Annotated in this window: 204 protein-coding genes, 3 tRNA genes, 1 other RNA gene and 1 riboswitch (1 of these 209 cut by a window edge); of the genes, 58 read left to right on the top strand and 150 right to left on the bottom strand. The window is 53.8% G+C overall.

All coding sequences use genetic code 11. The features are described 5' to 3' along the window. Positions 1-293, bottom strand: the 5' portion of a protein-coding gene (locus tag CODIS_RS06025) for a PKD domain-containing protein (protein ID WP_069122213.1). The gene continues 1,021 nt to the left of window position 1, outside the view; the window shows 293 of its 1,314 coding nt (coding positions 1-293); its start codon is at positions 291-293; its stop codon lies beyond the left edge, outside the window. Positions 294-525: 232 nt separating this feature from the next. Further along, a complete protein-coding gene (locus CODIS_RS06020; protein ID WP_320410402.1) occupies positions 526-1,752 on the bottom strand; it encodes a glucose-1-phosphate adenylyltransferase in 1,227 nt (408 codons plus the stop codon). Between the two features lie 909 nt (positions 1,753-2,661). Here CODIS_RS06020 and CODIS_RS06015 point away from each other — a divergent pair. Next, positions 2,662-3,597, top strand: coding sequence for an isoaspartyl peptidase/L-asparaginase family protein (locus tag CODIS_RS06015; RefSeq protein ID WP_069122210.1), 936 nt, complete (start codon positions 2,662-2,664; stop codon positions 3,595-3,597). 149 nt (positions 3,598-3,746) lie between these two features. On the opposite strand, the gene CODIS_RS06010 is transcribed toward CODIS_RS06015, so the two are convergent. Together CODIS_RS06010 and CODIS_RS06005 are read right to left on the bottom strand one after the other, a co-directional pair. Next, a complete protein-coding gene (locus CODIS_RS06010) occupies positions 3,747-3,956 on the bottom strand; it encodes an acetyltransferase (RefSeq protein ID WP_069122208.1) in 210 nt (69 codons plus the stop codon). 189 nt (positions 3,957-4,145) lie between these two features. After that, positions 4,146-5,726: a peptide chain release factor 3 gene (locus CODIS_RS06005; protein ID WP_069122305.1), complete on the bottom strand. Its 1,581-nt coding sequence runs from the start codon at positions 5,724-5,726 to the stop codon at positions 4,146-4,148. A gap of 194 nt (positions 5,727-5,920) precedes the next feature. Here CODIS_RS06005 and CODIS_RS06000 point away from each other — a divergent pair, with 194 nt between their 5' ends. Continuing rightward, positions 5,921-6,622: a putative metalloprotease CJM1_0395 family protein gene (locus CODIS_RS06000; protein WP_083220578.1), complete on the top strand. Its 702-nt coding sequence runs from the start codon at positions 5,921-5,923 to the stop codon at positions 6,620-6,622. Between the two features lie 45 nt (positions 6,623-6,667). Here CODIS_RS06000 and rimI read toward each other — a convergent pair whose 3' ends face one another. From rimI to CODIS_RS05885, 24 genes are all read right to left on the bottom strand, one after another. Next, a complete protein-coding gene (rimI, locus tag CODIS_RS05995) occupies positions 6,668-7,135 on the bottom strand; it encodes a ribosomal protein S18-alanine N-acetyltransferase (RefSeq protein ID WP_069122205.1) in 468 nt (155 codons plus the stop codon). Beyond that, on the bottom strand, positions 7,132-7,899 hold the full coding sequence (locus tag CODIS_RS05990; RefSeq protein WP_069122203.1) for a uracil-DNA glycosylase: 768 nt from the start codon (positions 7,897-7,899) through the stop codon (positions 7,132-7,134). Before CODIS_RS05990 ends, rimI begins: the two co-directional genes overlap by 4 nt. A gap of 97 nt (positions 7,900-7,996) precedes the next feature. Further along, positions 7,997-9,547 carry a 2-isopropylmalate synthase gene (locus tag CODIS_RS05985; RefSeq protein WP_069122200.1) on the bottom strand — a complete coding sequence of 517 codons (1,551 nt, stop codon included), beginning with the start codon at positions 9,545-9,547 and terminating at the stop codon, positions 7,997-7,999. Between the two features lie 264 nt (positions 9,548-9,811). Continuing rightward, the gene (gene pssA, locus CODIS_RS05980; protein ID WP_069122198.1) at positions 9,812-10,582 is read right to left on the bottom strand and encodes a CDP-diacylglycerol--serine O-phosphatidyltransferase; all 771 of its coding nucleotides are present in this window, start codon (positions 10,580-10,582) and stop codon (positions 9,812-9,814) included. A gap of 259 nt (positions 10,583-10,841) precedes the next feature. Next, on the bottom strand, positions 10,842-12,146 hold the full coding sequence (locus CODIS_RS05975; RefSeq protein ID WP_069122192.1) for a DUF58 domain-containing protein: 1,305 nt from the start codon (positions 12,144-12,146) through the stop codon (positions 10,842-10,844). Continuing rightward, a complete protein-coding gene (locus tag CODIS_RS05970) occupies positions 12,143-13,117 on the bottom strand; it encodes an AAA family ATPase (RefSeq protein ID WP_154723025.1) in 975 nt (324 codons plus the stop codon). Before CODIS_RS05970 ends, CODIS_RS05975 begins: the two co-directional genes overlap by 4 nt. Further along, entirely contained in the window at positions 13,092-14,246 is a 1,155-nt protein-coding gene (locus CODIS_RS05965; protein ID WP_069122186.1) for a DUF4350 domain-containing protein, read from the bottom strand. Before CODIS_RS05965 ends, CODIS_RS05970 begins: the two co-directional genes overlap by 26 nt. A 4-nt stretch (positions 14,247-14,250) precedes the next feature. Then, the gene (locus tag CODIS_RS05960; RefSeq protein WP_154723024.1) at positions 14,251-15,735 is read right to left on the bottom strand and encodes a hypothetical protein; all 1,485 of its coding nucleotides are present in this window, start codon (positions 15,733-15,735) and stop codon (positions 14,251-14,253) included. Continuing rightward, a complete protein-coding gene (locus tag CODIS_RS05955) occupies positions 15,722-16,711 on the bottom strand; it encodes a stage II sporulation protein M (RefSeq protein ID WP_069122180.1) in 990 nt (329 codons plus the stop codon). The genes CODIS_RS05960 and CODIS_RS05955 overlap by 14 nt, the downstream gene beginning before the upstream one ends. After that, on the bottom strand, positions 16,711-17,424 hold the full coding sequence (locus CODIS_RS05950; protein WP_069122177.1) for an RDD family protein: 714 nt from the start codon (positions 17,422-17,424) through the stop codon (positions 16,711-16,713). The genes CODIS_RS05955 and CODIS_RS05950 overlap by 1 nt, the downstream gene beginning before the upstream one ends. Before the next feature lie 3 nt (positions 17,425-17,427). Beyond that, a complete protein-coding gene (locus CODIS_RS20420; RefSeq protein ID WP_083220576.1) occupies positions 17,428-18,690 on the bottom strand; it encodes a BPSS1780 family membrane protein in 1,263 nt (420 codons plus the stop codon). Between the two features lie 467 nt (positions 18,691-19,157). Continuing rightward, positions 19,158-19,625: a DUF302 domain-containing protein gene (locus CODIS_RS05940; protein WP_069122175.1), complete on the bottom strand. Its 468-nt coding sequence runs from the start codon at positions 19,623-19,625 to the stop codon at positions 19,158-19,160. Position 19,626: 1 nt separating this feature from the next. Then, positions 19,627-22,197: a TRAP transporter fused permease subunit gene (locus tag CODIS_RS05935; protein WP_069122170.1), complete on the bottom strand. Its 2,571-nt coding sequence runs from the start codon at positions 22,195-22,197 to the stop codon at positions 19,627-19,629. 376 nt (positions 22,198-22,573) lie between these two features. Next, entirely contained in the window at positions 22,574-23,524 is a 951-nt protein-coding gene (locus CODIS_RS05930; RefSeq protein ID WP_069122167.1) for a TAXI family TRAP transporter solute-binding subunit, read from the bottom strand. A 48-nt stretch (positions 23,525-23,572) separates the two neighbouring features. Beyond that, a complete protein-coding gene (locus CODIS_RS05925; protein ID WP_069122165.1) occupies positions 23,573-24,352 on the bottom strand; it encodes an alpha/beta fold hydrolase in 780 nt (259 codons plus the stop codon). Further along, positions 24,349-25,554, bottom strand: coding sequence for a class I SAM-dependent methyltransferase (locus CODIS_RS05920; RefSeq protein ID WP_069122164.1), 1,206 nt, complete (start codon positions 25,552-25,554; stop codon positions 24,349-24,351). Before CODIS_RS05920 ends, CODIS_RS05925 begins: the two co-directional genes overlap by 4 nt. Positions 25,555-25,830: 276 nt before the next feature. Beyond that, positions 25,831-27,558, bottom strand: coding sequence for a dihydrolipoyl dehydrogenase (lpdA, locus tag CODIS_RS05915; RefSeq protein WP_069122159.1), 1,728 nt, complete (start codon positions 27,556-27,558; stop codon positions 25,831-25,833). A 280-nt stretch (positions 27,559-27,838) separates the two neighbouring features. Further along, complete coding sequence (locus CODIS_RS20870; protein WP_154723023.1) at positions 27,839-29,884, bottom strand: EAL domain-containing protein; 2,046 nt, start codon at positions 29,882-29,884, stop codon at positions 27,839-27,841. A 12-nt stretch (positions 29,885-29,896) separates the two neighbouring features. Then, positions 29,897-31,072 carry a DAHL domain-containing protein gene (locus tag CODIS_RS20865; RefSeq protein WP_154723022.1) on the bottom strand — a complete coding sequence of 392 codons (1,176 nt, stop codon included), beginning with the start codon at positions 31,070-31,072 and terminating at the stop codon, positions 29,897-29,899. Beyond that, on the bottom strand, positions 31,069-31,938 hold the full coding sequence (locus tag CODIS_RS05905; RefSeq protein WP_235615141.1) for a cytochrome-c peroxidase: 870 nt from the start codon (positions 31,936-31,938) through the stop codon (positions 31,069-31,071). Before CODIS_RS05905 ends, CODIS_RS20865 begins: the two co-directional genes overlap by 4 nt. 675 nt (positions 31,939-32,613) lie before the next feature. Next, a complete protein-coding gene (gene aceF, locus CODIS_RS05900) occupies positions 32,614-33,960 on the bottom strand; it encodes a dihydrolipoyllysine-residue acetyltransferase (protein WP_069122153.1) in 1,347 nt (448 codons plus the stop codon). Between the two features lie 106 nt (positions 33,961-34,066). Continuing rightward, complete coding sequence (gene aceE, locus CODIS_RS05895) at positions 34,067-36,721, bottom strand: pyruvate dehydrogenase (acetyl-transferring), homodimeric type (protein WP_083220575.1); 2,655 nt, start codon at positions 36,719-36,721, stop codon at positions 34,067-34,069. A gap of 415 nt (positions 36,722-37,136) precedes the next feature. Next, positions 37,137-37,817, bottom strand: coding sequence for a sulfur globule family protein (locus CODIS_RS21500; protein WP_069122148.1), 681 nt, complete (start codon positions 37,815-37,817; stop codon positions 37,137-37,139). A 94-nt stretch (positions 37,818-37,911) separates the two neighbouring features. Further along, complete coding sequence (locus CODIS_RS05885) at positions 37,912-38,256, bottom strand: sulfur globule family protein (RefSeq protein WP_069122146.1); 345 nt, start codon at positions 38,254-38,256, stop codon at positions 37,912-37,914. Between the two features lie 189 nt (positions 38,257-38,445). Between CODIS_RS05885 and pyrC the strand changes: the two genes are divergently transcribed. Beyond that, positions 38,446-39,477, top strand: coding sequence for a dihydroorotase (gene pyrC, locus CODIS_RS05880; protein ID WP_069122143.1), 1,032 nt, complete (start codon positions 38,446-38,448; stop codon positions 39,475-39,477). Positions 39,478-39,483: 6 nt separating this feature from the next. On the opposite strand, the gene CODIS_RS05875 is transcribed toward pyrC, so the two are convergent. Beyond that, positions 39,484-40,233: an MlaA family lipoprotein gene (locus CODIS_RS05875; protein WP_235615140.1), complete on the bottom strand. Its 750-nt coding sequence runs from the start codon at positions 40,231-40,233 to the stop codon at positions 39,484-39,486. A 293-nt stretch (positions 40,234-40,526) separates the two neighbouring features. Here CODIS_RS05875 and rnt point away from each other — a divergent pair, with 293 nt between their 5' ends. Continuing rightward, positions 40,527-41,168, top strand: coding sequence for a ribonuclease T (gene rnt, locus CODIS_RS05870; RefSeq protein WP_069122134.1), 642 nt, complete (start codon positions 40,527-40,529; stop codon positions 41,166-41,168). 152 nt (positions 41,169-41,320) lie between these two features. On the opposite strand, the gene apbC is transcribed toward rnt, so the two are convergent. From apbC to folB, 15 genes are all read right to left on the bottom strand, one after another. Beyond that, on the bottom strand, positions 41,321-42,412 hold the full coding sequence (gene apbC / locus CODIS_RS05865) for an iron-sulfur cluster carrier protein ApbC (protein ID WP_069122131.1): 1,092 nt from the start codon (positions 42,410-42,412) through the stop codon (positions 41,321-41,323). Between the two features lie 283 nt (positions 42,413-42,695). After that, positions 42,696-43,349: a TetR/AcrR family transcriptional regulator gene (locus CODIS_RS05860; RefSeq protein WP_069122129.1), complete on the bottom strand. Its 654-nt coding sequence runs from the start codon at positions 43,347-43,349 to the stop codon at positions 42,696-42,698. A gap of 266 nt (positions 43,350-43,615) precedes the next feature. Next, positions 43,616-45,064 carry a sodium/proline symporter PutP gene (putP, locus tag CODIS_RS05855; RefSeq protein ID WP_069122124.1) on the bottom strand — a complete coding sequence of 483 codons (1,449 nt, stop codon included), beginning with the start codon at positions 45,062-45,064 and terminating at the stop codon, positions 43,616-43,618. Continuing rightward, the gene (locus CODIS_RS05850; RefSeq protein WP_069122121.1) at positions 45,057-46,352 is read right to left on the bottom strand and encodes an SPL family radical SAM protein; all 1,296 of its coding nucleotides are present in this window, start codon (positions 46,350-46,352) and stop codon (positions 45,057-45,059) included. Before CODIS_RS05850 ends, putP begins: the two co-directional genes overlap by 8 nt. Positions 46,353-46,361: 9 nt before the next feature. Next, positions 46,362-47,753, bottom strand: coding sequence for a ribosome biogenesis GTPase Der (gene der / locus CODIS_RS05845; RefSeq protein ID WP_069122118.1), 1,392 nt, complete (start codon positions 47,751-47,753; stop codon positions 46,362-46,364). A 1-nt stretch (position 47,754) separates the two neighbouring features. Next, positions 47,755-48,912: an outer membrane protein assembly factor BamB gene (bamB, locus tag CODIS_RS05840; protein WP_069122112.1), complete on the bottom strand. Its 1,158-nt coding sequence runs from the start codon at positions 48,910-48,912 to the stop codon at positions 47,755-47,757. Between the two features lie 7 nt (positions 48,913-48,919). Continuing rightward, complete coding sequence (locus tag CODIS_RS05835) at positions 48,920-49,543, bottom strand: YfgM family protein (protein ID WP_069122109.1); 624 nt, start codon at positions 49,541-49,543, stop codon at positions 48,920-48,922. Positions 49,544-49,621: 78 nt separating this feature from the next. Continuing rightward, positions 49,622-50,902: a histidine--tRNA ligase gene (gene hisS, locus CODIS_RS05830; protein ID WP_069122107.1), complete on the bottom strand. Its 1,281-nt coding sequence runs from the start codon at positions 50,900-50,902 to the stop codon at positions 49,622-49,624. Positions 50,903-50,990: 88 nt separating this feature from the next. Further along, positions 50,991-52,016, bottom strand: coding sequence for a helix-turn-helix domain-containing protein (locus tag CODIS_RS05825; protein ID WP_069122104.1), 1,026 nt, complete (start codon positions 52,014-52,016; stop codon positions 50,991-50,993). Next, positions 52,013-52,798: a type IV pilus biogenesis/stability protein PilW gene (gene pilW, locus CODIS_RS05820; protein ID WP_069122102.1), complete on the bottom strand. Its 786-nt coding sequence runs from the start codon at positions 52,796-52,798 to the stop codon at positions 52,013-52,015. The genes CODIS_RS05825 and pilW overlap by 4 nt, the downstream gene beginning before the upstream one ends. Next, the gene (rlmN, locus tag CODIS_RS05815) at positions 52,795-53,892 is read right to left on the bottom strand and encodes a dual-specificity RNA methyltransferase RlmN (protein WP_069122101.1); all 1,098 of its coding nucleotides are present in this window, start codon (positions 53,890-53,892) and stop codon (positions 52,795-52,797) included. The genes pilW and rlmN overlap by 4 nt, the downstream gene beginning before the upstream one ends. A gap of 135 nt (positions 53,893-54,027) precedes the next feature. Next, positions 54,028-56,232 carry a RelA/SpoT family protein gene (locus tag CODIS_RS05810; RefSeq protein ID WP_069122100.1) on the bottom strand — a complete coding sequence of 735 codons (2,205 nt, stop codon included), beginning with the start codon at positions 56,230-56,232 and terminating at the stop codon, positions 54,028-54,030. 5 nt (positions 56,233-56,237) lie between these two features. Then, entirely contained in the window at positions 56,238-57,476 is a 1,239-nt protein-coding gene (locus tag CODIS_RS05805) for a DUF1015 domain-containing protein (protein ID WP_069122098.1), read from the bottom strand. 385 nt (positions 57,477-57,861) lie between these two features. Beyond that, positions 57,862-58,368, bottom strand: a complete 507-nt coding sequence (gene folK, locus CODIS_RS05800; RefSeq protein ID WP_268805692.1) for a 2-amino-4-hydroxy-6-hydroxymethyldihydropteridine diphosphokinase — start codon at positions 58,366-58,368, stop codon at positions 57,862-57,864. Continuing rightward, the gene (gene folB / locus CODIS_RS05795; protein ID WP_069122095.1) at positions 58,361-58,717 is read right to left on the bottom strand and encodes a dihydroneopterin aldolase; all 357 of its coding nucleotides are present in this window, start codon (positions 58,715-58,717) and stop codon (positions 58,361-58,363) included. Before folB ends, folK begins: the two co-directional genes overlap by 8 nt. 263 nt (positions 58,718-58,980) lie before the next feature. Between folB and plsY the strand changes: the two genes are divergently transcribed. Then, positions 58,981-59,589 carry a glycerol-3-phosphate 1-O-acyltransferase PlsY gene (gene plsY / locus CODIS_RS05790; protein ID WP_069122093.1) on the top strand — a complete coding sequence of 203 codons (609 nt, stop codon included), beginning with the start codon at positions 58,981-58,983 and terminating at the stop codon, positions 59,587-59,589. Positions 59,590-59,597: 8 nt separating this feature from the next. Beyond that, positions 59,598-60,557, top strand: a complete 960-nt coding sequence (locus tag CODIS_RS05785; RefSeq protein WP_069122088.1) for an MBL fold metallo-hydrolase — start codon at positions 59,598-59,600, stop codon at positions 60,555-60,557. A gap of 173 nt (positions 60,558-60,730) precedes the next feature. Here the strand turns inward: CODIS_RS05785 and CODIS_RS05780 are convergent, their stop codons facing one another. Both CODIS_RS05780 and CODIS_RS05775 read right to left on the bottom strand, forming a co-directional pair. After that, a complete protein-coding gene (locus CODIS_RS05780; RefSeq protein WP_069122087.1) occupies positions 60,731-61,168 on the bottom strand; it encodes a hypothetical protein in 438 nt (145 codons plus the stop codon). 74 nt (positions 61,169-61,242) lie between these two features. Continuing rightward, positions 61,243-61,698, bottom strand: a complete 456-nt coding sequence (locus CODIS_RS05775) for a hypothetical protein (RefSeq protein ID WP_069122085.1) — start codon at positions 61,696-61,698, stop codon at positions 61,243-61,245. Between the two features lie 149 nt (positions 61,699-61,847). On the opposite strand from CODIS_RS05775, the gene CODIS_RS05770 reads away from it, so the two are divergent. Further along, a complete protein-coding gene (locus CODIS_RS05770) occupies positions 61,848-62,753 on the top strand; it encodes a phosphoribosylaminoimidazolesuccinocarboxamide synthase (RefSeq protein WP_069122083.1) in 906 nt (301 codons plus the stop codon). 146 nt (positions 62,754-62,899) lie between these two features. Further along, complete coding sequence (locus tag CODIS_RS05765; protein WP_069122080.1) at positions 62,900-63,163, top strand: glutaredoxin family protein; 264 nt, start codon at positions 62,900-62,902, stop codon at positions 63,161-63,163. Positions 63,164-63,246: 83 nt separating this feature from the next. Here the strand turns inward: CODIS_RS05765 and fba are convergent, their stop codons facing one another. From fba to CODIS_RS05735, 6 genes are all read right to left on the bottom strand, one after another. Next, on the bottom strand, positions 63,247-64,311 hold the full coding sequence (fba, locus tag CODIS_RS05760; protein WP_069122077.1) for a class II fructose-bisphosphate aldolase: 1,065 nt from the start codon (positions 64,309-64,311) through the stop codon (positions 63,247-63,249). 62 nt (positions 64,312-64,373) lie between these two features. Then, on the bottom strand, positions 64,374-65,831 hold the full coding sequence (gene pyk / locus CODIS_RS05755) for a pyruvate kinase (RefSeq protein WP_069122075.1): 1,458 nt from the start codon (positions 65,829-65,831) through the stop codon (positions 64,374-64,376). Positions 65,832-65,907: 76 nt separating this feature from the next. Further along, complete coding sequence (locus CODIS_RS05750; protein ID WP_069122072.1) at positions 65,908-67,089, bottom strand: phosphoglycerate kinase; 1,182 nt, start codon at positions 67,087-67,089, stop codon at positions 65,908-65,910. Between the two features lie 160 nt (positions 67,090-67,249). After that, entirely contained in the window at positions 67,250-68,248 is a 999-nt protein-coding gene (gene gap / locus CODIS_RS05745) for a type I glyceraldehyde-3-phosphate dehydrogenase (RefSeq protein WP_069122069.1), read from the bottom strand. A gap of 87 nt (positions 68,249-68,335) precedes the next feature. Beyond that, positions 68,336-70,324, bottom strand: a complete 1,989-nt coding sequence (tkt, locus tag CODIS_RS05740; protein WP_069122066.1) for a transketolase — start codon at positions 70,322-70,324, stop codon at positions 68,336-68,338. A gap of 284 nt (positions 70,325-70,608) precedes the next feature. Continuing rightward, a complete protein-coding gene (locus tag CODIS_RS05735) occupies positions 70,609-71,175 on the bottom strand; it encodes a thioredoxin family protein (protein WP_069122290.1) in 567 nt (188 codons plus the stop codon). Between the two features lie 180 nt (positions 71,176-71,355). On the opposite strand from CODIS_RS05735, the gene metK reads away from it, so the two are divergent. The 3 genes from metK to metF all read left to right on the top strand — a co-directional run bounded on the left by metK (position 71,356) and on the right by metF (position 75,243). Continuing rightward, the gene (metK, locus tag CODIS_RS05730) at positions 71,356-72,540 is read left to right on the top strand and encodes a methionine adenosyltransferase (protein ID WP_069122060.1); all 1,185 of its coding nucleotides are present in this window, start codon (positions 71,356-71,358) and stop codon (positions 72,538-72,540) included. Positions 72,541-72,689: 149 nt separating this feature from the next. Next, a riboswitch (S-adenosyl-L-homocysteine riboswitch) is annotated at positions 72,690-72,770 on the top strand. Between the two features lie 20 nt (positions 72,771-72,790). Next, positions 72,791-74,233 carry an adenosylhomocysteinase gene (gene ahcY, locus CODIS_RS05725; protein ID WP_069122057.1) on the top strand — a complete coding sequence of 481 codons (1,443 nt, stop codon included), beginning with the start codon at positions 72,791-72,793 and terminating at the stop codon, positions 74,231-74,233. A gap of 161 nt (positions 74,234-74,394) precedes the next feature. Continuing rightward, positions 74,395-75,243 carry a methylenetetrahydrofolate reductase [NAD(P)H] gene (metF, locus tag CODIS_RS05720; RefSeq protein ID WP_069122055.1) on the top strand — a complete coding sequence of 283 codons (849 nt, stop codon included), beginning with the start codon at positions 74,395-74,397 and terminating at the stop codon, positions 75,241-75,243. A gap of 12 nt (positions 75,244-75,255) precedes the next feature. Here the strand turns inward: metF and CODIS_RS05715 are convergent, their stop codons facing one another. Then, positions 75,256-77,355: an ATP-binding protein gene (locus CODIS_RS05715; protein WP_069122053.1), complete on the bottom strand. Its 2,100-nt coding sequence runs from the start codon at positions 77,353-77,355 to the stop codon at positions 75,256-75,258. 483 nt (positions 77,356-77,838) lie between these two features. Here CODIS_RS05715 and CODIS_RS05710 point away from each other — a divergent pair, with 483 nt between their 5' ends. After that, positions 77,839-78,231 (top strand): PilZ domain-containing protein, encoded by a 393-nt coding sequence (locus CODIS_RS05710; protein WP_069122050.1) that lies wholly within the window; start codon positions 77,839-77,841, stop codon positions 78,229-78,231. Here the strand turns inward: CODIS_RS05710 and CODIS_RS05705 are convergent. The 4 genes from CODIS_RS05705 to CODIS_RS05690 form a co-directional block, all read right to left on the bottom strand. Continuing rightward, positions 78,221-79,162: a Nudix family hydrolase gene (locus tag CODIS_RS05705; RefSeq protein WP_235615139.1), complete on the bottom strand. Its 942-nt coding sequence runs from the start codon at positions 79,160-79,162 to the stop codon at positions 78,221-78,223. The genes CODIS_RS05710 and CODIS_RS05705 overlap by 11 nt on opposite strands. Positions 79,163-79,291: 129 nt before the next feature. After that, positions 79,292-80,494, bottom strand: a complete 1,203-nt coding sequence (gene argJ, locus CODIS_RS05700) for a bifunctional glutamate N-acetyltransferase/amino-acid acetyltransferase ArgJ (RefSeq protein ID WP_069122044.1) — start codon at positions 80,492-80,494, stop codon at positions 79,292-79,294. A 1-nt stretch (position 80,495) separates the two neighbouring features. Further along, the gene (secA, locus tag CODIS_RS05695; RefSeq protein WP_069122041.1) at positions 80,496-83,312 is read right to left on the bottom strand and encodes a preprotein translocase subunit SecA; all 2,817 of its coding nucleotides are present in this window, start codon (positions 83,310-83,312) and stop codon (positions 80,496-80,498) included. A 171-nt stretch (positions 83,313-83,483) separates the two neighbouring features. Next, positions 83,484-84,416 (bottom strand): M23 family metallopeptidase, encoded by a 933-nt coding sequence (locus CODIS_RS05690; RefSeq protein WP_069122038.1) that lies wholly within the window; start codon positions 84,414-84,416, stop codon positions 83,484-83,486. A 180-nt stretch (positions 84,417-84,596) separates the two neighbouring features. Here CODIS_RS05690 and CODIS_RS05685 point away from each other — a divergent pair, with 180 nt between their 5' ends. Further along, a complete protein-coding gene (locus tag CODIS_RS05685) occupies positions 84,597-84,971 on the top strand; it encodes a DciA family protein (protein ID WP_162420144.1) in 375 nt (124 codons plus the stop codon). Positions 84,972-85,111: 140 nt separating this feature from the next. Here the strand turns inward: CODIS_RS05685 and lpxC are convergent, their stop codons facing one another. From lpxC to rnpB, 19 genes are all read right to left on the bottom strand, one after another. Then, positions 85,112-86,029 (bottom strand): UDP-3-O-acyl-N-acetylglucosamine deacetylase, encoded by a 918-nt coding sequence (lpxC, locus tag CODIS_RS05680; RefSeq protein ID WP_069122287.1) that lies wholly within the window; start codon positions 86,027-86,029, stop codon positions 85,112-85,114. 249 nt (positions 86,030-86,278) lie between these two features. Next, the gene (gene ftsZ, locus CODIS_RS05675; protein WP_069122030.1) at positions 86,279-87,457 is read right to left on the bottom strand and encodes a cell division protein FtsZ; all 1,179 of its coding nucleotides are present in this window, start codon (positions 87,455-87,457) and stop codon (positions 86,279-86,281) included. A 91-nt stretch (positions 87,458-87,548) separates the two neighbouring features. Further along, positions 87,549-88,784 carry a cell division protein FtsA gene (gene ftsA / locus CODIS_RS05670; protein ID WP_069122027.1) on the bottom strand — a complete coding sequence of 412 codons (1,236 nt, stop codon included), beginning with the start codon at positions 88,782-88,784 and terminating at the stop codon, positions 87,549-87,551. After that, positions 88,785-89,588 carry a cell division protein FtsQ/DivIB gene (locus CODIS_RS05665; RefSeq protein ID WP_162420142.1) on the bottom strand — a complete coding sequence of 268 codons (804 nt, stop codon included), beginning with the start codon at positions 89,586-89,588 and terminating at the stop codon, positions 88,785-88,787. Next, complete coding sequence (locus CODIS_RS05660; RefSeq protein ID WP_069122025.1) at positions 89,581-90,513, bottom strand: D-alanine--D-alanine ligase; 933 nt, start codon at positions 90,511-90,513, stop codon at positions 89,581-89,583. Before CODIS_RS05660 ends, CODIS_RS05665 begins: the two co-directional genes overlap by 8 nt. 2 nt (positions 90,514-90,515) lie before the next feature. Beyond that, positions 90,516-91,412: a UDP-N-acetylmuramate dehydrogenase gene (gene murB / locus CODIS_RS05655; RefSeq protein WP_069122022.1), complete on the bottom strand. Its 897-nt coding sequence runs from the start codon at positions 91,410-91,412 to the stop codon at positions 90,516-90,518. Further along, on the bottom strand, positions 91,412-91,594 hold the full coding sequence (locus tag CODIS_RS05650; RefSeq protein ID WP_069122019.1) for a hypothetical protein: 183 nt from the start codon (positions 91,592-91,594) through the stop codon (positions 91,412-91,414). The genes murB and CODIS_RS05650 overlap by 1 nt, the downstream gene beginning before the upstream one ends. Beyond that, complete coding sequence (gene murC / locus CODIS_RS05645) at positions 91,594-93,030, bottom strand: UDP-N-acetylmuramate--L-alanine ligase (protein WP_069122016.1); 1,437 nt, start codon at positions 93,028-93,030, stop codon at positions 91,594-91,596. The genes CODIS_RS05650 and murC overlap by 1 nt, the downstream gene beginning before the upstream one ends. After that, the gene (murG, locus tag CODIS_RS05640) at positions 93,027-94,106 is read right to left on the bottom strand and encodes an undecaprenyldiphospho-muramoylpentapeptide beta-N-acetylglucosaminyltransferase (protein ID WP_069122013.1); all 1,080 of its coding nucleotides are present in this window, start codon (positions 94,104-94,106) and stop codon (positions 93,027-93,029) included. The genes murC and murG overlap by 4 nt, the downstream gene beginning before the upstream one ends. Beyond that, positions 94,091-95,293: a putative lipid II flippase FtsW gene (ftsW, locus tag CODIS_RS05635; RefSeq protein ID WP_069122011.1), complete on the bottom strand. Its 1,203-nt coding sequence runs from the start codon at positions 95,291-95,293 to the stop codon at positions 94,091-94,093. Before ftsW ends, murG begins: the two co-directional genes overlap by 16 nt. After that, positions 95,290-96,645: a UDP-N-acetylmuramoyl-L-alanine--D-glutamate ligase gene (gene murD, locus CODIS_RS05630; RefSeq protein WP_069122009.1), complete on the bottom strand. Its 1,356-nt coding sequence runs from the start codon at positions 96,643-96,645 to the stop codon at positions 95,290-95,292. The genes ftsW and murD overlap by 4 nt, the downstream gene beginning before the upstream one ends. Next, complete coding sequence (gene mraY, locus CODIS_RS05625; RefSeq protein ID WP_069122006.1) at positions 96,645-97,727, bottom strand: phospho-N-acetylmuramoyl-pentapeptide-transferase; 1,083 nt, start codon at positions 97,725-97,727, stop codon at positions 96,645-96,647. The genes murD and mraY overlap by 1 nt, the downstream gene beginning before the upstream one ends. Positions 97,728-97,729: 2 nt before the next feature. Beyond that, complete coding sequence (locus tag CODIS_RS05620) at positions 97,730-99,097, bottom strand: UDP-N-acetylmuramoyl-tripeptide--D-alanyl-D-alanine ligase (RefSeq protein ID WP_069122004.1); 1,368 nt, start codon at positions 99,095-99,097, stop codon at positions 97,730-97,732. After that, on the bottom strand, positions 99,094-100,632 hold the full coding sequence (locus CODIS_RS05615) for a UDP-N-acetylmuramoyl-L-alanyl-D-glutamate--2,6-diaminopimelate ligase (protein ID WP_083220571.1): 1,539 nt from the start codon (positions 100,630-100,632) through the stop codon (positions 99,094-99,096). The genes CODIS_RS05620 and CODIS_RS05615 overlap by 4 nt, the downstream gene beginning before the upstream one ends. Continuing rightward, positions 100,629-102,368, bottom strand: a complete 1,740-nt coding sequence (locus CODIS_RS05610; RefSeq protein WP_069122001.1) for a peptidoglycan D,D-transpeptidase FtsI family protein — start codon at positions 102,366-102,368, stop codon at positions 100,629-100,631. The genes CODIS_RS05615 and CODIS_RS05610 overlap by 4 nt, the downstream gene beginning before the upstream one ends. 2 nt (positions 102,369-102,370) lie before the next feature. Continuing rightward, positions 102,371-102,643, bottom strand: a complete 273-nt coding sequence (gene ftsL, locus CODIS_RS05605; RefSeq protein WP_235615138.1) for a cell division protein FtsL — start codon at positions 102,641-102,643, stop codon at positions 102,371-102,373. Next, positions 102,640-103,569, bottom strand: coding sequence for a 16S rRNA (cytosine(1402)-N(4))-methyltransferase RsmH (rsmH, locus tag CODIS_RS05600; RefSeq protein ID WP_069121999.1), 930 nt, complete (start codon positions 103,567-103,569; stop codon positions 102,640-102,642). Before rsmH ends, ftsL begins: the two co-directional genes overlap by 4 nt. After that, entirely contained in the window at positions 103,569-104,024 is a 456-nt protein-coding gene (mraZ, locus tag CODIS_RS05595) for a division/cell wall cluster transcriptional repressor MraZ (protein WP_069121994.1), read from the bottom strand. Before mraZ ends, rsmH begins: the two co-directional genes overlap by 1 nt. Before the next feature lie 261 nt (positions 104,025-104,285). Beyond that, an RNA gene (gene rnpB / locus CODIS_RS05590) (RNase P RNA component class A) lies at positions 104,286-104,650 on the bottom strand. A 671-nt stretch (positions 104,651-105,321) separates the two neighbouring features. On the opposite strand from rnpB, the gene CODIS_RS05585 reads away from it, so the two are divergent. Then, positions 105,322-105,843, top strand: coding sequence for a hypothetical protein (locus tag CODIS_RS05585; RefSeq protein ID WP_069121992.1), 522 nt, complete (start codon positions 105,322-105,324; stop codon positions 105,841-105,843). A 298-nt stretch (positions 105,844-106,141) separates the two neighbouring features. On the opposite strand, the gene CODIS_RS05580 is transcribed toward CODIS_RS05585, so the two are convergent. Beyond that, on the bottom strand, positions 106,142-106,948 hold the full coding sequence (locus tag CODIS_RS05580; RefSeq protein WP_069121989.1) for a hypothetical protein: 807 nt from the start codon (positions 106,946-106,948) through the stop codon (positions 106,142-106,144). Positions 106,949-107,264: 316 nt separating this feature from the next. On the opposite strand from CODIS_RS05580, the gene CODIS_RS05575 reads away from it, so the two are divergent. Continuing rightward, entirely contained in the window at positions 107,265-108,374 is a 1,110-nt protein-coding gene (locus tag CODIS_RS05575) for a GAF domain-containing protein (RefSeq protein WP_069121986.1), read from the top strand. A 211-nt stretch (positions 108,375-108,585) separates the two neighbouring features. Here CODIS_RS05575 and CODIS_RS05570 read toward each other — a convergent pair whose 3' ends face one another. The 14 genes from CODIS_RS05570 to CODIS_RS05510 form a co-directional block, all read right to left on the bottom strand. Beyond that, entirely contained in the window at positions 108,586-110,043 is a 1,458-nt protein-coding gene (locus CODIS_RS05570) for a multiheme c-type cytochrome (RefSeq protein ID WP_069121984.1), read from the bottom strand. 651 nt (positions 110,044-110,694) lie between these two features. Beyond that, positions 110,695-111,600, bottom strand: a complete 906-nt coding sequence (nhaR, locus tag CODIS_RS05565) for a transcriptional activator NhaR (RefSeq protein WP_069121982.1) — start codon at positions 111,598-111,600, stop codon at positions 110,695-110,697. Between the two features lie 121 nt (positions 111,601-111,721). Then, entirely contained in the window at positions 111,722-112,651 is a 930-nt protein-coding gene (locus CODIS_RS05560) for a universal stress protein (RefSeq protein ID WP_069121979.1), read from the bottom strand. Positions 112,652-112,667: 16 nt separating this feature from the next. Next, positions 112,668-114,284 carry a proton-conducting transporter transmembrane domain-containing protein gene (locus CODIS_RS05555; protein ID WP_069121977.1) on the bottom strand — a complete coding sequence of 539 codons (1,617 nt, stop codon included), beginning with the start codon at positions 114,282-114,284 and terminating at the stop codon, positions 112,668-112,670. Further along, entirely contained in the window at positions 114,281-115,783 is a 1,503-nt protein-coding gene (locus tag CODIS_RS05550; RefSeq protein ID WP_069122272.1) for a complex I subunit 5 family protein, read from the bottom strand. The genes CODIS_RS05555 and CODIS_RS05550 overlap by 4 nt, the downstream gene beginning before the upstream one ends. Then, on the bottom strand, positions 115,783-117,237 hold the full coding sequence (locus CODIS_RS05545; protein WP_069121975.1) for a complex I subunit 5 family protein: 1,455 nt from the start codon (positions 117,235-117,237) through the stop codon (positions 115,783-115,785). Before CODIS_RS05545 ends, CODIS_RS05550 begins: the two co-directional genes overlap by 1 nt. Next, entirely contained in the window at positions 117,230-117,511 is a 282-nt protein-coding gene (locus CODIS_RS05540) for an NADH-quinone oxidoreductase subunit K (RefSeq protein ID WP_069121967.1), read from the bottom strand. Before CODIS_RS05540 ends, CODIS_RS05545 begins: the two co-directional genes overlap by 8 nt. Further along, positions 117,508-118,302 carry an MnhB domain-containing protein gene (locus tag CODIS_RS05535; protein ID WP_154723021.1) on the bottom strand — a complete coding sequence of 265 codons (795 nt, stop codon included), beginning with the start codon at positions 118,300-118,302 and terminating at the stop codon, positions 117,508-117,510. Before CODIS_RS05535 ends, CODIS_RS05540 begins: the two co-directional genes overlap by 4 nt. Next, positions 118,284-118,463 (bottom strand): hypothetical protein, encoded by a 180-nt coding sequence (locus tag CODIS_RS20860; RefSeq protein ID WP_154723020.1) that lies wholly within the window; start codon positions 118,461-118,463, stop codon positions 118,284-118,286. Before CODIS_RS20860 ends, CODIS_RS05535 begins: the two co-directional genes overlap by 19 nt. Next, on the bottom strand, positions 118,460-118,741 hold the full coding sequence (locus CODIS_RS05530) for a cation:proton antiporter (RefSeq protein WP_201259011.1): 282 nt from the start codon (positions 118,739-118,741) through the stop codon (positions 118,460-118,462). Before CODIS_RS05530 ends, CODIS_RS20860 begins: the two co-directional genes overlap by 4 nt. Next, on the bottom strand, positions 118,734-119,012 hold the full coding sequence (locus CODIS_RS05525) for an MrpF/PhaF family protein (RefSeq protein ID WP_235615137.1): 279 nt from the start codon (positions 119,010-119,012) through the stop codon (positions 118,734-118,736). Before CODIS_RS05525 ends, CODIS_RS05530 begins: the two co-directional genes overlap by 8 nt. Continuing rightward, positions 119,009-119,560 (bottom strand): Na+/H+ antiporter subunit E, encoded by a 552-nt coding sequence (locus tag CODIS_RS05520; protein ID WP_083220570.1) that lies wholly within the window; start codon positions 119,558-119,560, stop codon positions 119,009-119,011. The genes CODIS_RS05525 and CODIS_RS05520 overlap by 4 nt, the downstream gene beginning before the upstream one ends. A 580-nt stretch (positions 119,561-120,140) precedes the next feature. Then, positions 120,141-120,437: a hypothetical protein gene (locus tag CODIS_RS05515; RefSeq protein ID WP_069121958.1), complete on the bottom strand. Its 297-nt coding sequence runs from the start codon at positions 120,435-120,437 to the stop codon at positions 120,141-120,143. Positions 120,438-120,449: 12 nt separating this feature from the next. Next, positions 120,450-121,646 (bottom strand): baeRF10 domain-containing protein, encoded by a 1,197-nt coding sequence (locus CODIS_RS05510; protein WP_069121954.1) that lies wholly within the window; start codon positions 121,644-121,646, stop codon positions 120,450-120,452. Positions 121,647-121,860: 214 nt separating this feature from the next. Between CODIS_RS05510 and cls the strand changes: the two genes are divergently transcribed. Further along, on the top strand, positions 121,861-123,264 hold the full coding sequence (gene cls, locus CODIS_RS05505; protein WP_235615136.1) for a cardiolipin synthase: 1,404 nt from the start codon (positions 121,861-121,863) through the stop codon (positions 123,262-123,264). 41 nt (positions 123,265-123,305) lie between these two features. Here cls and CODIS_RS05500 read toward each other — a convergent pair whose 3' ends face one another. The 4 genes from CODIS_RS05500 to CODIS_RS05485 all read right to left on the bottom strand — a co-directional run bounded on the left by CODIS_RS05500 (position 123,306) and on the right by CODIS_RS05485 (position 126,182). Further along, entirely contained in the window at positions 123,306-124,073 is a 768-nt protein-coding gene (locus CODIS_RS05500; RefSeq protein WP_069121951.1) for a DUF2189 domain-containing protein, read from the bottom strand. 570 nt (positions 124,074-124,643) lie between these two features. Continuing rightward, a complete protein-coding gene (locus tag CODIS_RS05495; RefSeq protein WP_069121948.1) occupies positions 124,644-124,832 on the bottom strand; it encodes a hypothetical protein in 189 nt (62 codons plus the stop codon). Between the two features lie 48 nt (positions 124,833-124,880). After that, positions 124,881-125,573, bottom strand: coding sequence for an MBL fold metallo-hydrolase (locus tag CODIS_RS05490; protein ID WP_069121946.1), 693 nt, complete (start codon positions 125,571-125,573; stop codon positions 124,881-124,883). A 33-nt stretch (positions 125,574-125,606) separates the two neighbouring features. Beyond that, positions 125,607-126,182 (bottom strand): rhodanese-like domain-containing protein, encoded by a 576-nt coding sequence (locus tag CODIS_RS05485; RefSeq protein ID WP_069121943.1) that lies wholly within the window; start codon positions 126,180-126,182, stop codon positions 125,607-125,609. 467 nt (positions 126,183-126,649) lie between these two features. Here CODIS_RS05485 and CODIS_RS21495 point away from each other — a divergent pair, with 467 nt between their 5' ends. After that, on the top strand, positions 126,650-126,784 hold the full coding sequence (locus CODIS_RS21495) for a hypothetical protein (protein WP_268805691.1): 135 nt from the start codon (positions 126,650-126,652) through the stop codon (positions 126,782-126,784). A 256-nt stretch (positions 126,785-127,040) separates the two neighbouring features. Here CODIS_RS21495 and CODIS_RS05470 read toward each other — a convergent pair whose 3' ends face one another. The 4 genes from CODIS_RS05470 to CODIS_RS05455 form a co-directional block, all read right to left on the bottom strand. Next, complete coding sequence (locus tag CODIS_RS05470; RefSeq protein ID WP_069121934.1) at positions 127,041-127,586, bottom strand: PepSY domain-containing protein; 546 nt, start codon at positions 127,584-127,586, stop codon at positions 127,041-127,043. A gap of 642 nt (positions 127,587-128,228) precedes the next feature. Continuing rightward, positions 128,229-128,304, bottom strand: a tRNA-Lys gene (locus CODIS_RS05465). Positions 128,305-128,345: 41 nt separating this feature from the next. Beyond that, positions 128,346-128,421: transfer RNA gene (locus tag CODIS_RS05460), tRNA-His, on the bottom strand. 429 nt (positions 128,422-128,850) lie between these two features. Continuing rightward, positions 128,851-128,927, bottom strand: a tRNA-Pro gene (locus CODIS_RS05455). Positions 128,928-129,092: 165 nt separating this feature from the next. Here CODIS_RS05455 and folD point away from each other — a divergent pair. After that, a complete protein-coding gene (folD, locus tag CODIS_RS05450) occupies positions 129,093-129,953 on the top strand; it encodes a bifunctional methylenetetrahydrofolate dehydrogenase/methenyltetrahydrofolate cyclohydrolase FolD (RefSeq protein ID WP_069122259.1) in 861 nt (286 codons plus the stop codon). 83 nt (positions 129,954-130,036) lie between these two features. On the opposite strand, the gene cysS is transcribed toward folD, so the two are convergent. Beyond that, positions 130,037-131,425, bottom strand: coding sequence for a cysteine--tRNA ligase (gene cysS / locus CODIS_RS05445; RefSeq protein WP_069121932.1), 1,389 nt, complete (start codon positions 131,423-131,425; stop codon positions 130,037-130,039). Positions 131,426-131,778: 353 nt separating this feature from the next. On the opposite strand from cysS, the gene CODIS_RS05440 reads away from it, so the two are divergent. The 7 genes from CODIS_RS05440 (at position 131,779) to hybE (ending at position 138,355) form a co-directional block, all read left to right on the top strand. Then, entirely contained in the window at positions 131,779-132,900 is a 1,122-nt protein-coding gene (locus tag CODIS_RS05440; protein ID WP_069121928.1) for a hydrogenase small subunit, read from the top strand. Between the two features lie 9 nt (positions 132,901-132,909). Beyond that, on the top strand, positions 132,910-133,881 hold the full coding sequence (gene hybA, locus CODIS_RS05435) for a hydrogenase 2 operon protein HybA (RefSeq protein ID WP_069121925.1): 972 nt from the start codon (positions 132,910-132,912) through the stop codon (positions 133,879-133,881). After that, positions 133,878-135,023, top strand: coding sequence for a Ni/Fe-hydrogenase cytochrome b subunit (gene hybB / locus CODIS_RS05430; protein ID WP_069121923.1), 1,146 nt, complete (start codon positions 133,878-133,880; stop codon positions 135,021-135,023). Before hybA ends, hybB begins: the two co-directional genes overlap by 4 nt. Positions 135,024-135,035: 12 nt before the next feature. Then, positions 135,036-136,739, top strand: a complete 1,704-nt coding sequence (locus CODIS_RS05425) for a nickel-dependent hydrogenase large subunit (RefSeq protein WP_069121921.1) — start codon at positions 135,036-135,038, stop codon at positions 136,737-136,739. A 25-nt stretch (positions 136,740-136,764) separates the two neighbouring features. Beyond that, a complete protein-coding gene (locus tag CODIS_RS05420) occupies positions 136,765-137,322 on the top strand; it encodes a HyaD/HybD family hydrogenase maturation endopeptidase (protein ID WP_069121918.1) in 558 nt (185 codons plus the stop codon). A 144-nt stretch (positions 137,323-137,466) separates the two neighbouring features. Beyond that, positions 137,467-137,739 (top strand): HypC/HybG/HupF family hydrogenase formation chaperone, encoded by a 273-nt coding sequence (locus tag CODIS_RS05415; RefSeq protein WP_069121915.1) that lies wholly within the window; start codon positions 137,467-137,469, stop codon positions 137,737-137,739. Positions 137,740-137,767: 28 nt separating this feature from the next. After that, the gene (hybE, locus tag CODIS_RS05410) at positions 137,768-138,355 is read left to right on the top strand and encodes a [NiFe]-hydrogenase assembly chaperone HybE (RefSeq protein WP_069121913.1); all 588 of its coding nucleotides are present in this window, start codon (positions 137,768-137,770) and stop codon (positions 138,353-138,355) included. Between the two features lie 34 nt (positions 138,356-138,389). Here hybE and CODIS_RS05405 read toward each other — a convergent pair whose 3' ends face one another. Further along, entirely contained in the window at positions 138,390-139,997 is a 1,608-nt protein-coding gene (locus CODIS_RS05405; RefSeq protein ID WP_154723019.1) for a methyl-accepting chemotaxis protein, read from the bottom strand. 356 nt (positions 139,998-140,353) lie between these two features. Here CODIS_RS05405 and CODIS_RS05400 point away from each other — a divergent pair, with 356 nt between their 5' ends. From CODIS_RS05400 to CODIS_RS05380, 5 genes are all read left to right on the top strand, one after another. Further along, positions 140,354-140,671 (top strand): c-type cytochrome, encoded by a 318-nt coding sequence (locus tag CODIS_RS05400; protein ID WP_201259010.1) that lies wholly within the window; start codon positions 140,354-140,356, stop codon positions 140,669-140,671. 177 nt (positions 140,672-140,848) lie between these two features. After that, on the top strand, positions 140,849-141,229 hold the full coding sequence (locus CODIS_RS05395) for a c-type cytochrome (RefSeq protein ID WP_069121907.1): 381 nt from the start codon (positions 140,849-140,851) through the stop codon (positions 141,227-141,229). 217 nt (positions 141,230-141,446) lie between these two features. Then, complete coding sequence (locus tag CODIS_RS05390; RefSeq protein WP_154723031.1) at positions 141,447-141,974, top strand: peptidylprolyl isomerase; 528 nt, start codon at positions 141,447-141,449, stop codon at positions 141,972-141,974. A gap of 38 nt (positions 141,975-142,012) precedes the next feature. Further along, complete coding sequence (locus CODIS_RS05385; RefSeq protein ID WP_069121901.1) at positions 142,013-142,501, top strand: peptidylprolyl isomerase; 489 nt, start codon at positions 142,013-142,015, stop codon at positions 142,499-142,501. Beyond that, positions 142,498-143,223 (top strand): UDP-2,3-diacylglucosamine diphosphatase, encoded by a 726-nt coding sequence (locus CODIS_RS05380; RefSeq protein ID WP_069121899.1) that lies wholly within the window; start codon positions 142,498-142,500, stop codon positions 143,221-143,223. Before CODIS_RS05385 ends, CODIS_RS05380 begins: the two co-directional genes overlap by 4 nt. 18 nt (positions 143,224-143,241) lie before the next feature. Here the strand turns inward: CODIS_RS05380 and CODIS_RS05375 are convergent, their stop codons facing one another. From CODIS_RS05375 to CODIS_RS05365, 3 genes are read right to left on the bottom strand one after another with little or no spacing between them, the layout of a single operon-like run. Next, positions 143,242-143,964 carry a hypothetical protein gene (locus tag CODIS_RS05375; RefSeq protein ID WP_069121894.1) on the bottom strand — a complete coding sequence of 241 codons (723 nt, stop codon included), beginning with the start codon at positions 143,962-143,964 and terminating at the stop codon, positions 143,242-143,244. Next, entirely contained in the window at positions 143,949-144,764 is an 816-nt protein-coding gene (locus CODIS_RS05370) for a ferritin-like domain-containing protein (RefSeq protein ID WP_069121891.1), read from the bottom strand. The genes CODIS_RS05375 and CODIS_RS05370 overlap by 16 nt, the downstream gene beginning before the upstream one ends. A 1-nt stretch (position 144,765) precedes the next feature. Then, positions 144,766-146,010 carry a glycerate kinase type-2 family protein gene (locus CODIS_RS05365; protein ID WP_069121888.1) on the bottom strand — a complete coding sequence of 415 codons (1,245 nt, stop codon included), beginning with the start codon at positions 146,008-146,010 and terminating at the stop codon, positions 144,766-144,768. Positions 146,011-146,279: 269 nt separating this feature from the next. Between CODIS_RS05365 and CODIS_RS05360 the strand changes: the two genes are divergently transcribed. From CODIS_RS05360 to CODIS_RS05345, 4 genes are all read left to right on the top strand, one after another. Beyond that, positions 146,280-147,209, top strand: coding sequence for a hypothetical protein (locus tag CODIS_RS05360; protein ID WP_069121885.1), 930 nt, complete (start codon positions 146,280-146,282; stop codon positions 147,207-147,209). A gap of 5 nt (positions 147,210-147,214) precedes the next feature. Beyond that, positions 147,215-148,216, top strand: coding sequence for a hypothetical protein (locus CODIS_RS05355; RefSeq protein WP_069121883.1), 1,002 nt, complete (start codon positions 147,215-147,217; stop codon positions 148,214-148,216). 167 nt (positions 148,217-148,383) lie between these two features. Next, positions 148,384-148,920, top strand: coding sequence for a Slp family lipoprotein (locus CODIS_RS05350; protein WP_235615135.1), 537 nt, complete (start codon positions 148,384-148,386; stop codon positions 148,918-148,920). Between the two features lie 8 nt (positions 148,921-148,928). Continuing rightward, positions 148,929-149,438, top strand: a complete 510-nt coding sequence (locus CODIS_RS05345) for a Slp family lipoprotein (protein WP_069122254.1) — start codon at positions 148,929-148,931, stop codon at positions 149,436-149,438. Between the two features lie 45 nt (positions 149,439-149,483). On the opposite strand, the gene tsaB is transcribed toward CODIS_RS05345, so the two are convergent. Then, positions 149,484-150,161: a tRNA (adenosine(37)-N6)-threonylcarbamoyltransferase complex dimerization subunit type 1 TsaB gene (gene tsaB, locus CODIS_RS05340; protein ID WP_069121878.1), complete on the bottom strand. Its 678-nt coding sequence runs from the start codon at positions 150,159-150,161 to the stop codon at positions 149,484-149,486. Between the two features lie 268 nt (positions 150,162-150,429). Between tsaB and CODIS_RS05335 the strand changes: the two genes are divergently transcribed. Beyond that, on the top strand, positions 150,430-151,206 hold the full coding sequence (locus CODIS_RS05335) for a PEP-CTERM sorting domain-containing protein (RefSeq protein ID WP_069121876.1): 777 nt from the start codon (positions 150,430-150,432) through the stop codon (positions 151,204-151,206). Between the two features lie 50 nt (positions 151,207-151,256). Here the strand turns inward: CODIS_RS05335 and CODIS_RS05330 are convergent, their stop codons facing one another. Then, positions 151,257-154,412 carry an efflux RND transporter permease subunit gene (locus tag CODIS_RS05330; protein ID WP_069121873.1) on the bottom strand — a complete coding sequence of 1,052 codons (3,156 nt, stop codon included), beginning with the start codon at positions 154,410-154,412 and terminating at the stop codon, positions 151,257-151,259. Between the two features lie 725 nt (positions 154,413-155,137). On the opposite strand from CODIS_RS05330, the gene CODIS_RS05325 reads away from it, so the two are divergent. Continuing rightward, positions 155,138-155,473 (top strand): hypothetical protein, encoded by a 336-nt coding sequence (locus tag CODIS_RS05325; protein ID WP_154723017.1) that lies wholly within the window; start codon positions 155,138-155,140, stop codon positions 155,471-155,473. 70 nt (positions 155,474-155,543) lie between these two features. Here the strand turns inward: CODIS_RS05325 and CODIS_RS05320 are convergent, their stop codons facing one another. From CODIS_RS05320 to ada, 3 genes are all read right to left on the bottom strand, one after another. After that, positions 155,544-156,341 carry an esterase/lipase family protein gene (locus CODIS_RS05320; RefSeq protein ID WP_069122251.1) on the bottom strand — a complete coding sequence of 266 codons (798 nt, stop codon included), beginning with the start codon at positions 156,339-156,341 and terminating at the stop codon, positions 155,544-155,546. 178 nt (positions 156,342-156,519) lie between these two features. Further along, on the bottom strand, positions 156,520-157,122 hold the full coding sequence (locus tag CODIS_RS05315) for a glutathione S-transferase family protein (RefSeq protein WP_069121866.1): 603 nt from the start codon (positions 157,120-157,122) through the stop codon (positions 156,520-156,522). A 137-nt stretch (positions 157,123-157,259) separates the two neighbouring features. Further along, entirely contained in the window at positions 157,260-158,342 is a 1,083-nt protein-coding gene (ada, locus tag CODIS_RS05310) for a bifunctional DNA-binding transcriptional regulator/O6-methylguanine-DNA methyltransferase Ada (RefSeq protein WP_069121864.1), read from the bottom strand. A 271-nt stretch (positions 158,343-158,613) separates the two neighbouring features. Here ada and CODIS_RS05305 point away from each other — a divergent pair, with 271 nt between their 5' ends. After that, the gene (locus tag CODIS_RS05305; protein WP_069122244.1) at positions 158,614-159,225 is read left to right on the top strand and encodes a DNA-3-methyladenine glycosylase family protein; all 612 of its coding nucleotides are present in this window, start codon (positions 158,614-158,616) and stop codon (positions 159,223-159,225) included. A gap of 26 nt (positions 159,226-159,251) precedes the next feature. Here CODIS_RS05305 and CODIS_RS05300 read toward each other — a convergent pair whose 3' ends face one another. Together CODIS_RS05300 and CODIS_RS05295 are read right to left on the bottom strand one after the other, a co-directional pair. After that, a complete protein-coding gene (locus CODIS_RS05300; protein ID WP_305782089.1) occupies positions 159,252-159,602 on the bottom strand; it encodes a DUF1304 domain-containing protein in 351 nt (116 codons plus the stop codon). 106 nt (positions 159,603-159,708) lie between these two features. Next, a complete protein-coding gene (locus tag CODIS_RS05295; RefSeq protein ID WP_069121855.1) occupies positions 159,709-160,290 on the bottom strand; it encodes an NADPH-dependent FMN reductase in 582 nt (193 codons plus the stop codon). Positions 160,291-160,499: 209 nt separating this feature from the next. On the opposite strand from CODIS_RS05295, the gene CODIS_RS05290 reads away from it, so the two are divergent. Next, a complete protein-coding gene (locus CODIS_RS05290; RefSeq protein ID WP_235615134.1) occupies positions 160,500-162,527 on the top strand; it encodes an MBL fold metallo-hydrolase in 2,028 nt (675 codons plus the stop codon). A 258-nt stretch (positions 162,528-162,785) separates the two neighbouring features. On the opposite strand, the gene CODIS_RS05280 is transcribed toward CODIS_RS05290, so the two are convergent. The 3 genes from CODIS_RS05280 to uup form a co-directional block, all read right to left on the bottom strand. Continuing rightward, positions 162,786-163,409, bottom strand: coding sequence for a class I SAM-dependent methyltransferase (locus CODIS_RS05280; RefSeq protein ID WP_069122235.1), 624 nt, complete (start codon positions 163,407-163,409; stop codon positions 162,786-162,788). A gap of 218 nt (positions 163,410-163,627) precedes the next feature. After that, positions 163,628-164,104, bottom strand: coding sequence for a hypothetical protein (locus CODIS_RS05275; protein ID WP_154723016.1), 477 nt, complete (start codon positions 164,102-164,104; stop codon positions 163,628-163,630). Next, on the bottom strand, positions 164,061-165,962 hold the full coding sequence (uup, locus tag CODIS_RS05270; protein ID WP_069121847.1) for an ATP-binding cassette ATPase Uup: 1,902 nt from the start codon (positions 165,960-165,962) through the stop codon (positions 164,061-164,063). The genes CODIS_RS05275 and uup overlap by 44 nt, the downstream gene beginning before the upstream one ends. Positions 165,963-166,219: 257 nt before the next feature. On the opposite strand from uup, the gene CODIS_RS05265 reads away from it, so the two are divergent. Beyond that, positions 166,220-167,569 (top strand): TrpB-like pyridoxal phosphate-dependent enzyme, encoded by a 1,350-nt coding sequence (locus tag CODIS_RS05265; protein WP_069121845.1) that lies wholly within the window; start codon positions 166,220-166,222, stop codon positions 167,567-167,569. 143 nt (positions 167,570-167,712) lie between these two features. Here CODIS_RS05265 and CODIS_RS05260 read toward each other — a convergent pair whose 3' ends face one another. Next, on the bottom strand, positions 167,713-168,594 hold the full coding sequence (locus tag CODIS_RS05260; protein WP_069121842.1) for a response regulator: 882 nt from the start codon (positions 168,592-168,594) through the stop codon (positions 167,713-167,715). Positions 168,595-168,937: 343 nt separating this feature from the next. Between CODIS_RS05260 and CODIS_RS05255 the strand changes: the two genes are divergently transcribed. Both CODIS_RS05255 and CODIS_RS05250 read left to right on the top strand, forming a co-directional pair. After that, positions 168,938-169,645, top strand: a complete 708-nt coding sequence (locus tag CODIS_RS05255) for a cyclic nucleotide-binding domain-containing protein (RefSeq protein WP_069121839.1) — start codon at positions 168,938-168,940, stop codon at positions 169,643-169,645. A gap of 72 nt (positions 169,646-169,717) precedes the next feature. Next, positions 169,718-170,173: a DUF6858 family protein gene (locus CODIS_RS05250; protein ID WP_069121838.1), complete on the top strand. Its 456-nt coding sequence runs from the start codon at positions 169,718-169,720 to the stop codon at positions 170,171-170,173. A 128-nt stretch (positions 170,174-170,301) separates the two neighbouring features. Here the strand turns inward: CODIS_RS05250 and CODIS_RS05245 are convergent, their stop codons facing one another. From CODIS_RS05245 to dapA, 6 genes are all read right to left on the bottom strand, one after another. Further along, on the bottom strand, positions 170,302-170,793 hold the full coding sequence (locus CODIS_RS05245; RefSeq protein WP_069121837.1) for a GlcG/HbpS family heme-binding protein: 492 nt from the start codon (positions 170,791-170,793) through the stop codon (positions 170,302-170,304). A gap of 99 nt (positions 170,794-170,892) precedes the next feature. Then, entirely contained in the window at positions 170,893-172,107 is a 1,215-nt protein-coding gene (gene ispG, locus CODIS_RS05240) for a flavodoxin-dependent (E)-4-hydroxy-3-methylbut-2-enyl-diphosphate synthase (RefSeq protein ID WP_069121836.1), read from the bottom strand. Positions 172,108-172,668: 561 nt separating this feature from the next. Further along, a complete protein-coding gene (locus CODIS_RS05235; protein ID WP_069121835.1) occupies positions 172,669-173,937 on the bottom strand; it encodes an NAD(P)/FAD-dependent oxidoreductase in 1,269 nt (422 codons plus the stop codon). 157 nt (positions 173,938-174,094) lie between these two features. Then, a complete protein-coding gene (locus CODIS_RS05230; RefSeq protein WP_069121834.1) occupies positions 174,095-174,880 on the bottom strand; it encodes an MBL fold metallo-hydrolase in 786 nt (261 codons plus the stop codon). 3 nt (positions 174,881-174,883) lie between these two features. Further along, positions 174,884-176,026: an outer membrane protein assembly factor BamC gene (bamC, locus tag CODIS_RS05225; RefSeq protein ID WP_069121833.1), complete on the bottom strand. Its 1,143-nt coding sequence runs from the start codon at positions 176,024-176,026 to the stop codon at positions 174,884-174,886. Positions 176,027-176,174: 148 nt separating this feature from the next. Then, positions 176,175-177,050, bottom strand: coding sequence for a 4-hydroxy-tetrahydrodipicolinate synthase (gene dapA, locus CODIS_RS05220; protein ID WP_069121832.1), 876 nt, complete (start codon positions 177,048-177,050; stop codon positions 176,175-176,177). A gap of 175 nt (positions 177,051-177,225) precedes the next feature. Between dapA and CODIS_RS05215 the strand changes: the two genes are divergently transcribed. The 3 genes from CODIS_RS05215 to CODIS_RS05205 all read left to right on the top strand — a co-directional run bounded on the left by CODIS_RS05215 (position 177,226) and on the right by CODIS_RS05205 (position 179,796). Further along, positions 177,226-177,765: a glycine cleavage system transcriptional repressor gene (locus CODIS_RS05215; RefSeq protein ID WP_069121831.1), complete on the top strand. Its 540-nt coding sequence runs from the start codon at positions 177,226-177,228 to the stop codon at positions 177,763-177,765. Between the two features lie 17 nt (positions 177,766-177,782). Further along, positions 177,783-178,268 (top strand): peroxiredoxin, encoded by a 486-nt coding sequence (locus tag CODIS_RS05210; protein ID WP_069121830.1) that lies wholly within the window; start codon positions 177,783-177,785, stop codon positions 178,266-178,268. Between the two features lie 118 nt (positions 178,269-178,386). Next, positions 178,387-179,796 carry a PhoH family protein gene (locus tag CODIS_RS05205; protein ID WP_069121829.1) on the top strand — a complete coding sequence of 470 codons (1,410 nt, stop codon included), beginning with the start codon at positions 178,387-178,389 and terminating at the stop codon, positions 179,794-179,796. A gap of 108 nt (positions 179,797-179,904) precedes the next feature. Here CODIS_RS05205 and CODIS_RS05200 read toward each other — a convergent pair whose 3' ends face one another. Continuing rightward, entirely contained in the window at positions 179,905-182,757 is a 2,853-nt protein-coding gene (locus CODIS_RS05200) for an ATP-binding protein (protein WP_069121828.1), read from the bottom strand. A 201-nt stretch (positions 182,758-182,958) separates the two neighbouring features. On the opposite strand from CODIS_RS05200, the gene CODIS_RS05195 reads away from it, so the two are divergent. Further along, the gene (locus tag CODIS_RS05195; protein WP_069121827.1) at positions 182,959-183,639 is read left to right on the top strand and encodes a Crp/Fnr family transcriptional regulator; all 681 of its coding nucleotides are present in this window, start codon (positions 182,959-182,961) and stop codon (positions 183,637-183,639) included. Between the two features lie 154 nt (positions 183,640-183,793). Continuing rightward, on the top strand, positions 183,794-183,988 hold the full coding sequence (locus CODIS_RS05190) for a YgaP family membrane protein (RefSeq protein ID WP_069121826.1): 195 nt from the start codon (positions 183,794-183,796) through the stop codon (positions 183,986-183,988). 94 nt (positions 183,989-184,082) lie between these two features. Here the strand turns inward: CODIS_RS05190 and CODIS_RS05185 are convergent, their stop codons facing one another. The 3 genes from CODIS_RS05185 to CODIS_RS05175 form a co-directional block, all read right to left on the bottom strand. Further along, entirely contained in the window at positions 184,083-185,153 is a 1,071-nt protein-coding gene (locus tag CODIS_RS05185) for an AI-2E family transporter (protein WP_069121825.1), read from the bottom strand. A gap of 35 nt (positions 185,154-185,188) precedes the next feature. Beyond that, positions 185,189-185,572, bottom strand: coding sequence for a hypothetical protein (locus CODIS_RS05180; protein WP_201259009.1), 384 nt, complete (start codon positions 185,570-185,572; stop codon positions 185,189-185,191). A 108-nt stretch (positions 185,573-185,680) separates the two neighbouring features. Continuing rightward, on the bottom strand, positions 185,681-186,589 hold the full coding sequence (locus CODIS_RS05175; protein WP_069121823.1) for a selenium metabolism-associated LysR family transcriptional regulator: 909 nt from the start codon (positions 186,587-186,589) through the stop codon (positions 185,681-185,683). A gap of 325 nt (positions 186,590-186,914) precedes the next feature. Between CODIS_RS05175 and CODIS_RS05170 the strand changes: the two genes are divergently transcribed. Continuing rightward, a complete protein-coding gene (locus CODIS_RS05170; protein ID WP_069122233.1) occupies positions 186,915-188,216 on the top strand; it encodes an OmpP1/FadL family transporter in 1,302 nt (433 codons plus the stop codon). 397 nt (positions 188,217-188,613) lie between these two features. On the opposite strand, the gene dsrE2 is transcribed toward CODIS_RS05170, so the two are convergent. The 3 genes from dsrE2 to CODIS_RS05155 form a co-directional block, all read right to left on the bottom strand. After that, a complete protein-coding gene (gene dsrE2, locus CODIS_RS05165) occupies positions 188,614-189,096 on the bottom strand; it encodes a sulfur carrier protein DsrE2 (RefSeq protein WP_069121822.1) in 483 nt (160 codons plus the stop codon). Positions 189,097-189,121: 25 nt separating this feature from the next. Next, the gene (locus CODIS_RS05160; protein WP_068987885.1) at positions 189,122-189,352 is read right to left on the bottom strand and encodes a sulfurtransferase TusA family protein; all 231 of its coding nucleotides are present in this window, start codon (positions 189,350-189,352) and stop codon (positions 189,122-189,124) included. Positions 189,353-189,503: 151 nt separating this feature from the next. Further along, positions 189,504-189,830, bottom strand: a complete 327-nt coding sequence (locus tag CODIS_RS05155; protein WP_069121821.1) for a rhodanese-like domain-containing protein — start codon at positions 189,828-189,830, stop codon at positions 189,504-189,506. 181 nt (positions 189,831-190,011) lie between these two features. Here CODIS_RS05155 and cysG point away from each other — a divergent pair, with 181 nt between their 5' ends. Continuing rightward, positions 190,012-191,436: a siroheme synthase CysG gene (cysG, locus tag CODIS_RS05150; protein ID WP_069121820.1), complete on the top strand. Its 1,425-nt coding sequence runs from the start codon at positions 190,012-190,014 to the stop codon at positions 191,434-191,436. Between the two features lie 162 nt (positions 191,437-191,598). Here cysG and CODIS_RS05145 read toward each other — a convergent pair whose 3' ends face one another. The 5 genes from CODIS_RS05145 to CODIS_RS05125 form a co-directional block, all read right to left on the bottom strand. After that, positions 191,599-192,066 (bottom strand): rhodanese-like domain-containing protein, encoded by a 468-nt coding sequence (locus CODIS_RS05145; RefSeq protein WP_069121819.1) that lies wholly within the window; start codon positions 192,064-192,066, stop codon positions 191,599-191,601. Positions 192,067-192,343: 277 nt separating this feature from the next. Next, a complete protein-coding gene (locus tag CODIS_RS05140) occupies positions 192,344-192,994 on the bottom strand; it encodes a response regulator (protein WP_069121818.1) in 651 nt (216 codons plus the stop codon). 6 nt (positions 192,995-193,000) lie between these two features. Then, positions 193,001-194,674: an ATP-binding protein gene (locus tag CODIS_RS05135; RefSeq protein WP_235615132.1), complete on the bottom strand. Its 1,674-nt coding sequence runs from the start codon at positions 194,672-194,674 to the stop codon at positions 193,001-193,003. Between the two features lie 32 nt (positions 194,675-194,706). Further along, the gene (cca, locus tag CODIS_RS05130) at positions 194,707-195,852 is read right to left on the bottom strand and encodes a tRNA nucleotidyltransferase/poly(A) polymerase-related protein (RefSeq protein WP_069121817.1); all 1,146 of its coding nucleotides are present in this window, start codon (positions 195,850-195,852) and stop codon (positions 194,707-194,709) included. 109 nt (positions 195,853-195,961) lie between these two features. After that, a complete protein-coding gene (locus CODIS_RS05125; RefSeq protein WP_069121816.1) occupies positions 195,962-197,785 on the bottom strand; it encodes an ABCB family ABC transporter ATP-binding protein/permease in 1,824 nt (607 codons plus the stop codon). Positions 197,786-198,003: 218 nt separating this feature from the next. Here CODIS_RS05125 and CODIS_RS05120 point away from each other — a divergent pair, with 218 nt between their 5' ends. The 4 genes from CODIS_RS05120 to CODIS_RS05105 all read left to right on the top strand — a co-directional run bounded on the left by CODIS_RS05120 (position 198,004) and on the right by CODIS_RS05105 (position 201,428). Beyond that, positions 198,004-198,360 (top strand): S24 family peptidase, encoded by a 357-nt coding sequence (locus CODIS_RS05120; RefSeq protein ID WP_069121815.1) that lies wholly within the window; start codon positions 198,004-198,006, stop codon positions 198,358-198,360. A gap of 14 nt (positions 198,361-198,374) precedes the next feature. Beyond that, complete coding sequence (locus CODIS_RS05115; protein WP_069121814.1) at positions 198,375-199,433, top strand: efflux RND transporter periplasmic adaptor subunit; 1,059 nt, start codon at positions 198,375-198,377, stop codon at positions 199,431-199,433. 227 nt (positions 199,434-199,660) lie between these two features. Then, positions 199,661-199,894, top strand: a complete 234-nt coding sequence (locus tag CODIS_RS05110) for an ATP-binding protein (protein ID WP_069121813.1) — start codon at positions 199,661-199,663, stop codon at positions 199,892-199,894. Between the two features lie 406 nt (positions 199,895-200,300). Next, positions 200,301-201,428 carry an NAD(P)/FAD-dependent oxidoreductase gene (locus CODIS_RS05105; protein ID WP_069121812.1) on the top strand — a complete coding sequence of 376 codons (1,128 nt, stop codon included), beginning with the start codon at positions 200,301-200,303 and terminating at the stop codon, positions 201,426-201,428. A gap of 337 nt (positions 201,429-201,765) precedes the next feature. Here the strand turns inward: CODIS_RS05105 and CODIS_RS05100 are convergent, their stop codons facing one another. The 9 genes from CODIS_RS05100 to CODIS_RS05060 form a co-directional block, all read right to left on the bottom strand. Continuing rightward, positions 201,766-204,864, bottom strand: a complete 3,099-nt coding sequence (locus CODIS_RS05100) for an efflux RND transporter permease subunit (protein WP_069121811.1) — start codon at positions 204,862-204,864, stop codon at positions 201,766-201,768. 271 nt (positions 204,865-205,135) lie between these two features. Then, positions 205,136-205,894, bottom strand: a complete 759-nt coding sequence (locus tag CODIS_RS05095) for an ATP-binding protein (protein ID WP_069121810.1) — start codon at positions 205,892-205,894, stop codon at positions 205,136-205,138. 497 nt (positions 205,895-206,391) lie between these two features. Then, complete coding sequence (locus CODIS_RS05090) at positions 206,392-208,086, bottom strand: methyl-accepting chemotaxis protein (protein WP_069121809.1); 1,695 nt, start codon at positions 208,084-208,086, stop codon at positions 206,392-206,394. A 31-nt stretch (positions 208,087-208,117) separates the two neighbouring features. Then, positions 208,118-208,981 (bottom strand): type IV pili methyl-accepting chemotaxis transducer N-terminal domain-containing protein, encoded by an 864-nt coding sequence (locus CODIS_RS05085; protein ID WP_069121808.1) that lies wholly within the window; start codon positions 208,979-208,981, stop codon positions 208,118-208,120. 123 nt (positions 208,982-209,104) lie between these two features. Then, on the bottom strand, positions 209,105-211,114 hold the full coding sequence (locus CODIS_RS05080; RefSeq protein WP_069121807.1) for an ABC transporter ATP-binding protein: 2,010 nt from the start codon (positions 211,112-211,114) through the stop codon (positions 209,105-209,107). A gap of 3 nt (positions 211,115-211,117) precedes the next feature. Next, a complete protein-coding gene (locus CODIS_RS05075; RefSeq protein ID WP_069121806.1) occupies positions 211,118-212,746 on the bottom strand; it encodes an ABC transporter ATP-binding protein in 1,629 nt (542 codons plus the stop codon). Further along, the gene (locus tag CODIS_RS05070) at positions 212,746-213,918 is read right to left on the bottom strand and encodes an ABC transporter permease (protein WP_069121805.1); all 1,173 of its coding nucleotides are present in this window, start codon (positions 213,916-213,918) and stop codon (positions 212,746-212,748) included. Before CODIS_RS05070 ends, CODIS_RS05075 begins: the two co-directional genes overlap by 1 nt. Beyond that, positions 213,911-215,296 carry an ABC transporter permease gene (locus CODIS_RS05065; RefSeq protein WP_069121804.1) on the bottom strand — a complete coding sequence of 462 codons (1,386 nt, stop codon included), beginning with the start codon at positions 215,294-215,296 and terminating at the stop codon, positions 213,911-213,913. The genes CODIS_RS05070 and CODIS_RS05065 overlap by 8 nt, the downstream gene beginning before the upstream one ends. Continuing rightward, the gene (locus CODIS_RS05060) at positions 215,297-217,168 is read right to left on the bottom strand and encodes a peptide-binding protein (RefSeq protein WP_069121803.1); all 1,872 of its coding nucleotides are present in this window, start codon (positions 217,166-217,168) and stop codon (positions 215,297-215,299) included. Between the two features lie 294 nt (positions 217,169-217,462). Between CODIS_RS05060 and CODIS_RS05055 the strand changes: the two genes are divergently transcribed. Further along, on the top strand, positions 217,463-218,239 hold the full coding sequence (locus CODIS_RS05055; protein WP_069121802.1) for an enoyl-ACP reductase FabI: 777 nt from the start codon (positions 217,463-217,465) through the stop codon (positions 218,237-218,239). Positions 218,240-218,257: 18 nt separating this feature from the next. Here CODIS_RS05055 and CODIS_RS05050 read toward each other — a convergent pair whose 3' ends face one another. Then, positions 218,258-220,159 carry a SurA N-terminal domain-containing protein gene (locus CODIS_RS05050; RefSeq protein ID WP_069121801.1) on the bottom strand — a complete coding sequence of 634 codons (1,902 nt, stop codon included), beginning with the start codon at positions 220,157-220,159 and terminating at the stop codon, positions 218,258-218,260. Between the two features lie 327 nt (positions 220,160-220,486). On the opposite strand from CODIS_RS05050, the gene CODIS_RS21645 reads away from it, so the two are divergent. Together CODIS_RS21645 and CODIS_RS21640 are read left to right on the top strand one after the other, a co-directional pair. Further along, positions 220,487-221,161: a tyrosine-type recombinase/integrase gene (locus CODIS_RS21645; protein ID WP_320410401.1), complete on the top strand. Its 675-nt coding sequence runs from the start codon at positions 220,487-220,489 to the stop codon at positions 221,159-221,161. 12 nt (positions 221,162-221,173) lie between these two features. After that, on the top strand, positions 221,174-221,749 hold the full coding sequence (locus CODIS_RS21640) for a tyrosine-type recombinase/integrase (protein WP_320410400.1): 576 nt from the start codon (positions 221,174-221,176) through the stop codon (positions 221,747-221,749). A gap of 95 nt (positions 221,750-221,844) precedes the next feature. On the opposite strand, the gene CODIS_RS05040 is transcribed toward CODIS_RS21640, so the two are convergent. Beyond that, on the bottom strand, positions 221,845-223,323 hold the full coding sequence (locus CODIS_RS05040; RefSeq protein ID WP_069121800.1) for a hypothetical protein: 1,479 nt from the start codon (positions 223,321-223,323) through the stop codon (positions 221,845-221,847). After that, on the bottom strand, positions 223,307-223,774 hold the full coding sequence (locus CODIS_RS05035) for a hypothetical protein (RefSeq protein ID WP_154723015.1): 468 nt from the start codon (positions 223,772-223,774) through the stop codon (positions 223,307-223,309). Before CODIS_RS05035 ends, CODIS_RS05040 begins: the two co-directional genes overlap by 17 nt. A gap of 32 nt (positions 223,775-223,806) precedes the next feature. Here CODIS_RS05035 and CODIS_RS20410 point away from each other — a divergent pair, with 32 nt between their 5' ends. From CODIS_RS20410 to CODIS_RS05015, 3 genes are all read left to right on the top strand, one after another. Further along, positions 223,807-224,238: an N-acetylmuramoyl-L-alanine amidase gene (locus CODIS_RS20410; protein WP_083220568.1), complete on the top strand. Its 432-nt coding sequence runs from the start codon at positions 223,807-223,809 to the stop codon at positions 224,236-224,238. Beyond that, the gene (locus CODIS_RS05025; RefSeq protein WP_069121797.1) at positions 224,231-224,551 is read left to right on the top strand and encodes a hypothetical protein; all 321 of its coding nucleotides are present in this window, start codon (positions 224,231-224,233) and stop codon (positions 224,549-224,551) included. The genes CODIS_RS20410 and CODIS_RS05025 overlap by 8 nt, the downstream gene beginning before the upstream one ends. 643 nt (positions 224,552-225,194) lie before the next feature. Continuing rightward, positions 225,195-225,701: a hypothetical protein gene (locus CODIS_RS05015; protein WP_069121795.1), complete on the top strand. Its 507-nt coding sequence runs from the start codon at positions 225,195-225,197 to the stop codon at positions 225,699-225,701. Here the strand turns inward: CODIS_RS05015 and CODIS_RS05010 are convergent. From CODIS_RS05010 to CODIS_RS21150, 5 genes are all read right to left on the bottom strand, one after another. Beyond that, positions 225,698-226,243 carry a hypothetical protein gene (locus CODIS_RS05010; RefSeq protein WP_154723014.1) on the bottom strand — a complete coding sequence of 182 codons (546 nt, stop codon included), beginning with the start codon at positions 226,241-226,243 and terminating at the stop codon, positions 225,698-225,700. The genes CODIS_RS05015 and CODIS_RS05010 overlap by 4 nt on opposite strands. Before the next feature lie 57 nt (positions 226,244-226,300). Beyond that, positions 226,301-226,921, bottom strand: coding sequence for a pentapeptide repeat-containing protein (locus CODIS_RS05005; RefSeq protein ID WP_162420140.1), 621 nt, complete (start codon positions 226,919-226,921; stop codon positions 226,301-226,303). A gap of 127 nt (positions 226,922-227,048) precedes the next feature. Next, a complete protein-coding gene (locus tag CODIS_RS05000) occupies positions 227,049-228,854 on the bottom strand; it encodes a hypothetical protein (RefSeq protein WP_069121792.1) in 1,806 nt (601 codons plus the stop codon). 6 nt (positions 228,855-228,860) lie between these two features. After that, entirely contained in the window at positions 228,861-230,003 is a 1,143-nt protein-coding gene (locus CODIS_RS04995) for a collagen-like protein (RefSeq protein WP_154723013.1), read from the bottom strand. Positions 230,004-230,099: 96 nt separating this feature from the next. After that, positions 230,100-230,686, bottom strand: a 587-nt coding sequence (locus CODIS_RS21150; protein WP_162420138.1) for a hypothetical protein, incomplete at its 5' end; no start/stop codon positions are given.

Genomic DNA, 230,686 nt, shown 5'->3' with positions numbered 1-230,686 from the left:
ATATGCGACGTATTGGGTAGCTGAGAGGCTGTACCATCTCCAAAGTCCCACTGATATCCGACGATACCGGTGTCATCCTTGGACTCCCTGCCATCAACGCTCACCTGTAGACTGACAACGCCACTGGTAGGGTCAGCGGAAATGAAAGCAATTGGTGCTTGATTCCCAGCCTGGGTGTCAGTTGAATCGCTTTGATTACCTGATGAAGAGCCGCCACAAGCCGTCAAACCAGCGATGGATATTATAAAGGCCAGATATTTGACAATGTAACAACCAACTAACTTGATAGCCATAATTCACCTGGTATCCTTCCTCCGATGGTGCCGACAAACAGCGCAGCCAAGAGGCTCCATTACCACCCATAACTCTCCGGTGTAGGTGTATCTCGATCATAGAACCCCATTGTATCTACCGTATTACGACATCCTTGTATTATCCTGCATGTACTCCATATATAGAGGCGTCAAATGGTCATAATGTTCCCCGCAATGATATCGTCCATGGAGTTGTTAAGTCGTTCCACAATCAGGTAGTGAAACGGTAATCCTTGGGTACCACCACCACCCCCTTGGGGGAAACGGAAAATCGGGCTGCATCACGCGCTTGATCAAATCCAATACGCTCACCGGCAGGAATCACAACACCCTTGTCGACAATACAATTCTCCAACTGCACCCTATCGCCGACCTTGACGCCATCGAAAAGAATCGAATTATGAATCACCGCTTCATCCCCGATCAGGCATTTCGGAAACAAAATGGATCGCTGTACACTGCCACCCACGATGAGGACCCCATTGGCAACGATGGAGTTGATAAAGATTCCCTCACTGCCTGAGATGCCCGGCACGGTCCGTGCCGGCGGGTTTTGCCCATGATGGGTACGGATTGGCCACTCAGGCTGATACAGATCCAATGACGGCACCGGGTCCAACAACTCCATGTTCGCTTCATAGTAACTGTCGATGGTGGCGACATCCCGCCAATAGCGGTCCTGGCTGACCCGCCCCGCCTCACCACCGAATTGGTAGGCGTAGGCACCGCCGGCCGCAACCATTTTCGGCAAAATGTCATGGGTGAGATCATGACTGGAACCGCTGAGATCGTGATCCTCCTCAAGCGCTGAAATCAGGCCTTCAATGGAAAATAGATAGATACCCATTGAAACCTGGGCAGTTGACTCACCACCGTTATCAGCTCTTTGCCGCTCATGCAGCACCCCATAAGAATTGACTTGACCATTCTGATCCAGGTCCAAGATACCGGAAAGTCCGGCTTCTGCAGAAGGTCGCTGCATGCAAGCGACCGTTACACTGGCTTTGTGCTGCACATGAAATGCGATCACTGGTGCGTAATCCATTCGATAAATATGATCACCGGGCAGGATCAATACCCGTTCCGCGCCACTGCGCTTGAGCATGTAGAGGTTCTGGTAAACGGCATCTGCAGTACCGTCATACCAACCACCACCCCTTCGCATTTGCGGCGGAACAGCGGTGATGTATTCAGCCAACTCCGGATTGAAGAGCGACCATCCATCTCTCAAATGCTTTTGCAGGGAGTGGGATTTATATTGAGTCAATACCAATATCCTGCGTAGGCCGGAGTGCAGGCAATTGACCAGAGGGAAATCGATGATTCTGTATTGACCCCCGAAAGGTACCGCTGCCTTGGTCCGTTCGAGCGTGAGTGGCTGCAGGCGAGAACCCTGACCCCCTGCGAGGATCACAGTCAATGTCTTGTCTAGCATCATGTAACTCCGCTTTTTTAATCCCCTGAGTGAAACCTCTATAGCAATGGATTAGCAAGAAACGATCCTATAGCAGGATTCCCGGCCTGTTAACCGATCCAAGACAGGTGGGAATACTAACAAATCCGAATCAGAGATTTTATCCGGTGCATACGCACCGCTTTCATCCATCGGCGCTATTGATAATAGTGCCTATGCACTCCGATGGCGCAAGCGTAGCCTCCACAAAGGGGTACATAAGTGACCGACCACCCAATACTGTATCGGGCAAGGATACAATGGCGTTCTGTTTTTCTCTTAAATTCAATGACCTGTAAAACCGGCCCTACGCCCTGCTGTGGCTGCCAATAAAAACCAAAAAAAGTGGCATTCGTCAATTCCGAGAACATCTTCCTCACTCTCGCAGATGAGTTGGGGGGTACCTGTGCAACTTCAGCAGGAGTACGAGAGCGAAATCCGCCTCAATATGTTGTATAGGGTTATTCGTGGCAAGTATAGGCGGTTGCTTGCTGCAGGGCAGATACATGAAGGGACAGCCTAACATGGCAATTATCATCCCACTCCACACGAAACCGGAACATTATTGAACCGATGGCCGGCTGGATGGCGGAGCGGGGTTTCAAGAAATCCACGCACGCGATGTCGCGGTAATACCGGGGGAGCAGAAAACTGACTATCTCGCGATTGAGTGCAATCCGTGCGATAACGGCGCTTCCTATCCGACCCTGATTGCATCGAAACTCGGTATCAATGCACGGGAATCAAGCTAGAGTTACATATGAGTCTCTGGCAGTTTTAAGCGTTATTATTCGCCCATTCAGAATAACTGCAATTTGCTCATTCTGCCCTGCAGAAAGAAAAAAATCCCGGCAGCATCCATTGGATTAGTTTGAACAGGCCCTAGAGAGAACAATGCAAAAAACCTTCTCGCTGATGGTGCATGGCGGTGCGGGAACTCTGGACAATGTCAAGGACAATAAAATGGCCTTGCGCTATCTGGAGAGCATCCGTACCGTCCTGGAACATGGCCGAAATATCCTGAATCGCGGGGGCAGTGCCCTCGAAACAGTGGAGACCTGCGCATCCCTGCTGGAGGATGATCCGGTATTCAATGCCGGGTGCGGTTCCGTACTCAATGAAAACGGCAAAGTGGAAATGGATGCCGCCATCATGGATGGTCGTGATCTCTCCGCCGGCGCTGTCGCTGCAGTAAGCAATATCGCCAACCCTATACAGCTGGCCCGCCTGGTAATGGCAGAAAGCGAGCATGTGATGCTGATCAGCGATGGCGCGATGAATTTTGCGGCCCACTGCGGCATGCGCCTGACCCCGGATCACTATTTTTTCACACCCGATCGCATTCAGCAGCTGGAGCAGGCACAGCTGCATCATCGAATCATGCTGGACCATGATGAAAGCAATGGAATTTCCGAAGACCAGAAGTATGGCACCATTGGCGCCGTCGCTCGCGACATTGAGGGAAACCTGGCTGCGGCGACATCCACGGGGGGGGTGGTGAATAAACGTATGGGACGGGTCGGTGACTCGCCGATTATCGGTGCAGGGGTGTTTGCCGACAATCAGACCTGTGCGGTTTCCACCACCGGTTTCGGCGAAGATTTCATGCGTACCGTCCTTGCCAAGACCGTATCGGATGCCATGGAGCTTCTCAACTTCGATGCCAAAGGTGCGGTGGATTATGGCATCGAGTATCTGCTACGCAAGGTCGAAGGCAGGGGGGGCATGATCGTCATCGACCATCAGGGTAACTGCGCCGCCGATTTCACAACCCAAAAGATGATCCATGGCTGGATCGAAAAATCGGGCCAGAGCTACGCGTCTTTTTAGCAGTAAACCGGATACGAGTACGATTCACCTGTTGCGGCTTCGCTTTCGCAAAAACAGCACCTGAGGATCGGGAAGCGTAAAAAAAAGCGCCCTATTCCGGTGTCGGATGTCAGTTCAACCCCAAATACGTGAGTTCAGACATTCTTCAATCAGTGTCGCCGGTATTCGGAATCCAGCCAGCATTGTGGAAGTGGTTCCCCGGAAGGGAATTTCATCTGATCCTTGGCAAACCTCTCAGCATCCTGCATCTCTTCTCCCGCATGGAAACGTCCAATTATCTCAGTGTGATTTGGATTAAAAAGGTCGGTCAGACTCAGCACTTCTACCAGTTTTTCACTGTTTTTCTGCATTAGAAACATCGACTGCCTCCTTTATTACCGGGGCAGTGGAGATCAACAACCCTGGCTGTTTACAGCCTCTGAAAAAGTCTTCTATTAATAATTATGGATTAGCAAGGGCGATTTTCAACGCTACCGGAAGTGTGGAGTATCTGCTCCACCCATCCCCAAAAGGAGATTAAAGAAATCAACGATTGGGGTAGTGGTTTTTCAAAGTTCTCGCGTGGCCAGAAATTCGATATCCGGCCAACGTTCCATGGCCAGATCGAGGTTCACCCGGGTTGGTGCCAGATAGACCAGCTGGTCATCCCCATCCAATGCCAGGTTGTCATAGGCCTTATCCCTGAATCGCTCCAGCATTTTTTCGTCCTTGCAAACAATCCAACGGGTCGTAGCCACGTTGACGGGTTCCACGATCGCCTCGACCTTATACTCGTATTTCAGTCTTGCCACAGCCACATCGAACTGCAAAATACCCACGGCGCCCAGGACCAGATCATTGTTTTTCAGCGGCCTGAAGACCTGGGTGGCACCCTCTTCACACAGCTGCAAAACACCTTTCAGCAGCGCTTTCTGCTTGAGCGGATCTTTCAATACCACACGGCGAAACAGCTCCGGTGCAAAATAGGGAATTCCTCCATATTTCAACTCCTCCCCTTCCGTAAAGGTATCACCGATCTGAATAGTGCCATGATTGTGCAGGCCGATGATATCTCCCGGCCAAGCCTCATCCACGTGGCGACGCTCATCGGCCTGGAAGGTGATGGCGTTGCTGATCTGCACGGTCTTGCCGATCCGCACATGCCGCATCTTCATGCCTTTGCGGTAGCTGCCTGAGCAGACACGCAAAAAAGCAACACGATCCCGGTGCTGTGGATCCATATTGGCCTGTATCTTAAAGATAAAGCCACTGAATTTAGCCTCCGATGGCTCCACCAGGCGCTGCTGCGTCGTGCGTGACAACGGTCCAGGCGCATACTCGACAAAGGCATCCAGCAGCTCTTTGACACCGAAGTTGTTGATTGCCGAGCCGAAAAACACCGGCGTCAGCTCACCCCGTGCATAGGCCTCCAGGTCGAGTTCATGGCTGGCGCCACGCACCAGCTCGATCTCCTCACGCAGTTCCTCCGCCTGGCTGCCGATGAGTTCATCCAGCTTGGGATTGTCGATACCCTCTATGACCTCACCCACCTGGATCTTGCCACCATGGGTGGCACTGAAAAGATGGGTGGTATCGCTGCGCAGATCATAGACTCCTTTCAGACGTTTACCCATACCTATCGGCCATGATACGGGGGCGCACTTTATCTTCAGCACTTCCTCGATCTCATCCAGTATCTCCAGCGGGTCGCGTCCCTCGCGATCGAGTTTATTGACAAAGGTGAGAATCGGCGTATCGCGCAAACGGCACACATCCATCAGTTTGATCGTTCGCTCCTCGACACCCTTCGCCACATCGATGACCATCAATGCTGAATCCACTGCCGTCAGGGTCCGGTAGGTATCCTCTGAAAAATCCTCATGGCCGGGGGTATCGAGCAGATTGACGATCTCATCCCGGTAGGGAAACTGCATCACCGAGGAGGTGACGGATATCCCACGCTCCTTCTCCATCTCCATCCAGTCGGAGGTGGCATGGCGCGCCGCTTTGCGTCCCTTGACCGTGCCGGCCATCTGGATCGCCCCGCCATAGAGGAGTAGTTTTTCCGTCAATGTGGTTTTACCCGCATCCGGATGGGAGATGATGGCGAAGGTGCGTCGCCGGCTGAGTTGTTCAAGTAATTCGGACATTGAGACCATGTTTCACTGTTAAAAGGTCGCGGATTATACCCCATTCAGGGCTACCGTAGTGACTCATCCAATCTGGGTTTCAGAGACCCATCGAGGGAAATTAATTCAGAAAGCGCAGTTATTGCGGGTCAGCGTGAAACCGTTTATCGGTTTGTTGCTTATAATTGTGGCAGGTGGAACGATTTGGTAACGCCATGACTATCTCCCTCGGCATGCTGTCCGGCCTCGGCAATACCGCATCTGCGGTAGAGCGGACTCTACCCGGAGCTCAGGCCGCCAGCCCCGATAAACATGCATCAGGCGGTGCCTCTGCAGACTCAGCCGCCACCCCTGCCACCCGTGACAGCACCACACAAAGACCAGTCCGCGAGAGCGGGGAGAGTAGCCGGCTGACTCAGGAGGAACAGGCTGAAGTCAGGGAACTGCAGAAGAGAGACCGGGAGGTTCGGGCCCATGAGGCCGCTCACCGGGCCGCAGCGGGCAGCCTGGCTAGCGGTGGCAGCTATACATACAAGAGAGGCCCAGACGGACGTAGCTATGCGGTCGGAGGAGAGGTTTCAATCCGCATGCCATCGACCGACGACCCCAGAGAACGAGCCAGGCAGGCGGAAACGGTCCGCAGGGCCGCACTGGCGCCAGCCGACCCGTCACCGCAGGATCGTCAGGTCGCGGCACAAGCCTCGGCGATGGCCGCCCAGGCACGAAGTGAAATCCAGGCCGAACAGCGTCAGCAGCTGGCGGAAAACAGAGAAAAGGCCACTGAGCGTGACGGCGATGGGGGCGACGCAAATACTCAAAATACGTTTTTGGGGCAACGGGCCATTGCCTCCTTTCAATCCGTTGGCAGCGTCGCCAGCCTGCACAGCAACCCCTCCACTATCGACGAGATGATATAAAATGCATAGTTCAGCGTCTCTTCATCTTGCGTTCCTTGCCTGACGCTACAACTCCAGTGACATCATCAATGCATCCTCGCGGGACTGGTTACGGTCAGGATAGTAATCACGCCGCTCTCCTATCTCGACAAAGCCCAGTTTCTTATACAGCCCAATTGCAGGTTTATTACCGACCCTGACTTCCAGATAGACCGTCTCGGCTCCGTGCTGGCGGGCAATTTTCAATAAGCGCCTGATTAACTTTACTGCCAATCCCTTACCTTGCCATTTGGGATCGATACAGATATTGAGGATGTGCGACTCATCGATGACCACCGACATCACACCATAGCCGATCACCTGCTGATCGAGATTCACCACCCAGCAGCAATAGCCGACACGCAGACAGTCCTGAAAGATCCCCAGGGTCCAGGGGTGTGGATAGGCCGCCTCCTCGATCGCAATGACCTGTGGAAGATCCTCCACTTGCATGGGGCGGAGACCGAGCAGAGGATCCTGTAACTGGGCACTCACGCTCGATCCCCCCGCAATACGGAAAGCGCCAGCTGCAGATCCTGCCAGGCCTTGCCTTTCTGTTCGGGGGAACGCAAAAGATAGGCCGGGTGGTATGTCACAACCAACGGAATGCCCTGATTTCCGAAGCTGTGAATCCGCCCCCGCAGTTTACCCACGGCGATATCGGTTTTGAGTAGATTCTGTGCCGAAATGCGACCCACCGCGAGAATCACTTTCGGCTTTATCGATTCAATCTGTCTCTGCAGGTAGGGCTCACAGCTCAGGGTCTCCTCCGGCTTTGGATCCCGATTGTTGGGCGGTCTGCATTTTACAATGTTGGCAATAAAGACAGCCTCTCGCTTGTAGCCCATGGCCAGCAACATCCCATTCAGAAGCTGACCGGCTCGACCGACGAAGGGTTCGCCCTGCCTGTCCTCGTCGGCACCCGGGGCCTCACCGATCACAAGCAGCTCCGCCTGGGGATTACCAACACCGAATACGGTTTGTGTGCAACCGGCACGCAATCCGCATGCTTTGCATCGCTTTACACTTTGCTGCAATTCCTGCCAATCGTCGAGTTCCGGGTTCACCCTCGCTTCCAAGGCGGGTGCCGTCTCATCTATCGGATCGGAATGAGCCACACCTGTTTCTGAATCAACCGCCCGGGCATCCTCTGCGCCCTCCCGTGACTCATCCCCCCGTCCGGCTTTGGCGACAATCCGCCGCTGCCATAGAGTCAGACCCATAGCCTTCAGGTAGTGAATCCGACGCGGCTCCTTCATGCTACAGGGGCGCAGAAGACGAAGGGCTGTGTGCGGCTTTTTACCACAGCAAAGCCTGCTCCGGATGGATCGATCACGGAATTACAATTGCAAGCCACTAAACATCCCCGGTTTGCGGATGGGCCTTCTCCACCGGCTCCAGGATCTTGTTCACCGCATTGATATAGGCCTTCGCGGAAGCGATGACAATATCCGTATCGGCGCCCTGCCCATTGGCGATTCTTCCACCTTTTTCCAACCGAACAGTAACTTCCCCCTGGGCATCGGTGCCGCTGGTGATGTTGTTTACGGAATAGAGCTGTAATTCTGTGCCGCTGTTGACGATGCTCTCAATCGCCTTGAAGGCGGCATCCACGGGACCACCACCCGATGCCACACCCAACTCCTCCTCCCCATCGATGCTCAGCGTCACCTCTGCATGAGGTGTCTCACCGGTTTCGGAGCAGACCTTGAGGGCGATCAGCTTGACCCTTTCGTTGAATGATTCGGTCTTGGTATCTGTCACCAGGGCCTGCAGGTCCTCGTCGAATATCTCATGCTTTTTATCCGCCAGATCCTTGAAGCGCGAAAAGGCCGCGTTCAGCTCCTCTTCCGACTCAAAACTTATTCCCAGACTCTCCAGGCGTGTGCGAAAGGCGTTGCGTCCGGAGTGCTTGCCCAAGACCATGCGGTTCTGGCTCCAACCCACATCCTCCGCACGCATGATTTCGTAGGTCTCCCGCGATTTCAGCACCCCATCCTGGTGAATGCCGGATTCATGGGCAAATGCGTTGGCGCCGACGATTGCCTTGTTGGGCTGCACCGGAAAACCGGTGATATTGGAAACCAGCTTGGAACAGGCGACGATCTGGGTGCTATCCAGCCTGGTCTGGCAGGAAAATGTGTCGGGCCGGGTTCGCACCGCCATCACAACCTCTTCCAGGGAGGCATTGCCGGCCCTTTCACCGAGACCGTTGATCGTGCACTCAACCTGTCGCGCCCCATTGCTGACAGCCGACAGCGAGTTCGCCACGGCCAATCCCAAATCGTTATGACAATGGACTGAAAAGATCGCCTTGTCGGCATTCGGGATCCGCTCACGCATCCGGTGGATCAGGTCTCCAAACTGGTGCGGCATGGCATAACCCACGGTATCGGGCACATTCAGGGTAGAGGCGCCCGCATCGATAACCGCCTCGAAGATGCGGCATAGAAAATCGATTTCGGAACGACCGGCATCCTCGGCGGAGAACTCTACATTATCAGTGTATCTTCTTGCCCGTTTGACCGCATGCACCGCCTGTTCGACGACCTGGTCCGGGGTCATGCGCAGCTTATGCTGCATATGAATGGGCGAGGTCGCGATAAAGGTATGTATACGGGCTGAATTGGCCGCTTTCAATGCCTCACCGGCACAATCGATGTCCTTGTCGAGGGCACGGGCCAAACCACACACTGTCGAGTCCTTTACCACGTTGGCCACCGCAGAGACAGCCTCGAAATCGCCCTGGCTTGCGATCGGGAAACCCGCCTCTATGACGTCGACACGCAGTTTTTCCAAGGCCTTGCCAATGCGGACCTTTTCGTCCTTTGTCATGGACGCACCGGGACTCTGTTCACCGTCGCGCAAAGTCGTGTCGAAAATGATCAATTGATCGGCTTGGCTCATACTCCACTCCAGCAGGATTCAGCGCGGCAGCGATTGGCTGCCGGCCAAACGGCTTTTTTAGATAACAATCGAATATAACCCACGCCCTACGGAATGCCAATCATCGATAATCCGAGACCCTCGAAGGGTAATGATTGCGCGCAGGCCGCTTGCATGTAGACAGGATAGATGCAACAAATATCCAAGCTGACCGGATACCTTGCCTACGACCCAGAAGCGGGCAAGTGTCTTGGATTAGTGTTAACAGGCCCTAGCCGATAGCGCTCAGGGTCCATCACCCCTGCGTTCGCTGGTGATTCTTTGCTCGCGATGCTTACGCAACTGGACCAGAGTCAGGACAGGCCCTGAGATCGCATAGGCAAGAAACAGAAGAAACAGTACCGTGGGCGGATGGGTCTGCACGATAGCCAGCACGATCACAACCACCACCAGGGCGATAAACGGCACCTTGCCCTGGAAGTCGATCTCCTTGAAACTGTGATAACGAAAATTACTCACCATCAGTAATCCGGTGAGGGTGGTTATAATCGCGGCCGGCCAGCCCAGCGTATTACCGTCCATACCATAATCGACACCCAGCCAGCCCCCCCCGGCCATGATGGCTGCCGCAGACGGGCTCGGCAATCCTTGAAAATATTTTTTATCCGTATTGGTCAGCTGGGTATTGAACCGGGCCAGTCGCAAGGCGGCTGTGGCGGTATAGATAAAGGCCGCCAGCCAGCCCAGTTTACCAAGATCACTCAATGCCCAGATGTAGACGACCAGGGCCGGAGCCAGCCCAAACGACACCATATCCGACAGACTGTCATATTCTGCACCGAAGGCGCTCTGGGTCTTGGTCATCCGCGCCACACGCCCGTCCAGGCCGTCCATCAACATGGCAACGAAGATAGCGACGGATGCGATCTCATATTTACCGTTGACGGCCGCCAGGATGGCATAGAAGCCTGCAAACAGGGCGGCGGTCGTAAACAGGTTCGGTAACAGATAGATCCCTCGACTTCTTTTCTTCTGCTTGATCTCTTCAGGCTCCATAGTTCCGACCAGATTAACTGATAATTTAAAGGATTATAACAAGGCTGATCATCAAAAGCGCCACACTGAATGATTCCTTTATACCCACAATATTCAACTGCTGAGCTGGTTAAGTCAGCAGCGTAAAGCAGGGGCCCACTTACGCACCACCTGATGTCATGATGCTTTGTTGAAATAATATTTGCGTTTAGTCGCGTTCATTTGCGGACTTATCACTATTTGCGTCGATTTGCGGCTTGCTTTTACAACACCCTTCATCTCAAAGGCGACCTGATCCCTTCACATCGAGATAGGTGTTTACCAGAGTGACCGGCAGTTGCTGAGGTCGACAGTCCATTATCAGGGCGCCCCGGTGAGCGAGTCTCTCATGGCCCTGTTTCCGCTGCCCGAGATAGTCCATCACGGCCTGAAAGCGCAACGCTCCCTGCAGATTGACTACCGGCGTCTGAACCACAGTATCCAGCGACGCCTCATGCAAATCCGCGATTACAACCAGATGCCTGCGCACCAGTAGAGACACTGCCTTCAGCAAATCGTCCCGCTCCTCGTTACGGCTGTTTGTCAAGATGACCACAAGGGCCCGTCGCCGCTGCAACGACATCAGCTTATGCGCAGCGCCGAGATAGTCAGAGGCCTGCAGGGTGGATTCGATATCATAGGTTCGATCCAGCAGACGTCGCACCACGTCCCCGCCTTTCATCGGCGGTTGCCACCGCTCATCCCCGCCAAAGCTGAGAAACCCGACGGCGTCTCCCTGACGGTCCGCGACATAACAGAGCAGCAGCATTGCATTCAACGCCTGGTCGAGATGTGCGCCTGCGCCATCTTCATGGCGCATATGTCTGCCGCAATCAAGCATGAATACCAGCTGTTGGTCACGTTCATCCTGATACTCCTTGGAGATCAGGCGGCGATAACGGGAACTCGCCTTCCAGTCGATCTGTCGCAATGAATCCCCAGTTCTGTACTCCCTCAGCTGGTGGAAATCACTACCCTCGCCACGACGTTGCCGCCTGCGGACACCCATTTGACTGAGATGATTGTCGGTAGCCAATAAGGCGTAGCGGGCTATTTCACGAAAATTCGGGAATACGCGTACTTGGGTGAGGTGGTCGACGAAGCGTTTCTGTCGCCACAATCCCAGGGGAGAGCGAATCACCAGATCGGCGCCACTGAACCGCCCCTCACCCCGATGTTTAGCCAATACGCGATAAAACAGATTGAGCTGGCGATGCGCGGGGACAACAAGGGACTGAGGCTGCTGTTCCACTTCGAATCCTTGCGGATAGTGATCGTGAACCACAACATCGAGCGCAATATCCGACCGGTTGCGCAGATCCAGCTCCACGCCGGTCCAGACACCCACGGGCATGCTGGTACGGGCCCTGCGCACCAACTCAGGCGACGGTAACCGGCGTAATCGCAGCAGATCAAGCAGGGCAAGCGACAACAGCAGCGGTGTGAGCAGTTTCCAGGATAGCACCCAAAAGGGAAACCAAACCGCCAGCAGTGCCGGCAGTATCAACAGGGCTGAAGCTATTGTCAGGCGGGTTGTGGGGATCACTGGCGTGGTGCGGGTATATTTGCCAGCAGATCGTTCAGTACATCGTCCGGCTGATAACCTTCGATCTCCAGATCGGTTGCGAGTCGAATACGATGCCGCAGAACCGGCAGTGCCGCCACCTTGATATCGTCAGGTGTAACATAGTCGCGCTGGGACAAAAATGCCTCAGCCCTGGCTACCCGCAGCAGCGCAATACTCCCGCGAGGCCCGGGACCCGCCTCGATCCCGTTCCAGTCGCGCGCCGCCCTCACCAGGCGTACTGCGTAATCGATGATCTGCTCATCCATCTCCAGTTTCGCGATATAGGATTGCAATTGCGGGATCTCGTCCGCATCCAACTGGGGACGAATGGCGGATGTATCGAGCTGATCGCCGACAACTCCCCGGGTCACCTGTTTTACCATCGACTGTTCATCTCCCTCGGCGGGATAGTCGATAAACACCTTGAGCAGGAAACGATCGAGCTGTGCCTGTGGCAGCGGATAGGTACCCTCCTGTTCGATGGGATTCTGAGTCGCCAAAACCAGGAATGGGGGAGAGAGCGGGAAGGTACGGCCTTCGATGGTGACTTGCTGCTCCTGCATCGCCTCCAGCAGTGCCGATTGGGTCTTGGCCGGAGAACGATTGATCTCATCGGCGAGCAGTAGATTACAAAATACCGGTCCCTTGCGTACCCGGAAGTTTTCACTCTTCATATCAAACATGATATGACCTGAAATATCACTCGGCATCAGGTCCGGCGTGAACTGGATGCGACTGAACGATCCCTTCACTGCCGCCGCCAAGCAGCGCACCAGCAATGTCTTGCCCAATCCCGGCACCCCTTCCACCAACACATGCCCGGCAGAGTAGAGCGCCAGTATCACTTCATGTACAACGCGCTGCTGACCAATTACCGCACGTGCTATCTCCTCTTCCAGCCCTCTGGCACGCTGTATAAGAGACTCACTTAACCCTGCTTCCGCTACCATTGTATTCATTCCTGTCTGGGTGCAACGCGGTAAAAAGCCGTTGCAGATTTGTTGTGATTTTGATCAGTTGACCCGTATCGCCCTGCTGGGAATAGAGCGCTCTATGTATCGAATCGGCGGTCATCCCTGTGTGGTTTGCCAACCAGTTGCAGCGGGCCTTTTGATCCATCTGTTGCAACAGCGGGTGACTTACCAACCAGCGCTTTTCCACCTCTTTGCGCGTTGCCTCAAGCAGACCCACTGAAGGATTCTGCCGCCAGGTAAACTCTGCAGTCGCCTGCAGGTGCTCCAATAGATCCCGATGCTTTGTCATGCGTGGTGAAAGCAATGGGCCGGTGGTGTACTGGAATCGCCGGATAGCGACTATTCCAAACAGTGCAATGCTGATCAGTAGATAAGGGGCAACCCGCCAGATGAATGATATCAGGGATGGCATCTGGGAATCGTATAGCAGCCAGGCATGATCCAGATCATCGGCAAGATATGCCAACAACAGGGCATGGTCCTTCTCACCAATCCGGTCATTGGTCAAAAAGTCGCTGTCGCTGAGAAATGTCACGCTACCCTCGCCCCAGGGAAAACGCAACAGATGCGAAAACCCGTTATCCGGTGATGCTGAATGGTTATCCTCGCTATACACACTAAACCACTTGTCCGAATCGAAATCGATCTGCAGCGAATCTCCGCTCCACGGCACTGTGATGGAACCAGCCTCTTCCGCTGCGAAAAACTCATCCGATTCCACGACCACCGCAAACTGCTCCAATAACGGATGCCCGCGCCCCTCCTCAACGGCATTGCCCGGTGTCACAACCAGAGATCCACCACGCTCCACCCAACCCAACAGATCAGCCACACGGGATTGGGGAAGTGGAGGCCCAAGATCTCTGACCAGAAGCAATCCCGGCCGCGTCGGGGGTTCGACGAGGAGCTGACGGCCCATATGACTGCTCGCGGAGAGGCCAAGACGGGACAGATAGCGTTCAGCGGCAAGCAGGGGATTGCGTCTCGCCTCTGCTCCCATGTTGCCTCGAACCTGTTCCGATACATATTCGAAATTATTCATAAACCATGAACCAAGCATGCCTCCGATGAGTATCAGCACTATCAGAGCGGCTGCAATTGGCACACCGTTATTCCGCACTGCTGGCCCCGAAAAAGCTATGCCAATCACGACACAGCAACAGCGCCTTCTCCTTCGGCGGCTGCACATGTCCATAGGCTATTTGCTGCCACATTCCGGTCAAGCGGGAAAAGTAGGCACTGGAATCATCCTCGATCACACCATGGACGCTGCTCAGGCACTCACCCTCAGTGGCACCCTCGACAATCTCTATTGCATGATCGTGAACCAACACCGACAAGGCGGCCCTGTAGAGCAGGCTGAATCCTCCCCTGTAATCACCATCTTCGATCAGGGAGGCGGCCTTTGCGGCCGGATCGTCCGGCAAGCTCTCAGGACGCAGATCGAGTCCGGCGACCTGACTGGGAATCTGTCTGCTGTTGTTGCGCTGTGGCCCCCCCCTCCCCTGTAGCAGGGAGCGGTTCTGGATAAACCAGTTGAGCAGATAGGCCAGAATGCCCGCCACGACCAGCCACAGGGCCACCTCGCCGTAATATGCCAGATCATTGGCAAACCCGCCGATGAGTCGTTGCAACCACTCGACCAGCCAACCGTTCTCTTCCTCGTCTGACTCCTCGCCGATGTATTTCCAGTAACCAAGCTCTTGATAACGACCGAACTCATTCTCGGCCAAAACCTCATTGATCAGATCCCGAGACTCCCTGGGATCCATCGTCAACGCATCAACGGTTCCAGGTTGCATGCCAACCACTGTCAAGGCGGCCACAAGCAGGAGTGATACCGCACCCGCCAATGGCCTGCGTTGATGACGTTGAGCCATGTTTCTCAAGCCAATCTCCAGATCCCAGGCTTCGAGCTGGCTACGCCGGTTGAGATAGAGTGCAAAGCCGCCGGATACATAGAAGGGGGCGATAAGCGACATCGCCAGCAAGGCACAACCATGGTGCAGCCACTCACTCAACGGATCGGGATCGAAAATGTAGCTTTGCCAATCGATCCAGAGGAGCTCTTGTGGGATCAGGCTGAGAACAAGCAAAATAAAACCCAGCTCCAATACGATTTCGAAATGAAGACCTACCAGCGTCAACCAACCGGCCGCATGGGTCTCACGACTGAGGACCCCGATACGACTGCTGCGTTGACGGCCCTTCAATCCCTCGAGAACGACCACCGGCATGACAAAAGAGCGGGAGGGACTCAACCGGCGCCATGTAAGATTGGCCACCAGCTGGGGCAGTACAATCTTCAACCAACTGCGAAATACCGTCTTGATGGGGGTGGTTTCCGTGAACAGGCGACGACTCAACCAATAGAGCAGCGTCGGCTCATATAGCGGCTTAAACCACCACAGTATCAGACCGGCCAACCAAAGCGGTAAAGGCAACAGCGCCAAAACAACCATCATGGGCAGTGCACTGCAAAGCCATAGGGACCAAAGTGGCATAAACCACTTCCGTGCCATGGCAAAACCAAGATCGATACTCTCCCAGGCTTGCCGAGGTCTCAGCTTGATGGCAATCCTAGTGAGATCCACGCCGCCCCCTGCCCATCATTAACAGGTAGGCGATAACCACGGACCAGAGAAGGGCCGCCACAAGATATTTAGTCATGGGTTGCAACTGCATGGAAGACCAGAAGGCTTCGATAAAGGCAGCCACGAGCAGCATCAGTGCCGCCCCCATGACCAGCAGCAATGCCTCTTCCGCCTGATGCTTGAGCGCTTGCACGCGCGTCCACTGCCCGGGTGCAATCACCGCATGCCCCAGGCGCAATCCCGCAGCACCGCAAATCACGATGGCGGTCAACTCGAATGAGCCATGGCCGGAGACAAATGGCCAGAAAGTATCGTGATAACCAAGTTGCGTTAAGTGACCGGCCAAACCACCGATCACCAATCCGTTGAACAGCAGTATAAAGAGTGTCCCGACAGCAAATAGTATTCCACTGGCGAAGGTCCTGAAGCCGATCCCGATATTGTTCAGGATATAGTAACCGAACATGGTGAAATCGGTTTCGGACTCACGCTCAAGCGCACGCCCCAATCGTAGATTGGTCGGATCGTAACTGCTCTCCATCTGTGCCACAGTCGTATCGTCGATAAGCGTGTAGATCAAATCCTCCTGCTGATAACAACCTACCCCCATCAGCACGGCCGGCAGAAGAAAAAAAAGCAAAGAGATTGCAAAATACCCACCGCTACGGCGCACAGCACTGGGAAACCCGGCAGAGATAAAGCCAAGCAGTCGCCATCGCCACCCTCCCTGCTGGCGATAGAACAGCGAATGTCCACGTAACACCATGCCATGCAACTGTTCGATCAGGGCAGGACTGAAACCGCGACCACGCGCCAGCGCATAGTGGCTGCAGAGCTGACGATAGTGGGCGGGAAAGCATAACTGCTCCTGCAACGACAGACGCCGTTTGCCTTGCGGGCGTCTCAGGTCATCCATCAGCACCGTAATATGATCCCATAGGGACTGGTTTTCCATTTCAAACTGCTGTTGTCTCATCAGCGTCCCTTGAGTATCCAGTTTGCGTAGGCGTAGAGCACATCGACAGCAGCATCTCCTCTCAAACCTGTCTGTTCAGTCAACAATTCCGCCAGCTCCTGGCGTCGTCCCAGGGAAAGCCTCTTACCTCGCTCGGCGAAGGCCAACAGGGTCAACTGCTCGGATTCGGAGAGTTCAACGGGCGGTTTACTGGCAACCGCCTGAGGAGGCAGATCCCGTTTTTTCTGAGTATCACGATAGACCACCACAGTACCTGCCGCCAGATCACCCAAACGCTTGAATCGCTTGTTGACCAGCATAACCAACAGACCGGTTGCATAGAGAAAGGGTAGAAAATCAGCCGTTCTCAACAGGTTTCTTATTACTGAGGCACTTGGCGTCACCGGTGTGCCATTGTCCTGTATGACATGAATACCCATGGCACGCTTACCCGGAGTGGCGCCGTTTTGAATTTCGAACACCACTGGATAAAACCATTCAATGAGAAAAAAACCGATCAGAATGACGGCCATGCCCAAACCACCCAGAAGGGACATTACGAGCACCAGAACAAGATAGATTACACCGCGCACTGCGGTATCAATCGCCCAGGCGCAGGCTCGTACTACCGGTCCGGCCAGGCGATAATCGAGTAGCACCCCCTCCGGGATTTCATAACTCAGCAGGGTATCGAGTGGTTCTACAGAATCCTCTTCTGTGAGTTCAACCCGCATGGATCAGCTGTAGTAGATATCCCGGTAGGCCGAATAGATTGCAGCGATCAGAATTGGAGAAACGATCAGCAGTCCCAGGCCAAACGGGATGAATCCCACGATTATCAACACAATAGCAGCCAGGCTATAGAGAAAAAACGGCAGGATATTCTTCAGGCAACCCGTGAAGCTTGCTTTCATTGCCTCCCAGGCGGACATCTCGTTCAATGCCACCAATGCCGGTGCAAACAGATAGGCCATCATTATCGGTATAAACAACAGGGCCGCGACCAGCAGACCAATCACGAATGAGGATGAGAAAAACAACATCGCCATCGCTTCAGGATCGGCTTGTTGCGCGGCCAGCTCGCCAATACTGCCAAACATCAAAGCGGCAAACCCGACGGCGAAGAGGATCATAAATATCAGATAGAAGACGCCAATCAATATGGCTTGACCGGCGTTGTTGGCAAATCCTGCAAACAGGTAGCTGACAGAGAAATCTTCTCCCTGGTCCTGCTCGTGACAACCTATCATCAGGCCGGCGATCAAAACCGGGGTTAAAACGTTGACCACAAGGGCGCCGAGGATAGGAATCAAACTGAACACGAACGCCAAGACAAACCATATGAGTATCACTGCAATCCAGCTCACGGGCGCCTGTTTGAAATGCCACCACCCTTTGCCGATCCACTTGAGTCCGTTCCCGGCGGATACGCCATGGGGACCTGTCATATCACCTTCCACAGGTTGCTCAAGCTCTGCTTCAGGCGTGGTGTAGGGGTTCTCTTCAGTTCCTGCGTCAGTCTTTCCCTGATCGATCTGAGTGGCCATATCAGCTTCCCTGGCCTGGGCTGCATGATATTTGGCAGCTACGATACCGCAATCCTGACAGATTCCCATCTGCATGTTCGGAGATCCGCATTTGGGACAGCGCCCACCGGCAGGATTCATTGTGGGATCCAATACCTCGGTTGCATCCTCATCGCCATTATCGAAACTCACAAGAGAGAGCTCGGATGATTTATCAGGCATCCCCGGCTCATCCACCGGGGGTTTAGGATCGAGTTCGATGATCAGGCCCAACTTCTCAAGGGACTCTTGATACTTCTCTGCCTTTTCCAGATCGATATCCTTTTTCAAGGTCACCGGCCTGCCGCTGATAATCAGCTTTTCTGCCTTATCCGGCCCTAATTTGAATTTCTCACTGAACAGGGCAATGATCCGATCCTGGTTGGTGCCCGGTTTCAGCTTACCGGTATAGATAACTTTATAAACTTCTGACATTACCCCTCTCTCCAATAAACCCCTTTGGAAGGCAAAACCCGATGCATTCCATTCTCCATATAAACGGCAAGATGCGTCTGTTCTTAAATCGGGGCAGAATCAGTCTGCACAATAATCGCGCCTTAACGATGCCACATAACTCAATGATTATTAAGCTAAATAATAAACTAAATATCTGTACTGCCTGAATTCAGTCCCCATAATGTATTGATCATGATCAATAAATCTGCAGTTTTTTACTCGGTTTTCGACTAAAAGGTCACCGGCAATCCAATGTCTGTTGGTTTATCAGCCCCCTGAGCCTCCCCATGACAGGATCTTTGTACACCCGATTCACCACTTGCCCCAGCAACGGCACGGCATAGAGAGAGATGACTATTCTCATTTTCCGAGTGCCTGCGTTGTATCTGTTAACACTAACACACATCCCCTATGACGTAAGTTACAACATATCAAGCAAGAAAAACTCAAATGGAATCCTCAATAATGCCCTCCATCAGGGCAATGATCTCATCGGCTACCTCTTTACCCTTTCCAGCGAGATGAGGGGAACGATAGGCGACATATACCTGTTCCGCATCTGTCTGCTTTACATAGACCGCAATTGTGAAAGGACATATGGCGATATTCTCGGGGGCTGCCTGGGCCATTTTGTGTGAAATCAGTGCACTGCAAAACTCTACAGACTCCGCTTTGGCAAATACCTCGGCGTAACCCAGGTCCGGTGCCGTGCGATTCAACATATCACTCACATGGAGGGTACCGCTGACCAGGAGCCCTCGCTCGACAATGGCCATCTTGATGTTATCAACAACATCTTCGAAAGGTTCCCCGGACCTGAAGACTTTTACCGCAGAGGATGAATCCGCAGGCCCATTCGCCATACAAGGACCGGCAATCAGAAACAGCGTACAGAGTGCCAAAATTACACGCATTTTATACTCCCAGGTTTGTCTGCTCACGCAGGTTGCTGCGACGATACTGGAGCCACAGAATACCTCCCATCAACAACAGGGGCGGTATCAGAAACCAGCCGCTATGTGGCTGTTTACTTTGACTGTAGTAACCGGTAATCCGGTGATTGAACCCTGCGATCAGACCGGCTTGCTCGGCCGCGCTAAGGAAACCAATATCGATAACACGAAGCGTATCGCCATCCGGCTCGGTAATAAAGCCCATACTCTTAAGGTAACCCCCTGTGTGAGATTCAGGTTTGGTGAAAATGATCTCCCGAGTCCTCATCAGACTCTCTTCATCTTCCACTTCAACCTGCAGTCGCACCTTACCTCCCAACGGCAGGGAGTCGATATGCGATTCGACACCCTGCACGGGGCGCCACTCCATGGCGGGAAAAAAATAACCCTGCCAGAAATCGGGACGAAAAAGGGAAAAAACCACCAATAACAGTAGCGGGGTTTCCCATAAGCGGTTTCGGACCAACAACCAACCCTGGGTTGCGGAGACGAACAGCAGCATAGCCACGACGCCCTGCGATACAACAACAAGAAATTCTAACAGGCTATCGATACCGATCATCAAAAGATTGGTGTTGAAAATGAACATGAATGGCAGTATTGCGGTGCGGATATCGTAATAAAACGATTGCAGACCTGTTCTGATCGGATCGCCGTTGGAGATACCGGCTGCCGCATAGGCAGCCAATCCCACCGGTGGGGTATCATCGGCCAGAATACCGAAATAGAATACAAACATATGTACAGCTACTAGCGGTATGTCCAAACCATGGGCGGCGGAGAGCTGCACGATAACCGGCGCCATCAACGTCGAGACAACGATATAGTTGGCGGTCGTGGGCAGCCCCATACCCAAGATCATGCAAATCAACGCTGTTAACAGCAACATCAGTACTACCGATCCGAGGGAAAGTGTCTCGACCAACTCACCCATCACCTGCCCTATCCCAGTCAGACTGACTGTCCCAACCACGATACCCGCAGTCGCGGTCGCGACTCCGATACCGATCATGTTTCGTGCACCGTACTCCATTCCTACGACCAGTGTAGTAAAACCATGCCTGATACCCATGATTACGGACCCACCCAGGAACAGTGCCCGCAATCCCTCCTGGGTGAGTTGAATCACAATCATCAAACAGATGGAGTAGAACACGGCGGTTGCCGGAGAGAGGCGTAACAACATCAGACACCAGACCAATACCAGGATCGGAAGCAGGAAGTGGAGTCCACCCAGGAGTGCGGTACCGACGGTCATGGTTTCGGCAGATTCCTGTTGGCGTGTTCGCAAACCGCAGCGCACTTCGCAATAGATCAACAAGCCATAAAACAGCAAAACCAATCCTGCATTGGCGTAAAAGCTGTAGTCACCGAACAGCTTGCTGACCATCGCAAGCAGCCAATAGGCCAAAAACAGAAAGCAGCTCACACCTGAGAGGGTCAGGCCCCAACCCAACAACCGTTGTTTTAAAGTCAGCGCTCTACTGCGTTTCTCAGCCTGCATTCCCGCCTTGACCGCTTCAAGGTGCACCAGATACATAAGACCGATATAGCTTAAAACCGCCGGTAGAAAGGCGTGTTTGATAACCTCCAGATAGGAGATATTGAGATACTCCACCATCAGGAAAGCGGCGGCCCCCATCACTGGTGGCATGATTTGACCATTGGTTGAGGCAGCCACCTCGATGGCGCCGGATTTCTCCGCACTGAATCCCACCCGTTTCATCAGTGGAATGGTAAACGTGCCTGTGGTGACGACATTGGCAATGGAGGATCCCGAGACCATCCCCGTTAATCCCGAGGCCAATACTGCAGCCTTTGCCGGGCCTCCCCGTCGATGTCCCACCAAGGCATAGGCGACACGGATAAAATAGTGTCCCCCTCCCGCCTGCTCCAACAGGCTGCCGAACAGCACGAACAGAAAAACGAAACCTGCGGAGACACCGACGGCAACACCGAACACGCCCTCGGTCGATAACCATTGATGAGAAGCAACGCGCGCTAAAGAGGCACCTTTATGGGCAAGCAGATCGGGTAACCAGGGTCCGCTGAAGGTATACCCCAGAAAGCAGATCCCGATCACCATCAGCGGCCAACCCAGAGCACGTCTGGTGGCTTCCAACAGTAATAACAGGCCCAACATGGCAACAGCAATATCCAGGCTTGTCGGCGCTCCCGAGCGGTCTGACAGCGCTTCGTAGAAGAGAAACAGATAGATGGCGCAGATGGCTGCCACCAAGGCAAGCACCCAGTCTGCAATGGGAATGGTATGGGTAATCACCTTACGGCGGGGAAAAGAGAGATAGGCCAGAAATATCGCAAATGTCAGATGGATTGAACGAATCTCTGTATCATTAAACACCCCGACAGCCAGACTGAACGGCAGGGGCGATGCGACCCATAACTGAAACAGAGCCCACGCCAGGGCGGTTCCCAGTAAAACCTTGCGTGCAAACCCTTCAGGCCGCCTGCCGTCAAACTCGGCCGCCTCGACCATTTCAAGCTGCAGTCTGTCGTTCTGGTCCTGGTTCATCGAATGGGCTTAAAGATGAATGGTGCAGGATACGCAAGTACGCCGCACCTGCTCAAGCGGGTAGTATATCTAGAACAGAGATGCCGCAAATGAACGCCAATCACCGCAATCACGCGCAAATTAGATGTAAGGAAAATGAGTTGACCGAAGTCGTTCAACTCAATTCCCAGATATTCCGACTCTCTACTCAGATTGTTGAAACCTGTTGCAGGCCCTCTGACGGTTTGTTTGTTATGCATATAAAGTGTCATACCATTTGCGATATTCTGCGGTGATTGGCGTTCATTTGCGGCTTGAATTGTATTAGGGCCTGTCAACGCTAAGTGCAGGTTCATACAGGTTAAGGTTCTGCCGCATTACGTGATAATGAAGACGCTTACAGTAAGCCCTTCTCTTTGTAGTAACGCAGCGCACCGGCATGAAAGGGAGCGGAGTTCCCCTTCAGCATCTCCTCGGCCTGGAGATGGGAAAAAGCGGGATGCAGTTTTCTGAAAACCGCCAGATTCTCAAACACTGCCTTCACCAACTGGTAGACTACCGCCTCATCCACCGTTTCGGAAGTCACCAGTGTCGCCTTGACCCCGAAGGTCGCGGTTTCACTGTCACTGCCCCGATACATACCGGCGGGAATGACTGCGGATGCATAGTATGGATTGGTGGCGATCAAGGCGTTCACCACTTCACCGCTTACCGGCACCAAATGCGTATCACAGGCGGTAGCAGCCTCTTTGATTGATGCATTCGGATGACCAACCGTATAGATCATGGCGTCGATTTTGTTGTCGCACAGCGCTCTGGCCTGCTCGGTGGCCTTTAGCTCTGACGCCAATTTGAAGTCGCCCTTGTTCCAGTTATATTCATTCATCAACACTTCCATGGTGCCGCGTTGTCCCGAACCCGGGTTGCCTATATTGACCCGCTTTCCCTTCAAATCGGTAAACACCCTGATATGGCTGTCGTTCCGGGCCATCACGGTAAACGGCTCGCTGTGGATGGAAAAAACAGCACGCAAGGATTTGTTCGGTCCCTGCTGACTGAATTTCGAACTCCCATTAAAGGCATGGTATTGCCAGTCAGACTGTGCCACACCGAAATCGAGTTCGCCGCTGGCGATGGTATTGAGATTGAAAATCGAACCTCCCGTGGACTCCACGGAACAACGAATACCATGGCTCTTTCGGCCCTTATTCAGCAGCCGACAAATGGCTCCTCCCGTAGGGTAGTAAACACCGGTCAGTCCACCGGTACCGATGCTGGTGAAACGTTGTTCGGCCGCAATACCGAACATAGGCGCCAGCAATAGACAGAGCGCGATGAGTTTGTTCATAGATCCTCCTGGCAATTATCACACGATAGTGTATATAGACCGCAAATTTCAAAGAAAGCCCTTTACAGCCTGAGCAAAAAGCTGAGGCTGTTCCGCATATAACCAGTGACCGGCACCATGTAGCATGCGTTGCCGATAATGGGGAAAGAGTTGGCCCATGATTTCTCGATAACTATCTCTGATGTAATCCGATTTTTCACCATGGATAAACAACGCCTCGCCGGCAAAGATGCGCCTGCCGGGTTCCGGAAATCCGGTCAAATGCGATATCGCCTTGCGCAGAACGTCAAGATTGAAACGCCACGACCAACCCTGCTGTTGCTTTACAAGATTCTGCAGCAAATACTGTCGTACACCCTTTTCTGCAACCCACCCGGCAAGCAACCGATCTGCTTCCTCTCTGTGTTGAATCTTATCAAGCGGTAGTCCGCATAGTCCCTCGAAGACATTGTCGAAACCATGTTCATAGGCCACCGGTGCGATATCCGCAACTACTAGTTTTTCGATCCGCTCAGGTTGCTGTAAGGCCAACCACATTGCAACCTTGCCCCCCATGCTATGTCCCAACAGATTGACTCCGTTTATCCCCAAACCGTCGAACAGTTCCAACAGATCCCCGGCCATCAGTGTGTAGTCCATGCCATCATGGTGGGGAGAGCGGCCATGGTTACGCAAATCCGGAGTAATGATGTGAAAATCATCCTGTAGATACTTTACAATGCCCATCCAGTTGTTGGCTGATCCGAACAGGCCATGCAGTAAACAGAGCGTGGGCTGCTCGGGCTTGCCGAATTTACGAAAATACAACTCCACGGCTTGCTTGCTCATGTCAGATCATCCCCTACCGCATGGGGACGGTACAATAATTCATGCTCAACCGCGTGTATGATGCCTTGGATAATCAATTGTGAACCGAGATTTTGTTTCAAGAGTCGATCGATTAACTGCTGGCCAGGGAATTCATCTGAAAGTTGGGCTGCTTGATCCAAAACCAGATGCGTTAATGGATGGCTGTTCAAATCAACCCTGCGACCTCGCAGGCGGCAGCCCTCGACATGCTCACCCTTTCGCTCCAGCATCAGCTGTGGATTGAACGCATATTGAGTTGCCGCCACCTCAGTTGCCAGCAGTTGTGGACGAGGTTTGTCTTCACGCCTGGACACCAACAGTGTGAACTTGGGAAGAAATTTGAGACGCTCGGTGAGTTGAAATCGTTTCATATCATCGATCGAATCGATAAGACGCAGCAACTCCGGATTATCGATCACCTGCCGTATCTCCCAATCATTTGGCTCCAGCCATCGGATAAAACGCAGGCCTGCCGAGTCAAGGAGTCGCCATAAACCGGCTATGTCGTAGCTTTTTTGGTGAACATGCAAGCACCGGTCGGCAAACTCGATATCATCGACACTGGCGGTTCCCTGCCAACAGTTACCGTTGAAAAGTGTTGTTTCCGCCGCATCCGCCAGCGCCCTCGCCATCGACAATCGGTCCATGGAACGGCAGTCGTGATCGATGATACTCAAGGCCTGCAGGTATCGATCCAAAGGTTGCCGGCCATAACTACCATCAAGCATGATGGCAACTACACCCTGTGGCGCCAACAGCCTACTGATATGTCGTAATCCCAGCAACGGATTACTCAAATGGGTCAATACACCATAGGACAGAATGACCTGGTAGCTCCCTTCCCTCACCGGCAGCGATTCATGATCCAGCAGGTCGCAGATGAAATATCGGAGATTGTCTATTCCTCGTTGCTTGCTACGATGTGTGGCCTCAGCAATGGCGACACGATTGATATCAACACCGGTAAAATCGATATCCGTCTGTCTTTCGGCAGCTGCCAGCAGATTCAAACCTCTACCGCAACCAGCTTCCAGGACATGTATTCGCCCGGAATCATCATTGGTGCGCTGTAGGTAGCTGAGCAACAGACGCGCATGATATCCATCACAGTTCACGTGACCATCCGGCGGGTAGGGATAGGCCTCGTAAAACGCCTGTACCTCAGCGGTGATCTTGTCCAAGGCCTAGGGCCTGTCAACACTCATCCAATCGGCCCTGCTGGGACTATTTTTTCGTCCAGCAAGGCAGAGTGAGCGATGTGTAGTCATTCGACATGAGCGAATGATAACGCCGCTGGGCGAAAAAATAGCCCCAGCCCTTCGGGGTGCGCCTGAAAAAGCGCCACTCGGCATTGCTCGTCGCTCATTTGGAACCACCAAACTTCTCTCCTCGCGCCTTGATTGGCGCTTTTTCAGGGGCAACAGGGCCAATTGGATAAGTGTTGACAGGCCCTAAGTCTACTTCCGTTTCTTTGGTAGCAGCAGATCGGTAATCGTGCCTTCTGCCATCTCAGCGGCAAAGCAGATGGTCTCATTCAAGGTTGGATGAGGATGTATGGTCAATCCGATATCCTCGGCGTCGGCACCCATCTCCAAGGCAAGTACGGTCTCACCGATCAATTCACCGGCATTGGGTCCGACAATACCCGCACCGAGAATGCGTTTCGTGTCCGGATCGAAAAGCAGTTTTGTCAAACCCTCGACGCGGCCGATTCCCAATGCACGTCCACTCGCAGCCCACGGGAAGGCACCCTTTTCATAGGCTACACCCTGGGACTTGGCCTCGGTTTCTGTCAAGCCCATCCAGGCGACCTCCGGATCTGTATAGGCGACCGAGGGCACGCTCAAGGGGTCGAAACTGGCCGGCAGCCCTGCGATGACCTCCGCCGCAACCTTGGCTTCATGGGTCGCTTTGTGGGCCAGCATGGGTTGGCCTACGACGTCACCTATGGCATAGATATTCGGGACATTAGTCCGCATATGTTCGTCAACGGGGATAAAGCCCGCATCATCAACCGCTACACCCGCCGCTTCCGCATTGATCTTCTTACCGTTGGGAGTACGCCCGACAGACACCAACACCCGATCATAGGTCTGTGGTTTATCCGGCGCCTGCTTACCCTCGAAGGTCACCTTCAACCCGCTCTTCAATGCCTGGATATCGATAACCTTGGTGCCCAGCATGATCTGTCTGTAGCGTTTAGCAATCCGCTTTTGCAAAGGGCGCACCAGGTCGGGGTCGCAACCCGGGATCAGTCCATCCTGCAACTCAACCACATCGATCGCGCTGCCTAGCGTGCTGTAGACTGTGGCCATTTCGAGCCCAATGATTCCGCCACCAACCACCAACATGCGCTTCGGTATATCCGCCAGGGCCAGGGCGCCGGTCGAGTCGATCAGGCGCGGATCGTCATTGGGAAATCCAGGGATCTGCACCGGACTGGAACCACAGGCGATTATGGCGTCGTTGAATCCGATAGAGAGTGAACCGCTGGATGACTTGACTGCAATCCTGTTCGGCGATTCGAAGCGGGCAATCCCATGTACCAGCTCCACCTTGCGCTGCTTGGCCAGTTGCTTCAGACCGCCGGTCAAGCGCTTCACGACCTTATCTTTGCCGGTGCGTAGCTTGTCCAGGTCGATCTTGGGTTTGCCGAAGGTGATCCCCATCTCAGCCATTTCTGCCGCTTCATTGACCACATCAGCGGCGTGAAGCAGAGCCTTTGAGGGTATGCATCCGACGTTCAGGCAGACCCCACCCAAATCATCATAGCGTTCGATGAGAATAACTTTTTTACCCAGGTCGGCAGCCCTGAAAGCTGCTGTATAACCGCCTGGTCCGGCACCCAGCACAACAACATCGGCCAGCTTATCTGCACTGCCTTTAACTGCCTCTGAGACTGGCGCCTTGGTCGGTGATGGCCTATCGTCCACTGAGTCGCCTTGAGACAGCTCAAGCTTGAGGATTTTGCCACCCATCGAGATTTTATCACCCACCTCGACGTGCAGTTCCTTCACCACACCTGCATATGGAGATGGAATATCCATCGTTGCCTTATCACTCTCCAGGGTGATGATTGAGTCTTCAGCTTCGATCTCATCTCCTACCGCAACCAATATCTCAATAATATCAACCTGCTCAAAATCGCCGATATCGGGAAGGGTAACCTCTACGATGCCACTCATGGACGCTCCTCAATCTATTGTTTTAACTATTCAAACCATTTATAGCATTTCTACATGGAGGAGCGTAGCCAAAGGAGGGAATTTATTTGTGAATGGATGATATTGACCTGACAACCGAATTGAGCATATACAGGGCATCAAGTTGAGCCTAACCGATTGATCTATAAATGACAGATCGCCGTGTGTCTGTCCGCAGCAAGCCACATGGCGACTGCACATGATCTATCAAGTTGCCGGATTAATTAAGGGTGAATTCGATAAGGTCCGAATTCCGGAGAAATCAGGTTGTACCCGTACTTCGCATATCCCGTTGCAGCCAGGCTGACATATCGGCAGCAGACATCGGTCTTGCATAATAGTAACCCTGTAGATTGCTACATCCGTTTTGCACAAGAAAATCAGCCTGCGCTTTAGTCTCCACTCCCTCTGCAATCAATCCCAGGTTCAAACTGTCCGCCATAGCCACGATCGTCTTGACCAGCTTTACATCACCCGTATTCTCCGGCAGGTCACTGACAAACGAGCGATCGATTTTGAGGATATCTACAGGAAATCGCTTGAGGTAGCTCAATGACGAGTAACCGGTGCCGAAGTCGTCAATTGAGAGATTGACACCAAGTGTTTTGAAACTTGAAAGCCAGGTAATCGCCTCTTCGGTATCTCGCAACAGAAGGCTTTCGGTAATTTCCAGTGACAGCATATCCGGATCCAGGTTTGATTCCTGTAGTATCTGCTGCAGATAACCGGCCTCCAGGCCGAGTTCACGCTGACGGCTGGATAGGTTAACCGCCAATCTAAGGTCGGAATGACCCGAGTTATGCCACCTGTTCAGTTGTTCACATGCACCTTGCAGCACCCATTCACCGATCGGACCGATCAATCCGCTGTCTTCCGCCAACGGAATGAAAACACCGGGATTGACAATACCCCTGTGAGGATGATTCCAGCGCAACAATGCCTCGACGCTGACAATCTTTTCGAATTCAGCGTCAACGACCGGTTGATAATAGATCTCCAACTCACTACGTTGAACCGCAAGCCTCAAATCAAGTTCAAGCTGCTGCCGTTCCAGAGTTCGTTTTTGCATGGAAGCGGTAAAAAACTGATAGTTGTTCCTGCCACGATCCTTAGCCTGATACATTGCCATATCCGCATTTCGTAACAAAGAATCCGCATTCATCGCATCATCGGGAAAGATGGTTATACCAACACTGGCTCCAATGAAGATTTCACGTTCATAGAGCGTGAAAACCTTGGTTATTTTATCGATCACTTTTGTGGCGATATGGGCCACGGCATCCATATCACTCACATCCTGCAGCAATATGACGAATTCATCACCGCCAAATCGGGCAATGGTATCGGACTCCCTGACACAATCGCTGATACGTTTAGCAACGAGCTGTAACAATTCATCGCCCATGACATGACCAAAGGTATCGTTAACCATCTTGAATTGGTCCAGATCGACAAACAGTATCGCCAGCTTCCACTGCTCTCTCAATGCTGATCCTATGGCCTGATCCAGTCGATCTGAAAATAAGGAACGGTTTGGCAAACCCGTCAAGGCGTCATAGTTCGCCTGATAGAGTATCTGCTCCTCATTCTCTTTATGTTTGGAGATATCCGAGAACACCGCCACATATTCTTTTGCAATACCTTGCTCATCGGGTATTGCCGCTATCGACAGCCATTCGGGATAAACACTACCATCCTTGCGACGGTTCCAGATCTCGCCGGACCAATAGCGCTTATGCAGTACCGAATCCCAGAGTTCCTCATAAAAACCATCATCATGTCTGCCGGAACTGAGAATACTTGGTGACTGGCCGATGACCTCTTCAGAGGAGTAACCCGTTATGCGGGTGAAAGAGGGGTTGACGGTTTTTATCAGATTGTCGGCATCGGTGACCATGATGCCTTCCTGAGTCGTATCGAACACCGTAGCATTCATACGCAATTGATCTTCAGCGCGTTTTTGTGCGGTGACATCCTCTTTCACAGCGATGAAATGGGTAATCTGCCCCCTGTCGTCACGCAGTGGCGATATCGATGCCGATTCCCAGTAGATGGAACCGTCCTTACGCTTGTTGTGGAATATGCCGCGCCACTCCCTGCCGGCCAGCAGGGAATCCCACATCGCCTTATACTCTTCCTTGGTCTTGTCACCACTCTTGAGAATTCGTGGATTCTTGCCTACAACCTCCTCCGCACTGTAACCAGACACCTTTTCGAAACGTGGATTGACATACTCGATAATGCCATTGATATTGGTGATCATCACCGATGCGGGACTCTGCTCCAACACCCTGCCGAGTTTTCTCAAGTCGACTTCAGCCTATTTCGATTCTGTGACATCACTCCTGACACAGACAATGCCGCCCTCATTGGTATAACTGTTACTCGCCAGATACCAGGCGCCATTATCGATCTGCTCCAGGTACTGCCCCATTGGCATCGACTCAACTATCGACTCACCTTCAAGGCTTAAATTCTTGATGCGGTTCCCCGTAACCGATTGCAGAGCATCGATATTGACACCCTCCTTGATCCATCCCTTCAACCAGGAATAAAACTCGCCAAAGCGACGATTGTGCAGTACCAGACGGCCCTCTGCATCGAACAGGGCAAATGCTTCTGAGAGATTCTCCACAGCATCATGTAACCGGTACCATGCACGACTGACCTCATGGTTGGCATTCTGTAAACGCCTTATCAATTGCCAAAGACTCAAAAGCAATACGATCACAAACACGGACAGGGCCATGATCAGGCGTCTTTTTTTAGATGTTTCGTCAACCCGGTTTTGCTCATACCTCGAGTGAACATGTTCGAAATATTCCTGGCTCGGTACAGCCAGGTAGCGTGTTTTCAAGGCCCCGAGGTTGGTCAGGTCCACGATATTTGAGTCTATATGAAAGAGTACCTGGTCGAATTTCTGCTTGTTTTCAGCTGAAACTATTTCATAGCTTTTAAGTTGCTTTAGCGTTGAAACGATATCATCCAATTGCGAGTCGGTATAGAAAAGGTCGTAGGCTAAAAGGGAGTTGAGCAGTTCCAGTACATCCTGATAGACCATGGGATCCACAGATTTCAACTCTCGCGCGACGATAGGCAGATAGTGTATGCCGTTACGCACCACCGCTGCCTGGAATTTTATCTTTTCGATGATGGCCAGTTTCTCATCCATGCCCTGCCAGTATCGGTCCGTTAGACTGGACAGTACACGATCATCCACTTCTGTCACTTTAGCGACGATCCGCTGCCGTAAATCCCTTAATCGGTTCGTGGTTCGTACCAACGGATCATATTGATTCAACAGAAAAGAGGTGATCTTGACAACGTCTCGATCAAGACGTGCATCCATCTCTTTTAACTGGAGCAGGTTATGTGAAAGTTCGGCGTAATTCTCGGATTTATCATCCCAATAAACCACCAACAGCAAAATCAAGGCAATACAGAGCGAGACAAGCAGGATGCTGCGTTTGCTGTACATTTGTTTGAGCATACTCATGGTTTCAGCCTGACATGCTCTCCAACCAGCGTGTGGAGGAACGCAGCAATATCATCGATATCACTTTGCGGCAGATCACGCCCCAATTGGTAACGACCCATGATCCTTATCGCACCTTGCAGGGTTGTCTGCGATCCATCGTGAAAATAGGGTGGGTTGATTGCCGCCAGGCGTAAACTGGGTACTTTGAAATAGTGCTTGTCTTCATCCTGTTTGGTGACATTATATCGTCCCAGATCAGGTTCCGTGATCCCGCCATTCCGATCCTTGAAATAGTCTCCCTTCGCACCCATGACACCGAACATATTGCCACCCACGTTGTCACCCTGATGGCAGCTGATGCAGCCGTAGCTTTTAAACAGGCGGTAACCGCGCAATTCCCTTTCGGAAAGCGCTCCCTCATCTCCCTTGAGCCATCGATCGAAGCGTGAATTGACTGTCACCAAAGAGCGTTCAAAGGCTGCGATGGCAACAACGATATTCTCCCCGGTGATACCATCATGAAAAAGCTCTTCAAATTTTTCTACAGTGGTCGGATCCTTGCGTAGCTTGGATATAACCTCCTCCCAGTTGGAGCTCATTTCAATAGGATTATGAACCGGACCGGCCGCCTGCTCTTCCAGCGTCAGAGCCCGACCGTCCCAGAATTGAACGAAGTTGTATCGGGTGTTGTAGACCGTGGGTGCCTTGATACCCCCAACGTTACCCCCTACTCCGACAGAGTTCTTTTTGCGATCGGTCCCTCCAGTCGAGAGAACATGACAACTGGAGCAACTGATGCTGTTATCCTGCGATAGCCTGACATCATGAAACAGCTGATCCCCAAGGGACACCAGCCTCGGATCCAGATTGCGCTCGATTGTCAATGGCCCTATGGGCTCATTCTTCAATCCTGCAGCACTGGCAAAAGATATTACCAACCAAAATAATAGCAGTGTTTTCAACAGGTTATTCATACATCATTGACGCTATAAGCGACTAAATTTGACATCCCTGAAGAATAAGTCGTCTGTAGCGGGGTGGTGCAATGCTTACTACACTATGTTAGCGGTCTCTCTATGGCTAACTTTAAGTATAGAGAATCAGATAATCTATAAGCATAGGATGAACTACAACACATATTCCCAAAGGACAATGGTGCTTGCACCCACAAATTGATGAAAAACGTTAACTTTTTTGAGCTGTGTCAATTAGGGCCTGTTAACACTAATCCAATGCACCCTGTTGTGCCTGAAAAAGTGCCAATCAAGACGCGAGGAGAGAGGTTTGGTTATTCCAAATGAACGACGAGCAACGCCGAGTGGCGCTTTTTCAGGCATACCCCAAGGGCACTTCCTTCGGGGCGCAACCCGAAGGGCTGGGGCTGTTTTCGCCCCCAGCGGCGTTATCATTCGCTCATGTAGAATAACTACACTACGCTCATTCTGCCTTGCTGGGCACGAAAACAGCCCCAGCAGGGCGTATTGGATTAGTGTTAACAGGCCCTAGGACCGGCAATAAAGAGATACGGACCGTCCTTTGTCAGGGTTGATCACTGAAAATCAGAGCAACAAATGTCGAATATCACCCAAAAGGGAAGAGAGATGGGTGGTAAACCTGACGCCATCGGCACCATCGATTACCCGATGGTCATAGGAGAGTGAAAGCGGCAACATCAATCGTGGCTGGAATGTCTCCCCGTCCCACACAGGCTGCAGACTACTGCGGGAGACACCGAGTATTGCCACTTCCGGGGCGTTCACTATGGGAGTGAAAGCGGTACCGCCTATCCCGCCAAGACTGGAGATCGAGAAACATCCGCCTTGCATATCTCCCGGCGCTAACTTGCCTGCCCGCGCCTTTTCACTGATGCTCATCAACTCTGCTGCAAGCTGGAAGACACCTTTTTGATCGACATCACGTATGACCGGTACGACCAGCCCATTGGGCGTATCCACCGCGACACCGATATGAATGTATTTCCTATATATCAAGGATTCGCCATCTGCCGATAGGGCCGCATTGAACATCGGCATCCGGTGAAGCGCTGCGGCGACCGCTTTCATCAGAAACGGCATCAAGGTGAGCCGAACGGACTGCCGGGATGCAGCCTCTTTTTGGGTTTGCCTGAATGCTTCGAGATCGGTGATATCCGCCTCGTCAAACTGGGTCACATGCGGTACGGTCAGCCAGCAACGATGAAGATGGGCTCCGCTGATTTTCCTGATGCGGTTCAACGCTGTCGCCTCAACCTCACCAAAGCGGCTGTAATCCACTTCCGGCCCCGCCGGCATTTCAAAGGGCGACCTTGCCGCGGCTGCCCCTTCACCCTGCCGCAATGAACGTTTAATGAACCTCTGAATATCCTCTTTCAGGATTCTATCTTTTGGACCGCTTCCCTTAATCAATGAGAGATCAACGCCCAATTCACGGGCAAATCGGCGTACCGATGGGCTTGCATGAGGGGTGCCCTGCCCACCGCTCTCAATAAATCCAGCCGGAACGGGCGGTATGCGGGTCTCTTTCTCACCTGGCAATCGCTGTGGTTGCTCAGATGCTGAAGCGGGCGTTTCATTCGGCGTCGGGGCCGGCGCTTGTACTGTCTCAACCTCCTCTGCCGCCGGTGGGGGGGTACTTACTTGTTCGCCCTCCCCTTTCTGTTCGCCGCTTTCAGCTTCAAGAACGAGTATCTTGTCTCCTTCTTTGACATGATCGCCAACCTTGACCAACAGGCGTTTAACCTCCCCGGAGTGGGGGGATGGAATCTCCATCGTAGCCTTGTCACTTTCAAGGGTCAGCAGAGACTCCTCAAGCGTGACTCGGTCACCCTCTGAAACCAGAATCTCGATAATCTCGACCGAGTCGAAATCACCTATATCAGGTATCAGTACATCTGTCGTTTTACCCACGTCTTATCCTCTTAGCCGATTAGGCATAATCTGTTTCGTCCAAACTAATCACCGTCTTGAGGCACCGCAGTTACGGTTGCATACGGCGTTTATACCGGGCATATCACTAGATCCTGCTGGGATTGGGCTTTTCCGGATCTATCTTGTACTTCTTGATCGCCCGACTGACCTGCTCCGATTTGATCTCACCCTCGTCCACGAGCGCCTTCAAGGCGGCGATGAGGATGTAGTATCGGTTTACCTCGAAAAACTTGCGTAGCTGGCTGCGCATATCACTACGACCGAAACCGTCAGTACCCAACACGCTGTAGCTGGTTGTGATGAACGGGCGAATCTGATCCGCATAGCTGCGGATATAATCCGTGGCCGCCACCACCGGCCCTTTTTGACCGCTCAGTTTTTCCGTGACATAGCTCAGTTTGGGTTCCTCTTGCGGATGCAGGGTATTCCATCGTTCGGCATCCAAGCCGTCACGACGCAACTCGTTAAAACTGGTAACGCTCCAAACATCAGCTGAGACGTTGAACTCTTTTTCGAGCAACTCCGCGGCGGCAATCACTTCACGCAGAATCGTGCCGCTACCCAGAAGCTGTACCCGATGCTTATGCTTACCGCCTGTATCGAGCAGATAGAGGCCGCGCACAATACCCTCTTCCACCCCCTCAGGCATTGCAGGTTGCAGATAGTTTTCGTTCATCACGGTGATGTAATAAAAGACATTTTCCTGCTCCTGATACATCCGACGCATTCCGTCCTGGACAATCACCGCCAGTTCATAAGCATATGCAGGATCGTAACTGACACAATTCGGGATCGTCCCGGCCACGATATGGCTATGTCCATCCTGATGCTGCAATCCCTCGCCCGCCAAAGTGGTACGACCAGCGGTACCGCCGATGAGGAACCCCCGGGCCTGCATATCCCCCGCAGCCCAGGCCAGATCGCCAACTCGTTGAAAGCCGAACATCGAATAGTAGATATAGAATGGGATCATACTGATTCCATGATTACTGTAGGAGGTGGCAGCCGCGATCCAGGAAGACATGGCGCCCGCCTCGTTGATGCCCTCTTGCAGAATCTGCCCCTTTTTGTCCTCTCGGTAGAACATCACCTGATCGGCGTCAACCGGTTCATACAACTGGCCCACCGACGAATAGATACCCAACTGGCGGAACATACCCTCCATACCAAAGGTACGCGCCTCATCCGGTACGATAGGAACGATCTGTTTCCCTACCGTTTTATTTCGCACCAGCATGTTGAGCAGACGCACGAACGCCATGGTTGTTGACTGATCCCTATCCCCGCTGCCTTCCAGCAGTGTCTTGAATTCATCCAGTGCCGGTACCTGCAGCGGCTCCACTTTGCTCCGACGTTGAGGAAGAAAACCACCCAAATCCTGACGGCGTTGATGCATATATTGCATCTCGGGACTGTCTGTCGGCGGTTTATAAAAGGGCGCGGCGCCAATCTGATCATCCGATATCGGTATGTTGAATCGATCTCGAAACGCTTTGAGTGCCGCTTCACCCATTTTTTTCTGGGAATGAGTGATGTTCTGACCCTCGCCGGCAACACCCATGCCGTAACCCTTGACTGTCTTGGCCAGAATGACTGTCGGTTGCCCTTTGTGGGACATCGCCTCCGCATAGGCCGCATATACTTTGTGCGGGTCGTGTCCGCCTCTGTTCAGACGCCAGATATCCTCGTCGGTCATATTGGCGACCATATCGTCGAGTTCCGGATACTTACCGAAGAAGTGCTCGCGTGTATATGCACCGCCCTTGGCCTTGTACGCCTGATAGTCACCGTCGACACACTCCTCCATACGTTTCAGGAGAATACCGTTTTTATCCCGTGCAAAGAGCGGATCCCAATAACCACCCCAGATTACTTTGATCACATTCCATCCGGCTCCGCGAAATACCGCCTCCAGTTCCTGAATGATCTTGCCATTGCCTCGCACGGGCCCATCCAGGCGTTGTAAGTTACAGTTAATTACGAATATCAGATTGTCGAGACGTTCACGCCCAGCCAGGGAGATGGCTCCGAGCGCCTCCGGCTCATCCATTTCACCATCACCACAAAATGACCATACCTTGCGCTCATCCGTATTCAGAAGACCGCGATCATGCAGATAACGCATAAAGCGTGCCTGATAGATCGCCATCAACGGACCAAGCCCCATCGAGACGGTGGGAAACTGCCAGAATCCGGGCATCAGCCATGGATGCGGATAGGACGAGAGGCCCTGCCCATCGACCTCCTGTCGAAAACTATAGAGCTGTTCTTCACTCAACCGACCCTCCAGATAAGCCCTGGCGTATACACCCGGAGCGGAGTGCCCCTGAAAAAAGATCAGATCTCCGTCCCGTTCCTTGCTCGGAGCGTGAAAAAAATGGTTGAAGCCCACATCAAAAAGCGTAGCGCTGGATGCAAAGCTGGAGATATGCCCTCCCAGCTCAGTCGATATTCTGTTTGCCTGAACCACCATCGCCATGGCATTCCAGCGTATGAAGGACCTGATACGGCGCTCCATGGCGCGATCGCCGGGAAATCGCTGCTGCTTGGTTACCGGTATGGTATTGACATAGGCCGTATTGGCACTGAACGGCAGGTAAGCGCCGGACCGGCGCGCCTTGTCAACCAAGCGCTCAATAAGGAAGTGGGCACGATCCACGCCTTCGTTCTCAAGCACGGCCTCCAATGCATCCAGCCACTCCTGTGTCTCTTGTGGATCGGTATCGGGTCTAGTCGGCATCATTATTCTCTAACAGTTGTTTTGGCAAAATAAAACCGTTCTCCAGCTGGAGACTATGAGCTATCTCATATGGCTAAAAGAAACTATTTGAATTGCCAATAGTTTGGATTGATTGAAGTAATATACAACAAGATGGGTTATTTTTCAGCGTTCTTAGCGGATTATTTATCTAACTTAATTCCCTGTTTTTATTGTTATTTAACTATCCTCTGTCTGGCATGCCGGCTACATAAGGTCTGGCAATACCCAACACTCCCACCGGTCTTGTCACGACCCTCCTGATGACAGACAGGATGTTGCACGCATCAAAGGCGGACTTCTCAACCTGCGCATATCAATACAGCCTCCCAACAATAAAAAAGGCGCTGCCGGTTATCCCGGAAGCGCCTTTTTTGGGCCTGCAGATTTACTCTGCTTAGATATCTTTGCGAGTCTCGAACACCGGCATTTCGAAAGGTTTGCGCTCCATGGCAACATTACGGTGCTCTTCCATCATCTTCATGGCCTCTGCGCGACGGGTTTCCATCTCTTTAATCATCTCGTCACGGCGAGCCTGAGACTCTTCCATACGCTTTGAGATGGCTTCAGGCATTTCAGGTCTGGCAGGTGCCCTGTTGTTAAAACGCGATTGCATCTGTGCACGCTGAGCCTGCATCTGTTCCTGGAAAGCCTTCATTTCAGCTTCCATAGCGGCACGAGGATCGGCACTGTACTTTTCTGCATACTCACGTTGGGCGGCAACAGCCTGCTCGAATGCCTTTTGCTGCTGTTCGGCAAAGGCCTTCTGTTGCTCGGCAAAGGCCTTCTGCTGCTCTTCCATAGCAGCTTTCTGCTCTTCACTCAGAGCTGGAACCACAGGTGCATAACCATATGGCGTATAACCATAAGGGCCATGTCCATAATAATTGCGATAGTTATTGTAGCCACGGCCATAACCGCTGCCACGTGCATGCATGTTGAAATTGAAGTCGAAATCACCAGCACCGAAACCGTCGCCAAAGAAATCGTCGCTCCAATCGTTACCCCACCAGGCGTTGACGGTTGCCGATGAGGCTGCCATGGCGATTGCCGCAGCAATGATAGAAATCTTTTTCATTTTTTCGTACCCAGAGTTTTTTAGTGTAAAACCACGCTGACTGCCTATGCACGTCCCTGTGCCGAGGATTCCCTGTGATTAAGTTCTAATCAATTTACTTAGCGGGAGCAGCCGGGGCAGCAGGAGCAGCCGGGGCAGCAGGTGCTACAGGCGGGTAGCCATAGCCATAGGGAGCGCCATAACCATAAGGTGCGCCATAGCCATAGGGACCGTAGCCATAGTAGTCGCGATAGTAGTTGTTGCCACGACCGTAACCGGAACCGCGGGCACTGCCACTCATACCAAAGCTGAAGTCCCCGGAGCCATCGCCCCAGCCGTCGCCCCAACCGTCGTTACCCCAGCCACGGTTGCCCCAACCTGGGCCGCCCCACCATGCGGAAGCAGAAGCGGAAGCTACGATCAGTGCAGCAGCTGCAGAAGCTTGAATGATCTTTTTCATTATTCACTCTCCTCGAGATAGAATGTAATCATGATGTAATTTGAGAAAGCAGATACAGCGCAGCTTTCGAGATATAGAATATTAGAAATTACTTAATTTAACAAATTGCGATTTTTAATTGTGGAAAAAATTTAAATAGTCATTTTCTAACAAGACCAGAAACCCTAAAGCAGACTGAAACAGCAATCCATGCAAATCACCCTTATCAGACCAGACGACTGGCACCTGCATCTGCGTGATGACGAGGCCATTAAATCCGTAGTGGCCCATACCGCAGAACGATTCGCTCGCGCGATCGTGATGCCCAATCTGAAACCGCCAGTCACCACTACGGCCATGGCCATGGCCTATCGGGATCGCATACTCTCTGCACTCCCGCATAACAGTGACTTTACTCCTCTGATGACCCTCTACATGACTGATCGCCTCACCAGCGATGAGGTGATTGTGGCGAAAAAAAGTCAGATAATCAAAGGGATAAAACTATACCCAGCGGGTGCGACAACCCACTCGGACGCTGGTGTCACGGACATACGCAAGCTTTATCCTGTGCTGGAGACAATGCAGAGGGAGGGACTCCCACTGCTGATTCACGCCGAAGTGACCGATCCGGATGTGGATATCTTCGATCGTGAGCAGGTCTTTATCGATCGTCATCTGCGTCCTCTAACACGGGACTTTCCAGCCCTGCCCATGGTTTTCGAGCACATCACCACTCGGCAGGCCGTCGATTTCGTGCGTGCCAATGAAGGCACTGTCGGAGCCACCATCACCGTACAGCATCTGCTCTACAATCGTAACGCCATGCTGGTCGGCGGCATTCGTCCCCACTACTACTGCCTGCCGATATTGAAACGGGAGAGCCACCAAAGTGCATTGATCGAGGCTGCAACCAGCGGTGAGTCCCATTTCTTCCTCGGGACGGACAGCGCTCCGCATCCTCAACACGCCAAGGAGTGCGCATGTGGCTGCGCGGGGTGTTACACCGCACATGCCGCGATTGAACTCTATGCGGAGATATTCGAACGGGCCAACGCACTCGACAGGTTAGAGGGTTTCGCCAGCCTGTTCGGTCCGGATTTCTACGGCCTGCCCAGAAACCGGGATACAATCACCCTGGCGAAGAAAAAGTGGAGTATCCCGGAGAGTTACCAGTTCGGTCAGGATCGTGTTGTCCCTTTGGGTAGTGGGGAATCTGTCAACTGGCAACTGGTCCGCTGAGCAACGCTACTCGTCCTCTTCGAACAGGGGCTCCTCTTCATCGAAAAAAGTATCGTCGAACAGATCGTCTTCATCCATGTGGTTGGGGCCGTCTTTTATCTGCGAATCTCTTTTCTGCAGGTAAAACTCCCTCTGGAATGCATATCGATCGACTGCCGCCTCATCCAGAACATCCCCTGCCTCGAGTAAATCGGCACGAACATCTATGAGTCGCAGGGTCGTCAGGGCATAGTAGGTATCCTGACTTGGATAGCTGATCGGATTCATCCAGGTGTCACCGACCAGGCCTATCAGATCACGTAGCGTGGTGGGCCCCAGGAAAGGCATGACCAGATAGGGCGTATCCCCCATACCCCAAAATCCCAGGGTTTGCCCCAAATCCTCCTTGTAGTTGGGCAGGCCCATATCGGATGCCACATCGAACAATCCGAAAATACCCAGTGTCGTATTGATACAGACACGCCCAATATCGGTCAATGCATGCGTGGGTTTGAGTTGCAGAAGATTATTGACCGCAGATGGCACATCCGCGAGATTATTGAAAAAATTAGTGATCCCCAAATCCAACACCGAAGGAGTCACAACCCGATAGCCTTTAGCTACCGGTTTTGCCACCACCTTATCAAACTCCTGGTTGAATTCATCGACCCCACGATTGATCGACTCCAGCGGATCCGTGGGGTGCTTGTTCTGCATGCTGGCACAACCTGTTAGAAACAACAGCAGCAGACTGATAATGACAATCCTTTTACTCACAGCTATCAAGCTCATTGTTTGGCCGGGAATCTACACCCTTATTCGTGGGAGCATGAATCACCACGACCTTACTCTTGTTTAACGCATAGGGGTGGCTAAGTGCGACATCATATCAGCCTGATAGACCGCAGGTGAAATGAAAAGTGTAACAATCTATAGGGCAGTTTACTGACACTGAACCGATCAAAGCCAGCCATTGGGAGTATTGCCTATCTCTGGTCAGAAGATTCAAGGTGTTGTGGGATGTATGAAAAAGTGTCGAAAAAAACACTACCTTTCTTTATCCTTAGTCAATGAATGAGGTCAACTACAACAGCGCCATGGCGCAACGATTTCGCGGATACCTGCCAGTGGTCGTCGATGTGGAGACCGGTGGATTCGATTCTACCAATGATGCATTGCTGGAAATTGCCGCCACTACGATCGCCATGGATCAACTGGGCATGCTCTACCCCGCTGAGACCCATGCCTATCATCTGATCCCGTTTGAAGGTGCCAATATCGACCCCAAGGCACTCGAATTCACCGGTATCGATCCACAACACCCGTTTCGCGACGCCCTGCCTGAGAAGGAGGCCCTGCGTCTTATCTTTGCCCCCATCCGCAAGGCGGTCAAGGCAAGCGGTTGTAAAAGAGCGATCCTGGTCGGCCACAACGCATTTTTTGATCTCGGTTTCCTCAATGCTGCCGTTGAGCGATCCGGTATCAAGCGCAATCCCTTCCATCCCTTCAGCACCTTCGACACCGTCACCCTGGCAGGCGCGGCCTATGGCCAAACCGTGCTCGCAAAAGCGGCGAAGGCCGCCGGCCTCGATTGGGACAGTAGTGAGGCCCACTCAGCAATCTATGACACACAACAGACCGCAAAATTGTTCTGCGGCATCATAAACAGATGGCAGGCACTATCGCCTGAGAAACCTTGGGTAAAAGATTGATCGACTTTAACACCGTCAGGGAATTATTCAGCAGGAAGTCTCGATAAGCGTGCCATCGACCTCCCGGGCATTCCAAACATATCAGCAGGGGCCATACGAAGCCTCGGTCGTACCGAAAAAGTAATTCCCGGTATGACCCAATGGCATCGTCATCAGTTGTTCTGAATCACAATATTCGGAAACTTGGCCGCATAATCCTTGGCCTGCAGAGAGAGCTTGGCCGCGGTTTTACGGGCAATTTCGCGGTAGATCTGAGAAATGCGCGATTCGGGTTCGGCAACGACCGTCGGTTTACCGCCGTCGGTCTCTTCCCGGATACGGATATCGAGCGGCAGCGCGCCCAACAGATCCACTTTGTACTGTTCGGCCATGGATGAGCCACCGCCCTGACCGAAGATATGCTCTTCATGTCCACAGTTTGAGCAGATATGGATACTCATGTTCTCCACGATCCCAAGCACCGGAACCTCCACTTTCTCGAACATCTTTAAACCCTTGCGCGCATCCAGCAGGGCAATGTCCTGGGGGGTGGTAACAATGACGGCGCCGGACACCGGCACCTTTTGCGCCAAGGTCAGTTGTGTATCACCGGTACCGGGGGGGAGGTCCACAACCAGATAGTCGAGACTGTCCCAATTGGTATCGTTCAGTAATTGCTCTAGGGCCTGGGTAACCATAGGTCCACGCCAGATCATAGGCGTCTCTTCATCAATCAGAAACCCGATCGACATCGCCTGCATGCCATAGCCCTGCATCGGCTCCAGGGTCTTGCCGTCCTTCGATTCCGGCTTACCGTTGATACCCAGCATGCGGGGCTGAGACGGCCCATAGATATCCGCATCGAGCACCCCTACCTTGGCACCCTCTTCAGCCAGGGCCAGGGCCAGATTGACCGCTGTTGTGGATTTACCGACGCCCCCTTTTCCGGATGCAACAGCAATGATGTTCTTGATGTTGTCGATCGGCTTGAGCGCTTTCTGCACAGAGTGGGCAACGACCTTTGAACTGATAGTGACATCGACGCTCTCTACACCGGGTAGTGCTTCGACCTTTTCGCGCACGGCTGAAGAAATACCTTCAATGCAGCCTCTTGCAGGAAAGCCCAGCTCAACTGCAATAGCAACCTTGCCACCCTCAATCTCAACGCCTTTGATCGCCTTGGCGGTTACCAGATCCTTCTCAAGGTGAGGTTCCACATACCCCTTAATGGCCTCTTTTACAGAATCTTGTGTCAATTCGGACATCGTCAGTTACTCCTGCTGCGGACTTTAAGGGTCCGGCATATGTTCTCAAAAACTACTGGCGGTGGATTCTACACGAAAATCGAATCGATATACCAAGCATTTTGCTGGGTTTTGAGCCGGCCACTACAGGCCTTACATGCATTCGGGTCGATGGGATCACCAATCCGGTCAGCGGCACCTGCGGCACAGCAAGGTGCCGCCAGGTTCGTTTGCGCCAGACAGCTGAAAATGAAACAGACAGGCTATCAGATATTCCGTATCCGCACCCTGTCTGGGATGAGGATCATTTTGGGTAGTCGACTGCTCGACCGGCCGTTTGCATGATCACGTTACTGAAATCAGTCGTGCTCAGACCGGTGAGATAGTGAGTGATCAGATTCATACTGAGCTGATGAGCCAATTGGACATCCTCGGCATGTGGATTTCGGGTGATGGTCATTGCGGCAATGCCATGCACACTGCTCCAAAGAGCTCTGGCAGCCAGTACGATCTCTTCCTCGGGTCGGGCGGCCAATGCCTTCAGTTGCTTCTCGACCAATTCGTAGCAGCGCTCCATCTTCTCCTTGTTAATTTCCGTAGAGGTATCTTCATCCCGCGGTCGGTGTTCAAAAATCATGCGCCAACGGTGGGGATGCTGTGCAGCAAAGTCCAGATATGCCGTACCCAGCGCTAAAAGACAGCGTTGCGGGTACCGGCAGTCGGCTAACGCATTGATCAGGGCGGCATAGAGCTGATCCAGGGTTCGCCCGTTAATACGAAGCACCAGTTCGTCAAGATTCCTGAATACGAAATAGAGGCTGCCAACCGTATAGCCAATGGCTGTTGCAACCTTGCGCGCGGAGAGGCCGGCATAACCCTCGTTTTCAATGATTGTCTCCGCGGCCTCAAGGGCCATACACTCAATTTCTAATTTGCTGTGTTCTCCCCGTCTTCCCATGGTCACTCCTGTTTACCTTTGTACTTTCCGTTGCAATACATGCTCGCACTCGTTCCCTGCCGAAGCTGAATTCCACTATCACACTATTCGTCTATACACACAGTGATCTCATGCACAAGATTCCTATATTTAACAATGTTTTATTAAATGCTGTTTATTTTGAAAACACCGATTGCACGGGATGCCATGCAGATATCTCCGCCAGTTGAAATCCACAATATTTCATGGAAGGATCGGCTGCCGTGAGGATTACGGAGGGTATTTATTCACTTAGCCGTATACAGCCTTGATGATGTAAGTCTGCTGACCAGCACAATCATCGCTAACGAAATAAGAAATCCGGGAACGATTTCGTAAAGATCAAACAGGCCGCCTTGCAGTGGTTTCCACAACACCACAGTCAAACCACCACTTAGGATACCGGCCAATGCGCCCCATCGATTCATCCCTTTCCAGTAGAGAGAGAGAAGTACCGCCGGACCGAAGGCCGCACCAAATCCGGCCCAGGCATAGGAGACCAGGTCGAGCACCCTGCTCTCGCTATCCAATGCCAGCAGGAAGGCGATCAAGGCGATTGACAGCACTGCCAAACGACCGACGATTACCAGTTCAGCCTCGCTTGCACGTTTACGCAATAAAAGACGATAGAGATCGCCGGTAAAGGTGCTGGAGGAGACCAGTAGCTGTGAATCGGCAGTACTCATTATGGCAGCGAGAATAGCGGCCAGACAGACCCCGGCCACCAGGGGATGAAACAGCAGATCGACCAAGCGGATAAAAACCTTTTCCGCATCCTCCAGGGGAGTTTCAAAGATGGGAATGCCCACCAGGCCGGACAGAGTGGCGGCCGTCAGGGTGATAAACACCCAGCTCACAGCGATACGCTGCGCCTTGGGCACGAAGTCGCTCTGTTTAATGGCCTTGAAACGCGCCAGGATGTGGGGCTGTCCGAAATAACCGAGTCCCCATGCCATCAGGGAGACGATAGCGATCACGCCGAGTGGCTCCCCGTTGCTGTCCGTCATAGGATTGAGCAGTTCTGCATTACTGCCTTCAATGGTTGACAGGAAGCCTTCCAATCCACCGATTTCAACCAGCACATAGAGCGGTATGGTCACTAGCGCCAGCAACATCAACAGCCCCTGAAATAGATCGGTCCAGGAGACGGCAAGAAAACCGCCGAAGGCGGTGTATAGAATGATGATCAACGCGCCGGATGCGACCGCCCAAAGATAGGGCAGGCCGAATACCGCCTCGAAAAGTTTGCCACCTGCGACAAGCCCCGAGCTCGTGTAGAAGAGGAAGAACAGCAAGATAAAAAAGGAGGAAGAGATCCTGATCAAGCCGCTGGCATCGTTGAATCTGTTCGATAGATATTCAGGCAGGGTAAGCGCATTGCCAGACATTTCGGACGCGATACGCAGACGAGCCGCCACCAAACGCCAGTTGAGCCAGGTACCGATCAACAATCCCAGGGCAAGCCAGAAAGACTCAAGGCCTGCCAGGTAGGCATATCCCGGCAAACCGAGCAGCAACCAGCCACTCATATCGGAGGCACTGGCACTCAGCGCGGTCACCCAACTTCCCAGGCTTCTGCCACCCAAAACGAAATCGGAGAGGTTTCTGGTTCGACGCCAAGCAACGACGCCGATGATCAGCAGCGTCAGCAGATAACAGAAGAAACTCAACCCCACCAATAGATCACTACTACCCATCCCGCTTTTCCCTGTTATGGATCTTGTTAAGATAGGCCTGCTTCATCGCCTCTTCAAAGGCTTGATTCGATGGATAATCGAAGCCGAATACAGTTTGCCACAGACGCTGGTTTTCCATGCATAGATAGAAAAAGACCTCATCGTGCCAGAGTTGAAGAGACCGATATGCGAAGCTGAACATCTCTTCCTTGATCGACCGGGGATAGGAGAGTTTGCCATCGCTCTCCACCATCGGCATCTGCAGTATCTTGCTGCTAAAGCCGCTGCGAGCCCGCAGCTGCCTGATCACAGGTTTAATGTAGGTCAGGGTGCCCAGTGAAACCAGAGCCACCTCATCTGCGGAGAATTGTTCCGTCAGTTGTTGAAACAGGTTTCCATAATCCTCTCGCCAATCCGCATAGTGAATCATGGGGTGGAAATGAAAGCCGACCAACGCCCCACGATCCGCCACTCGGCGTGCTGCATTCAGGCGATCCTCCATCGATGCGGTAAGGCGCTCCTCATGGGCAATCAACGTCGGGGTGTTGAGAGACCAGGTACAGAGCAGATTGGGAGGCAGATCCGCCTTCATCAGGTGATTAATATTTTTCGATTTGCTCTTCAACTCCAGGATGACATTCGGATGACGGTGAGCGAAATCGAGCAATGCATCAAGCATCCCCCCATGGTTGCCCCACATCAGCGAATCCGATGACTGGCCGGTACCGATATGATAGATACGCTCGGGATCGAGCTCGAGTTTTGCCAGCTTCTGCGCAAACTGCCTGTCAAATCGCACCTCATCGCCATGATAGAAGGATTGAATACTGCAGTAACTGCAATCGAATCCGCAGTTCTCCACCGCATCCAGGGTCATCAGGTTGCAGCAGCGGGTCCGTGTCGATGCCACAGGACAGGGGCCAAGAGCCAACTTGTCCTTATCGCTGTCGATGCGTCTGATGCGCTGTGCAGCCTGCCCGTCTGTAACCGGTAATGGTGGATAATGTTTGGGCGTCTGTTGCAATTGCCGCCAATGCTGCTGCATTAGCTGCAGAAGTCTTTGTCGCCGTTGCTTGGGATCCAGTTTGGTTGTCTCTATCTCAGGCCAGATTTCATACAGCGGCCGCTCTCCCCACATCACCAGATCGACAGCGATATCACTGAGCTGTCGAAGCTGTTGCTGAGTAAATCGGAATTCGAGGGAGCGGTGCCTGAGGAACTGCTGGTGTTGCACATCAAGCCGATCGACACCCGACTGGACCAGCAGCGCTTCCAGCTTCTCCTCGTAGGCTAAGGATTTCGCCTTCATCGAATCGGCTCACCGTTTGCGCGTCACGAATTGCTTGAGTCGCTGACGCTTCTGTATCTGACGTTTGGTGAGCTTGTTTCGCTTGCCCTGGTAGGGATTGTCACCGGAACGGAACTCGATTCGGATCGGTGTGCCGTCCAACCTCAGTGCTTTACGAAAGCGACCCACGAGATATCGTTTGTAGCTGTCGGGAACCTGTTCTGTCTGGTTACCGTGAATGACGATCAAGGGTGGATTTTTCCCCCCCTGGTGGGCATAGCGAAGTTTGATACGCCGCCCATGCACCTGCGGCGGCTGATGTTCCTGGACCAGCGTTTCGAGCAGACGTGTCAGTTCAGGCGTCGGTAGATCGCTCATGGCGTTGGCATAGACCCGTTCTACCAGATCGAACAGGCCACCCACACCGGATCCATGCAACGCGGATATGTAATGGTGCCTGGCAAAATTGAGAAATGGCAGTTTACGATCGATCTCACTCCTGACACTCTCCCGCTGTTCATCGCTCAATCCATCCCATTTGTTGATCACCAGGATCAGCGCCCTGCCACTCTCGAGCACATGTCCCGCAAGATTGGCATCCTGCTCACCTATGCCCTGGCGGGCGTCAACCACCATCAGTACAACATTGGCCTCTTCAATCGACTGCAGCGTCTTGATGATACTGAACTTCTCTATCGCTTCCTTGATACGAGAGCGGCGCCTTACGCCGGCGGTATCGATGAGGGTATAGTGTCGATCATTGCGGTTGAATGGAATATAGATGCTATCCCTTGTCGTGCCGGGCTGATCGAAAGCGACGACACGTTCTTCACCCAGCATGCGGTTGACCAGTGTCGATTTACCCACATTGGGACGGCCGACCACTGCGATCAGGATACCCCCCCGATCCGGAGGCCCCGCATCCTCCGTAAGAGGCAGGGAGTCGAGCACCTCATCGATGAGGCTGCGCACACCCCGGCCATGTACTGCCGCGATGGTGTGGAGTTGGTTGAAACCCAAGCGGTAGAAATCGCTGGCAGCAATATCACCCTCCATCCCCTCGCTCTTGTTGACCGCAAGGGTGACTGGCTTACCGGTACGGCGCAGTTGTTGGGCGATCGCCTCATCACCGGCGGTACATCCCTCTTTGGCATCGAGCAGAAACAGAATATGATCGGCTTCGCCAATCGCCTGCCTGACCTGCTGCTCCATCAATTGATCAATGCCTATCTGATCGCCGCTGATGCCGCCTGTGTCCACCACCACGAAGGGATGCTTGCCCAACTTGCCGGTACCGTATTTACGATCCCGGGTCAGTCCGGGCTGATCGGCAACCAGGGCATCCCGGCTGCGGGTCAATCGATTGAAGAGGGTCGATTTTCCCACGTTGGGTCGTCCGACCAGGGCGATGACCGGCAACATATCAGCGGCGCTCGGCCTCGATCGGGTGAGCTCTGAGAGCGCTCAGGGTTCCCCCCTCATCCAATACATAGACAATTTCGTCGATCACCAGAGGTTTAAGGCGGATGGCATCGCCTCCGACCCTGATGCGGGCCAGCTGCCGTCCATCCTCCTGGGAAAGCCAGTGAACATAGCCGTCGAAATCTCCCACCACAAGGGTGTCGCCCACCATTGCGGGAGCGGAGAGCTTGCGCGCATGCAGCTTTTTCTGCTGCCACAGGGTGGCCCCATTGGTGGCATCCAGTGACCAGATATGGTCTTCCGCGTCGGTAATGAATACCTGACGCCAACTGGCATCAAGCCCGGCATGGGAGGAGATGTCACGCCGCCACAGCACGACACCGCTGGACTCGGAAACAGCAGCCACATCCCCCTGATAAGCCGAGACGTAGAGGGTACCCTCCACCAGTACGGGATCTGCATCGATATCGACGACCCGCTCCAACTCCGTACGTCCCTTTGGCGTCGAAATTGTCGCCTCCCAATTCACCAGACCTGAATCGAGGGAGAGCCCGACAAACTTACCGCCGGCAAAACCGGCCAGCACTTGGGAATCGCTGACCAACGGAGAACTGTCACCGCGTAGCGTCAATACCGGGACAGTGCGATCATATACCCAGCGTTTTTCACCACTATCTGTTGTGTAGGCGGTGACACCACCATCAGTGGTGCGGCAGACCACATTACCGTCATTAACGGCAGGCGACGAGAGGACATCGCTGCTCACACGCTGCCGCCATCTCTCTCCGCCATCTTCACCGTCCAGCAGGATCAATTCCGCTTCCAGTGTACCGACTGCGATCAATCCATCCGCGACACCAGGACCTCCGCTGAGCGGGCTATCGGTATCCACCGACCAGTGCCGCTCTCCTGTCTCTGGATCGAGGGACGACACCTCTCCAGAGGGCTCCGCGATATAGAGCATGCCGTTGCTGTAAACAGGTTTGAGCTTGAGCAGGGTGTCATCTGAGTCATCAAATCCTTTATCCCATAGGGTTTCGATACGCAGCTCTGGCTCAAACTCCACCAGTTCGGACGGTGGATCCGCATTATCTTTACCGCTGAAGGCGCTACAGCCTGCGAGCAGTAACAGCAAGGGCCAGAAAATGGTGTATCTCATCTCAGCCTCAAGGGGTTGTGGCAGCGAGATCGTCGAGTTTCATCTGCAGCAGATTCCGGTTGCTGACCTCCAGGGTCATGGCCTGGGTGTATGCTTCTGCCGCGGCAGCCTTGTCGCCCCTGGCAAAGGCGATATCCCCCCGGATCACAGCGAACTCACCGGCGAATCCACCCTGTTCCGACGCAACCTGTTTTTCGGCAGCATCAAGCTCTCCCTCATTTAGCAGAACCCTGGCCAGACTGAGTTGCACCAGCTGTTTCAGTGACGGGTTGTCCGCATTCTCACTGGCCCACTCCAGACGGGAGATAGCCGTAGCCGCATCCCCCTGATCGAGTTTGACCCTCGCCTCGGCCATCGCGGCGAATATGGCATAGCTGTTGTCATAGTTGCTGCGCATCAATTCCGCCTGCTTGACCGCCGACGGTTTATCCCCCCGGTCCACCGCCGCCACCATCTGATTGAAGGCCAGTGCCGCTTCGGCGCCGATTCTATCCTTGTAGTTACCCCAGGCCTGCCAGCCGAAGACGCCACCCAGTCCAATCACCAATCCGGCAATCACTGAGGTACCGTTCTCTTTCCACCAGCGTTTAATCGCCTCGACCTGTTCTTCTTCGGTCTGATACTCACTCATAGTGCATACCTTAATTGACTCATCGTTTATCGTGTTACTCAAGCAACGAGTGTAGTGTCCTATACTAGGGCCTGTTAATCATTGTCCTCGATTAATCAACTCTGCAAGCCTGGTCTCCAATTGAGACAATGCTATCTGCTCCTGCTTGCCTTCACTTCGCATCGGTTTAAGGCCAATCTCCCGACGTGCAACCTCGTCCTCGCCGAGAACGAGTGCATAGCGGGCCTGGCTCCGATCCGTTTTCTTCAATTGATTCTTGAATGTACCGCCCCCGCAGTGACTGATGAGACGCAGTGTCGGCAGTGCGCTGCGCAACCGCTCGGCTAGCAATACGCCTTCTCGGGATGCCCTGTCCCCCATCATCACCAGGTAGACATCGGGAACGGGCAGTTGTTCTTTCAAATCGAGCGTCTCCAACATGGCTATCAATCGCTCAAGCCCCATGGCAAAACCGACCGCGGGTGTCGCTCTTCCACCCAGCTGCCCGACCAATCCGTCAAAACGTCCACCGGCACACACTGTGCCTTGGGCACCCAGACTCTGCGTCACCCACTCAAATACCGTCCGACTGTAGTAGTCCAATCCGCGCACCAGCCGGGGATTTAGCCGATAACCCACCCCGGCATCGTCAAGGCCCTGTCGAAGGCGATCGAAATGCGCCATTGATTGATCCCCGAGATACTCCATGAGGCTGGGCGCATCCTCTATCACAGATGCCATCCGAGGATTCTTGCTGTCGAGAATACGCAGCGGATTACTCTCCAAGCGGCGCTGGCTGTCTTCATCGAGCTCATCGAAACGCTCGCGCAAATAGACGATCAGCTGATCACGATAGTTGGCCCGCTCCTCGGATGTACCCAAGGTATTGAGCTGTAATTCCAGATCCCGCAGCCCCAATTCACGCCATATCCGGGCAGTGATCAAAATCAGTTCGAGGTCGATATCCGGACCCGCCAGGCCGAAGGCCTCAACACCTATCTGATGGAACTGACGGTAGCGCCCCTTTTGTGGTCGCTCGTGTCGAAACATCGGCCCCTGATACCAGAGCCGCTGTGTCTGATTGAAAATCAGACCGTTTTCCAGACCGGCCCGCACACAACCCGCGGTACCTTCCGGTCGCAGCGTCAGGCTGTCACCGTTACGATCGGCGAAAGTATACATCTCCTTCTCGACAATATCGGTAACCTCGCCAATGGAGCGTTTGAACAGTTCGGTCATCTCGACGATGGGCATACGGATTTCGGCATAGCCGTAACGGCTGAGTACCGAACGCACTCGGTCTTCGAGAAACTGCCAGAGCGGCGACTGTTGCGGCAGGATATCCTTCATCCCGCGTATGGCTTGGATCTGCTTTGCCATAGAATTCAGATTACAGGGCGTGAAATAGGACTGGTTCGAATAAAACGGTGAAGGGTAACACGGATCTGTGGATTTGATCTAGGATCGGTTACAGCCGGTTCGGATCCAGATTGAATCGCGCCACCTTACCCCGGGTAAATGGCTTGAGATCGAAAGGTTCGCCATCGATGGTCAACTCCACACCGGGCGCATTACCCAGTAAAACGGAAAATGGACCAAGCTGGCTATCCAGTGTTCGACGTTTACCAGAACCCAGTTCGCCAAAGATGCGCAGTTTACCATCCCGATCACGCACCTCGGCCCAACAGGATTCGCTGAACAGGAACACCACCTTTTTTGACAGTATAGGGGCCACCTCTTCGGCTGGTTCCTCCTCCTGCACCGGCACAATCACCGGGCCGGGCTGCTCTGTTTCAACAGGTTGCTGCAGGCCGCCCGCCGGTGAGGGCGGTTGATCGGAGGTCGAGAGAACTTCTTCGATCTGATTCAACACCTGTTCCGACTCTTCGACCAGTTGTTCCGATGGCGATGGCGATGGCGATGGCGATGGCGATGGCGATGGCGATGGCGGTTGTGACACTTCCTCCTCAACAGCAGGTACCGGTTGCTGAATTTCCTGATCGAGGAGCGGATCCAGGATAGTTGATTCAACCTGCTCTTCCGCTGGAAGGGCGGCAGGCTCCTCCATTTCCACACGGGTCTGCCACCAGAAGAAGACCAATACGGCGAGTATCAACAGAATACCCCAGGTCACATAACGCATAACCCCATGACCACTGTGCAGCTCACGACCAAAATTCTGCGTCTGCGCCCTATGCATAGGCAGATCATTCGATGCTGGTAACAGACTCTGATAGGCTTCGATAACCGCTCCCTCATTGACGCCAAGCAGTCTGGCGTATTTACGCAGGTAGCCCTGGACAAAAACGGGGCCGGGCAGATTATCGTAATCATCTGACTCAAGGGCAGCTATCATTGCCTGACTCAAGTGCAATTGCGCTGCCATTTTTGCCTGATCCAGACCTTGTCGCTCTCTCGCCTTACGCAGTTGGGTGCCAGGCCCAATGACGACCTCCGGGGTCATCTCTGTGTCGTCTTTACTTGTGACATTCATCGGCTTTTTTCAGCTTGGTAGAGCAACTGGACCTCAGGCGCATCCGGAAAATCCTTCAGCAGCCTTCTTCTATATTCGGTGCTTTTGCCCATGTCTCTAAGCCGTTTCTCTACCTGTACACCCAACCAAAGAGAGGCAGCCGTGGGTTTAACCTCGCCATGGTAGCGCTCCAGATAGGCACGCGCGGAAAGATCGTTTTCCTGCTGCATTGAGATTTCCGCCATCTTGAAGAGTGCTATGGGGTAGGTGGGTCTGGCAGTCAGCGCCCGTCGGTAGAAGTTTTCAGCTTTGGCCTCGTCACCAGCACGCTCAACGCATAATCCGGCATTGGTCAGTGCCACCCATGGCGTGGGATAGAGTGGATTGGCGAGGGCCTGCCCAAAGTCCTCCAAGGCATCTGAATATCGACCAAGACGACAGAAATAACTTCCTCTCGCATTTCGTATATATGGATCGCGTGCATCCAGTTCCACTGCCCGGTCATAATGTTTGCCGGCCCGATCTATCTCACCCAATTGCTGATAGAGTATGCCGATCACGTTGTGGGCTTCAGGGGACTTCTCATCCATCTCCAATGCCTTCTTGAGTTTCTGCAGTGCCACCGCTGACTGGCCATCCCGCATATAGGCCATACCCATCTCTACATAGATCTTGGCCGGACTATTGCGTTTCTCCTGACCCAGGTTACCGGTGGCATCAGTGGCTTGCGGCTGGGTTGCACAGCCGCTCAAAAGCAGTACTGCCGGTAGTAAATAACGTAGATAACAGCCTATCGACTTCATGAAACACCCAATTTGATGTTGCCCGTTTTCTCCATTCGTAACTCTCTGCTGCTCCGATCCCTGACCTTGCCGACCAGCTGTCCGCACGCGGCATCTATGTCATCACCGCGGGTCTTACGCGTGGTGGCGATAATGCCTGAGCGCTTGAGGCGCATCCGGAAAGCCTCCACCCGCTCTGCCGGTGATGTGCGATAGTGTGTACCCGGAAACGGATTGAAGGGAATCAAGTTGACCTTCGAAGGGGTCCCTTCAAGCAGACGGATCAATGCCTTGGCATGTTGCAGTGAGTCGTTTATACCCTCCAGCATGACATACTCCCATGTCACTTTTCTGCGCTTGTCCCCCTTGACATATTCGCGGCACGCGGGAATCAACTCTTCCAATGGATATTTACGATTAATCGGCACCAATTTATCCCGTAACGCATTGTCAGGGGCATGCAGGGAGACTGCAAGACTGACATCGCACGATTCCCGCAATCTTTTCAGTGCCGGTACAATTCCCGATGTACTTACGGTAACCCGATACTTGGATACCATATAGGCTAGATCATCCTGCATGATTTTCATGGCGCTGATGACTGCGTCGAGATTGGCCAGGGGCTCGCCCATTCCCATCAACACGATATTGCTCGGCGCCGCTCCCAATTTGCGACTTGCAACCCACACCTGCCCTATGATCTCCGCGACGCTCAGATTACGATTGAAACCCTGTCGGGCGGTTGAGCAGAAGCTGCAATCGAGGGCACACCCCACCTGAGAAGAGACACAAAGGGTGTTCCTTCCATCATCCGGTATCAATACAGTTTCGATACGCTGACTATCCTGCAACTCAAGAATCCATTTGCGGGTGCCATCAGTAGCGGGTTGTTCATAAACCAGCTTCGGCAGTTCAATAGATGCCTGTTGTTGCAGCTGTTGACGCAGGCGTTTGGAGATATCGGTCATGGCATCGAATTCGGTTACGCCATGTTTATGTATCCATTTGAAGACATTTCTGCCATGAAATGCCTTGGAACCCATTTCGAGGAAATAGGCCTCCATACCCTGCAGATCAAGGTCTAGAAGATTGGTGATTTTTCTCTGGTTAGCCAAAACAGGTTACGCAATATTGATCTATTGACACTTGGGGAGGAGAAAAAGCATAAAATAACAAAGCGTTAGTTTAGCGGCGACATGGCGGACTGGCAATCTAAACCTGCCACCTGAATCCATGGGTTCAGGTGCCACCTAAATCTGTCTTTTGACCAAGTTCACATCCTGCAACTGCTCGATTTTCGACAGCAAACGACTCAATTGTTCCATATCCCGCACCTCAACCGTAAAACGCATCCGGGCTGAATCGGTTTTACGGTCACTGCTGGTGTTGACACCGATGACATCGATATCCTCGTTGGTCAGAATAGCCGAAATATCCCGCAACAGGCCTTTTCTGTCGCTGGCAATCACCAGGAAATCCACCGCATAGCTGGTCTCCCGCTGTTCCGTACTCCAGTGTACTGTAACCAGACGGTCACTCTCGCTTTTTTTTATGGCACGGATATTCGGGCAGTCGGAACGATGTATTGTAACCCCTCGCCCGCGGGTGACATAACCGATTATCGGATCATACGGAACCGGTTTACAACAGCGGCCGATAGTGGTCATCAGGTCACCGACCCCGGCGACCACCACCTCCCCCTTGACCACCGCCTGGTTACGGTGGATTTCCGGCATCTCTTTTTCCCGCGACTCGTTCTTCGCCCGGCTGCCGAGGCCGGCGACCTGGATGGGCGACAGATCACCACGACCTATCGCCGCGTAGACATCCTCCGTATGCATCAGGTTGTGCTTTGTTGCCGCCGCCTCAAGATCAGGCTTCTCACTGATGGACAGGCGTGTCATTTCACGCTCCAAGGCTGCGCGGCCCAGCTCCACATGGTGGTCATAGTCGAGTTGTTTGAACCACTGCTTGACCCGATTACGCGCTTTCGATGAATGCAGATAACCCAGATGCGGGTTTATCCAGTCGCGACTCGGGGTTCCATTCTTGGCAGTTAGAATCTCGACAGTTTCACCACTGCGTAAGGGGCGATTGAGTTGCACGATGTGGCCATCCACCCTCGCCCCCCGGCACTGATGCCCTACATCGGTATGGATGGCGTAGGCAAAATCGAGTGACGTCGAACCTTTGGGCAGTTCTACCACTTTCCCCATTGGGGTCAAAACGTAGATCCGCGTCGCCTCAAGTTCACTCTCCGCCCCATCCCCTGGCGCAGCGCCATCCGCTCCCTCGTCCTTTCTCTCAAGCCATTGCCTCATCCAGACGATTCTTCGTTCGAAATCGCTATCCTGTTTGGCATTTTCCTTATACCGCCAATGTGCCGCCACACCCAGCTCCGAATGAAAATGCATCTCACGCGTACGGATTTGCACCTCCAGCGTTTTATCCTCGGGTCCGATAACAGCGGTGTGAATGGAACGATAAAGGTTGGCCTTAGGTGTCGCAATATAGTCATCGAATTCACCGGGGATGTGTTTCCACAATCCATGTACAACGCCCAATGCCGCATAACATTGAGCGATGTCATCCACCAATACCCGCACCGCCCGCAAATCGAAGATCTGTTGGATATCCACCGCTTTACGCTGCATCTTGCGCCATATGCTGTAGATATGCTTGGGTCGTCCGCTTATTTCCGCATTCACGCCAACAGCCTGAAAATTTTCGCGCAACAGTTCGATCACCTCTTTAATGAACTGTTCCCGATCGGCGCGCCGTCCATCCAGTTGACTGGCTATACGTTTGTATTCCTCAGGATGGAGAAAGCGCAGTGCCAGGTCTTCAAGCTCCCACTTGACCTGCCAGATACCCAATCGATTTGCCAATGGCGCATAGATCTCCTTTGTCTCATGGGCCAGGCGACGCCTCAGTTCCGGAGATAGCCTGCGTGCGGATCGCATCAGGTGGAGTTGCTCTGCCACAACCACCAGTACTACACGGATATCTTCAGCGATACCCAGCAACAGACGGCGCAGGTTCTCCGCATGTTGTGCTTCATCATCAGCAGAGACATCAACGGACAGATCGGTCAGCAGATCGATGCGCGTCAGGTCATCCACCATATGGGCAGTGCTTTCACCCAATTCACGCTGCAATATCTCAAGGGTAACTGTTGAATCCTTCAATACATCCAGCAGAAGCGCCGCCGCAACCGTTTCACGATCCATACGTAAATCGATCAGGATCTCTGCGATGGATAGGGCGTGCCTTAATTGGGTCTCCCCACTCAGAATACGCTTGTCATGATTGGCCTTGAGGGCCAGATCCCCCGCCTTGCGCAGCATCTGCCGGTCTTTTGCGTCAAACTCCGCAGGCAGCATCTCCAACCAGCGGGCAACAACCGCCGTATCGGCACCATCCCCCTCCGGCAGTCTGCTGCGGGTAGTGACCATCGCAATCAATCAAGCACGTGACTCACCAGTCCATCCGCTAATTTCGGTTCAAACCAGGTCGACTTGGGCGGCATGACTTCACCGGCATCCGCGACCGCCATCAGTTGCTCCATGCTGGTGGGAAAAAGCGAGAAGGCAACCGCCATCTCACCGGAATCCACCCGTTGCTCCAAGCCGGAAAGACCCCGGATCCCGCCGACAAAATCGATTCGATTGTCACGGCGCGGATCGGAGATACCAAGAATCGGCTCAATCAGATTGTCTGCCAGAAGACTGACATCCAGACGCGCAACAGGATCACTGGGGATCTTCGCCGCATCGAGACGCAGGCGATACCACTGTCCATCCAGATACATGCCGAATTCACCACTCCGCTCGGGTTTTACGGCTTGATCACTGGTTTGCAATTGAAAAACCGCTTCAATGCGAGTGAGAAAAGTCTCTTTATCCAGCCCGTTCAGATCTTTCACAACCCTGTTGTAGTCGAGGATCTGCATCTGATTGTGCGGAAAGATGACACTCAGAAAGTAGTTGTAGGCCTCATCCCCGGTATGGCTGCTATTCGCCCCTTTCCTCGAAGCCGCAACCCTCGAACCCGCGGCGGATCGATGGTGGCCATCAGCAACATAGAGCGCCTCCATCCGATCAAATTCATGGGTCAGCCTAGCCACTTTCTCTTCATCATCCAAAGGCCAGATCTCGTGCCTTACTCCATCTGCGGCAGTGACGTCCATCTCCGGGGGGGTCTGCGATATCTCATTGAGTAGGGCTTCCACGGCTGCGGCGCTCGGATAGACCAGAAAAACGGGGCCCGTCTGGGCATTCAGGGCATCGATCTGACGCACCCGGTCATCCTCTTTCGCCGGGCGGGTGAATTCATGCTTTTTGATACGGTCATGGTCATAGGCTTCAACCGAAGCAGCTGCCACCAACCCTGTCTGTTGATGCTCGCCCATCGTCAGACGGTAGACATAGAAACAGGGCTTCTTGTCCCGAATGAGGATTCCCTCCCTTTCCATCTCCTTCAGATTCTCAGCGGCCTTGGCATAGACCTCCGATGCATAGGGGTCGGTACCTTGCGGGAGATCTATTTCCGGCCTCGAAATATGCAGGAAGCTCCACGGACGGCCGTCTACCATCTCTCTGGCCTCAGCCTCGTTCATGACATCATAGGGTGGTGCGGCGACATCGGCAGCCCGCCCTTCGGCAGGACGCAGTCCGGGAAATGCTCTGATCAGCGGCATGGGGATACTTCCTCAGGAATATGCGGTCGGTTATCAATCGATCCGATTATGAACGAGGGACGGATTGTTTCAAAAGAACAGTCGAACAATCAAGTTGAAAAGCCTCTCCGTGTAAGAAATGTCCTACGCTGATTTGAGATCAATCCTACATTTTTTTTAAGGTTAATCACTTAGAATTATAACCGTCGCATCAAGGAAGCAACGGATAGCAGACACGTACATGGATGTGCAAGGATCGAACCAATTGCCAACCAATCACTGCGACACGAGATCCTGGCGCCCAAGGATAGGGTGCCAGGGTTTTTTTGCTTATAATACAGCAATATAAGGATTACTCGACGCCATATTCAATGACTTACCCCATGGCTCATATAGCGATCCGACGTCACCGCACCCGACCCTCGACGCGCCACAGGGATTGATCCGACTGGTCAAACGCATCCCACAACTGGCTATAAGTTCGCCCTGAATGCGGGTGTAGTTCATCACCCGCCACATCAGACAGGGGCAGCAGGACGAATGCATATTTCACGATTTCATCCCGAGGCAACTGAATCGACCCATCATCGATAATCTGATCGCCATAGGTCAGCAGATCGATATCCAGGGTTCGTGAAGCAAACCTGTCCGGTGTTCGTCTTCTGCCGTGACGTGCTTCCAGCTTCCGCAATTCCACGACCAGCGCTCTCGGTGAAAGGTCAGTGTAGATCCCCACAACCAGGTTGTGAAAATTATCGCCTTCAAGCCCGACGGCCTCACTTTCATAAATAGGGGAGACCTGCAGTTCACCGAATAGCGCCTCAAGATCGCGCAGGGCCCGGGGAATATGGTTCTCAGGCGCCATATTGCTGCCCAAACTCAACCAGGCATGCACACTCCCTCGATCAGTCACGGTGACCTCGTTCGATTATCACGCCTACATCCCGTGCGGCACTGACCGCGCCCACCTTGTTCAGGGTCAGACGAACCCAGGGCACCCTGAATTCTTGCAGAACAATTCCGGCACAACGCTCCGCCAAGGTCTCGACCAGCTGAAATTCGCTCTCTCGGACATAAGAGACAAGACGTTTACTCACCGCTTTGTAATCGAGTGTATCTTCTATGTCATCAGTGGTCGCCGCTTTGGCGATATCGGCACCCATTTCGAGATCAAAAATCACTGTCTGCCTGATCTTCCGCTCCCAATCATAGATTCCGATCACGGTATCGACACGCAGATCCCGGATGAAGACTATATCCATAAATATGTGGCCATATTGTAAGTAAATGGCACATGGTAGAGGAGAATAGGCAATGAGCAAACCCCTCACGCAGGGCCAGAGTTCAGGGTATGAGCCATGTAACAGCGGCTAAACCTTGTAATATAACCGGTTCTGTAACAACATGAGCCCGTCAAATCAAGCCTGACGCATGCATCTGCCAGAGCCCGGAGGCAATGCGCAGCAACTGCTGATCTCGATGGGCATATCGTTTGACAGAATGGTGTAATTATTCAAGCGTACACATGATCACTGACTCTCTACTCATACTTGGCGCCTATCTGCTGGGTTCCATTTCGAGCGCCATCATTGTCTGCCGCATCATGGGATTGCCCGATCCGAGAAGTCAGGGATCGAATAATCCGGGTGCCACCAATGTACTGCGTATCGGTGGCAAAAAGGCGGCAGCCATAACCCTGCTCGGTGATTCACTGAAGGGATTGCTGCCAATGGTTGCGGCTCATCTGCTAGGCGCCTCTGCACTGGTACTCGCCTTGACCGGTATGGCGGCCTTTCTCGGTCATCTCTATCCCTTATTTTTCAGATTTAAAGGCGGTAAAGGGGTTGCAACCGCCCTGGGTGTGCAATTCGGTCTCCATTGGGGGATCGGATTGGCGGTTGCTTTGATCTGGTTGTTCATTGCAAAAGTGGTCAATATCTCTTCACTCTCAGCGCTTGTCTCAATGGCGCTGGCACCGTTGATAGTCTGGGTGATCTGGCCAGAGACCGAACTGGTGGTGATGCAGATCGTAATGTCGTCGATTCTGTTTTGGCGCCACCGATCCAATATTCAAAACCTGTTGCAGGGTGCGGAAGGGACCATTGCCAATCAAGATAACAGTGAAGACAAATAGGTGGCGCGATGCCGGAACTCGACATCATAGAGTATGCGAATCATATAACCTGTATAGACACCCATTATCAACGGCCCGAACTGGCTGCCTGTTATCTCGTGGAATCCGAGGGTGAAGCGGTATTTATAGATACCGGAACCAGTCATACTGTCCCCTATCTCATGGATGTCCTGAAGGCGAAAGGGATACAGCCATCACAGGTAAAATATGTCATACCGACTCATGTGCACCTCGATCATGCCGGCGGTGCCGGGGAACTGATGCGCAGGTTGCCCAACGCATCCCTCGTAATCCACCCCTATGGCGCCAAACACATGATCGATCCCTCGAAATTGATCGCCGGTGCAACTGCGGTCTATGGCGAGGAACAATTCGAGCGACAGTTCGGCAAGTTGACATCCATCCCCAAAGAGCGTGTCATCGAAGCACCGGATAACACGCGCCTGAGCTTCGGCAACAGGGAGTTGTTGATATTGGATACTCCCGGGCATGCCCGACACCATTTCTGTGTCTACGACGCCATGGGCCAGGCAATGTTCACCGGCGACACCTTCGGCCTGTCATACCGGGAATTCGACACCGAGCACGGCCACTTCATCATGCCGACAACAACCCCTGTGCAATTCGATCCAGAAGCATGGCAAAACACGCTGGAGCGATTGATTACACTGTCACCTGAGCGCATCTATCTGACCCATTACGGTGAAATCGGGAGGCCAAAGGAGATGGCTGAAAAGCTGAGCCGATATATTGAAGAGTTCGCAGCCATCGCCAGGGCATCCAGTGCGAACCCCGGGGAGGAGCGGGTTGCGGATATTCGCAACAGCTTGAAGGATTGGATGATGGATGAACTCAAGGCCCATGGCTGTCGCCAATCTCCCGAAATCATTGAACAACGGATGTCAATGGATCTGAAGTTGGACGCCCAGGGTCTTGATGTATGGCTGACTCGCCTGGAGCAGGCATAGTACGGACAATGGAAAGTCTTGAGTGTTGAGTTTTCTGGGCCACGCCTGGCTTTCCTTAGTCTCTTCTAGGGCCTGTTAACACTAATCCAATGCACCATCTTCCGCAAGAAGGCGGGGATCTGAAAACCTAAAACGTATTGAGCGAAGCGAACCCTCTATTCAAAACTAAAAACTCAACACTCTAAACTCCTGGAACTGGGTATTGATCCGCTCTGGTCCCAGGCGAATGTACAGTCCAGCCTGGAGAGCACATAGATCATGCCCTGCTCTCCATCGCCGATCATCATCGACAGTGGAGAGTGCTTGTTGAATTTGTGGCTACGCTGGCGCAGCCAGCGTTTGCCCATGCTCGGATTGGAGGGATAGGTCGTACGCAGCGCATCATCGATACGCACAAGATATTCCACCCGTCTCATGACATCAGGGGTATCCGGTAGCGGTTTGTTGTGGCGATACTGTGTAAAATGGCGTGCCTTTCCCTCTAAATTCAACAGCGCCATCATCTCTTCAGCGTGCAGACCCCAGTTCTCGAACATATTCATCACACCCCGAGTAATGGCCAGTCGGTCATTCAAGGTCCTGCCTGTACTGATATCTTGAGTAGTTGCCATAGCCCACCAATTCCCCACAAAATTACTTGGTTAAGGAGAATAGCACGATTTGCCTGCATAAACCCCGAAATAATTCAGGGTTTACTCCACAGCGCCTGCCACCATCGTTTGCGATTCTTCGGCACCATCGTGCCAGGCAGATCGATGGGAGGAAGCTTGCTCAATACCCAACCGGGCAGTGGCGGGTTGTCGCTATATCCACAGGAGACGCCCAGATTATTGGGATCATAGATTTTGATGAAACCGGGTTGATCGAGATCGTCCGCATAGACGATACCGCAATAGTCTTCTTCATGTTCGCTGCGCAACAGAACATCGATGCTATCGATGAACTTGAGAACCATATTGGCGTCAGCGATGGAGGTCGGTGGCGGCTCGCCTATGGCATAGATATACCACCCACCAGCGGCATCCTCTTTCAATACCTGCCACAAGGCATCCAACTGATGCCATCTGAGGGTTGAAGTGAAACTCCCCCTGAAGGCTTGCAGATAAGCATTCTGTTCATCCACGGAAGATACTATGTTCATGTGATGGATTATGTCATGTGTGAGCTTTGATTGAAGTACCTTGAGATGTCACTGTCGGGCTATTGACCAATTGTTACGATATTGTCATTTTTTATTAGGGCTTATAACAGCATTGGGTATAATGGAATTTTACATCCCCGGCTTGTGATATGAATAATGTTAGCAATACGCTGTTCGAGTCCGATCTTAACCTGAAGTTACTCAATCGCGGCAAGGTTCGCGATATCTATGAAGCGGATGAGGATCACCTGCTTATTGTCACTACAGATCGACTCTCAGCGTTTGATGTCGTATTGCCTCAACCCATACCCGGCAAGGGGGAAGTACTGACCAGAGTAGCCAACTTTTGGTTCAATCGCACCCGCCACATCGTACCCAACCATCTCAAGGATATCCCGCTGGAGAAGATTGTAACAGACCCACGACAGCGTGAGATTCTAGGGGATCGATGGATACTGGCGCGCAAGCTAAAACCACTGCCGGTTGAAGCAATCGTCAGGGGCTACCTGATAGGATCCGGCTGGAAGGACTACCAACAGAACGGAAGTGTATGCGGCATATCCCTGCCTGAAGGGTTGCAACAGGCCGCCAGGCTCCCGGAACCAATCTTCACCCCTTCAACGAAGGCGGAGGTTGGGGATCATGATATGAATATCTCATTCGAGCAGGCTGAGGCGCTGTTAGGAAAGGATGTTGCCTGTCAGGTTAGAGATCTGAGTCTGGATATCTACAGACAGGCGGCTGACTATGCCCTTGAAAGGGGTATTATCATCGCGGACACGAAATTTGAGTTCGGTTTGGATGCTCAGGGCAGGGTCCATCTTATCGATGAAGTGTTGACGCCGGATTCATCCCGATTCTGGCCGGCAAGCTCTTATCGCCCGGGATGCAGTCCTCCCAGCTTCGACAAGCAGTTCGTAAGAGACTATCTGGAGACACTCGACTGGGATAAGACGCCACCCGGACCTGAGCTACCCCAAGAGGTAATTGATAAAACAGCGGAAAAATACAATGAAGCGGAAAAGCGCCTGACTGGCGATTGGCGAGAGGAGTAGCTCAATAGCGAATTTTGTTCGTACCGGGCTTCAATTTTTATGTTGTCTTGCCGATTCTATTAATAACCAAGGTAACTGTTTGTTGCATGATTGTGATTGAGACGGAATCAACTGATTCAGCTATTGTGGTATAAATTTTGTCTGGTATGACAGCAATCAATATTAAATCCGCCAGGGTGGTCATCTATACCACGCTGAGATGCCCCCATTGCCAGCATCTGAAACGTTGGCTAAAGAGGAATAAGGTTCCTTTTTTAGACTTCAATGTGGGCAAACCTGGAAAAATGCAGAAACAGTTTTTTGAGATCGGTGGGCAAACCGTACCTCTGATCGTTATCGGAAGTAATAAGTTTGTCGGCTTCAATCCCAATCAACTCAAGAAAGTACTGCAGAGAGAAGGCTTGTTATAGGGGCGAGACGTAGCTACGTCACAGCAGAATGACAAAGGGGGCTTTCGCCCCCTTTTTATTTCCTGACTCACCGCTCAACCGGATCAGTTGACCTTAGGGTCGAGTTCGCCGCTCTCATAACGATTTTGCATATCTTCCAGTGAGATCGGTACGATCTTGTCAGCCATACCTACCGAGCCAAAGGCTTCATAACGCGCCTTACAGATCTCCGACATCGCCTTGGTGGCTTCCTTGAGGAACTTCCGCGGATCGAAGTTGGACCTGTTGTCGTGCAGATGCTTACGGATAGAACCGGTCGATGCCATGCGCAGATCGGTGTCAATATTGACCTTGCGTACACCATGCTTGATACCTTCGGCGATCTCCTCCACGGGCACGCCATAGGTCTCACCCATATCGCCGCCATACTCATTGATGATCGCCAGCCAGTCCTGCGGCACCGAAGAGGAACCGTGCATGACCAGATGGGTGTCAGGAATACGCGCATGGATCTCCTTCACCCGATCGATGGCCAGGATATCGCCGGTGGGGGGGCGGGTGAACTTGTAGGCGCCGTGGGATGTCCCAATCGCAATCGCCAGGGCGTCCACACCTGTCTTCTTGACGAAATCGGCCGCTTCATCGGGATCGGTCAACAGCTGGCTGTGATCGAGCGTGCCCTCGGCACCCACGCCATCCTCTTCACCGGCCTGACCGGTTTCAAGGGATCCCAGACAACCGAGTTCGCCCTCAACGGAGACGCCACCGGCGTGGGCCATTGCGACCACGGTTTTGGTCACATCCACATTGTATTCGTATGACGAGGGTGTTTTGCCGTCGCTCATCAATGATCCGTCCATCATAACTGAAGAGAAGCCCGATTGAATGGAACGCAGGCAGACTGAGGGTGATGTACCGTGATCCTGGTGCATACAGACCGGGATGTGCGGATACATCTCAGTTGCGGCGATGATCAGGTGACGCAGGAAAGGTTCTCCCGCATAGGAGCGAGCTCCGGCGGAACCCTGCAGGATTACAGGGCTTTTGGCCGCGTCAGCAGCCTGCATGATGGCATGCACCTGTTCCATATTGTTGACATTGAACGCCGGTAAACCGTAGCCGTTTTCCGCAGCATGGTCGAGAAGTTGGCGCAGGGATATCAGAGCCATGATAGCCTCCTTGGTTATGTGTCTATAGTAATTTCAACTGTCGATGACCCCGCCAGGCGGGGTCACCTTTTAATCGTGTCTTCAGCGAGAACATGCTCACCGACGCGCATCACTTTCATAATATTGGTTTGACCCTCCACACCGGAGCGATCACCCTTAGTGATAATCACCAAGTCACCTTCACGAACTTCACCGCGTCTCAGCAGTTCATCGATCACTTCTTCGTTCACCTTATCGACATTTGTACTCGCAACGTCAAAACTCACCGGATAGACACCACGGTAGAGGGTGACCTTGCGTCTTGTACGCACATGACGCGTCAAAGCATAAATGGGAATATCGGAACTGATACGAGACATCCATTTCACTGTGGAGCCCGATTCCGTCAGTGCGGCGATCCCTTTCACACCCAAGTGATTGGCAGTATACATGGTCGCCATCGCGATCGATTCGTCGACACGGCCAAACACACTATCGATCCTATGATGCGAACGTCGTGCGGTTTGATGTTTTTCCGCCTCTGAACAGACCCGGTCCATCGCTTCGATGACCTTGTGCGGATACTTGCCCACAGAGGTTTCGGCAGAGAGCATCACTGCATCGGTGCCATCCATGACCGCATTCGCCACATCGAACACTTCGGCCCGCGTAGGTATGGGATTCTCGATCATCGACTGCATCATCTGGGTGGCGGTGATAACCACGCAATTCATCCCGCGCGCGGTCTTGATCAGCTCCTTCTGCACCGCTGGCAGCTCCGCATCGCCGATCTCAACACCCAGGTCGCCACGGGCAACCATAATGGCATCGGAAGACTTGATAATCTCCTCGATACTGTCCAGTGCCTCGGCACGCTCGATCTTGGCGATGATGCCGCCGGTCCCACCCGCCTCATCCAAGAGACGGCGCGCCTCCTTCACGTCCTCTCCATTACGTACAAAGGAGACGGCAAGATAGTCGACATCGATTTCTGCCGCAAATCTGATATCGTTCCTGTCCTTGTCGGTCAATGCCGGCGCAGAAAGCCCGCCGCCCTGCTTGTTGATGCCCTTGTTGTTGGAAAGCCTGCCACCGACAATCACCTTGCAACGAATCACGTTACCTTCCACATCGGAGACCCAGAGCACAATTGCGCCATCATCCAATAACAGGGTATCGCCACGCGCGACATCCCCTACCAGTTGCGGGTAGGTCAATCCGACCCGCTGCTGATCACCTGCATCCAGTGCACAGTCGGCATCGAGCATGAATATGTCGTCTTCACTCAGATTGATTGCACCCGCCTTGAATCGGCCGATACGTATCTTCGGTCCTTGCAGATCGGCCAAAACACCAATCTGCCGTCCACAGGCACGTGCCCGATTACGTATCCTCTCAGCCCGCTGGCGCTGGGCATCATGATGATCATGGGATAGATTGAGGCGAACCACATCCACCCCTGCATGGATGATGTCGTCAAGGATCTTTGGATCATCCGTCGCCGGTCCCAGGGTTGCAACAATTTTTGTTCGTCTTGGCATAAAAATCCAGCTACATGCTCAACGCATGAATAAACCGGCTGAACCGCTGCTCAACCGTTTTCGATCGATGCTCCAGTTACTCAGCTGCACGCGCTTCAAGCATTGCCACCGCAGGCAGAGTCTTACCTTCCAGGTATTCAAGAAAGGCGCCACCCGCTGTGGAGATATAAGAAACCTTCTCATATATGTCGTACTTTTGAATGGCGGCAATGGTGTCGCCACCACCGGCCAGGGAGAAACCGTCGGAATCGGCTATCGCCATGGATACGGTTTTGGTACCCTCGCCAAACTGATCGAACTCGAAAACGCCAACCGGTCCATTCCAGACGATGGTGCCGGCCTGTTTGATGATATCAGCCAGTTCATTGGCGCTATCCGGTCCGATGTCGAAGATCATTTCATCGTCTTCGACCTCACCCGCTGACTTCAATACGGCAGGCTCATCTTCCGCAAAGTTTTTGCCTACCACCACATCTGTGGCAATCGGAATATTCGCACCGCGCGACTTCATCTTTTCGATCAATGCCTGCGCTGTCGGCACCAGGTCGTCCTCGCACAGGGATTTTCCCACGTTGTGCCCGGTCGCCTTGAGGAAGGTATTGGCAATACCGCCACCCACCACCAGTTGATCCACCTTTTCTGACAGAGCCTCGAGCACGGTTAGCTTGGTGGAGACCTTGGAACCTCCCACAATCGCCACCATCGGCCGGGCAGGGTTGGCCAGCGCCTTGGCGAGATTATCCAGCTCGTCGGCCAGCAACAGGCCGGCACAGGCTGTCGGCGCGAACTTGCCGGCACCATGGGTGGAGGCCTGGGCGCGGTGGGCGGTGCCGAAGGCATCCATCACGAAGACGTCGCAGAGGGCGGCATACTTCTTTGCCAGCTCCTCGTTGTCTTTCTTCTCACCACTGTTGAAACGGACGTTCTCAAACAGCACCACCTCGCCTTCCGCCACCTCGGGCGCGCTCTGCAGATAATCCTTGACCAGACGGACCGTCTTACCGAGCTTGGCGCTCATGTCATCGGCAATCGGCTGCATGGAGTTCTCGGCATCCACCTCTCCCTCCGTGGGGCGACCGCGATGAGACATCACCTGTACCCTGGCACCCGATTTTACGCAGTGCTCGATTGTGGGCATGGAGGCGGTAATTCGGGCATCCGACGTGACTTTACCGTCTTTGACGGGAACATTGAGATCGGCGCGAATCAAGATACGCTTGCCGGCAAGGTCGAGGTCGGTCAACTTGATGAAAGACATTAGGAACTCCTAGGTCGATTCTAATTTTTCAGTGTGAATTTTGAGTTATGAACTCATGACATCGTCAGTCGATGCATTGAAAGCCGGTAAATTCATATTTCAAAATTCTCCGCACTGCATCATGGGACGGTGTTTAACCGTCCCATGTTGAGCAGTCTTACTAGGCCACGTGCTCGACCATGCGCAGCATGTTGCAGGTATAGCCGTACTCGTTGTCGTACCAAGAGACCACCTTGACGAAGGTATCGTCCAGCATGATGCCGGCGCCCGCGTCGAAGATGGAGGGGGTACCACGACCGCGGAAGTCGGTGGAGACCACCTTCTCCTCGGTGTAGTCCAGGACACCGGCCAGATCACCCGACTCGGAAGCGGCCTTCATGGCGGCACAGATATCGTCATAGCTGGCGCCACTGTTCAGCTCCACGGTCAGGTCGACCACGGAGACGTCGGAAGTGGGCACGCGGAAGGCCATGCCGGTCAGCTTACCGTTCAGCTCGGGCAGCACCTTGCCCACTGCCTTGGCGGCACCGGTGGAAGACGGAATGATGTTCTCCAGGATACCGCGACCGCCGCGCCAATCCTTCATCGAGGGGCCGTCAACGGTCTTCTGGGTGGCGGTGGCTGCATGCACGGTGGTCATCAGGCCACGCTTGATGCCCCACTTGTCGTTCAACACCTTGGCCACCGGTGCCAGGCAGTTGGTGGTACAGGAGGCGGCGGAGACGATGGCCTGCCCGTTGTAGTCATTGTGGTTGACACCGTAGACGAACATCGGCGTGGCGTCTTTGGAAGGGGCACTCTGTACTACCTTCTTGGCACCTGCATCGATGTGCTTCTGGCAAGTCTCCTCGGTGAGGAAAAAGCCGGTACATTCAATGACCAGGTCGGCACCGATCTCATCCCATTTCAGGTTCGCCGGATCGCGCTCAGCCGTGAGACGGATATTCTTGCCGTTGACAACCATGTTGCTGCCGTCGACCGCAACATCGCCGGGGAAATTACCGTGCACTGAATCATATTTCAGCATGTAAGCCAGGTAGTCAGGTTCCAGAAGATCATTGATACCAACGACTTCGATACCAGGGAAATCTTTGGCGATAGCGCGGAACGCCATACGACCGATACGACCAAAACCATTGATACCTACTTTGATAGTCATTTCAGTTCTCCGTTTATAGCTATGTAGAGTTGTAATCTAAATTGAATCGTTCACTCACGGGTGCCCACGGCACCCGTTCGTTTGTTATCAGGCAGAAACCTCGTTGATGGCAGCAGCCACTTTTTCAGCGGTGAAGCCAAACGCTTTGAACAGTTCTCCAGCCGGTGCCGATTCACCAAACCGGTTGATACCTATCACCTTGCCGTTGAGGCCGACGTATTTATACCAGCCATCGGTGACTGCAGCTTCCACAGCCACACGTGCGGTCACATTCAAGGGTAATACCGACTCTTTGTAGGCAGCGTCCTGTTCATCAAACACTTTGGTATTCGGCATGGAGACCACACGCACATTCTTGCCTGAATCGGCAGCGGCCTGAATGGCGATGCCCACTTCGGAACCGGTTGCTATGACAATGGCATCGGGGGTGCCTTCGCAATCACGGACTACGTAACCACCCTTTGCGATGTTTGCAATCTGTTCGTCGCTACGTTCCTGATGTGCCAGCCCCTGGCGGGAAAAGATCAGTGAGGAAGGTCCGTCATTCTTTTCAACGGCGGCCTTCCAGGCGACGGCCGTTTCGACCCCATCGCAGGGACGCCATACATCCATGTTCGGAATCATTCGCAGGGTTGGAATCTGCTCGATAGGCTGATGGGTGGGGCCGTCCTCGCCCAGACCGATGGAATCGTGGGTATAGACGAAGATCGAACGTAATTTCATCAATGCCGCCATGCGTAATGCGTTACGGGCATATTCGGAGAACATCAGGAAAGTGCCGCCATAGGGGATGAATCCCCCGTGCAGTGCGACACCATTCATGATTGCGGACATGCCGAACTCACGCACGCCGTATGAGAGATAGTTACCGTCGGCGTTGCCATCGGTGATCGAGCTCGATCCGGACCAGGCGGTCAGATTCGAGGGGGTCAGGTCGGCAGACCCACCCATAAATTCAGGCAACAGGGGACCATAACCGTTGAGTGCGTTTTGCGATGCCTTACGGGTTGCCGGCGACTCTGCCTTGGCGTTGACCTCGGCGATGAATTTAGCGGCCTCCTCATCCCAGTTTGCAGGCAGATCACCGGCCATACGCCGCTTGAACTCTGCCGCGAGCTCCGGGTTGGCCTCTGCGTACGCCGCAAACTTGTCATTCCAAGCGTTTTCGGCACTGGTGCCTGCGTCTTTCGCATCCCAGCCCGCATATATTTCATCAGGTACGACAAAAGGCTCGTGGGACCAACCCAGCTGCTCCCGGGTGGCGGCGATTTCATCATCGCCCAGAGGAGCACCGTGGCAGTCGTGACTACCCGCCAGGTTGGGTGAACCGAAACCGATGGTGGTCTTGCAGCAGATCAATGATGGCTTGTCGCTCATCGACTTGGCTGCCTCGATCGCCTGATCCACGGCAGCCGCATCATGACCGTCCACATCACGTATCACATGCCAGCCATAAGCTTCGAACCGGCCAGGTGTGTCATCGGTAAACCAGCCTTCGGTCTCACCATCGATACTGATACCGTTGTCATCCCAGAAAGCGATCAGCTTGCCCAGACCCAGGGTACCCGCCAGCGAACAGGCTTCATGGGATATGCCTTCCATCATGCAGCCGTCACCAAGAAATGCATAGGTGTTGTGGTCAACGATCTCATGACCTGGCTTGTTGAATTGTGCCGCAAGGGTCTTTTCAGCCAACGCCATACCGATCGCGTTGGTGATACCCTGCCCCAGTGGTCCGGTGGTTGTCTCAACACCCGGTGCATAACCGTACTCCGGGTGACCCGGGGTCTTGGAGTGCAGCTGGCGGAAACTCTTCAGGTCATCAATACTCAATTCGTAACCGGTCAGGTGAAGAAGTGAGTAGATGAGCATTGAACCATGACCGTTGGAGAGAACAAAGCGGTCGCGATCCGCCCACTCCGGATTGGCCGGATTGTGCTTCATGTGGTTATTCCACAGCACCTCTGCGATATCGGCCATACCCATGGGCGCACCAGGATGACCTGAATTGGCTTTCTGTACGGCATCCATACTCAGGGCACGTATGGCATTGGCGAGTTCTCTTCGTGAGGACATTGACCCCTCCTGATTAGAAAAAGTTAGTAGTCTGTATCTGTCGGACAAAAGTAACTGTGTGGCAAGCCACTGAATTCGTTATCAATAAACCCCTTTTCACATCCGTTCGCATTGATATTTCACAGCGTACCGGGATGTTGATCCCTATTGCGCAACCGAAGTCCGGGAAGGCAAAAGGTCAGCTATTCTGACCCAAGCCCCCGACATGGGCAAAGCAGCTGACTTTACGGGGCAATAAGCTGGCTTGATGAATAAACCCTAATATCCTAATAAACAATGCAGTTTCAAGTAGTTGGCCCTTCTCTCCACTTGATTGAGCACCCCATGCTGGGTATTTGCTCCTGCGGTCCATGGCCCGTCTCAGCCACCAATTTCATGGCTTCATAGAGATCCCGCCGCACATCTGAGGGAGCTGTCTCTTTGCGACTCTCATCCAGACGGCCACGATACTGCAGCTCCAGCGCCGCATTGTAGCCAAAGAAATCGGGGGTACAGATGGCGCCATAGGCCTTGGCGACGGCCTGGGTCTCATCAAACAGATAGGGAAAGGGATAACCCATTTGCTCGGCAACCCGTTGCATATTGTCGAATGAGTCCTCTGCATATTCGGCAGGATCGTTCGACATGATTGCCACAGAATTGATGCCAAGTTGAGATAACTCTTTGGTATCCCGAACAATCCGACGCTGCACAGCCTTGACATACGGGCAGTGATTACAGATGAACATCACCAGTAAACCATGCTCACCGGCACACTGCTGCAGGGACCAATCCCGGCCGTCGACACCCGGTAAATTAAAATCCGGGGCGGGTGCGCCAAAGTCGCATATTGGGGTTTGTAAGGAAACCATCATTGATCCCTTTAATACTATGAATTGATTGTGGGGTGGGGCATTATGCAAAAAGCAGGCTGACGTGTAAAATCCCGATTTCTCCTGTAGCTGACACAATCTGTTCACAGCTCGAGATCCGGCATCATGTGATACTGGAAAAACTCCTCACATACACTTGTTGAAGTCTAAGGAATTTTGATGGCAAGAGATTTTATTTTTACATCCGAGTCAGTTTCAGAGGGTCACCCAGATAAAGTCGCCGACCAAATCTCGGATGCCATGCTGGATGCTATATTACAAACCGACCCCAACCCGGACAGGGCGCGGGTGGCATGTGAAACGCTGATCAAGACCGGCGCCGTCATCGTTGCCGGCGAGATCACCACCGAGGCATGGATTGATCTTGACGACCTGGTCAGAGAGGTGGTGTGTAATATCGGTTACACCAGCTCCGACGTAGGTTTCGACGGTTCCACCTGCGCGGTAATGTCCCTGATCGGCAAACAGTCCGGCGATATTGCGCAGGGTGTCGATCGAACCAGCCCTGAAGAACAGGGTGCCGGCGACCAGGGGATGATGTTCGGCTACGCCACCAATGAGACTGATGTGCTGATGCCGGCACCGATCACCTATGCCCATCGGCTGGTTCAAAGGCAATCGGAAATACGCAAGGCAGGAATCCTGCCGTGGCTGCGCCCGGATGCCAAAAGCCAGGTCACGCTGCGTTATGAGGACGGCAAGGTCAGCGGTATCGGTGCCGTGGTACTGTCGACCCAGCACGACCCCGATATCGATAACGCCCATCTGCGCGAAGCTGTGATGGAGAATATCATCCAACCGGTTCTGCCCAAGGAGTGGCTGGATCAATGCCCCCAGGAGAAGATCCATATCAACCCGACCGGCAGCTTTGTCATCGGTGGTCCGGTGGGTGACTGCGGTCTTACCGGACGTAAAATCATTGTAGATACCTATGGTGGCTCTGCACGTCATGGCGGAGGCGCTTTTTCGGGTAAGGATCCATCCAAGGTTGATCGTTCAGCCGCCTATGCCGGCCGCTATGTGGCGAAAAACGTTGTTGCCGCCGGCCTGGCGGACCGCTGTGAAATCCAGATCTCCTATGCCATCGGCGTGGCTGAACCCACCTCAATCATGATCGAGACCTTCGGCACCGGCAAAATTGCCGATGAGAAGATCGCGGAACTGGTGCGCCGGAACTTTGATTTGCGACCCTACGGCATCCTGAAAATGCTGGATCTCCTGAACAGTGACCGTATCCAGTACAGAAAGACCGCCGCCTACGGACATTTCGGCCGAGAAGACGAGGGATTCACCTGGGAGCTCACGGACAAAGCAGAGCAGTTGCGGGAGGATGCCGGAATTTAAGTTTAGTAATTCTGAATTATCAATTATGAATTGATGTGCTCGCCACACTCGCGTCTCCTTTAATTCCTGGAGTCTCTTGGCGATACAAACCCGTGCGGAGCACCCTCAACAATTCACAATTCAAGATTCATAATTCATAATTAGACATCCTGACCGAGGAGCGCTGCAACGGGTGAACATCCGCCAGGCTCGGAAGGGAGGCTTGATGCAATCAACCGCGCTCACTCACGATAATCAGGAGATGACTACCATGAGTGAGTTGACCAACTACAAAGTTACCGATTCGTCAAATCAGTTCACCGACTACAAGATTGCCGACATATCACTGGCCGACTACGGACGTCGTGAAATTGCCATCGCTGAAACCGAGATGCCCGGTTTGATGGCGATCAGGGAGAAATATGCTGTTCAACAGCCGCTCAAGGGGGCCCGCATCACCGGTTCCCTGCATATGACGATTCAGACCGCGGTGCTGATTGAGACACTGGTCACCCTTGGCGCCCAGGTTCGCTGGTGCTCCTGTAACATCTTCTCTACCCAGGATCATGCTGCAGCGGCGATTGCCGCAGAAGGGATTCCTGTATATGCCTGGAAGGGAGAGACATTGGAAGAGTATTGGTGGTGCACCGAGCAGGTCCTCAATTGGCCGGACGGTGGTGCCCCGAACATGATTCTCGACGATGGCGGTGACGCAACCCTGCTGGTCCATAAAGGGGTTGAATTCGCCGATTCAGGTGCGGTTCCCGAACCTCAGGATGACGACCCCGAGGAGTGGCGTGTAATCCTGGGCGTATTGAAACGCAGTCTCGAAGAGGATCCCAAACGCTATCACCGTATGGCGGAATCGATTAAGGGGGTCACCGAGGAGACCACAACAGGTGTCCATCGGCTCTATCAGATGATGGAACAGGGCACGCTGCTCTTCCCGGCCATGAACGTTAACGACTCGGTCACCAAATCGAAGTTCGACAATCTCTACGGCTGTCGTGAGTCCCTGGTCGATGGCATCAAACGCGCCACCGACGTGATGATTGCCGGAAAAATAGCCGTGGTCGCCGGTTACGGCGATGTGGGCAAGGGTTGCGCACAGTCATTGCGCGGGCTGGGAGCTACAGTATGGATCACGGAAATCGATCCCATCTGCGCACTCCAGGCAGCGATGGAAGGCTATCGCGTGATCACCATGGAAGAGGCGGCGCCCCAGGGTGATATCTTTGTCACCACCACCGGCAACTTCAAGATCATCACCCACGATCACATGGCGGCGATGAAGGACCAGGCGATCGTGTGCAACATCGGACACTTCGACAATGAGATAGATATTGCCGGCATCCGCCACTATGCCTGGGAAGAGATCAAACCTCAGGTGCACCATGTCATCTTCCCGGACGGCAAGCGCATTATCCTGCTCGCCGAGGGCAGATTGGTCAATCTGGGGTGTGCCACGGGGCATCCAAGTTTTGTCATGTCCAACTCTTTTTCCAATCAGGTATTGGCGCAAATTGAGTTTTTCACCCATTCGGAAAACTACAAAAACGAGGTCTATGTACTGCCCAAAAAACTGGATGAAGAGGTAGCCCGGCTACACCTGGAAAAGATCGGCGCCCATTTGACGACCCTTACCCCGGAACAGGCTGACTATATCGGTGTGCCTGTCGAAGGACCGTACAAACCCGATCACTACCGCTACTGACAGGTGCAGTTGAACCGGAATCGACTGATCCGCTTGCCAATCTGGCGGGCAGCCCCGCCATGCCGGTCACTGATAACGCATCAGGGCGTGGCTCTGCCATCCTGGTGAGCCTTTCCAGCGACAGAGGCCAAATTAGAATTCAGTGCTAAATAGACCCAGCTATGCATACAGAACATCAACAACGAAACTTCAGCTTTGAACTCTTCCCGCCAAAGACGGAAAAGGGTTTGGAAAACCTCAAACAGAATGTAGCTGAGCTGAACACCAAGCAGCCAGCCTACTTTTCCGTCACCTACGGTGCCGGCGGATCCACTCGGCAGCGGACATTCGATACTGTAGAGTGGTTGATGGATGAACAGATTACCACCGCTCCCCATCTCTCCTGTATCGGTGCCAATCGGGATGAAATTCTAGAGATTCTCGAACACTACAAGTCGATAGGCATTCGTCGTCTGGTTGCGCTGCGAGGCGATCTGCCCTCGGGCACAGGCCTGGGTGAGCTAGGTGACCTGAATCATGCCAATCAACTGGTGGAACTGATCCAGGAGACCTACCCTCGCCTCTTTCATATCGAGGTCGCAGCCTATCCCGAGTTTCATCCCCAGGCGAGCAGCCCGGAACAGGACCTGATTTATTTCAAGCGCAAGATAGAAGCAGGCGCAGACAGCGCCATAACCCAATATTTCTATAATGCCGATGCCTATTTTCGATTTCTCGATAACTGTCAAAAGCTGCAGATCGATATCCCAATAGTCCCTGGCATAATGCCGATAACAAATTTCACCCAACTGGCCCGTTTCTCCGATGCCTGTGGCACGGAGATCCCCCGCTGGCTGAGAAAACGGCTTGAAGGATTCGGTGACGACCTGGAGGCGATTCGCAGCTACGGTACCGAGACCGTAATCCGATTATGTGAACGCCTATTGGAAGGGGGAGCACCGGGACTGCACTTCTACACCATGAATCAGGCCAAACCGACCCTTGCTATCTGGCAGGCCCTATCACTGTAAACGCCGGGCCAATTAGGTAGGAACAGGATGCGGTTCTCCGGGAGAGGGTCGATTGATATTTAATTTGCACTGTTCGATGATTGCATCCAGCATTTCCGGTTCAACCGGTTTGGTCAGAAAACCGTCCATACCCGCTTCAACGCAACGATCAAACATCTCGTGCACACTGTTTGCAGTCAATGCATAGATCGGCATATAACGATGCTTGGGTTCGATGCTTCGATAACGCCGTGTAAATTCCAGTCCATCCATATTGGGCATGCGCAGATCGATAAAGGCCAGCTCATAGTCTTCATCCGAAACCGCTTGCAGTGCCTCGCTGCCATCCTTGGTTATCCGTACCCTGTGCCCGCGTTGAATCAGCAAGGTGGAGATCACTTTTGCCGCAATGGCGTTATCCTCGGCTAACAGTACATTGATACCTTGCTTATCCACTGGTTCCATATCAGCCGGGTATAGATTTAGTTGCCGGCTCGATCTGATGTCCAGTGCCCGCATCGCCATCTGGGCAAACTCTGATGCGAGAAATGGTTTGAACAGGATATTTTCAGGGTTTTTGATGACGCCCATGTCCTGCATACGGCCACGATACCCGGCGACGATAAGAGGCAGTGCGGGTACAACCGCATGAGCCTTATATAAAATCTCCTGTATGGATGTATCGTGTAGTGAATCGCAGACCATCAATAACTCAACACGGTTGTCCAGGCTGGCAAGAAAATCACCTGGACGGTTGGCGGTTATCACCTTCATGCACAGCTCCCGAGCAACTGCGCTATGCAACTCCATTGCCTTGGAATCCTCCTCATAGATGAGTATGCAGCGACCCTCTAGCTGAAATGCCTCCCCCCCTTCCAACTGACCATCCCTCATCTGCAGTGGCAACCTGACACTGAAGGCGGACCCCTCGCCCAACTGGCTGACCACTTCCACCGTCCCACCCATCAGCCGGGTCAGATCACGTACCACAGTGGTGCCCAATCCCGCTCCCTCAAAACGGCGTGCATTGCCGATATCCGCTTGCCAGAAACTGTCGAACACCGCCTCCTGGCGATCTTGTGGAATACCGATGCCTGTATCCTCTACCTTGAGCAGAATATGGGGTTGAGCAAAAACTCCGGGGTCTTCCACCTTTTCCAATTCGACGCGAATGTATCCTTTGTCGGTAAACTTCACCGCATTACCCAGCAGATTAAACAGAATCTGCGAAATCCGTAGCCTGTCACCAAACAGTTCCTGTCCCACGTTTGGATCCACATGGCAGAGGAGCTCGATTTGCTTATCATGGGCCATCTCTGCCTGGCTTGAGATAACACTTCTGACCAGGTTGCGGATATCGAACCATTCAGGCAGCAGTTCGAGTCTGTTGGCGTCGATTTTGGATAGATCGAGCACATCGCTGATCAATGACTTCAGCAGATCGGCCGATGATTGAATCGAGTGGAGATACTCTTTCTGTTCCATATCCAAGGGTGTTCCCTGCATCAAGCGGGTCATGCCGATAACACCGATCAATGGTGTACGCAGCTCATGCGTCATGGTTGTCAAGAAATCACCACGGGCCTTCTTCGCAGACTCCGCCTCCTGCTTGGCAAGGTAGAGCCGCCTCAAAAGAAAGTATTGATAGAGCGGAATGACCAGCAGTAGCAACAGGAAAAAGAAGGCATCGAAACCATGGCTCTGCCAAGATTGCAGATAGATCAGCACCAGATTGTAAGCACTGAAATTGAGCAGGGTCGCCATCAGCAGAAGCCGTTTACCATATCTGGTCCCATAAGAGAGATAGATCCACAGATAGATCAGGTAGAAAGGGCTGATGGCATCCGATGTCAGGACGATTGCCAGGCTGGTTGCGCTGACATCAACCACCAGCATGATCTCCTTTCTGAACGGCAAATCATGTCTGTATCCAACGTTGATCAGCACTGCCAGGAAGAAAACAAAATAGCAACCATACAGGCTCAGATAGAGACTTGTACCAACCGGGTAATACTCCGTGGAAGTACCCAGCCACATAAACAGAATACTGAACAGCCAGATGGCTAATCTGACCAGTGCCTGTTGGTACTCTGAGTTTGACAACAGCTCAGGATCGGAAAATTTAGCGAACATATGTGTGTCATCCCTTTCTAGACTCAAGCAACTCCATGCTGGTGCCTGTCAACTCCCATCCAATCACAGCTGATGGGCTGAGGCTGTTTTTCAGCCCGGCGGCATTATCATTCGCACATATAAGACTACTGGATTTCGTTCATTCTGCATTGCCGGACGAAAGAACCGTTTTGGCAGTACCGAATGGATAGGTGTTAACAGACCCTAGGGCCACCCCGCTACACCACAGGGGTTAATATCGGTGTAACATGATAGCAAGAAAGAGGCTCTTTTTTTACATCACGCAAGTAATTGATATTAATGGATTAATAAAATCTGAACCGATGACGCATCCGGCTGCGACGAGTAACATCGGGTAACCTGAACAATCTCCTCCTAAGTTCTAGCAACAATCAGCCGATGTCTATCTTATCCGGTCAAAACCTGTCTGACAGTCCGGAATAACAGAACCGTCATTACCCGTAATATATAAGGCTGAAAGCGATGTATATTAAGAGGCCAAGCCAACACAACCAGGAAAACACGCCGCATCCCTCGGATCGGCGTACCATCAAGCGTCGTCACCTGATCTACTATCTGCGGGTATGGCAGATTGATCAAAACAGTGTGATGGGGCATGTGGTTGATATCAATACCGAGGGCATGATGCTGATCAGTGAAAGCCAGGTAAAGACCGGTGAAGAGATGCACCTCGAGCTCCGCCTGCCTGACGGCGAGGGTGAACTCAGGTCCATGAGATTCAAGGCAATCTGCCGTTGGAGTGCTAAAGATATCAATTCCGCTTTTTACGATTCGGGATTTGAATTCATCGACAAATCCCCGGATGCGGGCGAGACACTGCAAAAATTGATCGAAGAGTACGGGTTTACCGATTGAGCCCCCAAAAAGTCGAAATACCCGCGATCCCCTGAGCGCCGGCAAGTTTTGCCTGCCTCAGCGAGTCTGACTGCATACCACCCAATGCGTAGACAGGTATATTGACCCGGTCGACCCACTCCGTGAAACGAAACCAGCCCAGGGCCTGGGCATGAGGATGCGAGCCTGTGGCCTCGACAGGTGAAAGCAGCGCATAGTCCAGCTCCAATTCGGCTGCCCGTGCCAGTTCTTCAGGATTGTGGCAGGAAGCGCCCAGCAGTCCTGCACCGGAGGGATGGTGCGTCAGTGCCATCAGTTGCCGTGCCGTGAAGTGAACCCCATCGGCCTCTTGCCGCCAATCCGCCACCCTCTCGGGCCGGTTGACGATGAGTTTGACGCCCCGTCCGTGACAACGGGGTAGACAGGCGGACAAAAGCTCACGGTAATCTATATCCGTCAAGCCGTGTGCCCGTAACTGTACAATACCCACACCACGATCCAGCGCCCTGTCCAGCCGCTGCAGAAAATCCTCCAACCGATCACCATCCCCGCCTGTAATCAGATACCGGCTCGGTAGCTGCAATGCGGTGATCACAGGTCGGTCGGCAGCGGGAAAACCGCCTGGCTCCATCTCCTCAGGCAACAGCCATTTCAAAGGCTGCCCCTCGAGTCCGCTGGCCTCACCCTGATAGCGAGTGACACGAAAAAACTCGAGCAGCAGGTTGCGATCGCCGTAATCATGCCTGACCCGAATCAGGGGATCACACTCGAGCGGTACGATACCGAGCTCCTCTTTGAGCTCCCTTGCCAAGGCCTGCTGGTTGGATTCACCCGGTTCGCATTTGCCTCCCGGGAACTCCCACAAACCGCCCTGGTGCAGATGGTCGACACGCCTGGTCACGAGCACGCGAGCTCCGCTGTCGAAGATGGCTGCTGCGACTACATGGATCATGGTGTGTGGGCTAACCTGGGGTCTGAACATTTGGGGCCTGTTGATTGATCAGCATGTCTGGAAAGGGTTCGCCAACACAGCTAGCGGCTTCTCTCACGCTGAAACCGTTGAACAGTATAGGACACCACGTCAGGTACGGTACTCAGCATTGATCTTGACATAGTCATAGGAGAGATCACAGGTCGCTACCCGCGCCAGCATGTCACCACGACCGAGCATGACACGAATGGTAAACTCATCACGACTCATCACCGAAGCCCCCGCCTGCTCGGTATATTCCGCTGCCCGGCCGCCGTTGCGCACGATACAGGTATCATCGAGCCAGATTTCGACACGGTCGATATCGAATCCGGCGAGCCCCGCACGACCCACCGCTGCCAGAATCCTTCCCCAGTTGGGATCGGAGGCGAAGAGCGCTGTTTTGACCAGGGGCGAATGGGCAATGGTGTAGGCAACACGTCTTGCCTCCTTTTCATCTGCCGCATCCTGCACCAGAATCTCCACCAGCTTCGTCGCCCCCTCACCATCGCGGACAATATCCCGCGCCAACTCCATACAGAGTTCCGTCACTTCATCCACAAACTTCTTGTAGAGATCGGATCCACGCTCTGTCAGCGGCGCAAGGGTGGATGCACCACTGGCCATCAGCACACAGGCATCATTGGTTGAGGTATCGCCATCCACAGTAATACTGTTGAATGAGGGCTTCACCGCATCATCCAGACAGGCCTGTAACAACGCCTGGGAAATGCTCAGATCTGTCGCCAGGTAAGCCAGCATCGTTGCCATGTCGGGACAGATCATGCCGGATCCCTTGGCCATGCCCGTGAGACGTACCTGTACGCCCTCAAACTCAAAATGGCGTGAACGCAGTTTCGGTCGGGTATCGGTGGTCAAAATGGCCCTTGAGGCGGTCTCCCAACTACCGGTGCTTAAGTTGTCAATGGCAGCGGGTAGCGCATCGTGGATGCGTTCGACTGGCAGGCTCTCACCAATCACTCCGGTGGAAAAGGGCAGCACCTGGTCCGGTTGACAGGCTACGGTCTCCGCCAATACCCGGCAACAGGCATGGGCGTCCTGCATACCCTGATCGCCGGTCCCTGCGTTGGCATTTCCCGAATTGATCAGCAAATATCTCGGCGGCCTGAGCGCCAGATGTTTTTTGGCGAGCTGAACCGGCGCGGCACAAAAGGCATTGCGGGTAAACACCGCCGCGCAACTCGCCCCTTCCACCACTTCGATGACCACCATATCATCCCTGTCGGGATATTTGATTCCTGCCGCCGCCGTGCCAAGCCGTATACCGGGGATGGCGAATTGAGTGGCGTTCATGTCAACTTATGCGACCATGGCACTGCTTGAATTTCTTACCCGATCCACAGGGACAGGGCTCGTTTCTGCCGATCTTCCGACCTTCGCGAACAAACGGCTGTTGAGGCTCCCGCGCATGTTCCTCCATCTCTGCAGGTGCGGCCTTCTCTTCCGGCAGTCCCTCGAAAGTCTCGTGCTTGAACTCGAACTCATCGACCCTTGGTTGCCGCTCCTGGATCGCCATCTCTTCCGGCATCTGTACCTGGACCTTGGATAGTAGTCCGGTCACCTCCTGCTTGATACTCTCCAGCATATTGGAGAACATCTCGAAGGCCTCGCGCTTGTACTCCTGCTTCGGGTTCTTCTGTGCATAACCGCGCAGGTGGATACCCTGGCGCAGATAGTCCATCGCCGCCAGATGCTCCTTCCAGTGACCGTCGAGGGTCTGCAGCATGATCGCCTTCTCGAACTGACGCATGTTCTCGGCCCCAACCAGGGTCTCCTTGTCCTGATAGACGCCCTGCAGGATCTGGGTGATCTTCTGTTTCAGGGTCTCCTCATGCAGATCGTGATCCTCATCCAGCCACTGCTGGACCGACCATTCGCCGCCAAACAGTTCGTTCAGCGATTCACTCAGTCCTGGAACGTCCCACTGTTCCTCGATGCTATCCCGGGGTATATGGCTATGAAATACCTCGTCCAGAACGTCACTGCGCAAAGCTGTGATTGATTCGGAGATATCTGAGGTATCCATCAGGTCATTACGCTGTTCATACACGACCCGCCGCTGATCATTGGCCACATCATCATATTCCAGCAGCTGTTTACGGATATCGAAGTTACGCCCCTCCACCTTGCGCTGGGCATTTTCGATCGCCCGCGAAACCCACGGGTGCTCGATCGCCTCGCCCTTTTCCATACCGAGTTTCTGCATCAATCCACCCACCTTGTCGGAGGCGAATATGCGCATCAGATTGTCCTGCAGAGAGAGATAGAAGCGACTCGATCCTGGATCGCCCTGACGCCCTGAACGGCCACGCAGCTGATTGTCGATACGCCTCGATTCATGACGTTCAGTACCGATCACATGCAGGCCGCCGGCATCCAGTACATGTTGGTGGCGCTTCTTCCAGGCCTCCTTATGCTCATCAACTTCGGCTGGATCAGGAGTGTCTCCCAGTGCCTCCAGCTCAGACTCCAGATTGCCGCCCAGTACGATGTCGGTGCCCCGGCCCGCCATATTGGTTGCGATGGTAACGGCGCCGGGTCGGCCCGCCTGGGCCACAATCACCGCCTCCTGCTCATGGTGCTTGGCATTCAGCACCCTATGTTCCACCTCTGCATCATTCAGCAATCCGGAGACCAGTTCCGAGGTTTCGATGGAGGCAGTACCTACCAGGACAGGCTGTCCCCGTTTCACGCAATCCTCTACATCTTCAAGGATCGCATCGTACTTCTCTTCAGGGGTCAGATAGACCAGGTCACCCATATCGTCCCGAATCATAGGCATGTTGGTCGGAATGACCACCACTTCCAGACCGTAGATCTGCTGAAACTCGAAGGCCTCGGTATCCGCTGTACCGGTCATGCCCGAAAGCTTGTTGTAGAGACGGAAGTAGTTTTGAAAGGTGATCGAGGCAAGCGTCTGATTCTCATTTTGAATCTCGACCCCCTCTTTCGCTTCCACCGCCTGATGCTGACCGTCCGACCAGCGCCGGCCCGGCATGGTGCGGCCGGTGAACTCATCGACGATGATGACCTGGCCGTCCTTGACGATATAGTCAACATTGCGTTGAAACAGGGCGTGGGCCCTTAGGGCGGCATTCGCATGATGCATCAGAATGATGTTGGATGGATCATACAGACTGGCCCCTTCTTCCAGCAGTCCCGCTTCAGTCAGCATCTCCTCGAGATGTTGATGTCCCTCCTCGCTGAAGAAGACCTGGCGCGCCTTCTCGTCCACCGAGAAATCGCCTGGACCGAAATCGGGCTTACCCTCCTCGTTGGTGATCGGATCCTGCCGGGTCAGGCTGGGAATGATTTTGTTGACCGCCTTATAGAGCTCCGAGGAGTCCTCCGTCGGCCCGGATATGATGAGTGGTGTACGCGCCTCGTCGATCAGGATGGAGTCCACTTCATCAACGATGGCAAAATTGGGTGGACGTTGCACACGTTGCTCCGCACTGAATGCCATGTTGTCCCGCAGATAGTCGAAACCGTACTCGTTATTGGTACCGTATGTGATATCCGCTGCATAGGCCTGCTGGCGGGAGACCGGTCTCAGATGGGGGTATCCGCCATTCTTTGCGTCATGCTCGTGATCATACAAATAGGAGGAACTGTCAGGTCCCATGCCCCCTGAAGAATTGATGACGCCAACGGTCAAACCGAGAAAATCGTAGATACGCCCCATCCAGGCGGCATCGCGCCGTGCCAGATAGTCATTTACCGTCACAACATGGACGCCCTTGGCCGGCAGGGCATTCAGGTAGGCCGCCAGGGTAGCCACCAGGGTTTTACCCTCACCGGTCCTCATCTCTGAGATTTTTCCCTGATGCAGAACCATGCCGCCGACCAGCTGAACGTCAAAATGACGCATCTGCATCACCCTGCGGCCTGCCTCCCGTACCACGGCAAAGGCATCATTCATCAGGTTATCCAGGGTTTCTCCCGCTTCCAGGCGGGTACGAAATTCGGCAGTCTTTGCCTTTAATGCCTCATCAGAGAGCTTCTCAATATCAGCCTCCAGGGCGCTGATCTGGGAGACTGTCTTTGACATGCGTTTGATCAGGCGCTCATTTCGGCTACCGAAGATCTTCTTGAAGATGTTACTTACCATTAATCGGGGTTTCCGTCACAGATGGGAAATTTGTGGATGATACAGCAAGCGGTGGAATTGCTGAAGGTTGGGGTGAGCTGGATTGCGGCCGCCTAGGCAATGTTGACATCAATCATGGGGATCGATTCAATCAAATTCTGGATTAAATTCGGAATTTTTCGGTGTAATGGATCAGCCCTGGTTCCGCTTGTTGAGAATATAGCGAGTGGGATCGATCGTCTTTCCGTTGCGTACTACCTCGAAATGGACATGGGGGCCCGTGGAGCGACCGGTTGAACCCATCTTGGCGATAACCTGCCCCTGCTTGACACGATCACCGACCTCGACCAGGATCTCCTTATTGTGGCCGTAGCGGGTAACGTATCCTTTACCGTGGTTGATCTCGATCATCTCCCCGTAGCCGTAGCGCTTTGCGGACCAGGTGACAACACCGGCCGCGACAGCAACCACATCCGAACCGTCCTTGCCGGCAAAATCCATCCCTTTATGCATGGTACGCTTGCCGGTAAAAGGATCATTTCGCATGCCATAATAAGAAGATATCCAACCCTTGTTGACAGGTCGCCCGGTGGGATGAACCGACTCTTCCAGATTGGAGTTCATGATCAGATCCTCGACCAGGGCAAGTTGTTGATGGCGATGGTCGATCAATTGCTCCAGCTGTTCCATCTCCCGTAACAGATCAGGCAATGCCGATTGCTCGGTGTGGGAAGTCATCACCTCGGGACCACCCAGCGCAGGCGGTTCGTCAAAGCTGAACTCGCCTTTATCGAGTCCACCGATATTGACCAGACGTTCACCGAGCGCATCCAGACGCAAAAGCTGCGATTGCAATTGGCCTAGGCGGATCGCCAGGGCATCGATTCCACCCTGGGTGTCGGATTTGGCATCCTCAAGTAATTGACGCTCCCGGGCAAATGTCTGCTTCAGGCCGGCAACCAGCTGATGCTCAGGAAACTCCGTATCATTGACACCCATCTGGTAACCAAGCCACAGCATGCCGGCACCGAATAGGGTAGTTAATCCAACCAAAAGAGAGGCACGCAGGCAACGCAGCAGCGTGCCGCAGGTCTGTCCGATTCCGCGTAAGTATATGATATTCATTGTAAAAAACAGCTGAATCTCAGGCTATATACAACTAATGTCGGTCACAAAACACCGAACTTTATCATTTTATGCACAAAATGTGATGTTTTTTATCAATAAATTCTCTAACCTCGTACTATGGAACCTGTATCAACAATAGTCGGCTCGGGGACAATCCTTAGCGAATTGGGAAAACAGTTGTCAGCGCAAAGGACGCTCCATCAACAGCTCAAACAGCTACTGACTGCTCCCCTCGATTCGCAACTCAAGGCAGCAGTGCTGCAGCATGGCAACCTCAACCTTTTCGTCGCATCACCGGTATGGGCCAGCCGATTCCGCTATCTGTTGCCTCAACTGCGAACACAACTGCGGGCTAACGGTATTGATGTGAAACAGGTTCGCACCCGTATCCTGCCGAATGATTCAGTCAAACCCAGACAAAAGAAGAGAGATCGAATCGTTCTGAGTCAAGAGGCCGGCGAGCAATTACGGCAATCCGCGGAAGCCATCGAAGACCCATCACTGCGGGAAGCGCTACTCCGCATCAGTCGGCACGGGATGGTGAATCGGTAACATTTGCGAATAGATCCTATTCCCCGAGGCGATTGAAAGGTTTCGGTTTACCCAACACAGAAAGATTTGATTGAGAAGCCATAAAAAAGGGCTGTGTAAACAGCCCTATTAAGTAACGGCCGGATTATTCGATTTGATATTCAGGAGATAGTGAGATGGGCCGGTTTCATGTATGAAATCGGAGCATCTTCAGGCTCATCGAAGGTTATCTCCTCCCAGGCATCCTGTTGGCTGATCAGCTCCAGCAGGAGACGGTTATTCAGCGCATGGCCTGATTTGTGGCCACTGAAGGAACCAATCAAGCTGTGACCCAGAAGATAGAGATCGCCGATGGCGTCGAGGATCTTATGTTTGACGAATTCGTCTTCATAACGCAATCCATCATCATTCATGACCCGGTAATCATCGACAACCACAGCATTGTCAAGACTGCCTCCAAGAGCCAGCTCTTTCTGACGCAACATCTCGATATCCCGTAGAAAACCGAAAGTGCGGGCACGACTAACCTCTCTGACGAAGGAGGTGGAGGAAAAGTCAACCGTGGCAAACTGGGAGTGTTCTTTGAAAGCGGGATGGTCGAAATCGATTGTGAAGGAGACTTTGAAGCCGTCAAAGGGCTCGAAACTGGCGCGTTTATCCCCCTCTTCCACCTCAACCTTGCGTTTAATGCGAATGAAACGCTTGGCCTTGTTCTGCTCTTCGACACCGGCGGATTGCAGCAGAAACACGAATGGGCCCGCACTGCCGTCCATGATCGGCACCTCAGCGGCGCTAACATCGACATAGGCGTTGTCGATACCCAGTCCGGCGAACGCGGAAAGCAGGTGTTCGACTGTGGAAACCCGTACGCCGTCCTGCACCAGGGTGCTCGAGAGTCTCGTATCACCCACATTTTCCGCGCAAGCGCGTATCTCGACCGGCGGATCAAGGTCGACACGTCTGAAAACGATCCCGGTGTCAGGGGCTGCCGGACGTAGGGTGAGGTAGACTTTTTCCCCTGTATGCAGCCCCACTCCCGTGGCGCGTATCACGTTCTTCAACGTACGTTGCCAAATCATCGACATTCAGCTCCCTAGGCTGTGACTTACCCTTTTCAAGGCCCAAAAACGGCGCATCCTACCACATGAATCTGGTTGTAGAAACAACATCCAGCCCTCAACCCGCACAAGCCGCCCGCGATCAACCAGCAATCAGGTGCTCGATTCTACACCAACTGGCGGTTATCTGGAAACACAAAATGCAACATGTTGTCTTTCTGCAACTACCGCACTTTAATCCTAGGCCCAAGATGGCACTTTGTGAAGACCTTAATCAGCCTGCCGACGCAGGAAAGCCGGGATATCCAGGTAATCGAGATTACCATCGGCAGTGGCTGCAGCTGATGGGCGATCCGTCTGTCCATTTCGCAACACTGTCGGCCTGTCCAGCTCACGATAGTCATCCGGTACCACTTGCGGATTATCCGCATCGACCAGCTTGACATGGGCGATCTCCTCCACCTGGGCAGGCTTGGGCAGTTCCGCCTTTAACCTCTCTCCCAGACCGGTGGCGACCACCGTCACCCGCATGTCATTCTGCATATCCGGATCGATGACCGTGCCGACCACAACGGTGGCATCATCATCGGCGAACTCACGCACCGTATTGCCGACCTCGTCAAATTCACCGATCGCCAGATTCAGGCCAGCGGTGATATTGACCAGAATGCCTTTGGCTCCGGCCAGGTTGACATCCTCCAGCAATGGACTGCGAATCGCCCTTTCAGCTGCCTCGCGCGCCCGATTGTCCCCAGAGGCCTCACCCGATCCCATCATGGCCGCACCCATTTCGGACATCACGGTACGCACATCGGCAAAATCAACATTGATCAGGCCGGGACGGGTGATCAGTTCCGCAATACCCTGTACGGCATGCAGCAACACATCGTTTGCCGCCTTGAATGCATTCAGCAGACTCATCTCCTTGCCCAACACAGCCAACAGCTTCTCATTGGGAATTGTGATCAGCGAATCGGTGTTGATGCCCAGCTCCTCCATGCCTTTTTCGGCGATCTTCATCCGCTTGCCACCCTCAAACCCGAATGGTTTGGTGACCACCGCTACCGTAAGAATACCCAGGTCCTTAGCTACCTGAGCGACCACGGGTGCAGCCCCGGTTCCCGTGCCGCCACCCATGCCGGCGGTGATAAACACCATATCCGCACCGGTCAAAACCTCTTCTATCCTGTCACGATCCTCCATTGCGGCCTGCCTGCCGATTTCGGGATTTGCTCCCGCACCGAGCCCCTTGGTGATATCCGAGCCCAGTTGCAGCAGGGTGCGCACTTCACTATTGCGCAGAGCCTGTGCATCAGTGTTTGCACAGATGAAATCGACACCCTCGATTTCCCCCGACAACATATGATTGACGGCATTGCCACCGCCACCGCCTACACCAATCACCTTGATCACAGCATTCTGGCTGTGCGTATCCATTAGTTCGAACATTGTCTACCTCCTCGACTGTCGCGCCTGACAGAAAAATTCAAAAAACATCTCATTAACAACGGCACCTTGCACAGGCACCGCTTCGAAACAACTAAAAATTACCTTGGAACCAATGCTTCATACGGTCCCAGACTGCCTTCAATCCACCCTCATTGGCAAGCTCGTGTCCACCCTGGGAACGGTTACGCTGGCCGAAAAGCAGCAAACCCACACCTGTGGAGTAGATAGGGTTGCGCACCACATCTGAGAGCCCGCTGACATAATGCGGCACGCCCAACCTCACTGGCATATGGAATACCTCTTCAGCCAGCTCAATGACACCTTCCATCTTCGAACTGCCGCCGGTCAGCACCACGCCACCGGCGATAACATCTTCAAAACCGCTACGCCGCAACTCCGCCTGAATCAATGTCATCAACTCTTCATATCGCGGTTCGACCACTTCAGCCAGGGTCTGGCGTGAGAGCCTGCGCGGCGGGCGTTCACCGATACTGGGGACCTCAATGGTCTCGTCACTGGTGGCCAGTTGAGTAAGCGCACAGGCATACTTCATCTTGATCTCTTCCGCGTATTGAGTCGGTGTACGCATTGCAACGGCGATATCGTTGGTCACCTGATCACCTGCAATAGGTATGACTGCCGTATGCCGTATCGCGCCGCCTGTAAAGACCGCGATATCGGTGGTGCCTCCACCGATATCGACCAGACAGACTCCAAGTTCCTTCTCATCATCACTCAGCACCGAATGGCTGGATGCAAGCTGCTCCAGAATCAGATCATCCGCCTCGAGGCCGCAACGGCGGATACATTTAACGATATTCTGCGCCGCACTCACCGCGCCTGTGACCATGTGAACCCTGGCCTCCAAACGCACACCCGACATACCGATGGGATCGCGGATACCCTCCTGCTCATCAATGATGAACTCCTGGGGCAGGATGTGCAGAATCTTCTGGTCAGCGGGAATCGCCACTGCGCGGGCAGCATCGATTACACGTTCCACATCGCCTTGGGTCACCTCTTTATCCCGGATAGCCACGATGCCATGGGAGTTGAGGCTGCGGATATGGCTACCGGCAATACCTGCGTAGACTGAATGGATCTCACATCCCGCCATCAACTCTGCCTCTTCAACCGCCCGTTGAATCGACTGCACCGTGGACTCGATATTCACCACCACACCCTTTTTCAGGCCGCGCGACGGATAAGAACCGATACCGATAATTTCGATACCGCCATCCGCTTTGATCTCACCGACGATCGCCACCACCTTAGAAGTGCCGATATCGAGACCGATGATGAGATTTTTCTCACTTCGTTTAGTCATTCACTTACCCGCTATCCTAGCCCCACTGGATGGGCTATCCATTTGTGCTTGCTGTTCGGTATTTGCTTGCCAGTACACCGAAAAACCATTTGTATATCGCAGATCCACGCGTTCCGGTATTGCGTCAACCTGACCTCTCAGGAAGGGGTAAAGCTGCACGAAACGGCTCAATCTCGGCATCACGTCCCGCCTGCCCAAATCGAGCAGCAACCCCTCCTCAGTCTCGATCCGCCACGATTGCCTCGCATCGACCCGGAGGTACTTCAGCTGAAGTCCCGCTGTCTGCAGCAGGGTACGCATTTTGAGATATTCCCGGGTGATTCTATCCGCCCTCTCCTCTTCACCGGAGAGCGTCACAAGGCCTTGCAAACGCGGCAGGCGCTTCGGTCTGAACACTTCACCCTGAGGACTTACCATGGCATCCTCACCCCAGTAGGCCAGAGGCACCTGTTCGTCGACTCTGACGGCCAGGGTGTCGGGCCATATCCTGCGAACACTGGCACTCTTGACCCAGGGCAGCTGTTCGATCTGATTGCGTATCCGAATCAGATCGACAGTGAAGAAGTTGCCACTCACAGCCTGAACAACGGTCTGTTCCAGCCCCTGTTTATTGAGATATTTGATCTCTCCATCGACGCTGACCACCCGCACCGGCATGATCATGGGATCCAGCAGTTGGGAGATACCCCAACCACCCATTCCGGCAAATAGCGCAATCATTAAAAGTGGCACGATTCTGATGCCGTTCAAGCGCTGCTGCTGGATGGATGGATCTGCAGATGGATGATTGCGAACCCTACTCATCACCATCCCTCCCGAAACTTGTGGAGAGCACCCGCACCACCAGTTCATCAAAATCGATACCCGCCACCCTGGCCGACATCGGCACCAGGCTGTGATCGGTCATACCGGGGACGGTGTTTGCTTCAATCAGCCAGGGTTGATGCCGCTCATCCAGCATCAGATCGACCCGGCCCCAGCCACTGGCGCCAACGGCTTCAAAGGCCTCTGTGCAGAGCCCCTGTAAAGCTCTCTCCTCAGCACGATCAAGACCGCAGGGGCAGTGGTAACGTGTAGTGTCCGCCGCATATTTGGCCTGGTAGTCATAGAAAAGACGGGGCGTCTCGAGACGAATCATCGGCAATGCCTCTCCCTGCAGGATGCTCGTTGTGAACTCCTCCCCGACGATCCAGCGCTCCGCCAGAACCAGTGCATCGTACTGTCTGGCCAGTTCCCAGGCACTGCGCAATTGCTCCACACCATCGACCTTGCTCATACCGATACTGGAGCCCTCGCAGACCGGTTTTATCATCAGGGGAAAACCCACCGCCGCCGCTCTGTCCAGGTCGCTTTCGTGAACGATCAAAACCGATTCAGGGGTTGGTATGCCCAAGCCCCGCCATACCGCCTTGGTACGGTATTTATCCATGGCAAGGGCCGATCCAAGCACGCCACTGCCGGTATACGGCATGCCTATTCGTTCCAACGCACCCTGAATGACCCCGTCTTCGCCGCCTCGGCCATGCAGGATGATAAAAGCCCGTTCATAGCCACCTGCAGCGAGTTGCGTCAGCACGTCGTCATCCACATCCACCGCTTCGGCCTCAATGCCCCTGTTCACAAGCGCGTCCAGCACGGCGCGCCCGCTCTTCAGCGAAATCTCGCGTTCCGCAGACTGGCCACCCATCAGTACGGCGACTCTGCCAAATGCCCGTTCTGATGTATTCATGTTCAACTCGAATCTCCAATACGATGGACTTCGGTCGTCAGTTCGATACCACTCTGTGCCGCCACTTCACGCTGCACTTCGGCAATCAGCATCTCGATATCCCGTGCAGTGGCATCACCGGTATTGATGATGAAGTTGGCGTGTTTCTCGGATACCTGAGCACCACCCAAACGCCTGCCTTTCAGGCCGGCGGCCTCAATCAAGCGTGCGGCGAAATCACCGGGTGGGTTACGGAACACCGAACCACAACTGGGTTGACTGGTCGGTTGCGTGGCGGCACGCCTTTCCAGCAGTTGCCTGATCCGTCGCTGGGCGGCGTCCACGTCTCCCGCTTCCATCTCCAATTCGGCTGCCAGAAACCACTCGCCGGATGGGCCTCTGACCTGCCGATAAGCGATCTCAAAATCCTCAGGTAAACGACTGCGCACTTCACCGAATCGGTCAATGGTTTCCACCCTCACAACCCGTTCCCAGGTCTCGCCGCCAAAGGCCCCGGCATTCATCGCCAGAGCACCGCCCAGGGTGCCGGGAATACCGGCTAGAAATTCCACACCGCAAAGGCCCGCCCTGGCTGCAATCCGGGCGACCTTCGCGCAGGCAATCCCCGATTCGGCATACAACAATCTGTCACTGCGCCATTCACTGGCAACAAGGCTGCCTTTTGTTGCAATCACAGTACCTTTGAATCCCCCGTCCCGTACCAGCAGATTGCTTCCCAAACCCAGCCAGAAGAGAGGCTCGTCTGAGTCCAACTGATGCAGAAACCGAACCAGATCCTCGCGGTCGGCAGGGCGATAAAAACAGCTGACCGGCCCTCCGACCCGCCAGGTGGTATGCCTGGAAAGGGGCTCGTCGAATCGCATTTCACCACGTAAGGATTGTTGATTTAGCGCAGGCATCATCTGTAGTCGCTCTCGTCACGCGGATTGCTGTTTTTCGACCTGATCCTGTCCGCTGTGCGGTGCTGCCCTTCCGAAACATCGGTTGTTCTGCGCCTGATCATAGGGATGCCCGGCAGGTTGGATTGCAGGGATTCACCACATCCCTGATGCAGTCTTTTCATATCGATTCCATACGCCATCACTCCACCTCCTGACAAAGTCGTCGAGGCAGTTCTGCCGCAACGGAACCGATACTGCCGGCACCCACAGTCAGAACGATATCCCCATCCTGGAGCAATCCCCGCAACAGATCCGGCAACTCCTCCAGCGGTTCAACAAAGACTGGATCAACCTGGCCGCGGATACGGATTGCACGACTCAAATCGCGACCGTTCGCACCCTGAATCGGCTCCTCGCCTGCAGCATAAACCTCGCTGACGATCAGCAGATCCGCTTTCGATAAAACCTGCACGAAGTCCTCGAACTGTTCTTGTGTTCGTGAATAACGGTGTGGTTGAAATACCACCACCAGACGCCGCTCCGGCCATCCGTCACGAACGGCAGACAGGGTCGCATCGATCTCCCTCGGATGGTGTGCGTAGTCATCAATCAACATCACCTGTTTACCATCCATGTCACAGTCACCCCTGGTCTGAAATCGCCGGCCGATACCGGCAAAGTTGCTTAGCGCAACCTGGATGATGCTACTCTCAATATTGAGTTCGAGCGCCACGCAAATAGCCGCCAAGGCATTCAGCACATTGTGTCTGCCCGGCAGGTTGAGTGTGATCCGAACCGGTTCCGTCAGAGATTCCGCCTGCAGCGTGAATTGGGTCTTCAATCCCTCTCTGACTACATCAACCGCCTGTACATCGGCGCCATCGTTGAAGCCATAGGTGGTAATCGGTCTTGTGATCTCCGGTAACAGATTGCGTATCTCATCGTCGTCGATGCACATCACTGCGCGACCATAGAATGGCAAGTGATGAAGAAATTCCAGAAAGGTCCTGCGCAATCTGTTGAAGTCCCCGCCGTAGGTGGTCATATGGTCGGCATCGATGTTGGTCACCACGGCCAACATCGGCTGCAGGTAGAGAAATGAGGCGTCACTTTCATCCGCCTCCGCGACCAGATACTCCCCATCACCCAAACGCGCATTGGCCCCGGCACTGTTGAGTCTGCCACCGATAACGAAAGTCGGATCGAGGTCGGCTTCCGCCAGAATACTGGTGACCAGACTGGTGGTGGTGGTCTTGCCATGGGTCCCTGCCACTGCAATGCCGTAGTGGAAACGCATGATCTCCGCCAGCATCTCGGCCCTCGGCACCACCGGTATTCTGGCATCCCGCGCAGCGACAACCTCGGGATTGTCCTCTTTGATGGCACTCGATATCACGACTGCATCAGCCGATTCCACATGGCTTTGATTGTGGCCAATTTTCAGTTCGGCACCCAGTTCGGCAAGCCGCGAAGTGACTCCACTCTCCTTTTGATCCGACCCGGTCACCTGATAACCCAGATTGATCATCACCTCGGCTATGCCGCTCATACCCGCACCGCCGATACCGACGAAGTGAATCCGACGCATGCGGCCCATGCTGTTCGGGGCGTATCGTTTACGTAGTTGTTCACTCATGGACCGATAACCTCCATGCAGTAACGCCCAACCCGCACAGCGGCATCCGGCTTTGCCAGACTGCGGGCAGCCACGGCCATCTCCAGAAGTTTTTTTCTGTTTGCGCAAAGACTGCCCAGCAGCCGCGCCAGATTGCGCCCATCGAGACTGTGTTGATGAATCAGGTAGGCCGCATCCACGTTGACCAGGAATTCCGCATTGCGGGTCTGATGGTCATCGACGGCAAAGGGATAGGGTACGAGTATGGCGCCCAAACCCGCCGCCGCCAGTTCGGAAACCGTCAACGCACCGGCCCGACAGATGACAAGATCAGCCCAGGCGTAGGCCTCGGCCATATCGTTTTCAAAGGCTTTTACCTCCGCCTCGACCGCCAACTCCCGGTATCTGGCAAGGGTCTCATCAAGCAGTTTTTCACCGGCCTGATGACGCACTTGTGGCCGCAGTTTTTGCGGCATCAAGGAAAGCGCCTCCGGTATGCACTGATTGAGCGCCCGGGCACCCAGAGAACCGCCGAGAACCAGTAGTCTGATGGCTCCCTCATGCTCAGCGAAGCGTGCTTCCGGTAAGTCGAGGGAAACGATATCCTGGCGCACCGGATTGCCCACCGTCTCTGCCTGCGCCTCGGCACCAAAACTATCGGGAAAGGCCTCGAACACCTTGGTTGCAAATTGGGCCAATATCCGATTGGTCAATCCTGGTATCGCATTCTGCTCCTGAATCACCAGCGGTATACGCATCAACCTGGCTGCCAAACCACCGGGGCCGGTGGCGAACCCGCCCATGCCCAACACCAGGTTTGGACGGGTACGGCGTAATACGCGATAGGCCTGCCAGAGGGCCTTGCTGATAGTAAACGGAGCAGCCAGATGCCGCTTAAGCCCACCTCCGCGCACACCTTTCACCTGCAGCGTCTCTAGGGGATAGCCATAGTCTGGAATCAGTCTGTTCTCCATACCGGAGCGACTGCCCAACCAGGTGATGCGGCAACCTTTCTGTTTCATCCAGTCGGCCACCGCCAGTGCCGGAAAGAGGTGCCCACCCGTACCGCCGGCCATGACCATCACATGAGGCTCCATGATCGCCTCCGGTGCTTGCTTTTACCGCCTTTCTGGCGAGACTCGAAATCGATTCTCAGCAGCATGGCAATCATCATGCAGGCGACAATGATGCTGTTGCCGCCATAGCTCATAAACGGTAGGGTCAGCCCTTTGGTCGGCAGCAACCCGACATTGACACCGATATTGATGAAGGCCTGCATCCCGATCCATAATCCGAGTCCGTAGGCTGTATAACTGGAAAAACGTTGGCCCGCCTGTTCCGCTTTGACACCAATCTGAAATGCCCGCCAGGTAATGAAGGCAAAGAGAAAAATAACACCCACTGTACCGAGCAAACCGAACTCCTCACCTACAACTGCCATGATGAAATCGGTATGCGCCTCCGGCAGGTAGAACTGTTTCTGGATACCGTTACCCAGTCCGACACCGCTGATCTCACCCCGGCCGAAGGCGATCAATGCCTGCGACAGCTGGAAATCGGTATTGAAGGGGTCATCCCAAGGATTCAGATAGGTCGTCATCCGCTGCCACCGGTAAGGCGAGAAATAGATCAAAGCCCAACCGGCCACACCGGCAAAAACCAACAATGTGGCAAACTGGTAGAGCACTACCCCACCGAGGAACAGCATGCCTGTGGCGGTCGCGAACAGTACCACGGTGGTGCCGAAATCGGGTTGCAACAGGATCAGTGAACTGGTGATGATCAACAGCAGCATCGGTTTGGCAAAGCCCCAGAACGAGCGCGCGACTTCATCCTGGCGACGCACCAGGTAACCGGCAATGTAGAGCACCATGAAAAGCTTCATGAATTCGGAACTCTGCAGATTGAAGCCGCCCAGCGGTATCCAGCGGGTCGCGCCATTGACGCTTTTTCCTATCCCGGGGACCAACAACAGCATTAACAGGCATAGTCCGAAAAAGACCAGCAACGGCCCTGCCTTTCGCCATTGAATCATCGCTATTTGAAAAACCAGGTAGGCGGAGAGCAGGCCCAGGAACATGGCGAACAGATGACGATAGACATAAAAGAAGGGCGATCCGCCCAGGCGGTCTCCCACTGTCATCGATGCGGATGAAACCATGACCAGGCCGAAACAGAGCAGCATGGCTGCCGCCCCCAGAAGCCACCAGTCGAAGATCGGCTGCGTGACAGGATTACGGCGTGCCCGCGCGTCATGTGCCTGTGGACGTACCAGCGTATTCATGCCGGAAGCGCCTCCACCGCCTGAATAAAGGCTTCACCGCGGGCTTCAAAGTTACGGAACATATCGAAGCTGGCGCAAGCCGGAGAGAGCAGCACACGATCGCCGGGTTGCGCCAACTCCGCCGCCCGCGCGACTGCCGTTTCAAGTGATGCCGCATGCTCAGTCCGCACCCGGCCTGCCAGGGCTGATTCCAGCTCTGATGCATCCCTGCCGATGAGGATGACGGCACGGGCTGTCTCTTCCACAACCGGCGCCAGGGGAGTGAAATCGGCATCCTTGCAATCGCCACCGGCAATCAGCACACTCCGGCTGTCACCGCTTTCTGGATGAAGCCCCTGCAAGGCGGCGATAGTGGCTCCCACATTGGTGCCCTTGGAATCGTTGTACCAACGCACCTCCCCTTTATCGCAGATCCATTGGGTGCGATGGGGGAGCCCTGAAAAACTTCTCAGCGCCGCCAGCATATCGTTTTGCGGCAGACCCACAGCACTGCCCAATGCCAGGGCCGCCAGGGCGTTCGCAATATTATGGCGGCCGGGAATTCGCAGTTCGGTGACGGGCATCAGAGGGGTATGCCCCTCACTCAGCCATTTGACCCCATCAAGCTCATGTAAACCGAAATCGTCTCCAGTCGGCGCCTCCAGAGTAAACCCGACAGTGGTCGCATCCGGCACTGCCATGGCTGCAACTATCGGATCGTCACGGTTGATTACCATGATCTCGCTGCCGCTATAGAGTGAAGCCTTGGTTGCGGCATACTCATCCAGATCCCGGTAACGGTCCATATGATCGGCGGAGATATTCAACACAACCGCGGCTTGGGGTTCGAGTGAACGGGTGCTCTCCAACTGGAAGCTGGAGAGTTCGAGCACGTACAGCTCCACTTGATCATCCAGCAGATCGAGAGCCGGTTCCCCAAGGTTGCCGCCCACGGCCACCCTTATCCCGGCCATACGTGCCATATCGCCCAACAGGGTGGTCACGGTGCTTTTGCCGTTTGAACCCGTGATCGCCACTACCGGTGCTTGTACCGCTCTGGCGAACAGCTCCACATCGCCGACTATCTCCACATGCCGCTCTTTGGCCGCACGAATCAACGGCTCATCGAGCGGTATCCCCGGACTCACCACCAGTCGACTCGCGGCATGGAACACCTCCGCCTGAAAACCGCCGAGGAATATCGCCATATCGGGATAATCCTTGCGCAACGCCTCCAGTCCCGGAGGATTATCGCGCGTATCGGTCACTGCCAGAGACTCCCCTTGAGCCGCCAGATAGCGCGCGCAGGAAAGCCCGGTCGCGCCCAGTCCGACGATCAGGGTTTTAGCTGAATTTGCCGCTTGCTTCGTCATCAACGTATCTTCAGACTCGCCAGACCGACCAACACCAGGATGACGGTGATGATCCAGAACCGCACAATTACCCGAGGCTCGGGCCAACCCTTGAGTTCAAAGTGGTGATGCAGTGGCGCCATACGAAAGATGCGCTTGCCGGTGAGCTTGTAGGACGTGACCTGCAATACCACCGATACCGTCTCCACCACAAAGACCCCACCCATGATGAACAACACAATCTCCTGCCGCACCGCTACAGCGACCACTCCCAGGGCGGCACCCAGCGCCAAGGCACCCACATCACCCATGAAAACCTGAGCCGGGTAGGTGTTGAACCAAAGAAAACCCAATCCGGCGCCAACCAATGAGGCGCAGAAGACAATCAGTTCGCCAACCCCAGGCAGGTAGGGGATCTTCAAATAGGTGGCAAAATCAGAGTGCCCGGTAACATAGGCGATCATGCCCAGGGCGCCGCCCACCATCACGGTTGGCAGAATCGCCAGACCGTCGAGCCCGTCAGTCAGGTTGACCGCATTGGAGGAGCCGACGATGACCAGATAACTGAACAGAATGAATACCGGGCCCCAATCCAGGGATACATCTTTCAGATAGGGAATCAGCAGCGCCGTCTCCATGGTTGAAGTAGCGGTGGTGTAAAAGACCAGGGATGCACCCAATCCCGCTACCGATTGCCATAAATATTTCCAGCGCGCCGCCAGACCTTTGGGATCGTTGAGGACCAGCTTCTTATAGTCGTCGACCAATCCGATCAGGCCAAAGCTCATGGTGACGATCAGCACAATCCAGACATAGCGGTTTTCCAGGTCCGACCACAGTAGTGTGGCGATGGCGATCGCCACCAATATCAAAGAACCACCCATGGTCGGGGTTCCGGCCTTGGAAAAGTGCGTCTCCGGACCATCATCCCGCACTGTTTGTCCAATCTGGTGGAAGCTCAGGCGGCGTATCATCATAGGACCCAGGGCGAGGGAGATCATCAATGCCGTCAGAACCCCCAGGATGGTACGCAGCGTCAGGTACTGGAACACCCTGAAACCGTTGTCGAACTGAGCAAGCCAATCGGTAAAATAGAGCAACACTGTCAGCCTCTCCCCTCATTCATCAGCCGATCCACCACCCTTTCCATGGCCGCACTTCGGGATCCCTTTACCAGCAACGTATCGCCTTGCCGTAGCGAGCCGGCCAGGCTCCCCACCAGTTCGTCCAGATCCGAAAAGGCAAGTGCTCCATCGCCGAAGCTCAATGCTGCATGCCGACTCAGCTCTCCCAGGGTATAGAGGTGGGAGAGTCCCGCCTGTTTCGCCTTTACGCCCATCTGACCATGCAGGGCAATGGATTGGTCACCCAGCTCAGCCAGATCCCCCAACACCAGCACCCGCTCGCCCGGTGCACTGCGTAAAACCTCCACTGCGGCTTCCACCGAATCGGGGTTGGCGTTATAGGTGTCGTCGATGAGGCGGTAGCCGGCAGGAGTGAAGCGCATCTGCAGACGGCCTGACACTGGCTCGACAGTTGCGAGTCCCCGTTCGATATCACCGCCTGAGCACCCCATCGCCAGCGCACCTGCAATCGCCGCCAGGGCATTCATCAGATTGTGTTGGCCGGCGAGCGCAAGTCTTATGTCAAAACACTCTGCCTGATAACTGACCTGCATGTGGTTGTAATAACCCGATTCCGTCCAGCGCATCTCGGCACGGGAGAGATCACAATGCACGGCCGCATGCCTCGAACTGCCAAAGCTGATCAGTCTGCGTTCGCCCAGCAGATCGCGCCAAAGGGGAAAATAGTCATCGTCGGCATTCAATACAGCGACCCCGGTGGGTTTGAGTCCACTCAGGAGCTCCCCCTTCGCCCGTGCGACACCCTGCAGATCGCCGAACCCCTCGAGATGAGCGGCGCCGGCATTAGTGATGAGGGCCACATCCGGGTGGGCGATCTGGCTCAGGTAGCCGATCTCGCCGGGATGATTGGCGCCCATTTCCACCACCGCGTAGGCCTCATCCTGCAAGCGCAGCAATGTGAGCGGCAGGCCGATGTCATTATTCAAATTACCCCTGGTGGCCAGTACACTCCCTTTTTGCCGGAGGATGGCGGCGAGCAGCTCTTTGACGGTGGTCTTGCCGTTGCTGCCGGTAATGGCGATCAGCGGTACTGCAAAAAAGTCCCGCCAGACACCGGCCAGGCGACCGAGTCCGATCCGGGTATCCGATACCTGAATTTGGGGAATCTCAGGATTCTGCGGTTCGCTCACCATCACTGCCACAGCCCCCTTGTCCCACGCCTGACCGATGAAGGTGTGACCATCAAAATTGGGCCCCTTCAATGCGACATAGAGGTCGTTCTCCACCAGGGTGCGGCTATCGGTGCTGACCGAGCTGAAACGGACATCTTCGCCAACCTGGGTTCCATGCAGGCGTTCCGCTATTTGAGAGAGATAGAGCGCGTTCATTGGGCCTCCACCGACCACGCATCGAGTGCGGCTGCGACCTGTTCACGATCATCGAAATGGAGCACCTTCTCCCCGACAAGCTGGTAGTCCTCATGACCCTTGCCCGCCACCAGCACCAGGTCACCCGGCGATGCATGGGCAATAGCAACATGGATTGCACGATGCCGATCGGGTTCGACCATCGCCCTGTCCGACATCTTCATGCCGGCCAGGATCTGATGAATGATTTCACCGCTCGGTTCACTGCGCGGATTGTCATCGGTAATGATTACTCGATCGGCCAGCTGTTCGGCCAATTCGCCCATCAGCGGGCGCTTACCGCGATCGCGGTCGCCGCCACAGCCGAAAACCACACTGAGCGAACCAGGACAGTGCACCCGAAGGGCCTGCAAAGCCTTTTCCAGGGCGTCCGGGGTATGGGCGTAGTCGACCACGACGCCAGGTCTCTCTCCGCCGCCCAACAACTCCATCCGGCCGGGGATGGTATTGAGCTCCGAAAGCACCGCCACAGCGCGTTGCAAAGACCAGTTCCGTTGCAACAGCACCAACAGGACCGCCAGTAGATTGGCCGCATTGAAGCGACCAAGCAGTTTTGTCTCCAGATCAGCTTCGCCCAGGTGGGTCGAGATCTTGATACGCATTCCCTGGGTAGTGGGATCTATCTCCAAGGCCCGTGCCCATCCGGTAAGACCGGCCGGCAATTCAGCTGCCGGCTCGAGACTGTATCCCAGCAGCTTCACCCCTTCCGCCATCGATCCGACAATGGTTCTGCCGAAACTGTCATCGAGATTGATCACCGCACTGCTGAGGTCCGGCATATGAAACAGCCTCTGTTTTGCCGCGGCATAGTTTTCCAGCGTTCTGTGATAATCGAAATGATCGCGGCTGAGGTTTGTGAAGATTGCACAATCAAATGCCACAGCAGCAGCCCGATTTTGATCCAATGCATGGGATGAAACTTCCATGCTCACCGCGCCAACACCCTGCGCCAGCAGTTCATGCAAATGTCTCTGCAAGGTCACCGCATCGGGGGTTGTATAACCGGTTGACTTCAATTGCCCGGGGAGCCCCACACCCAGGGTACCCATGATGCCGCAGGGGATCTCGCTCGTCAGCGCATGGGCCAACAATTGACTGATACTGGTCTTGCCATTGGTGCCGGTTATCCCATAGACGGTCATCTGACGGCTGGGATGCCGGTAAAAACGGCCGGCGATCCGGCTTACATAACGTGATAGGCCAGGTACCGCCAACAGGGGCACGGGCAGCTTCACATCGGCTGCCAGCTTTTTTCCACCTGCAGCACCCGCTTCCCAAACAATGGCCGCAGCACCCCGGGAGACCGCCTGTTCGGCAAAAGCCAATCCATGATGATGTTCACCGGCACAAGCAATAAAGAGCGCCCCCGGTGATACTTCGCGGCTATCCAGGGCGATCCCGGTCACTTCACGATCATCATGCGCCGGCATGGAGACTATTCCATGCAGCAGGGATGTCAGTGTCACTCCTTCCATGATGCGCTCGGCAGCCATCATTGCCGGTCCCCCAATCGAGCCATCAGGGTATTATTTTCATGCCAGTGCTTGTCGGGAGGAATGTTCAACAATCTCAGAGCGCCACTCATCACCCTTGAGAAGACCGGCCCAGCCACCAAACCACCGTAATACTCCTTGCCTTTGGGTTCATCGATGAACACCGCCATCACCAGACGGGGGTCGCCGGCCGGTGCGATACCGACAAAAAGGGAGAGATATTTATCCTCCGCATATCCCCCGGCTACCGATTTTTTTGCTGTCCCCGTCTTGCCGGCCACGCGATAACCGGGGACTGCGGCCTGAGGCGCCGTCCCCTCATTGGACACCACGGCCTCCAACATCTCGACCACTGTCCTGGCGGTACTCTTGCGCATCACCCTGACACCCTCCACAGGCTGATCAAGCTTCAGCAACGAGACCGGCATGCGCAAACCGTCGTTGGCCAGCACCGCGTAGGCCCTGGCAAGCTGCAATGGGGTCACGGAGAGCCCATAACCGAAGGAGAGGGTCGCCTGTTCAAAACTGGACCAATCGGAGAAGTGCGGCAGCCGACCACCGGACTCGCCGGGGAACTGACTATAAGGACTCTCACCGAAACCCAGGCCCGAAAAGAGTCTCCACAAGGTCTCCGGCTGCATCGACAGGGCAATCTTGCTCGCACCCACATTGCTCGATTTACGCAATACTGTCGCCACATCGATCATGCCGTAGTTTCGGTTATCCCTTACCAGATAGCGTCCCACCTTCATCTGGCCGGGGGAGACATCGATCGGCGTATTGGGATTAAAACGTCCCAACTCCACTGCCGCCGCCACAGTGAACGGCTTGATGGTGGATCCGGGTTCGAAGACATCGGTTACCGCACGGTTGCGCAGACTGCTGGAGCGGCGGCCACGCAGTGCGTTCGGGTTGTATGACGGGCTGTTGACCATCGCCAGAATTTCACCACTGCGGCTATCCAGGATCACCGCTGATCCCGACCGCGCCTTATGCTTGCTCACCGCTGCCTTGAGTTCCCGGTAGGCGAGAAACTGCAGGCGCCGGTCGATACTGAGTTTCAGTTCCTTGCCGGGGAAAGGACTGCGGATATTCTCCACCTGTTCAACCACGCGCCCCTTGCCATCCTTGATCACCCGCTTTGCACCGGCACTGCCGCTGAGCCACTCATCGTATGCCAGTTCTATCCCCTCCTGCCCCTGGTCATCGATATTGGTGAAACCGACGATATGCGACATTACCTCACCACTTGGATAGAAACGACGGTACTCGGTAAGCAGGTCGATCCCATCCAGCTCGAGGGCATCCACCTGCTCTGCAATGTCGGGATTGACGCGTCTTTTGAGATAGACAAACCCACGTTCACTGGAGAGTAACCTGCGCAGGCGATCAGGATCGAGATTCAGGGTCGATGCAAGCGCACCGATGGTTTCGCTGTCGCCCTTGATGACTTTCGGGTTGGCGGCCACGCTTTTAACCGGAGTACTGATTGCCAGCGGCTCTCCATTGCGGTCTGCGATCATGCCCCGACTGGCACTGACCTTCATGGTGCGCAGGTAACGCATCTCACCCTGTTCCTGCAGAAAGGCGGTCTCAAACACCTGGCGATCGACGGATCGCCAGATCAGAGCAGCGAAGGCCAGTCCGATCACCACAAGCACAGTGATGCGCCGGGCGCGATAACTCGGTAGCCTGATGACTTCCGCCTGGTGGTTCTTTCTCTTCTTTCCGCCCGCCATGATTAGCGCCTGATCACTACAACTTCATCAAATTGGGGCAGATGCATTTTCAGTCTGTCCCGTGCCCTTTTTTCCACTTCCGAATGAGTCGCCAGGGTGCTCTCTTCCAATTGCAGGCGCCCCCATTCGATGCCGATACGCTCCCTCTCCGCCTGTAGCTCCTGCAACACGACGAAATGTTTGCGGCTTAGATATTTGCTGTAGACAACAGCTATCGCCGATGCCAGCACCGCTGCCATCAATATCGCAAACAGTATGTGTCCGGTACGACTCAAGAGAGTCGCTCCGCAACACGCAGCACCGCACTTCGAGCCCGCGGATTGGCTGCGGTTTCATCATCACCCGGCCGTACCGCCTTGCCCACCAGACGCAGACGAGGCTGCATACTGTCCCGGGTGACCGGCACTCCCGGGGGATACCGATCGCCTTTCGCCTGATCACGCATGAAGCGTTTTACTATCCGATCCTCCAGTGAGTGAAAACTGATTACCGCCAATCGACCCCCGATCGCCAATACATCGATTACCGACTGCAATGCCCTCTGCAGCGCATCCAACTCGCTGTTGATATAGATGCGTATCCCCTGAAAACTGCGCGTCGCCGGGTGCTTGCTCTTTTCCCATGCGGGATTTGCCCCGCTCACAATTTCCGCCAATTGCAGCGTCGATGTAATAGGGTTTTGTGCTCTCGCTTCAACGATGGCCCGTGCAATCCGCTTCGCATGGCGCTCTTCGCCATAGGCCTTCAAGACCTCTGCGATCTGCTTCATCTCGGCCTGAGCCAACCACTCGGCCGCCGAGATGCCACTATCGGGATCCATACGCATATCCAAAGGCCCGTCCTTAGTGAAACTGAAACCGCGCTCAGCCTGATCCAACTGGGGGGAGGAGACCCCCAGGTCCAGCAGGATGCCGTTGACCTTTCCCATCAACCCAGCCTGTTCAGACACCTCGGCCAGCATGGCGAAGCTCTCCTGTACGATTCGAAAGCGAGCATCCTGACCAAACCTCTTCCTGCCAAAAGCCACCGCGTCCGGATCCCTGTCGATAGCCAGTAACCGCCCCCGCTCACCCAACGCATGTAAAATCTGACGACTGTGCCCGCCTCGACCGAAGGTACCATCAATATAGATACCGGCCGGATCGATCTTCAGCGCCTCTATCGAGGGCTGAAGCAGCACTGAATCGTGGGCCTGCTTCATCAGATCGAGAGTGACTTGAACTCTTCCGGCAGATCGAGCTTGTTGATATCCACCTTCGCCAACTGAGCCTCCTGCCGGCTGTTCCAAGCTTTCTCGTCCCACAACTCAAACTTATTTATTTGACCCACCAGGGCAACCTTTTTGTTGAGGTCGGCAAATCGTCGCAACTCCTGTGGAAGCAGGATCCTGCCCTGGCTGTCCATATCGATTTCATGTGCGTTACCGATATAGAGCCGCTGCAGAAACCGCGCGGTCTCATCAAATGACGGCAGCGACCTGAGCTTCTCTTCAATCTCGAGCCAGGTGGGTTTGGGATAGATCAGCAGGCAGTGATCCTTGTCGACGGTGATCACCAACTCGGCACTACAGGCGGCCACAAGCTGTTCGCGATACTTTGTCGGTATCGCAAGCCGCCCCTTGGCATCCAGATTGAGTGATGAAATCCCGCGAAACAAGTCAGCGCCCCTTTGATGGATCGATTTTCCCTAATTCTCCACATTCTTCCACTTCAACCCATATTAGGACCCCATCCACCACCTTGTCAAGGTAGAGAACGTAAAAACTCTTTGCTGCTCAGTGGCTTAGGCGAGCAATTAAAAGCACCGACAAGAACCGGCTAACCACTTTAAATACAGCAATATGACCTTCAAACCTAAAGTGATTTATTAAGAGATGGGGGATGAATCCCCCAGAGAGTGGAGGAATGTGGAGAGAGAAGCGGGAGTCAGCCTGTAAGCCGGGTTCTGTCGAGGACAGCCATTCATCTGGGATATGCGTCACCACACACCTCAAGCAACCTACCCAGGGACAGTGCGGGCCGCACTCGATATGCACCATGGCACATCCGTCCCTCTATTTGGTCTTGCTCCGGGTGGGGTTTACCCTGCCAGCGCTGTTACCAGCGTTGCGGTGCGCTCTTACCGCACCATTTCACCCTTACCAACAGCCTGAGCCGATGGCGGTATGTTTTCTGTGGCACTTTCCGTAGGCTTGCGCCCCCCAGGCGTTACCTGGCACCCAGCCCGTCGGAGCCCGGACTTTCCTCTGCATCATTCGACACAGCGGCTGTCCGGCTGACTCCCTGGCTTCACTTTAGGGGTAATTCGCCTGCCTGACAAGCTACCTCACCATAACCCAAACCCGCAGCTCAAAACATATGTCGGTGTTTGAATTGCGAATTCGCAATGCAGCCGCTTAAAAAAAAGCCTAGTCTGCCGACATCATAGGTGGTGGCCTTCGCACCTCAAAGGCATCGGCTTTGGCTTGAAGTTGTAACGGTATACCGAGAGTAGTTGAGAGGTAAAACCATGAAAATGCCAAATAATCCCCTGCTATCCATCGATACGCTTGTCCTGGCTGCGGCGAGTATCTGGGCGGTCTTTGTGCTGATCAGTCTTATCGTCTGATCCAACACGACCTCACCGTCCCACTCTCGATCGATAAGGAATGACTTGTCGATGGATGGTCACTGCACCGTTAATTCACCTCCCCCACCCGCAAAGACCACAGGCACCAAGACATTAGAGATCTCAGTACTATACCCGCAACAACGCAGCCTCAAGCGTTGAGATGGCAACGATTTCTCCTCATTTGTTAGCGATTTCCGCTACACTACGCAGATAAAAGCGTCTTCTACGTATAATTGACATCTTTCCGAAAAGGGACCCAGGGCACCAAGCGGAAGACCGATGGCGACACACCATCACTTGGCGTTTCCGGCCGGCGCATAAAAGGCAGCACTCGACCAGTCACATGAGAGATAAACGAAGTAGCGACAAATCCGGCACCACCCCCAAACAACCGCCCAAGCGGCCAGCCCGGGACTATTCAGCTCTACCGCAACGGCCGATCACACTGAAACATAGCAAAAAAAAGAAGTCGGCCAGTAAAACAATAAAGAGCAGCGCCAACAAAATGCCATCTTCAGCCTCCAAGAAAAAGACCCCACCTAAAAAAGCTGTGCCGCGAGTGAAAAAAAAGCCCGCCAATCGGTGGCTGCTGAAAGGTATATCCGAAACAACCCGGCAATATGCCCAAGAGGAAGCCAATCGTCAGGGTGTTGCTATCGGAGAATGGATAGAGCGGTTGATTCTGAGCAGCCAGCGGTCAGCGACCGGCAGACAGCAGGTACCTGACGAATCGCAGACAGATGACCAGCAGGAAGAGATCGCCGAGGCCTTACACGCTATAGAGCAGCGTCTGGACAAGATCGAAGAGCAGAAGGGGTTCTGGAGGCAGTTCTGGGAGCAGGTGAAGGAACAAGCCAAGCCTTAAACAAAGGCCATACACCCATCGCCCTGTTCAGGGTGAATGTCTTGTCCTCTGTTTTATATCGATCCTCAAGTCGAAAACACACGAATCTGAAAAGGAGCCAAAGACACCCTGACCGATCCCCCATCGTTGTGTTTCGGTAACGCGTGCTGTTGCGGTGGCGGGTATCCGCAGGGTGAGAGGCTATTCCTGATCCTTTTTATCGATGGTCTGGGCCTGTTGTTCCCACGCTCCAGCGTGGGAAGGATATCGGGCACCGACGAGCACTGAAACGGCTAGTAGAGATCATTCAACCTCGTTCTTAGCTGCTTGGTAAAACGTATTGTGTCACGCGTTCCATCACTACGATAGGCCAGCACGCTTTCACCATCGAGCAGCTTAACCAGGCGCCGCTCAGTCTTGACCGCATCCGTATTTGTAACAGGCAGCACGGAGATTTTCTCAAGTGCATCGTACTGGCCGAGTTGACACGCACCACCACCAGGCGCGGTGCGAATATCTTTCTGCTCAGCTTAAGCACGGTGTCTATAACCGGCTCAATCTGATCAACATTCTCAATGCTTTTGGATTGACCCAATTCGGCTTTTTTATACAAGTGAAACGATCGCCATGAAAAGAGCACTCCGGCACCGAGGAGTGCAATCAGCATCAGAACAAATCCACCAGCGATTACTCCTATCACCAAGGCCATAACAATGGTGACGATGATTTGACCGATTATCGCTTCGAAACCACCTCCCCGATTGTTAGTTTTCATGCCATCAATAATACTCCCCATGTAGTCTGTAAAACCTTTACCAAATAACCAAAACAGTCCGACAACGATCGCAGCCAGAAACATCCACCGCAGAAAACCCAGAATTCGCCCACGGGTCTTGATACCAAGAATCGGTGCGATCTCGTTATCGTCCAAGGTCACCAGGCGCCATCTTTGCCCCATGGCGGATGCCGCCGCAAAACTCAGTGCCTCGGTTGCTTCGTCATGGCCGAAACGGCGCAGAAAAAGCACCAGCCGCCTGCAACCCCGAATCAACCTGAGACCCAATGTCAGACCGACAACAGCAATCACCGTAGCAATGAGAAAGACGACAGCCTGATCCGATTCCATGTCAGGGAAATCTGCTCAGACTCACCATACCTGGCTTATGCAACGGTGCGGTTGAAGAAAACCATGAATAAAACCGGGTCAGAGAGTAATGCGTCATGCCTCCCATGATCAACACAAGGTGATAAACAGAGTATCAACGAACGATATTGATGGATTTTTTCGCCACCACACTCCTATCCGGAACTAGACAAGATGGATCAAAGTATCTCAATCTTCGGTTTCGTGATGATTTGGTAAACTACAATATTGTTATAGTTGGTAAGAATCTCAATAATCAAAAAGCTATATCAATACAGAATAAAAGAACGAGGCGGTCATGAGCAGTTCATTCGGAGAGCAACTGATTCAGTTCGCATATGCGGTGGATTACATAGACGCAACCAGTTTCAACCGTATACGGCAACTGGTGGATAACTACACTCGGAACACCCTCAACATCACTGTAACCAGGTTCATGGTCACATCGCGCATCGGCAACGAAATTGGGCTGATTCCACATAAGCACGCAACCATGGGAAAGTACAGTACCATGCCGGTTCGTGACTCGCGCGGACGCGTCGCCAGCCAGACGGCATTTGCCTTTCTCTACAACAAGCGACTCTGGATCGTCAGCGCCAATCCTTCTGAGCCATTACTACCAAAATGCCGCAGCTATCGTGATCTGTGGAGTAAATCCAAAGGGATTCCGAAGTACATCAAACCCACCAACGACCCGATCAAGACCTCCATCATTATCCCTCTCAAAGATGAAAACGGTAATGTGTTCGGGGTATTCAATTTCGAGACGGTCGAGCGGCTGGATATCACCAAAGCCGCAAAACAGGAACTGACGATCATTGCAGATGCCATGGCCATTGCTTATCGCACACATTCAACCACAAAAGCCAGGAACCTGTTTACAGGCAATGCTATTGATGAACTCAATAAAATACTCCAGCACCCCCTGCCAAAACTGACCAAGCCGAATATCTTTCTGGCTTCTTCGACCAATGCGGAAAGCGATGTAATCAGTACGATAAAAAAGGTCTTTCTCGAAAAGGAGTACCTGGACAAGTTCAATCAAATCTACTGGAAAGACATACACCGGCCGGGAAATATCAACATGCAGCTGTTGAACGAACTTGGGACATGCCGCTACGGCGTCTGTTACCTCTCGGAGAGAATCCCCGATGCACAGCCTGCCCTTTATCAAGACAATCCAAATGTGGTGTTTGAAGCCGGAATGCTGCATGGACGCAGCGATGCCAATTCGCCAACCCCCGCCAGCTGGATACCTATTCGGGAAAAAAACTCAACCGATGCACCCTTCGATTTTGCTTCTGAACGAATGATCATTGTTCCGAGGCAGAACGGCCGACTGCAGGTATCACAGTTCAAGACAATGTTTCGTAACCGACTGGATGCTTTGATCGGTACTAAGAAGTGATGGGCTGCCGAACCAGGCTTGTTTGGTGTCGTAGTATCGAACCATCTATGTAGATAATTAAAAAACCCCGAACGCATAGGTCCGGGCTACGAGATTGTGAATAGTGGATCATGCACTCTAATGATCTCTAGCTATAAATGACACAACAAATAAGGGGTACGGCATAGGCCGTACCCCAGATTATAGATAACCACGACTCTCTGGTTTGTGCTTATTTCGCTGCCATCTTCTTCGAATCGTGCTCGGCACGCATCCGTTTGGCTTCTTCAAGTATGGTATTGACCGCCGTTTTCAATGGCGCCCAGCCATACCAGTGCATGTAGTCGTTGCTGGCGTGAAAAGCGCCCTGGAAGGTCCGTTGGCGATACTCCAGCATGATCAGGTAGAGTTCCTGTTCGATACTGGTCTTCGCCTCATAATATTGGAGTAGATCGGGCGCGTATTCCCAGCCTTCCGGTTTCTGCAAAATACCATCCTTGTAGAGCGCCTGCACAGCCGTGATGGCCTTGGCGAACTCATGATCGGCCGCTTTGATTATCTCATCTGAGGCCTTGAAGTGTTCGTTAACGAATCCTTGTGCGTGGCACTTGTTGCAGGTCGCCTTCATCTTTTTGCGCTCGACATTGAATTCCTCGGGACCCCGCGCGGCTTGACCCTGCACTACGATTTCGATAAAGCGTTCTGTGGGCTGCAGCGATGCATCGAGAATGCCGGCGGCCTGCAGAATCAACGCCCGATCAAAGGTCCACTGCGGATCGTCGTCAACATCCATATAGTGACCTGAGGGTAGTAACCCGGCCAGTTTCGTCAGTGGTTCCTTGAGAGAGGGTGCCACATCGATCAGCGCCAGCACATTCTCCTTGGTGGGGATACGCAGCCCCAGGAAACCCCATGCGGTGCGCACTTCATGATCGCCTTCACTCAGATGACAGGTCTGACAGGTGGGGGCTCGACCGCCTTCATTTACATGCCCTTCGATTTGCCACACGATACCGTGCTTGGCGGAGGTATACATCTCCCACTGGGGATGGTCGAAGCCCATGTGGCAGTTGGAGCAGGCGCGCGGATCCATGGCTTCCGATGCCTTAAAGCTGTGCCGGGTATGGCAGGCATCGCATTGCGCGTTACCATAGCGATAGGTTGCCGCCTCTTTACCACCGTCTCTCTTCACATCGCCCAAATTACCCTGCGTTGCCGCAAGCAGTCCTTTCTCACCGATTTTGTGACATCCGGAACAGCCGCGATAACCTTGTTCGGTGATTGATCCGGGCTGCCCATGCCAGGCAATCTGAGATTTCATTGCCAACCAAGCCAAGTTGTGTTTGCCGTCTCTGTGTTGACGTGCCTGTTTTTTGTGGCATTCGCCACAGATTTCCGGGGTGGGCATGCTCGCCTTTTCAACATCGTCCATGGTCTTATGGTCCACACCGTGGCAGTCGTGACAGCGGACCTCATCTTCCACTTTCTTGGTATTCGCATGAGGCCCTTCCATGTGCTGTTTGACGATACCCGGGTTGACGTTGATATGGCAGCCGACACAGTCGGCTTGAGCCATCTGGTCTTCATCCAGTGTCTTTGCGGGTGAGTCGGCCGCGAAGGCCAGGTTGTTGAGTCCAAGGAAAAGCAGAGCGGTAGCAACAGAGGGTAATAGAAGTCGACGGCGTTTCATCACCTTTTCTCCAGTTAGTTTTGACTATTGCTTTTTATTAGGAACTCGCCAAAAACTGCTAGGATCAGTTCCCCGGTCCCAAGAGGAGTGAAACTGCCGACAACCTCTCAAGTCTTGTCAAGCAAGTAAGGTTTCTTATATCGGATGAATTAAAAAATCGCCTCAGGATTTTTTAATTGCCTACAAGTAATAGGGGAATCGACCAGAAAGGCTTTGACATAAGTCAAATCCTGAAAGATAGGACGGAGGTCGCGATTCCACTTTACTGTTGAGTGCGATTGCTCAGGCGTTTACTTTGCTCTTACAACTCATCTTTAATTATGGTGGGTCATGTAGGATTACTCGGCTGCGCCTCGCCCTTCGGGCCGCAGTCGCTACGGTCCCACGTTCAACCTCGCTATGCTCAACTGTCGAACCTACGACCAATGGATTCAGCGTAGGCAGACAGAAACCACAGGCTCTTATCTTTCAATAAGTTACCAATAACGCCGTTGCCCCGATTTGCAGGATTGAGCTCGACAACGCGGGACTTGTCCCTGCAAAACTCCCACAGTATTTACTCAAAAGCTACGCTTGGAAATCTCTCCCATTAGCTGGTGTCTGTTGATGGGGATAGCTATCATCTAGATGTTAAACCTGCATTCAATCGCGTTAACCGAATAGATCCGATTTCGCAACCTGGGTGATGGTATTGATAGCCGGATGTTTGATATGCCGTTCAGGTGATATCACATAAAAGCTTTCTGTAATCTCTTCAGAACGCCCCACGACCTCTACCCTGTATTTGTCTATCACATCCTGCTCAACGGCAGTGGGCGAGGTAAAAACTCCTGTACCACGCTCACCAAAGGTCTTCATTAAGGCCCGGTCCTCAAATTCCGCAACCACAATCGGTTCGAGCTGCTGTCGCTGAAACCAGATTTCGAGATTACGTCTCAGGCTGCTTCCGCTACTTGGCATCAATATATTTTGCCCGTCCAGACTCACAGGAAACTCAGCGCGTAACCTTTGAGCCTCTTCAGACGCAGCAAAAAAGGTAATTCCGCTTTCACCCAACGCATGATTGTATGCACGAATATTCAAACTTGGATTGATTGGACTGTCGGCCAGCACCATATCGAGTTTATGTACTGAAAGATCCGCCAGCAGATCGACCAATGGCGCTTCATGGCAGATCAGTTTCACTGGATCCGACATTTGCAGGACAGGTTCCAGAACACGATAGGCAAGTAGTTTCGGCACCACCATCGCGACACCCACCTTAAGCGTTATGGTAGTACCTTGTGTACGACCGGATAGCATATCCTGCAGCTCGACACCGAGACGAAACATCTCATCCGCATAGGAGAAGACCAGGCGGCCGGTCTCTGTCAGCACCAATTTCCGGCCCTCTTTGCGGAACAGCTCGGAACCGATTTGCGATTCCAGCTCTTTCAACTGGCCGCTGATGGTCTGCGGAGTGATGAACAGTGCCTCGGCGGCCTGCACGATGGTGCCGTGGGTGGCGACAGCCCAAAAGTAGCGCAAGTGCTTTAGGTTCAACTTCAGATTCTGCATACACCCTCCGTATCGGGCCGGCGACCAACGCTATGAGATGTGAAATTACACAGACCGTTCAAAGCGTCAAGTATCCTTTCAATGACCATTAACTCAATGGATCGCAGTCCGGGTGTCCTGTTCATCTGACCGGTGATACAAAGCTGGGCGGCTTGACCGCCAAAATCGATGCCCGGGTGTTCTGCAACACCTCCTCAGCCGTGTTGCCAATGAAGAGCCCCGGAATGCCACTTCTTCCCAAAGTGCCCATCACGATAAGATCAGCATTCAGCCTATCTGATATCTGGTGAATGACGGTCGAGGCCTCTCCCTTGATCAGATGCACTGCCCCGTCACCTACCGACATGGCATAGTTCTGCAGCAGTTCCTGCAGTGGCTCCTTGTGTTGATTAATTGTCTGGTTCATGAGCAGATCATATTCGGTCTGCGAGATGCGATAGCGCCCGTCACGCAACAACGACTCGCCGTGGACTGCCCAGGCATGTACCACGTCAACCTTTGCCGACTCCCTGCGACCCAGGGATGTGGCCAGATCCATGACCAGTGCGGCACAATTGTCATTGGTTGGCGCCATGGGATCTACCGCAGCCAGTATCTGATCATATTGAGCCGCTGCGCCCGGTCTGTCCACCCATACCGGACAGGGGCATTTACGCAGCAGATGCAGATCCGTGCTACCGAAGAGACGATCGGAAAGATCGTCGCAGCAGCGTGCCGACTTGATCACCAGGTCGTAGCCGTGGGAAGCAACCGCCTTGATCACCTCGATAAACGGCGTACCCAAGAGCACCTTGGTGTAGGTCAGACTGTCCCTGGTCTTAAAGGGTTCGGCAAGCGCTTCCAGCTGCTCCATCCGCTGCCGCTTCAGCATCTCCACGAGGTCGAAATCGAAACGGTCCGTGACCTCCTGGGGTATGTCGATAGGCTCGATCACATCCAGCATGGTCAGCCGGGCATGATTGTTCTCAGCCAGCAGAAAGGCCCGTTCCAGTGCATGGTCGGATTCATGAGTACCTTCGGCAAAATAGACGATGTTTTTGAAACGTTTCATCTCATCCCTCCTATATTTACAGAGTCAGACTCAAGGCCCCCAGCAGTGCGAGTATCAGCAGCAACCACCAGACAGCGGGGCTCCGCAGAGCCAGATTGGGCGGGCTGTCGGAAACAGCGCTGTGCGGTTGTAAGGCCTGTTTCAGCAGCAGCCAGGGTTGCCGCAGGACGTTGCTCGTATCAGGCAAGTTGGTATGGATCTGTGTCGCGCTGAGGATAATCCGCTCTCCCTTGAGCCTTATCGGAAATCGCAGTGAACCCAACCATCGCCGGAAAACCAGTCCCAGCAGGAACAGGGCGATACCCCCAGTCAGTGGCAACAGTGTCTTCCATTCGAAGGCCATTGCTTCCCATAAAAAGGGCGTCCAGACAGCGACCGGCAGCAACAGTAACCAGCCCAGCAGAGTAACGGGATCCTGCCGCGCAGAGTCAAAACTGCCTCTGAGCAGCCAGAGAAAGCGCCCCATCAGCGCCACGCCTGCAATACCGGAAAGCAGCAGCAGACCAGAGAGATGTTCACCCAGAGCGGCCGATAAGACGGACTTGGCCGCCCCCCCGCCAGTCAGCGGAAGCGCCGCCAGAGAGAGAGCCAACAACACCAGGGCAGGCAGCAACCAAGCTGCCGCACCTTGGCGACGCCAGAGCGCCAAGCCCATGAAGAGCATCGGTTTCACCAATAGATGGTGCAGCGCCAGTAACACAATCACCGGCAGCAGTCCGGCGGCCAACTGGGGATGATTCAGGCTGAAGCCGACGAGGGCGCTGAAGAGCCCCATTTTCGCGATACTCGAGTAAGCCAAAACGGCGCGGGATTCACGCTGCACCACACCGATCAGCATACCCAGAACGACACCCGCCGCGCCCAACAGCATCAAACCATTGCCCCATACCGGCTCCAAGGGTGTACCGAAGGGAAGAAAACGCAACCATCCCAGCAGCCCAGCCTTCATCATCGGACCACTGAGTAGAGCCACCCCGATCACCGGCGCCAGGGTATAGGCCGGCGGTAACCAGAGGTGCAGGCCAGGCAGTGCGACCTTGATACCGAATCCCAGCAACAGCAGGGCGAGCGCTATTGTCGGCATGGGTTCGGCGGTCAGATCCTCAAACAGCAGTGAGCCTCCGCTCACCATCAGCAACAGCAGGGCAACGAACAGCGCCAACTCGCCCACCAGGGTGAATACCAGGTAGACCCGGGCGGCCCGGCGCGCCTTTTGGGAACGGCCCCTTACCAACCCGTAAGCGCTCAGCCCCATCAAGGCGAAGCCCACATAGAAGGTCAACATGTCGGCGGCGAGAATCAACAGTCCGTTGCCCGCCAGGGCGAGCAGAAAAGTCTGTTTGATATAACAGGTCGCTCCGGGTGCCAGATCCCTGCCCGAAATGAACAGCGCAGCCAACATCCAGATCAAGGCACCAAAGAGGAGAAACAGACGCCCCGTGGAATCCAGTGCAAAATGCATACCCAACAACATCCAGGGAATGGTGATGCCACTCCCCTCCTCCACCATCAACCCGACGAAGAGGGCCGGCAGTGCTGCTGATAACAGCCACCAGCGGCTCTCCAGGCGATGCGCGAAGAGTGCCATCAGGATCGGCACCAAGGGCGGTAACAGCAGTATCAGTCCGTTCATTGCCTGTACTCCCTGCCGGCGATCAGCTCGGCCCACTCAAGGGGACTGTAGGGGGCCGCCGCAAACAGCCCGATCAGCAGCGCCAGGGCCGCGGTCGTCACCGGCGGCCAGAGCAGCGGGTCAGGCAACTCTCTGGCGCACCCCGCTGTCTTATCCGCCGGCCAGGGCGAGGTTGCGGATTTGAACCAGGCCCGATAGAGGATGGGTAGGAAATAGGCGGCATTGAGGAGACTGCTGGCGATCAGCACCGGCAGCACCCAGAACGCGGCACCGGCCTCCACCGCCCCCAGTCCCAGGTACCACTTGGAGATGAAACCCGCCACCGGGGGGATACCGATCATACCCAGCGCACCGATACTGAAGGCCAGGGTGGTACCGGGCATACGGCGACCCACCCCGTCCATCTCACTGACTCGGTGGATGCCGAGGGCTTCCGCATAGTTGCCGGCGGCGAAGAACAGGGTGATCTTCATCACCCCCTGATGTACCAGATGGACCAGACCGCCGATGGTGGCCAGTGGACCCAGGATGGCTGCTCCGAGCACGATGTAGGAGACCTGACTCACCGTCGAATAGGCGAGCCGTTTTTTCAGATGGTCCTGTGAAAGGGCCTTGACCGAGCCGTATATGATGGTGATCGCCGCCACCGTGCCAAGCAGTGTCAGCACTCCCAGTTCGGCAGCGAACTCGACCCCGTAGACGTCGTAGATCACCCGCACGATACCGAAGGCTCCCGCCTTGACTACCGCCACCGCATGCAGCAGGGCGCTTACCGGGGCCGGCGCCACCATCGCCTGGGGCAGCCAGCCATGCAGGGGCACCAGGGCCGCTTTCACCCCAAGCCCCACAATCAGCAACAGAAAGATCCAGCGCAATGTGTCCTGATCGAGATTCGCATACTGATCGAGGATGCCACCTTCGACGAACTCGACACCACCGGTTAGGGTGTGCAGCCAGACCGCGCCGATCATCAGCAACAAACCACCGAAAAGGGTATAGCTCAGATAGATACGCGCCCCGCGCAGGGCCTCCGGCGATCCCTTGTGGGCGATCAGCGGATAGGTGGCCAGGGTCAGCAGTTCATAGAAAACCACAAAGGTGAACAGGTTGCCCGCCAGGGCTAGCCCCACTGTTGCGGTGACACAGAGGCTGAAGAAGCCAAAGAAGCGGCTGCGGTGGGGCGTGTGTTCCAGATAACCGATGGCATAGATTGTGGTGACCAACCACAACAGGGTAGAGAGGGAGACGAACAACACCGAAAGGGCATCCGCATGCAATACGAATTCGAGGCCCGGGGCCATTGTCCAGCGCGTCTCGAAGACCTGCTCGTGAAACACCCCCCAGATCAGTACACCCACCAGCAGCAACTTGACCAGGGCGCCCAACAGATTGAGCAGGGTTCTCAAGCGGTGACGCTCCTCCGGCTGGAAGAAGATCAACACTCCGGGGATGAAGGAGCTGAGCAGAATCCCCACCGGTAGCCAGACCGACATCGTCATCATGCCTCCCCGCCCGCATAGGCGCTGATTGGAACCAGTTCCCACACCTCAGCGGCCCAAAAGCCCAGCAGCAGGGTTGCGATGAGCGCCAGCAGAACAGCCGGTATCTCCTCCCGACCCACTGAAAGCGAGGGACCAACCCCCTCACCGGGGGCAAAGGCATGTCCCAACAGACGGAAGATATAGGCACCCGCCAGCAATGTGCCGACGGCTATCACCGGCAGCCAGAGCCACTGGCCGGTGACAAAGACGGTGGAGAGCAGCTGCCACTTTGCCAGAAAGCTGCCACTGGGCGGCAGGCCGATCAGCGCCACACCGGCCAGGGCGATGGTAAAGGCGGTCACCGGCAGGGCCCGGGCGGTACCGCCCAGTTCGGCAATGCGATCGTGGCCTGCCCGCTGCATGATGACCCCGGCGGCAAGAAAAAAGGCGCTCTTGGCAAAACCGTGGGTCAGGGCCAACAGCACCAGCGCGCCCAGGGCCAGGTCTCTCCCCTCTCCTTCCGGTATTGCCGCCAACAGGGGCAGAAACAGGAACAGGTAACCCAGCTGGGCGACCGTGGAGTATGCGGCCATCAGCTTCAGCCGTTGAGCCTGTAGGGCGGCCCAGGAACCCCAGAGTACCGCCACAGCACCCAGCACACCGATGATCATCGCGGACGCCTGGGTCACCACTCCGTCGAACAACTCCAGCCAGAGCCTGAGGATCAGATAGAGCGCCGCTTTCACCACCAGCGCGGAGAGCACCGCGCTCACAGGCGCCGGGGCATTGGCGTGGGCAGGGGGCAACCAGAAGTGGAGCGGAAACAGGGCAGACTTGATCAGCAATCCACCGGTCATCAGGCTGAGGGCCACCCAGGCGGTGGGACCCGCCTCGATGGCATCACCCAAGGCAGCCATGTCGAGGGTGCCGTAGCCGGCATAGATCAGGGCAACCCCCATCAGAAAGGCCAGGGAGCCTAACAGTCCCAGAACCAGATAGCGCAACGCCGCCTGCAGCGACGCCCGGCTGCCGCCCAGACAGGCCAGCACCACTGCCGACAGACCCAACAGCTCCAGGGTGACGTAGAGATTAAACAGGTCGCCGGAGAGAAACAGGGCGTGCAGGGCCGTGATCAACAGCAGCCAGAGCACCCAGAACTCACCCCGTCTTTCACTATCAGAGAAGTAGACGCTGGAATAGACTGCGACTGCCATGGCCACCAGGGAGGACATCAACAGCATCAACAGACTCAGACCATCTACGCGCAGTGCGATACCCAGCCCCGGCGCCCAGCCGCCCAGCGCCAGTTCGATCGACCCTGATTCAACCACCTGTCGGCTGACCAGCAGCACAGCCGACAGCGACAGGCCGGTGCCTGCGACACCGATCCAGGTGGATCTGCGGGGCCACAGCAGCGCCAGCAGTGCGCTGAGCAGCGGCAGGGCGACGGGCCAGATCAGCAGGTTATTCATCGTCCATCTCCCGCAAACGACGGTTCAGCGCCAACGCCAGCGCGGTTGCGCTGATGGCCACCACCAAACCCGTCAGCACCAGGGCATGGGGAATCGGATCCGTAGGCATCGAATCCCCACGGTAGGCAAGGGAGACAAAGATCAGGAATATCCCGGCACCACTGACGTTCAATCCTAAAATCCTGGCCAAAAGGGAGTCACGCAACAGGGTCGATCTCACTCCCAACATGAAAAGGACTGCACCGGTCAGTGCATAGATCAGGGCCTGAGTCATGATGAGACCTCCCGGTCGTTATCTTTATCAGCAACAGACAACCAGCCGTCCGGCCTGCCACCCCGGTAAGCCAACACCAGGGCAGCGGCTATCGAGGCGGTGGCGGCACTCTCTATCAACAGGATCAGGGTGCCTGACCAGGCTTTGGGGTATTGCAGGAACTGCCCATCATTGAGTGTCACACCGAGGCCGACCGTCAGGAACAGGCCTATTCCGGCCACCAGTAGCCAACGCAGCCACATCCCCTCAGGCAGTCCCGCAGCATCGTTTCCCGCCAGACGGAGCACAATACCGGCTGCCGCCAGGGTTGCCCCCGCCTGGAAGGCTCCCCCCGGTGTATGAGCGCCAATCCAGAGCAGATAACCGGCAGTCACGATCAACAACGGAACCAGCCAGTGAACCAGGCCACAGAAGACAGGGCCTGCCTGTCGGTAACCTCTACGCTCCCGTCCAACCACCATCACCCCGAGCACGGCAGCCAACACCACCACCAGTTCAAGCAGGGTGTCGTAACCCCGGTAGTTCAACAGCACCGCGGTGACCGGATTGGAGACCCCGCTATGCTCCAGCATGGCGTTGGCAAGCGGCGCCAATCTCTCGACTGGTTCGACATAAATGGTTAGCCAGAGTACCCAACCGATCAGTACGGTCATGATCAGTGAGAACAGATCGACCAGCCAACGAGTGACTTGTGAGACCTTTAGAGCAGTCAGATTGCTATCGGTCTCATCTCTCAAGGCAATCAGCAATAGCGCACCAGACAAACCTGCGCCTATAGCCGCTTCGGCCAAGGCCAGATCCGGAGCATGCAGTCTTGCCCAGACAGGCCAAAGGCGATAAACAGCACCACACTTCGTCTCAGGTCATTACTGGAGAGTGCCGCCCAGGCCATGCCGATCAGCATCACCGCCAACAGCAAATCAGGAAGCATTATCAGGCTCGGATTGATCACTGATGTTTCCTCCTGAGGGCATATTGGGATATCAGATGGGCAGATGCGGCACTGCCCAGCAATGCCAGAAGCCAAATCAGTAGCAGCTTTAACGCCACCAATAGCGAGCCATGAAACAGTGCAACCCCCACAATCAGCAGGCCAAGACCCAGATTGTCAGCTTTTGTCAAAGCATGCAGCCGGGAATGTAGGTCAGGGAGTCGCAAGAGCCCGATGGCTCCGAAGAAAAAGAAAGCGATACCGCTGAACACCAGAATCAATGCCAACAGGTCAACCATCGTCACTCTCCCGCCGTGTCATGGCTGCGGCTGCGACAGCCGCCAACAGCACCAGCACCAGCCCCACATCGAGCAGCGCAGTCAGCTGCATCGAGACAGAGAGCAGTAACAGAATCGCCACCCCACCCGTACCCAGCAACAGAATCGATAACAGCCGGTCTTCCAGGCTCGGTCCCTTCAGCGCTCTGATCATTCCCAATACCAGGCTCAACAAAAGCAGAAGCAGTGCGACTACCAATAGAAAATCGATCAATGGGGTCTGCAGCCTCATAGGCTTTCTCCATAAACGGCGGAGACCATCCGCTCCAGCCGTAGTAGTTCATCGTTGAGATCAATGCCACGATCCAGCGTATGGATGCGCAGATACTCCCCATCCAGGTCCGCCGCCAGGGTTCCGGGTAACAGACTGAGGCAGTTGACGAACAACCGTCTTGCCGATAGCTGAGTCAAGCGCATCCGGTAATCGAGGAACCCTGGGGCAATGTGCATCTTTGGACGCATCACACGGGAGGCCACATCGATACCGCCAAGCACCGATTCCCAGATAAAGAAGGGCAGGAAACGCATCAACCCAGACAGACTGATCCGCTCTCTATCAAGACCCTGGAGACGTACTGCGCACCAGGCTGCCACAATCACAGCTGGCAATCCGACCAACCAGGATTTCCAGTCATCCCCGGTGAGTAAAAACCAGATCAGTGCAAACAACCCCAGTGCAGAGAGCGCATAGAAGGGATTTCCAGCAGACATACGTCTGGCAATGTGAGCGGACCAGGCAGATCTCAATGGCACGCTGGAATCCTTATCAATGGTCGTCATGGAATCTGGCCTCAGACATGTATATCTCCTGAAACTTCAACTGTTCACAAGGGCTGAAAAACGCTTAGTGATATTTATGAGGCTTGGAGAAAGAAAAGAAAAATCGAATTTATATGGATAATAGATCGTTTTTTTCGATTCTTTGGAAATTATCCGGCTTATTACGCCGGATAAAGGAATGGCAGTCGAATTTAGGGCCTGTTAACACTAATCCAATACGCCCTGCTGGGGCTGTTTTCGTGCCCAGCAAGGCAGAATGAGCGTAGTGTAGTTATTCTACATGAGCGAATGATAACGCCGCTGGGGGCGAAAACAGCCCCAGCCCTTCGGGTTGTGCCTGAAAAAGCGCCACTCGGCGTTGCTCGTCGCTCATTTGGAATCACCAAACCTCTCTCCTCGCGCCCCGAAGGAAGTGCCCTTGGGGTGCGCCTTGATTGGCGCTTTTTCAGGCACAACAGGGTGCATTGGATTAGTGTTAACAGGCCCTAACTGGTTATGGATGGCCGAATGCAGGGAAACAGCATCTTACTGTTCCCGCTGCAACGGTCAAAGGAAGAAAATCACGGTGAGCACTTGAGCTTCAGATCGAATGCAGGTTCTGCTGCCGACGCATCAGGCTACGAACGATGCGTGCAAGCGCACGATTGACCGTCAGAGTGATATCAGCCTGGCGCTCTTCCACAGCCAACCTGCCGGAACGGGGATCTGTGACAACCACCCGGCAGAGATAGAGTGGCTCGTCACCCCGCTCCTCGGCATATCCAACACTCATCTCCAACTTATCCGCCAGCTCATCGATAGAGCCCAGATGAAAGTTCAACAGATCCTGCACCTGATCCTTGAGCCGAGGATCGTCACATTTTATCTGCTTAACCATGACACCACACCGCTATGCGACCAATTCGGTAATGGTTGGATGTTTCGGTCGGCACATCACCACCACATCTGCCGAGTCACGCAGTAATCCACCCACTCCTCCTTGTCGAAACAGCTCCCGGGCATTGCTCACCAGAGTTCTTATACCCTGCTGACAGGCCAGTCGGCTCAACTCAATCCCAGGATCCCAGTAGCGAGTCTGAGTGACAGCAGAAAAATGCTCTGTGTCCGCCCCTAAACCCTCCAAAGTAACAGGATGGTTAGTGCTAACCAGAGTGGGTGTAGTTGTGCTTGTAATCAACAGGGTGTGCAACGCCTGGGAGTCGATGGCTGAAAAGGTGCCACTGGGACCGGTAACACATCTGCGCCTGATCGACGAAACCTGCAGACAGGACTTGGTAAAAGCATCCACAGCCGCCCGACAACCCGCTGCCATGTGGTCGATAATTTGTCTTAAGGCCCTGGTACGATCGAGAAAAGGAGAGACCGATACCATTTGTGATACACCGGCCGAAAGATGACGGGGCAACCAGTGCCGCAATCTCTGCAACCGGTTGCTGTCGCCAGCCAATACCAGTTTGAGTCTGCCAGCTGATTTCATAGCCCGCGAGATGGTCTGCCGGGCAAAACCATCCAGGTGAGGCCTGTTCCGCGCTATTCTGTTTCTGGATGATAGATTCTGCTGTTCAGGGGCGTGCCACGCTAGGCTTTTCTCCGCTACCCAGGCCAGTGTCTTTGCCCGTCCACCCTCAACTCGAAACAACTCAATCCCATCGGATGCGGCCCAAAGCAGATAATGCTCTCCATAAGCATCCCTGAGACTCAACAGAGGCCGAATATCCGGCACCCGGTAGAAGGCCAACTGATTCCTGAAAGGGAGCATACTGGGTATCACGCTGACAAACCTTCCACCCATAATGCTGCGGGTAAAGATCGCCATGCCGCGTAACTCCTCTTTACAGACACTGGCTATGGTCTCCTCTAGCTGCTCGAAGGCCTCATCGAAATCGAACCGCTGCGAGTCGCTGAGTCCTGCTCTTATGAATTCCGCTTCGGACAGCAGAAACTTCTGGCATGATTCCACGCCGGCTTCGAGATCCAGGTAGCAACTGAGAAAAGGATCCTCCGCCGCATCGACAGATGCCAATAACTCAATGCTTTTATTGAGTGAATCAAGGGATGTTTTGGTGACTGTTTCTGAGCAAACCATGAATCTTCTCCATAATATCTTTACACTCTGAATTATCGCCTGTATGACTCATTGGGACATTCGGAATGACACTGGATATGATTCACTTTTTTCGAATCATGATTTGTAAAGGTGACTTCGGACCGTGACATACAATTTGGCTTTCAAGCCAGTTTTCACAACTTTATTAACCTACAAAGAACCTATGACCATCAGCACAACTGGCTGGCTCAATTTGTCGTGGATCCTCCTGGATCTTGTCATTGTGGCCATACTGATCCCCACAATCCTGCTGCAACGCAGGGAGTCAGGCGCCACCCTGGCTTGGATTCTTGTAATCGTGTTTATTCCCTTTATCGGGCTTATTGCATTCTGGTTGTTGGGAACAACTCGCCTGCATCTGCGGCGTAGAAAACGCCATAAAGTAGAATCCCTTCTCGCGCCGGGAATTGAGCGGCTACAGACACACGCCGAACAAAATGCAGAACCCGACCTGGCGCCACCATCCTTGATTCATCTGGCCCGACAATTCGATGGCAATGGCCCTCTGGCCGGTAACCGGATAGAGATTTACAGGTCCGGCCAGTTACTTTTCGATCATCTGCAGCTGGCAATTGACAAGGCCACACAACATGTCCATCTCGATTACTATATCTGGCAGACAGACAACACTGGGGAAAGCGTTCGAGATACCCTGGTGCGCGCAGCAAATAGAGGGGTAGAGGTGCGATTGCTGATTGACGATGTAGGCTCCCGCGCCACCAAACGAGCATTCTTCCACCCGTTGCAGTCCGCTGGAGGACGCATCAAACGCTTCCTGCCGGTTAACCCACTGAATCGACAACTCGCCCTGAATAACAGAAATCACCGTAAACTGGTAATCATCGATGGTGACCAGGCTTTTATTGGCGGCATGAATGTTGGTGATCAATATGCAGCCAAATCAGAATCCTGGATAGACCTTCATGCACGTGTAGAGGGGCCGGTTGTGCACTCGATACAAGAGACCTTCTGCCAGGATTGGTTTCATGCCACAGCAGAGGATCTGGTCAGTCGTGACTATTTTCCAGCACTTGAACACTATGGACCTGTTCACGCTCAGCTTTTATCCAGTGGACCAGCCGACGAACGCTGGAGAAGCATTCACCTCTTTATCTTTACCGCAATCACTCTTGCACAACAGAAGGTATTCATAGAAACACCCTACTTTGTTCCGGACCAACCGATTCTGCTTGCCTTGCGAACCGCTGCCCTTCGGGGAATAGATGTCCGGCTACTGCTACCCAGCCAGTCCGATCATCCGCTCGTGCTCCATGCAGGACGATCATTTCAGGATCAGCTTCTGCAGGCAGGGGTAAGGATATTCGAACAGAAAAGTAGTATGACCCACGCAAAAACCATGACTATCGACGGTTACTTATCCACCATAGGCTCGGCAAACATGGACCAACGCAGTTTCCGCCTGAATTTCGAATCGAATCTGTTTTTATTTGATGAGTCAATAACCGAACAAATGGAAAGGGAGTTTCTGAAACTTTGCGATTCAGCTGACGAGATACAACTGGTTGATAGAAAAACCTTAACCAGAACAAGAAAAATGGTTGAATCTGTATGCAGGTTGTTAGCGCCTTTGCTTTAACTGGTTAGGGGTGAAAGCACCCTTCCACCCCTACCCTAAACTTAGTCGGCTACCGTCTGTTTATAGGCATGCCAGCTGGCATGTCCCAATAGAGGCATAATGATCAGCAAGCCGATAAACGCTGTGAACATGCCCAGGATTGTCAGCAGCGCAATGATGAAGGCCCAGCGAAACATTACACCTAGATTCTTGGCAACCGCACGCAGACTAGTCATTGCTGCGGTGAGTACATCAACTTTCCGATCAATCAGCATCGGTATAGAGACGACACTGAGACTGAATACCACTGCTGCCAACACAAAACCCACCACCATGTAAAGGACGATGAATCCCGGATCGGTCAATGCCTGCCAGCTCAGGAGGTCACTGAAGGGACCAATTACCGGTAGGGACAGGGCAACCAGCAGACCTGTCACTCTACCCCAGGCCACCATCACGACACCCAACACCAAGCCGAACAGCAGTACTGACCATCCATGATTCTTCCAGCTGTATATCAGCGAATTAAAACCAACAGACTTCCCCTCATGGATTCGTCTGCTCATCTCATAAAATCCCAATGCCAATGCTGGTGCCACTAACAGAAAGCCGGTAACAAAGGTGATTGTTAACAGCGGCAAGTTCCAACTGGCGGATACCAGGACGTAACCAGCCACCACAAAGAGAAGCCCAAGCGTCAGGCTTGGCAAGATTGCCTGGCGAAAGTCTTTCCAGCCGATACGTAACCACTCATAAGGTGCAGTCACACTCAAGGTCCGGATCTCCGGAGTTTTCTCACTGCGATGTGTCTCAGCATATGTTGTATCCATTTTCTCCTCCGACTCGCTTCATCTGCGATATCAGTTTGATATATCTTACTCACATCTATATTGACTCTTTTTCTATTATCCTGGTTCTTCTGCAATTAATCGGTTTTCATGGCTAAAAGTTTCGATAATTTCGATCATCATGCTGTATAAATCTACAATTATTCAGGTCCTGCTCTTTGCATTTTCTAGAGCGGAACTCCAGGAAGTTCGTTACCTAAGTCTTCGAGAGTTACAGATATGGCTGATTCAAATGATCAGCTGAGACAGACATTCCCAATGAGAAAGGGAATACATTCAAAACCGGGACTATATGACCACTGATTAATCCATCATTCCGGCGAATGCCGGAATCCAGGTGCTTTATTTTCCAGGCCCCGGGATTCATCAGAGACCGAAAAGTGAACTAATCGGAAGTTCTTCAGGTTAGCAGGCTAAAGGTACGATGACCTTTGATTACTATATACCTTAGAGTAAATAGTCTTCCCATGATCCTGCCTGTCCATACACAGGAAGAGTTGTCCAGACAGGATTATAATAAGCAAACAACATGGGATAGATCTGACGTCAGGTTTAAGGCTTATAGACCCCTTGCAACCTGCACTCGACCGGAATTTCTGCGTAGTCCGGATCCATCGAGCCTGGATGAGCAGCACGCATCGTCCCCCTGACAAGCAGCAGTAATCCAAAAGCCACCAGCCACACTTTCAGCACAATCAGACTACCGGTTAAGGTGAAAAAAAGTAGTGTAGTCAATGTCATGGTATAGCCCTCCTATTCGTTTATCCTCAGCAGAAACCCGTTCTGCGATTATGCTGCCGTCTTCAAACCACATTTACGGTTAGCCGGTACCGCAATATCCATCATCCGTGGATTATCCAGTTTCAAACTATTCATCAGTTCAACATAAGCCTGTTTATCCGACACCTTAAGCCGCGGATTGTAACGCTTCTCTTCCCAGACTGTACTCACCGTCATGCCGTGATAATCATGGGCCGGATAGACCAGTGTCTGCTCAGGAAGCTTCAGCAATTTATTGAATAGACTGTCATACTGAGCTGCTGGGTCACCGTTTTGAAAATCAGTGCGTCCGGTACCACGGATTAAAAGCGTGTCACCTGTAAAGACCCTATCCGGCAATACAAAACTATATGAATCATCCGTATGTCCCGGGGTGTAGAGAATATCCAGATGGAGATTATCGACACTGAGTTTTTCTCCCTCCTTGAAGTGAAGCGATACACAATCGGCTTTGGTCATTTCGCCCATGGCACTGGCACAATCTGTACTCTGGCGCAGAGCACCGAGACCTGTAACATGATCCGCGTGGATATGGGTATCCACAGCCATCACCAGTTGAAGATCCAACTCATTCACCAGCTGAATATACTGGTCCACATTAGACTTTACCGGATCGATGAGTAAGGCTTCCCCGCCCATTCGCTCAGCCAGCAGATATGTATAGGTGGACGATTCATGGTCGTAGAGTTGACGGAATACCATTTTGCGATTCCTCTTTTAAAAAAAATATCTCAGTTATACCAATGCCTTTTCAGTGCAATTGTTATTGCGATTCCAGGGCATCATTGCAACCAACCGGGCCATTCCGCACCAGCGGGTAATTCCAGCCATGATCAAACCCAACCCAATCAAGGCGCCTGCCAGGAAGAACAACTCATGCAGGGTAAATCCGAAGGTCACTTTCAAAAGCAGCAGGCTTCCGATGGCAATCTGCACCTGCCGCTCCATTGAAATCACCCGGCCACAACGTTTCATCGGTAGACCTGCCTGTTCCCAGCCATGTGTACCGCCTTCCACCAGCACCAGCTTTTGATAACCAGACTTAGACAGCTGTTCGGCTGCCTGCTGTGCACGAAATCCACTCTGGCAAGTGATGTAGATGGAGGCATGATCCCTTTCTTTTGGATCACCAAGATGTTCAATGAGGCTTTCGTCACTGATTTCATCGAGTGCCAGCAGTTTTGCTCCGGGGATATGACCGCTGCCGTACTCCACGCCAGTGCGCACATCAAGCAGATCAATCCTCTTGCCCTGATTCTGCATTACATACAGTTTAGAAGGTGAAATAGTTGATACATTCGCAGTTTCCATAATCAGTCACCTTGGAGTCGGTTATCTATTGTCTTGAGAAGATAATATGGCCTGCCATACCAATTTAATATTCGTTTCTCTGTGTAATAGATTCGAAAATTCCGAACCATAGCTGGTCAAAAGGTCTTTACCTTAATTGAATTGTGGAATCCTGAAGATAGAGTCCATAACTGATTTGAAGTAATGATTGCTAGAGAATTTTTTAACCTAGAGACACCCGGCAGCCATTACTCAGCACAATCAAACATTAAACCGTTGCAACTCATAGGGACGATCAACATGCTGGTAAGCGACCTGTTCGGAAAAAAAAGTCTACATGATCGGGGGCGGCTGGATTGGAGAAGGCAAACCCTACCTGAAATCCCGCAAGCTGAATGCCCTGCGGGCGTTTTGGGAGGCGTTTTTCGCCGCCAGCGGCGCGGCATTGGAAGGGCTATTTTTGGATATTTATGGGTATATATATGGGTATGAGCTTGAACACAGACACCCTCAATATCACCCGTGAAGTCCTCTCACTGGTAGCTGAGCTGGATGAGTTCAAGGGCGCGTGGCGCGCCCTGAGAATGCTCGCCCCGGAGTGGCTACTCTTACGTACCCTATAGCTCACTGGAAAGCGTCATCGAGCAAACCAAGGAAGGCTATTTTGTGGCGCTACGCGGCACGCAAGGTACGATCCGCACCGCCACTCCCGACTGGCAGCCATGGGTCATGTACTTTCTGCACGCCCTGCAAAAACAAAAAGCGCGTCTGGAAACCAAGATCGCGCGCGAGAAAATCCTGCTCGACAAACTGCCGAAACTCTCCGTGCAAATCCTGGAACTCGCTAAGGCGCACGGACGCCTGACCATTGCCCAACCCTTATTGGCGTTCTCCCGACTCCTCACCTATCTCCCACTTCTCGACATGCACTTCGATCACTTTCCCACTGACTGCATCCACTTCGACTTTGAACTCTGTACCCGCCTCATCCACAACGTCGATTTCGTAACTTGCGTCACCATTGTCCTCGATTTCGTATTCGATCTCTTCAATCTTACCTGGATAGAGTTCCAACACGGCTTCACTGGCTTGCTTGACGCTGATCTTCGCATGCTTTTTGAATAACGAATGGTCAGCAGTGTCTACCTCCTGCTCTATTTCATAGATCAAGCCACTGCTTGCATCGCACATAAACTCCCACTCCTGATCTTTGGGGGTGCGCACTTCGATTTCATAGGTAGGACGACCCTCTGCCGAGGGATTGAGGTATTCTACTTTGATAAAATCACCAGATTTAATCTGGCTGGCAGCGCTCAAACATTCTTCAAGCATGCCACCATAAGAGTTTGAGCTCACTAAAGCCACACCAAATGCTAAAGCTACAGGCAATACAATATGTGTGGGTTTACGATAGGTTTTAATCATGGCTTATCTCCCCTTTACAAGTTTACATATCTAATCGCCTACCGGACATGGGATAATCTACACTGTGTATTCCCAATAATACGACTGGCTACTAAAGAATCAATGGAAGAGAAATGGTATTTGATTTTCTAAGAAACACCTGATTCCTCCACAATTACGACCTCTTTGCCAGCTTTATTGCGTTTCTCTTAAACCGGGAGGGGTAATAATCCTGGTAAGTGCCTGAACAAGCGGTTACGCAGCATCCTGTTTCTCCCACGGATCAAGGAATGCGGATACGCTCTCCATGCGGTAGGGGGTAAACCCCACCTTCCAAATAACATCTAGGGGTGTGCGGACTTACAACAGAAAGCAGATATCCCTTAATAATCACAAGAGAATCATCTGGAGAGTCTTCCGGTACATGAGCCATGAACCTGGCCCTGAAGGCTTCAATATCGGCTTCTAAAGGTCCATTTTTAATTGTCATTCCTTTGGCAGGCCCGTAGAGTCGTGACTGTACTAGTTTGATGCTCTGCTTTCAGCGGTCTAGAACCTACTTGGGAGACTTAATGACGATAGAGTAGGTCACAGTGTGGTCACAATCTGGACCCTACTCCTTAAAATCTCCCCTAGTTTCCACTGGTAACTCATTGAGAAAATTGGTGGGCCATGTAGGATTCGAACCTACGACCAATGGATTAAGAGTCCACTGCTCTACCAGCTGAGCTAATGGCCCATGAGCTGTTGCCCCCATGTGAAATGGAGTGCTTGCGAAAATGGGGTGGACGATGGGTCTCGAACCCACGACCGCCGGAACCACAATCCGGAGCTCTACCAACTGAGCTACGTCCACCATTGACCGTTTCTATCCGGCTGCGATACCGCAACCTATCCTGCAGACTTGGCACGCCCGGCAGGACTCGAACCTGCTACCCTCGGCTTAGCTTACCAACTACGTCTTTCGACGCCCCCGCAGGGTTTGTGGTCTGGACTATCTCTTCACCGTCTCAGGTGTCGCACGTATAGTCTCTAGGGATCCCCTCTGCATCTGTCCTAACCTGCAGTCACAGACAGATCCGGTTACCTACCCAGCGTAATATGGCTGGTTCAACCAAAGGTTTCCTCGGGATTGCCATCAGCACAACCTGTTAAGGTTTCCCCGATACAGTGCGATCCACTTTATGAGTTGCATTCCTCATAAAGGCTCCTGATTGCACATAACCTGGGCCATGTGCGCTCAAAGGCCGATGCTCTATCCAAATGAGCTACGGGCGCAGAAAACTGGTCGGGGTAGAGAGATTCGAACTCCCGACATCCTGCTCCCAAAGCAGGCGCGCTACCAGACTGCGCTATACCCCGAAAATCATCCCAAAAGTATATCCCTACACCCTGGGTGAACAAAGGGGGGGAATAATACTGACGATGCCCCTTCAGGTCAATGGTGGCGGGCATTCCACACTGACAGTTGGTTCAGCTTTCTGTATCATCCCCATCCTGATTTCAATAAGACACCCGGGAACACCCATGAGTGCGCAGATTCTCGACGGCAAGGCCATCGCGGCCGATCTCAGGCAACAGATCAAACAGAGCGTTGAACAACGCGTGGCGGCGGGTTTGCGCCGCCCCGGTCTGGCGGTGGTTCTGGTGGGGGACAATCCCGCATCCCGGGTCTATGTAAGGAATAAGCGAAAGTCCTGTGACGAGGTCGGGTTCCACTCCGTCTCTCACGATCTTCCTGCCTCGACCACCCAGGAGGCACTGTTGGCGCTGATCGATCAGCTGAACGAAGATGAAGCGATCGACGGCATTTTGGTGCAACTACCCCTGCCGGAACAGATCGACGAAGAGGCCGTCATCGAGCGTATTCTGCCGACCAAGGATGTGGACGGCTTTCATCCCTACAATGTCGGGCGCCTGGTGCTTCGCATGCCCCTGCTGCGCTCCTGCACCCCCAAGGGAATCATGACCCTGCTGGCGAAAACCGGTCAGAAACTGGAGGGACTCGATGCGGTCATCATCGGCCAGTCCAACATCGTCGGCCGTCCCATGGCGCTGGAGCTGCTGGCGGCGCGCTGCACCATCACGGTCTGCCACAGCCGCACCAAGGACCTGGCGGAGAAGGCACGCAATGCGGACATCCTGGTGGTCGCCATCGGTCGCGCGGAGTATGTGCCGGGCGATTGGGTCAAACAGGGCGCCATCGTCATTGATGTGGGCATGAACCGCAATGAGGACGGCAAGTTGGTGGGGGACGTGGATTTCGAATCGGCCAGTCAAAGAGCCAGCTGGATCACACCGGTACCCGGCGGGGTCGGACCGATGACCATTGTGACCCTGTTGGAGAATACCCTTCAGGCGGCGGAGCTGCACAGCTCAACAAAATAGCTTCATCATGGCCAAACAGTGCGGCAAGCCGCACCCTACGATCTTAGCTAGCGTGTAGGGTGCGGCTTGCCGCACCGATAAATTTATCCCCTACGCCAGGTGGTACCTTGGGGTCCGTCTTCCAGAATGATGCCGGCAGCTTGCAGGTCGTCACGGATACGGTCGGCTTCGGCCCAGTTTTTCTCCGTCCTGGCATCGATACGCGCCTGGATCATCGCTTCTATTTTTTCGCCTGATAGAGTGTCGTCTCCCGCTTGCGTACCGCCCCGCAGATAGTCCTCGGGATCATCCCGAAGAATACCGAGCATCCCGCCCAGTTCTCTCAGCACAGCAGCCAGACTGGCGGCGGCGCTCACATCGTTATCCTTCAGGCGATTGATCTCGCGCGCCAGATCGAACAGCACCGCCAGTGCCTCGGGGGTATTGAAATCGTCATCCATGGCATCGCGGAATCGACTGACATAATTTTCACCACCAGCTGCCGGCGCTTCGGGAATACCCCTCATTGCGGTATAGAACCGGGTCAGTGCGGCGCGGGCATTATCCAGATGCTCGGTGTCGTAGTTGAGTGGCGAACGGTAGTGACTGGTAAGGATGAAGTAGCGAACCTCCTCGGCCCGGTAGTGCTCGAGGATCTCTCTCACGGTGAAGAAGTTACCCAACGATTTAGACATCTTCTCGTCATTGATGCGCACAAATCCATTGTGCATCCAGTATTTGACGAAGGGATGGCCGGTCGCTCCCTCGGATTGGGCGATCTCGTTCTCATGATGGGGAAAGGTGAGATCCGCGCCCCCGCCGTGAATATCGAAGCTGTCGCCTAGGGCCTTGGTGGACATGGCTGAACACTCGATGTGCCAGCCGGGCCGTCCGCGCCCCCAGGGAGAATCCCATGCCGGCTCGTCCGGTTTTGCCCCCTTCCACAAAGCAAAATCGAGTGGGTCCCGCTTGGCGTCCCCCGGTTCCACCCTGGCACCGGCGCGCAGATCCTCGACCGACTTACCGGAGAGTTTGCCGTAGTCGCTGAAACTCCGCACATCGTAGTAGACATCGCCGTTATCCGCGGTATAGGCATGTCCGTTCTCGATCAGGCGGGTGATCATCGCCAGGATCTCCTCCATGTGCTGGGTCGCCTTGGGCTCATCCGTGGGTCGCAGCACGCCCAATGCATCGGCATCCTGGTGCATGGCGTGAATGAACTCCTCGGTAAGTTCGCTGAAGGGCACACCCTTCTCATTCGCCCGGTTGATAATCTTGTCGTCGATATCGGTGATATTGCGGATGTAGCTTACCTCGTAGCCACTCGCCTGCAGGTAACGATAGACCACATCGAACACCACCATCACCCGCGCATGTCCGAGATGACAGAGATCGTAGACCGTCATACCACAGACATACATGCGAACCGTACCGGCCCGTAGTGGTTGAAAGGTCTCTTTGCGGTTGCTGAGATCGTTATAGAGCTTGAGCATAGTGGTTCACATCAACAGGGGAGTAAGTGCCGCGCATCTTAACGAAAAGCGGCGTTTTCCTCAAAGCTCGACAGCCGGCCCCATCCAATCGCCGGAAGCTAAAAAATCGTTAACAAATCCACAGTGAAATACTCTGATAATAACCCTGTAAAGTGTAAACCTTCTTTCCAGTAGGGAATTGATCATGCAATGACCGCTACCACATATCAATGGATATTCAATCAGCTAAATTCACTAAGCCAATGAAAATAAGCAATAAAGGATTTCCGGCACATATATTGCGGGATATGGGGCCTTGTCTCTAGCAGACTGCAGCACACTCATTGCCTCATTAGATAACCGGAGACTGACAGATGGCAGCGCACGATTTCGATTATTCAGCAGTGGAGAAACGCTTGGGCGTATCACGCAGGACCTTTCTCAAGTTCTGTACCGGTGTAGCGGCATCTCTCGGCCTATCATCCAATGCCGCCATGGCCATGGCGCAGGCGGTAGCCGATCCGAAAAAACGCCCGCCTGTCATCTGGCTGCATGGGCAAGAGTGCACGGGACCCAGCGAGGCCCTGTTGCGTTCCGAACAGCCCTCCCTGGAACACCTCATCCTCGACTTGATCTCCCTCGACTATCACCAGACCCTGGATACCGGTGCCGGACATCAGGTGGAGGAGATCAAGAAAAAGGTGATGCAGGAGAACAAGGGGCAATACCTGCTGGTGGTGGAAGGCGCCATCCCTCTCGCCAGCGACGGCATCTTCTGCAAGATCGGCGGTGAGACCATGGTCGACATCACCCGGGAAGCGGCGGAGCACGCCGCAGCCATCGTCGCATTCGGCTCCTGTGCCAGCTGGGGCGGCGTGCAGTCGGCAGAGCCCAATCCAACCGGCGCGGTGGGTGCGCCGCAATTTCTGTCCGGCAAAACAGTGGTGACCATCCCTGGTTGCCCACCCAATCCGGCCAACTTTATCGGTACGGTACTCTACTTCGTGACCTACGGTAAGCTGCCACCCATCGATGAGAAGGGTCGTCCGAAGTGGGCCTACGGTCGCTTGATCCATGAAAATTGCTATCGCCGGCCCCACTTCGATGCCGGCCGCTTCGCCGAGGAGTTCGGTGACGAGGGACACCGTAAGGGCTGGTGCCTCTACAAACTCGGCTGCAAAGGCCCCGAGACCTACAACAACTGCCCGAGCCTGGAATTCAATAATGTGGGCGGCGGTGTCTGGCCCATCGGCGTCGGCCACCCCTGTTTCGGCTGTTCCGAAGGGGGTGTCGGTTTCAACAAGCCCCTGTTCAGCCTGGCCGACGTGAAGACCCACACCCCACCCAACATGTTCCCCGACATCGAGGACCGCGAAGACAACGCCGGCTTCTCTACCGGCGCGGCGGCCATCGCCGGTGCTGCTGTCGGCCTGGCGGTCGGCGCCACCGCCATGGCATCAAAGAAGCTGGATGGTAAAGAGCAGGACGGGGAGTAAGGGGGCACCATGAAACGCAGAGACTTTCTCAAGGCCTCCCTTGGCGGCGGCGCAGCCCTTTTGGGCGCCGGCAACGCCGAGGCCCGAGGCAACCTGGAGCCGGCGGAAGAGGCCATCGGCATGCTCTACGACTCGACGTTGTGCATCGGCTGCAAGGCCTGTGTCAGCAAGTGCAAGGAGGTCAACGGCATGCCCCCGACCCCACTGGGCGATGAGACCGCCTGGGACTCAGCCTATGACCTGTCTGCTCAAACCCTCAATGTGATCAAGGTCTACAGCGACGGCGAGGGTGAACTGAAAGATGCGGTGGAAAACGGCTACGCCTTCGAAAAACGCAGCTGTATGCACTGTGTCGATCCGGGTTGTGTCTCGGTCTGTCCGGTGACCGCCATGCGGCGCCATCCGAAGACCGGCATCGTCACCCACCATCCCGATGCCTGCATCGGATGCCGTACCTGCATGGTGGGCTGTCCTTATAATGTGCCCCAGTTCGACTACGACAATCCCTTCGGTGAGATCCACAAGTGTCAGATGTGCAATCAGGCCGGGGTTGAGCGCATCGACAAGGGCCAGATGACCGGCTGCGCCGAGGCCTGCCCCACCGGCGCCACCCTGTTCGGTTCGCGTAAGGCTTTGCTGGAAGAGGCCAAGCGTCGTATGACTTTGAAACCTGGCGAGATCTACAACTACCCTCGCGGTGATGTGCGCAATCCCGACAGCCATCACGAAAAGGCGGTGCCCGAGTACCGGCAGCATGTCTGGGGCGAGAAGGAGGCGGGCGGCACCAACGTCCTGCACATCTCCTCCATCCCCTTCGACAAACTCGGTATGCCGCCGCTGCAAGAACGCTCCTACGCCTCCATCTCGGAGACGGTACAGCACACCCTCTACAGCTATATGGCTCTGCCCGCCATCGCCCTGGCCGGGCTCACCTATGTGGTGCGCCGTAATACCGAAGACGAGGAAGGAGACGACTCATGAGCACCTACCAACCCCTCAACCGGCCGGTCGTCACCCTGCCGTTCATCATTCTCGGGATAGTGGCCCTGATCGGTTCCTACTACCTGGCCCAGCGTTTCATTTACGGCATGGGGTTTGTCACCAATCTCAACGGCGGCTATGCCTGGGGCGTCTGGGTAGTCTATGACGTGGTAGTGGGCACCGCCCTGGCCTGCGGCGGTTACGCCCTTGCCATCACCGTCTATATAATGAACAAGGGCAAGTACCATCCGCTGATGCGTCCCGCCCTGCTGGCCAGCCTGCTCGGCTACGGCCTGGGCGGCATCGGTGCCATGATCGACATGGGCCGCTATTGGCAGTTCTACAACATCTTCACTCCCTGGCACATGAACTTCAATTCGGTGATGCTGGAGGTCGGCCTCTGTGTCGCTACCTACATCCTGGTGCTCTGCATCGAGTTTGCCCCCACCCTGCTGGAGAGGTTCGGCGCCAAAGGGCTGATCAAGACGTTGAACAAGGTGCTCTTCATCTTCATCGCCCTCGGCGTGCTGCTGCCGACCATGCACCAGTCCTCCCTTGGCTCCATGTTGATCGCCATGGGCTACAAGGTGCATCCCCTCTGGCAATCGCTGCATCTGCAACCCCTGCTGGCCATTCTTACCGCCCTGACCATGGGCTTTGCGGTGGTGGTCTTCGAGGCCTCCTTCAGCAGCGTCGGCTTCCGGCGCCCCTCTGAAACACCCCTGCTGGCGGGTCTGGGCAAGGGGATTGTCGGTCTGATCTCAGTCTACCTTGGGTTCCGCTTCGGCGAGATCCTATTGAACGGCAAGCTGGGGCTTATCTTCGCCGGTGACCTGGGCAGTCTGATGTTCCTGCTGGAGACGGCCCTGTTCGTCTTTCCGCTGGTGGTGTTGAGTTCGGCCAAATACCGGGGACACGGCCCACTGCTGCTCTGGGCCTCGGTCTCCATGCTCTTCGCCGGCTCGCTCTACCGCTTCAACGCTTTTCTCATCACCTACGATCCGGGTCCGGGCTACAGCTACTTCCCCTCTGTCCCGGAGATCATGGTCACCGCCGGCATGGTGGCCCTGGAGATCATGGTCTTTCTGTTCGTGGTGAAGAAATTCCCCGTGCTACACAAAGCAGACTCTGCAACATCCTGAGGAGATTCCATCGTGACAACACGTATAACTGTCGACCCGATAACCCGCATCGAAGGCCACCTGCGCATCGATGTGGAGGTGGATGACGGCAAGGTGAGCAAGGCCTGGTCGTCCGGTCAGATGTGGCGCGGTATCGAAAAGATCCTGGTCGGCCGCGACCCGCGCGAGGCCTGGACCTATACCCAGCGCTTCTGCGGCGTCTGTACCACGGTTCACGCCATCACCTCGGTACGCGCGGTGGAAAACGCCCTCGACCTGGAGGTGCCGGTCAACGCCCAGCTGGTTCGCAACATCATCCAGACCGCCCACGCAATACAGGACCATATCGTCCACTTCTACCACCTCTCTGCGGTGGACTGGGTGGACGTGGTCTCGGCGCTGGACGCCGACCCGGTGGCCACCGCCAAGCTGGCGGAGAGTCTGTCGGACTGGCATCTCAACGGCCCCCACGAGATGAAGGCAGTACAGGAGCGGCTCAAGACCTTCGTCGGCAGCGGCCAGCTCGGTCCCTTTGCCAGCGGCTATTGGGGCCATCCGGCCATGAAATTACCGCCCGAAGTCAACCTGCTGGCGGTTGCCCACTACCTGCAGGCACTGGATATTCAGAACAACGCCAACAAGATCGTCGCCATCCTCGGCGGCAAGAGTCCACACATCCAGAATGTGGCGGTGGGCGGGGTCAGTAACTCCATCGGTCACGACGCTCCCTCGGTACTCAACATCGAGCGCCTGATGCTGATCAAGGGTTTCATCGACAAGCTGGACCACTTTGTCAAATCGACCTACCTGGTCGACGTGCCGGCAGTGGGCGCCTTCTATCTCGACTGGGCCGGCATCGGCGGTGGCGTCAACAACTACCTGACAGTACCCGACTGTCCCCAGGACACCAAGGGCACCGTCTTCGACCTGCCCGGCGGTTACATCGAGAACGGCGACATCAACAGCCTGAAGCCGATCACCACCTTCGGCGATGCCTACTTCCGCGACGGTGTGGCGGAGAGTTCAAAACACGCCTGGTACCAGGGCGGCGACGCACTCCACCCTTGGGTGGGCGAAACCGAACCCGAGTACACCGACTTCCAGGACGACGGTAAATACTCCTGGGTCAAGGCCCCCACCTTCTACGGCAAGCGGGCCGAGGTAGGTCCCTTGGCAGACGTATTGGTGGGTGTGGCCAGCGGCCACGAGGGCTACAACCAATACCTCAATCAGGCGCTGGACATCCTGAAAACGGTCTCCCAGAATCCGGATATACCGCTCTCCGCGGTCAACTCCACCATCGGCCGCCATGCCGCCAGGGCGGTACGCTGCGCGGTGATGATGGATACCTTGAAGTCACAGTGGCAGAAGCTGGTGGACAACGTCGGCACCGGTGACCTGGACACCTTCAACGCCCCGGTCTTCCCCAAGGGCGAGATCAAAGGCGTCGGCTTCCACCAGGCGCCCCGCGGCACCCTCTCCCACTGGGTGGTGATCGAGGATGGCAAGATCAAGAATTACCAGGCGGTGGTGCCCAGTACCTGGAACGCCGGACCCCGTGACGCAGATGGCGAGATCGGTCCCTACGAGTCCTCCCTGATGGACAATCCGGTGGCCGATCCGGAGAAACCCCTGGAGGTATTGCGCACCGTCCACTCCTTCGATCCCTGCATCGCCTGCGCCATTCACATGGTCGACACCGAGCAGCAGGAGATCGTGCGGGTCAAGGCACTGTAAGCGTTACAGCAGGGGAGTTAACGGCATGAGAAACAGTGTAAAGAAGACCCTGGTGATCGGCATGGGCAACGTGCTGATGCAGGACGAAGGCATCGGTGTCCGGGCCGTTGAGGAGTTGGTGAATCGCTACCATATTCCCAATGGTGTCGAGGTTGTCGATGGCGGCACCACAGGTATGGAATTGTTCGAACCGATGCGTCGGGCGGATAACCTGATTATCGCCGATGCGGTGAATACCGGGGCACCCTATGGCAGCCTGGTTCGCATTGCCAACGATGAGATTCCTGCCTTTTTTCAGACCAAGCTTTCCAACCATCAGCTCGGTGTCTCCGATCTGCTGGCCCTGCTTTCCCTCAAGGGCGAAACGCCGCAGCAGGTCACCATCATCGGTATGGTGCCGCATTCCCTGGAGAACCGGCTCGGGCTGACTCCGGAGGCCGCAGCAGGCCTGGAGGCCATGGTGCAGATGCTTGTGGACGAGCTGGCCTCGCTGGGGATTGAACTCGAAAAACGCGCTGAAGCAGGCGATGGACATTGGAAGCGGGAGGCCGATTACGAGGCAGCCGCGGGTCTTGGCAGATGACCATTAACCGCCAATGAACACAATTCGACTCTCACAAATCTGTCACACCCGCAGGGTGGGGCGATGCTTCACCCTGCCCAAGTTCAAACCATTTGCGTTTATTCACATTCATTTGCGGACTGATGTTTGCATAGAGGCGACAGCATGTGCGTAGGCATTCCGGCCCTGGTGCTGGAAGCGGGTGAATTCACCGCCCGCTGCCGTACCCGTAACGGCGAGGAGCAGATCAACATGATGTTGACCGGTCCGCAACCGGCCGGCACCTGGCTGCTGACCTTTCTCGGCTCCGCGCGAGAGGTTATCGATGAAGAGGATGCACGCAATATCGACAAGGCACTGGACGGACTCAGCGCCATCATGACTGATGACGCCGAGATCGACGTCGACCACTATTTTCCCGGACTGGCAGAATCCTGACAGCCGACGAATCATCGGGGTGAACACCATGCACGATCTACAACAGCTGACCTGCCTGATTGAAGAGACCTTTACCCGTATTCAGGAAGAGCAGATGCAGGGTATTCCCCTGCTCAATCCCATGCTGCAAGTCGCGACTGTCGGTTTTCAACACTATCAGGGCCGCAGCATCGGCATCGTCATCACCCCCTGGATGATGAATTTGATTATGTTTCCAGCCGAAAACGAGGATTGGAGCGAGATGGAACTGGGCCACAAACAGCCCCACCGCCTCCCTGCCAATCAGTATAAATTCATGGTCAATGAGATTGACGGTATAGGTCGCTGCCAGACCCACTCGCTCTATTCACCGATGCACGAGTTCGTCAATCAGCAGCATGCAGAGGCAGCCGCCAGAAGTTTCATGCAGACCCTGATGGTCGAGGTCGATGAGCCTGATGAAGATCCCTATGACGAGGAGCTGCTCGGGCGAATTCTACGTGGAGAAGAGGAGGTCGAGATCGACGTAGACGGTTATGCCATCGCTGAACAGGTTTCAGAAACAGCTGAAGAGAGTCGGGAGTCGGCGATTTCCCGTAGAGAGCTACTGCGCGGTATCACGCATCGGGAGACCTAACCCGGCTTTCGCCGGGCGGTCCCGATACTACCCATCAAACCTTGAACTGATCAACCATCTTATCCAGCTGGGCGGAGATCCGCGCCACCTCTTCACTCTCCTTGAGTGTACGGCAGGTCCCCTCGGCTGTCTGGTGGGATACTTCGTTGATGGCGATGATGTTCTTGTTGATCTCACTGGCCACGGAGGTCTGCTCCGCGGCGGCAGTGGCGATGACCGAATTCATATCACTGATCGACTCCACCGCGCTTGCGATCTGCGCCAGGGCCTCACCGGCTCGGTCGGAATCAGTGACACTTTGATCTGCCTCCTTCTTGCTCCCGTCCATCACCTTAACCGCCTGGTTGGAGGCTGATACCAACTGCTCAATGATATCCTGAATCTCATGGGTCGCCTCTTGAGTGCGCTGAGCCAGATTTCGCACCTCATCGGCAACCACCGCAAAACCGCGACCCTGTTCACCGGCCCGGGCCGCCTCGATGGCCGCATTCAGGGCGAGAAGATTGGTCTGCTCCGCAATGGCGGTGATCGACTCGGAGACCTGGCCAATGCTTTGCGTACCCTCAGCAAGCTGACGTACAACTACCGCGGCATCATCCACCCGATTCGCCAGTCGCTTGATGGATTCGGATACCTGGGCGACCACATCACTGCCGTCTCCCGCGTTGGATCTCGCCTCAACCGCCGCCTGCTCGGCGCCGGCTGCATTCTTCGCCACCTCTTCCGCGGCGAGGGTGAGCTCACCAATGGCCACGGTCAATTGACTCGTCTCTTTTTCCTGCTCATCGACCCCATCACGGGTCGTTTTGGTGACATGGGCCAGCTGCTCGGCAGAGTTCGCCAGACCATCCATTGTCTGAGCCAGGTCGGTGATGGTGGGTTGAAACCTGTCCAGCATGGTATTGACGGCCGTGCCAACCTGGTGAAACTCATCATTGGCCCCAAGGGATACGCGTGGACGCAGATCGGAATCCGCACCAATCTTTTCCACGGTCTTTTTCAATCCATAAAGTGGTTTGATCACCACCTTACGCATAATCGTGTTTATGATGACCAGACCAGCCAGTAAAACAATAAAGTTGATCACGGCGCTGAACAACAGCTCATTCTCGATCGCCTTGTCCCTTTCAGCCAGTGAGAAGGTCAACCTGCCGGCACCCAGGACCGTCCCTTCCGGTAAGGCATGGCAGGTCAGGCAGTTGGTGCCATTGCGGTCCGCTACCGCGGCAAAAGGCTCAATGATGGTAACAATGCGATCACCCTTGACCTCTTCCACCTGGATGATCTGTTCACCATTCAATGCCCGTCTGTCCAGGTCATCCAAGGGTTTCTCATGATCGAATCCATCGCCGAATGTCTTGTTCACCGCCTCTCCGCGCAACATACGCACTTCGAGCACCCCGTCCCGCTTCTCGATTTTCTGCTTCAACATCTCCCTGTTACCCATGGTCCCGGTAAACATCATGGCATTCATACTGTCGAGATAACCGTTCAATACGTCGAAAATCTGATTCTCCGTCAACCTTAGCAATCGATCCTTTTGCTGTTGCGCAGAATAGACGGTGACAACCGACATAATGAGAATGAAGATCAGGGCCATCGGAGTGAGAATTTTCCACTGTACCGAGATGTACTTACTCATGGTCAAACCTATTATCTAATGAAACAAACTGTCTACATGTCTCTATTTCTCGGCAATTCCCAGAAACTCTTGAGTATTTTTAAAAAGGCTATGGGTAAAGGGCGGCGCAGCACCTATTTTAAGGCGTATTTCTATCAAAAACTCTCACAGGCACATGAAAATCAAAGTAAATCAGAAAACTACTCACATCCCTTTGTGACACGGCATACCGCAGTTGTGAGTTTTAAGCCATGCCGTCATATACATTGCTAAAGAATCCGGGAAATCTCCCGACACAGTGTATGTGGATTAAGTAGGGTCATCTGCCGGGGAACCGAATCCCGGTGTGACCGGTAAAACAGTTTTGGAGTTTTCTGATGCGCAAAATCGCTTTTGCTTCAATGATAGTGGCAACACTCTTCACCCATGCCGCAGCAGCTGATCAAACCCTGGCCATGCGTTCAGGGTGTATGGGCTGCCACAAGGCCGATGCCAAGCTAGTAGGCCCCGCCTTCAAGGATGTGGCCGCAAAATATGGCGGCGAAGCTGGTGCCGTCGACCGGTTAGCGGCAAAGGTAAAGGCTGGAAGCACCCCTGGGGACCCTCTGATTTGGGGTACTACCGCCATGCCGCCCAGCCAGGCGAGTCTGGATGATATAAAAGGTGTACTCAATTGGGTGATGGGCATGAAGTAGACGGGGTGTTTACACGGATTCACTCATCATGCACATGCTAGATTGCAGTTGAAATTTGTCTTCCTGAATACTGGAAGAGCAGTGTCCAAGATATATTTTTTAGGTTGGATATACAGAAGTGGATCACTGTGTCTGTAAACAGTTGATCCTATAAATTTCTCATTAAGGAGCAGATCAATGTCTAGAAGCACGACACTCTTACTTTCATCAACACTCTGCACCTCCCTGTTGATGGGTTGCAGCGCCGGACCGGCCCCGGTGAGTTTCAAGTCAGAGGTCAAACCATTGGTTGAAAAGTATTGTACCGAGTGTCATCTACCTGGGGGAGCTGGTGCTGAAGCCAGCGGTTTTATCACCGATAGCTATGAAAACCTGATGAAGGGAACAAAATTCGGACCCGTGGTGGTAGCCGGCGACCCACTCTCAAGCTCATTTTATCGCCTTATCGCAGGGAAGGTCGATCCATCGATCCGCATGCCCCACGGCAAGGAGGCGCTTAGCGAGGTGGAGATCGCCACTGTGGAAAACTGGATTACCCAAGGAGCCGGTAACAACTGATCTCTTATAACCCATTGTTCGGCACGTAAAAAGCCATGCCAAGCCGCATGGCTTTTTTATTTGCTGCGGCAAAGCCCTGCCCGGTCATCGGAACACTCCCCTGCCCTCCCCCTTTTTAAGCCGTCATCGAACCGTTATGATGCACCGACCGGATAGCACTTACCATGAGGATTCCATGAAAAAATCACCACATATTCCACTACCCTGGCTACTGTTTATGACTTTGTTATCCGTCAACGCATGGGCTGACAATGTACAGGTATCGATGAAGACATCAATGGGTGAGATCGAATTGTCACTCGATAAAGAGAAGGCACCAAAGACCATCGAGAATTTCGTGCAGTATGCAAAGGATGGTTTCTATGACGGCACAATCTTCCACCGCGTCATCAAGGGCTTCATGATCCAGGGCGGCGGTTTCACCGAAACCATGCAAAAGAAGCAGACCCGCGACCCGGTCGAAAATGAAGCCAAAAACGGTTTGAAAAACAGACGCGGCACGATCGCCATGGCCAGAACTTCCGCGCCGCACTCAGCAACCGCACAATTCTTTATCAACCACAAAGACAACGACTTCCTCGATTATCCCGGACACGATGGATGGGGTTATGCTGTGTTCGGTGAAGTCACCAAGGGGATGGAGGTAGTGGACGGCATTGCCCAACAACCCACCGGCGTCACGGCTGGCATGCGAGACGTGCCCAAAACACCCATTATCATCGAGAAGGTTACTATTCTCGAGTAAACCATCTCTCACCCAAGTTATTGCAAACAGGACATTTCATGATCACATTAACGACAAATCTCGGTCCCATCGTCATTGAATTGGACGAAGAGAATGCACCGAAAACCTGTGAGAATTTCAAACAATATGTGCAGGATGGCTTTTTCGACGGTACGATTTTCCACCGTGTAATCGACAACTTCATGATCCAGGGTGGTGGATTTATACCCGGCATGATCCAGAAGCAGACCGGTGAGCCGATTGAAAACGAGGCCAAAAACGGCCTCTCCAACGAGATCGGCACCATAGCCATGGCACGTACCATGGAGCCCCATTCGGCTACCGCACAGTTCTTCATCAACGTGGCCAATAATAAATTCCTCGATCACCCCGGACAGGATGGCTGGGGCTATTGTGTTTTCGGCAAGGTAATCAGCGGCATGGACGTGGTGAATCAGATCAAAGGGGTCGCCACGGCTACCCAGGCCGGACACCAGGATGTGCCGGTAGAGGATATTGTCATCGAGAAGGCTGAAATCACTGAGTGACCCAACAGCTATTTATCTCGGATCTGCACCTATCCGCCGAACGGCTGGATACGGTGCAGTTATTCATCCGCTTCCTCTCGGAAAGGGCACCCAAGGCCGACCATCTCTATATCCTCGGCGACCTTTTTGATGCATGGATCGGAGACGACCATGAGGCGCCGCCGATAGCCGAGATCAAACGGGCCATGCATCGACTCAGTCAGGCCGGAACCCGGTTGTGGCTGATGCATGGTAACCGGGATTTTCTCATCGGTGAAAGTTTTTGCCGGGAGACAGGGGCCGTACTCATGCAGGACCCAACCCTGGTGGAGTTGTATGGCAAGCCGACGCTGTTGATGCACGGTGATCTGTTGTGCACCGAAGATCAGGCCTATATGAAATTTGCCCGGGAAGTTCGTAACCCTGACTTTATCAAACACTTCCTCTCCCAATCGATTCAACAACGGTTGGAACTAGCAAAGACCTACCGGGCGCAAAGCGGGGAGGCCAAGTCACTGAAACCGGAATCGATCATGGATGTCAACCGGGATACAGTGGCATCCTACTTCGTTGAATATCAGGCTGATCATTTGATACATGGCCATACCCACAGACCTGCTGACCATGTCATTGAATTAAAGGACAAACGCCATTACCGACATGTTCTGGCCGAGTGGCATCATGATCATGGCGAACTGGTTTGCGTGACCCCTCAAGGATTCCGCAGAGAGACATACAGCTAGCGCAGTCCTAAGTCTCCGTCATTCAATGCCCGCCATCGGCTGCCGTTTATAGTCCGCCGGCAAACGAAACAGGCTGGAGTCGACCCTATGCTGATAGGAGAAATTCAACAGGCGCTGTTGATTGCCCATTCGATCCCACACACGGACGGGAAGTCCCTTCTGCAAAAACAGGGTCGGCGCGAAGACATGGATTGCATCTTCACAGGGGTCGCGATACTCGGCTGGAATGGCATTCAGGCTCAAGTAGTGCTGGTTTGCCAGGAGAGTCAGATAATCCTGATAGACCGTCAAAGCCTCTGTCATCAGGCCCGGCGCGAGGATTACATTACGGCAGATTTCATTATTCACAATCAGTTGCCAATGTTGCGGTTTGCTGTCGCCGATCTGCGGCCCGTCAATGTCGACTAGCCGTTCGATGTTCAATCTCATCTCAGGAGGCGTCTGCATACTGCCGGATTGCGGTTGAATCACCAGAATCGACTGTTCTTCCGGGGTAACGCTGTAGATTACGCCCGCTTCCCGGTCATAGAGTATGTATCCGTCAACTCCTTTTTCCTGTTCAATACGCAACATCTTCGGTGTGATCAGCAACCGGTTCGTCACTGCATCGCCGTTTGCCTCACGGGCGGCATAGAGCAGAAGCCCGACCTCAATCTCATCCGCTGAGTTCCCCTTACCTTGTAACAGTGCTGACATCAGTACCAGCCAGCCCAGGAATACTGCAATCAACCACCTGCGCATAATGCCTCCAGACGTTGCAACTCCTGATTGCTGAAACCGGCCTCCCGCCTCGCTTCATGATGCAGCGGGCATCTGATTTCGCCGTTGAGGAAATTTTCCAGCAGGTCGAAATAGGTCTGTTCCGGTTGCAACCCCCGTTGCTCACAAAGATAGTGGAACCATCGGCTGCCGAACTGAACATGCCCCACCTCCTCGCGCAGAATGATCTGCAGCACCGCCGCTGTTTCATGATCACCGATGGCTTCGAAACGGCGCATGATACCTGGTGTCACGTCCAGGCCCCTGGCCTCCAGCATGCGCGGCACCAGGGCCATTCTGATCAATGGATCGTGAGCCGTTCTCCGCGCCATCTCCCACAAACCGTTGTGGCCTGCAAAGTCACCGTAATCCGCACCGCCGGCACGAAGCCGCTGGCGAAGCAGGCGAAAATGATAGACCTCTTCCCGCGCTACCCGAATCCAGTCGTCATAGTAGGCACGGGGCATCTCCGGGAAACGCTGCACCGCATCCCAGGCCAGGTTGATGGCATTGAATTCGATATGGGCAATGGCATGGATCAACGCCAGACGGCCCGTTTCACTTCCCAGGCCGCGTCTCGGCAACTGGCTCGGATGGACCAGTTCCGGTCGATGTGGACGACCCGCATGAGTGATTGTCTCACTGGGCGTACAGCCCTCTGCGACCAGTTCACCGGAGACCCAGGCATCCGCCGTCACCTCGGAGAGCTGTAGTTTCTGATCCACCACATCCGATAAAAGACACTGTCTGGCCCGCTGAAAAAGAGACTGCTCTAAACCCATTTCACACCCGTAAACCTATCACCAGATCCATCACATTGGTGCCGGTGGGGCCAGTAGAGATGAGGTCTCCACTGGCCTCAAGAAAGCGCCCCGAATCGGCATTCGCAATAGCACGTTCAGGCTTCTCTCCATGCAATGCAGCCCGTGCCACCGTTCCTCCATCCACCACTGCTCCGGCATCCTCGGTCGGACCGTCGCTGCCATCGGTACCTGCCGCCAGCAGATAACAATCCTGGGCACCGGCCAATTCCCGGGCCGCAGCAAGGGCAAGATGCTGATTTCTGCCTCCCTGCCCAGGATTCGGCGGCAGGGCGACCGTCGTTTCCCCTCCCCATATAACAATCCCGGGCGGCCCCTGCAACAGCTCTTGCGCCAAAGATTTACCCCGGTCGGCGGCATCCCCGCTGAGAAAATCTTCCCGCCGTGAAACCCTGTAACCCATGCCGGAGGCATATTCGGCAGCCGCCTCCAGGGCCATCTGCAGATTGGCGATGATTTCCAGCCTGGGTTGCGAGGTACTCATCGTGATCCGCGGCCTCTCCCACCGCTGCAGTTTATCCTGCAGCCAGGATGGAAGGGATAGCGCCGCCAGACGCTCCGCCAGGTCCCCATCCGGGGTAAGCAATCCCGATCCGATTGTGGCCGGATCATCGCCAGGCACATCTGAAATAACCAATCCCACCACCTCGGTCTGCTCCAGGAAGGCGAGCAGCCCCCCTCCTTTTATGCGCGAAAGAGCCTTGCGTATCGTATTCATCTGCAGGATATCGAGACCACTACCCAGCATCCAGCCATTAACCCGTGCCAGGTCTTCCAGGCCTACCCCGTCGATTGCCATCTCCACCAGACTCGAGGCACCACCCGAGATCAGAAACAGCAGAGGCAGTTCAGATCCGTCCGCAATGAAATCCAACAGTTTCCGGCCGGCCTGCAGACTGCTCTCATCCGGTATGGGGTGTGCGGATTGATGGGTAATACAACCGTGCTGCCGGCACCAAGTCGGGTCGATATGCCCCTGTTTGGAGATGATCAATGCCTGATCGATCCTGTCATTCAACACATCATAGGCACCGTATAGCATCGATTGGGCCGCCTTACCGATGGCAATCACCCTCAGTGGACCCTGAAATGGGTTTTGCTTCAACCAGTTCGATACCGATATCCGGCCCTCCACCCGTTTCAATGCAGCTTGATAGATCGCGATCAATGACCCGCGATAATGTGCTCTCTGTTCCAGTGATGACATTTACAAGCCTCTCGGGAGTGGCGGAAAATGGAAGGATTTATGGCGAGGTCCACTTGGCTGGGGTACACTGTCACACCTGAAATCGCGGGCCCGCAATGGCTAATTTTTGCAAGTAATTGATTCAAATAGCGGAAAAGATCGAAAACTGTTGTTGGATCGACACGCATCTGTTTTTTTCGCTAACTGAGCATCAACGCTGCAATCCATCCCATTGACCTCGCCGCATTTAGTGACTGATAACAAGATTCTATATCGCCGGGAGCAGAGCGTTGGGAAGCATACAGTTACGTCGAAACTTCAGCCGTAATATCCTGATACGGATGATACTCCTCTCCGCTGTGATCGCAGCACTCATCGTATGGAAATACGAGTTCATCAACGATGTCTATTTCCGCAATCAACTCACCAGCACCGGGTTGATCATCAACGGCACCATCATCGGGCTGTTCGCCATCGGTGTCCTGCGTATGATCACCATCTTCCTCCATTATGTGGCGGAAGAAAATGCCCTGATCCGATTCCTGCGCAACCTGCGTGAAGGCGAACAGGACCCGCTGAAGCGGATCCATAAAAAGGCCATCATAGCCAACCGCTACCGGACCATGCTGGGCTTGCATAAGGCAAACTGCCCGATCAACCATGGGTCCCTGGCATCCACCCTGGTGGCAAATGAGAGTACCCGTAACAGCCTGCCCAGGTTCATCAACAACATTCTTATTCTGACCGGTGTCTTCGGTACTATCGTCTCCCTGTCGATAGCCTTGATCGGCGCCTCCGATCAGCTCGCCACCTCGATCAATGTAAGCGGTATGGGCCTGGTGGTCCACGGCATGTCCACGGCACTCTCAACCACCATTACTGCGATCATATGTTTCATCTTCTTCGGTTATTTTCATATCAAGCTGGGTGATGTCCAGACCAACCTGATCAGTGCGGTTGAGCAGGTTACCGTGAATGAGCTGATTCCACGATTTCAGGTTCAAACCGACAGCGCACTGTACGAATTCACCGGCCTGGTGCGCTCCCTTCAGGAACTGGTCAACCAAATGGAACAGTCCCAACAGACCTTTGAAACCGTTGAACAACGCATCCTGGAAACCCTTCAAGGCTACGAAGAGAAGAGTGATACGCTGCATAACGACATGGCGGAGATAAAACACGTACTGAAGCGTGGTTTCCGCCTGCATGAGGATGATTGACCCCGATGGAAAATAACTTCATCGATCTCCGTCTCAATCAGCAGGGAAACCAGGGAGAAGACAGCTTCTGGCCCTCTTTCACGGACATCATGACCGTTGTCGTGATGATTTTCCTGCTGGCGATGGTGATCCTGTTGTTGCGCAACATGGAACTGCTCAGCCAACTCAGGTTGTCCATCGCTTCGGAGCAGGAAGCATTGGAGCTGGTGCGCACCACGGACGAACAGAATGAAACCCTGGAAGAGCGGTTGATAGCCCGTGAGCATGAAATCACCATGTTACGCATGCAGCTGATGCGGATGACCGAACGCTCTGAAGAGCAAGAGGCGGCGATCTCAAGCCAGCGCTTTCAGATAACCAACCTCAGTCGCGAAAGGGATGAACTCGATAACAAGACCAAGGCGCTGACACAGGAGCGTGAGCTGTTGACCACCCAGGTGACACGGTTGAACCAGGAGACCAGCCGGCTGCAGAACCAGGTCAGTGAATCCAACCGCAATATCGAACGTCTCCGGCTCGACCTGGAACAGGCCACTGCCCGCCAGGAAAGTACACAACAGGATCTGGAACAAATTCGCCTAACACTGCGGGAGAAAGACCAGGAGCTACTGGCCGCCCTGACACGTACCCAGGAAGCGGATGAACAGTTGATCGACCTCAAACAGGACTATTCACAGCTCAAGATTCAATACAATAAGCTGTTACGGCCGGCCCGAACCGCAAAAGGTAAAACGGTGGTTGAGGTACGCTATACCAAATCCGGACAATATTTTCGCATCGATTACAAAGGGCCTGAAGACAGTAGATTTTCGTCGATATCCCGCAAGCAACTGGAACAAAACCTCAGTCGTTTGAAACGGCAGGAAGACAATCTCTACGTCAAGGTCATCATCCCCAAGAACAGCGGTCTTTCGTACAACGAAGCCTGGTCGTTTACCAACCATATGCATCAGAACTATGACTACTACTACCAGGAAGAAGCGGAGAAGGAGCGGATTGTCGAGTAGCACTGGATGATATCGACTCTCATTTGTGACAATTGACGCCACCTCATGGCTGCTACAAGGGCGGTCAAGACTCAACGGATGCAGATTTTGGCTGAAGTGAATTTAATCATACACACAGAGTCAAACCGATGTAGACACCCCAATGCCATGGATAGATGATTTGTATCATGACTAAACGCTACAGACTCATGCCCGTCGGCATCCTCGGCATTTTCCTGTTTACGGGGTGTGCCTCTCATGTCCCTAAGGTTATCGGCACGCCGCCGGCGGGAGATGTCCGGGTGGACGAGGTGCAACAGCATAAACAGCAGTTTTCGAATGCAAAGATCCGTTGGGGCGGCGACATCATCTCGGTGGAGAACCTGGCGCAGGAGACCCGGATCGAAATCCTCTCCCGCCCGCTCGATGATGAGGGCAAACCCAAAGACGACAGTCGCAGCATCGGCCGTTTCATCGCACGCATCGAGGGATACCTGGAACCGGAGGAGTATCCGAAGAACCGGGAGATCACCATCACCGGCAATATTGTTGAAGTTGTGCAAAAACCTGTCGGTGACTACCCGTACCCCTACCCGGTTGTCGAGGTAGAGGCCTATTACCTGTGGCCGGAAGAGAAGGTCTACACCCATCCCTACTATTACGATCCCTTCTACGATCCGTTTTATTATCCCTATTGGCGTAGATACCCCTACTACTACTGGTAATGGATCCGATGCGCTGGTTTTTCATCTTGATCACGGCGGCCATACTGCATGCCTGCAGCAGCAAACCGGTCATCCCTGCTGCCGACCGTAGCATCACCCCACTGAAGGCCGCCTCCTCTCAGCCTTCAGACAGCAGCAACCTCCTGCAATGGGGTGGTGTCATTATCGAAACCAGGAACCTGCGTGAGACCACGGAGATTCAGATCCTGGCCTATCCCCTCGATGAAGACGGCCACCCCGATACGGACGCCAACACCATCGGTCGCTTCATTGCGCAACAGCCCGGCTATCTCGAAACGGTGGAATATGCCGTCGGCCGGCTGGTAACGGCGACCGGTAAGTTGTCGGAAGTCCGCCAAGGCCAGGTCGCCGATAGCCCTTACCCATTCCCGATCTTAGACTGTGATGAGATCACACTCTGGCCCGAGCATAAATCCAGACCAAAGCCGCGCATACGCTTTGGTTTCGGCGCCAGTTCCGGTGGGGGAGGCTTTGGTAGTATCGGCATCAGCTTTTAAGGATGCCCGATAACATCAATTGATCGGCCGGGGATTACTTTAAAATTACATTTTTTTGGCGACCTGGTTACGCAGATAGACCGGCAGCGCAAGCTCCGGCGCCACGGCCAACCCGGCAAGGTAATCCTCTGCCGCCAGCGATGCGATATCACGGGCACTGCAGTGAATCTCGGCTTTGAAACCCAGTAAATGAGCCTCCAGGCGCCGTTCCAGCTGTTCGCCATAGGCGCCCCACCCGGAACCGACGCCATACCACTCGCCGCCGTCAGGCATCTCAACCTGTTGCGCGGATCCCACCTGCTCCGGTATTGCGGGTACGACCAGCTCCTTTTCAGCAACCCGGTAACCGGCCCAATAGAGTTCTCCCATCCTGGCATCGAAAGCAGCGAGCAGATTTCGCTCCCCCTTCTCCCGGTAGGCCCGTTGCGCCAATGCCGCCAGGGTCGAAACACCGACCACCGGCAAGTCCGCCGCAAAGGCGATCCCCTGAATCACTCCCGTTGCAATCCGAACACCGGTAAACGAACCTGGACCGCGTCCGAAAGCGACTGCATCCAGGGAGGTAGGCGACAGACCGGCCTCCCGCAGAAGATCGTCAACCATCTCGAGGATCAGCTCACTGTGACCTCGGGGCATGATTTTGTAGCGGATTGACACTTCACCGCTGAGATATAGAGACGCCGAACAGGCTTCGGCAGCCGTTTCTATCGCAATCAATTTCATCTTTTCTGAAAACTCTTACACCTCGATGCAAATATCTGACATTTTGTAGGAGTATTATTCCCAATCAGTCACTAATACATGCATAATATATTGTTTATAAAGAAGTTAATGCACAATCAGGTAGATGTCGGATTAGTTTACACTAACATATTAAACAATTAGCGGATATTCATATCATATTGAATTTATTAGGTAATATATTTTTGGCACGAAATCTGTATTAATAAGGCAGCAACAGTAGTTTTAAGGATTAATTTGAGGATCCGTCATGAACATTAAGCAGACTCTACTCAAGACAAGTGCAATCATAGCTCTCTGTGCCTTCAGCACCACATCGAGCGCGACCGTCATGAGTATCGGTGACATGGTTTCCTTCAGCTTCAGCAGCAACGACTCAGTCAATGATTATTTCACAGGTACAGATGAACTGGGAAATAATATCAGGACAGTGGTCAGAGACGTGCAGACGGTCTCGATGGATCGCTTCGACGGCTCTCTCGGACAGTTGCTGGATGTGGATATCTGGTTTGAAACGGATTGGGATCTCGGTTCCGTGGTCCGTTCCTATGACAGTCGCTTCAGAGGCAGCGCCTCAGGTGCCGGCCGCTCTGTCAGCAACCAGGCGATTCGCCTGATTGATCCGAACCGTGAAGTTGAAAGGAACCATGAAGTCACAAGAAACAGCTGCCAAGATCTTCTCAGTTGTGCTGACAGCAGCGAAGAAAGTGGTACGTTCAACGATGCATTCGATCTGGCAAGTTTCAGCTTAAGCGATTTTGTCGGACCTGACCCCCTGGATTTCAGGCTCGTTCGGACTTTGATTGCGGATTTGACCCGTTGCGGCCCATATGACAACTGCCTCCAACGCACCAAATTCAATTCCTGGAGCGGCAACATCTTTGTCAGCTATACCTATGATGACGCACCGGGACCCATAGATGAGGAAGTCGAAGTGAATGTACCCGAGCCTTCAACCCTGGTACTGCTGGGAATGGGACTGCTGGGCATCGGCGCCTCACGCCTTGGCAGAAAAAGAAACGGCTAACAGAGTTTTCATTCCTCTCGATCATGACGCCCGCTCGATGCGGGCGTTTTTTATTCCACAGTTTGTTCACCCGCGATTTCATGTTTTTGAAATCGCTCCTGAAGGCCCTGCAGTAGATCCCACAGAACAGGAATGATAAACAGCGTCAGCGCGGTGGCCGTGGCAAGACCGGTGACAAAAGTGGATGCCATGGTTCCCCAGATCAGCGAGTAACTGGGAAACCCTATCGCCATCGGCAACAATCCCAGAGATGTCGTCAACGTAGTCAACAGAATCGGGCGCAGACGGATATGGACACCCTCGATAATCGCCGCACGACGGGATAGCCCCTTGCGATACCGTTTGTTGATGAAGTCGATCAGTACCAGGGCGTCATTGACCACAACCCCGGCCACGCCGATCACGGCAATGAAACTGTTCACCGTGAAGAGTGATTGGGTCACCAACTTTCCGAATACGACGCCAATCAACGCAAAAACGACGGCGGACAAGATAATCAGAGGCTGCAGATAGGATTGAAACTGCGTTGCCAGAATCACATACATCACCAGCACCGCAATGATGAAGGCATATGCCAGAGACTCGAATGATCGCTGGGTATCCTCATGCTCACCGCCAAAGGTTACCGTCGCACCCGGATAGCGATCACGAATCGTCTCAAAGCGATCCCTCACCAGGTTGACGATCGCCGGGGTCGATGTGGGTGCGCCTTCTCGAATATCCGCCTTCAGACTGATCGCCCGTTGACCCTGATAGCGCTTGATCTCACCGGGTTCATTGTATGCCTCCACGCGCACCAGGTCCGCCAGATAGACAGGGCGCTCAGCATCCTCCACCACAGGAATATAGAGTGCATTCTCAGGATCCTGTAACGCACCGGAATCGATCCGGAGTTTCAGGTCCACCTCTTCATCGATATGCCGGTACTTACCCAGATAACGACCGTCGAGCACGCTCGCCGCAAGTCTTGCTACCTGACTGTTGTCCAGACCGAACTCAGCCACTCTCTCCTGCTCGACCCACAGACGGAATACACGTTTGTGAACCCCGCGATCATCATCCAGACCGATCAAATGTGGGCCGATATCCGGCGATTCGAGCATATAGGTCAATAACTCCCCGGCCAGGCCTGAGACCGCCTCCACATTCGCTCCCACTACCCGCACATTGATATCCTTGCCGCTTGGAGGACCGTCATTTTGCGGATGGACATGAAGTGTATAACCATCCGTCTCATGGATCGGCTTCAACTTCTCCCGCATACGATCCAGGTGGGCAAGTGGATCGTCAAAGCTCTGTTCGGAAGCACTGGGCATGGTTACCATCACCGAACCATGATTGTTGCCATACACGGGTTCATAGTCCTCGTTGAAATAGAGACCGGCCAGTCCCGCGGCGGCACTCGCCATCCCCGGTCCGTCCTCCATGACAGTCTCCGCGATACGCTTGACGCGCTCATCCACCTCTTGAATCGAAATATTGCTGGGCCCTACAATATCGACGTAATAGAGCTTGTAGTCGTCGGGAAAAAATTGAATCCTGATCAGCGGCACCTTACCGCTCGCGGAAAGTGCAAGGATCATTACCGATACGGCAAACAGCAAAGAAACAACCAGTACGGACAAAAGGCGAAACCGCAGTGTCAGCGACAACAGCCAATCGGTAAACCGTCGCACAACCCGCATCAAGGTATTGTCCCGCTCCAGCAAATCAACAGCACTCTGCTGACGCGGCCCGAAATCCAGGTAGTGAATCGGCAGAATCAGAAGACACTCCACCAGGGAGGCGATAATGGCGAAGCTCACTGCCTTCGGCACCAAGGCAAAAAACTGCCCTGTGGAACCCGACATGATCAACATCGGCAAAAACGCGGCCACGGTAGTCATGGTGGCCGAGATCACCGGCAGCGCCACCTCAGCCGTTCCGTTGATTATTGCCTCACGAAGAGACTTACCCTCCTGCACGTGACGATAGATATTCTCTGTCACGACAATGGCATCATCCACCACGATACCGGTCACCAGCACGAAGGAGAACAGGGTGATCTCATTCAGACTGTTACCGGTAAGATACATGATCAGCATGGTGATCATGAACGAGAACGGGATACCGATAGTCACCAAACCGGCATTTCGAACACCCATGAAATACCAGATGATCAGCGATACCAGGATAATACCGACCAACATGTTCATGCCCAATGTGGTCAAGCCATCCTTGATATAGATGGTCGAATCCTGAGTCAGTACCACATCCACACCCTGAATTTCCAACGGGGGGCGGAATTCATCGATCAAGGCAACCACCTGATCGCGAATCTCCATTGCGTTCCCTTGATCTGACTTGATCACCTTCAATCCCAATGCGGGTTTCCCATTCACAGATGCAATCACAATCGGATCGCGATATCCCATACCCATTCGGGAGACCAGGTCCTGGATACGAACAAGGCTGCCATCCGCATCTCTGCGAACTACGGTCGATTGCACCTGATCGAGGGAATGAAAACGTTCGTCCAGTTTTATCAGGTATTCGCCACTCTCATTGGTGTACTTTCCAGCCGGAATACTGAGATTGGCGGCACGTAATGCCGATGCCACCTGATCGAAACCGATCCCGACCTCACGCAGTTTCTGTGGATCGAGATAGATATGAAACTCTTGCGTCTGTTTACCGGAGAAATCGACCTGCTGTACATGGGGAATCTTCAGCAAGCGAGTCTTTATCTCCTCGCCCATCAATGCCAATGCACGATTGCTATGATCGCCCACAAGGTTGATGGTTATAACCGGCAACCAATCCTGCACCTTGGCATTCAGCAGCGAAGGAGGATCCACACCCTGCGGCAACTCACTGACGATATTGAGCACTTCGAATCTGACTTCGTTATAGAGTGCGTCGTAATCGGAATCGTCTACGAATTTAAGACGAATATTCGAGCGCCCATTGAAAGATGTGGAGCTGATCCACTCCACATCATCGACCTTTTCCAAGGCATCTTCGATTTTCCTTGTCACCAGACTCTCAACTTCCACGGAAGAGGCGCCCGGATAGACAGTGGAGATGATGACCTCGCCAAACCCGAAATTCGGATAACGTTCTGCTGGAAGTGCGAACAGAGAGATGAAGCCGACAACGATCAACACTACAAACATCAGATTGTAGAAGACACGCTGTTTAAGTGAAAAAGCGACAACCTGGCGCATGGATCATTACTCTTCGTTAAGCTAAATACTGATCCTCCCTGCTAAATCCCGGACCAGCTATCTGCGTCTATTCCTCATCGCTGGCACGCCGAATCAGACTAGCCATATCACTTCGTCATTAGTCTATATCAGCCAGGACCGTTCATGACGTATCACTCACCCCGCATTGAATGATTCATCGACAACTATCCGATCGATATTGACCATGCGGAACACTATATTATCAACCGGCAGATCAACATGATTAAACCTGTGGCAGATAATGATAATTACATTACAACCCCTCTGATATCCAAGGGTTTTTATCGAATTCCAAGATACCTACCATGAGGTATATTCCGTATTGACTGCAAACAACATATGAAAATTTTGCTATACAGTTCTTCACAATTCACGGCTGCCTAAGCGAATACCCCGCATCATTGACAGTTACGCATAGTCAAAAAATGAAGCTATACTGTTACAGCCAACAACAAAATTAACAATCATGAATGGCCACTGCAATATTGAAATGGTATTGCAGACATCAACAACTGCAGACTTAGATAAAGAGATCACAACTGCAGGGAGCTTGGAGGAGCTGTATATCACTGGATAAGATCAAACATCGCTCTCTGTCTGTGGATCAGGCCATCATGCATGAGGTTAGGAGAAGAGAGCATATGTGGATCTTTTATAAACATCTCCCACGCGGGGTATCCTCCAAGGAGATCAGGAAAGCCACGATGAGGGGCACCCGATCCGGTTGGTCTCTGATACCGGCAAAAAAGAAGAGCACCATCAAACGATCGAAAATTATCCAAATCATGGATTTAGATACGGAATTATTGGAGTATCACGCAATCGTGCAGGTAGAGTCGCCCAAACTGGCCAACACCATCATCGAAAACCTGGACGGTAAAACCGTGAATGGCTTGTTCCTCAAACCCCATCGCTACCAGCGGAGATTTCCCAGCCGCGACAGGCGTAGCCATACACAGGCTTCGAATCAGGGAGAAGAGCGACGAACAAGTGACAGACGCAGGAGTAAAATCATCATGCGGGTAGTGGAGATTGTGTAGTTATCCCACTCTATCCGCTCATGCTGCAACTATCGACTTAAAACGCCGCTGTACCTCTAAACCAATGCTGTCATAGTTCTGCCAATAGCTCCACCAACACTCTGCCGTCCAATGGCTGCAGGGCATGGCTGACGGAGAACAGCCGTGTCTCCGATCGCCCGTTCAGGGCCTGAATATTGTTCATGTCCTGACTGAAGGCGGGAACCAGTTCATCACCCAATCCCACCGGACCGGTACGCACTATCGAGACATAACGGATCGAGGGATGGGGCTGCCGGTTCAACCAAAACAGCAGATTGCCCGGCCGCTCCGGCACAAGATCCAGCAATACCGCCCATGAATCGCGTACCACATCATAGATTTCACCGGTGAAGAACTCTTTGATGACGCTGATGGGAAATGGATCGTCGGTCTCATCCAAAGCCTCGACTGCACGCACTGTACCCAGATGGGGAGATGCGATGGTAATCAATGCCTTGGGAGTATCCACGCCTCCCTGCACCAAGGCCATTCTCGCTATCACACCACCTGCGGAGTGCCCAACCAGGATAATCGGTTCCTCAGGATGTTGTTGAGTCACCAGACCCAGCATGTTTCGCAGCATGTCAGCCTGCAAACCCACCGGCCCCATCGATGGCAGCTCAACGGTATAGAATTTATTCTCCGCTGAACCGACAGGTGCGGGAAGCAACCCTCTTGGCGTGATAATGCCGGCCGGTTGCCAACCATGGCTTGTCAGTGCCGCATTCACGCCGCTATGCTGCCAGGAATAAGCGCTGCCCAGATAACCGTGTACCAACACAGCCACATCTGCCTGGAGAGAGAAACTGGTCAGACTTATTAACAGTGACAGGATCAATCGTTTCATATCAACCTCCGAATGGAATATCCCATTAATCCATGCTCTGACGGCAAACATACGGAAATCACTAATCTTATTATATTAGTCTTTTCTGAACTTCCATACCAGACCATGGCTATCACTATCCTTTGGGGGAGGGCTAACTGAATTTAATGGAGGCGTAGCGTAATGCCGGTACAGGCATTCACCCGGGTAGAAAAGGCACCCAGTCCGGCAATGCCTCAATTCGCTCAAGCCATCCGCAAACGGCGGGATAGGGCTGCACAGAGACCTCCCCTTCAGAAGCCAACGATACATAGGGATAACAGGCGATATCGGCAATGGTAACATTTTCACCCGCCAACCAATCGACACCCGCCAACCGCCCTTCCATCACCGCCAGGCCGGCCCGTCCAACCTGTTGACACTGCGCCAAATCGAAGGGCCGGCCAAGCACCAGCGTGGCTCGCGCCCGCGCCAGACCGTAGAGTAATTCATTTTCCGACACCGCCAACCATTGCATGACGCCGGCCTCGGCAACAGGATCAGTTGGCAGCCAGTCCCGGTCACCATACCGCCTGGCGAGATATACCAGGATCGCCATCGAATCCCAAACAATCAGATCGTCATCCAGCAATACCGGTACTTGACCACGGGGATTGAGCTGTTTGAATTCAGCCGTCAGTGTCTCCCCTTTAAGCACATCGGTGTCGATTCGTGCATAATCGAGACCCAACATGGAGAGCAGCAGCCGCACTTTGTAGCAGTTTCCCGACCTGGGATAGTCATACAGTTTTAATTCAGACATGGCTATGTAATCTGCAGTTGTGGGTTTGTATAGTTTAGACACTGTAAGACCGAACAACAGGCATGCAAGATAATGCTTGATCGATCCAGGAATAACTCCGCAGTCTCGTTGCCGCTCGCTTAGCGCTTGCCCATGCGTTAGATGTCAGAGGATTTATTTTCGTCAATTCTTGAACGTTCCAGGTCCAACAATGCCCGCTTCCTGTCAACTCCCCAACGATAGCCACCAAGCTTACCGTCTCCCCGCAATACGCGATGACAGGGAATCAGCACGCCGATCCGGTTCGCCGTACAGGCGGAACCCACTGAACGTGCTGCCTTCGGCTTATCGATTTTCACCGCCACATCCGTGTAAGTCATTACCTCCCCGGCATGGATGCTGCACAGAAAGCGCCATACCTTCACTTGAAATGCGGTACCGCGTAGGTCGAGCGGCAGGTCGGGACGGGGCGCGCCAACACTGATATGCGCATCAAGCGCCTCGATCCAGAGATCGAGTTCGGGTGCATCTTCGGCGGGTGAAGCGGCGATCTTCGCGCAAGGAAATTCCTCGCTCAATTGATCCATTAGAGTACGTTCATCCTCACCGAACTCCACGAAACAGACACCCCGATGGGTCGCCGCCATCAACATCGGACCAATAGCCGTATCACGGCAGGCATAATAAACAGTTTCTCCCGTGCCGCCAGACCGGTAAGCCTTTGGCGTCATCCCAAACTGATGCGACGCTTCGCCATAGACGCGACTGACCGAACCGAAGCCTGCGGAATAGATGGCGCTGGTGACATCCTTCCCCTGCTTGAGTGATCTTTTCAAATGCCTGACACGGACTGCATCCTGGTAGGCCTTGGGTGAGATCCCGAAAGCCGCCTTGAATCGACGCTGCAAGTGAGATGGTGATAAACCGACATGATTCGCCAAGCCGTTTAAGGTCAGACGCTCATGCGCATGTTTCTCTATAAACCGGGCAATATCACAAAGCCATTTCATGCTGTTTACACTATCCGTTGGCCGACAGCGCCGGCAAGGTCTGAAACCCGCATTCATAGCCGATACCGCATCGGCAAAGAAGCGAATATTCTCAGCTCGCGCACGACGACTCGTACAAGATGGCTTGCAGAAGACGCCCGTCGTGATCACGCCATAGAGAAAGCGACCATCGTAGTATTTGTCTCGTTGCGCAACCGCTCGATGCATTACTGTTTTTACCGGCAATGTCATGCCATCGTTCCTCATGACGCTTCTGTTTTATCCATTAGAGCGCAGCTGATCGATTTCATCCATCCGATTCTTGTTGTTCAATCCGAATCAACCTGGCACTTTGAGAATCTTTGCGTTCGTATGATCTTCTAAACTGTCTTGGTGGGACCCTGCCCCGCGATTGGGAAGTTAAAAATCAGATGTACCCCTACTCCATCCTATGATGATCACCACAGAATATGCCATTCTACCCAGAGAACCTGTGTTTATTTATCCATCCACCACAGCCAGCATGAATACCCAACACATCGCTGTAGGCATGAAAGCATTGAGCCTGGTCGATCCGCAACTCAAACAGGCATATGCTGAACTGGGCCCGCCATCCCCCCGCATCCGACCAAAGGGGTTTGAGACCTTCCTGTCGACGATTGTCAGTCAGCAGATTTCAACTGAAGCGGCGCGGGCGATCATGGGTCGGTTGAAAGATTGTCTGCCAGAGTTGTCCGCCGGCGCACTGTTAGTGACTGAGGACCGGGTTTTACGTGATGCCGGCCTGTCATTCCGCAAGATTGAATACGCCAAAGGCATGGCGGAAGCCGTCGTGTCAGGAAGATTTGATATCGACGGTCTGGTTGCGATGAGTGATGATGATGCGATAGCCAGCATCACGGCAATCCGGGGATTCGGTCGCTGGAGTGCCGAGATCTACCTGATGTTCTCACTGCAACGACAGGACATCTTTCCCGCCGACTACCTGGCCTTGCGCGTCGCAGTGGGGCAACTGAAAAACCTGCCGGATAAACCGTCGGTCAAACAGGCGCGGGAACTGGTCGCCCATTGGTCGCCCTGGAGAAGTGTGGGTTCACTGTTTTTATGGCACTACTATCGGGGTGCTCCCACGTAAGCAGACGGAAACAACTCGGTGGATCTCTACGATGAGAATACGAGCAACAGACCTATCGCCGCGGGAAGAGCCTGAATAAACAGGATATTTCTGCCGGCGGTTGCCGCACCGTAAACACCGGCAAGCAGAACACAGCTCAGAAAAAAGATCTTCACGCCCGTACCATCGGCGCCCAGGATAACCCCCCACAAAAGCCCGGCAGCCAGAAAGCCGTTGTACAAGCCTTGATTGGCGGCCAACACACGCGTAATCGCCGCGATCTCTCTGCTATGACCAAACACACGCAGTCCCACCGGCTTGTCCCAAAGGAACATCTCCAGCACAAGAAAAGCGATGTGTTGGAAAGCGATCAGGACCACCACGATGTCTGCAATCACCGGCACTCCTTATCTATGAATCTGTCTGGGAAGCTTTGCGATAATACCCGTCAAGCCTGGCAATGACATACATTGAATATCGCACATGGAATTATAGCGTGGACCTTTATTTGGCGTTCAGTTTACCCGCTGTATTCGCCAGCTTGCGGCCAAGCGCCAAAACAGCTTCTTGTTTACGCCCGTCCATCAGCGATCCATCATCATTGAAGGCCTTGAATGCCTGTGGAACGGTCTGCTGGTCAGGCAAAACCGTTACACCGATATTGGCGAGCAGCATCCTTAAAAAAACCAATCCACGAAGCCCGCCCAAGGCCCCTGGAGATGCAGCCAGGATCACGGCCGTCTTACCTCGAAAAGCCACCAGCGGCGGCTCATCTTCCGATTCGGCACGGGATGCCCAGTCGATAACGTTCTTAAGCAATGGACTGAACGCGCTGTTATATTCCGGAGACGCGATAATGAAGGCATCGTGAGCCATCAGAAGTCTTTTAAATTCAAGTGCATTCTCCGGAATCCCTTGTTCGCGCTCAAGATCCTGATTGAAGAGCGGCATCGGGAAATCCACCAGATCGATCCGCGTAACATCCGCCCCGGCCGCCTCGGCCCCCGCAGCGGCAATCGACAGGATCTTTTTATTGAAGGATCCATTCCTGCTGCTACCTGCGAATGCGAGAATTCTTGGCGCCATATAACCCCCTTGGGAATACCTGATTATTTGTCTACGGACGGGACCCGATGGAATCAGTGTAGCGCTACTTCTCTCTCCTGCAACCGCTCAACGACTGCAACGGCAGCGAGGAACACGCCACGCACCCATTGCCTGCTGATTTTTCCCCTGCTCGTTTCATCCCTGAAATACCCAATTTTCCATAATCCAATATGCTTAGGTGATAAGCTGTGACGAAATTCGGCAGCCTCTATCCGGACCTGTCAACCACCACCGAAAACTTGCCTCCATCATATGGACCTGCACAGATGAAGCGACATTTCTCCGCAGAGCATCCGGAATCATTGTCCAAGCTGCTACTGGCCCGGGCACGACGGGTACTGCTGGTCGGCCCACCCGGCATCGGTAAGAGCACGCTGGTAAAAGCCTTGGCGGGATCGCTGCACAAGGCAGGCAGACCGGTCCACTGTCTCGCGGCGGACCCGGGGATGCCGGCATTCGGTATTCCAGGCGCGGTCAATCTGGGCCTATGGAAACAGGACGCATGGGAGGTTGTCGGTCGCGCGGCTGTCTGTAGTCTCGACGCCGCCCGTTTCCGCCTGCCACTGATCGAGGCCGCCGGTGATTTGGCCAGCCAGGTGGAAGGCGGCACACTGTTGCTCGATACACCCGGGGTTGTGCGGGGTGTGGCGGGGGCTGAACTCCTGATATCACTGGCACACCGTGCAGATGTGGATCTGGTGATGGTGTTGATGCGCGAGGGACAGCCACTCCACCTTAGCCAGGAGCTGCAGTCGCTGGCTGCCGAGGTCGTGGCTGTCGAGGCTTCAGCGTCGGCGAGCCGGCCGGGAAAGGGCATTCGCGACCGGCAGCGAACACGCCACTGGGACGACTACCTGTCCCATGCGAGCGAGGTGGAGATCGACCTGTCCGAAGTCGCTATCCTGGGGACACCGCCCCGCCAGGCAACCGAAGCCTGGGTGGGCAAGCAGGTTGCGTTTCTCGATGGATCCCTCACGGTCGGTATGGGTGAGGTGGTTGACATGGGGGAGGAGAGACTCCGGATCCTGCTACCCCCGGATAACAGGCGGACAGGGGTTATCCTGGTGCGCGATGCGGTCCGGGACGAGTCGGGATTGCTGGTGACCGGCAAACGCTTTGCGGAGAGCGTGGTACGTTACCTCCCCCCCTCCGATCTGGTGCCCGACGACAAGCTGCCGCAGAATACGGGACCCCGGCCCATGGTGCAGACCCCCAGTGCAACCGCAGTCTTGATGAATGGTGTGTTCGGCGACCCGCAACTCCATCTCCGCCTGGCACACCAGCGGCGCAGCCTGCTCTTCGACCTGGGTGACGGCGCACGGCTCCCGGCGCGGATCGCGCACCAGGTCAGCGACGTCTTCATCAGCCACACCCATATGGATCACATCTGCGGTTTTCTCTGGCTGCTGCGATCGCGCATCGGCGAATCGGAAAGATGCCGGCTCTATGGGCCTCCGGGCCTCGCTACGCAGATAGAGCATTTGATCAACGGCATCCATTGGGACCGGATCGCTGATCGAGGCCCCCGGTTTGAGATCGCGGAGCTGCATGGCGAACAACTGATCCGCTACAATCTGCAGGCTGGTTCGGCAGGCATTCGGCCAGACGGCGAGACAGTGATCGAGAATGGCATCGTACTCGATGAGCCCGGATTTCGCGTGCGCGCCGTCACCCTCGAGCACGGCATACCCGTCATCGCCTACGCCTTCGAACCTGTGCCGCAGATCAATGTGCTCGAGGAGAGACTCAGTGAACGCGGGCTGCAACCCGGTCCCTGGCTGACCAGGCTGAAGCAGCTGTTGATCGAACAGCGGCTAGATGAGTCTCTTTCCCTGCCGGATGGAACCAGTGAGACGATTGGCGCCTTGGCTGCCGCCCTCACCCTGACCACACCCGGCAGTAAAATCGTCTATGCCACCGACCTGGCCGATACGCCCCATAACCGCGATCGACTCACCCAGTTGGCCGGACAGGCACATACCCTGTTCTGCGAATCCCCATTCATGCAGAAGGATGCCGCGCAGGCCCGGCGCACTGGCCACCTGACCACGACCGCCTGCGCGGAGATCGCCAACAGCGCCGCTGTCCGTCACCTGATTCCGTTCCATTTCTCCCGCAGGTATGAGGGCACGTCATGGCAGGTGTATAACGAGATCGCGGCGGACTGCCCACATGTCGTGATACCGGCCACCTCAGATAGCGCGAGCCGCGAATGATCCTGCACAACCGAACCTAACCGGCACCTGGAATCGATCAGAGAGATCACCGCGGGATAAAGGACTACTTTCCTGTCCTATCCACCTGGCCGGGTTTGATCATTAATGCAAAAGGGATCGCAAGTGGGCCGAAAGCCGCACCCAGAACCGCCCACAATACCGGCCTGCCGCCACGCGATTTCGCGATCTGGTGACAAATAAATATGCTGGCGATATTTATTGCCAGTAAAACATAGATAGCCATTGTAACCTTAGGGCCTAGCTGCCCGTTTCCCTGACAAAATGATAATAGGTAAATTGCTGCGCTTTGTTTGCCGGCGTTATATGCATCTCATCTTTTTCTTCCACCAACTCGAACGCCACGCCCAACTCACGCTTTAGTTTTGATGCATCATATTGCACGATATCCAAACCACTGCACTTTTTCGCACCCCCGATCGCAAACGCTGCGATAATCAGATGGCCTGCTGGCCTCAATGCCAGCTTCAGCGCCTCTATATAGGCATCCCTGTCCGATTTATCGGTCAAGAAGTGAAACACAGCCCGGTCATGCCAAAGCGAAAACAGGTGGGGTGATTTGAATTCTGTAATATCGGACTCGAACCACTCAATTTTACCTGCCGCATCTCCCAGTCGCTGTTTAGCGACAGCCAGCGCCCTATCGGAGATATCCAATACAGCCAGGTTTGTATAACCTTGCCTGTACAGGTAATCGACCAGTACCGACGCACCACCCCCTACATCGATGATCGCCCCGTCCCTGGCAACCCGGCAGCGATGGATCAATTCCAGCGATAGCTTCGGTTCTGTCTGATACCAGCTCACTTCCGAGGGAGGTTTCTCCCGATATATGTTTTGCCAGTGCGTTTTTCTGTCAATCACTTCAACCCGGCCTCCAATCAATGCCCTGGTCATACCTCTGGAACCGTTGTGTACACCGGGGTCGGTTGACGAACTACAGGTAACCTGTCGCAATCCACTCCTCAAGGGTAACTCAATATTTCCTCGGGCTGATTACAGCTCCAGGTATGGAGCTATAGATTAAAGTATAGAGCCAGACTGGCTTTTCTATCGCAGGTATCGGTTCAATCAGCGGTCGATCAGTAGCGAAACGACTGCAGCACTTCATATCCCAGTTCCGGTTTCCAGCCCCAGGAGTAGTTGCGCAGATCATAGAGCGCCGCCCGTTCGGCTTCGGCGGACGAGCGCGGGCTGTAGCCGCAGCCGTAGCTGGTGCGGGTGCGCCCCGTCATTGTGGTATAGGTGGTCTTGACTATGACCATGTGGGCATGGCGCAACCCGGTACTGGCCTGGGCGTGCACGTCCTGACCTTTTTTGCGGTAGCCCTGTTCGATCAGCTTCTGCTTGGTCTTGTGGATGGCCGACTCGACGCTCTCGTCCGGAGCGGCCACCCATTCGATGGCCAGGGAGTCGCCGAGACGCTTCGCCACGGCACAGCTGGCGCCCGCCATGGCGTCACCTGCCCAAACCAGCGTCATCAAAGTCAGCAGGAATAGGGTGACAGCACTTCGTTCAACTGCCGGTCTGCATCGATTCCAGTGTTTCCCAACGCTCATAGGCCTGATCCAGTTCCAGTTGCACCGCGGACATCTGCTGCTGAAGCTCTGCCACCCGTTCCCCCTGGGTACGATAGAGGTCCGGATCGCCCAGCCTGGTCTGTAACTCGCCGAGCCGCACTTCAAGTACTTCAATCTTCTGAGGCAGCGCGTCGAGCTCCCGCTGGTCTTTGTAACTCAGCTTCTCACTCTTCTTTTTCGGCCTCTCCGGAACAGACTTGACCCCGCTCCCGCCCTTTGGTTTAGATCCCGCCGGTTGCCTGGCTCGGGTATGGGCCTCCCAGTCGCTGAAACCACCGACATATTCCACCACCCTGCCTTCACCCTCGAAGACCAGGCAGCTGGTCACCGCATTGTCCAGAAACTCCCGATCGTGACTGACCAGCAGCAGGGTTCCCGGGTAGTCGGAGAGCAGCTCCTCAAGCAACTCCAGGGTCTCCACATCCAGATCGTTGGTCGGCTCGTCGAGCACCAGCACATTGGCCGGTTTGGTAAAAAGCTTGGCCAGCAAGAGACGGTTGCGCTCACCGCCGGAGAGTGCCTTCACCGGGCTTCTGGCGCGTTCCGGGGTAAACAGGAAGTCTTGCAGGTAACCGATGATGTGCTTGCTTTTACCGCCGACCTCCACCTTGTCGCTGCCGCCTCCCACATTATCCTGTACCGAGCCTTCCTCATCGAGTTGACCGCGAAGCTGATCGAAATAGGCCACCTGCAGCTGGGTGCCGAGTTTGACCCTGCCCGAATCGGGCTGCAGTTCGCCCAGCAACAGGTTCAACAGGGTTGTCTTGCCGCAGCCGTTGGGACCGATAATACCCACCCGGTCACCGCGCAGGATGGTGGTGGAGAGATCCCGTATCACCGGCTTCTCCTCCCAGGCGTAACTGATATCCTCGACCTCCACCACCAGCTTGCCTGAGCGCTCTCCCGCATCGATCCGCATCTTTACCCTGCCCTGCTGATCGCGCCGCTGCTGTCGCTCCTCGCGCATTGCCTTAAGCGCCCTGACCCGACCCTCATTGCGGGTACGCCGCGCCTTGATGCCCTGTCGAATCCAGACCTCTTCCTGGGCAAGCCGTTTGTCAAAACGCTGATTGGCCTGTTCTTCCGCATTCAACAGTTCTTGCTTGCGGCGTAAAAAATTGGCGTAGTCACCCGGCCAGTCGGTCAAGCTGCCGCGATCCAGTTCCAGAATCCGGGTCGCGATCCGACGCAGGAATGCCCGGTCATGGGTGACGAAGAGGATTGCACCAGGATAGCCGAGAAGAAATTCCTCCATCCACCGTATGGCCTCGATATCGAGGTGGTTGGTGGGTTCATCGAGGAGCAGCAACTCCGGTTCCATCACCAGGGCCTGAGCCAGTAAGACACGCCTCTTCAGGCCTCCCGACAGCGCACTGAACCGGGTATCGGCATCCAGACCGATCCTGGATATGACTGTCTCAACCCGTTGCTCCAGTTGCCAGCCCTCAACGGCCTCGAGCTCGTGCTGCGCCTTCGACAGCGATGACAACAGGCTATCATCGCCCGTCTCCGCAAGCTGATGGCTGATTTTGTGGTAGGCCTTGATCTTGTCGGCGAGTTGACCGACGCCGTCCGCCACCACATCGAAGACACTTCCCTCGACCTCATCCGGCACCTCCTGGATCAGATGCGCAATCCTTGTACCGCTGCTTACGACACGCTCCCCGTCGTCCGGCACGACGCCACCCTGAATGACTCGCATCAGGGTTGACTTTCCGGCCCCGTTACGGCCAAGCAGCGCAATCCTCTCCCCCTTCTCGATGTTGAGATCGATATCATCCAGTAACGGCCGATCGCCATAGCTGAGATGCAGCCTGCGCAAGGTTATCAGCGGCATCGAAATACCCGGGTGGAATCATTCATGACATCTCTCAATTAAAAGCTTTATCCTATGCCAGTCCAACCAACTCGGCTGGCAAAAAACCAGTCGTTATGTGATTATCGCCATGTTAATTAATCGGTAGTTTCATTAATATCCTGCATCGTTACCAGGATATGGAAAAACACCCATTCCAATCAAACAAGATCTGCATCATGGACGGGCTATCAAATCACTATTTGGGACTCGGGCCAAGTAGCGGGAGACGATAACTTATGAAGACCAAGATTCTGCTGAAAGAGGCAGATATGCCGACCCATTGGTATAACATCGTGGCTGATATGCCCAATCCACCGGCGCCGATCCTTGCCCCCGACGGCTCTCCGGTAACGCCGGATGCGCTCAGCGCAATCTTTCCTGACGCCATTATCGAACAGGAGGTGAGCGCGCAGCGTTGGATCCCTATTCCCGATGAGGTCCGTGAAGTGCTGCGTCTGTGGCGGCCGTCCCCCCTCTATCGAGCTGAGCGCCTGGAGATGGCGCTCAAGACACCCGCCAAGATCTATTTCAAGAATGAAGCGGTCAGCCCGGCGGGATCGCACAAACCGAATACCGCGGTCGCGCAAGCCTATTACAACAAACTGCAGGGTATCAAAAGACTCGCCACCGAAACGGGGGCGGGGCAATGGGGCTGCTCCCTGGCCCTTGCCGGACAACTGTTCGATTTGGAAGTCAGGGTCTATATGGTCAAGGTCAGTTATCAACAGAAACCCTATCGTCGTTCGATGATGCAGACATGGGGCGCCGAGGTCTTTCCGAGCCCTACTGACATAACCCAGTCGGGACGTCATATCCTGCAACAGGATGCCGACTCTCCCGGGTCATTGGGTATCGCCATCTCCGAAGCCGTCGAGGAGGCTGCCGGCCGGTCGGATACCAACTACGCTCTGGGTTCGGTGCTCAATCATGTATTGCTGCACCAGACCATTATCGGCGAAGAGGCGAAAAAGCAGCTGGAACTTGTAGGGGAATACCCCGATGCGATCTACGCTCCCTGCGGAGGGGGCTCAAACTTCGGCGGTATCGCCTTCCCGTTCTTTGCCGACAAGGCGGCAGGCAAGGAGATCGATCTGGTTGCCGTTGAACCGACCTCATGCCCCACATTGACCAAAGGCGTATACGCTTATGATTATGGCGACACGGAAGGTCTCACACCTTTGACGAAAATGTACACGCTGGGCCACGATTTCATGCCGCCCGGCATACATGCCGGCGGTCTGCGCTATCACGGTGATTCGGCACTCGTCAGTCAACTCTACAACGAGGGATTATTGAGCGCAGTGGCCATCCCTCAGCTGGAGACTTTTGAAGCCGGCGAACTTTTTTCCAAGACCCAGGGCATCATTCCTGCGCCGGAGTCCTGTCATGCGATTGCCGCCACCGTTCGGGAGGCGAAACGTTGCGCCGAAACAGGTGAAGCGAAAACCCTGCTCTTCAACCTGTCCGGTCATGGCCATTTCGATATGAGTTCCTATGACCGCTACTTCAAAGGAGAACTGGAAGACTTCGACTACCCGGATGATGCGATTCAGGCATCACTCAGCCATTTGCCGAAGGTGGGTTGAACGACAATTGAGGGCCTGCCGCCGTCACACCTGCTGTGACTCCCAGGCCATGCGTAACCGGTTCAGGTCGTGGCATGCCTGATCCCAGTTCAGGTCATCCCCGGAGTGCTGCAGCTTCTCGATCAACTGGTGGATACCTGCGATCAGAGGCTGCAGGCGTTCCCGCTCCTTCTGCCTGTTGCTTTGTTGCTTTGTTGCTGCAGGCTGAAGATCCGGCTGTTGACGACCTCCACAAGCAGCTTGAGATTGTCCCGCCAACGCTGGTAGCGCGTCTGGTCATGGACAGGCATATTGCGCACAAGCACGGAAACCGATTCGGCGTTGAACAGCGAACGGTGACCGAAATCGATGATTTTGCCATTATCATAAAGGCTCTCCATCATCTCCTGGTCCAGCATTCCGACTTCACCCGCATGGGAAAAGTAGTGTCCGCTCTCCACAAGCCTCACTATCACCCTCAAACCGAAACGATCAAAGGTCTCCAGCAGGCCCTCACCCAGGGTACGCAAATCATCGCAATCGAGGCTGTTATCGATAAAATCGGCGAGTAGGTTCAGTTCGATACAGGCTGCCAGAGAAGCCTCCATCTCCTCCTGGGCAAGGAGGGCGCGCTCCCGGGCCGCTTCGAGATCGTGACGGTTATTGAGGGCAATACGAATCTTAGCCAGCAGTTCATCCACATCATAAGGCTTGGTGACATAATCATCAGCTCCGGCCTGATAGCCGGCAAGACGTTCGCTGAGGCGGGACAAGGCCGACACGAAGATGATGGGGATCATGGATGTGGCGGGATCCGCCTTCACCAGGCGGCACACAGTCAGACCGTCCATCAACGGCATATCCACATCCAACAGGATAAGATCAGGTGTGCTTTGCGCCACCTGATCAAGGCAAGCCTGGCCATTGGCCGCCAAAGAGACCTGATAGCTATAGCTTAATATCTGATCCAGGCTTCGCAGATTCTCCGGTTGGTCATCGACCACCAGGATATGTTGCGCTGAAGCCTTAACCGGTTTGGCTGTCATCACCCTCCTCCATGTACGGACTCCCGCTATTATTGCAAGAATCCCAAAGACATGTCCCGTTGTTTACTGATGAAATTTACATTCCCATGGCCGCTTTCTACATCTTGTAACAATTCGATTGCCGACCCCGGCACGCCGGCACCGCGGTTATCATCAAGAAGCGGGACCCTAAGCAAGATTTCACCCTCGTTTATGTCTCGGATTCCCTTTTTGGTTGCCGAAAAGCCGCCTGCCGGAAGGCTCTATCCACACTCTCTCCGATCTGGTATTGTTGACTGAACTACCCTGTTTTTCAACGCTTATACGGGTGATAACGGTTCATCCCTTATGGACGAACATCGCAATGGTTAAAAATGTCACTTTCACGGATGCCAGGGATGGTGTGGCTGACTGTTTGAAGTGCTCCCTGCGCGAGTCTGTGCTGTTTGCCAATCTGGAAGAGAAGGACTTCGAGAAGTTACACGATCCTATCGATCAATATACGCTACCGGTCGGCTCAACACTCTACCGCGCAGGTGATAAGGGCGAACGCATGTATACGGTACGCTCGGGGGTCCTGAAGCTTGTGCAGTACCTGCCTGACGGTAGCCAGCGGATTGTCCGCTTGATCCGATCCACCGATATTACGGGGTTGGAGTGCATCGTAGGCGAAACATATCAGCATGACGCCGTTGTACTTCATGAGACCGAGGTCTGTGCCCTGCCGGTGCGTGTGGTGGAAAGCCTGAGCAAGGAGAATCCCGCCCTCCACCGGGAACTGCTCAATCGCTGGCAGCGCGCCCTGAAGGAGGCCGATGCCTGGTTGACCGAACTCTCCACAGGGTCCGCCAAACAGCGGGTGGCCCGTCTGCTGTTGCGCCTCGTCAAGGATACACAGATGAGCGAATGCAACCTGTTTGCCCGGGAAGACATGGGCGCCATGCTGGGTATCACCACCGAGACGGCCAGCCGTACGATCGCTGAATTCAAGCGCCAGAGCCTGCTGGTCGAAACCAACACCAACCATTTCCTCCTGGATATCCCGAATCTGCATAGAATCGCAGAAGATTGACCTTTTTCAATGCCTGCAGCAATTCGCTATCTTATTCTGCTCTCCTGACTCATCAGGCAAGGGAGAGGTAAGTTGAAACAGGTCGTCAAGGAGATCGGGTTTCCGATCTTCAGCATTGAAATGGACTTTTCGGAATGCAAATTAGACACTACCGAAGAGATTGTCGCCTATCTTGTGGAACAGGTGAAGTCACATCAGGCTGCATGCTATATCACGACATTCGATCACCTGAAACACACCTCGGAACTAGCGGAAGGCATTGTCGCTGACCATATCGTCGCCGCATATAATATTGTTTTCTGTTTCGGCTTCAGCCTGCAGGATGCTGAGCAGTTGGCCACACGACCCCGCTCGCTCGGTGTCTGTGAAACAGACAATCGTGTCACACTTTCATTTATGGAAGCCCCCATGCCGGTTGCAAATGCACTCATGGAACAGTGGACGAGATCCCTGCTGAGCGATAAGCACCAGTCCTCTCAGCATGCCACACCACAAGGTCATCAGGAAGATGTTCAGTTGCACTCTTAACTATCGGCGATCAGAGCCCACACCCGAGAAACAGCCCCCACAATAGGGCACGGGGCACACCGGCACATGACAGGCGAGCTTATCGTTACGACATTCACACCCCGCTGGTTATCCCGGGAAGGTGGCCGTTACATCTCCATCTCCAAATCGTCAATGATAGTATCGATACCGGCCTGCGCGCACGCCTCATCGGTTTCTCCGGAGGGCGCGCCACTGACGCCCACGGCACCAAGCAGTTGACCTCCGGCCTGAACGGGTAAACCCCCGGCAGACATGACCAGGCCATCGATTTGGCCAATGGGTGTGTTTGCACGACTCTTCAATGCTGAAGTCGCTGCGTTGAAGTTGGCAGCCGTAAAAGCCTTCATGCGGCTGATCGGCACCGTAATCTGGGCAGCGATTGTATCACGCATGACTGCCTGTACCGTTCCGTCCCGGTCAACTACCGTGACGCCGATCTGGATACCCTGTTTTCGGCATGCCTCAATCGCACCCAGGGCGATCCGGTTCGCCGACTCCAGTGCAAGGCGCTTGACACTGACACTCGGTGCGGCTTCATCCGCCACCACACCCATCGAGATCCCATAGCATAGGGATATGGCTATCATCACTCTCTTCATAGTTTCCTCCGGTATGTTTGTGTTGTTTGCGATCCCATTCCATTGATTTCGATTTAAGGCCGGGATACGGTGATGAAATCAGAAGTTCATCAGTTTTCGTCAATAGTGATCTCTGACATAGTCATCCACCAATGCCATGAATTGCCCTGAGATATCATCGCCTTTAAGCGTAGCCACCTTTTCACCATCCACATAAACCGGCGCCGATGGTGATTCGCCGGTTCCCGGCAGGCTGATACCGATATTAGCCTGTTTGCTTTCCCCAGGCCCGTTCACCACACACCCCATCACTGCTACGGACATTGCCTCGACCCCTGGATGCGCCTTGCGCCACTCCGGCATCATGTTGCGCAAGTGGTTTTGCACATCTTTGGCGAGCTGCTGGAAATAGGTGCTTGTGGTACGACCGCATCCCGGGCAGGCAACCACCACTGGTGTGAATGCACGAATACCCATCGACTGCAGCAGTTGCTGGGCGACAATCACCTCCTGGGTTCTCGCCCCACCGGGTTCCGGAGTCAGTGAGATGCGTATGGTGTCACCAATACCCTCCTGCAGCAGCACCGCAAGGGCGGCACTGGAGGCGACGACACCCTTGGAGCCCATCCCCGCTTCGGTCAACCCCAGGTGGAGAGCATAGTCGCATTTAGCCGCCAACGTTCGATAGACCGCAATCAAATCCTGGACACCACTCATTTTACAGGAGAGTACGATACGATCAGCCGGGAGCCCCACTTCCTCGGCACGCCGAGCGCTCTCAAGGGCCGACACCATCATCACTTTATGCACCATCTCGACACTGTCGAGAGGTTTTTCAGCCCGGGTATTCTCATCCATCAGGCGCGCTACCAGACCCTTGTCCAGACTCCCCCAGTTGACGCCGATACGCACCGGCTTATCAAAGCGGCAAGCGGTTTCGATCATGCTGGCGAATTGGCTGTCGCGCTTCTCGCCGCTGCCGACATTACCGGGGTTGATGCGGTATTTGGCCAGTGCCTCGGCGCAAGCCGGATGGTCCCTGAGCAAACGATGGCCATTGAAGTGAAAATCGCCGATCAGCGGTACCGCGATACCCTGGCGCGCCAGACGATCGCGAATCTCCGGTATCGCCCCGGCTGCCGCCTCATTGTTGACAGTCAGACGCACCAGTTCCGAACCGGCCTGGGCGAGTGCCTTGATCTGTTCCACACTGGCATTCACATCCGCCGTATCGGTGTTGGTCATCGACTGCACCACTACGGGATTACCGGCGCCGATCCGTACACCACCGACCAGTACACCTTGGGTTATGCGTCTGTTGATTTGCACAGTCATCGTCTCATTTCCACCTGCCGAGTGCGCAGCATATCAAATTCACCCAATGGTTATATTACCGAGACGCCCTGATAATGTAGCTGTCAGGATCACAAGAGTGTTTGAGACAGCCCCCTGCTTAACCCTAGCTGATACCCACAATATTCAGCCACTGAATCGGTGACTTGGAGATAGTGAGAGGTACAAGTAATCCGCGAATAACCGCGAATGATTTTTATCTCCGCAAATGAACGCGAATATTAAACAATCGTACAACAATGTATGGCACAGACCCTAACTTTCCGCATCCATACAGGACCGTTAAAAATGCTGGATTTGCCTTCATTTGCGCACTTATCAAGATTTGCGTCTATTTGCGGCTTGCTTTTACAACACCCACCGCGAAGGAAAGGCAGGTTGAGAACGGATATCTGAGAATGGTGGATAATCAAACAACCCCAATAAATCTACGGTTGGACCTGGGAACGAAATTATCGATATAGGACTTCAAAGATTGTTGCCGAAACGGCAAAAAAAAGCCCGGTAACAGACCGGGCCTCTCCTTTCCGCAATGGCAAGAACCTATTTCAACTTCCCAATGCCCAGCATCTTAAGGATGTACTTCTCATAAATCGGCTCAGAGGTCCCTTTCTTCATCTTGCGGATGAAATACTTCTCAAAGGCGATCTTGGCCATGTGCACCCACTTGCCTTTTTTGAACCAGGCTACATTACGGGGTGGAATTTGCGGTAATGCGACAAAAGCGGCACCGGTATCTCCCATGTCGGCGAGACAGACGGCATTCCATGTAGCCAGGGTCGTACCCTCCTTGCCGGCCAGTTCATCCGCGATATTGTGAACGATGGCGGTCACCATCGACTCAATCATATAGCCGGTCTTAGGCGCCCCGGTGGGGACCGCGGTCGCTTCCACGGGTGGGATGGCGATACAGACACCGGCGCCAAATATATTTGGATATTTTGGGTTACGCTGATGGTCGTCGACAAAGACGAAACCGCGGGGATTACACAAACCTTCAACGTTGGCGACAGCATCGACACCCTTGAATGCGGGGATCATCATCGAATAGGTGAAATCCAGCTCATGCTCCTTCAGTTTGTGCCCGGAATCGTCAAACTCCTCGATGAACATCTTGCCCTGTTCGATCTTCGTTACTTTGGCGTTGGTAATCCAGTTGATATGATGGTTGCGAAACTCACTCTCGAGAAAACCCTTCGAGTCCCCAACACCACCCAGGCCCAGATGTCCGATATATGGCTCGGATGTCACGAATGTCATCGGTACTTTGTCTCGCATCTTACGCTTTCGCAGATCCGAATCCATGATGAAGGCGAATTCATAAGCGGGGCCAAAACAGCTGGCGAAGGGCATTGCGCCGATTACCACATGACCAGGTTCATCCAGCAGACCCTGGTAGGCGTCATAGGCCTTTTCCGCATGATCCACAGTACAGATTGATTCAGTGAAACCCGCTGGCCCCGAACCCTCAACCTCTTCGAAAGCAAGCCGGGGGCCGGTTGCGACAACCAGGTAATCGTAGTTGACGGTATCTCCACCGTCGAGTGTCAGCTGATTTGCATCGGGATCGATTTTATCGACTCGCTTGGAGATAAAATTGATACCCTTGCGTTCCAGGTGAGGACGGATATCAAACGTGATGTGCGACCGATCACGCCAACCTACAGCCAGCCAGGGATTGGACGGCACGAACTGGAAATATTCCCGTTCATTGATCATCGTGATCTCATGTTCACGCCCCAGCTCCATGCGTAATTCGTAGGCACAGGGCATACCCCCCGTACCGGCACCCATAATGACGATATGCGCCATTGAACAACACCTCCATCCTCTCCGATATTATGGGATTGCGGTAAAGCCGGGAGAGGAGGCAAAAACCGCTTTTGATAAAAAACGCTAAGATTATACCCAACCTACTGAAAATTAAAATTATTTAAGTATTTTGCAATGAGCTAATATTGACAGGGTTTCAGACCGGCTGTGTAAGCGGCAGTCGAAACCAGTCTGTAATATCATGTTGGGATGCGATGGAAAACCGATCGCTCAGGTCGGGCAACTGCTGTAGTACCAGCTCAGTCACCAGTCCCGGGGAGTTGTTCTTCTCACTCAGATGGGATGCCACCACGTGTTGTAGTCGGGACGTTTGTAAACGCTTCAGCAGTCCAACCGCCTGGTGATTGTTCAAATGGCCATGGGATCCCCCGACCCTTGCCTGCAGGCTGGGTGGATAGGGCCCATTCGCCAACATCTGCGAATCATGATTGAATTCAAGCACCAGACTGTCGCATGCCTGCAGAATACCTGCGATATGCGGCGTGATATAACCTGTATCCGTCAGTAGTCCCAGCGTGCCGCCCCCGGCACGAAAAAGAAACTGACAGGGCTCTCTGGAGTCATGAGGGACCGGATAGGGGGCCACAGCCAGATCGCCAATGGACCACCACCCGGTATGGCTGTCAATCTGGTGCAGAGTGGGCAACTTACCGTAATTGGCGCCATGGAACGTCCCAGCAGTCATCCATACCGGAATACCATAACGCCTGGCCAGGGGACCCAGGCCCCGGACATGGTCCGCATGCTCATGGGTGACAAGAATAGCGGTCAGGGAATCCGCTTCAATCCCCAGCCCGCTCAGACGACGCTCGATTTCGCGGGCTGGAAACCCGCAATCCACCAGAATTCTGACTGACGCGGTCTCGATAACCAGGGCATTTCCCTGACTGCCGCTGCCCAGTATGGCGAATCGTAACGACACGCCTCAGCGAATCTGCTCGTGTATCATAGTGAGAATTCTTCCAGCCGCCTTGATGTCGGCTTCAGCGCCATCCTGGTCTCTGATCTGTACCCGTGTTCTTTCATCGAGCTCCGAGAGTTTGACCTGGTATTGAGTCTCTTTATCGATACTATCTTCATCGTCCCGCCAGAAAGCCAGCCTGGAAAAGAACCCCTTGTCTTCCTGACCCGCTCCCGATAACTCGCTGTAACGAACGAAATAGATGCCGGATGAGCGATCCCGATCCTCCACCGCAAAGCCGACACGATCGAGTGCAACGCCGGTCAGTCGCCATGCGCGGGCAAAGCCCTCATTGATCCACAGCTCGGAGCGTTTACCGGATTTAATCAATTTGGAACGCTTTTCCCTCTCATCTCCCCGAGCCAGGGCCTGTTCCGCATTCTCATTCGCCATCCCGAGATAGACCATGATACTGCGTAGCATCGCAGCCTCGATACCCGGATCATTGGGCCGGGGGGTCCAGTAGGTTGTGTCTGCATTACCGCTGAAATCCTCTTTCAGCTTCTCCTCCATGCCCCGATGAGTCAGATAGAGTTCGGTGGTTCCGCGCACATACCCTTTCTCCAGGCGTACACGAAACTGGTCACGCGTGGCCGATGAATAGATACTGCCCAGAGTCTTGCGAAAAAACTCGGTAATCGGGCCTTGCTTAATATCGGCACGACTCTCGAGCCAGTCGGTTTTCATGACACCGATGGTCGGGTCCTGCTCCACCAACAGGAGCCCGTGACTGCGCCAAAACTCGACGACTTTCGGCCACACGTCCTGCGCTTCCGCATTGATCACTAGCCAACGCTGATCGCCGTCGCGCTCAACCCTTATATCGCTGTATTCCGGCAAAACTTCATCTTTCGCAGAAATGGCCGTACCCCCGCCGCCGCCTCGTTTATTGGCATACTCTTCATACGATGCCCCGGCACCGGGTATCGACATGGCATCCTGTATTGAAGAACGACTGAGGTCCGGTGGCACCTCAAGATCATCAACCGTCTCCTTCTGAGAGCGGTAGACACGTTCAGAATCGGAAAAATAGCCACCACCGGAGCTGCATCCGGTCAGTGTGAAGGCCAGAGAAATGATTATCAGAAAAGCGAAAGCTGATTGCATGTCTAAGAATATCGTCTGGTAATTATGTGTTGCCTATGACAATGGAAACGGGCGATAAGTTTGAAACGGAATCACTACACATTGACGAAAACAAAATGAGACCATTCAGGTACGCATGGCCCGCACTGAATATCCATCTGATGAATGGTCATAGAATTTCGGCCTGATGCATTGCTTGTAAAACCTCATCTTCCGCCGAAGGGCTCAGCCACGTCAGCGGCAACCGGATCCCACGATTCGCCAACCCCAGTTTCATCATTGCCCACTTCACGGGAATGGGGTTGGATTCCACGAACAGCGCACTATGCAATCCAGCCAGCTTCGCATCGATCGCACGCGCCTCTTCATCTCTACCGGCCAGAGCGGCAATACTCATTTCGTGCATCAGGTGCGGAGCCGCATTCGCAGTCACCGAGATGACGCCGTGCCCGCCCTGTAACAGGAACTCACAGCCAGTGGCATCATCGCCGCTGTAAAACTCAAAGGAGTCATCACAAAGCTCGCGCAGCCGATGCAATCGCGACAGATCACCGGTTGCCTCCTTGACTCCGATGATGTTCGGCACCTGTGCCAACCTGGCGATTGTCTCCGGCAGCATATCGCAGGCAGTACGTCCCGGCACATTGTAGAGGATCTGGGGAATATCAACCGCCTCGGCAACCGCTGTATGGTGTTGATAGAGCCCTTCCTGAGTGGGTTTGTTGTAGTAGGGGGTCACCAGAAGACAGGCATCCGCACCCGACTCCTTGGCGCATTGAGTCAGAGTGACGGCTTCCCGGGTCGAGTTCGCACCGGTACCCGCAATCACGGATACCCTGCCGTCGACATAGTCGACCACCCGCCGGATCACATCACAATGCTCCTCTTCGTCCAGGGTGGCGGACTCGCCGGTCGTGCCGACAGCCACGATCGCGTCAGTGCCCTGCCGGATATGAAACTCCACAAGCGCACGCAAAGCGGCATCATCCAGGCTGCCGTCCTCCACCATGGGAGTGATCATTGCTACCATACTGCCGTGAAACATCGCCCCGCACCCCGATTCATTGAATAATCGGCAATGGTATCCTGTGGCTTGTGATGATGACAAGTAGCATGGGGAAACCGCCCCCGGATAGTTGTAAAAATATCGCTAGACGCAGATAACAGGTGTTACACTCTATGCTTAATTCCCAATAACCATACGACACTCAGCAATTTTTATGTCTACGCCAAAGAATTATCTGGTCATCTCAGCACTTGGAAAAGATCAGCCTGGGATCGTCAAAGCCCTTTCGAGAAAGATACTTGATGAAGGCTGCAATATTACCGACAGCAGAATGACGGTCTTAGGGGGTGAATTCGCCATCCTGCTGCTGATCGAGGGTCCCTGGAACACCCTGGCGAAACTTGAATCCGCCGTACCCGAACTACAGGAGGACCTGGGACTTACCATCATCTGCAAACGTACGGAAGGCAAGGTGCGCAGCAGCAACCTCCTGCCTTACATGGTCGAAGTGGTCTCTATGGACCATCCCGGTATTGTCAATCAGTTGGCTGAATTCTTCTCTGAGCGCGATATCAATATAGAGGACATGGTAACCAACTGCTATTCGGCGGCCCACACAGGCACCCCCATGTTTTCGGTACACATGAGTGTCGGCATACCCTCTGAAATCCACATTGCCGCCCTGCGGGAAGAGTTCATGGATTACTGCGATGCCCTGAATCTGGATGCCGTCATAGAACCCATCAAGGGCTAAGGAGGAAGCTGCGTATTATGCCTGCCATCACCATCGGAAACCCCGTGCCCGATATAGAGCTACCCGTTACCGGTGACAAGCACATCAAACTCACCGACTTTCATGGAAAACCCATCGTTCTCTATTTCTACCCTAAAGCCAGTACCCCGGGTTGTACCCAGGAGGGGCTGGATTTCAGCGCCTTGATTGCGAAGTTCAGACGCCAATCCGCCATCATCCTCGGAGCCTCCAGGGACAGCCTGAAGGCCCAGGATAATTTCAAGCAAAAACAAGGATTTCCATTCGATCTCATCGCTGATAAAGAGGAGAAGCTTTGTCACGCATTCGACGTCATAAAAATGAAATCGATGTATGGCAGGCAGGTACGCGGCATAGAACGCAGCACCTTTCTGATCGACGAGAGTGGATATCTGCGCTGGGAGTGGCGTAAGGTCAAAGTCAAGGGGCACGCAGAGGAAGTCCTGGACACCTTGAAGGCGATGCGAGCCGGAAAACTTGCCTGAGCATTATCGTTCCTATTCTCAATCAGCGAAAACACCCATGTCTGCGGTGGCGGGTAGTCTGTTCACCACTGTTACCGGGTTGGCTTTGTAATCCTAATTAAGATAAATCGATACACAGATGTCAGAAAAACGATCCAACAATACCCGTCTTTTCGTCCTCGACACCAATGTACTGATGCACGACCCATCCGCCCTGTTCCGCTTCAAGGAGCACGATATCTACTTGCCGATGGTGGTGCTGGAAGAGCTGGATAAGGGAAAAAAGGGTATGTCTGAGGTTGCAAGGAATGTCCGCCAAACCAGCCGTTTCCTCGATGAGTTGATGAGCAATGTACCTCAATCCGCCATTTATGACGGTATTCCTCTAAACACCCTGCAGCTGAATGGCGGTACCGAGTCCCTGAGCGGCCATCTTTTTTTCCAGACCAAGCCAATCAGCGGTGACCTGCCCTCGACACTGCCGGGCAATACACCCGACAACACAATACTCGCGACAGCCCTCAGCCTGCAGTCGGAATACCCCGAAAGAAAAATCATACTGGTATCGAAGGATATCAACCTGCGCATCAAGGCGGCCGTGGTCGGCATTCATGCTGAGGATTACTCCAATGACAAGGTTCTGGAGGATGTCAATCTCCTCTACAGCGGCATGGAGAGTCTGCCGACGGGTTTCTGGGAGCAGCACACCAAGGAGCTCGAATCATGGCAGGAGGAGGGACGGACCTTCTATCGGATCGCTGGGCCCGATACTGAAGCCTGGTATCCCAGCCAATGCCTGCACCTGCCGGGAGATGAGGGCTTCCAAGCCATCGTCAGAAAGAAAGAGGAGAACAATGCAACGATTGAACTGATGGAGGATTTCACCAATCCCAAGCATGCGGTGTGGGGCATCACGGCACGCAATCAGGAGCAGAATTTCGCATTGAACCTGCTGCTCGACCCCGAGCTCGATTTCGTCTCACTGCTGGGCACGGCCGGCACCGGTAAAACCCTGCTCACCCTGGCTGCCGGCTTGGTGCAGACACTTGACCTCAATCTCTACCGCGAAATCATCATGACCCGGGTTACGGTGCCGGTGGGCGAGGATATCGGCTTTCTACCCGGCACTGAAGAAGAGAAGATGACACCCTGGATGGGCGCGCTGATGGATAATCTGGAGGTTCTGACCCAGACGGAAGGGGGTGAGTGGGGACGCGCCGCCACTGAAGATCTGTTGCGCAGCCGGATCCGTATCCATTCCCTCAATTTCATGCGGGGCCGTACCTTCTTAAACAAATACATCATTCTCGATGAAGCCCAGAATCTGACCCCGAAACAGATGAAGACACTGGTCACCCGTGCCGGACCCGGCACCAAGATCGTCTGCCTCGGCAATGTGGCCCAGATCGATACACCCTATCTGACAGAAACCACATCCGGCCTGACCTATGCCGTCGACCGCTTCAAGAACTGGCCCCACAGCGGGCATATAACCCTGCAGAGGGGGGAGAGATCGCGGCTTGCGGATTACGCATCTGAAAATCTATAAGCCTTAGGTGGATAGGGATCCGCCCAAACCGGCGGCGAAGGATATAGGGCGGAACCCTGCCCCATAAGCAAGGGTTGACTAGGCGCGTAACCAGGGCATTAACAGTCCCTAATGAATACTGCCCCGATCAATGATCGTCTTCAGTTCAGAAATGGTCCGGCGATATACATCTGCGGTTTGGTTGTAATTGCTGACCAATCCCGAGGTATCGTTCTGACGCCCCTTGAACTCCAGCTCCCGGGCAAGGATGGAGAGCTCCATCGCCCCCACATTGGCACTACTCGATTTTAACGGGTGGGCTGACTTCACCAGGGCATCCATGTCACGATCCTTCACGGCATCCCGTATACCATGCATGAGCCCGGGCGCACTTTTTAGATAGCTCTCGAGTACGGAAACGAATTCGTCCTCCATGATCTCATACAACTCCTCCAAAACGGTGCGGTCTATCATGCCACTGACTGGCATACTGCTGTCTCCTTCGCTCTGCAAGCTTTCGCTGGATGTATCGATTGATTCCATCGATATCTCTTCACCACCGCTGACCTGTTCCACCACCAATCGCTCCTCAGCCTGGCCGATCATCTCCTCCATAGGCAGCCACTGACGCAACATATTCTCAAGTTGAGCCGGTTTGACCGGCTTCGAGAGGTAGTCATCCATGCCGACCGCCAGGCATTTTTCCCGATCCCCCGCCATGGCGTTCGCAGTCATGGCAATCACCGGCGTGCGCATCAGTCCATGGGTAGCCTCCCTGTCCCTGATCGCCTCAGTCGCCTCATAACCATCCATGCGCGGCATCTGGCAATCCATCAGGACCACATCGAACTGCTCCTGGTGCATAGCCTCCATCGCCTCCATGCCATCATTTGCTGTTATCGGCGAAAGCCCCGCCTTTTCCAGCATTTTCTTCACTACCGCCTGATTGACCGGGTTATCCTCAACCACCAGCACGCGTCCTGCGAGTTGGGTGTGTTGCATCATTGCTTCGCGGTCCTCCTCCCTCTCGCTCCCCGGCTGCCTGATACTCTCCTCGCCACCCTGTTTGTCAAGCCAGTTCAAGTGATCGTCAGGCAACCGCGGTACCGGAATCTCTTCGGGTGTGGCGGACGCCGTCGATATTTGCTCCACATCGAAGATTCTATACAGCCGCTGTTTGATGTCCTTGCTTCTGCCGCTACTGCTCAGACACTCTATCGACAAGCCCTCGAGCGTTTCGATGCTCTCTTCCGGAACATTGATCGCCAAAACATTGACATCTCTCATGTGGGCAATCTCACGTGCGGAATTGACGACCTGAAGCAGATTAACACTGGTGAAGTCAGCATCGATCACGAGCAGTTCATAGCGCCAACTGGCGCCCAGATTTGCTGACGTTTTCAACTTGGAGAGGGCATCGTACTGGTCATCTGTTTGCTCCAGTATCATCCCCAGTTCTTTTAGAGAATTCGCCAATACCTTGATTTCAGAACTATTTTTCTCGGCCAACAACAGGGTGCGGATATCATTGAGATTTCGCCGGCTGGAAGGAATCTCCTGCAGTGACTTTCTCATCGGCAGAATAAACCAGAAATAGGACCCCCTTCCTATCTGAGACTTCACGCCGATCCGTCCCCCCATCAGTTCGGTCAGGCGTTTACAAATAACCAGGCCCAATCCTGTTCCACCATGTTTTCTGGTGGTCGATGCGTCAGCTTGAGAAAACGGTTCGAAAAGACGCTGCACGTGTTCATCCGACATCCCCATACCGGTATCTCTGACGGCAAACAACAATTCCACCTCTGTCCGTGTCGACTGACGGGTGGAAACCTCCACTGAGACTTCGCCCTTCTCGGTGAATTTAACTGCATTGCTGACCAGATTGGTCAGGATCTGACGAAGCCGTATTGGATCTCCACGCACGGTTCTCGGCACATCCCGGGCAATATTATAAGAAAGCTTCAAACTGCGCCGATCAGCGGCATTTTTCATCAATGACGTCACCTGACTGACGACATCCTTTAAGGTGACATCAATAAACTCCAGATCCAACTTGCCCGCTTCGATCTTGGAGAAGTCGAGAATATCGTTGATGATACTGAGCAACACCTGGGAAGAGTTGAGCGCAGTGGTGACAAATTGCTTTTGTTCACCATTCAGTTTTGTCTCCAACAGCATTTCAAGGATCGGCAGGATGCCGTTCAGCGGAGTCCTGATTTCATGGCTCATTGTGGCCAGGAACTCTGACTTAGCGAGATTTGCACTCTCAGCCGCCTCTTTGGCCAGGAACAGTTCCTGCTCCACAGTTTGTCGCTGATCATTCTCCACGATCAGACGACTTCTCATTTCGCTGAGCTCGGTCTCGGAAGCGACCATGCGTTCATGCAGCAACACGCGGTTAGCGGCGAGCAGCAGAAAACCCTGCTGATACACCATCATCCAGGCTGATAGTATCAACAACGCCAAGGCATAGGCGATCATCCCGATCAGAAATTCATCGGATACGAGATCTTTGTTCCCTGAAATACTGAGAAACACGAGTGCGGAAGCGGTCAGGACGAAAATGATGCTGAAAAAGGTATCTATGGTCAGCAGCAATGCAGTGAGCAGAAAAACCGTACCGATCAATACCAGGTCTATGACCAGGTAATCGGTCTCCATGGGATGGGTCAGCAGATGGATCAGTGCTGCGGCCCATAACAATCCCAGCATAAAAATGCCGGGCAACAACGCATAACGCCACATCTGTATGCGTTCCAGGGCACTTCTGCGCACAATTAAGGTCAGCACAGTCTGACCTACCAGGACCACTGTCAGCAAACCACCCCAGATCAACCCCAACGGGATTTCCCAGGCCCTGTTTAGATAAAAGAAGATCAGTCCGGCAATAAGGTTGGCAATAATAAGCGTCGTACCGTTTGCATACAACAACCGTACCCGTTCTTTTTTTATTTTAATCGCTTCTTCGTTTGGATCTGTCATGCCCGATTGCCCGGGTTATAAAACCCCCACCATTTGTGCATAAATTACCATATTAAGCCTGGACAAGTGTAGCAAATCTGTGCAATTAAAGCCTGTTGCCGCACTTGTTTCCGTAGCGTCACCAATTATAGTAGAGTCGAATGATCTTCTCTCTATCAGCAATAGTGAGACATTGGGCCGTCACTCAAACCTGCGTCCACCATGATAACCGACCCTGCAGTCATTGATGAGCTAATCAGACAGTTTCACTTTTTGCAGTGTGCGGATGCCGATTTCGTGCGGCATTTTTTTGCCAGTACTAAAATCATACATCTGCCAGCTGATGAGCCGATATGCCAGCAAGGCATGCAGTGCAGCCACCTGGCACTGGTGATTGAAGGTACCGCCAGGATCTATAAGATCGGTGAAAACGGCAGAGAGATTACCCTCTATCGGATTGGTCCCGGGGAAAGCTGCATCCTGACCGCCTCCTGTATCATGAGCCAAAAACCCTTTCCAGCATTTGCCGTCAGCGAACAGCCAATACAGGCCGTGATCATATCGACATCCGATGTCGTGCGCTGGTCAAATAGTGAGCAAGCCTGGAGAGATTATCTGTTCCGACTTATCAGTGAAAGACTCAGTGATGTGATCAGCGTCGTCGAAGAGGTCGCTTTCCGGCGGGTGGACCGCAGGCTCGCAGGCTACCTGCTGCAGAATACCGACAATGGCAGTAACCGCATGCAGGTCACACATCAATCGATTGCTTCCGATCTCGGCACTTCCCGTGAAGTGGTGAGTCGAATATTAAAGGACTTCGAGCAACAGGGTTTGATCTCAATCACCCGGGGTGCAATAACCCTGGAGGACCGGGATCATCTGAATGACAAAAGCACTGAGTAACGACTCAACCATACATGGCAGTGTGTGACTTTGTCACATACTACGCTGATTGCTCCAGGTATGCTCAATCCTCAACGACGCCGGGATGCTCGTAGCACATCCATTTAGTGGGGGCGTATCGCTTTTGACCAGTCAATAAATTAAGGAGCGGATCATGACTCAAAATATCGGTAGTATTGAACGAATAATCCGAATCGTCGCAGGCTTGGCGATTCTCGCCTGGGGTTTTCTTCTGAGTGACCCCATCAATTGGTGGGGCGCAATCGGTGCGGTTCCCCTGGTCACCGGCCTCGTCTCCTTTTGTCCCCTGTGGACACTGTTCGGAATCAACACCAAGAAGACGGCCTGAAATGGCCAGGCGATAAATTTACGCTAATCCTACAGCCCTGGCGCAAGCTGGTGTGGTGTAACGCTGATATGAAGCCTTAATGCGTTACACCACATTAGGGCCTGTCAATCACCTCTTCCTCGATTCTCTTCGGCCAAGCGACCAAAACAGCCTGTACCAATGTGGCCAGGGGAATTGCGAAAAAAACACCCCAAAAGCCCCAGAATCCGCCAAACACCAGGATGGATACTATGATCGCAACCGGGTGCAGATTGACCACCTCGGAAAACAACAGAGGCACCAGCACATTACCGTCCAACGCCTGGATGACGAAATAAGCCACGGCCAGCCACGCAAAGTCACTGCTCCAGCCCCATTGAAACCAGGCTATGAAGAGTACAGGGATAGTGACCACAGCCGCCCCGATGTATGGAATGATCACCGAAAGCCCCACCATCATTGACAGCAGAAGAGCATAATTCAATCCAAGCAATCTGAATGTGACGAAGCTGACCGCCCAGATAATGACGATTTCCCAGAACTTACCCCTGACATAGTTGGCTATCTGTTTATCCACATCGTTCCAAACCGTACCTGCAAAGCGTCGATGCCTGGGCAGATACATCACAAACCAATCGATGATCAGGTGTTTGTCCTTCAAAAAAAAGAACACCAGCAGCGGCATCAGAATCAGGTAGACGATCAATGTGATCACACCGACGACCGAGGCGAGGGACCAGGTGACGGCCTGCTGTGCAAATGAGGCTATCTCATTCCTTATCTGTTGGATAAGCTGATCGACCTGCTCCTGAGGTATCAGATCGGGATAGCGTTCCGGCAGTTGCATCAGTGCTTGTTGCCCCATGGAAATCATGATTGGCAACTGCTGCAGAAACTCTGTCACCTGGTTGGACAGGAGCGGCATCAGGCCAAACATGACCAGCGTGACAAACAACAGGAACAGGATGAATACAATCAGTACTGAGGGAAACCTTGGAAATAAGCGTTTCTCCAACTGAGAGATAATACCCTCCAGCAGATAGGCAATAACGATGCTCGCCAATACCGGAGCGAGCATATCCCCCATGGTGATGACGACACCAAAAAAGAGCAGCAGAAAAAGCGTCAGGAAGACGATCTGAGGATCGGAAAAGTAACGCTTGAACCAATTTGTTACAACCTGCATAGGACTACCTACTTGAAGGCACTACCGAGGGTCTGTTAACGATCATCAAGATAATTTTGGTAGTGCCGGGCAAACAGTGCCTCCAACTCATCGATGACCGATTCGGCATCACGTCCCTGCATCATATGGGCCATCATCAATGACGACGTTTCATCAAGCAACCGTTCTCTTTCGAGCATGAAATAGCTTTCTGAAAGACGCTTGATGGCCTTCACAACAGACTCCTCCTGAGGCCGTTCGATCTGCTTTGGTTCATGAATCCCCTCTTCCTCCGGCTCACTCTCGACACTCTCCTGACTCGACAGAAAAGCGGCAAAGGAGAGCAGGGTCTGTCGTTGCTGAGAGTCCAACCGATCGAAGAGGTCCAGTAACCGCTGCTGGTCAGCCGCTAGTTTCTGCTGTTTTGGAACAAAATGCACAATGATTCCGTCCTCTGCCTCTTTATCGATAAGACAACGCTGTCACAATGACCTGGCTGCCAGGGCCTGTTAACACTAATCCTAACGGCCCTGCTGTAATGTCATATTCTAGAGCTGCTCCTCGGCGTGATCTTCACAATAACCCCTGGCAAAATCGAGCAACTCTTCCATGGCGCGCAGCCGGAATTTCTGCTTTTGATGAACGAACGAGAAAGGACGCTCCAGTTTCGGCACCAGATTGATGGCGCGCAAGGTATCCAGTTTCAACTCTTTCTGGATGGTGGCACGGGAGACCACGGAAACCCCCATCCCCGCTTCAACCGCCCCTTTCACCGCTTCCGGACTGCCCAGTTCCATAGAGATGTCCATTGCAGTATCGCAGGAGTTGTTTTCAAGATACTCATTAATCACTTCCCGGGTGCCCGACCCCTCTTCCCGGCAAATAAACGGGTATCCAAGCAGTTTCTTTATATCTACCGATTCATGATTGGCCAGGTCATGATTGGGTGGCACGATCGCAACAAGATGATCTTCACGACACATCTCCACTACCAGATTCTTATTGCCGACGGGGGCTTCGACAACACCCAGATCGATTGTGTTGTTCTCGACCATCGAGACGATGCCTTCTGAGTTAGAGACCCGCAAGTGGATGGTGACCTCCGGGTAACGGGCACCGAAATCACCCAGTAGCGCGGGCAGCATATATTCGGCGATCGTTGTACTGGCGCCAATTGTCAGTGCCCCCCTGATTTCACCCGTCATCTCACGAACGGAGTTTTCCATATCGGCATAGAGATCAAAAATCCGGTCAGCGTACTCATACACACGTTCACCAGCATCTGTCAGGCTGATGCGATTATGGGTACGGTCAAACAGGCGGGTATTGAAATACTCCTCAAGCTGGCGTACCTGGAAGGTCACGGCCGGCTGAGTCATATGCAGGGTCTCCGCCGCTTTGGTGAAACTTAATAGACGCGCAACCGTATGAAAAACTTGTAATCTTCGATCCGCCATTGTATTTATGGTCCTATCAACCAGCCTTTAATCTAGATAAACTCAATTTATACCATATCTCATCAGGCTATGGGAGTTGTTAAGGCAAACTGGCAGGGATGAGGCGATATAGGATGAAAACGTTATGGAAAGCACCGCTCAAGATGTAAATTCAGGTCTTGAAAACATGGTAATTCGATGAAAAATCCTCTAGCCTCACAAAATCAGTCGCAATGCGGCCCCAGTGGGTACGTCTATGTCGCAGCAGAACGGCCTGGCTCACCGACAAGTATGCAGGGGTGATCGGGACAGGCAAACAATAATTGATAATCACGGCGGAGGAAATATGCGGACACATTACAAGAAGACCCTTCAAATTTCTCGACTGGCGCTGGCCTGCAGTGCCGCCCTGTTGGCCATGAATCAGACTGCCCAGGCGTCAGGGTTTGCGGTTCCCGAGTTGAATATAACCGGCCTCGCCCTCTCCAATGCCATGGTTGCAAACCCTGATTCACTCTCAGCGATCGCCTATAATCCTGCAGCAATGGCATTTCATACCGGCAGCGCCATAGAGCTTGGCCTGCTGTTGGTTGAACCCGATCTGAGTGTCGATACCGGCTCCGGAACCGTCGACAGTGAGGCCAATGATGTCGTCGCAATTCCCGCCTTTACTGCCTTTACCCAACTCAATGAAACCTGGTCTCTCGGCCTGTCGGTCAACGCCCCTTTTGGCTTGGAAACCGAATGGCCCGCTGGGACCTTCGATGCGCAGTATCCACCCGGTACCACCATACCGACACAGAGCAAACTGGAAATTGTCGCCTTCTCTCCCAGTGTTGCTTATAAAATAAACGATAAAGCCAGCCTCTCAGGCGGTGTCGACTACTACTGGATGCGCGAAGTCATCTTCAACGGTGATATCAATGCCGGCATGCCGGGCTCGAATCCTGCAGCAGACCTGGAAGGTGACGGTCGCGGCGTGGGCTTCAATCTGGGGTTCATGGTCGACCAGGGCAGATGGAGCTTTGGAGGCAGTTACCACTCAGAGGCAAATATTCCGATAGAGGGCACGGTCGATCTGCCGGCGGGTGCGTTACCCTCTTTTCTGACAAACAAGGTAAATGCCGATCTCAAATTACCCTGGCGTCTGCAGGTTGGGGTCAGAAACCAAACTACTGACAAACTCGCCATTGAGTTCGATGTCACGCGAACGGGCTGGAGTTCATTCGATACCCTCGTCGTCGACCAGGATCAACTGGGCACCAATATCGTCACCAGTCTCAACCAATGGGATGACGCCAATGCCTACCGGATCGGTATCAGCTACGACTTCAGCCAGGCAACCCAACTGCGCATCGGATACACGTTCGATGAAACGCCGCAGGATGATAAGTTTTACAGCCCTCGCATACCCGATGCGGATCGCCAACTCTTCAGCCTGGGAGTGGGACACACCCTGAGCAACGGCTGGACCATCGATGCCGGTTATATGTATGTCAAATTCGATGACAGAACGCTGGATATCGATCCAACGTTCGTTCATGCGGCACCGGATGCCGGCGAAACCAACGGTACCAGCGCCGTCAATGGTGATTATGAATCGAGTGTCCACCTGTTTGGCATCGGTATCAAGAAACACTTCATGTAAGCAGACACCGTTTACTTTAACATCAAGCCCCGGGTACCCGCTCGGGGCTTTTTTTTACCTTTTCCGCAGATCGATACAACGTAAAAGAAAAGCCGCAAATGGACGCTAATCACCGCAAAATATCGCAAATGGTATGACAATATGCGTGGTTACCAAGCAATCCATTACCTTATAAATTAAATCAAGAATTCCTAAGATTTCAGAATCCTTGGCATTTGGTTTGATATTCGTTGGTCGGTTTCCTTGGCAGACAATTTGCGTTTTATTTGCGGTGATTAGCGTCCATTTGCGGCTTGTTCTTTCATCTATCCCCCCCAATCAGGGGTAGAATCTTTTTTGCGCCAAAAAAAAAACGCCGCCCTTGTGGGGCGGCGCCGTGACTGCATTTTACAACGGATTAGATGTAAAGGCAGATATCACTGGTACCTGCAAATTCAAAGAAGCGTGCGGCACCCGCATATTCGATACCGTCTATAAACTCGCTGGTGTTCATCTCAAACAGATCGACCGTCATTTGACAGGCAATCAGCTTGACTTCGGCTTCCTGGCAAAGCTCGCGTAATTCGGTGAGATCCGCTACCCCTTTGGAGGCCATCTTTTTCTTCATCATACCGGTCATCATGCCCTGCATTCCCGGCAGAGCCAGACCCAGTACCGGAAACCACTTATCCATACCCATCGGCATCGGCATACCGGGATTTCCCAGTGGCGTGACCTCCAGGTCGAGATTCTTTTTTAGAAGCTGCAGACCATAGAAAGTAAAAAATATTTCAGTGTCATAGCCAAGGGCGGCAGCGGTAGAGGCCAGAATAAACGGAGGATACGCCCAATCAAGGGAACCTTTCGTTGCGATTATGGCTAACTTTTTTTCGTCTGACATTGTGTTGTCTCCTGAATAACTCCAATCAGGCCTTCTTGATCAGAAATTCAAATTTACCGCCGACCTCTTTAGACTCCATCAACTCATTGCCGGTCTGGTTGGCGAACGCCTCAAAATCCTTCACTGAACCTGGATCGGTAGCGATGATGTGCAACACTTTGCCGGATTCCATACCATTCAGGGTTTTCTTAGCACGCAGAATAGGCAGTGGACAATTGAGCCCGCTTGCGTCCAGTTCTTGATCAAAATCTGCCATGGTATGACCTCCAGCTATAATCTTAATGTGGTTATGTTTGTCGTTAATAAACAGACGGACCTTTATATGTCATGCGTCTGACAAACGCAAGTGACCGGGCGGTCCGAACGTCAATGAATACTGCACTATCACCGATAGCCTGTGTCGATAACTAACTCGCCAGTCTGGCGGCCAGTTGAAAGCCCGATCTTGCCCATCCCAATATGCCACCGCGCAGATTGATTGCGTTCTGGAATCCCTGCTGGGCCAGATAGGCACATGCATGATAGGAACGCGCTCCGCTGTGACAGTAGAGAATGATCGCTTTGTCTTTTGGCAAATCGCTGATTTTCAAAGGTATTAGATGCATCGGCAGATGTTCTGCATCGGGCAGTACCCCCTGAGCGATTTCACCCGCGCTACGGATATCCAGCAGCAGGAAGTCATCGCCCTCGTTGATACGGGCCTGAAGATCGTGAGCATCAATTTCCTTAATCATCACTTGCCGTTTCGCCTTTTCAAAACTAATAACAGGGTTAATTAGTATATTAATGTGTTTAAATATTGCAAGTTATATTACCTCAGTTAAGCTTAGGTTTTTCAGGGTGATTGAGTCATGTTAGAGTCAGGGCCAACAAAACCAAACTCGACAATTATTACACTATCTGGTTGATTTTATTATGGAATTTTTCCCTATTTTCCTCAATCTGAAGAATCGCTCCTGCCTGGTCGTGGGGGGTGGGGCCATTGCTGAAAGAAAAACGGCGCTACTGCTGAGATCGGGTGCCGATGTGACTCTGATCTCCCCCGATCTATGCCATAACCTCACCACCTGGCGTGATATGGGTCGATACACACACCTGGCCAGAGAGTTCCGGGATGAGGACTTGTCAGGGCAACATCTCGCCATCGCGGCCACCAATGACTCTGCGGTAAACCGGCACATAGCCGAGATAGCCGGCAATCTGCGCATACCGGTCAATGTGGTCGATCAACCAGAACTGTGCAGTTTCATCGTACCCTCAATCATCGATCGCTCACCGGTTGTCGCCGCAATTTCAACGGGTGGCGCCTCACCCGTCCTGGCGCGTCTGATCCGCTCCCGTCTCGAATCCTTGATACCTGCTGGTTATGGCCGCCTGGCACAACTCTGCAATCGCTTTCGACAACGGGTAAAGGAGCGCTTCGCAGAGCCCGCGGAGAGGCGGCTGTTCTGGGACCGCATTCTCCAGGGGGGAGTTGCTGAACGGATATTCTCCGGTCATGAAGACGAAGCCGACCAATTGATGGAAAAGGCACTGAGTATACCCATTTCAGCCGAAGAGACGGGAGAGGTCTATCTGGTCGGCGCCGGTCCCGGCGACCCGGATCTGCTGACTTTCCGCGCCCTGCGTTTGATGCAACAGGCAGACGTGGTTATCTATGACCGCCTGGTGGCTAAACCAATTCTCGATATGACCCGTCATGACGCAGAGCACATCTACGTCGGTAAAGAGCGTGACAAACACACCATGCGCCAGGAAGAGATCAACCAACTGCTCGCAAAACTCGCCAAGCAGGGTAAGCGGGTATTGCGACTGAAAGGTGGAGACCCTTTTATTTTCGGACGCGGCGGTGAGGAGATCGACACCCTGGCCGCAGAGGGGGTCCCTTTCCAGGTAATACCAGGCATAACCGCCGCCTCCGGCTGCGCCTCCTATGCAGGCATACCCCTGACTCACAGAGACTACGCCCAGTCGGTGACATTTGTTACCGGTCATCTGAAAGACGGCAGTATGAATATCAACTGGGAAATGCTTGCACAACCGAGCCAGACCATTGTCTTCTATATGGGCCTGGTTGGCCTGCCTATCATCTGTCGAGAACTGCAGAATCATGGTGTCGGCGGGGAAATGCCTATCGCATTGGTTCAACAGGGCACAACACATATGCAACGGGTATTCACAGGCACGCTTGATACGATTATGGATATCGTCGAACGGGAACGCCCAAAACCGCCAACCCTGATCATCGTCGGCCGTGTCGTGGAGCTGCAGGAAAAACTCGCGTGGTATGAAGCGCCGCCCCATTCGGAACAGGGCGCCACATCGCCGGTCGACTATTGAACATACCAGTCGATCGAACATGAAGGCTAACGTAGGGTGCGGCTTGCCGCACCAGTTACCTGTTCAAACAGCACAATGGAGGGATTTCAGATAGTTTCGGTGCGGCAAGCCGCACCCTACGCATGTTGCAAGCGCCACCTGGTCTCTGCTGGGTGGGCACCGTTAGACCTTTGGTCTGAGCTGATCCTCGCGTAGCTTGGGTGTGAAATAGTCATCGGCCTGCTCGATTTCTACCGCCTTGCCCTGCCTGTTCACAAGGGGTTGTTCATAGTCGTTCCAACCCCGAAGCCCTGTTTTCAGGGAGACAACATTATCATAACCGAGCACATGCATTGAAAAGGCAGCGAGTACACTGCGATAACCGGAGCGGCAGACAACGACGATTTCACGCTGCCGCGCATTCACCAGTTCCGGAACCGTCTCCTCATAGTCCCATTCACATGCCGATTCGAGAATACCTCGGGGTACAGCGAGCGAACCCTCGATATGCATTGCATCATATTCATAGGGTTCACGCACATCGACAATCAGTAACCCGGGGTTGACCTGCATCCGTTCTTCCAGATCCCAAGGCATTATCTCTTTGACATCGGTGAGACTATCACTGATCAAATTTAAGAAGTTTTTCATCTATCTTTCTAGGGCCTGTTAACACTGATCCAATAGGCTCTGCTGAGACTATGTTTTCGTCCGGCAATGTCATGAAACTCCGGATTGGTGCGGGGGTTCCTGCCGTATAGAGACGTTCCGCTATTTTCCCTCGATTGAAACGATTGAAATTGTAGATGACAGAAAAACCTGTTTTCTGTTTTCTGTTTTCTGTTTTCTGTTTTCTGTTTTCTGTTTTCTGTTTTCTGTTTTCTGTTTTCTGTTTTCATGCCCTGATATATGTCATGCATGGCACAGGTCAAAGTTGCCCACGCGAACAGAGATTCTGCTCGACTGCGATCACTGCTGCCTCAACCCTGGAGTGGACCTCCAGTTTACGCAGTATCGCTTTTACGTGTAACTTTACCGTACCGTCAGAAATACCCAGATTGCGGGCGATGACCTTATTGCTCTGGCCCTCAGCCAAGTGGCAAAGGATCTCCCGTTCGCGGGGCGTCAGCTCATCCAATGAAGAGGTCTGTGGTGAGCTGCTTTGACTTTCTCCCTGTACCGCCTTAGCCAATACGCCGGTCAGCTCCTTTGCCACAACCGTCTGTCCCTGTTTAATCTGCTGCAGCGCATCAATCAATTCATTGGGTTCCATATCCTTCAACAGATAACCCTGGGCGCCATTTTGCAGGGCCTCAATGACATCCGACTCCTCACGGCTGGTCGTCAGCATGCTGATTGGCATATCCGGATAGTGCTTACGCAGTACGCTCAACACCTCGGTGCCGGTCATGTCAGGCATACGCATATCGAGAAGCACCACATCCGGACGCTCCGTCGCCACAGTCTCTATCCCCTTCAGGCAATCGCCAATGGCGATGACATCGATGCCACGACGCTCCAGCAGCTCCTGCAAGCCGATTCGGAAAAGGGCGTGATCATCTATCAGTAATACCCGCATCTTGTTTCACCTCTGTAGACTTGCTTCATTTTTTTCATTGCGGATCACCAACTCTACCCGGGTACCCTCACCGGGTTCACTCTCGATCGACAATTCACCACCGACTCGCCTGGCCCGCTCCTCCATAATAGATAGCCCGATGTGTTCTCCAGGATTTCCCTGCGGCACTGCTCCCTCAAAACCCACACCGTCATCCTCCACTAGAATCAGATAACTACCCGGACTGCGGCAACGTAACAAAACGCGGATTGTGTGGGCTTTGGCGTGTTTACGAATATTAGCCAACGCTTCCTGCACAATTCGCAGTGCCTGCATCTCCTGGCTGGTATCCAAATCCGTTTTAAGGCAATCGGGTTGAAAGAAGGCAGATATGCCTGTCTCCTGGTTGAAACGCTCTACCAGCTTGCTCAGCGCCGGCACCAACCCCCGTTGGTCAAAGGGGGCCCGGAAGCTGTTGATCAGCTCCCTTAACTCGTCATGGGCCTCGTCCAGCCCGTTGTGAATTCTTTGCGCCTCCTGGACTGCCTTCTCGGAGATCTGATCGTTTTGCAGCGTTTCCTCCAGCATACGTACCTGAAAGCGCAAGCTGGCAATGGTTTGCGCCAACGAGTCATGCAGTTCATGGGCCAATGAGGTTCTCTCTTCGACGATCGACAAGCGCCTTGCTTCCGAGTCCGAGCGCTGTTTGGCGACCGCCATACCAAGATGACTGCCAATGGTGTTCAGGATATCAAGCACGTCCTCCCGACCGTCGTAGATGCCCGGTTTGTCCACATACAGATGATAGAATCCAAGTACGTCACCGTGATACCACATAGGCACCGATACACGCTCAACCTCATTCGCCCCGTACATGGTCCGGTTATTTCTGCGGGAGCAGACACGGGCATCCTGGCTACAGAGAATATCACCCGGTGACAGTGCGATGCCGCACTGACAGAGTTTTATCGGCAGCATTTCCTGTTCATTGTAGAGCCTTCCCTGCAGGTCGATACAGCCGACCTGGCGTACCCGGTCATCCTGCAAAACCAGGTGCACAGTGGCTGAACGGGCGTTTACCATGCGCTTGAAGACACCCATATACTCCAACAGCAGCTCGTCAAGATTTTCCGACTGATTGATACCCGCCGCCACGTCGTATAACACTTGCAGGGAGGTGGTCTTCTGGGCAAGTCGTGCTGTCTGGCGGGCCACCCGAACCTCCATATCCTCGTAGATATCGGTAAGCTCTTCGCTGAGACTATCGATATCGCGGGCCATGCCGCTGAGCACACCGGTCTGTTCATGACCCTTGCTGGCAACCGGCTCGCCCTGACAGACCTGATTGACGAATTGTTCCAGCGACGACAGTGGATGCAATAGTTGACTGCGAAGGCGTATCAGCACCAATATCAGGGAAAAGAGTGTCAACGTTATGCTTAACAGCAATACAACCTGCAATGTGGAACGTCCCTGCTGATAAATGAACATTATCAATACAGTAAATAGGCTTGCCAGGACACTGCCACCCAAAATCGATATCGGCAGGAGCAGGTTACCGGTAAACAGGATTCTCAGGCTTGGCCAGTGCTTCGAATCGATCAAACCCTCGATCCAGGTTAATTTATCTTGCGGACGATCATTACCCCCGGCAATGTCAGGGACTTTGTTCATCGACAGCTGTTCCTCTTCGACTTGCATAGACAGACTCTATCACGAACCCGGAATTACGGTCAGTTTGACCCGCGGGTTTGGTTCATCACCTCTTCCAATCTGACCACACGCCAGGCAAACAGTGCTTCACCCAGTGCCTGCCCCTCCAGTCCGGAACGGACCAGTTCCTCAGGCATAGGCGAACCCAGGAGTTCAGCCGAATATTCCAATTTGGGTAACAGATTTTCCACCTGCTGCGGCCATAACCCGTGCGATGCCGCAAAAAAGCGGCGAAAGCGCACGGGTTGTCGCTTTGGATTGAGGGTCGCCACGAATCGGAGTATTTGCTCAGCTTGTTCCGGTTCCCGGGTGAGCCGATGGAATCGCAACAAGTCGTGCAGTAATTGCCGGCCTGCCTTTTCGATGCGCAGTCGCCGCATCCATTGATCCGGCTGCGCGAGGCGCGAGACGGTGTCGAAAAATGCCACGCCACACCGAACTACGGGATCTTCACTCTCATTTGCAACCCGCTTCAGTGGTGCTGCAAATTCATCCCTTGTCTCTTCTCCATGGCCACCTGAAACCATCCCTTCAGCCAGCTCCGGAAGCAACCGCTGGAGTGCTCCACAGCGATGCAGGAGTTCAAAAAAGCGCCAGGGTTGCGGGGTTGAGAATGCACCCTTCATCTCCCGCCAAATACGCTCCGCATTCAAGCTCATCAGGTCATCTGAAAGTGCCATCTTCTTCATCAGTTCATGGGTAGCGTGCGCCACCCGAAACCCCCAACAACCCAACTTGGCGGCAAATCGCGCAATCCGCAGCAGACGTACCGGATCCTCGGTAAATGCGTCCGTAATATGGCGAAGCATGCCACTGTCGAGATCATCACGCCCGCCGCAGATATCGATCAACTCTCCATGCTCAGTCATCGCCATGGCATTGATGGTCAGATCTCTTCGCAGCAGGTCCTGTTCAAGCGTGATATGCGGGCCATAATCGACCTGAAAACCTTTATAACCCGCAGCTGTCTTCACCTCGGTGCGCGCCAAGGCATACTCCTCACCGGTTTCAGGATGCAGAAATACAGGAAACTCACTGTCGGCACGCCGGAATCCGGCGACCAGCATCTCATCAGGGGTCGATCCGACCACCACCCAGTCACGCTCAGTGACCACCAGATCCAATAGCCGGTCACGCACCGCACCACCGACCAGGTAGATCTTCATTCACGCCACCCGCGGATAGTCCCTTCCCCGGACTGGACGGAAATCGCACAGACCGGCGCCCGCATCAACGGGGCGCGATTGTGCACAGCAGATTGGCAGTAAAGCTTTATCACGTGACTGAATCCGTGGTGGTTATCATCTCCAATGCCTGTCTCTCTTTTTGCTGCAGCTGCCACATCTGATGATAGAGACCACCCATCTCGAGTAATTCATGATGCTTGCCCTGCTCCATGATGCGCCCCCCTTCCATGACCAGAATACGGTCGGCATCCACCACAGTGGAGAGACGATGGGCAATCACCAGGGTTGTATGTTGCTTCGCCACCTCTCCGAGTGTCTCCTGAATCGCCTGCTCTGTCTTAGTATCAAGCGAAGAGGTCGCTTCATCGAAAACCAGTATGAGCGGTCGCTTAAGCATCGCACGCGCGATGGCGACCCGCTGCTTTTCACCGCCCGACAGTTTCAGTCCGCGCTCACCCACAACCGTCCGGTAGCCGTCCGGCAACTGCTCAATGAATTCAGCGATGTGCGCTATGCGCGCGGCTTCTTCGATATCTTCATGGCTGGCATCCGGCCGGCCATAGGCAAGATTATAGAGAATCGTATCATTGAATAGCACTGTATCCTGCGGCACGATGCCAATCGCTGAACGCAGACTGCTGCGGGTGACCTGTCGAAGATCCTGGCCATCGATCTTGATACGTCCGTCGGTAACATCATAAAACCGGAACAGGAGTCGAGACAGGGTGGATTTACCGGCCCCGCTATGGCCCACCACGGCCAGCTTCTCACCGGCAGCTATCGTGAAATCGACTTTATGCAGAATCTCCCTTTCCGGTTGATAGTGGAAATCGACCTGTTCGAACCTGACTTCCCCAGCAACCAGTTGCAACTGTTTGGCGTCCTTCGCATCGGTTATCTCCGCGTGCTCCTCGAGCAGTTTGAAGATGAGGTCCATATCGGCAAGCGAGTACTTGATCTGACGGTAGACCATGCCTAGAAAGTTAAGCGGTATAAACAGTTGCAACATAAACGCATTCACCAGCACCAGATCTCCGATCGACGTACTCCCCTTCACCACGCTGTTGGCGGCCAACAGCATAATGAAAGTTACGCCGATGGCGGTGATCCCGCCCTGACCGAAATTCAACAGAGACATTGAGGTCTGGCTCTTTACTGCGTTGTCCTCCCATCGTGAAAGCGTTTCATCGAAGCGCCGCAACTCCAACGGTTCGTTGCCGAAATATTTAACTGTCTCGTAATTGATAAGGCTGTCGAAGGCTTGATTGTTGGCCTGTGAATCCAGGCGGTTCATGGTATGCCTGAACTCCATGCGCCACTCGGTAATCGCCAGGGTAAAGGCGACGTAGACAGCGACTGTGCCAAAGGTGATGAGGGTGAAAATGACCTCATATTGGCTAAGCATGATCACTGCCACCAGGCCGAATTCGACCACCATGGGGATGATGCTGAACACCAGGTAGTTAAATATCGTGCTAACCGAGCGCGTACCCCTCTCCAGATCGCGACTGATTGCGCCTGTCTGACGCTGCAGATGAAACCGCAACGACAGTTCATGCAGGTGGGCAAGCACACGGTTGGAGAGATTGCGCATCGCACGATATCGCACCCGTGCAAAGATGGCATCCCTCAGCTCGTTGAACAATGAGCTGCTGAGACGTAGCGCCCCATAGCCGAGCAGAAGAAAAAGCGGCAGTACCAACAGGGTTTCATCACCCTTATCCAGGGCGTCGACTATCTCTTTCAACACCAGCGGGATACCCACATTGGCCAGCTTTGCCAGCACCAGACATCCCAAGGCAAGCAGGGCTCGTCCACGGTACTCCCACAAAAATGGCAGCATGTTACGAAGGTTATGGTAGTCACGCCGGTCTTTGTGGACCTGAGGTTGGGTTCTGGATGAGTGGACCATGCTAATATTGGAAAGAGAGTGGATTGGAAGCGGAATTTTATCGAAATTAGTGCCCGTATGCGCTTTCACCTGTGGATTTTCCGGTTTTAAGTCCTTTCACGCCATTTAAAATCGATTAAAATCAGCGCCAGCAGGAGCGATTGATAGCAACCAATGCGCCGTTTCATACACGAGGGTCAGCCTGGCACCCCCACAACAGATACAGTTAGTGATTATCGATGAGTGAAGATTGCAGTTACAACGAACTTTACCCCCTGCAGGTGCTGGATGACAGCATGGAACCGGAGTTCCCCGAAAAATGCGTTATTGTTATCGAGCCTTCCGAAGTTTGCGCGACCGGTGCTTTCGTTGTGGCTGAAGCCCAAGGCGAGCGCTGGTTCCGCCAATACATATCCGAGGGGGAATCAGCTAAAAGATTGGTTGCACTGAAATCGGGTTATCCCGACATACCTCTCAAGGATGGCGAGTTTAAGATCATTGGCGTAATCGTGCAGCGTAACGTTGGACGCAAGGTCAAACACTACCACCCCTACATACCCAACGGCATTCCGCCTAAGCCGGTCGGTCTGGCCTGAACAGCGATTTGCTGATGAGGACCATACCCCATTGCCTGAGCGCACCCGGCATCACGCTCCTGTCACTCCTGCTGGCGGGTTGTTCGCAGTCGTCAACCGAGAGTGCGCATGGCAAACAAGCCAAGGTTGAAGATAAGACACATCTGGTAGCCGTCGAAGTTGTCGAGCTTCGGACATTGGGCCCGGTCCACGAGCGAAACGGTACGCTAAAACCCCGTCAGACTGTTCGAATATTCAACCAGGAAGAGGGCAGAATAACCAAACTGCCATTTTTTGAAGGCGACAGTGTGGCCGAGGGAGAGACCATCGTCACACTGGATGAGGAGTTGCTCAACTCGGAATTGGAGAAGGCGGTGGCCACCGCAAAACAGATGCGGTTAAACCTCAAACGCCAGGAGGAGTTGTCGAAACGGCTGGCGGTATCCCAGGACGAGCTGGCGCAGGCGCAGACAGATCTCAGCGTAGCCGAAGCGGAGAAAAGGGTGTTGCAGACAAGGCTGGGATATACGCGCATCAGCGCTCCCTTCACCGGCGTTGTCAGCGAACGCCTGGTGGAGCCCGGGGATGTGGTTCCTCGCCATACCCACCTGATGACAATCATTAATCCCGAGAGCCTGATCACCAGGATCCTGGTCTCTGACTTGTTACTGCCCCAGCTGAATAGCAATGATCCTGTCACTGTGCGAATAGACGGCCTTGGCGAAAAGCCCTTCAGCGGCAGGATTCACCGGATCTATCCTGAACTCGATGAAACGACACGCATGGGAACAATTGAGGTTGTACTTGAACCGATCCCGAACGGTGCCCGCTCAGGTCAACTCTGTCGGGTTATGCTGCAGACCGCGACGCGGGACCGAATCACAGTCCCATTCAATGCACTGCAACGCGATACCGATGGAGAGTTTGTCTACAGGCTCGATGAGCGGCAACAGGCAATGCGGGCACCGATAAAGAGCGGCATGCGGATTGCCGACAGGATTGAAATTGTAGAGGGATTGGAGAGCGGCGACCGGATTGTCACTAAAGGATTCCTGGAGCTCGAGCCAGGCATGAAGGTAGAACCCGTAAATTGACCGGTTGCACGATAACCCCAGGCAATCAAGCGCAATACTTCCAGCAATACATTTCCTATACTAAAGAATAAGCCGGACTCTTACATATGATTACTCGTGTTGGGGAGGTTCGGCCTTAAACGTCAAATTCAATAAATAAACCAAATGCCATTAACAAGCGCAATACCACTTTGAAATGGTAATATCTGGCATACAATATTCAAGCACGGATATGAGAGGGAGAAACCATGGATATCGATCTCGCGGATATCACTCTACACGTAGATGAAACGCTGGATAGCGACGGCCTCGCTCAACTGGAGGACGCATTTCGCGTGCGGGATGGCGTCGTCTCGGTTCATAACGACCCCAAGCGTCCGCATCTGTTTGTGATCGAGTACAACCCCGAACGGGTAAACAGTCAAGACCTATTGGCGATAACCCACTTTCAAGGACTGCATGCCGAATTGATCGGTCTCTGACAGGCGCAGTTGATCTCGAATCTGTCATCCCTTCAGGCGCGCCGCATGGAAAGGGCCTACCATTCCCGACGCGATGCACCTGGCGGATAATGACTACTCGTCACACTGAAATCATCGAGCTATATGGGACACTGCATTATAGATGATATCTGGTAACCCCCTCTGGCCGGAACAGAACCCTTCACATTTTCCTCACAAGGCATCGATCAGGGAATTTTTGTCGGATCCACAAAGGTCTTGGAGATTGTAATTCCCCTGGCCGACTATGTTGTTTGAAAAGGATGCGGGATTGTAAATTCCGACTTAGCTTGGAATCACGTATATTCTCAGCCAAAGAGAAAAAAGAAAGATCTGTCAGCCCTTACCGGTGATATGTAGAAATTAAAAAACATTCGGAGTTTGAGGAATGCAAAGAGTAACCATAGTTGGCAGCGGTTTTGCGGCACTGACCGCTATCAAGACTATTCGGTCCAAGAATAAGTCGATTGAGATAAACGTCGTTAGTCCCAAAGCGGAATTTCACTACCTTCCAGGTTCGATCTGGATTCCATCAGGTATACGCGAACCTGATGATCTCATCATTCCTCTAGGGCCTTTTTTTAGACGCATGCAGGTAGAACACCATCTTGCCGAGGCCACCGGACTCAGTGGTGATGGCAGGATCCTGCAAACCACTGATGGTGAAGTTGAGAACGATGGTCTGATCATCGCTTCGGGGGGCCGCTTCATAAAAAAACTGCCTGGAATCGAAAACGCCATAACACCTTGTGAAGGCATCGCAGCTACAATGAAAATCCGTGATCGCCTCAGAGAGTTGGATGGCGGTGTCATTGCCATAGGATTTTCCGGCAATCCCAAAGAGCCAAGTGCGATGCGTGGCGGGCCGATGTTCGAATTCCTGTTTGGCATCGATCGTCAATTGAGGCTCGAAAAACGGCGCGACAGGTTCAAACTCATATTTTTCACACCAGCGGAAAAGCCTGGCCAAAGGCTGGGCCCCAAGGCTGTTAGCGGATTGATCCAGGAAATGGAAAAACGAGACATCAAAACCCATCTCGGACATAAAATGGTGAAATTCACGGCGACAAGCGTTGTCACTGAGGGAGGTAGCTTCGATGCCGACCTGATTCTCTTTATGCCCGGCATGACCGGTAACCAGTGGTTCGACAATACTGAATTGCCACGATCACCCGGTGGTCTGATCAAGGCCGATGCCAATTGCCGGGTCGAAGGCATGTCCAGCGTCTATGTTGCGGGTGACTCAGGCAGCTTCCCGGGTCCGGAGTGGATGCCCAAACAGGCCCATATGGCTGATCTTCAGGCTACAGCGGCTGCCAAGAACCTGCTCGCTGAATTCAAGGGCGAAACGCCAAGCGAAACCTTTAAAGTGGAACTGGTATGTATTGTAGACAGCCAAACCAGTGGGATGCTCGTGGCACGAACCGAAAATAAAAACATCGTGATACCGAATATGGCGATCTTCCATTGGCTTAAGCGACTGTTCGAATGGTGGTACTTACGCCAATATCGCTAGCCATACATTGTGTCCGACACATCAATGAGACGATAACCATAAAATCAGCAGGGAAATAGACAACACGGTTTTTATACTAAACCATGCAACAGGCATGGAAACCGTGTTATGACTGCAGGATAAACAGGGAGATGTATTTTCAGGTAGACAAGGAATCAATGGAGTTATAAGCGGTGCAACCAACAATGATGCTGTCTCTGAAACTCAACTTAAAGAGCTGCTGTTACATGAAGAGCGAATTAGCGAACACTATTAAATGAAAGACACAACCGTCATGCTCGTGTGAGAGGCACGCTTCAATCACTAAAATGAAGATTGAACAATCACTGATAGTTCATCACCGACCGATCAGTCGATAGACCGATGGTATCAACAACAGAGTAACGAAGGTGGAGAAGGAGAGCCCGGATATCAATGTCACAGCCAGAGGTTGCAACATTTCCGATCCCTCTCCCAGCGCCAATGCCAACGGCGTCATTCCGGCAACCGTTGTCAGTGTAGTCATTAGAATCGGTCGCAACCTGAGCCGAGCCGCTTCTGTGATGGCAGCATTCTTATCCTGTCCCGCATCCCTTCGCAATGCGATATACTCAACCATTACGATAGCGTTGTTCACGACAATTCCAGCCAGCATAATCAGTCCCAGCCAAACCGGCATGGAGATTGGCAAATCCGCCCAGTTCAATCCTATCCCGACACCGATCAAACCGAAAGGTACACAAAACATGATTATCAGGGGGTTTCTCAGTGATTCATACTGAACCGACATCACAACCAACACGAGGAAAAGCGCCAGACAGAGCAGCAGGATTCCATTGTCTCGTCCTTTTTTCATAACCTCCACGCTACCCCCGTAATTTATGGCGTAACCGGTCGGCAGATCCATAGACGCAACAATGCTTCTCACTTCCGATATCGCCTCTTGTAATGACAGATCACTACCCAACGAGGCACTAATTTCAGACATTCTCTGTTGCTGGTCTCGCCTGATTGTCACAAAGGATGGCGATAACTCTATCTTGGCCAACTCCCCTAAGCGTATCGGCACTGAAGGATCGGTTTGGCTGAATATGACGATAGATTCAAGATCGGCGGGAGTGGCGATATCCGAATCCAACAACCTTACTCTTACCTGGATACTTCGCCCCCCCTCCAGGTAATCGGTAACCACCTCACCGCTCAGCGCCAGACTGACGATTTCCCCCAGTTCATCCACATCGATACCGAAATAGGCTGCCCGCTGACGATCCACTGAGACTACGATCTCCTGTGTAATATCATCACTGCTGCTCTCGACATTGCTTAGCCCGGGTACTTTTTCAAGCCTCTCATTAACCTCCACCGCAAGCTGGCTCAAAACATCCAGATCCGGCCCCTTTATTCTTACACTGAGGTCATCGTCACCCCAGTTTAGCCGGATTCCACGTACACCTTGTACCCACATACCCATCCACAATCCGGGTAGTTTGGCCTGTTTGATCTCTTTTTTGACACGGTCGACCCAGGCCCGACTACTGATCTGTCTCATACGGGCGGGTTTTAAAATCACCTTAATACTGGCCCGGTTGACTGATTCATAGCGTGAACGGCCAAACACGAAACCACCTATCTGAGAGTATATGGATTCCGTTTCCGGCTGGCGCCTTAATATCTCTTCGAGTCGATACACCAGATCATCCATGCCTTTCAGATTGATACCGCGATCTGCAACAAGCCTTATGCTGATGCGACCCTCATCAATCTGTGGCAGGAATATCTGCTTCTCCGGCACCAGCTTGAATATTGCGAATACAAGCAACAGCACAAATACAACCAGAGGCAGCCACGGTTTGCGCAGTAAAATCTCAACCAAACCGGAATAGCCGGTCTGCAGTTGCAGCATCAGCTTATCAATTACCTGCCTTAACCGATCTTTAAGGCCAATAGACAATCTGCCGGAAAGTGCCGGCACCAGAGTCAAGGCAACGATCATTGACGCCAAAATGGCGGCAGAGATGGTAAAGATCAACTCACGAAAAAGCAGCCCAACAAGGCCGCCAATAAAAAGAAACGGCAAAACGGCCACCAGGTTGGTGGTTGTCGAGGCTACAATTGCACTGTTTACCTCACTCGCGGCATAGCTGGATATTTGAGTAGCCTTTTCACTTTTTAACCTCTCCCTTTGGTGGCGGTAGATATTTTCCAACATCACTATGGTGCTATCCACCAACATACCGACACCTAAGGCTAACCCTCCCAAGCTCATGATATTAAGCGTCAGGCCGGCACTAGACATCAGTATGAAGGTAACGAGTATGGCGATCGGTATGGCGCACCCAATAATCAACATGCGCCGAATACTGCCTAAAAACAGATATACAACCACCATCGCCAATACCGCACCAGTCATTGCCGAGCTGATGGCATTATCGAGTGCCCGCCGTACAAATCGGGCTTGGTCATCGACAGGGTGTATTTTGATATCCTTGGGTATCAGCGCCTGACCTTTAAGCTCCTCCAACCTGGACGTAACATGATCGACCACATCAACCGTATTTGCAGTGGGCTGCTTTTGTATCGATAGCTTTATTCCAGGAAGACCATTGAGGCGAATGCGCATTCGCTCATCTTCCGCGCCATCCACTACCTGAGCAACCTCTGATAACCGAATCAGGGTGGTTGTATCATCGTCCCCTACGCGTCTTAACGGTAACTGCAGAATATCATCCACAGAGCGAAATCGCCCTGCAGTCCGGCCACTGATTTCGGTCTGCTCGGTAATTAGCCGGCCTCCAGCAGTCTCCACGTTCGATGACCTAAGTGCATCCGTCAGGTCGGATAGATGCATACCTAAACCAGTCATACGCTGCTGATCCGCATAGATATTGATCTCTCGCACCAACCCTCCGCCCACTTCAACGGCAGCAACACCTGGCAGATTCAAAAATGATTTGCTGAACTCGTAGTCCACCCAACTGCGCAGCGCCACTGGATCGCGCAGAGATGAGCTGATGACGTATTCCGCCACCGGCAGTTGGGACGGATCATGCTTATAGATAATCGGTGGATCGATACCGTCCGGCAGAAAGCGCTTGGCACGATCCAATCGCGTACTTGCATCTTGCAGTGCCTGGTCTATATCTGTGCCATACTTAAACGCCAGATTGACCTCACTACGCCCCTCACGTGTTCTCGAACCTATATGGATCGCATCTTCAGTTATCGAGAGTTGTTCTTCCAAATGGCGTGTGACCTGATCTTCCATAATCTTCGCAGGCACACCGGGATCGATCACGTTGACCGCAATTGATGGGTAAACGACATGTGGAAGAAGGTCTACACTGAGACGACCCAGCGCCATGAGGCCCAGCACCATGAATGCGAGCGTTATCATCACTACACCGATCGGATGGTGTATTGACCAGCTGGCCAGACCTCTGCCTAAGGCTTTTTTCATGCTAGGGCCTGTTAGCACTCATCCAATCGACCCTGCTGAGTGCGCCCTGAAGGAAGTGCCCTTGGGGTACGCCCCGAAGGAAGTGCCCTTGGGGTGCGCCCTGAAGGAAGTGCCCTTGGGGTACGCCCCGAAGGAAGTGCCCTTGGGGTACGCCTGAAAAAGCGCCACTCGGTAGTGCTCGTCGCTCATTTGGATCTTCAACCTTACTCCTCGCGCCTTGATTGACGCTTTTTCAGATGCAACAGTGCCGAGAATCACAACTTCACATAGCCTATGAATAGGCCTTGAAAAATTGCTTTGCGGCACGGCCGCTTTTTGCCCCTCCACGCGCCATTGCAAACTGTTTCGCCGCCTCATGGAGTGCTTTGCGATCCCCGCTGTACTCAGGAAAATAGCTATCCACTATCTTCAGGTAGCCATGCCAGTTCACCGGATAGAATGAGAGCCACAGACCGAACCTGTCTGACAGCGCCAGTTTCTCCTCAGTAGTATCACCCAGATGGAGATCATCCCCCACCATCCTTGCTTCCCGGTTTTCACTCATGAACTCAGGCAGAAGATGACGCCGGTTGGATGTGGCGTAGATCAGCACGTTCGCGGGAGGCGCTTCTATGGAGCCATCCAGTACACTCTTCAATGCACGATAGGATGCCTCGCCTATATCAAAGGTCAGATCATCGCAGAACACAATGAATCGTTGCGTTAACCCTCTGACTCCATCTACGATCTCCGGCAGTTCGATCAAATCGTTTCTATCGACCTGGATCAGTCGCAGATCCTGCCCCCGGTATTGATTAAACACCGCCTTGATGAGTGAGGATTTACCAGTACCCTTGCCTCCCCACAGCAGTGCATTGTTGGCGCCCTCCCCGGAGAGGAAACGTTCCGTATTGCGTAACAACTGTAATTTTTGATCATCAATGCCAACCAACTGATCAAGCCCTATCTGATCGATATGTTCAACGGCTCTGAGATCGCCTCTGCGCGGTCGCCATATAGCCGCAGCTGTTTTGCTCCAATCGATCGACATTGGCTCCCCCCTGTAGGTTGGTTATATTATCTTAGCTCATTGTGAAATCACTTATTCTGTTGTGCAAATCGGCCAGTGATCCGGATTGACGTCACAGCAAGGGTTTATCACCGCTCCGTAAAAATCGGCATATTGTATAAAACACTGACCACCGCACAGACCTGCAAGATAATCTCATTTACTCGGGCTTGACAACCACCACGCAAGTACAGCTTGTGCTTTCACAGCATAGGGTGCGTCATCAGGGCGGGAATATCATAATCATACTCCTCACCCAGCATGGTCCGATCATGGATATCGGATGAATTCTTAACCATTTCTCATGAAACGGCAAACAAGCAGGGTGCCGATAGACAAAATGAGCTTGGAACCTGTCTTAATGGTAATCGCAACCGATAAGAGGATGAAACCTGGATAACAAACAGGCTGGCAGCGCGTAGAATAAAAAGTATTGCCAATCGCCGCTACCAACCCGAAGAAAAATAGCGTCTGCCCACTCACACCCTGAACTGTTTTACAGATGTGTTCAGTTCCTGGGCAAGCAGGGAGACCACCTCTCCCTGTCTGGTGGTCTGTTCCGCTCTGGTGGCAGTTTGTTCAGCCACCTGATTGATTGTGTTTATCCCATCATTGACATCTGAAGCGACATTGCGTTGATCAACTGTCGCGTCAGCAATCTTGGAGTTGACCGTAGATATTTGGTTTACAGCCTGCGTTATCGATTCCAGCGATACCCCAGCTTGTTTTGCCTGCTGTGCCGTCTCATGTCCACGTGATCTGCCTGAGTTCATGGCGGTAACCGCCTGCTCCGCTCCCGATTGCAATCGGATGATGATTTCCTGAATCTCCTGTGTCGATTCCTGTGTCCGGGTGGCTAGAGTCCTGACCTCATCAGCTACAACGGCAAAGCCCCTGCCCTGCTCCCCGGCTCTCGCCGCCTCGATCGCTGCATTCAATGCCAACAGATTCGTTTGTTCAGCGATACCCTTTATAACATCAAGCACACCACCGATATCCTCACTGTCTTTCTGAAAACCATTGATAATAGTTGCAGCAGTATCGATCTCTTCTGCCAGCGTCGTGATGCTGTTGATGGTCATTCGCAGATCCTCCCTGCCGTTTAATGACTCCTTTTCTGCAGAATCGGTGGCCTTGTCAGCCGCTGCAGCACTTTCCGCAACGCTTTCAACAGTCGAAGAGAGATTCTGCATGGCATGTACGATCTCTTCCGTCTTAGTCTTCTGATGAAGAACGCCAGCACTCGATTTTTCAGTCATTTCCAACATTTGAGAAGCCGCATCAGTCATCTTCCCACTCGATTCCTTGACGTTTTGTATCAATACCTGCAGCTTATCCATGAACACATTGAACCAGTGGGAGAGCTCACCCAATTCATTATTTGCATCCGCGTTGAGCCGCTTAGTCAGGTCTCCCTCTCCTTCCGCAATATCCTTGATCCTTTCGCGCATCAGTGAAATCGGCCGATTAATTACCAAATAGGTGTTGAATGAGGTTATAAAGACAAACACAACTGATACCGCTATAATCAGTATCAGCAACTGTACACTTTGTTCTGCCTTTTGCACCGAGATCGCCGAATCCTGCTCGATGACTTCGGATGCTGACGCCGCCTTAACCGATTTTTCCTTGAACGTCTCAGCCAGCAATTGTAGATCCTTCGCTACACTCGCCTGGCGAGCACCCTCTTGTGCCGCTTTCTTGAATTCACCGACGATACTTCTGACCCGTGGTAGGGATTCCCGTCTGACCTGCTCGTAAATATCCTCGATTTCGAGCATCAGCATCGTTGGGTCATCTTCCTCGCTCTCGATCAAAGTATTGAGATTTTTCACCATCTTCTCGAATGTGGACTGGATCTGAGCCATATCGGACACATTGGTCTTGAGCATGTTAAGAAGCGTACTGTTCATATCGTCGCTAAGCTTGGATGCCGAGGATGACGCTACGATAGAACCATCCTCGACCTCTTCAACGACGATACGAATATCGACTGCCTGCTCGGCTGCCTTTGTGAGATCATCCGTTGTACGCCCCAGCTGATATAGTGCAAACAGGGTGGAGAACAGCATCAACGCGATGAAAAAGGCCATCCCCAAAAACACCAGCGTGCGAATCTTAAACCGTTCGAAAACAAGGCTGACGGTTGCGATATACCAGGATGAGATTGACATGGTAAGTCACCTCTTAACGAGACAGGGACAACTACTGTTCGAGTTGCTCATACATTTTTACTGCTTTGTTCATCTCTTTAAGCAAAGGAAGGTTCAGTTTCGACATCTGCAAGAGGTCATCTTTTGAAATCCCTTTGGTATCAATGCCTGCCGCACGCTCCACCAGTGGCTTGAACTCTTTCCACAGATCGGCAACAATCGTCAGTTGACTGCGGATTGCCTTATCCTTCGTACCCGGGAGTTCCAGATCCCCATCCCCATCGAGCAGTCCCTTGAGCGTGCGGTCAAATAATGAGGCTGTGCTGCGAAGATTGGATTTATTGTCGTCCGTACTATGATTCAAGGCCACAAGCGACATCTCCTTCGACATCTTTTGCGTCAGCATACGCTGCTTACCGGCAAGATTGATCACTACACCTGCACTTTTGCCAGTCACCTTTTTGGCCTCCTTTTCATACAAGCGAACTGCGGTATTCATATTTTTCAGCAATGGGAGATTCAGTTGCGCCACTTTGGCGATATCGACACTCCCCCCCTGCACGACTTCGGAAACCACTGATTGAAATTCATCCCATAATTTCCTGACTTTATCCAACTGCTTGAGAATCACCCTTCCCTCTGTCGCAGGCAATCCCATTTCAGCGTTACCGTCACGCAGACCTGTCAATGTGGTATCAAACAGCTTGGCGGTTTTTTTCAGGTTCGCCCTGTTTCCTTCCACATCTATCTTATTTGCAATCAGAAGCATCTCCTTGGACATTTTCTGAGTCAACATCCTCTGTCTCCCGGAGAGATTAATGACCACAGCATATTCACTGGCAGTGACCGCTAAAACATCACTGACAGCAATCGCAAGCAACAATGCAATAAAAAGTGGAATAGAGATTTTTTTCATGGCTGTGCACCTTCGCAAGTAGCATGTTGAGTGAAATTCACCCTCATAGCGAGATCGGCACAACTTCCGGATTACTTTATTGAATTTAAACTACTGGAATTTGATTTGTGTTAACAAAACCTATTATGGCTTGCCAACACTGACACGAAAGCAGCTGACCTTATGCGTCTCAGAGATGTGTTTCTCTTCAGGATAGGCTGATCCACAATTCGCTTCAGCTTGCGGACAACGCGGATGAAAATGGCACCCACTGGGCGGTGTGACCGGTGATGGTGGTTCTCCCGGCAATTGAATTACTGTTCGCTGCCGGCCTGGATCGGGTACAGGGACAGCTGAGAGCAGTGCACGTGTATAGGGGTGCTGAGGATGCCTCAAAACCTCATCGGTCCGCCCCCTCTCCACTATTTTGCCCAGATACATGACTGCAATTTCGTCAGCCATATATGCCACCACGGAGATATCGTGCGATATAAACAGATAGGAGAGTCCGAGCTCACCCTGCAATCCCTTGAGCAGATTGAGGATTTGCGCCTGTACTGAAAGATCCAGTGCACTGGTCGGTTCGTCACAGACAATCAGACGTGGCTCCACCGCCAGCGCCCGCGCCACACAGATACGCTGCCGCTGACCGCCGGAAAATTCATGAGGATATCTATTGGCAGCCGATGTCGGCAGACCGACCTGCTGCAAAAGAGACTCGACGCGCCGCCTTAGCGCAGCTCCACTATGGGTACCTTGGGCATGGATGCCCTCGGCAACGATATCAACCACCCTCATCCTGGGATTCATCGATGAAACCGGATCCTGGAAGATAATCTGGATATCACCACGCAGGCGTCTCAGATCTCTCCCTCGCATGCCGCTAAGCGACTTACCGTCGATTACAATTTGTCCCCCGGTCGAGTCGATGAGCTTTAGAATCGCTTTGCCCAGTGTGGACTTGCCACATCCCGACTCGCCGACCAATGCCACCACCGATCCTCGGGCGATATCCAGGTCGACACCATCCACTGCCTTGAGCTGACCGACCACAGGTTGCAGCAACCCCTTACGGACAGGAAAGTGCACCCGCAGACTCTCGACCGATAACAGCGGTTTCCCATCTCTGGCCGGCAAGGAATGATGTGACACGCGATCCGTATCATTCACATTCAGCTTCAACGTCTCATCCCTGTAGAGCAGACAACGCACCCCGGAACGACTTTCTCCCGGCAGCCAGTCTGGTATCGTCTCATGACAGGCCTGCCTGCTCTGGTCACAACGCGCAACAAAGCGGCAGCCGACGAATTCGGTGCCCAAGGCTGGAACAGCGCCTCCGATCACGGCCAGCTTTTCGCCCGGACGCCTGCGCTCGGGCAGTGAAGCGAACAGCAAACGACTGTAGGGATGCCTGGGATGGCGAAAAAAAGCGCCTATCTCGGCGCTCTCGACGATCTCACCCGCATACATGACAGCAACCCGATCCGCCATCTCCGCTACCACACCCAGATCGTGCGTAATCAACAGGATCGACATGCCCTTTGCCTGCTGCAAGTGCTTCATCAGACCCAGAATCTGGGCTTGCATGGTGACATCGAGGGCAGTGGTGGGCTCATCGGCAATCAGAAGTTTGGGATTTCCCGCCAGCGCCATTGCAATCATCACCCGCTGTTTCATCCCACCGGAGAGCTGATGGGGATAACGATGGATACAGCGCTCAGGATCCGGAATTGCAACAGCCTGCAATAACTCGATGACACGCCGGTTGACCGCACTCTTCATCAAATCATCGTGCAGCGTCACCGCTTCAGCAATCTGTCGGCCGATACTCATCAACGGATTGAGCGAGGTCATCGGCTCCTGAAATACCATGCCCATCTGACCACCACGCAGGCGCCGTATCGATTGCCGATCCAGACCCACCAGATCGAAACCGTTGAAATCGATCCTTCCCGCTTCGATGTGGACGGAGGGTGGTAACAATCGCATCAACGACAGCGCAGTCATCGACTTGCCGCAACCCGATTCGCCTACCAGAGCAAATGTCTCACCCTGCTGAATCTCAAGGTCGAGATCTTCAACAACACGCAGCCTGCTGTTTGCGCTTTTCAACGTGAGCCGCAGACCGCTGATCTTCAGCAAGTGATCGATCATGGATCAGACCGGCACCCTCGGTACCGCAGCGATCAGCTGTTGCGTATATCGATTGCTCGGACGATTGACAATATCCTCGGTTCTCCCCTGTTCGACGATCTTGCCCTGGTACATCACTGCAGTGCGGTCGCTGACATACTCCACCACACCGATATTGTGAGTAATGAACAGCAGGGTGAGCCCATGCTTGGCTCGCAGATCCAGCAGCATGCGCAAGATTTCCGCCTGCACGGAGACATCCAGAGCACTGGTGATCTCGTCACATACTATAAAAGAGGGATTCAGGGAGAGCGCCCTCGCAATACCGATCCGCTGCCGCTGACCGCCGGAAAATTCATGCGGATAGCGCCACAAGGTATCCTCCTCCATCTGTACCTGATCCAGCAGGTCTCTCGCTATCTCGATACGCGCTTCCTGATTTTCACCGATCCCATGGACCTTCATCGCTTCAGTCAGGATAGCGGCAATACTCAAACGTGGGTTCAGGGATGAGATGGGATCCTGAAAGATGATCTGCATATGGCGGCGAAAACGCCTGAGCTGCGACCTGTTCATCTCTGTGATATCGGTATCATCGAATGCCACACGACCGGCGGTGGGTTCGGTCAGGCGCAGGATACCCCGCCCCAGAGTCGTCTTGCCGCTACCCGATTCACCGACCAGCGCCAGAATCTCTCCGCGGGGTATCTCCAGATCGACACCGTCCACCGCGCGCACCTGATCGACGACCCGCCGCAGCAACCCCTTTCGCACCGGAAAATGGATCTCCAGCCGGGACAGCCTGATCAACGGCATCTGATCAGCACGCTGTTCATGGGGCTGGTTGCGGGCCAGATTCTCCGGCAGGGCGGCAATCAATGCCTGGGTATAGCTATGGCCGGGACGGTGAATAATCTGCTCGGTGTCACCGGTCTCGACCAGTTTGCCCCGCTGCATGACACCGACGCGGTCGGCAATCTGGCAGACTACACCGAAATCATGGGTGATAAACAGAATTGCCATGCTTGTACGCTGCTGCAGGGTCTTCATCAATCGCAGGATCTCACGCTGAACCGTGACATCCAACGCCGTGGTGGGTTCATCGGCAATCAACAGGTCGGGCTCACAGGCCATGGCCATGGCGATCATCACGCGTTGACGCTGCCCCCCCGACAGCTGATGGGGAAAGCTGTGGACCCGGGTCTGCGGATCGGGCAGCTGTACCGCCTCCAGAGATTCCAATACCCGTTGCCATGCCTCCCCTTCGGAGAGTTCGGGAAAGTGGAGTCTTACTGCCTCGAGGATCTGTTCGCCGATGGTAAAAACGGGATTCAGTGAACTCATGGGTTCCTGGAAGATCATGGCGATCCTCCCTCCCCGCACCTGCTGCATCTCAGCCTCACTCAGGCCAGCCAGATCCACCGGCGCTTCATCCTGGGCATGAAAGTGGATCTCACCCGTATGTCTTTTCAGGTTGGATTTCGGCAGCAGCTGCATGATCGAAAGTGCAGTGATCGATTTACCGCTGCCCGATTCACCGACCAGGCAGAAAGTTTCCCCGCGTGCAATTTCGAAGCTGACCTCATCAACGGCCTTGATGGTTCGTCCCTGGTGCTGAAACCAGGTATGGAGCTGTTTCACCGACAGTAACATCAGCCCGACTTGCTCAGATAGGGATCGATGGCATCTCGCAACGATTCACCGATCAGGTTATAGGCAAAGACCGTGAGAAAGATGGCGCCGCCGGGAAAGGCCGCCATCCACCAGTTGAAGCGGGATGACTGCACCGCCTGATTGAGCATTTCACCCCAGGAGGGATCATCCACCAGGCCAAGCCCGAGGAAGCTCAACGTCGCCTCGGCGAGAATCGCCGATGCCACACCGAAACTGGCCGCCACCAATACCGGACCCATGCCGTTGGGCAACATGTGACGAAACAGAATCGAAGGCAGCGGCAGGCCCGCCGCCTCGGCCGCCTGGACAAAATCCTGCTTGCGCAGACGCAAAAACTCGGCGCGCACATAACGCGCATAACCTGGCCAGCTGGTGATACCGATGATCACCATCATGATATAGAGGCTGCGACCGAAGAAGGCGACAAAGGTCAACAACAGAAACAGGGTCGGCACAGCCTCGAATATCTCCACCAGGCGCATACCGAGGATATCCACAACACCGGAGAAATAGCCCATCAGGCCACCGATAATGATCCCCAGCAACATGGCTATCCCAGTGGCCACGAAGCCAATGCCGAGGGCAATCCTGGAGGCATGGACCATGCGACTGAGTACATCGGCCCCATTCTGTTCGGTACCAAACCAATGGGCCCGCGACTGTTGCGAAAGGGGCGCCTCCAAGCCGGTATCGCCCCGGTCCCTCTGGTAATCCTTCGGTGAGAAGGGAACCGGCGCGTAGACCACCCAGTCATATTCACCGGCGGCATCCGCGACCCGGTACTGCTCATAGATAACCAGTTGCTGAGGCTTGACCCAGAGGTAAGCGAACAGCGCCGCCACCGCCAGCACGGAGAGCATGATCAAAAACTTACGCAGCAGTGTGATCTGCCAGGGATAGAGCAGCAACAGGGTGATGAAAGCTACTAGAAAGAGCACATCGACCGGTTGCAGATAGTTCAGCACCGGACTTCTGATCACACCCTCATGACTGAGCAACAATGGAAAGCTGCTGGCAAGGAAGGGGGCGAAAACGCCCACCAGGGCGAGGATCCCCACCCACAGCAAACCGAGGCGTGCGCCCCAGCGGATAAAGGTCTGGCCGAGAATCCTGCGCCAGTAGCTCTGACGTCTCTTCGCCGTCCTACTCATAACTCACCCGCGGATCGGCCAAGGCATACAATATATCGGCCAGCAGATAACCCAACAGGGTCAGACAACCACCGATAAGCGTGATCGACAATACCAATTCACGGTCCCTGGTCTGCACCGCCTCCACCGCAAGTTTGCCCATACCCTCAATACTGAAAATGCTTTCCACGATAATCGAACCCGCCAACAGGCTGGGCAGCAGACTGGCAGCCACGGTGATCAGGGGAAGCAGGCTGTTGCGGAAAACATGTCGCCACAGCACCACCGCTTCCGCCAGCCCCTTGGCCCTGGCGGTGCGCGCATAATCGGAGAGCAGGTTCTCCAACACCGCGGTGCGGGTCAACTTGGCAAGGCCGGCAAAACCGCCATAGGCGAGACAGATCACCGGCAGCGCCAGATGCCAAAGCCGATCCAGCAGAAATCCCCTCACCCAGTTTCCCTGCATCCAGTAGACCGCGAGCAGAAGCCCCACCAGGAGACCGGTGGTGAGGAATCCGAGCTGTCGCAACAGGCGGTAGTCACTGCTTGCCAGCCAGGCGGCAAGCAGGGCGAAGATGGCTGGAATGCCGATCCACAATGACAGGGAACGTTGCGCCTCAGGCAATTGATAGACCATGGCCGTTCCCAACAATGCCCAAACAAGACCGAATATGATCTCCCTGAAAGGTCGCAGGGCAAGACGTCCCAACGCCAGAAAGAGTGAGATCGCTAGCATAACAACCATGAACAACAGGGCTATATCCCACAGGCTCGACCAATGGGGCATGAACACCTGGTCGAGTACCTGTCGATCACTCAAACCGGCGGTGGGGAACCAACGCCAATACTGCTCATTGGCGAAAAAACCGATCATCAGCACACCTGCAAGCATGGTCGGCACCGACCAGAGTGCGAGCATGATCATGCCGCTGCTGACATCGAAGGAGCGTCCCCGCTCGACTGCCGCGCGCACGCCAACCAGCAGCGCCAACAGATAGACGATCGGGATACTCAGAACATTCAATAGGATGGTAATGGGCACTCTTTCCGAGAGCAGCTCTGTGACCGGGCGCCCATAGCGAAAACTGCGCCCCAGGTCGGAGCCTTTGGTGAAGGAGAAGCCGCTCATCCGATTCTCTTCATCGAAGGTAAAACCGATTGGCGAGACATTATTCAACCAACGGAGATATTGCAGATAGGGGGGATCATCCAGCCCGTAGAGACGATTGTAATAGGCCTCGATCTCTTTCTTCGCCTCCGGGTCCAGGTTCTGCCCCTCCACCAGACTCTGGGCGCTGATACCACCGGGCGATGCGGCCATGACCACGAACACCACCAGAGTAATGCCCAGCAATGTGGGCAACATCAACAGCAGACGTCTAAGCAGATAGGTCAGCATCTATTGGGTGTATCGCTGCTCAACGATGGGGACATAGTTCTCTAGAGGCACTTGTCCCAGGTTGAGGCCGACCTTGGTATTGACCACGTTACGCAAGCGCCGGTCGATGAACACCAGGCTCTTGCTCCGCCTCAGAAAGGTATAGGGCTGATCGTTGAAGAGATGGGCCTCTGCCTGACGCCACAGAGGCATACGCTTCTTTTCATCCACGGTAGCCCGCGCCTCCTCGATCAGGCGATCCAACTCCGGGTTGCTGTAGTTGATGAAGTTGTTTCCGCCTCCTGCGATCTGACTGCTGTGAAACATCTGATAGAGATCAGTTTCAAGACCACTGCTCCACCCCAGTGTAATGGCATCGAAATCCCGCTTCTTCATCAGATCGAGCATCACCGACCACTCAGTGGGCTTCGGCTGCAGCAGGATACCGGCACGGGCCAGCATATCCTTCAGAAACAACACCATTCGTCCGGTATCCTCATTACCCTGAAAATAGACCAGCTCGAATTCGAATGACTTGCCGTCACTGTCCTCGAGGATGCCGTCTCCATCACGGTCGGCATACCCCGCCTTGGATAGCAGCTCAATCCCCATTGCCTGATCATAGTTGCGCGCCGTAGTGGCGGGATCATGCTGCTTACTGCTGGCGCTGAATGGACTCACGGCGACCTCTGCATAACCGAGATAGATCTCATCGACAATGCGCTGGCGATCGATCAAATAGGTCATCGCCTGCCTCACCTCAGTATTTTCGAACCGGGTCGGCTCGTCGTTACGCAGCTGATTCCAGCCAATATAGGAGTAGCCCGCCACCGGACTCATATACTCCCAATGCTGAGCCTTATCACCGATCTGCTCATCATCGATCAACTGCTGATATTCCCGAGGCCGCGAACCATAGGTATCGATCTCACCGTTGCGGAACGTGGTGAGTCGCGCGCTGTCGTTTTCGATCACACGCCAGATAAGGCGGTCGAAGGCCGGTTCCACAGGTCCCCAGTAACGGGGGTTGCGACGCAGCTCCACACCGCCTTTATCCGGCGCCCAACCCTTCGGGTCTTCAAGACGATAGGGACCTGAACCCAACAACAGCCCCTTTGATTGGTTGAAGCTGTTGGGATCCTCGAGGTAGGGCCGGTAGAAGTGTTTCGGCATGATCTCCATACCCCCGGCCAGTGAGAGTGCATTGAAGTAGGGTTCGGCAAACTGGAATTTTACCGTCAGTGGATCGAGGGCCTCCACCGATTCGATCTTTGCGTAATAGGCCCTCTCCCGCGGCGCCTGAATCGCCTCGGTCATGATAAACTCAAAGGTAAAAACCACATCCTCAGCCGTCAGCGGCAAGCCGTCCGAGAACTGCAATCCTTCTCGAAGTTTGAAGATAAAGGTAAGACCATCCTCGCTGACGGACCAATCATGGGCCAACAGCCCCTGCCACTCCAGGGTATCAGGATTACGGATCAGCAAGGTTTCCAGAATATAACTCTGCACCTGGGATGAGTAGACGTCCTGTGAAATAAACGGGGTCAGGGATTTCAGGTTGACACCGAATGCCTGCACCAGCCAGTCCCCCTGACTGTAATCGGGCTGCTGGGTAACGGCATAGGCCCGCTCGAATGCCGTGGGCATTTGACCCTGCTGAGATGAACCGCTTTGTTGTGCCAGATTGACCCCTTGTTGGATGCGTTGATCCAGGCTTCTGACCTGACCTGTTATCTCCCGGATGTCTCCAGCCTGCTCACGCATCAACTGTTCCATGCGAGACATCTTCTGCCATTGCCGGTCGATCATATACATAACCAGGACGATGGTGATCAACACCAGTGCAAGACCACCGAAATAAAGAACATCCCGACCGTTTAAGCGTCGCTGCATGAAGTTACTCCTGTGACCCAGGATAAATGATTAAAAAAACCAGGGCCTGTCAACACTAATCCAACAGGCCCTAGAGAGTCTATTATGCTTTCCCGGGACTTGAAAGAGTAAGCAATCCGATGTGATGTGAACAATGAAGAAACAGGGTATAGGTTTTTCATGTGGTCCCGAACACATCACCTGCACTTTTCGCTGAAGATAAATTCCGGTAAGTTACGTAGTTTAACTCTAAGTGAGTCTGTCTATATGCCAGTCCCAGTGCATATATCGATAACTCCTGTAAGGAATTGTTCCATGGGCTTTTTACAAAACAAACGCGTACTCATTGTCGGCATTGCCAGTAACCGCTCCATCGCTTGGGGTGTTGCCGGGGCCATGCACCGCGAAGGCGCTGAACTGGCGCTCACCTATCAGACGGAAAAACTTAAAAAACGCGTCGACGATGCCGCCGAAAAGTTTGCTGCAGACATTGTTATGCCCCTGGATGTCACCAGTGACCAACAGATCGCAGACCTGTTCGGCGCCCTGGAACAACAGTGGGGTCATCTTGACGCCATCGTGCATGCGGTGGGGTTCGCACCCCGCGACCATTTGGAAGGCGGCTATCTTGACAATCTGACACGTGAGGGTTTCGCATTGGCTCACGATATCAGTTCCTACAGCTTTGCCGCGCTCGCCAAGGCCGGACGACCATTGATGCAGGGTCGAAACGCATCCCTGGTCACCATGAGCTACCTTGGCGCAGTACGCACGGTCCCCAACTACAATGTCATGGGAGTGGCGAAGGCGAGCCTGGAGGCAAACGTTCGTTATTTGGCCGAATCACTCGGCCCCGAAGGTATCCGGGTCAATGCTGTATCCGCAGGCCCGATCAGGACCCTGGCTGCGTCTGGGATCAAAAATTTCAAGGGCATGCTCGACGAGGCGGAGAAAAGAAATCCATTACGCCGCAACGTCACCATTGAAGAGGTGGGCAATACCACGGCATTTCTCTGTTCCGATCTTGCCTCGGGAATCACCGGGGATATTATCTATGTAGACTCGGGATACCACATTCTCGGCACCGCTTGATAGCGAGTCGAAACCGACCTATTCGCTATCGGTATTCAGCAGGATTTCGATATCCGCACGGGATTCCAGATCGGTCAACACCATTTCATAGTGATCCCTGCCGAGCATACGGCGCAGGCTCTCTTGCTGCTGTAGATTACTCTTATCGTCAGCACTACCCTCTGTGACACCCGTCAGCAGATAGACGGCAAAGTCTCCACCGGCAAGCCGTGCAGTGCCAGGCGACGATCCACCAGCAGCCGGCTTTGCCGTGCGAAAAAGCGCGCTCGACAATCCCGGCGGGATTTGCCGGTCATTTCGATCCACCGTCATTGGCCCGGTCACGGCATAGCTTTCCGCAACATCCGATAAGGGGGCACCTGCGGCCATTTCAGCCATTCGTTTCTCTGCCTCGGCCTGGGCCTGCTGTTCGGCCTTTTGCTGCTGCAGGGTCTCGGTGATCTGTTGTTTCACCTCATCCAGCGGCAGCACAGAGGACTCCTGATGATCAAGGACCCGTAGCACCAGTGAGCTGGTACCATCGATCTCGATCAATTCACTGTTGTTATGCTCTTTCAGCACATCGTCACTGTAGGCTGCCGTCCTCACCTTGAGATTGGCGAATACACCTGCACCCTGCTCCCGGGTAATCCAGTCACTCTGCTGAATACTAAGCTCCAATACGGACGCGGCAGATTCCAGACTGCCCGGATCCTCATAGCTCAGATCGGCAAGCTGCTCCGCCAGTTCAAAATAGAGTCGCTCACCCTCAAACTTGCGATAGGCCGCCTCTATTTCAGTCCGTGCCTCTTCAAACGGTTTGACAGTCCCATCCTTGATCCCTGTCAGCTTGATTAGATGGAAACCGAAACTGGTACGCACAGGCTCGCTCACCCCACCCTCCTGGAGGGCATAGACAGCGGACTCAAATGCCGGGTCCATAATTCCTTTTCCAAAGAAACCCAAATCACCGCCCGAGGCAGCGGAACCAGGGTCCTGGGAGTTCTGTTTGGCCAGTTCCTCGAATGATTCACCATTACGCACTCTTTCGGCCAAGGCATCGATCTTTGCCTTCGCTTCATCCACTGTCGATTGATCCGCATCTGCAGCCGCCAGAATCAGGATGTGGCTGGCCTGGCGCTGCTCTGGAATACCGAACTCATCCTGATTGTTCTCATAGTAACCGCGAAGACGTTCTTCATCGACATCAATGGTGCCGCCTGCAGTCCCGGCATCCAACAGAATATACTCGACCTTAACCTTTTCAGGCGAAATAAAGGCACTTTGGTTGGCTTCGTAATAGGCCTTGATTTCATCATCGGAGAGTTCATCACTTAGTTTGAAATCACTGGCGGGAACCACGAAATAGGATAATTCACGGGTCTGTTTCAATAACCTTTGACTCTCATTGAGTTCTTTCGGAGTGACAAAACTACCTGCATTAACCGCCTGTGACAGCTGTTCCGCAACCAAGGCACGACGTACGCGATCTTCGAAACCAGCGGGTGAGAGACCCTGTAAGCGCAATGCACGTTCATAGGTCTGCTGGTCATAGCGCCCATCCTTTTGAAACGTCGGCATACTCAGTATCGAGGCTTGGATCATGTTGCTTCCCGCACGTAATCCCATCCTGTTGGAAGTCTGTTGCACCAGTTCATCCCTTATCAGACGGTTTAACACCTCTTTGCGCATCCTGGCGTCATCGAACATTTCCGGACGATAGGCTGCACCGAGCTGCTCGCGCAGTTGCTGACGGAAGCGCTGGTACTGATTATCCAGGGTACGTTCGTTAATTTCGGCACCGTTGACTGTTGCCGCAATAGGTTCGGAACCGACTCCCAGATAGGATTGGATTCCCCAAAGTGCGAATGGAATCGAAATCAATATTACGATCGCCCATGCGATCCAACCCTGCGCTTTATCTCTGATAACCTGAAGCATGACCAGTGACTCACTTATTTACACCTGAGGCAAGTTGACCAGGTGCCATACGTCGAAAACAAAAACGGGGTATCTGCCAGATACCCCGTTGATGATCAAAGTTGGCGGAGCGGACGTCCGCCAACATCGGAGACTGACACTTTGCCCTGTTTACGCTGACAATTGACACGCGCGAACACATTTTTTTTGAATATTTTATTCAAAGCTTCCCCCGGATACGGGCTAAAGCGGTTTGGAGAATAACACAATTTCGCGCGGTGACTACACAAAATCGCCCAAAATTTTGCAAAAAACGGGGCGGTCTAGTGACATACAGTGAGGTAAAGTATGCCAATCTATAAACTCTCAGAACGCAAAATCAAACACGCCGCACCGGGAACATACGCTGACGGCGGCGGACTCACCCTAAGAGTCAGTAAAAACCATCAAAAACGATGGTCACTTCGATTCACCTACGACGGCAAGCAGCACGAAATGGGATTGGGCTCCCTACGCGACCTCAACCTCGAGCAGGCACGAGCAATCTCCGGAAAATACAGAGCAATGGCCAAAGAGGGCATCGACCCCAGAATCGCCCGCGCACAGGCACGCGAAAAAAACAGGCAAACATCTAAAAATATTAAAAAACACTTGGCCACCATCCCCACCTTCACCGCCGCCGCTCGCCACATCCGCACACAACGCCGCGCCTGGGACAACCACAAGCACGCCAAACAGTGGATCAGCACGCTCAAGACCTATGCCATCCCCGTAATCGGCGACAAGCCTGTGCACGCCATCACTATCGAGCACATCACCGCAATCCTTAACCCCATCTGGCACACAAAAACCGAAACCGCTAAACGGGTCCAGGCACGCATTGAAAATATCCTCGACTATGCCATCGTCCATGGCTATTGCGACAATAACCCCGCTCGATGGCGCGGCAATCTCGATAAAATCCTGCCCAGACCCGCAAGGATTAAAACCGTAAAGCACCAATCCGCCATGCCCTATAGCTAGCTCCCCGACTTCATGGCGGCACTGGAAAACAAAAAGAGTATCTCGGCAGCCGCCCTGCAGTTCCTGATCTTCACCGCCACCCGCACCAGCGAGGTGCTAAACGCCACCTGGGATGAAATTGATCTCGATCAACAAGTCTGGACCCTCCCCCGGGTAAGAATGAAAAACCGCAAACGCGAACACCGGGTGCCCCTCTCCAGACAAGCCATTACCGTGTTGCGGGCGCTCCCCCGCATCAAGGGTAATCCCTACCTCTTTCCGGGCGCACGCAAAGGGCGGCCGCTCAGCACCATGGCATTACTGCAACTCATGCGCAAAAGGGGGTATGGGACCAAGGGCGAAAAGGGCCACTATGTGCCCCACGGCTTCCGTTCAAGTTTCCGGGACTGGGCTGGCGAAGTCACCCATTACCCCTCGGACGTCGTCGAAATGGCCCTCGCACACACCATCAAAAACAAGGTGGAAGCCGCCTACCGCCGCGGCGATCTTTTCGAAAAACGAAGACATCTGATGCAAGCCTGGGCAAATGAGATAGACCCACGATTAGAACTAACCCTTGACCCGACAGAGCGAAAATATAACAAATAGCGGTGGTTTTAGACTCCCGATAAACGTTCATGAACCCGCGCCTCACGGCGCGGAACCCTAAACGTTTCTCGCGAGTGACCAATTAAGCAGTGGATTCACCGAAAAAAGCGGAGCATGCGGGCACGCATGCCCGCAAAGCGGGCTGATCGAGCTGCCGCCTTTTCTGCGGATAGCCCCTTTTTCACCTGCTTTTTGACCCCTTTGAGATCCGACTTCAGCTTTTTATGATCATTCATGGCGTTGCCTAAAACGCTATCCGCCTCTCCGTTCAGCCCTTTTTTAAGCTGACGCCTCACTGACCGTAATGCCCTGACCCGCTGTAATTCATTGTTGATCTCCGTCTGTTTATTGTTGATCGCCTCACGGCCAGCCCGCCACCGCCGGTCAAATTTTGCCGCGCGATCCGCCTCACTTATCGGCTTATAGTCATCATAATCAGACGTACGCACACCATGGCCTGGCACCCGGGACAAATCTTTCATTGACCCCGTTCGCAAGGGCACCTCCCGGGCGGCGGAATAGCGATCCGCCTCACCCACGCCACTGAACGTATAAGGCTTAGCTGAGGCATACGGTTTGCCACCGCTCAATCCCGGCTGACGCGCCGTTCGAGACGCCGGGTCGACCCCGACATCCACGCTACCCGTTGAGCCTATGCTCGCATTCGATAATATGGAGTTAACCGAAGACGTAGAGGAGGTCCGGGACAATACTGAGGGTGACCGCGCGCCTACATTTTTAAGCGCTATGTCATTCGATTTGATAGACTCGGTCTGGATCCGCTTCAAGTCCATCCTCAAATTTTTACGCAACGCGCTGAGTTCCGACCGGCTGGCCTTAATGTTGTCACCAAATACACGCTGTTGTTGCCGAACAGCATCGTCGATGTGCTTCGACACCGCTTGCTTGGCGTTTTTAAGCACCCGTTTCGTCACCTTCTCATTTGACTTCAGTTGCTTTTCTGCCGCTTTGATTCGTTTTAAATGGCTTTTGGGGGATTCAGCATGCGGGTAATCATAGCTTTCAATTCGTCCCATCGCAGCCGCCACGTTCGATCGCATCTGTCCGTAGGGCAGTAATTCCCCCTTTATGTTTTTGAACAACTGTTGCGGCGTAATCTTCTCGCCGCCCAACGACGAAACGGGATTTACATTGTGTTGGTGAAGGGCACCGAGCCTGGTCTCGTCTTTTAGCAGCCGCTTGACGTCATCAAAGGGGTTAACCTCAGCATAGGCCTGCTTGAGCGCTTCGCCCGTCTTGATGCTTTGAAGTGTGGTGTACTGGGGTGACGCCACAGGGGAAACCGATAAGCGTTCAGCCGCACGGGCACGCATTGGCGAACTGAATTTCGTTTCCTTGACCAGGGGCTCGCTTAAATCTCTGTAGATCTCATTATTGGCCGTCCACTTAACACCGTGTACGAACCCGGGCCTCATACTATCCCGCACCCCGACCCCTGACACTGACTCCATCTCGATATCAACCGCTTTCGGCGCAACCTTACCCCACTGGCCCACCCGCTTTGCGAAGGATTTAATCCCCTGCCAGCTTGGCAGCTTAACGTTCTGCACCATCGTCACTGACCTCCCTGTCCGATGCAAAAAAATCACGGTAGACCGCATGGGTCTCAGGGGCCTCACTGAACGGTAAGCGACCACCATAACGCTCCTGATGACGCTCTGCAAAATCTTTGGGCTCGCCCAACATCTCCTCATACAGCTCGTCCCAGGACGCTTGCCCCTGCCACGGCAACAGCGCTATCGTCGGCGCTAGCCGCCATTCCATCGCCAAGCTCAGCTGATTCGTCATTTGCTGGTAAATCGCCTCCTGCGCCTCATCCGACGGCGCCCAGACCTCCGCTTCCGTCGTCCCCAGAGAAATCCAGTCTGTCAAAAGACCCAGTGGGGTATACTGGTGGACCTTCTCGACCACCGACATCACCGGTTTAACTTGTGATTCAAGCGCCGAATTGATCGACTCCGAGGACAGGGCCGCGCTGATTCCCATAAGGGCTGCCATAGACATCGTTAACTCTCCTTGTTTTGAGGACACCTTACATGGACGTAAGTATCTCAAAAATCATTGTACACTGTTCCGACACCCCGGATCACCGGGACATCGGGGCCCAAACTATCCACGCCTGGCATCGCCAACCCCCCTTCAACTTCGATGGCATCGGCTATCACCGCATCATTCGGCGTGACGCTGTCATCGAGCACGGCCGACCCGAATACTGGTCCGGCGCTCACTGCAAGGGACACAACAAAGGCTCGCTTGGCGTTTGCCTGGTCGGCCGCAACCAGTTCACACCGGCCCAAATGGACAGCCTCGCCGCACTCATACAAGACTGGTGCCGACGCTACCCCATCCGGGTTATCTGCGGGCATCGGGACCTTGATCCCCGCAAAACCTGTCCCAACTTCAACGTCACCGAATGGCTGAAAAACCGTCAACTGACCCCGAACAACAACGGCAGTGATCATGGATAGGGTGCATGCCTGGATCGATGACCCCCTGATCCAAAGCCTCATACTGATCGCGATCTTGGTCTCCGGATCCATCACCGGTTACTATGCCCACAACCAGGACCAAAAACTCTGTGGCCGCGGCTACCTGCGCTATTTCTTCGGCTCCGTCTTCTCCGGCATCGGCGCCATCTTCATCGCCGACAGCCTCGATTGGCCCAGCAAAATGGACTTCGTCCTCTACGCCTATGGCTGCTACATGGGACCCCACATGGCCAGACAATTCGAAACCGTCATGAGCAACCTCATCGCCAAGGTGCGCGCAAAAAATAAATAACCCTTTGCGGATCCATACCCCATTGCTAAACTGCAAAAAAACATGCTGAACGGGGGGACTTGCATGATACGCCACAAACTACCATTCGCCTTGTCCCTATCGGGGGCGATCTTACTGTTAGCCATCACTCAGACCACCTTCGCCAACGACCCCGCACTGCCACCTGGCTCAGACTTCCAAACAGCCATCCAAGGCCCACATCACCGTGAGAAACGGAGTGTCATTCGATGGCTGGCCAAAGGGGTTATAAAAAAGTGGGAAAAACGTGACTATCTCTTTTTTCAAGGCCGTTTTTTCAGCCCACACGCACGGGAACGCCTATGCCTCGACCCGCAATGTGTCGATAATAGAATGACCGCAAGCACAGCAATACAAATCATCAATAGGGGAACGCCCTATTGGGACACAAAAAATAAACGCCTCGTCTATGTTTTACGCGAGTCTGGCGGGGTCGTTATGTGGACCTCCCCCACCGACAAGATAGGGCCACCAGGGTCAGTAATTTCAGTCTTAACACGGCAAGAGGTAAACCAGAAGATCGCAAGTAAGCGATTCCAGATCAAATACTCCAATAACTAAACGATAGCGCATAATCAAAGGCATGCAAAGACCTTCCCCCAACACCAAAGAAAGGGTGCTCTAAATGAACAATACATCTGAGGTAATCATAAAATCCTCGTCTTCATCTGCATCGCTTAAATTTTACGATAGAGATGGAGAGTACGTTACAATTGCTTATGAAAGCCCTGCCGTCATTACGGTACAAAAAAAAGCATGGGTGCCCGAGAATGCAGCCTATGACTTGATTAATATTTTTAGTTCACATGTTCAGCATATCAAAGAACAATTTTCTGAACCCTGCGAAGAGCATCCTTCTAAAAACTGCGAAAGATATTCGGAGTGGGCCCCATTAGATTCGCCTGAGTTATCAATCATCACCGATGCCTTAGCAGGCCACACAACTCTGGCTATAGAATTTGCCAGCTACAATGATGACAAGGAGAAAGATTGGCGAGCCAGTGTACATCTCTACATAAATACACTCGAACTAGAACAAGCAGTAAGTGACTTGAAGAAACTCTTTGGTTTATTAGACCACCCTCCTCAGGAACCAATCAACGACCTGGACGCTTTAGATAAATGGGTTTAGGGCATCGCCCGCCGCAGGCGGCCGCTGACGACCCACGCCTCGATAACGTGCGCCGCCACCACGGAAACCTCGACCACCACCGGGTGGCCGATCACCGCATGATTTTTCTGCACCACCCAAAGCCCCTCCGATGCGCCTGGCTCGCGCCAATAACTCCCCCTCCACCCAGGATCACGTCCATAGTAACTTTTACCCGTCGTTACACCATCGATGACAACCTGTAACTGAGCCTTGATGCTCCTCCTCGGCATATGCTGACGCGCTTGCGCATACCCGGTATGAGTAAACACCGTCCCCTGGTAGACGCGGTAGATTCCTTGCTGCGTGTCAAATACCCTGACCTCATTAAATCCCGTCGTGCGAGGATCCATTAAGTCAACCAGCTCTCCCACGCTTTCACGTAAGGCCGGCTTAAGGTACCAGGGCCGCGCCATACTCTGCCGGAACCGTTCGTAATCCGGCGCCTCGTTACCCCATGACAACCGCGTCTCCAGGCTCAGCATCAGGCCCACCAGGCCCAGCATCAAACAACCCATCCACACCAGCCGTCCCAGCCGTATCATCAAACGTTCCATGTCCATCCACTCCTTCCCTGTGGGTTAAACCGTACCCCTCAACGCCGCAAGCGTATGCCCTGTCTCCTGCACGCACACCGTCGTCCAATCGTCGGCTTCCGCCGTCTTCAGTTGCCCCGCTTCCAGCTGCGAACCGTGCAAATTTATCCCATCTATCGACGCATGGGTAAAATTCGCACCGGCCAGGTCACAATCCACAAAGCGGGCATATCGCAAATCGCAATCCTTGAAGTTCGCATCCCGCAACACGCAATTCACGAACGCGACATGCTGCAAATCCTCGCCCTCAAAATCGGCAAAATTCAACTCGCTCCCGACAAACATCGCCGGAAACACCGGCGAATCCGGATCAAAATAGGTAACATCCTTAAACTCCACCTCGACAAAATTACAACCGTAAAAGCGCGTCCCCGTACAGTCGCTCCGCTCAAATCTCGCCTGCTTGCAGCGCCAATTCACACAATGCGCCAAGCGTAAATCCGTCTCCATGAAACGCGGGTTAGTCAGCGTGAGCTCGGGATGATCCGCACTCCCGCAAAGGAGTGCTTTGCACAGCTCTGCTTTGCTAAAATCAATACTTTGTAACCGATAGCCTTTTTTTATGCACTGTTGCTTAAAATCTGTGGCATCAACAATTTTTTCCATCGGAGCCCTTTCTCGCATGACCACGCATTCTCAAAAACAAAAAACCGTCAAATGGGTCGACCGCCTACTCCTCATCCTCGTCATCATCATGGTCCTCGGGGTGCTTGTCTCAAACGTATAAGCCACCTCATTCCCAGGTCCCCGTCACACCCGACACCCCCATCGGCACCCCGCCGAGGCCCAGCTGCTGGAACAGCTTCGCCATCGCCGCGGTTTCCGGGCTATCCTCACCCAACTTCTTCGCCAACCTCTTCGCCATCCCCTGACGCACCCCCGTCAGATAGGGCCAGCCAAACAGAAGCCCATTCACCGTGGCCGCGCCTTGAGTCAACCAATCCTGATTCAACAGCATCCGCTCCGCCGTCCCTGAATTCGGCTCCACGTTCCCCAAATAACGCTCGCCCGCCTGCCCATACTTCTGAAACCGCGCACGCCCTTGCGCAGTCGCCCGTTGATCCTTGGAGGTATCCTTTTTCTTGCTCGCGGTTAACAAGCGCCTCGGCGTAAAAACGCCCCCATTCTGGCTCGCCTTCTTGGCCGCTTCTTCCAGGATCTTATAATGCGTCCACGCCTCATTCAGCGTCTTGAGCTCCGCAGCATGTTCGGGACTATAACGCGCCAACATCTCATGAAACGCATCCCGTACATCCCGCAATAGCTCCCCTTTGTTATTCTTGTTCTGCTGATTGGCCGCCTTGATGTCTTTCATGCTCTGCTGGCCCAGCGCCGTATCCACCTCTTTCAACTTATGCCCGCCGATCCCGCCGTGCTCACCGAAACGCCACAGCACATCATGCTCGAGGAAGTTGTTAAACAGTTTCAGCTCATCGGGGGGCAACTCGCGCCCGGCTTTTTGTTGAATCGCCATCAATGCCTGTTGAAACGGCCAGTCAAGCCGACCGTGCAGATGCGGCATTAACGCCTCATAGCGCTCTGACAAGCGATTTTCCAAGGCCTCGATCTGAGCATGCCCCGGTGCCTCTCGCACCATCCGTTCCCCCACTTTCCCCAGCACCTGATTCACCGCCGCTTCATTGAACTCGTCCGTGGCCTCAAGATAGGCATTTTTAATAAAATTGCCACCGCCCGGCATAGAGCGCAGTATATCCTCCACCCGCTTGGCGTGATCCCCCAACAGCCCGCCCACCGGAGGGTATACCCCTTGATCGATCAGCCGCTTGGCATCGGCGGGCAACCTCATGCGCAGCAGACCCGATACAGGGTGGGTCACCGCCGGCAAGGCGCCCCCCAACACCGCCCCCACCTTCGCCTGGTGGGCCTTTTCAGCCCAAAAATCCTTGCCCGACTCCACCGGCGTCGCCGCCGCATTGAACAGACCACCGCCCGCAAGCCCCGCGCCAATCCGTCCAAGGTAACCCGTCGCCTGCGGTATCTTCGCCGCCAAGCCCACACCACCGACAAAATTCCACGGGTTTAAAAGATAACGCCCCCAGTCAAAATCGTCGCCCTTGCCCGCTTTTTGCCGGGCCTGCCGGTAACGGTCCAGCCCCGCATTCACCTCCCGGTCGGTGTTTTGACGATGCGACTGCGCCCACTTTTCAAACCCGCTCCCCGACGGCGCAACCGCCTCCAGAGTATGCGCCGCCAGCTGCTTCCCAGTGTCCCACGGATCCCTCACGCCCCGGGCCATCCCATGCAACACCCCTCCCGACGGCGCAACCGCCTCCAGAGTAGGCGCCATCAGCTGCGCCGAACTGTCCAGCAGGTCCTCCAAGCCCCGGGCCATCCCATCCACCACACCCCCCGACAGCGATGCCGGCATCGGTATGTCGTACAGCGGTTCGGCCTGGGGCAGGGGTGCCGCCCCAAGTCCCCGACGGCGTGCTTCATCCAGGATTGCTTGCCTGTCAGGAAGCAGGCCCCGTTTTTCCGCTTCCCGCATCACCGCTTCCCTTGTCACTTTCGCATCCATGTTGATTTACCATCCCAAATACTCGAGCAGCTCTTCGTCCGCCCATTGATCCACAGGTTTCGCCGGCTCCGCCTGCCCCGGCACCTCAAAGTTCATTGACTCCGGAAAATAAGCCTCAAGTCCCCGCTGCCGGTTCGGCAGATCTTCATTCCAGTGCTGCAGGCTGTTCCGGATCCCCTTTTTCGCAATCCCGATAATTTTTTTCAAACTCGCTTCATTGAGCGCTAGTTCTCCCCCCGCAATCGCCTGCGCATACTCCCGGTCCTTATCCGAAATCGCCGTGCCCGACCCAAATCCCTTGATGATCGCAAGCACCTCATGGCCCATCAGCGCGACATACGCCTCCGTGCGCGCCAATCCCTGCACGTCCATCGGGATATTTTTATTGAAAGAATGCACCACCCGATCAAACAGCGAACCGCTAAAAATCCCCTGGTCCAACAACGCCTCCGCCTCCTCCAACCGATGATAACGCTCGGGCGCGTCCCGCAATTGGTCATGCGCCGATCGGAGATCATCGATCCGCTTTTCGTTGATCTTGTAGTGGAAGTCCTTGTCGTCCTTCTTCTGCTGGTACGCAAACTTTTGTTGCGCCAATTGCTGACGCTGATGATCCGCCACGTCGTCGGTGAAATCCGGCAGACCCGCCGCCTTCAGCGCCATCGCTTCACGCGGGGTCAATGGAAAACCCTGTTGACCGCCGGGATCACCAGGCCCCGCGGGTCCAGGCACAGGCTCACCAGGTGAGCCTGTGCCTCCCGTCAGATCGGGATTGTGGTCCGGCGGCGCTGATGGCCCGGGCGGTGCTATCCCGGATGGCGCTGATGGCCCGGGCGGCCCCGCCGAACCCCGCGGGCCAAGAAGGCCCAACAGCCGCGCCCGTTGCGCCGCCGCATCACGATCCTTCGCCTGCTGATGACTGAACTTGTTTTGCTCAAACCCCAGCCTTTCCCGCATCAGATCTTGTTTAAACTGCGCCTCGGCACGGCGCGCCTCCGCCTCCGCTTGTTCCACCCGGCGCGCCTCGGCCGCCAGCTGCGCCTGTTCCGCCTGCCCATGCTGATCCAGTCCCTGCAAAAAACCCCGGCCCAGCGCCTGGCTCAACGTCACCGGCACCCGGCTATACCCCGAGTCCCCCAACAAACTCATCCCCATCCCCAGCATCGCCCGCCGGTTCGGGTCCGTCATCATGCCGTCCCAATCAAATAAATTCGCAAACCTGCCGCTCATCCCGCTCTCCTTGCTTCATCGTCCACCGCCCAACAACCCCGCCAAGACACCCAGACCCGCGCCCAAGGGATTACCCGTGGCCGCATAACCCGACAACCCCCCGCCCAACGCACCCGCCCACTTGTTGCGGTGCAACGGTTGACTCACCGAGTTCCCCAGGTTCATCCCCTGAATCAACCGGCTGTAACGATCCAGATTCTCCCAATGTCGATTCCCCGGATAACCCCAAAGCGCCATCATCCGGTCAAGATACCGGGATGCCTGATCCTCCTCGTACGCGTTTTGCCGCAACAACTGCAGCTGATTGGAAAGCCGGCCCTGGGTCGCCCGCTCATTTAGCCGCGCACCCAGCTCCGTCGCCGGCAACACCCGCGACTGCGCATCCCGGTACGCATTCAAATAAAAGTCGTTGGCCAACCCCGACTGCGCCTCCGTCAAGCCCTGCGCCGCCAAGCCTTCGGCGATGCCCTCTCGGGTCCCCCCCGTCTGGCCCGCCGCCTCCGCCCCCTGGCGAATACTGCGCAAGGTCCGCCGTTCAAACTGATCGTTGAGCTTATCCATGGCGTGCTGCACCACCGGATCATACGCGCTCAAATCCGGGC

Source organism: Candidatus Thiodiazotropha endolucinida (genome assembly GCF_001715975.1).
Lineage (GTDB): Bacteria > Pseudomonadota > Gammaproteobacteria > Chromatiales > Chromatiaceae > Thiodiazotropha > Thiodiazotropha endolucinida.
This window is presented reverse-complemented; position numbering and strand designations above follow the sequence as displayed.

Excerpts from the sequence above, each read along its gene's own strand:
- CODIS_RS06020 (WP_320410402.1), bottom strand. The coding sequence starts at position 1,752 with ATGATGCTAGACAAGACATTGACTGTGATCCTCGCAGGGGGTCAGGGT.
- CODIS_RS06015 (WP_069122210.1), top strand. The coding sequence starts at position 2,662 with ATGCAAAAAACCTTCTCGCTGATGGTGCATGGCGGTGCGGGAACTCTG.
- CODIS_RS06010 (WP_069122208.1), bottom strand. The coding sequence starts at position 3,956 with ATGTTTCTAATGCAGAAAAACAGTGAAAAACTGGTAGAAGTGCTGAGT.
- CODIS_RS06005 (WP_069122305.1), bottom strand. The coding sequence starts at position 5,726 with ATGTCCGAATTACTTGAACAACTCAGCCGGCGACGCACCTTCGCCATC.
- CODIS_RS06000 (WP_083220578.1), top strand. The coding sequence starts at position 5,921 with ATGACTATCTCCCTCGGCATGCTGTCCGGCCTCGGCAATACCGCATCT.
- CODIS_RS05990 (WP_069122203.1), bottom strand. The coding sequence starts at position 7,899 with ATGAAGGAGCCGCGTCGGATTCACTACCTGAAGGCTATGGGTCTGACT.
- CODIS_RS05985 (WP_069122200.1), bottom strand. The coding sequence starts at position 9,547 with ATGAGCCAAGCCGATCAATTGATCATTTTCGACACGACTTTGCGCGAC.
- pssA (WP_069122198.1), bottom strand. The coding sequence starts at position 10,582 with ATGGAGCCTGAAGAGATCAAGCAGAAGAAAAGAAGTCGAGGGATCTAT.
- CODIS_RS05970 (WP_154723025.1), bottom strand. The coding sequence starts at position 13,117 with ATGGTAGCGGAAGCAGGGTTAAGTGAGTCTCTTATACAGCGTGCCAGA.
- CODIS_RS05955 (WP_069122180.1), bottom strand. The coding sequence starts at position 16,711 with ATGAGACAACAGCAGTTTGAAATGGAAAACCAGTCCCTATGGGATCAT.
- CODIS_RS05950 (WP_069122177.1), bottom strand. The coding sequence starts at position 17,424 with ATGCGGGTTGAACTCACAGAAGAGGATTCTGTAGAACCACTCGATACC.
- CODIS_RS20420 (WP_083220576.1), bottom strand. The coding sequence starts at position 18,690 with ATGTCAGAAGTTTATAAAGTTATCTATACCGGTAAGCTGAAACCGGGC.
- CODIS_RS05940 (WP_069122175.1), bottom strand. The coding sequence starts at position 19,625 with ATGCGTGTAATTTTGGCACTCTGTACGCTGTTTCTGATTGCCGGTCCT.
- CODIS_RS05935 (WP_069122170.1), bottom strand. The coding sequence starts at position 22,197 with ATGAACCAGGACCAGAACGACAGACTGCAGCTTGAAATGGTCGAGGCG.
- CODIS_RS05930 (WP_069122167.1), bottom strand. The coding sequence starts at position 23,524 with ATGAACAAACTCATCGCGCTCTGTCTATTGCTGGCGCCTATGTTCGGT.
- CODIS_RS05925 (WP_069122165.1), bottom strand. The coding sequence starts at position 24,352 with ATGAGCAAGCAAGCCGTGGAGTTGTATTTTCGTAAATTCGGCAAGCCC.
- lpdA (WP_069122159.1), bottom strand. The coding sequence starts at position 27,558 with ATGAGTGGCATCGTAGAGGTTACCCTTCCCGATATCGGCGATTTTGAG.
- CODIS_RS20865 (WP_154723022.1), bottom strand. The coding sequence starts at position 31,072 with ATGAGTATGCTCAAACAAATGTACAGCAAACGCAGCATCCTGCTTGTC.
- aceE (WP_083220575.1), bottom strand. The coding sequence starts at position 36,721 with ATGCCGACTAGACCCGATACCGATCCACAAGAGACACAGGAGTGGCTG.
- CODIS_RS21500 (WP_069122148.1), bottom strand. The coding sequence starts at position 37,817 with ATGAAAAAGATTTCTATCATTGCTGCGGCAATCGCCATGGCAGCCTCA.
- CODIS_RS05885 (WP_069122146.1), bottom strand. The coding sequence starts at position 38,256 with ATGAAAAAGATCATTCAAGCTTCTGCAGCTGCTGCACTGATCGTAGCT.
- pyrC (WP_069122143.1), top strand. The coding sequence starts at position 38,446 with ATGCAAATCACCCTTATCAGACCAGACGACTGGCACCTGCATCTGCGT.
- rnt (WP_069122134.1), top strand. The coding sequence starts at position 40,527 with ATGAATGAGGTCAACTACAACAGCGCCATGGCGCAACGATTTCGCGGA.
- apbC (WP_069122131.1), bottom strand. The coding sequence starts at position 42,412 with ATGTCCGAATTGACACAAGATTCTGTAAAAGAGGCCATTAAGGGGTAT.
- CODIS_RS05860 (WP_069122129.1), bottom strand. The coding sequence starts at position 43,349 with ATGGGAAGACGGGGAGAACACAGCAAATTAGAAATTGAGTGTATGGCC.
- putP (WP_069122124.1), bottom strand. The coding sequence starts at position 45,064 with ATGGGTAGTAGTGATCTATTGGTGGGGTTGAGTTTCTTCTGTTATCTG.
- CODIS_RS05850 (WP_069122121.1), bottom strand. The coding sequence starts at position 46,352 with ATGAAGGCGAAATCCTTAGCCTACGAGGAGAAGCTGGAAGCGCTGCTG.
- der (WP_069122118.1), bottom strand. The coding sequence starts at position 47,753 with ATGTTGCCGGTCATCGCCCTGGTCGGACGACCCAACGTGGGAAAATCG.
- bamB (WP_069122112.1), bottom strand. The coding sequence starts at position 48,912 with ATGAGATACACCATTTTCTGGCCCTTGCTGTTACTGCTCGCAGGCTGT.
- CODIS_RS05835 (WP_069122109.1), bottom strand. The coding sequence starts at position 49,543 with ATGAGTGAGTATCAGACCGAAGAAGAACAGGTCGAGGCGATTAAACGC.
- hisS (WP_069122107.1), bottom strand. The coding sequence starts at position 50,902 with ATGGCAAAGCAGATCCAAGCCATACGCGGGATGAAGGATATCCTGCCG.
- CODIS_RS05825 (WP_069122104.1), bottom strand. The coding sequence starts at position 52,016 with ATGAATGTCACAAGTAAAGACGACACAGAGATGACCCCGGAGGTCGTC.
- pilW (WP_069122102.1), bottom strand. The coding sequence starts at position 52,798 with ATGAAGTCGATAGGCTGTTATCTACGTTATTTACTACCGGCAGTACTG.
- CODIS_RS05810 (WP_069122100.1), bottom strand. The coding sequence starts at position 56,232 with ATGGTCACTACCCGCAGCAGACTGCCGGAGGGGGATGGTGCCGATACG.
- CODIS_RS05805 (WP_069122098.1), bottom strand. The coding sequence starts at position 57,476 with ATGCCGCTGATCAGAGCATTTCCCGGACTGCGTCCTGCCGAAGGGCGG.
- folB (WP_069122095.1), bottom strand. The coding sequence starts at position 58,717 with ATGGATATAGTCTTCATCCGGGATCTGCGTGTCGATACCGTGATCGGA.
- plsY (WP_069122093.1), top strand. The coding sequence starts at position 58,981 with ATGATCACTGACTCTCTACTCATACTTGGCGCCTATCTGCTGGGTTCC.
- CODIS_RS05785 (WP_069122088.1), top strand. The coding sequence starts at position 59,598 with ATGCCGGAACTCGACATCATAGAGTATGCGAATCATATAACCTGTATA.
- CODIS_RS05780 (WP_069122087.1), bottom strand. The coding sequence starts at position 61,168 with ATGGCAACTACTCAAGATATCAGTACAGGCAGGACCTTGAATGACCGA.
- CODIS_RS05775 (WP_069122085.1), bottom strand. The coding sequence starts at position 61,698 with ATGAACATAGTATCTTCCGTGGATGAACAGAATGCTTATCTGCAAGCC.
- CODIS_RS05770 (WP_069122083.1), top strand. The coding sequence starts at position 61,848 with ATGAATAATGTTAGCAATACGCTGTTCGAGTCCGATCTTAACCTGAAG.
- CODIS_RS05765 (WP_069122080.1), top strand. The coding sequence starts at position 62,900 with ATGACAGCAATCAATATTAAATCCGCCAGGGTGGTCATCTATACCACG.
- fba (WP_069122077.1), bottom strand. The coding sequence starts at position 64,311 with ATGGCTCTGATATCCCTGCGCCAACTTCTCGACCATGCTGCGGAAAAC.
- pyk (WP_069122075.1), bottom strand. The coding sequence starts at position 65,831 with ATGCCAAGACGAACAAAAATTGTTGCAACCCTGGGACCGGCGACGGAT.
- CODIS_RS05750 (WP_069122072.1), bottom strand. The coding sequence starts at position 67,089 with ATGTCTTTCATCAAGTTGACCGACCTCGACCTTGCCGGCAAGCGTATC.
- gap (WP_069122069.1), bottom strand. The coding sequence starts at position 68,248 with ATGACTATCAAAGTAGGTATCAATGGTTTTGGTCGTATCGGTCGTATG.
- tkt (WP_069122066.1), bottom strand. The coding sequence starts at position 70,324 with ATGTCCTCACGAAGAGAACTCGCCAATGCCATACGTGCCCTGAGTATG.
- CODIS_RS05735 (WP_069122290.1), bottom strand. The coding sequence starts at position 71,175 with ATGGTTTCCTTACAAACCCCAATATGCGACTTTGGCGCACCCGCCCCG.
- metK (WP_069122060.1), top strand. The coding sequence starts at position 71,356 with ATGGCAAGAGATTTTATTTTTACATCCGAGTCAGTTTCAGAGGGTCAC.
- ahcY (WP_069122057.1), top strand. The coding sequence starts at position 72,791 with ATGAGTGAGTTGACCAACTACAAAGTTACCGATTCGTCAAATCAGTTC.
- metF (WP_069122055.1), top strand. The coding sequence starts at position 74,395 with ATGCATACAGAACATCAACAACGAAACTTCAGCTTTGAACTCTTCCCG.
- CODIS_RS05715 (WP_069122053.1), bottom strand. The coding sequence starts at position 77,355 with ATGTTCGCTAAATTTTCCGATCCTGAGCTGTTGTCAAACTCAGAGTAC.
- CODIS_RS05710 (WP_069122050.1), top strand. The coding sequence starts at position 77,839 with ATGTATATTAAGAGGCCAAGCCAACACAACCAGGAAAACACGCCGCAT.
- CODIS_RS05705 (WP_235615139.1), bottom strand. The coding sequence starts at position 79,162 with ATGATCCATGTAGTCGCAGCAGCCATCTTCGACAGCGGAGCTCGCGTG.
- argJ (WP_069122044.1), bottom strand. The coding sequence starts at position 80,494 with ATGAACGCCACTCAATTCGCCATCCCCGGTATACGGCTTGGCACGGCG.
- secA (WP_069122041.1), bottom strand. The coding sequence starts at position 83,312 with ATGGTAAGTAACATCTTCAAGAAGATCTTCGGTAGCCGAAATGAGCGC.
- CODIS_RS05690 (WP_069122038.1), bottom strand. The coding sequence starts at position 84,416 with ATGAATATCATATACTTACGCGGAATCGGACAGACCTGCGGCACGCTG.
- lpxC (WP_069122287.1), bottom strand. The coding sequence starts at position 86,029 with ATGATTTGGCAACGTACGTTGAAGAACGTGATACGCGCCACGGGAGTG.
- ftsZ (WP_069122030.1), bottom strand. The coding sequence starts at position 87,457 with ATGTTCGAACTAATGGATACGCACAGCCAGAATGCTGTGATCAAGGTG.
- ftsA (WP_069122027.1), bottom strand. The coding sequence starts at position 88,784 with ATGACTAAACGAAGTGAGAAAAATCTCATCATCGGTCTCGATATCGGC.
- CODIS_RS05665 (WP_162420142.1), bottom strand. The coding sequence starts at position 89,588 with ATGAGTAGGGTTCGCAATCATCCATCTGCAGATCCATCCATCCAGCAG.
- CODIS_RS05660 (WP_069122025.1), bottom strand. The coding sequence starts at position 90,513 with ATGAATACATCAGAACGGGCATTTGGCAGAGTCGCCGTACTGATGGGT.
- murB (WP_069122022.1), bottom strand. The coding sequence starts at position 91,412 with ATGCCTGCGCTAAATCAACAATCCTTACGTGGTGAAATGCGATTCGAC.
- CODIS_RS05650 (WP_069122019.1), bottom strand. The coding sequence starts at position 91,594 with ATGGCGTATGGAATCGATATGAAAAGACTGCATCAGGGATGTGGTGAA.
- murC (WP_069122016.1), bottom strand. The coding sequence starts at position 93,030 with ATGAGTGAACAACTACGTAAACGATACGCCCCGAACAGCATGGGCCGC.
- murG (WP_069122013.1), bottom strand. The coding sequence starts at position 94,106 with ATGGAGCCTCATGTGATGGTCATGGCCGGCGGTACGGGTGGGCACCTC.
- ftsW (WP_069122011.1), bottom strand. The coding sequence starts at position 95,293 with ATGAATACGCTGGTACGTCCACAGGCACATGACGCGCGGGCACGCCGT.
- murD (WP_069122009.1), bottom strand. The coding sequence starts at position 96,645 with ATGACGAAGCAAGCGGCAAATTCAGCTAAAACCCTGATCGTCGGACTG.
- CODIS_RS05620 (WP_069122004.1), bottom strand. The coding sequence starts at position 99,097 with ATGAACGCGCTCTATCTCTCTCAAATAGCGGAACGCCTGCATGGAACC.
- CODIS_RS05615 (WP_083220571.1), bottom strand. The coding sequence starts at position 100,632 with ATGATGGCTGCCGAGCGCATCATGGAAGGAGTGACACTGACATCCCTG.
- CODIS_RS05610 (WP_069122001.1), bottom strand. The coding sequence starts at position 102,368 with ATGGCGGGCGGAAAGAAGAGAAAGAACCACCAGGCGGAAGTCATCAGG.
- rsmH (WP_069121999.1), bottom strand. The coding sequence starts at position 103,569 with ATGAAGCAGGCCCACGATTCAGTGCTGCTTCAGCCCTCGATAGAGGCG.
- CODIS_RS05585 (WP_069121992.1), top strand. The coding sequence starts at position 105,322 with ATGAGAGATAAACGAAGTAGCGACAAATCCGGCACCACCCCCAAACAA.
- CODIS_RS05580 (WP_069121989.1), bottom strand. The coding sequence starts at position 106,948 with ATGGAATCGGATCAGGCTGTCGTCTTTCTCATTGCTACGGTGATTGCT.
- CODIS_RS05575 (WP_069121986.1), top strand. The coding sequence starts at position 107,265 with ATGAGCAGTTCATTCGGAGAGCAACTGATTCAGTTCGCATATGCGGTG.
- CODIS_RS05570 (WP_069121984.1), bottom strand. The coding sequence starts at position 110,043 with ATGAAACGCCGTCGACTTCTATTACCCTCTGTTGCTACCGCTCTGCTT.
- nhaR (WP_069121982.1), bottom strand. The coding sequence starts at position 111,600 with ATGCAGAATCTGAAGTTGAACCTAAAGCACTTGCGCTACTTTTGGGCT.
- CODIS_RS05560 (WP_069121979.1), bottom strand. The coding sequence starts at position 112,651 with ATGAAACGTTTCAAAAACATCGTCTATTTTGCCGAAGGTACTCATGAA.
- CODIS_RS05555 (WP_069121977.1), bottom strand. The coding sequence starts at position 114,284 with ATGAACGGACTGATACTGCTGTTACCGCCCTTGGTGCCGATCCTGATG.
- CODIS_RS05550 (WP_069122272.1), bottom strand. The coding sequence starts at position 115,783 with ATGACGATGTCGGTCTGGCTACCGGTGGGGATTCTGCTCAGCTCCTTC.
- CODIS_RS05545 (WP_069121975.1), bottom strand. The coding sequence starts at position 117,237 with ATGAATAACCTGCTGATCTGGCCCGTCGCCCTGCCGCTGCTCAGCGCA.
- CODIS_RS05540 (WP_069121967.1), bottom strand. The coding sequence starts at position 117,511 with ATGACTCAGGCCCTGATCTATGCACTGACCGGTGCAGTCCTTTTCATG.
- CODIS_RS05530 (WP_201259011.1), bottom strand. The coding sequence starts at position 118,741 with ATGGTTGACCTGTTGGCATTGATTCTGGTGTTCAGCGGTATCGCTTTC.
- CODIS_RS05525 (WP_235615137.1), bottom strand. The coding sequence starts at position 119,012 with ATGAGGCTGCAGACCCCATTGATCGATTTTCTATTGGTAGTCGCACTG.
- CODIS_RS05520 (WP_083220570.1), bottom strand. The coding sequence starts at position 119,560 with ATGACGACCATTGATAAGGATTCCAGCGTGCCATTGAGATCTGCCTGG.
- CODIS_RS05515 (WP_069121958.1), bottom strand. The coding sequence starts at position 120,437 with ATGGTTAAGCAGATAAAATGTGACGATCCTCGGCTCAAGGATCAGGTG.
- CODIS_RS05510 (WP_069121954.1), bottom strand. The coding sequence starts at position 121,646 with ATGGTTTGCTCAGAAACAGTCACCAAAACATCCCTTGATTCACTCAAT.
- CODIS_RS05500 (WP_069121951.1), bottom strand. The coding sequence starts at position 124,073 with ATGGATACAACATATGCTGAGACACATCGCAGTGAGAAAACTCCGGAG.
- CODIS_RS05495 (WP_069121948.1), bottom strand. The coding sequence starts at position 124,832 with ATGACATTGACTACACTACTTTTTTTCACCTTAACCGGTAGTCTGATT.
- CODIS_RS05490 (WP_069121946.1), bottom strand. The coding sequence starts at position 125,573 with ATGGTATTCCGTCAACTCTACGACCATGAATCGTCCACCTATACATAT.
- CODIS_RS05485 (WP_069121943.1), bottom strand. The coding sequence starts at position 126,182 with ATGGAAACTGCGAATGTATCAACTATTTCACCTTCTAAACTGTATGTA.
- CODIS_RS21495 (WP_268805691.1), top strand. The coding sequence starts at position 126,650 with ATGAGCTTGAACACAGACACCCTCAATATCACCCGTGAAGTCCTCTCA.
- CODIS_RS05470 (WP_069121934.1), bottom strand. The coding sequence starts at position 127,586 with ATGATTAAAACCTATCGTAAACCCACACATATTGTATTGCCTGTAGCT.
- folD (WP_069122259.1), top strand. The coding sequence starts at position 129,093 with ATGAGTGCGCAGATTCTCGACGGCAAGGCCATCGCGGCCGATCTCAGG.
- cysS (WP_069121932.1), bottom strand. The coding sequence starts at position 131,425 with ATGCTCAAGCTCTATAACGATCTCAGCAACCGCAAAGAGACCTTTCAA.
- CODIS_RS05440 (WP_069121928.1), top strand. The coding sequence starts at position 131,779 with ATGGCAGCGCACGATTTCGATTATTCAGCAGTGGAGAAACGCTTGGGC.
- hybA (WP_069121925.1), top strand. The coding sequence starts at position 132,910 with ATGAAACGCAGAGACTTTCTCAAGGCCTCCCTTGGCGGCGGCGCAGCC.
- hybB (WP_069121923.1), top strand. The coding sequence starts at position 133,878 with ATGAGCACCTACCAACCCCTCAACCGGCCGGTCGTCACCCTGCCGTTC.
- CODIS_RS05420 (WP_069121918.1), top strand. The coding sequence starts at position 136,765 with ATGAGAAACAGTGTAAAGAAGACCCTGGTGATCGGCATGGGCAACGTG.
- CODIS_RS05415 (WP_069121915.1), top strand. The coding sequence starts at position 137,467 with ATGTGCGTAGGCATTCCGGCCCTGGTGCTGGAAGCGGGTGAATTCACC.
- hybE (WP_069121913.1), top strand. The coding sequence starts at position 137,768 with ATGCACGATCTACAACAGCTGACCTGCCTGATTGAAGAGACCTTTACC.
- CODIS_RS05405 (WP_154723019.1), bottom strand. The coding sequence starts at position 139,997 with ATGAGTAAGTACATCTCGGTACAGTGGAAAATTCTCACTCCGATGGCC.
- CODIS_RS05400 (WP_201259010.1), top strand. The coding sequence starts at position 140,354 with ATGCGCAAAATCGCTTTTGCTTCAATGATAGTGGCAACACTCTTCACC.
- CODIS_RS05395 (WP_069121907.1), top strand. The coding sequence starts at position 140,849 with ATGTCTAGAAGCACGACACTCTTACTTTCATCAACACTCTGCACCTCC.
- CODIS_RS05390 (WP_154723031.1), top strand. The coding sequence starts at position 141,447 with ATGACTTTGTTATCCGTCAACGCATGGGCTGACAATGTACAGGTATCG.
- CODIS_RS05385 (WP_069121901.1), top strand. The coding sequence starts at position 142,013 with ATGATCACATTAACGACAAATCTCGGTCCCATCGTCATTGAATTGGAC.
- CODIS_RS05375 (WP_069121894.1), bottom strand. The coding sequence starts at position 143,964 with ATGCGCAGGTGGTTGATTGCAGTATTCCTGGGCTGGCTGGTACTGATG.
- CODIS_RS05370 (WP_069121891.1), bottom strand. The coding sequence starts at position 144,764 with ATGGGTTTAGAGCAGTCTCTTTTTCAGCGGGCCAGACAGTGTCTTTTA.
- CODIS_RS05365 (WP_069121888.1), bottom strand. The coding sequence starts at position 146,010 with ATGTCATCACTGGAACAGAGAGCACATTATCGCGGGTCATTGATCGCG.
- CODIS_RS05355 (WP_069121883.1), top strand. The coding sequence starts at position 147,215 with ATGGAAAATAACTTCATCGATCTCCGTCTCAATCAGCAGGGAAACCAG.
- CODIS_RS05350 (WP_235615135.1), top strand. The coding sequence starts at position 148,384 with ATGACTAAACGCTACAGACTCATGCCCGTCGGCATCCTCGGCATTTTC.
- CODIS_RS05345 (WP_069122254.1), top strand. The coding sequence starts at position 148,929 with ATGCGCTGGTTTTTCATCTTGATCACGGCGGCCATACTGCATGCCTGC.
- tsaB (WP_069121878.1), bottom strand. The coding sequence starts at position 150,161 with ATGAAATTGATTGCGATAGAAACGGCTGCCGAAGCCTGTTCGGCGTCT.
- CODIS_RS05335 (WP_069121876.1), top strand. The coding sequence starts at position 150,430 with ATGAACATTAAGCAGACTCTACTCAAGACAAGTGCAATCATAGCTCTC.
- CODIS_RS05330 (WP_069121873.1), bottom strand. The coding sequence starts at position 154,412 with ATGCGCCAGGTTGTCGCTTTTTCACTTAAACAGCGTGTCTTCTACAAT.
- CODIS_RS05325 (WP_154723017.1), top strand. The coding sequence starts at position 155,138 with ATGAGGGGCACCCGATCCGGTTGGTCTCTGATACCGGCAAAAAAGAAG.
- CODIS_RS05320 (WP_069122251.1), bottom strand. The coding sequence starts at position 156,341 with ATGAAACGATTGATCCTGTCACTGTTAATAAGTCTGACCAGTTTCTCT.
- CODIS_RS05315 (WP_069121866.1), bottom strand. The coding sequence starts at position 157,122 with ATGTCTGAATTAAAACTGTATGACTATCCCAGGTCGGGAAACTGCTAC.
- ada (WP_069121864.1), bottom strand. The coding sequence starts at position 158,342 with ATGACATTGCCGGTAAAAACAGTAATGCATCGAGCGGTTGCGCAACGA.
- CODIS_RS05305 (WP_069122244.1), top strand. The coding sequence starts at position 158,614 with ATGAATACCCAACACATCGCTGTAGGCATGAAAGCATTGAGCCTGGTC.
- CODIS_RS05295 (WP_069121855.1), bottom strand. The coding sequence starts at position 160,290 with ATGGCGCCAAGAATTCTCGCATTCGCAGGTAGCAGCAGGAATGGATCC.
- CODIS_RS05275 (WP_154723016.1), bottom strand. The coding sequence starts at position 164,104 with ATGAGCGTTGGGAAACACTGGAATCGATGCAGACCGGCAGTTGAACGA.
- uup (WP_069121847.1), bottom strand. The coding sequence starts at position 165,962 with ATGCCGCTGATAACCTTGCGCAGGCTGCATCTCAGCTATGGCGATCGG.
- CODIS_RS05265 (WP_069121845.1), top strand. The coding sequence starts at position 166,220 with ATGAAGACCAAGATTCTGCTGAAAGAGGCAGATATGCCGACCCATTGG.
- CODIS_RS05260 (WP_069121842.1), bottom strand. The coding sequence starts at position 168,594 with ATGACAGCCAAACCGGTTAAGGCTTCAGCGCAACATATCCTGGTGGTC.
- CODIS_RS05255 (WP_069121839.1), top strand. The coding sequence starts at position 168,938 with ATGGTTAAAAATGTCACTTTCACGGATGCCAGGGATGGTGTGGCTGAC.
- CODIS_RS05245 (WP_069121837.1), bottom strand. The coding sequence starts at position 170,793 with ATGAAGAGAGTGATGATAGCCATATCCCTATGCTATGGGATCTCGATG.
- ispG (WP_069121836.1), bottom strand. The coding sequence starts at position 172,107 with ATGACTGTGCAAATCAACAGACGCATAACCCAAGGTGTACTGGTCGGT.
- CODIS_RS05235 (WP_069121835.1), bottom strand. The coding sequence starts at position 173,937 with ATGGCGCATATCGTCATTATGGGTGCCGGTACGGGGGGTATGCCCTGT.
- bamC (WP_069121833.1), bottom strand. The coding sequence starts at position 176,026 with ATGCAATCAGCTTTCGCTTTTCTGATAATCATTTCTCTGGCCTTCACA.
- dapA (WP_069121832.1), bottom strand. The coding sequence starts at position 177,050 with ATGTTTCACGGCAGTATGGTAGCAATGATCACTCCCATGGTGGAGGAC.
- CODIS_RS05215 (WP_069121831.1), top strand. The coding sequence starts at position 177,226 with ATGTCTACGCCAAAGAATTATCTGGTCATCTCAGCACTTGGAAAAGAT.
- CODIS_RS05210 (WP_069121830.1), top strand. The coding sequence starts at position 177,783 with ATGCCTGCCATCACCATCGGAAACCCCGTGCCCGATATAGAGCTACCC.
- CODIS_RS05205 (WP_069121829.1), top strand. The coding sequence starts at position 178,387 with ATGTCAGAAAAACGATCCAACAATACCCGTCTTTTCGTCCTCGACACC.
- CODIS_RS05200 (WP_069121828.1), bottom strand. The coding sequence starts at position 182,757 with ATGACAGATCCAAACGAAGAAGCGATTAAAATAAAAAAAGAACGGGTA.
- CODIS_RS05195 (WP_069121827.1), top strand. The coding sequence starts at position 182,959 with ATGATAACCGACCCTGCAGTCATTGATGAGCTAATCAGACAGTTTCAC.
- CODIS_RS05190 (WP_069121826.1), top strand. The coding sequence starts at position 183,794 with ATGACTCAAAATATCGGTAGTATTGAACGAATAATCCGAATCGTCGCA.
- CODIS_RS05185 (WP_069121825.1), bottom strand. The coding sequence starts at position 185,153 with ATGCAGGTTGTAACAAATTGGTTCAAGCGTTACTTTTCCGATCCTCAG.
- CODIS_RS05175 (WP_069121823.1), bottom strand. The coding sequence starts at position 186,589 with ATGGCGGATCGAAGATTACAAGTTTTTCATACGGTTGCGCGTCTATTA.
- CODIS_RS05170 (WP_069122233.1), top strand. The coding sequence starts at position 186,915 with ATGCGGACACATTACAAGAAGACCCTTCAAATTTCTCGACTGGCGCTG.
- dsrE2 (WP_069121822.1), bottom strand. The coding sequence starts at position 189,096 with ATGTCAGACGAAAAAAAGTTAGCCATAATCGCAACGAAAGGTTCCCTT.
- CODIS_RS05160 (WP_068987885.1), bottom strand. The coding sequence starts at position 189,352 with ATGGCAGATTTTGATCAAGAACTGGACGCAAGCGGGCTCAATTGTCCA.
- CODIS_RS05155 (WP_069121821.1), bottom strand. The coding sequence starts at position 189,830 with ATGATTAAGGAAATTGATGCTCACGATCTTCAGGCCCGTATCAACGAG.
- cysG (WP_069121820.1), top strand. The coding sequence starts at position 190,012 with ATGGAATTTTTCCCTATTTTCCTCAATCTGAAGAATCGCTCCTGCCTG.
- CODIS_RS05145 (WP_069121819.1), bottom strand. The coding sequence starts at position 192,066 with ATGAAAAACTTCTTAAATTTGATCAGTGATAGTCTCACCGATGTCAAA.
- CODIS_RS05140 (WP_069121818.1), bottom strand. The coding sequence starts at position 192,994 with ATGCGGGTATTACTGATAGATGATCACGCCCTTTTCCGAATCGGCTTG.
- CODIS_RS05135 (WP_235615132.1), bottom strand. The coding sequence starts at position 194,674 with ATGCAAGTCGAAGAGGAACAGCTGTCGATGAACAAAGTCCCTGACATT.
- cca (WP_069121817.1), bottom strand. The coding sequence starts at position 195,852 with ATGAAGATCTACCTGGTCGGTGGTGCGGTGCGTGACCGGCTATTGGAT.
- CODIS_RS05125 (WP_069121816.1), bottom strand. The coding sequence starts at position 197,785 with ATGGTCCACTCATCCAGAACCCAACCTCAGGTCCACAAAGACCGGCGT.
- CODIS_RS05120 (WP_069121815.1), top strand. The coding sequence starts at position 198,004 with ATGAGTGAAGATTGCAGTTACAACGAACTTTACCCCCTGCAGGTGCTG.
- CODIS_RS05115 (WP_069121814.1), top strand. The coding sequence starts at position 198,375 with ATGAGGACCATACCCCATTGCCTGAGCGCACCCGGCATCACGCTCCTG.
- CODIS_RS05110 (WP_069121813.1), top strand. The coding sequence starts at position 199,661 with ATGGATATCGATCTCGCGGATATCACTCTACACGTAGATGAAACGCTG.
- CODIS_RS05105 (WP_069121812.1), top strand. The coding sequence starts at position 200,301 with ATGCAAAGAGTAACCATAGTTGGCAGCGGTTTTGCGGCACTGACCGCT.
- CODIS_RS05100 (WP_069121811.1), bottom strand. The coding sequence starts at position 204,864 with ATGAAAAAAGCCTTAGGCAGAGGTCTGGCCAGCTGGTCAATACACCAT.
- CODIS_RS05095 (WP_069121810.1), bottom strand. The coding sequence starts at position 205,894 with ATGTCGATCGATTGGAGCAAAACAGCTGCGGCTATATGGCGACCGCGC.
- CODIS_RS05090 (WP_069121809.1), bottom strand. The coding sequence starts at position 208,086 with ATGTCAATCTCATCCTGGTATATCGCAACCGTCAGCCTTGTTTTCGAA.
- CODIS_RS05085 (WP_069121808.1), bottom strand. The coding sequence starts at position 208,981 with ATGAAAAAAATCTCTATTCCACTTTTTATTGCATTGTTGCTTGCGATT.
- CODIS_RS05080 (WP_069121807.1), bottom strand. The coding sequence starts at position 211,114 with ATGATCGATCACTTGCTGAAGATCAGCGGTCTGCGGCTCACGTTGAAA.
- CODIS_RS05075 (WP_069121806.1), bottom strand. The coding sequence starts at position 212,746 with ATGTTACTGTCGGTGAAACAGCTCCATACCTGGTTTCAGCACCAGGGA.
- CODIS_RS05070 (WP_069121805.1), bottom strand. The coding sequence starts at position 213,918 with ATGAGTAGGACGGCGAAGAGACGTCAGAGCTACTGGCGCAGGATTCTC.
- CODIS_RS05065 (WP_069121804.1), bottom strand. The coding sequence starts at position 215,296 with ATGCTGACCTATCTGCTTAGACGTCTGCTGTTGATGTTGCCCACATTG.
- CODIS_RS05060 (WP_069121803.1), bottom strand. The coding sequence starts at position 217,168 with ATGCAGCGACGCTTAAACGGTCGGGATGTTCTTTATTTCGGTGGTCTT.
- CODIS_RS05055 (WP_069121802.1), top strand. The coding sequence starts at position 217,463 with ATGGGCTTTTTACAAAACAAACGCGTACTCATTGTCGGCATTGCCAGT.
- CODIS_RS05050 (WP_069121801.1), bottom strand. The coding sequence starts at position 220,159 with ATGCTTCAGGTTATCAGAGATAAAGCGCAGGGTTGGATCGCATGGGCG.
- CODIS_RS21645 (WP_320410401.1), top strand. The coding sequence starts at position 220,487 with ATGCCAATCTATAAACTCTCAGAACGCAAAATCAAACACGCCGCACCG.
- CODIS_RS21640 (WP_320410400.1), top strand. The coding sequence starts at position 221,174 with ATGGCGGCACTGGAAAACAAAAAGAGTATCTCGGCAGCCGCCCTGCAG.
- CODIS_RS05040 (WP_069121800.1), bottom strand. The coding sequence starts at position 223,323 with ATGGTGCAGAACGTTAAGCTGCCAAGCTGGCAGGGGATTAAATCCTTC.
- CODIS_RS05035 (WP_154723015.1), bottom strand. The coding sequence starts at position 223,774 with ATGTCTATGGCAGCCCTTATGGGAATCAGCGCGGCCCTGTCCTCGGAG.
- CODIS_RS20410 (WP_083220568.1), top strand. The coding sequence starts at position 223,807 with ATGGACGTAAGTATCTCAAAAATCATTGTACACTGTTCCGACACCCCG.
- CODIS_RS05025 (WP_069121797.1), top strand. The coding sequence starts at position 224,231 with ATGGATAGGGTGCATGCCTGGATCGATGACCCCCTGATCCAAAGCCTC.
- CODIS_RS05015 (WP_069121795.1), top strand. The coding sequence starts at position 225,195 with ATGAACAATACATCTGAGGTAATCATAAAATCCTCGTCTTCATCTGCA.
- CODIS_RS05005 (WP_162420140.1), bottom strand. The coding sequence starts at position 226,921 with ATGGAAAAAATTGTTGATGCCACAGATTTTAAGCAACAGTGCATAAAA.
- CODIS_RS05000 (WP_069121792.1), bottom strand. The coding sequence starts at position 228,854 with ATGGATGCGAAAGTGACAAGGGAAGCGGTGATGCGGGAAGCGGAAAAA.
- CODIS_RS04995 (WP_154723013.1), bottom strand. The coding sequence starts at position 230,003 with ATGAGTTTGTTGGGGGACTCGGGGTATAGCCGGGTGCCGGTGACGTTG.